The organism is Thermococcus sp. MV11 (assembly GCF_012027285.1).
GTDB classification, from domain to species: Archaea; Methanobacteriota_B; Thermococci; order Thermococcales; family Thermococcaceae; genus Thermococcus; species Thermococcus cleftensis.
This window is the reverse complement of the sequence record NZ_SNUD01000002.1, coordinates 107584-333878: the sequence shown is the minus strand read 5'-3', so window position 1 is coordinate 333878 and position 226295 is coordinate 107584. Positions and strand designations below refer to the sequence as shown.

General features: G+C 54.3%; 218 protein-coding genes, 6 tRNA genes and 1 rRNA gene (1 of these 225 running past the window's edge). 106 read left to right on the top strand and 119 right to left on the bottom strand.

The window, feature by feature from the left end:
• The 3 genes from E3E27_RS07035 to E3E27_RS07025 form a co-directional block, all read right to left on the bottom strand.
• A protein-coding gene (locus E3E27_RS07035; protein WP_167773980.1) for an adenosylcobalamin-dependent ribonucleoside-diphosphate reductase crosses the window boundary here: on the bottom strand, window positions 1-1686 show its 5' portion. Its footprint begins 1035 nt before the window's first position; 1686 of the gene's 2721 nt are visible here — the first part of the coding sequence; its start codon is at window positions 1684-1686; the stop codon falls past the left edge of the window.
• 189 nt (window positions 1687-1875) lie between these two features.
• Window positions 1876-2310 (bottom strand): ferritin family protein, encoded by a 435-nt coding sequence (locus E3E27_RS07030; protein WP_014788701.1) that lies wholly within the window; start codon window positions 2308-2310, stop codon window positions 1876-1878.
• Entirely contained in the window at window positions 2307-3116 is an 810-nt protein-coding gene (locus E3E27_RS07025) for an HAD-IIA family hydrolase (protein ID WP_167774086.1), read from the bottom strand. The genes E3E27_RS07030 and E3E27_RS07025 overlap by 4 nt, the downstream gene beginning before the upstream one ends.
• An 876-nt stretch (window positions 3117-3992) precedes the next feature.
• On the opposite strand from E3E27_RS07025, the gene E3E27_RS07020 reads away from it, so the two are divergent.
• Window positions 3993-9932: a carboxypeptidase regulatory-like domain-containing protein gene (locus E3E27_RS07020; RefSeq protein WP_167773979.1), complete on the top strand. Its 5940-nt coding sequence runs from the start codon at window positions 3993-3995 to the stop codon at window positions 9930-9932.
• 68 nt (window positions 9933-10000) lie between these two features.
• On the opposite strand, the gene E3E27_RS07015 is transcribed toward E3E27_RS07020, so the two are convergent.
• A complete protein-coding gene (locus E3E27_RS07015) occupies window positions 10001-11005 on the bottom strand; it encodes a DUF1616 domain-containing protein (RefSeq protein ID WP_167773978.1) in 1005 nt (334 codons plus the stop codon).
• 241 nt (window positions 11006-11246) lie between these two features.
• Between E3E27_RS07015 and E3E27_RS07010 the strand changes: the two genes are divergently transcribed.
• Both E3E27_RS07010 and E3E27_RS07005 read left to right on the top strand, forming a co-directional pair.
• Complete coding sequence (locus E3E27_RS07010; protein WP_167773977.1) at window positions 11247-12038, top strand: hypothetical protein; 792 nt, start codon at window positions 11247-11249, stop codon at window positions 12036-12038.
• A 91-nt stretch (window positions 12039-12129) separates the two neighbouring features.
• Window positions 12130-15762: a carbohydrate-binding protein gene (locus tag E3E27_RS07005; protein ID WP_167773976.1), complete on the top strand. Its 3633-nt coding sequence runs from the start codon at window positions 12130-12132 to the stop codon at window positions 15760-15762.
• Here E3E27_RS07005 and E3E27_RS07000 read toward each other — a convergent pair.
• The 6 genes from E3E27_RS07000 to E3E27_RS06975 are packed head-to-tail and all read right to left on the bottom strand — an operon-like array spanning window position 15718 to window position 22022.
• Complete coding sequence (locus E3E27_RS07000; protein WP_167773975.1) at window positions 15718-16551, bottom strand: exosortase/archaeosortase family protein; 834 nt, start codon at window positions 16549-16551, stop codon at window positions 15718-15720. The two genes, E3E27_RS07005 and E3E27_RS07000, sit on opposite strands and share 45 nt — an antisense overlap.
• Window positions 16538-17092 (bottom strand): hypothetical protein, encoded by a 555-nt coding sequence (locus tag E3E27_RS06995; protein WP_167773974.1) that lies wholly within the window; start codon window positions 17090-17092, stop codon window positions 16538-16540. Before E3E27_RS06995 ends, E3E27_RS07000 begins: the two co-directional genes overlap by 14 nt.
• Complete coding sequence (locus E3E27_RS06990) at window positions 17089-18372, bottom strand: DUF58 domain-containing protein (RefSeq protein ID WP_167773973.1); 1284 nt, start codon at window positions 18370-18372, stop codon at window positions 17089-17091. Before E3E27_RS06990 ends, E3E27_RS06995 begins: the two co-directional genes overlap by 4 nt.
• Window positions 18369-19289, bottom strand: coding sequence for a MoxR family ATPase (locus E3E27_RS06985; RefSeq protein ID WP_167773972.1), 921 nt, complete (start codon window positions 19287-19289; stop codon window positions 18369-18371). Before E3E27_RS06985 ends, E3E27_RS06990 begins: the two co-directional genes overlap by 4 nt.
• Before the next feature lies 1 nt (window position 19290).
• Window positions 19291-20289 (bottom strand): DUF4350 domain-containing protein, encoded by a 999-nt coding sequence (locus E3E27_RS06980; RefSeq protein WP_014788685.1) that lies wholly within the window; start codon window positions 20287-20289, stop codon window positions 19291-19293.
• A complete protein-coding gene (locus E3E27_RS06975) occupies window positions 20286-22022 on the bottom strand; it encodes a DUF4129 domain-containing protein (protein ID WP_167773971.1) in 1737 nt (578 codons plus the stop codon). The genes E3E27_RS06980 and E3E27_RS06975 overlap by 4 nt, the downstream gene beginning before the upstream one ends.
• A 58-nt stretch (window positions 22023-22080) precedes the next feature.
• Between E3E27_RS06975 and E3E27_RS06970 the strand changes: the two genes are divergently transcribed.
• Together E3E27_RS06970 and E3E27_RS06965 are read left to right on the top strand one after the other, a co-directional pair.
• A complete protein-coding gene (locus E3E27_RS06970) occupies window positions 22081-22800 on the top strand; it encodes a hypothetical protein (RefSeq protein WP_167773970.1) in 720 nt (239 codons plus the stop codon).
• Window positions 22791-23030, top strand: coding sequence for a hypothetical protein (locus tag E3E27_RS06965; RefSeq protein ID WP_167773969.1), 240 nt, complete (start codon window positions 22791-22793; stop codon window positions 23028-23030). Before E3E27_RS06970 ends, E3E27_RS06965 begins: the two co-directional genes overlap by 10 nt.
• 3 nt (window positions 23031-23033) lie before the next feature.
• Here E3E27_RS06965 and E3E27_RS06960 read toward each other — a convergent pair whose 3' ends face one another.
• A complete protein-coding gene (locus E3E27_RS06960) occupies window positions 23034-23993 on the bottom strand; it encodes an NAD-dependent epimerase/dehydratase family protein (protein WP_167774085.1) in 960 nt (319 codons plus the stop codon).
• Window positions 23994-24083: 90 nt separating this feature from the next.
• Here E3E27_RS06960 and E3E27_RS06955 point away from each other — a divergent pair, with 90 nt between their 5' ends.
• From E3E27_RS06955 to E3E27_RS06930, 6 genes are all read left to right on the top strand, one after another.
• Window positions 24084-25079 (top strand): sugar phosphate nucleotidyltransferase, encoded by a 996-nt coding sequence (locus E3E27_RS06955; RefSeq protein WP_167773968.1) that lies wholly within the window; start codon window positions 24084-24086, stop codon window positions 25077-25079.
• A gap of 9 nt (window positions 25080-25088) precedes the next feature.
• On the top strand, window positions 25089-27464 hold the full coding sequence (locus E3E27_RS06950; protein WP_167773967.1) for an oligosaccharyl transferase, STT3 subunit: 2376 nt from the start codon (window positions 25089-25091) through the stop codon (window positions 27462-27464).
• 109 nt (window positions 27465-27573) lie between these two features.
• The gene (locus E3E27_RS06945) at window positions 27574-28839 is read left to right on the top strand and encodes an oligosaccharide flippase family protein (protein WP_371731570.1); all 1266 of its coding nucleotides are present in this window, start codon (window positions 27574-27576) and stop codon (window positions 28837-28839) included.
• On the top strand, window positions 28839-29564 hold the full coding sequence (locus E3E27_RS06940) for a glycosyltransferase family 2 protein (protein WP_167773966.1): 726 nt from the start codon (window positions 28839-28841) through the stop codon (window positions 29562-29564). The genes E3E27_RS06945 and E3E27_RS06940 overlap by 1 nt, the downstream gene beginning before the upstream one ends.
• Window positions 29561-30661, top strand: coding sequence for a glycosyltransferase family 4 protein (locus E3E27_RS06935; protein WP_167773965.1), 1101 nt, complete (start codon window positions 29561-29563; stop codon window positions 30659-30661). Before E3E27_RS06940 ends, E3E27_RS06935 begins: the two co-directional genes overlap by 4 nt.
• Window positions 30648-31730 carry a polysaccharide pyruvyl transferase family protein gene (locus tag E3E27_RS06930; RefSeq protein ID WP_167773964.1) on the top strand — a complete coding sequence of 361 codons (1083 nt, stop codon included), beginning with the start codon at window positions 30648-30650 and terminating at the stop codon, window positions 31728-31730. The genes E3E27_RS06935 and E3E27_RS06930 overlap by 14 nt, the downstream gene beginning before the upstream one ends.
• Window positions 31731-31891: 161 nt before the next feature.
• Here E3E27_RS06930 and E3E27_RS06925 read toward each other — a convergent pair whose 3' ends face one another.
• Window positions 31892-32449, bottom strand: coding sequence for a hypothetical protein (locus tag E3E27_RS06925; protein ID WP_167773963.1), 558 nt, complete (start codon window positions 32447-32449; stop codon window positions 31892-31894).
• Between E3E27_RS06925 and E3E27_RS06920 the strand changes: the two genes are divergently transcribed.
• Window positions 32448-34433 carry a hypothetical protein gene (locus tag E3E27_RS06920; RefSeq protein WP_167773962.1) on the top strand — a complete coding sequence of 662 codons (1986 nt, stop codon included), beginning with the start codon at window positions 32448-32450 and terminating at the stop codon, window positions 34431-34433. The genes E3E27_RS06925 and E3E27_RS06920 overlap by 2 nt on opposite strands.
• On the opposite strand, the gene E3E27_RS06915 is transcribed toward E3E27_RS06920, so the two are convergent.
• Window positions 34426-39249 (bottom strand): NosD domain-containing protein, encoded by a 4824-nt coding sequence (locus tag E3E27_RS06915; protein ID WP_167773961.1) that lies wholly within the window; start codon window positions 39247-39249, stop codon window positions 34426-34428. The two genes, E3E27_RS06920 and E3E27_RS06915, sit on opposite strands and share 8 nt — an antisense overlap.
• Before the next feature lie 205 nt (window positions 39250-39454).
• Here E3E27_RS06915 and E3E27_RS06910 point away from each other — a divergent pair, with 205 nt between their 5' ends.
• Window positions 39455-40690: a hypothetical protein gene (locus E3E27_RS06910; protein ID WP_167773960.1), complete on the top strand. Its 1236-nt coding sequence runs from the start codon at window positions 39455-39457 to the stop codon at window positions 40688-40690.
• Window positions 40691-40867: 177 nt separating this feature from the next.
• Window positions 40868-42055 carry a glycosyltransferase family 39 protein gene (locus E3E27_RS06905; protein ID WP_167773959.1) on the top strand — a complete coding sequence of 396 codons (1188 nt, stop codon included), beginning with the start codon at window positions 40868-40870 and terminating at the stop codon, window positions 42053-42055.
• Here E3E27_RS06905 and E3E27_RS06900 read toward each other — a convergent pair.
• From E3E27_RS06900 to E3E27_RS06890, 3 genes are read right to left on the bottom strand one after another with little or no spacing between them, the layout of a single operon-like run.
• Entirely contained in the window at window positions 42018-43100 is a 1083-nt protein-coding gene (locus E3E27_RS06900; RefSeq protein WP_167773958.1) for a glycosyltransferase family 4 protein, read from the bottom strand. The two genes, E3E27_RS06905 and E3E27_RS06900, sit on opposite strands and share 38 nt — an antisense overlap.
• On the bottom strand, window positions 43097-44218 hold the full coding sequence (locus E3E27_RS06895; RefSeq protein WP_167773957.1) for a glycosyltransferase family 2 protein: 1122 nt from the start codon (window positions 44216-44218) through the stop codon (window positions 43097-43099). The genes E3E27_RS06900 and E3E27_RS06895 overlap by 4 nt, the downstream gene beginning before the upstream one ends.
• A complete protein-coding gene (locus E3E27_RS06890) occupies window positions 44208-45323 on the bottom strand; it encodes a glycosyltransferase family 4 protein (RefSeq protein WP_240910683.1) in 1116 nt (371 codons plus the stop codon). The genes E3E27_RS06895 and E3E27_RS06890 overlap by 11 nt, the downstream gene beginning before the upstream one ends.
• A gap of 338 nt (window positions 45324-45661) precedes the next feature.
• Between E3E27_RS06890 and E3E27_RS06885 the strand changes: the two genes are divergently transcribed.
• The 3 genes from E3E27_RS06885 (at window position 45662) to E3E27_RS06880 (ending at window position 49701) form a co-directional block, all read left to right on the top strand.
• A complete protein-coding gene (locus E3E27_RS06885; RefSeq protein WP_371731569.1) occupies window positions 45662-47737 on the top strand; it encodes an STT3 domain-containing protein in 2076 nt (691 codons plus the stop codon).
• Entirely contained in the window at window positions 47734-48021 is a 288-nt protein-coding gene (locus E3E27_RS10820; protein WP_371731568.1) for a hypothetical protein, read from the top strand. The genes E3E27_RS06885 and E3E27_RS10820 overlap by 4 nt, the downstream gene beginning before the upstream one ends.
• A gap of 150 nt (window positions 48022-48171) precedes the next feature.
• Window positions 48172-49701 (top strand): flippase, encoded by a 1530-nt coding sequence (locus E3E27_RS06880; protein WP_167773956.1) that lies wholly within the window; start codon window positions 48172-48174, stop codon window positions 49699-49701.
• Here the strand turns inward: E3E27_RS06880 and E3E27_RS06875 are convergent.
• The 9 genes from E3E27_RS06875 to E3E27_RS06835 are packed head-to-tail and all read right to left on the bottom strand — an operon-like array spanning window position 49698 to window position 60809.
• The gene (locus E3E27_RS06875) at window positions 49698-51086 is read right to left on the bottom strand and encodes a sulfatase-like hydrolase/transferase (RefSeq protein WP_167773955.1); all 1389 of its coding nucleotides are present in this window, start codon (window positions 51084-51086) and stop codon (window positions 49698-49700) included. The two genes, E3E27_RS06880 and E3E27_RS06875, sit on opposite strands and share 4 nt — an antisense overlap.
• Complete coding sequence (locus tag E3E27_RS06870) at window positions 51056-52255, bottom strand: glycosyltransferase family 4 protein (RefSeq protein ID WP_167773954.1); 1200 nt, start codon at window positions 52253-52255, stop codon at window positions 51056-51058. Before E3E27_RS06870 ends, E3E27_RS06875 begins: the two co-directional genes overlap by 31 nt.
• Window positions 52252-53550 carry a glycosyltransferase gene (locus E3E27_RS06865; protein ID WP_167773953.1) on the bottom strand — a complete coding sequence of 433 codons (1299 nt, stop codon included), beginning with the start codon at window positions 53548-53550 and terminating at the stop codon, window positions 52252-52254. The genes E3E27_RS06870 and E3E27_RS06865 overlap by 4 nt, the downstream gene beginning before the upstream one ends.
• A complete protein-coding gene (locus tag E3E27_RS06860; RefSeq protein WP_167773952.1) occupies window positions 53550-55361 on the bottom strand; it encodes a hypothetical protein in 1812 nt (603 codons plus the stop codon). Before E3E27_RS06860 ends, E3E27_RS06865 begins: the two co-directional genes overlap by 1 nt.
• On the bottom strand, window positions 55351-56445 hold the full coding sequence (locus E3E27_RS06855) for a glycosyltransferase (protein ID WP_167773951.1): 1095 nt from the start codon (window positions 56443-56445) through the stop codon (window positions 55351-55353). The genes E3E27_RS06860 and E3E27_RS06855 overlap by 11 nt, the downstream gene beginning before the upstream one ends.
• Entirely contained in the window at window positions 56417-57574 is a 1158-nt protein-coding gene (locus E3E27_RS06850; protein ID WP_240910682.1) for a hypothetical protein, read from the bottom strand. Before E3E27_RS06850 ends, E3E27_RS06855 begins: the two co-directional genes overlap by 29 nt.
• A gap of 55 nt (window positions 57575-57629) precedes the next feature.
• Window positions 57630-58679 (bottom strand): DUF354 domain-containing protein, encoded by a 1050-nt coding sequence (locus E3E27_RS06845; protein WP_167773949.1) that lies wholly within the window; start codon window positions 58677-58679, stop codon window positions 57630-57632.
• Entirely contained in the window at window positions 58660-59925 is a 1266-nt protein-coding gene (locus E3E27_RS06840) for a nucleotide sugar dehydrogenase (RefSeq protein WP_371731567.1), read from the bottom strand. The genes E3E27_RS06845 and E3E27_RS06840 overlap by 20 nt, the downstream gene beginning before the upstream one ends.
• Complete coding sequence (locus E3E27_RS06835) at window positions 59922-60809, bottom strand: glycosyltransferase family 2 protein (protein ID WP_167773948.1); 888 nt, start codon at window positions 60807-60809, stop codon at window positions 59922-59924. The genes E3E27_RS06840 and E3E27_RS06835 overlap by 4 nt, the downstream gene beginning before the upstream one ends.
• Window positions 60810-61218: 409 nt before the next feature.
• Here E3E27_RS06835 and E3E27_RS06830 point away from each other — a divergent pair.
• Window positions 61219-61296, top strand: a tRNA-Glu gene (locus E3E27_RS06830).
• Between the two features lie 13 nt (window positions 61297-61309).
• Window positions 61310-61387, top strand: a tRNA-Ile gene (locus tag E3E27_RS06825).
• 395 nt (window positions 61388-61782) lie between these two features.
• Here E3E27_RS06825 and E3E27_RS06820 read toward each other — a convergent pair.
• Window positions 61783-63102, bottom strand: a complete 1320-nt coding sequence (locus E3E27_RS06820) for a helix-turn-helix domain-containing protein (RefSeq protein WP_167774081.1) — start codon at window positions 63100-63102, stop codon at window positions 61783-61785.
• Window positions 63103-63326: 224 nt separating this feature from the next.
• On the opposite strand from E3E27_RS06820, the gene E3E27_RS06815 reads away from it, so the two are divergent.
• The 4 genes from E3E27_RS06815 (at window position 63327) to E3E27_RS06800 (ending at window position 64409) form a co-directional block, all read left to right on the top strand.
• Entirely contained in the window at window positions 63327-63506 is a 180-nt protein-coding gene (locus E3E27_RS06815; RefSeq protein WP_012572828.1) for a zinc finger domain-containing protein, read from the top strand.
• Window positions 63507-63524: 18 nt separating this feature from the next.
• Window positions 63525-63800, top strand: coding sequence for an elongation factor 1-beta (locus E3E27_RS06810; RefSeq protein ID WP_014788662.1), 276 nt, complete (start codon window positions 63525-63527; stop codon window positions 63798-63800).
• A 103-nt stretch (window positions 63801-63903) separates the two neighbouring features.
• Window positions 63904-64188, top strand: a complete 285-nt coding sequence (locus E3E27_RS06805; RefSeq protein WP_240910681.1) for a DUF4258 domain-containing protein — start codon at window positions 63904-63906, stop codon at window positions 64186-64188.
• Window positions 64185-64409: a DUF2283 domain-containing protein gene (locus tag E3E27_RS06800; protein WP_167773947.1), complete on the top strand. Its 225-nt coding sequence runs from the start codon at window positions 64185-64187 to the stop codon at window positions 64407-64409. The genes E3E27_RS06805 and E3E27_RS06800 overlap by 4 nt, the downstream gene beginning before the upstream one ends.
• Here E3E27_RS06800 and E3E27_RS06795 read toward each other — a convergent pair.
• Complete coding sequence (locus E3E27_RS06795) at window positions 64406-65431, bottom strand: tetratricopeptide repeat protein (protein ID WP_167773946.1); 1026 nt, start codon at window positions 65429-65431, stop codon at window positions 64406-64408. The two genes, E3E27_RS06800 and E3E27_RS06795, sit on opposite strands and share 4 nt — an antisense overlap.
• Before the next feature lie 302 nt (window positions 65432-65733).
• On the opposite strand from E3E27_RS06795, the gene E3E27_RS06790 reads away from it, so the two are divergent.
• From E3E27_RS06790 to E3E27_RS06760, 7 genes are all read left to right on the top strand, one after another.
• The gene (locus E3E27_RS06790; RefSeq protein WP_167773945.1) at window positions 65734-67578 is read left to right on the top strand and encodes an anaerobic ribonucleoside triphosphate reductase; all 1845 of its coding nucleotides are present in this window, start codon (window positions 65734-65736) and stop codon (window positions 67576-67578) included.
• Between the two features lie 28 nt (window positions 67579-67606).
• The gene (locus E3E27_RS06785; protein WP_167773944.1) at window positions 67607-68317 is read left to right on the top strand and encodes an anaerobic ribonucleoside-triphosphate reductase activating protein; all 711 of its coding nucleotides are present in this window, start codon (window positions 67607-67609) and stop codon (window positions 68315-68317) included.
• 132 nt (window positions 68318-68449) lie between these two features.
• Window positions 68450-69580 carry an ABC transporter substrate-binding protein gene (locus E3E27_RS06780; RefSeq protein ID WP_167774079.1) on the top strand — a complete coding sequence of 377 codons (1131 nt, stop codon included), beginning with the start codon at window positions 68450-68452 and terminating at the stop codon, window positions 69578-69580.
• Between the two features lie 2 nt (window positions 69581-69582).
• The gene (locus E3E27_RS06775; protein WP_167773943.1) at window positions 69583-70629 is read left to right on the top strand and encodes an iron ABC transporter permease; all 1047 of its coding nucleotides are present in this window, start codon (window positions 69583-69585) and stop codon (window positions 70627-70629) included.
• Window positions 70622-71395, top strand: coding sequence for an ABC transporter ATP-binding protein (locus E3E27_RS06770; protein ID WP_167773942.1), 774 nt, complete (start codon window positions 70622-70624; stop codon window positions 71393-71395). Before E3E27_RS06775 ends, E3E27_RS06770 begins: the two co-directional genes overlap by 8 nt.
• Window positions 71392-75150 (top strand): cobaltochelatase subunit CobN, encoded by a 3759-nt coding sequence (cobN, locus tag E3E27_RS06765; RefSeq protein WP_167773941.1) that lies wholly within the window; start codon window positions 71392-71394, stop codon window positions 75148-75150. Before E3E27_RS06770 ends, cobN begins: the two co-directional genes overlap by 4 nt.
• Window positions 75126-77051, top strand: a complete 1926-nt coding sequence (locus E3E27_RS06760) for a VWA domain-containing protein (protein ID WP_167773940.1) — start codon at window positions 75126-75128, stop codon at window positions 77049-77051. Before cobN ends, E3E27_RS06760 begins: the two co-directional genes overlap by 25 nt.
• A 63-nt stretch (window positions 77052-77114) precedes the next feature.
• Here E3E27_RS06760 and E3E27_RS06755 read toward each other — a convergent pair whose 3' ends face one another.
• Window positions 77115-78299, bottom strand: coding sequence for a hypothetical protein (locus E3E27_RS06755; RefSeq protein WP_167773939.1), 1185 nt, complete (start codon window positions 78297-78299; stop codon window positions 77115-77117).
• 208 nt (window positions 78300-78507) lie between these two features.
• Between E3E27_RS06755 and thsB the strand changes: the two genes are divergently transcribed.
• The 6 genes from thsB to E3E27_RS06725 all read left to right on the top strand — a co-directional run bounded on the left by thsB (window position 78508) and on the right by E3E27_RS06725 (window position 84519).
• Complete coding sequence (gene thsB, locus E3E27_RS06750) at window positions 78508-80145, top strand: thermosome subunit beta (protein WP_167773938.1); 1638 nt, start codon at window positions 78508-78510, stop codon at window positions 80143-80145.
• Between the two features lie 304 nt (window positions 80146-80449).
• Complete coding sequence (locus tag E3E27_RS06745) at window positions 80450-81445, top strand: hypothetical protein (RefSeq protein ID WP_371731566.1); 996 nt, start codon at window positions 80450-80452, stop codon at window positions 81443-81445.
• 44 nt (window positions 81446-81489) lie between these two features.
• The gene (locus E3E27_RS06740; RefSeq protein ID WP_167773937.1) at window positions 81490-81669 is read left to right on the top strand and encodes a hypothetical protein; all 180 of its coding nucleotides are present in this window, start codon (window positions 81490-81492) and stop codon (window positions 81667-81669) included.
• Window positions 81670-82161: 492 nt separating this feature from the next.
• Entirely contained in the window at window positions 82162-82956 is a 795-nt protein-coding gene (locus E3E27_RS06735) for a hypothetical protein (protein ID WP_167773936.1), read from the top strand.
• A gap of 33 nt (window positions 82957-82989) precedes the next feature.
• Window positions 82990-83697, top strand: coding sequence for a hypothetical protein (locus E3E27_RS06730; RefSeq protein WP_167773935.1), 708 nt, complete (start codon window positions 82990-82992; stop codon window positions 83695-83697).
• A gap of 276 nt (window positions 83698-83973) precedes the next feature.
• Window positions 83974-84519: a hypothetical protein gene (locus E3E27_RS06725; RefSeq protein ID WP_240910680.1), complete on the top strand. Its 546-nt coding sequence runs from the start codon at window positions 83974-83976 to the stop codon at window positions 84517-84519.
• A gap of 17 nt (window positions 84520-84536) precedes the next feature.
• On the opposite strand, the gene E3E27_RS06720 is transcribed toward E3E27_RS06725, so the two are convergent.
• Window positions 84537-85124 (bottom strand): hypothetical protein, encoded by a 588-nt coding sequence (locus E3E27_RS06720; protein ID WP_167773934.1) that lies wholly within the window; start codon window positions 85122-85124, stop codon window positions 84537-84539.
• Between the two features lie 3 nt (window positions 85125-85127).
• The gene (locus E3E27_RS06715; RefSeq protein WP_167773933.1) at window positions 85128-87107 is read right to left on the bottom strand and encodes an IGHMBP2 family helicase; all 1980 of its coding nucleotides are present in this window, start codon (window positions 87105-87107) and stop codon (window positions 85128-85130) included.
• Between the two features lie 90 nt (window positions 87108-87197).
• Here E3E27_RS06715 and E3E27_RS06710 point away from each other — a divergent pair, with 90 nt between their 5' ends.
• Window positions 87198-87467 (top strand): ribbon-helix-helix domain-containing protein, encoded by a 270-nt coding sequence (locus tag E3E27_RS06710; protein WP_167774078.1) that lies wholly within the window; start codon window positions 87198-87200, stop codon window positions 87465-87467.
• A gap of 23 nt (window positions 87468-87490) precedes the next feature.
• Entirely contained in the window at window positions 87491-87820 is a 330-nt protein-coding gene (locus E3E27_RS10815; protein ID WP_167773932.1) for a type II toxin-antitoxin system PemK/MazF family toxin, read from the top strand.
• Between the two features lie 83 nt (window positions 87821-87903).
• On the opposite strand, the gene E3E27_RS06700 is transcribed toward E3E27_RS10815, so the two are convergent.
• Window positions 87904-88206 (bottom strand): hypothetical protein, encoded by a 303-nt coding sequence (locus E3E27_RS06700; RefSeq protein ID WP_167773931.1) that lies wholly within the window; start codon window positions 88204-88206, stop codon window positions 87904-87906.
• 426 nt (window positions 88207-88632) lie between these two features.
• Between E3E27_RS06700 and guaB the strand changes: the two genes are divergently transcribed.
• The 10 genes from guaB (at window position 88633) to fdhF (ending at window position 101351) form a co-directional block, all read left to right on the top strand.
• Complete coding sequence (gene guaB, locus E3E27_RS06695) at window positions 88633-90090, top strand: IMP dehydrogenase (RefSeq protein WP_167773930.1); 1458 nt, start codon at window positions 88633-88635, stop codon at window positions 90088-90090.
• A gap of 60 nt (window positions 90091-90150) precedes the next feature.
• Complete coding sequence (locus E3E27_RS06690; RefSeq protein ID WP_167773929.1) at window positions 90151-91383, top strand: hypothetical protein; 1233 nt, start codon at window positions 90151-90153, stop codon at window positions 91381-91383.
• Between the two features lie 104 nt (window positions 91384-91487).
• Window positions 91488-92879 (top strand): spherulation-specific family 4 protein, encoded by a 1392-nt coding sequence (locus tag E3E27_RS06685; protein WP_240910690.1) that lies wholly within the window; start codon window positions 91488-91490, stop codon window positions 92877-92879.
• A 43-nt stretch (window positions 92880-92922) separates the two neighbouring features.
• Window positions 92923-94320, top strand: coding sequence for an L-aspartate oxidase (locus E3E27_RS06680; protein WP_167773927.1), 1398 nt, complete (start codon window positions 92923-92925; stop codon window positions 94318-94320).
• A gap of 63 nt (window positions 94321-94383) precedes the next feature.
• Window positions 94384-95292 (top strand): quinolinate synthase NadA, encoded by a 909-nt coding sequence (gene nadA, locus E3E27_RS06675; RefSeq protein WP_167773926.1) that lies wholly within the window; start codon window positions 94384-94386, stop codon window positions 95290-95292.
• Between the two features lie 77 nt (window positions 95293-95369).
• Window positions 95370-96680, top strand: coding sequence for an ATP-binding protein (locus E3E27_RS06670; protein ID WP_167773925.1), 1311 nt, complete (start codon window positions 95370-95372; stop codon window positions 96678-96680).
• The gene (gene nadC, locus E3E27_RS06665) at window positions 96667-97500 is read left to right on the top strand and encodes a carboxylating nicotinate-nucleotide diphosphorylase (RefSeq protein ID WP_167773924.1); all 834 of its coding nucleotides are present in this window, start codon (window positions 96667-96669) and stop codon (window positions 97498-97500) included. The genes E3E27_RS06670 and nadC overlap by 14 nt, the downstream gene beginning before the upstream one ends.
• A 132-nt stretch (window positions 97501-97632) precedes the next feature.
• Complete coding sequence (pdxS, locus tag E3E27_RS06660) at window positions 97633-98640, top strand: pyridoxal 5'-phosphate synthase lyase subunit PdxS (RefSeq protein WP_167773923.1); 1008 nt, start codon at window positions 97633-97635, stop codon at window positions 98638-98640.
• Between the two features lie 30 nt (window positions 98641-98670).
• Window positions 98671-99264 (top strand): pyridoxal 5'-phosphate synthase glutaminase subunit PdxT, encoded by a 594-nt coding sequence (gene pdxT, locus E3E27_RS06655; protein ID WP_167773922.1) that lies wholly within the window; start codon window positions 98671-98673, stop codon window positions 99262-99264.
• 74 nt (window positions 99265-99338) lie between these two features.
• Window positions 99339-101351, top strand: a complete 2013-nt coding sequence (gene fdhF, locus E3E27_RS06650; protein WP_167773921.1) for a formate dehydrogenase subunit alpha — start codon at window positions 99339-99341, stop codon at window positions 101349-101351.
• On the opposite strand, the gene purF is transcribed toward fdhF, so the two are convergent.
• Window positions 101314-102648: an amidophosphoribosyltransferase gene (gene purF, locus E3E27_RS06645; protein WP_167773920.1), complete on the bottom strand. Its 1335-nt coding sequence runs from the start codon at window positions 102646-102648 to the stop codon at window positions 101314-101316. The two genes, fdhF and purF, sit on opposite strands and share 38 nt — an antisense overlap.
• A 162-nt stretch (window positions 102649-102810) precedes the next feature.
• On the opposite strand from purF, the gene purC reads away from it, so the two are divergent.
• Complete coding sequence (gene purC / locus E3E27_RS06640; protein WP_305793605.1) at window positions 102811-103506, top strand: phosphoribosylaminoimidazolesuccinocarboxamide synthase; 696 nt, start codon at window positions 102811-102813, stop codon at window positions 103504-103506.
• On the opposite strand, the gene E3E27_RS06635 is transcribed toward purC, so the two are convergent.
• The 6 genes from E3E27_RS06635 to E3E27_RS06610 form a co-directional block, all read right to left on the bottom strand.
• Window positions 103479-106082: an ATP-dependent helicase gene (locus tag E3E27_RS06635; RefSeq protein ID WP_167773918.1), complete on the bottom strand. Its 2604-nt coding sequence runs from the start codon at window positions 106080-106082 to the stop codon at window positions 103479-103481. The two genes, purC and E3E27_RS06635, sit on opposite strands and share 28 nt — an antisense overlap.
• Window positions 106083-106129: 47 nt before the next feature.
• Window positions 106130-106819: a metallophosphoesterase gene (locus E3E27_RS06630; protein ID WP_167773917.1), complete on the bottom strand. Its 690-nt coding sequence runs from the start codon at window positions 106817-106819 to the stop codon at window positions 106130-106132.
• 22 nt (window positions 106820-106841) lie between these two features.
• A complete protein-coding gene (locus E3E27_RS06625; RefSeq protein ID WP_167773916.1) occupies window positions 106842-107009 on the bottom strand; it encodes a hypothetical protein in 168 nt (55 codons plus the stop codon).
• Between the two features lie 30 nt (window positions 107010-107039).
• Window positions 107040-108044, bottom strand: coding sequence for a phosphoribosylformylglycinamidine cyclo-ligase (purM, locus tag E3E27_RS06620; protein WP_167774077.1), 1005 nt, complete (start codon window positions 108042-108044; stop codon window positions 107040-107042).
• A 96-nt stretch (window positions 108045-108140) separates the two neighbouring features.
• The gene (locus tag E3E27_RS06615) at window positions 108141-108710 is read right to left on the bottom strand and encodes a hypothetical protein (RefSeq protein WP_167773915.1); all 570 of its coding nucleotides are present in this window, start codon (window positions 108708-108710) and stop codon (window positions 108141-108143) included.
• Window positions 108656-109198: a hypothetical protein gene (locus tag E3E27_RS06610; RefSeq protein WP_167773914.1), complete on the bottom strand. Its 543-nt coding sequence runs from the start codon at window positions 109196-109198 to the stop codon at window positions 108656-108658. The genes E3E27_RS06615 and E3E27_RS06610 overlap by 55 nt, the downstream gene beginning before the upstream one ends.
• Window positions 109199-109427: 229 nt before the next feature.
• Here E3E27_RS06610 and purT point away from each other — a divergent pair, with 229 nt between their 5' ends.
• Window positions 109428-110717 (top strand): phosphoribosylglycinamide formyltransferase 2, encoded by a 1290-nt coding sequence (gene purT, locus E3E27_RS06605; RefSeq protein ID WP_167773913.1) that lies wholly within the window; start codon window positions 109428-109430, stop codon window positions 110715-110717.
• Window positions 110718-110854: 137 nt separating this feature from the next.
• Here purT and purE read toward each other — a convergent pair whose 3' ends face one another.
• Window positions 110855-111286, bottom strand: coding sequence for a 5-(carboxyamino)imidazole ribonucleotide mutase (gene purE / locus E3E27_RS06600; protein WP_167774076.1), 432 nt, complete (start codon window positions 111284-111286; stop codon window positions 110855-110857).
• 106 nt (window positions 111287-111392) lie between these two features.
• On the opposite strand from purE, the gene purD reads away from it, so the two are divergent.
• The 11 genes from purD (at window position 111393) to E3E27_RS06545 (ending at window position 120612) form a co-directional block, all read left to right on the top strand.
• Window positions 111393-112709, top strand: a complete 1317-nt coding sequence (gene purD / locus E3E27_RS06595) for a phosphoribosylamine--glycine ligase (RefSeq protein WP_167774075.1) — start codon at window positions 111393-111395, stop codon at window positions 112707-112709.
• A gap of 10 nt (window positions 112710-112719) precedes the next feature.
• Window positions 112720-113862 carry a formate--phosphoribosylaminoimidazolecarboxamide ligase family protein gene (locus E3E27_RS06590; protein ID WP_167773912.1) on the top strand — a complete coding sequence of 381 codons (1143 nt, stop codon included), beginning with the start codon at window positions 112720-112722 and terminating at the stop codon, window positions 113860-113862.
• Window positions 113863-113872: 10 nt separating this feature from the next.
• Entirely contained in the window at window positions 113873-114115 is a 243-nt protein-coding gene (purS, locus tag E3E27_RS06585; RefSeq protein WP_167773911.1) for a phosphoribosylformylglycinamidine synthase subunit PurS, read from the top strand.
• 1 nt (window position 114116) lies between these two features.
• Complete coding sequence (purQ, locus tag E3E27_RS06580; protein WP_167773910.1) at window positions 114117-114788, top strand: phosphoribosylformylglycinamidine synthase I; 672 nt, start codon at window positions 114117-114119, stop codon at window positions 114786-114788.
• 4 nt (window positions 114789-114792) lie between these two features.
• Window positions 114793-116934 (top strand): phosphoribosylformylglycinamidine synthase subunit PurL, encoded by a 2142-nt coding sequence (gene purL, locus E3E27_RS06575; protein ID WP_167773909.1) that lies wholly within the window; start codon window positions 114793-114795, stop codon window positions 116932-116934.
• Entirely contained in the window at window positions 116931-117926 is a 996-nt protein-coding gene (locus E3E27_RS06570) for a formate--phosphoribosylaminoimidazolecarboxamide ligase (protein WP_167773908.1), read from the top strand. The genes purL and E3E27_RS06570 overlap by 4 nt, the downstream gene beginning before the upstream one ends.
• 69 nt (window positions 117927-117995) lie before the next feature.
• Window positions 117996-118919 (top strand): glutamine-hydrolyzing GMP synthase, encoded by a 924-nt coding sequence (guaA, locus tag E3E27_RS06565; protein WP_167774074.1) that lies wholly within the window; start codon window positions 117996-117998, stop codon window positions 118917-118919.
• A gap of 43 nt (window positions 118920-118962) precedes the next feature.
• Window positions 118963-119172: an antitoxin family protein gene (locus E3E27_RS06560; RefSeq protein ID WP_014788619.1), complete on the top strand. Its 210-nt coding sequence runs from the start codon at window positions 118963-118965 to the stop codon at window positions 119170-119172.
• On the top strand, window positions 119169-119615 hold the full coding sequence (locus E3E27_RS06555) for a type II toxin-antitoxin system VapC family toxin (protein WP_167773907.1): 447 nt from the start codon (window positions 119169-119171) through the stop codon (window positions 119613-119615). The genes E3E27_RS06560 and E3E27_RS06555 overlap by 4 nt, the downstream gene beginning before the upstream one ends.
• A complete protein-coding gene (locus E3E27_RS06550; RefSeq protein ID WP_167773906.1) occupies window positions 119612-120181 on the top strand; it encodes a GMP synthase subunit A in 570 nt (189 codons plus the stop codon). Before E3E27_RS06555 ends, E3E27_RS06550 begins: the two co-directional genes overlap by 4 nt.
• Window positions 120182-120336: 155 nt before the next feature.
• On the top strand, window positions 120337-120612 hold the full coding sequence (locus tag E3E27_RS06545) for a TonB-dependent receptor (RefSeq protein WP_167773905.1): 276 nt from the start codon (window positions 120337-120339) through the stop codon (window positions 120610-120612).
• On the opposite strand, the gene E3E27_RS06540 is transcribed toward E3E27_RS06545, so the two are convergent.
• The 11 genes from E3E27_RS06540 to twy1 form a co-directional block, all read right to left on the bottom strand.
• Window positions 120567-121310 (bottom strand): DUF2101 family protein, encoded by a 744-nt coding sequence (locus tag E3E27_RS06540; protein WP_167773904.1) that lies wholly within the window; start codon window positions 121308-121310, stop codon window positions 120567-120569. The two genes, E3E27_RS06545 and E3E27_RS06540, sit on opposite strands and share 46 nt — an antisense overlap.
• A 4-nt stretch (window positions 121311-121314) precedes the next feature.
• Entirely contained in the window at window positions 121315-124746 is a 3432-nt protein-coding gene (locus tag E3E27_RS06535; protein WP_167773903.1) for a DUF2341 domain-containing protein, read from the bottom strand.
• Window positions 124746-126908 (bottom strand): TPM domain-containing protein, encoded by a 2163-nt coding sequence (locus E3E27_RS06530; RefSeq protein WP_167773902.1) that lies wholly within the window; start codon window positions 126906-126908, stop codon window positions 124746-124748. Before E3E27_RS06530 ends, E3E27_RS06535 begins: the two co-directional genes overlap by 1 nt.
• Entirely contained in the window at window positions 126905-128395 is a 1491-nt protein-coding gene (locus tag E3E27_RS06525) for a hypothetical protein (RefSeq protein ID WP_237266274.1), read from the bottom strand. The genes E3E27_RS06530 and E3E27_RS06525 overlap by 4 nt, the downstream gene beginning before the upstream one ends.
• A complete protein-coding gene (locus tag E3E27_RS06520; RefSeq protein ID WP_206204820.1) occupies window positions 128392-128874 on the bottom strand; it encodes a hypothetical protein in 483 nt (160 codons plus the stop codon). Before E3E27_RS06520 ends, E3E27_RS06525 begins: the two co-directional genes overlap by 4 nt.
• The gene (locus tag E3E27_RS06515) at window positions 128849-129292 is read right to left on the bottom strand and encodes a hypothetical protein (protein ID WP_167773901.1); all 444 of its coding nucleotides are present in this window, start codon (window positions 129290-129292) and stop codon (window positions 128849-128851) included. The genes E3E27_RS06520 and E3E27_RS06515 overlap by 26 nt, the downstream gene beginning before the upstream one ends.
• 2 nt (window positions 129293-129294) lie before the next feature.
• Window positions 129295-129852 (bottom strand): class III signal peptide-containing protein, encoded by a 558-nt coding sequence (locus E3E27_RS06510; protein ID WP_167773900.1) that lies wholly within the window; start codon window positions 129850-129852, stop codon window positions 129295-129297.
• A 39-nt stretch (window positions 129853-129891) separates the two neighbouring features.
• Complete coding sequence (locus tag E3E27_RS06505) at window positions 129892-130521, bottom strand: hypothetical protein (protein ID WP_167773899.1); 630 nt, start codon at window positions 130519-130521, stop codon at window positions 129892-129894.
• Entirely contained in the window at window positions 130518-131627 is a 1110-nt protein-coding gene (locus tag E3E27_RS06500; RefSeq protein ID WP_167773898.1) for a cell division protein FtsZ, read from the bottom strand. The genes E3E27_RS06505 and E3E27_RS06500 overlap by 4 nt, the downstream gene beginning before the upstream one ends.
• Before the next feature lie 7 nt (window positions 131628-131634).
• Window positions 131635-133860, bottom strand: coding sequence for a prenyltransferase/squalene oxidase repeat-containing protein (locus tag E3E27_RS06495; protein ID WP_167773897.1), 2226 nt, complete (start codon window positions 133858-133860; stop codon window positions 131635-131637).
• Window positions 133861-133941: 81 nt separating this feature from the next.
• Window positions 133942-134943 (bottom strand): 4-demethylwyosine synthase TYW1, encoded by a 1002-nt coding sequence (gene twy1 / locus E3E27_RS06490; protein ID WP_014788606.1) that lies wholly within the window; start codon window positions 134941-134943, stop codon window positions 133942-133944.
• 144 nt (window positions 134944-135087) lie between these two features.
• Between twy1 and E3E27_RS10790 the strand changes: the two genes are divergently transcribed.
• Window positions 135088-135222: a hypothetical protein gene (locus E3E27_RS10790; protein WP_256366091.1), complete on the top strand. Its 135-nt coding sequence runs from the start codon at window positions 135088-135090 to the stop codon at window positions 135220-135222.
• Here the strand turns inward: E3E27_RS10790 and E3E27_RS06485 are convergent.
• Complete coding sequence (locus E3E27_RS06485) at window positions 135200-135790, bottom strand: HemK2/MTQ2 family protein methyltransferase (protein ID WP_167773896.1); 591 nt, start codon at window positions 135788-135790, stop codon at window positions 135200-135202. The two genes, E3E27_RS10790 and E3E27_RS06485, sit on opposite strands and share 23 nt — an antisense overlap.
• 329 nt (window positions 135791-136119) lie before the next feature.
• Between E3E27_RS06485 and E3E27_RS06480 the strand changes: the two genes are divergently transcribed.
• Window positions 136120-137307: a S8 family peptidase gene (locus E3E27_RS06480; protein ID WP_240910679.1), complete on the top strand. Its 1188-nt coding sequence runs from the start codon at window positions 136120-136122 to the stop codon at window positions 137305-137307.
• A gap of 74 nt (window positions 137308-137381) precedes the next feature.
• Here E3E27_RS06480 and E3E27_RS06475 read toward each other — a convergent pair whose 3' ends face one another.
• From E3E27_RS06475 to E3E27_RS06400, 16 genes are all read right to left on the bottom strand, one after another.
• Window positions 137382-137549, bottom strand: coding sequence for a 30S ribosomal protein S27ae (locus tag E3E27_RS06475; protein WP_014788603.1), 168 nt, complete (start codon window positions 137547-137549; stop codon window positions 137382-137384).
• Window positions 137550-137559: 10 nt separating this feature from the next.
• Window positions 137560-137856 (bottom strand): 30S ribosomal protein S24e, encoded by a 297-nt coding sequence (locus E3E27_RS06470; RefSeq protein WP_014788602.1) that lies wholly within the window; start codon window positions 137854-137856, stop codon window positions 137560-137562.
• Complete coding sequence (locus tag E3E27_RS06465) at window positions 137846-138376, bottom strand: GTP-dependent dephospho-CoA kinase (protein WP_167773894.1); 531 nt, start codon at window positions 138374-138376, stop codon at window positions 137846-137848. The genes E3E27_RS06470 and E3E27_RS06465 overlap by 11 nt, the downstream gene beginning before the upstream one ends.
• Window positions 138376-138564 (bottom strand): transcription elongation factor subunit Spt4, encoded by a 189-nt coding sequence (spt4, locus tag E3E27_RS06460; RefSeq protein ID WP_014788600.1) that lies wholly within the window; start codon window positions 138562-138564, stop codon window positions 138376-138378. The genes E3E27_RS06465 and spt4 overlap by 1 nt, the downstream gene beginning before the upstream one ends.
• Entirely contained in the window at window positions 138564-139121 is a 558-nt protein-coding gene (locus E3E27_RS06455; RefSeq protein ID WP_167773893.1) for a DNA-directed RNA polymerase, read from the bottom strand. The genes spt4 and E3E27_RS06455 overlap by 1 nt, the downstream gene beginning before the upstream one ends.
• A gap of 36 nt (window positions 139122-139157) precedes the next feature.
• On the bottom strand, window positions 139158-139694 hold the full coding sequence (locus E3E27_RS06450; RefSeq protein WP_050002543.1) for an inorganic diphosphatase: 537 nt from the start codon (window positions 139692-139694) through the stop codon (window positions 139158-139160).
• Between the two features lie 102 nt (window positions 139695-139796).
• Window positions 139797-140819, bottom strand: a complete 1023-nt coding sequence (locus tag E3E27_RS06445; protein ID WP_167773892.1) for a DUF5305 family protein — start codon at window positions 140817-140819, stop codon at window positions 139797-139799.
• On the bottom strand, window positions 140816-142186 hold the full coding sequence (locus E3E27_RS06440; protein WP_167773891.1) for a hypothetical protein: 1371 nt from the start codon (window positions 142184-142186) through the stop codon (window positions 140816-140818). Before E3E27_RS06440 ends, E3E27_RS06445 begins: the two co-directional genes overlap by 4 nt.
• Entirely contained in the window at window positions 142183-143247 is a 1065-nt protein-coding gene (locus tag E3E27_RS06435) for a signal peptidase I (RefSeq protein WP_167773890.1), read from the bottom strand. Before E3E27_RS06435 ends, E3E27_RS06440 begins: the two co-directional genes overlap by 4 nt.
• Window positions 143244-143753, bottom strand: a complete 510-nt coding sequence (locus E3E27_RS06430; protein WP_014788594.1) for a DUF1102 domain-containing protein — start codon at window positions 143751-143753, stop codon at window positions 143244-143246. The genes E3E27_RS06435 and E3E27_RS06430 overlap by 4 nt, the downstream gene beginning before the upstream one ends.
• 66 nt (window positions 143754-143819) lie before the next feature.
• On the bottom strand, window positions 143820-144356 hold the full coding sequence (locus tag E3E27_RS06425) for a DUF1102 domain-containing protein (RefSeq protein ID WP_014788593.1): 537 nt from the start codon (window positions 144354-144356) through the stop codon (window positions 143820-143822).
• 5 nt (window positions 144357-144361) lie between these two features.
• Window positions 144362-144994 carry a DUF1102 domain-containing protein gene (locus E3E27_RS06420; RefSeq protein ID WP_014788592.1) on the bottom strand — a complete coding sequence of 211 codons (633 nt, stop codon included), beginning with the start codon at window positions 144992-144994 and terminating at the stop codon, window positions 144362-144364.
• A gap of 192 nt (window positions 144995-145186) precedes the next feature.
• On the bottom strand, window positions 145187-145621 hold the full coding sequence (locus E3E27_RS06415; protein ID WP_048151901.1) for a hypothetical protein: 435 nt from the start codon (window positions 145619-145621) through the stop codon (window positions 145187-145189).
• Between the two features lie 4 nt (window positions 145622-145625).
• Window positions 145626-145841 (bottom strand): hypothetical protein, encoded by a 216-nt coding sequence (locus E3E27_RS06410; protein WP_014788590.1) that lies wholly within the window; start codon window positions 145839-145841, stop codon window positions 145626-145628.
• Window positions 145842-146242: 401 nt separating this feature from the next.
• Window positions 146243-146318, bottom strand: a tRNA-Gln gene (locus E3E27_RS06405).
• A gap of 324 nt (window positions 146319-146642) precedes the next feature.
• Window positions 146643-146720 (bottom strand) — tRNA-Pro (locus tag E3E27_RS06400).
• A 74-nt stretch (window positions 146721-146794) separates the two neighbouring features.
• Here E3E27_RS06400 and E3E27_RS06395 point away from each other — a divergent pair.
• Window positions 146795-147853, top strand: coding sequence for a glycosyltransferase family 2 protein (locus E3E27_RS06395; RefSeq protein ID WP_014788589.1), 1059 nt, complete (start codon window positions 146795-146797; stop codon window positions 147851-147853).
• Window positions 147854-147910: 57 nt separating this feature from the next.
• Window positions 147911-149599 (top strand): DUF4910 domain-containing protein, encoded by a 1689-nt coding sequence (locus E3E27_RS06390; protein WP_167773889.1) that lies wholly within the window; start codon window positions 147911-147913, stop codon window positions 149597-149599.
• Here the strand turns inward: E3E27_RS06390 and E3E27_RS06385 are convergent.
• Both E3E27_RS06385 and E3E27_RS06380 read right to left on the bottom strand, forming a co-directional pair.
• A complete protein-coding gene (locus E3E27_RS06385; protein ID WP_014788587.1) occupies window positions 149596-149937 on the bottom strand; it encodes a transcriptional regulator in 342 nt (113 codons plus the stop codon). The two genes, E3E27_RS06390 and E3E27_RS06385, sit on opposite strands and share 4 nt — an antisense overlap.
• Window positions 149938-150037: 100 nt before the next feature.
• Window positions 150038-150688: a metallophosphoesterase gene (locus E3E27_RS06380; RefSeq protein ID WP_014788586.1), complete on the bottom strand. Its 651-nt coding sequence runs from the start codon at window positions 150686-150688 to the stop codon at window positions 150038-150040.
• A gap of 517 nt (window positions 150689-151205) precedes the next feature.
• Here E3E27_RS06380 and E3E27_RS06375 point away from each other — a divergent pair.
• Together E3E27_RS06375 and E3E27_RS06370 are read left to right on the top strand one after the other, a co-directional pair.
• Entirely contained in the window at window positions 151206-152000 is a 795-nt protein-coding gene (locus E3E27_RS06375; RefSeq protein WP_167773888.1) for a nitrilase, read from the top strand.
• A gap of 208 nt (window positions 152001-152208) precedes the next feature.
• The gene (locus E3E27_RS06370) at window positions 152209-152595 is read left to right on the top strand and encodes a multidrug transporter (protein WP_240910678.1); all 387 of its coding nucleotides are present in this window, start codon (window positions 152209-152211) and stop codon (window positions 152593-152595) included.
• On the opposite strand, the gene E3E27_RS06365 is transcribed toward E3E27_RS06370, so the two are convergent.
• From E3E27_RS06365 to E3E27_RS06335, 7 genes are all read right to left on the bottom strand, one after another.
• Window positions 152579-153373 carry a methyltransferase domain-containing protein gene (locus E3E27_RS06365; protein WP_167773887.1) on the bottom strand — a complete coding sequence of 265 codons (795 nt, stop codon included), beginning with the start codon at window positions 153371-153373 and terminating at the stop codon, window positions 152579-152581. The two genes, E3E27_RS06370 and E3E27_RS06365, sit on opposite strands and share 17 nt — an antisense overlap.
• Window positions 153374-153627: 254 nt before the next feature.
• Entirely contained in the window at window positions 153628-154416 is a 789-nt protein-coding gene (locus E3E27_RS06360; protein ID WP_167773886.1) for a DUF1648 domain-containing protein, read from the bottom strand.
• On the bottom strand, window positions 154413-154772 hold the full coding sequence (locus E3E27_RS06355) for a PadR family transcriptional regulator (protein ID WP_167774071.1): 360 nt from the start codon (window positions 154770-154772) through the stop codon (window positions 154413-154415). Before E3E27_RS06355 ends, E3E27_RS06360 begins: the two co-directional genes overlap by 4 nt.
• 5 nt (window positions 154773-154777) lie before the next feature.
• Complete coding sequence (locus E3E27_RS06350) at window positions 154778-155482, bottom strand: YhfC family intramembrane metalloprotease (RefSeq protein ID WP_167773885.1); 705 nt, start codon at window positions 155480-155482, stop codon at window positions 154778-154780.
• 2 nt (window positions 155483-155484) lie between these two features.
• Window positions 155485-155823: a heavy metal-binding domain-containing protein gene (locus E3E27_RS06345; protein ID WP_014788579.1), complete on the bottom strand. Its 339-nt coding sequence runs from the start codon at window positions 155821-155823 to the stop codon at window positions 155485-155487.
• A 95-nt stretch (window positions 155824-155918) separates the two neighbouring features.
• Window positions 155919-156533, bottom strand: a complete 615-nt coding sequence (locus tag E3E27_RS06340) for a YiiX/YebB-like N1pC/P60 family cysteine hydrolase (protein WP_014788578.1) — start codon at window positions 156531-156533, stop codon at window positions 155919-155921.
• 113 nt (window positions 156534-156646) lie between these two features.
• Window positions 156647-157228, bottom strand: a complete 582-nt coding sequence (locus tag E3E27_RS06335; protein ID WP_167773884.1) for a YiiX/YebB-like N1pC/P60 family cysteine hydrolase — start codon at window positions 157226-157228, stop codon at window positions 156647-156649.
• A 169-nt stretch (window positions 157229-157397) separates the two neighbouring features.
• Between E3E27_RS06335 and dph2 the strand changes: the two genes are divergently transcribed.
• From dph2 to E3E27_RS06315, 4 genes are all read left to right on the top strand, one after another.
• Entirely contained in the window at window positions 157398-158432 is a 1035-nt protein-coding gene (dph2, locus tag E3E27_RS06330; protein ID WP_167773883.1) for a diphthamide biosynthesis enzyme Dph2, read from the top strand.
• Complete coding sequence (locus E3E27_RS06325) at window positions 158429-159040, top strand: METTL5 family protein (RefSeq protein ID WP_048151893.1); 612 nt, start codon at window positions 158429-158431, stop codon at window positions 159038-159040. Before dph2 ends, E3E27_RS06325 begins: the two co-directional genes overlap by 4 nt.
• A 59-nt stretch (window positions 159041-159099) precedes the next feature.
• Window positions 159100-160050, top strand: a complete 951-nt coding sequence (locus E3E27_RS06320) for a hypothetical protein (protein WP_014788574.1) — start codon at window positions 159100-159102, stop codon at window positions 160048-160050.
• 68 nt (window positions 160051-160118) lie between these two features.
• Window positions 160119-161447: an RsmB/NOP family class I SAM-dependent RNA methyltransferase gene (locus E3E27_RS06315; RefSeq protein WP_167773882.1), complete on the top strand. Its 1329-nt coding sequence runs from the start codon at window positions 160119-160121 to the stop codon at window positions 161445-161447.
• On the opposite strand, the gene E3E27_RS06310 is transcribed toward E3E27_RS06315, so the two are convergent.
• The 8 genes from E3E27_RS06310 to E3E27_RS06275 form a co-directional block, all read right to left on the bottom strand.
• Window positions 161444-162541: a mechanosensitive ion channel family protein gene (locus E3E27_RS06310; protein WP_014788572.1), complete on the bottom strand. Its 1098-nt coding sequence runs from the start codon at window positions 162539-162541 to the stop codon at window positions 161444-161446. The two genes, E3E27_RS06315 and E3E27_RS06310, sit on opposite strands and share 4 nt — an antisense overlap.
• Entirely contained in the window at window positions 162541-163182 is a 642-nt protein-coding gene (locus E3E27_RS06305) for a DUF432 domain-containing protein (protein ID WP_014788571.1), read from the bottom strand. The genes E3E27_RS06310 and E3E27_RS06305 overlap by 1 nt, the downstream gene beginning before the upstream one ends.
• A gap of 51 nt (window positions 163183-163233) precedes the next feature.
• Window positions 163234-164139 carry a hypothetical protein gene (locus tag E3E27_RS06300; RefSeq protein WP_240910677.1) on the bottom strand — a complete coding sequence of 302 codons (906 nt, stop codon included), beginning with the start codon at window positions 164137-164139 and terminating at the stop codon, window positions 163234-163236.
• Window positions 164140-164479: 340 nt separating this feature from the next.
• A complete protein-coding gene (locus E3E27_RS06295) occupies window positions 164480-165157 on the bottom strand; it encodes a DUF434 domain-containing protein (RefSeq protein WP_167773880.1) in 678 nt (225 codons plus the stop codon).
• A gap of 21 nt (window positions 165158-165178) precedes the next feature.
• Complete coding sequence (locus tag E3E27_RS06290) at window positions 165179-165949, bottom strand: metal-dependent phosphohydrolase (RefSeq protein WP_014788568.1); 771 nt, start codon at window positions 165947-165949, stop codon at window positions 165179-165181.
• A gap of 101 nt (window positions 165950-166050) precedes the next feature.
• Window positions 166051-166467: a PIN domain-containing protein gene (locus tag E3E27_RS06285; protein ID WP_167773879.1), complete on the bottom strand. Its 417-nt coding sequence runs from the start codon at window positions 166465-166467 to the stop codon at window positions 166051-166053.
• A 33-nt stretch (window positions 166468-166500) separates the two neighbouring features.
• Window positions 166501-167733: a translation initiation factor IF-2 subunit gamma gene (gene eif2g / locus E3E27_RS06280; RefSeq protein ID WP_014788566.1), complete on the bottom strand. Its 1233-nt coding sequence runs from the start codon at window positions 167731-167733 to the stop codon at window positions 166501-166503.
• Between the two features lie 104 nt (window positions 167734-167837).
• Window positions 167838-168215, bottom strand: a complete 378-nt coding sequence (locus E3E27_RS06275; RefSeq protein WP_014788565.1) for a 30S ribosomal protein S6e — start codon at window positions 168213-168215, stop codon at window positions 167838-167840.
• Window positions 168216-168357: 142 nt separating this feature from the next.
• Between E3E27_RS06275 and E3E27_RS06270 the strand changes: the two genes are divergently transcribed.
• Window positions 168358-168528 (top strand): preprotein translocase subunit Sec61beta, encoded by a 171-nt coding sequence (locus E3E27_RS06270; RefSeq protein ID WP_014788564.1) that lies wholly within the window; start codon window positions 168358-168360, stop codon window positions 168526-168528.
• On the opposite strand, the gene E3E27_RS06265 is transcribed toward E3E27_RS06270, so the two are convergent.
• On the bottom strand, window positions 168525-169181 hold the full coding sequence (locus E3E27_RS06265) for a hypothetical protein (RefSeq protein WP_014788563.1): 657 nt from the start codon (window positions 169179-169181) through the stop codon (window positions 168525-168527). The genes E3E27_RS06270 and E3E27_RS06265 overlap by 4 nt on opposite strands.
• A gap of 93 nt (window positions 169182-169274) precedes the next feature.
• Here E3E27_RS06265 and engB point away from each other — a divergent pair, with 93 nt between their 5' ends.
• The gene (engB, locus tag E3E27_RS06260) at window positions 169275-169898 is read left to right on the top strand and encodes a GTP-binding protein EngB (RefSeq protein ID WP_167773878.1); all 624 of its coding nucleotides are present in this window, start codon (window positions 169275-169277) and stop codon (window positions 169896-169898) included.
• Here the strand turns inward: engB and E3E27_RS06255 are convergent.
• Window positions 169842-170306, bottom strand: a complete 465-nt coding sequence (locus E3E27_RS06255) for an Lrp/AsnC family transcriptional regulator (protein WP_014788561.1) — start codon at window positions 170304-170306, stop codon at window positions 169842-169844. The two genes, engB and E3E27_RS06255, sit on opposite strands and share 57 nt — an antisense overlap.
• A 179-nt stretch (window positions 170307-170485) precedes the next feature.
• Between E3E27_RS06255 and E3E27_RS06250 the strand changes: the two genes are divergently transcribed.
• The 3 genes from E3E27_RS06250 to E3E27_RS06240 are packed head-to-tail and all read left to right on the top strand — an operon-like array spanning window position 170486 to window position 172827.
• Window positions 170486-171553 (top strand): Clp1/GlmU family protein, encoded by a 1068-nt coding sequence (locus tag E3E27_RS06250; protein WP_167773877.1) that lies wholly within the window; start codon window positions 170486-170488, stop codon window positions 171551-171553.
• A gap of 44 nt (window positions 171554-171597) precedes the next feature.
• Entirely contained in the window at window positions 171598-172428 is an 831-nt protein-coding gene (locus tag E3E27_RS06245) for a geranylgeranylglycerol-phosphate geranylgeranyltransferase (RefSeq protein ID WP_167774070.1), read from the top strand.
• Window positions 172429-172446: 18 nt separating this feature from the next.
• Window positions 172447-172827, top strand: a complete 381-nt coding sequence (locus tag E3E27_RS06240) for a ribonucleoside-triphosphate reductase (protein ID WP_167774069.1) — start codon at window positions 172447-172449, stop codon at window positions 172825-172827.
• A gap of 45 nt (window positions 172828-172872) precedes the next feature.
• On the opposite strand, the gene E3E27_RS06235 is transcribed toward E3E27_RS06240, so the two are convergent.
• The 4 genes from E3E27_RS06235 to scpB form a co-directional block, all read right to left on the bottom strand.
• Window positions 172873-173673 (bottom strand): OB-fold nucleic acid binding domain-containing protein, encoded by an 801-nt coding sequence (locus E3E27_RS06235; RefSeq protein ID WP_167773876.1) that lies wholly within the window; start codon window positions 173671-173673, stop codon window positions 172873-172875.
• The gene (locus E3E27_RS06230; protein WP_167774068.1) at window positions 173670-174047 is read right to left on the bottom strand and encodes a replication protein RepA; all 378 of its coding nucleotides are present in this window, start codon (window positions 174045-174047) and stop codon (window positions 173670-173672) included. Before E3E27_RS06230 ends, E3E27_RS06235 begins: the two co-directional genes overlap by 4 nt.
• Before the next feature lie 13 nt (window positions 174048-174060).
• On the bottom strand, window positions 174061-175122 hold the full coding sequence (locus E3E27_RS06225; RefSeq protein WP_167774067.1) for an OB-fold nucleic acid binding domain-containing protein: 1062 nt from the start codon (window positions 175120-175122) through the stop codon (window positions 174061-174063).
• Window positions 175123-175248: 126 nt separating this feature from the next.
• Window positions 175249-175854 (bottom strand): SMC-Scp complex subunit ScpB, encoded by a 606-nt coding sequence (scpB, locus tag E3E27_RS06220; RefSeq protein ID WP_014788554.1) that lies wholly within the window; start codon window positions 175852-175854, stop codon window positions 175249-175251.
• 92 nt (window positions 175855-175946) lie between these two features.
• On the opposite strand from scpB, the gene rrf reads away from it, so the two are divergent.
• Both rrf and E3E27_RS06210 read left to right on the top strand, forming a co-directional pair.
• Window positions 175947-176068 (top strand): 5S ribosomal RNA (gene rrf / locus E3E27_RS06215).
• Window positions 176069-176076: 8 nt separating this feature from the next.
• Window positions 176077-176154, top strand: a tRNA-Asp gene (locus tag E3E27_RS06210).
• 216 nt (window positions 176155-176370) lie between these two features.
• Here the strand turns inward: E3E27_RS06210 and E3E27_RS06205 are convergent.
• A tRNA-Lys gene (locus tag E3E27_RS06205) sits at window positions 176371-176448 on the bottom strand.
• 352 nt (window positions 176449-176800) lie between these two features.
• Between E3E27_RS06205 and E3E27_RS06200 the strand changes: the two genes are divergently transcribed.
• Complete coding sequence (locus tag E3E27_RS06200) at window positions 176801-177238, top strand: metal-dependent transcriptional regulator (protein ID WP_014788553.1); 438 nt, start codon at window positions 176801-176803, stop codon at window positions 177236-177238.
• 43 nt (window positions 177239-177281) lie between these two features.
• On the opposite strand, the gene E3E27_RS06195 is transcribed toward E3E27_RS06200, so the two are convergent.
• From E3E27_RS06195 to E3E27_RS06180, 4 genes are all read right to left on the bottom strand, one after another.
• Window positions 177282-178619, bottom strand: coding sequence for an NCS2 family permease (locus E3E27_RS06195; RefSeq protein ID WP_167773875.1), 1338 nt, complete (start codon window positions 178617-178619; stop codon window positions 177282-177284).
• A 154-nt stretch (window positions 178620-178773) separates the two neighbouring features.
• Entirely contained in the window at window positions 178774-180354 is a 1581-nt protein-coding gene (locus E3E27_RS06190; RefSeq protein ID WP_167773874.1) for a hypothetical protein, read from the bottom strand.
• A 264-nt stretch (window positions 180355-180618) separates the two neighbouring features.
• Entirely contained in the window at window positions 180619-181623 is a 1005-nt protein-coding gene (locus tag E3E27_RS06185; protein WP_167773873.1) for an ABC transporter ATP-binding protein, read from the bottom strand.
• Window positions 181617-183242: an iron ABC transporter permease gene (locus tag E3E27_RS06180; protein ID WP_167773872.1), complete on the bottom strand. Its 1626-nt coding sequence runs from the start codon at window positions 183240-183242 to the stop codon at window positions 181617-181619. Before E3E27_RS06180 ends, E3E27_RS06185 begins: the two co-directional genes overlap by 7 nt.
• Window positions 183243-183326: 84 nt before the next feature.
• On the opposite strand from E3E27_RS06180, the gene E3E27_RS06175 reads away from it, so the two are divergent.
• Window positions 183327-184370, top strand: coding sequence for a P1 family peptidase (locus E3E27_RS06175; RefSeq protein ID WP_167773871.1), 1044 nt, complete (start codon window positions 183327-183329; stop codon window positions 184368-184370).
• Here E3E27_RS06175 and E3E27_RS06170 read toward each other — a convergent pair.
• The 4 genes from E3E27_RS06170 to E3E27_RS06155 are packed head-to-tail and all read right to left on the bottom strand — an operon-like array spanning window position 184367 to window position 187717.
• The gene (locus E3E27_RS06170) at window positions 184367-185212 is read right to left on the bottom strand and encodes a deoxyribonuclease IV (RefSeq protein WP_167774066.1); all 846 of its coding nucleotides are present in this window, start codon (window positions 185210-185212) and stop codon (window positions 184367-184369) included. The two genes, E3E27_RS06175 and E3E27_RS06170, sit on opposite strands and share 4 nt — an antisense overlap.
• Window positions 185213-185252: 40 nt before the next feature.
• On the bottom strand, window positions 185253-186311 hold the full coding sequence (locus E3E27_RS06165) for a hypothetical protein (protein ID WP_206204818.1): 1059 nt from the start codon (window positions 186309-186311) through the stop codon (window positions 185253-185255).
• Entirely contained in the window at window positions 186289-187422 is a 1134-nt protein-coding gene (locus E3E27_RS06160) for a DUF373 family protein (RefSeq protein ID WP_371731565.1), read from the bottom strand. Before E3E27_RS06160 ends, E3E27_RS06165 begins: the two co-directional genes overlap by 23 nt.
• Window positions 187409-187717, bottom strand: a complete 309-nt coding sequence (locus E3E27_RS06155) for an MTH1187 family thiamine-binding protein (protein WP_167774063.1) — start codon at window positions 187715-187717, stop codon at window positions 187409-187411. Before E3E27_RS06155 ends, E3E27_RS06160 begins: the two co-directional genes overlap by 14 nt.
• Before the next feature lie 94 nt (window positions 187718-187811).
• On the opposite strand from E3E27_RS06155, the gene E3E27_RS06150 reads away from it, so the two are divergent.
• Window positions 187812-188429 carry a TIGR00296 family protein gene (locus tag E3E27_RS06150; protein WP_167773870.1) on the top strand — a complete coding sequence of 206 codons (618 nt, stop codon included), beginning with the start codon at window positions 187812-187814 and terminating at the stop codon, window positions 188427-188429.
• On the opposite strand, the gene E3E27_RS06145 is transcribed toward E3E27_RS06150, so the two are convergent.
• Window positions 188426-189787 (bottom strand): RsmB/NOP family class I SAM-dependent RNA methyltransferase, encoded by a 1362-nt coding sequence (locus E3E27_RS06145; protein ID WP_167773869.1) that lies wholly within the window; start codon window positions 189785-189787, stop codon window positions 188426-188428. The genes E3E27_RS06150 and E3E27_RS06145 overlap by 4 nt on opposite strands.
• A 103-nt stretch (window positions 189788-189890) precedes the next feature.
• On the opposite strand from E3E27_RS06145, the gene E3E27_RS06140 reads away from it, so the two are divergent.
• Window positions 189891-190445: a hypothetical protein gene (locus E3E27_RS06140; RefSeq protein ID WP_167774062.1), complete on the top strand. Its 555-nt coding sequence runs from the start codon at window positions 189891-189893 to the stop codon at window positions 190443-190445.
• A gap of 81 nt (window positions 190446-190526) precedes the next feature.
• Entirely contained in the window at window positions 190527-194939 is a 4413-nt protein-coding gene (locus tag E3E27_RS06135; protein WP_167774061.1) for a DNA polymerase domain-containing protein, read from the top strand.
• A gap of 5 nt (window positions 194940-194944) precedes the next feature.
• On the opposite strand, the gene E3E27_RS06130 is transcribed toward E3E27_RS06135, so the two are convergent.
• Genes E3E27_RS06130 through E3E27_RS06120 form a run of 3 tightly spaced genes read right to left on the bottom strand, consistent with a single transcriptional unit; the run spans window position 194945 to window position 197244 of the window.
• Complete coding sequence (locus E3E27_RS06130; protein ID WP_167774060.1) at window positions 194945-195643, bottom strand: HAD family hydrolase; 699 nt, start codon at window positions 195641-195643, stop codon at window positions 194945-194947.
• 41 nt (window positions 195644-195684) lie between these two features.
• Window positions 195685-196707 carry a DUF3226 domain-containing protein gene (locus E3E27_RS06125; protein ID WP_167773868.1) on the bottom strand — a complete coding sequence of 341 codons (1023 nt, stop codon included), beginning with the start codon at window positions 196705-196707 and terminating at the stop codon, window positions 195685-195687.
• Window positions 196708-197244 (bottom strand): DUF2391 family protein, encoded by a 537-nt coding sequence (locus tag E3E27_RS06120; RefSeq protein ID WP_240910676.1) that lies wholly within the window; start codon window positions 197242-197244, stop codon window positions 196708-196710. It lies immediately after the preceding gene.
• Window positions 197245-197311: 67 nt separating this feature from the next.
• Between E3E27_RS06120 and E3E27_RS06115 the strand changes: the two genes are divergently transcribed.
• The 5 genes from E3E27_RS06115 to E3E27_RS06095 all read left to right on the top strand — a co-directional run bounded on the left by E3E27_RS06115 (window position 197312) and on the right by E3E27_RS06095 (window position 202962).
• The gene (locus E3E27_RS06115) at window positions 197312-198781 is read left to right on the top strand and encodes an S-layer protein (RefSeq protein ID WP_014788535.1); all 1470 of its coding nucleotides are present in this window, start codon (window positions 197312-197314) and stop codon (window positions 198779-198781) included.
• A gap of 152 nt (window positions 198782-198933) precedes the next feature.
• Entirely contained in the window at window positions 198934-200109 is a 1176-nt protein-coding gene (locus E3E27_RS06110; RefSeq protein WP_048151880.1) for an MFS transporter, read from the top strand.
• 32 nt (window positions 200110-200141) lie between these two features.
• The gene (locus E3E27_RS06105) at window positions 200142-202367 is read left to right on the top strand and encodes a DHH family phosphoesterase (RefSeq protein ID WP_014788533.1); all 2226 of its coding nucleotides are present in this window, start codon (window positions 200142-200144) and stop codon (window positions 202365-202367) included.
• A gap of 85 nt (window positions 202368-202452) precedes the next feature.
• Entirely contained in the window at window positions 202453-202707 is a 255-nt protein-coding gene (locus tag E3E27_RS06100) for a hypothetical protein (RefSeq protein ID WP_167774059.1), read from the top strand.
• Between the two features lie 39 nt (window positions 202708-202746).
• Entirely contained in the window at window positions 202747-202962 is a 216-nt protein-coding gene (locus E3E27_RS06095; protein ID WP_167774058.1) for a hypothetical protein, read from the top strand.
• 60 nt (window positions 202963-203022) lie between these two features.
• Here the strand turns inward: E3E27_RS06095 and E3E27_RS06090 are convergent, their stop codons facing one another.
• From E3E27_RS06090 to E3E27_RS06080, 3 genes are read right to left on the bottom strand one after another with little or no spacing between them, the layout of a single operon-like run.
• Window positions 203023-204201: an MFS transporter gene (locus E3E27_RS06090; protein WP_167773867.1), complete on the bottom strand. Its 1179-nt coding sequence runs from the start codon at window positions 204199-204201 to the stop codon at window positions 203023-203025.
• A gap of 3 nt (window positions 204202-204204) precedes the next feature.
• On the bottom strand, window positions 204205-204495 hold the full coding sequence (locus tag E3E27_RS06085) for a PadR family transcriptional regulator (protein ID WP_014788528.1): 291 nt from the start codon (window positions 204493-204495) through the stop codon (window positions 204205-204207).
• 49 nt (window positions 204496-204544) lie between these two features.
• Complete coding sequence (locus E3E27_RS06080; protein WP_167774057.1) at window positions 204545-204928, bottom strand: hotdog fold thioesterase; 384 nt, start codon at window positions 204926-204928, stop codon at window positions 204545-204547.
• Window positions 204929-205007: 79 nt separating this feature from the next.
• Between E3E27_RS06080 and E3E27_RS06075 the strand changes: the two genes are divergently transcribed.
• Together E3E27_RS06075 and E3E27_RS06070 are read left to right on the top strand one after the other, a co-directional pair.
• On the top strand, window positions 205008-205406 hold the full coding sequence (locus E3E27_RS06075; protein ID WP_167773866.1) for a DUF2240 family protein: 399 nt from the start codon (window positions 205008-205010) through the stop codon (window positions 205404-205406).
• Window positions 205407-205462: 56 nt separating this feature from the next.
• A complete protein-coding gene (locus tag E3E27_RS06070) occupies window positions 205463-206047 on the top strand; it encodes a nicotinamidase (protein ID WP_167773865.1) in 585 nt (194 codons plus the stop codon).
• Here the strand turns inward: E3E27_RS06070 and E3E27_RS06065 are convergent.
• The gene (locus E3E27_RS06065) at window positions 205935-206981 is read right to left on the bottom strand and encodes an AI-2E family transporter (RefSeq protein WP_167773864.1); all 1047 of its coding nucleotides are present in this window, start codon (window positions 206979-206981) and stop codon (window positions 205935-205937) included. The genes E3E27_RS06070 and E3E27_RS06065 overlap by 113 nt on opposite strands.
• Window positions 206982-207035: 54 nt before the next feature.
• Between E3E27_RS06065 and E3E27_RS10785 the strand changes: the two genes are divergently transcribed.
• Window positions 207036-207359 (top strand): hypothetical protein, encoded by a 324-nt coding sequence (locus tag E3E27_RS10785; RefSeq protein WP_014788523.1) that lies wholly within the window; start codon window positions 207036-207038, stop codon window positions 207357-207359.
• Window positions 207360-207365: 6 nt separating this feature from the next.
• Here E3E27_RS10785 and E3E27_RS06055 read toward each other — a convergent pair whose 3' ends face one another.
• Window positions 207366-207788: a hypothetical protein gene (locus E3E27_RS06055; protein ID WP_371731564.1), complete on the bottom strand. Its 423-nt coding sequence runs from the start codon at window positions 207786-207788 to the stop codon at window positions 207366-207368.
• 56 nt (window positions 207789-207844) lie between these two features.
• On the opposite strand from E3E27_RS06055, the gene E3E27_RS06050 reads away from it, so the two are divergent.
• Together E3E27_RS06050 and E3E27_RS06045 are read left to right on the top strand one after the other, a co-directional pair.
• Entirely contained in the window at window positions 207845-208528 is a 684-nt protein-coding gene (locus tag E3E27_RS06050) for a DUF4152 family protein (protein ID WP_167773863.1), read from the top strand.
• Between the two features lie 38 nt (window positions 208529-208566).
• Window positions 208567-208734, top strand: coding sequence for a hypothetical protein (locus E3E27_RS06045; protein ID WP_167773862.1), 168 nt, complete (start codon window positions 208567-208569; stop codon window positions 208732-208734).
• 136 nt (window positions 208735-208870) lie between these two features.
• Here the strand turns inward: E3E27_RS06045 and iorA are convergent, their stop codons facing one another.
• Window positions 208871-210778 carry an indolepyruvate ferredoxin oxidoreductase subunit alpha gene (gene iorA, locus E3E27_RS06040; protein ID WP_167773861.1) on the bottom strand — a complete coding sequence of 636 codons (1908 nt, stop codon included), beginning with the start codon at window positions 210776-210778 and terminating at the stop codon, window positions 208871-208873.
• 137 nt (window positions 210779-210915) lie between these two features.
• On the opposite strand from iorA, the gene E3E27_RS06035 reads away from it, so the two are divergent.
• Window positions 210916-211203, top strand: a complete 288-nt coding sequence (locus E3E27_RS06035) for a hypothetical protein (RefSeq protein ID WP_167774056.1) — start codon at window positions 210916-210918, stop codon at window positions 211201-211203.
• Between the two features lie 14 nt (window positions 211204-211217).
• Window positions 211218-211538 carry a nucleotide pyrophosphohydrolase gene (locus tag E3E27_RS06030; protein WP_167773860.1) on the top strand — a complete coding sequence of 107 codons (321 nt, stop codon included), beginning with the start codon at window positions 211218-211220 and terminating at the stop codon, window positions 211536-211538.
• Between the two features lie 12 nt (window positions 211539-211550).
• Here E3E27_RS06030 and E3E27_RS06025 read toward each other — a convergent pair whose 3' ends face one another.
• The 3 genes from E3E27_RS06025 to E3E27_RS06015 form a co-directional block, all read right to left on the bottom strand.
• Complete coding sequence (locus tag E3E27_RS06025) at window positions 211551-212198, bottom strand: CGP-CTERM sorting domain-containing protein (protein WP_167773859.1); 648 nt, start codon at window positions 212196-212198, stop codon at window positions 211551-211553.
• A 69-nt stretch (window positions 212199-212267) separates the two neighbouring features.
• Entirely contained in the window at window positions 212268-212990 is a 723-nt protein-coding gene (locus E3E27_RS06020) for a CGP-CTERM sorting domain-containing protein (protein WP_167773858.1), read from the bottom strand.
• 115 nt (window positions 212991-213105) lie between these two features.
• A complete protein-coding gene (locus E3E27_RS06015; RefSeq protein ID WP_167774055.1) occupies window positions 213106-213564 on the bottom strand; it encodes an HIT family protein in 459 nt (152 codons plus the stop codon).
• A 46-nt stretch (window positions 213565-213610) separates the two neighbouring features.
• On the opposite strand from E3E27_RS06015, the gene E3E27_RS06010 reads away from it, so the two are divergent.
• The 9 genes from E3E27_RS06010 to E3E27_RS05970 all read left to right on the top strand — a co-directional run bounded on the left by E3E27_RS06010 (window position 213611) and on the right by E3E27_RS05970 (window position 219258).
• Window positions 213611-213841 carry a hypothetical protein gene (locus tag E3E27_RS06010; protein WP_240703258.1) on the top strand — a complete coding sequence of 77 codons (231 nt, stop codon included), beginning with the start codon at window positions 213611-213613 and terminating at the stop codon, window positions 213839-213841.
• A gap of 76 nt (window positions 213842-213917) precedes the next feature.
• Window positions 213918-214700: an archaeal proteasome endopeptidase complex subunit alpha gene (gene psmA, locus E3E27_RS06005; RefSeq protein ID WP_167773857.1), complete on the top strand. Its 783-nt coding sequence runs from the start codon at window positions 213918-213920 to the stop codon at window positions 214698-214700.
• Window positions 214701-214711: 11 nt separating this feature from the next.
• Window positions 214712-215422, top strand: coding sequence for a ribosome assembly factor SBDS (locus tag E3E27_RS06000; protein WP_167773856.1), 711 nt, complete (start codon window positions 214712-214714; stop codon window positions 215420-215422).
• A complete protein-coding gene (gene rrp4, locus E3E27_RS05995) occupies window positions 215419-216189 on the top strand; it encodes an exosome complex RNA-binding protein Rrp4 (RefSeq protein ID WP_167773855.1) in 771 nt (256 codons plus the stop codon). The genes E3E27_RS06000 and rrp4 overlap by 4 nt, the downstream gene beginning before the upstream one ends.
• Entirely contained in the window at window positions 216186-216935 is a 750-nt protein-coding gene (gene rrp41, locus E3E27_RS05990) for an exosome complex exonuclease Rrp41 (RefSeq protein WP_014788509.1), read from the top strand. Before rrp4 ends, rrp41 begins: the two co-directional genes overlap by 4 nt.
• A gap of 1 nt (window position 216936) precedes the next feature.
• On the top strand, window positions 216937-217746 hold the full coding sequence (gene rrp42 / locus E3E27_RS05985) for an exosome complex protein Rrp42 (protein ID WP_167773854.1): 810 nt from the start codon (window positions 216937-216939) through the stop codon (window positions 217744-217746).
• Window positions 217747-217774: 28 nt separating this feature from the next.
• Window positions 217775-218038 (top strand): hypothetical protein, encoded by a 264-nt coding sequence (locus E3E27_RS05980; protein WP_014788507.1) that lies wholly within the window; start codon window positions 217775-217777, stop codon window positions 218036-218038.
• 74 nt (window positions 218039-218112) lie between these two features.
• Window positions 218113-218517, top strand: coding sequence for a cell division protein SepF (locus E3E27_RS05975; protein ID WP_014788506.1), 405 nt, complete (start codon window positions 218113-218115; stop codon window positions 218515-218517).
• A gap of 72 nt (window positions 218518-218589) precedes the next feature.
• Window positions 218590-219258: a ZPR1 zinc finger domain-containing protein gene (locus E3E27_RS05970; RefSeq protein ID WP_014788505.1), complete on the top strand. Its 669-nt coding sequence runs from the start codon at window positions 218590-218592 to the stop codon at window positions 219256-219258.
• Here the strand turns inward: E3E27_RS05970 and E3E27_RS05965 are convergent.
• Window positions 219255-219779: an ASCH domain-containing protein gene (locus tag E3E27_RS05965; protein ID WP_167773853.1), complete on the bottom strand. Its 525-nt coding sequence runs from the start codon at window positions 219777-219779 to the stop codon at window positions 219255-219257. The genes E3E27_RS05970 and E3E27_RS05965 overlap by 4 nt on opposite strands.
• A 57-nt stretch (window positions 219780-219836) precedes the next feature.
• Between E3E27_RS05965 and E3E27_RS05960 the strand changes: the two genes are divergently transcribed.
• Together E3E27_RS05960 and E3E27_RS05955 are read left to right on the top strand one after the other, a co-directional pair.
• Window positions 219837-220202: a hypothetical protein gene (locus E3E27_RS05960; protein ID WP_167773852.1), complete on the top strand. Its 366-nt coding sequence runs from the start codon at window positions 219837-219839 to the stop codon at window positions 220200-220202.
• Window positions 220203-220259: 57 nt separating this feature from the next.
• Window positions 220260-220745 (top strand): hypothetical protein, encoded by a 486-nt coding sequence (locus tag E3E27_RS05955; RefSeq protein ID WP_167773851.1) that lies wholly within the window; start codon window positions 220260-220262, stop codon window positions 220743-220745.
• Here the strand turns inward: E3E27_RS05955 and E3E27_RS05950 are convergent.
• The 6 genes from E3E27_RS05950 to E3E27_RS05925 all read right to left on the bottom strand — a co-directional run bounded on the left by E3E27_RS05950 (window position 220677) and on the right by E3E27_RS05925 (window position 226276).
• Window positions 220677-221681: a homoserine dehydrogenase gene (locus E3E27_RS05950; protein WP_167774054.1), complete on the bottom strand. Its 1005-nt coding sequence runs from the start codon at window positions 221679-221681 to the stop codon at window positions 220677-220679. The genes E3E27_RS05955 and E3E27_RS05950 overlap by 69 nt on opposite strands.
• A 48-nt stretch (window positions 221682-221729) precedes the next feature.
• Window positions 221730-222575: a CBS domain-containing protein gene (locus tag E3E27_RS05945; RefSeq protein WP_014788500.1), complete on the bottom strand. Its 846-nt coding sequence runs from the start codon at window positions 222573-222575 to the stop codon at window positions 221730-221732.
• 81 nt (window positions 222576-222656) lie between these two features.
• Window positions 222657-223862, bottom strand: a complete 1206-nt coding sequence (locus E3E27_RS05940; protein ID WP_014788499.1) for a sodium ion-translocating decarboxylase subunit beta — start codon at window positions 223860-223862, stop codon at window positions 222657-222659.
• 6 nt (window positions 223863-223868) lie between these two features.
• Window positions 223869-224327, bottom strand: coding sequence for a biotin/lipoyl-containing protein (locus E3E27_RS05935; RefSeq protein ID WP_167774053.1), 459 nt, complete (start codon window positions 224325-224327; stop codon window positions 223869-223871).
• Window positions 224328-224329: 2 nt separating this feature from the next.
• Window positions 224330-224698 carry an OadG family protein gene (locus E3E27_RS05930; protein WP_167773850.1) on the bottom strand — a complete coding sequence of 123 codons (369 nt, stop codon included), beginning with the start codon at window positions 224696-224698 and terminating at the stop codon, window positions 224330-224332.
• Between the two features lie 9 nt (window positions 224699-224707).
• Window positions 224708-226276 carry a carboxyl transferase domain-containing protein gene (locus E3E27_RS05925; protein ID WP_167773849.1) on the bottom strand — a complete coding sequence of 523 codons (1569 nt, stop codon included), beginning with the start codon at window positions 226274-226276 and terminating at the stop codon, window positions 224708-224710.
• Window positions 226277-226295 lie beyond the last annotated feature (19 nt).

Genomic DNA, 226295 nt, shown 5'->3' with positions numbered 1-226295 from the left:
CTTCCTCATGAAGTCGTAGCCCTCTTTGCTGTTGTACGCTATGCCGAGCTTGAAGAGTGCATCAGCAAGGCCCATCATTCCGACGCCTATTCTCCGGGTCAGTTTGGTGTTCCTGTCTATCTCGGGGAGCGGGAACTTGTTGACGTCGATGGCGTTGTCGAGGTACTTGGCGACCTTCTGAATGACATAGGCGTACTCGTCCCAGTCGAAGTAGGGCTCCCCGTTCTCGTCGTACTTTACGAACTTTGCAAGGTTTATGCTCGCCAGATTGCAGGATTCGTACTCGTAGAGGGGCTCTTCCCCGCATGGATTAGTAGCGCGGATTTTTTCGCCCTTCGCTGGTTCAAGAACGTTCCTCCTGTTGATGACGTCGAAGAATATGACTCCCGGATCGGCCTTGGCCCAGGCCATGAAAGCTAACTCCTCAAACAGGCTCTTGGGGTCTATCTCCTTGACCTTTTCGCCCGTCCTCGGGTTGACGAGCGGGTAGCGTCTTCCTTCGCGGAGCGCCTCCCAGAAGTCCTCCCAGATGCCGACGCTTATGTTGAAGTTGCTCAGCACGTTGGTTCCGACGTTCTTCTCCTTGGCGTGGATGAACTTTTCTATGTCCGGGTGCCAGACCTCAAGGATGCCCATGTTGGCTCCGCGCCTCACGCCGCCCTGCTTGATGACGTCGCTGACGGCGTCGATGAGGTGCATGAAGCTGACGGGGCCGCTTGCCGCTCCCGCGGTGGAGCCAACGAAATCGCCCTCAGGACGGAGTTTTGAGAAATTTAAACCCGTCCCGCCCCCGCTTTTCTGTATCATGGCCACATCGTGCGCCGCCTTCATGATGCTCTCCATGTCGTCCTCTATTGGGACAACGAAGCACGCTGAGAGCATGCCGAGCGGTCTGCCCGAGTTGATGAGCGCGGGGGTGTTCGGCATAAAGGTTTGGCTTGTCATTAACCTGAAGTACTCCTCCACCTCGTCCTCATAGCGGTCGAAGGCGCCGTTCTCGAGCATTTTTATTACATCGTCAATTGAGACCTTCATCTGACCCTTTTCCGCCAGCTCGCGGTAGAGGTTCAGGAGCCTCTCGAAGTGGTATTTGTTGAGCTTGAACCTTCCAATGGAGAGCTTTCCGTCGTACTCCTCAAGTTTCCCTATGTAGTGCTCCACTCTGCTTAGATCCTGCTTATGTCCTCCGTTTTTGTCAAAGACCCTCTCGTCGTAGAGCAGGTCTGGAATGACTGAGAGAAGGGCGACGCGCTCGAAAAGCTCCCTGGGGCTCTCAATTATCTCCCCCTTCTCGTTCTTTATAAGGTAGCGAGAAGCCAGAACGCGGAGGGCGTTGATGGAGAAGCGCTTGTCTATCTCGTCCAGCCTGTCCTTGTTGAGGATTTTCTTCTTCTCCTCCCTTATCTCTGCCTTTTTCTTGCGGTAGAGTATGTAAGCCTTGGCAACGTCAAAGAGGCCTGCCCTCATAAGTTCAAGCTCGACTATATCCTGAATGTTCTCTATATGGGGAACCTGGCCGTCGTATAGCTCGTTCACCCGCCTAACAACGCGCCTGACGACCCTGTTGAGGAGCTTCTCGTCGCGGACGCCGACTTCAAGCATTGCCCTTTGTATGGCCCACTTTATACGCTCCTTATCAAACGGGACAATTCTGCCGTCCCTTTTCATCACTTTTTCAACCAGCATATAAACACCCCTGTCGTACAGTTGTTCATTGTTGCCCCTGTTAGTAGAAGCATCAGCGTGCCACTATGATGCGTGGGGTAAATATACCTTGCCCCGACTCAAGTTGCCACGGTGACGAATTTATCCCGGCGACTTTGCCTTCGGTGTGAAGCGGTAGAAAAGGGAGGTGTCGGATAATTTGTCCATATTTCAAAGCGACTCGTAGAGCAGCTTGAGTCGGTAGCCGTGCTTCAGCTCTTCTCCCGCCATCATCTTGAATATGTGGCTTAGAGAACCGTCCAGAATCTCTGCCAGTCTCGTGTAGAGTTCGTAGGCGTGCTTCTCCCTTATTAATGCTTCGAGAATCAGCTCCTCAAGGCTTTCAGGTTTTGCCCTCTCGTCGCTCAGCATCGGCTCGAGGGACAGCGAATCTAAGTAGTCTATGACCGCGGTTTCCTTCAGGCTTCCCTTTGAGAGCATTCCTTCGAGCGTTCTGCGGTGTCTCAGCTCTTCCTCTGCCATCAGCCTGAAGGTTTCCGTCATCTCGGGCCTCTCGAAGGTCGCGAAGGTTTCCCCGAGCTTGTGGAGGTTGTACAGCTCGTTCTCCTGCCAGATAAGCCTTTCGAGAAGCTCGTCGAGCCTCATTCTTTTTCCTCCAGCAGGGTTTTGAGGTATTCCTTCAGTTCAGCAACGCTGGGCAGGACCAGGTCCGGTTTGATTCCCATTCTCTCCACGTCCTCCAGCGTGCTGACCCCGGTTAGCACCATCGCCGCCTTCATTCCAAAGCGTTTGGCGAAGAGGACGTCGGTGTCGAGCCTGTCTCCTATCATCCATACCTCATCAACGTTGCCGAGCTTCTCCCTGACGACCTCGTAAACAGGTTCGTTGGGCTTTCCTATTATGAGGGGATCAGCATCTGTAGATGCCTTCAGCGCCGCTATTATTGAGCCCGCCCCGGGATAGAGGCCCTCCTCAGCGGGGTAGGTCGTGTCCGGGTTCGTGCCTATAAAGCGCGCCCCGTTCCGTATCGCCAGCGTCCCATACTTGAGCTTCTCGTAGGTTAAACCCGGGTCGAGGCCGACGACAACGTATTCAACTTCCCTCCAGGCACCTTTTCTGGCCTCTTCGATGCCCACGATTCCCCAGCTGAGGCGTTCCATTTCCCTATGCAGTCCTTCCCCGCCGATCACAAATATTTTTCCTGGCTTGAAGTGCCTCTCCATGTAGAGCCTCGTCGCCAGGCCGGAGGTGACTATCACTTCCTCGGGGACGTCGATGCCTATGGAAAGGAGTTTCTCGCGGTACATGGAGGGGTCCTTGGTAGAATTGTTGGTCAGGAAGATGAAGGGGACCCCTTTCTCCTTCAGAAAGTTTATCAGCTCGCGGGAACCTTCAACCGGCTCGTTTCCCCTGTAAAGGACGCCGTCCATGTCGAAGATGAGGCCGATCATCGTGGGCACCGATCTGATGTTGGGACGGTGCTTTTTTAATTTAGTGCTCCTATACTGGATTCGTTAGTGTACTACTGGTAATATTGTAATCTACTTTTTGTGTCTTTTTTTAATACCTCGCTTCTATTGTGTCCTGTTGTTCATTCTATAGGCCTACAGGTCAGATTTTTATATACGACCTTCGAGAGTATTTTAAAACTGAATGGTATTTTATGAACGTAGAGGACTTTTTGACTTTTGTTTGGTAATAGATTTGGTGTAATGTGTATTCATGAATACAATGATTAAGTTTATCAAGTTAAAATTTTACTAACGAAAGATTTATATTACTAATTACATTAATACTTTAATGGCCTACGAGGCCGGCCTCCTTACAGGCAAAACCAAGGTAGGTGAAGCGATATGAATAGCCGCAGGACGGGGCGGTTTTACGCCCTGGTGCTGGCACTTTTGGTGTTGGCGTCTATAGTACCTGGGTTTACGCCAGGGACAATAAAGACAGTGAGTGCACAAACTATCAGTTACCCCACTGCTATCGAGATAATAGCCAATTACACCAGCTACAACTGCAGTGGCACTCCATTACTGTTTCAGGGATATCCATACTGGATCCAGATGGATATCCAGTATACTAACTCCACTGGAGGTAACTCCATAGTGGACAGTAATGTTTACGCCACAATCGAGTATTACTATGAAGGTCAATGGTACAAAGTTTATGAGACCCCTGCCCCAGGGTTTTCAGTTACCAACGGAACCGCTGCTATTTTGATAAATTCTCAGTTAAGCCCAGGATTTATAAATGCCAGTCAGTTTGAGGCAATATTCGGTACCAACGACACCACGAGAATACCCCAAGGGGTTACTGAACTCAAAGTGACACTCTATGATCCTGTATACGGCATTAGCACTGAACACTACTTTACTGTGGAGTTCCCGTTCCACGTGGACTACTCCATACAGAGTTCCCCTTCCGCCAACTTCCAGGCATACTACTGGAACGGAACTGCTTGGGCTGACGACAAGGCATTCATTGGAATGCCATTTGACGTAGATGTTACCATACAATACTACTCCTGTCTGTTAGGCTCTGGAATAGCCTCGTTCCCCGATCCAAGCAACCTTACAGTGATGTTAGTCAATCAGAGCCCCGTGACCTGGTATAAGTACTACACAGCCAACCCAGTTTATCTCACCCTTGTGAGTTACAATGCCACCACGGGTCAGTACAACTACACCGCCAAGAACCTCACAACCAACACTCCGATTAACTCTGCCGTCCCTGAGAAGATAGTTGTCATCGACAACCAGAACAACCTAGACAACAGCGCCGGTGCGCCGGAGTTTGAGATATACCCGCTTGTTATGGAGATAACCGACGTTACAACCCAGCCGAGCAGCCTCTTCCAGTGGCTACCCTTCAACGTCACGGTGACAGCCCAGGTCTTTGCTAACATAAGTGGCTCTCTGGTTAATTTCACTATAGACGGTGCCACGATTGTCGATGCATACAACGTGACTCTTGTTGACAGTACTGGCCACAGTGTCTGGGACGATATTGACTTAACTCCTGGAATTGTGGTTGGTGGTGGACAGGGTAGTGATACCTTTACGAACTTTGTCTCAGCAGGTACATACTTTAACGCCACGTGGGTACTCAACCAGCTTAAGGTGGGCCCTGCTCCATTCAATGCCTCTGCTACATACTGGCCGAACTACCAGACGATACCTTATGCCGGTAATCCAATACCCATCAACCTGTGGGACATTCAGATAGGCACGAGCATAACCTGCACCAATGGGCTTGCCTGCACCGAGTTCTACGCTGGGATCAACCAGACCCTTAACATAAGCGTGACCTATCCGCTCAGCCCCTACTACAACCTCACCACGACCGCCAACTACAGGGTCCTCCTGAACGGTGTTGAGATGTACAACGGCACAATAAACGTTATCAACAACTCCGGCTGGACCGTCGTTCCGGTCAGCTTCCCGGAGAACGGAACTGTTACCGTTGAGGTCTGGGATAGTGTCTACCATCCCGAACCCAGCACGGAGACCCGCAGTGTTGTGAACTGGGACATTGCCGGGGCTTACCAGGTCATCCAGTATCCTGATACCTACAACATCTACGATACGGCCTTCTACGTTGGAATTCCGGCCAACCTCACGTTAGGCATCCTTTACAATGAGCCTTGCCCCCTCAACTCGACGGTGGACATAACTCTTGAGCTTCCGGACGGTACTGTGCTCAACTACTCGGCCGTTGTCTCCGACGCCAACTCGACAACATTCAACGTCCCGTACACATTCCTCTTTACCGAGCCTGGCTTCGTCACCGTAACTTATCACGACAGCCTCGGCAAGAGCTACAGCTTCACCATACCCGTCAAGGACTGGGGAATCTTTGTTGATGTTTCGCCCGAGGAGCTTACCGAGGACGAAAGCACTAACCTCAATGTCTTCGTAGTTGAGTCACTATACTTTGGCGGTACGTGGGGTGGAGGCCCAGGGACTAGAGACGTCACTGTTACCCTTGAGCTTCCCGATGGTTACAATTTAACAAAGGATCTTGCTCTTGAACAGAACGATGACTGGTTCAACGGCCAGGGCGGCTACCAGGGCATAATAACCTTCGAGAACGTCACCCCGCAGATGCCGGGAATCGGGTGGGTCATTGTTACTGACGTCCTCAGCGGCAAGACCGTGAAGATGCCAATAAAGATCAACGCGGCCATAACGGCTGGAAACAGGTGGATTGACGTTGCGGTAGTTCCTGCCAACGAGCCTGTGTATGCATATCTAAGCAACAGCCTGAAGATCGACATTCAGTATATGTACAGTGATGGAATAGCCGCTTACAAGGATACCAATGACCACATCGTGAACATAACCATAACCGACGCCGACGGAACCACATATCACCTACAGCTTCCAGTGGACAATGGTTATGTCCAGATTCCGAACTACGCCATACCCGTCAATGGCACCAGCGACATAGCCGTCAGTGTGGTCGATGCCTATAACTCCAGCATAACCGGAGGTGCCGTGGTGCCGGTCACCCCGTGGAACGTTACCTTTGACTTCGCTACTGATGGCACGGTTTGGGAGTACGTGGACAACACTCTCTACGTTACCGTTCACGTCAATGGGCCGAACGTTCCGGTCAACGTCACCATCAACGGTGACCTCTACACCAATGTCGCTGACGGTCAGGTCATTGCGTACCCGATAACCGATCCACAGGGAACTCTGACATATAACGTCATCGCGACCTACAACGGTCACCAAGTTGGAAGCGACACTTACACCACTGTGGCTCAGCCATGGAACGTTACCTTTGACTTCGCTACTGATGGCACGGTTTGGGAGTATGTGGACAACACTCTCTACGTTACCGTTCACGTTAACGGCCCGAACGTTCCCGTTGATGTCACCATCAACGGAGTTCCCGTGGGTTCATACAGCGATGGTGACGTCATTCCGATCGCCATAGTTGAACCCATAGGAACCCTTACCTACAACGTCGTCGCAACCTACAATGGCTACGAGGTTGGAAACTCCACCTACATCGTCACTGCGCAGGAGTGGAACGTTACCTTTGACATCACCGTCTCCGACTACCTGACAGGTGGGCCTGACCTTTACATGAAGTTCTTCGGAAACCTCGTGGGTGTTGTCGGTGTGAACGGTCCGAACGTCCAAGTGAACGTCAGCGCCAGCTGGGGCGATGTTGGTCTCCTCGGAGACGGGGACACCTTCACTCACATGTTCACCCAGTGGACACCGTACCAGAACTGGACCTTCGAAGCCACCTACAATGGCCACGTCGTTGGAACCGCGGACTACACTACTTATGCAAACTCATGGGACACCATAGTTTCAGCTCCCGATGAGCTTTACTACCTGCCGAATGGTTACACCAACGAGAACGTTGCCATAATGGTGGAGCTGGAGAACCTGCCTCAGACCATAGCCGAAAGCTACAACGTCACCTTGGAGCTAAACGTCACCCTTCCGGACGGAACCGTTATCTTGAAGACCATCAACGGAACCAATTACGGTACCTTTGATCTTGGTGACCTAACCTTCAACGAGAGCGGAGTCATCACGTACACCGTCACCGTCATCAGGGGACTCCCGTGGGGAGCAGTTATCGACACTGCGAGTGGAACCATACCAATCGAGCTTGCCCTCGACGCCACCGTGTCGCCGGCCATCGCCTATGTGAATGTCCCATTTGACCTCACCGTCAATGTAACCTCCATAGCCATAACGCCCAACATCACCGTGTCGATAGACGGAACCAACTACACCGCCACTGCCGTTCAGAGCGGTGTCGTGACAATACCGGACGTTGTACTTACTCATGCGGGAACATACACGGTCGTTATCCATGATGCTGCCATAAGCGCCACAATAACCAGGACCTTCGAGGTTCGTGACTGGCACATTGAGGTAACTGCCGTTCCGTCCAACATAACCGCGGGCAGCTTGTACAACGTGGACTTCGTCATAACCCTCAGGGACGAGATGGGAGACATAGCCAACATCGACGACACCGCCGAACTTACTCTCGAGTTCAGTAACGCCTCCGTTATACCCAGCGGATTCTACTACTGGACAGTGCCTATATACAACGGCCAGGGAGCGATGCTCAACGCCCCGATATTTGCCCCTGTTGCAGGAACGTTCCAGATAATAGTCACCGACATGTACGGCAAAGTGAACGACACCGAGACCCTGCTCGTGAACGAGCCAAACCCGGCCGATCTGACCTACGTCTACGTGAACATCAGGAAGGAGGGCTCCCTTGAGCCGCCCGGAGAGCCCGTGAGGCTCTACTGGGGACTTGAAATCGGAGGCATCAAGAAGTACTTCCCGGTCTACAACCCGGTCTACAACGCGGACTACTCTGAGGCTATGTTCGAGCTGTATCCGCAGCAGTCCTTCAACCTGTACGTCATAGCCGTTCCGGAGAGCATCAACTACCCGATCATCGAGGAGGGCAAGAACTACACATGGGAGATTCCGCTCCAGAACGTCAACGAGACCTGGTACGAGCTCAACAAGACCGTTACTGTCACCCCAGTCGATGAGGGCTGGTCCGTGGCCGTCGATGTCTCCAAGTACGTTGTTAACTTCGTGAACATCACGAAGGACATCTACAGCCTTGAGGTTACTAACGTTCCAGGGCTTATCCAGATCGTCCCAGGTTCGGCCTCCGTCCAAGGCAACGCCATATTCAGCGGCATAACCAAGAGCACTTACCACTACGAGAACTTCAGCAGGGAGCTTGTTGCCGAGCCGGCCAGCAACTCCACGACCATTACCGTTGAGCCCAACGAGCTCATGCTCAAACTCTGCGACAACACCACCCTCAAGCCGACCCAGGCCGGCGAGTACTTCACCTTCAAGGCCATGCTCAGCATAACCAACGCCGAGGCCCAGTTCGATACCCAGTGGATGCCCTTCGAGTCCTGGATCCAGGCCATAGACTTCCTCAACGACACTGAGAAGGGTGAGATAATCAGCGAGATACTCGGCCAGATCGGAAACGTCTCGGCCCTCAACGGCCCGGTAGCCAACGAGACGGTCTACTTCCACATCGACAACACCAACATCGCCTACGCCGAGCCGACGAACGCCACCACCGACGCTATGGGTGTTGCCGAGTTCAGGGTCTACACCAAGGCCACCGGAAGCATGACCCCGGAGGAGCTTATGAGTATGATGGGTTCGGTCACCGCTTGGGCGACATACGACGGCCTTGCCACTGACGGCATAACCGTCAACTTCGGAGGCACCGGCTCGATATCCGGTGACATAACCGACGACAGCGGAAACCAGATTCCGGGAGCGACGGTCATAGTCAAGTACTGGAATGGTACCGACTGGGTCAATGCCACCGACTTCGAGGGCAACGTCCTCACCGCCGTCTCCGCCGAGGACGGACACTATGCCATAAGCAACGTCCCGGCTTCCCTCAACGGTACTGAGTACAGGGTTGTCGCAATTTACGGAGATCTCGTGGGTTACGCTACGGTGACCGTGAAGCCATTTGAGACCTCAACGGCGGACGTTAAGCTCAACGGAGAGGTTCCCAAGCCCTCGACGTTTAAGGTTGCGATATTCCGCCGCGGCGCATGGCTCATTGACTACAATGGGGACCTGAAGCTCGACGACGTCTTCGGTCCGTTTGGTATCATGGCTGGCGATGTTCCGTTGGCTGGTGACTTCAACGGAGATGGTGTCGTAGACGTTGCGATCTTCAGGCACGGTACCTGGTACATCGACTACGGCATGGATTATACAATCGACAAGACCGTCAGCTTCGGTATCCTCGACGGCGACGTGCCTCTCGTTGGCGACATGAACGGTGACGGCATGGACGACCTCATAATCTTCAGGCACGGTACTTGGTACATCAAATTCGCGCCCGACTTCACGACGGTGTTCCGCTCAGAGACCCAGTTCGGAAAGTACGACGGCGATGTGCCGCTGGTGGCGGACTTTGACGGCGACGGTTACGCTGACCCGGCCATCTTCAGGAACGGAATGTGGTACGTTGATCTCGACCACTACAACGAATCCACCGCCTTCAACTTCGCCGAGGGTAACAGAATAACCTTCGGTCCGTTTGGTATCATGGCTGGCGACGTTCCGTTGGCTGGTGACTTCAACGGCGATGGCGTCGTAGACGTCGCCATCTTCAGGCATGGCACCTGGTACATCGACTACGGCATGGACGGCACTATCGACTACCGCTGGGTCTTCGGAATCTTGGACGGCGACATACCGGTAGTTATGAAGTGACTTCTCTCTGTTTTCTTTTCTAACTCTTTGTCTAAATTTCTATTTTGGCTGTTCACCGGGATTCTGAACTACGGTTTCACATCAACGTTAAGCTTGAGACTCTGTATCGTCCCGTTTATGGCTTCCAGTATGAGGTTCCTGGCTTCCGTTTCCGCGTAGTTCCCGTCGGGGGGCGCGGGGGGAAGTTCCGGCTGTTCGTCCTTGAAGAGGAGGAACCACACCTGCCATCTGCCCGGCTTGTCTATGCTGAAGGTGTAGTTGGTCTCGAACTGGGGCGTCCAGTTGCCCTCGATGTTCACGGGGATCGACGAGAGGGTCACGTTGAACCAGCCCGGCATCGGGTACATCTCGTGTATCACCGTCGTGTTCGTCCTGTTGTCCCACGTGAGGTTGACGAGCCATATCTGGACGTAGTAGGTCACGTTGCGGTGCTCGTGGTTCACGATTCCGATTATGACAGTTCCGTTCTGCCCGGTCCTCAGCTCGGTTGGGTAGTTGTCCGCTATCCCCTCCGGCCCCAGAATGTAGAACTCGGTGAACGCTTCACCCGGCTTGGGGTGGGTTATGACGTAGCCGAGGGTTCCGATTGAGGTTATTATGGAGATTATCAGGATAACGGTCAGGGCCTTGTCGAGCCGGCTCGAGTCCTCCCACTCGAGCTCTTCCTTCACCCGCTCCAGGGTTATCCAGGGAACCCAGGGCTCGAAGGCCCTTGCCCTGCGGAAGATAGCGATGAGGGCGAAAATGACGTTGAAGGACGTGAGGCTGACGAGAATCGGGGTGAGCCTTATTCCCCAGGGGGTGTAGTTCAGGCCGAGGCCGATGAGGGGGACTATCGCTATGCTCAGGCCGAAGCTCAAAGCCAGGCGCTCGAGGTTGTCAAGCTCGGGCCTGTTGGGGAAGAGGGCGGTTATGAAGACGTAGCCCGGAAAGAAGAGGACGAAGGCCAGTCCAAGGGCCTTTCTCGCCAGGCTGTCTGGGAAGTGGAATATGAGGAGGTCAAGGATGACGGAGAGTCCGATGATCGTGAGCAGGTCCCAGTACTTCGCCGCTCCCTTCGGCGGAGCCCCCATTTCACCACCCTGGTAGAGTGGGGCCGGGTGTTTAAAACGGTTTCCACGCTTCTCTGTGGCTGTCATATTTCCAGATTGAAATGTTTGTTCGACGGTCATTACGTCCGGGGATTATGATGAACGCCAAGAAAGTGACGTAACACGCCAAAAGGTATTTATATCATTTATGCACAATACCCAAGTGTTGGAGAAATCCCAACTCGTTAATTGACCTTTCAAATCTGCTCCTGGAGGGATCGGAATGAAAAGGCTGGCTACCCTCGTCCTTGGCCTGCTCCTGCTCGGGGGAATGATGGGAATGGTGAGTGCCACGGGCGTCGAACCGTGGGTAGGAATTTCATATACTGTGAATAGTGACGGTTCTGTTAGTTTGGGATACGCCTCTCACACTGTCGGTGACTATGTAGTTGATAGTTCTTCAAGCTTTGAAGTGTCATGGGACGCTTACATTTACGATACCGGGGACTATGTTGTTATCAGAATCATCGACATTCATTATACTGATGATACTGGCACTGAATATGAGTTCTATATCTATGCTAGGTCTTCTAGCGATGGTTGGTATTTGGGCTATGGGTTATACAGTCCCATATTTGAAACGCCTTCCGTTACAGAACAGCCCTGGGACGCCTTGCCGGGCACTTGGCACAATTTTGACATTCTACTCAAGTACAGCTTGTTCTCACAGCAAATAGTCGCATATCTATACGTTGATGGGGAGGTTTGGGATTCTGTGCCTCTTTCAACTAAATCGATGACGATCTCTACTACGGGGGTATTCATTAATAACGTTGAGGTAGTCAGCTCTAGTCCTTCCAGTACACACACCCCAATTTTCATCGATAATGTTCAGGAAAAGCACAACGGTGTGGTTGCTGATTCGGACGACTTCTCGAATGGGATCGCGTACTTTGACTATTATGAGAACGCAGTGACTACCTCCAACGTCCCCTTCTTCAGCAACGAGGTGGCAATGGCTTCCCTGACCCTGCTCCTCGCCCTCGGTGCCGTCTGGCTCTTCAGGAGGGGCTGATTCCCTTTTGTTCTTTTCTGATCAGCCGCGCTAACCTTTTATACCCCGCTCGCCAACGTTTCTCAGAGATGTATCACCCGGGGTGAGTAAAGTGAAGAGGCCTTTAATAATCGCCCTCGTCCTCTTGGCTATCGTCTCCCCGGCTCTCCAGAACCCTGCCGTTGCCTACCCCTCCGCGGACGGGAGCCCCTTCGACTGGGTCTACGACAACGTCAAGGCCCTCGACGGACACGACGACCTCTGGTACCGGTACGACGATGGGGACGACCTGGCCAGGGACCTCGTGGCGTTCTACTACTCCGAGAACCCCGACACGATAACCCTGCGCATCGACGTCACCGAGCTTGAAATCGGCGAGGAAGCAAACACCAACTGGTACGTTCTGATGGACTTTGCAGATGGTGGACAGAACTGGCTCCCGGACAACCTCGTGGACAGCAACGGAAACGGCATCTGGAGCGGAATGGCCTGGGACCTGGCGGTGGCGGTGTACGATTCCAGTAACTACAACGTCTACTTCCCGGACTGGAGCGTCCACAACGACGTCGTCAAGGCGGTCTCCTTAAACGCCGACTACGACTTCATCGAGATCGAGCTGTACAAGGACAGGATACCCAACTTCCCCTCGGGCGGGCAGGTTCACTTCCAGGTGGTCAGTTCCAAGGACTTCTCCAGTCCATACCACGTAACCGATTCGATGCCGGACGATCTCAACTACTACTTCACCAGCGACGATAAGGTTGGAACGGCCAAGGTGGCCTTCGTCCACCACGGCAACCAGCACATCGGCTACACCGACGTGTTCTGCGGCGGCGTTGGGACGGGTTTCGACGAGATACTCAGGACCCACGACGCCTACAAGGTCCCGGTGAACCTCCATCTCAGCGGGGTTCTCCTGGAGAGCCTGCTCTGGAACGACCCCGACTGCGGTGACTTCAACTTCCGGGAGGAGATAAACAAGGGCATCTCCGAGGGCTGGATATCGATCCTAACCTCCGCCTATGGGCAGCACATAATGCCCTTCTTCCCGGCGGATCTGAACGTCAGGAGCCTTGGGAAGGAAAACGAGCTCATATGGCGCCTCTTTGCCTACGATCCGCGCGTGGCCTGGGTGCCCGAGAGGGTGTGGGAGACGGGCCTGAGCGATTCCGACCCCGTGAACGGTGTGAAGAGCGACCCCTGGGAGTACTTCGCCGCCATCGATCCGGCCGACGGGAGGCCCTACGTGGAGGCGGTCATACTCGACGGGAACACCCACGGCTCCAACGCCGGCAACCCCTACAAGGTCTACCGGCTCCCGAACGGCCAGCTCAGGGTGTTCTTCATCGACGACTGGCTCAAGGACAGCATCTACAATCCCGATGAGCGCACCAACATCAAGCGCCATTTCCTTGACTTTGCCCTGAGCTCGGACCAGGAGCAGATCCTCGTCTACGCCGACGACTGGGAGAAGGCCGCTGGAGTCGCCGGCTGGCCGACGGACCCGGAGAACTACCTCTACTTCGTCCGCTACGTCGCCGCCCACCCATGGATACAGGCGGTGAAGCTCGACGACGTCCTGTCCTGGAGCTCCTGGCAGGGCGGGAGGTTCTGGGGCGACGGCGGCGATTACTGGCCAATAGCTGGAACCTACACCGAAATCGGCGGTACGGCTGGCTACGGCGGAACTGGAGACGTGAACGGCGACGGCTCGGCCGAGAGGAACGCCTGGTACAAGGATTGGGCCATCAACTACTACCCCTATAACTGTCCCAAATCTGCCGGCGGGCTGTGGTGGGACGCCTACCAGGAGCTCAAGGCCCTCGAGAACGCTGGGGTGAGCAACAACCTCGTTGAGATGGCCTGGACGACCCTGCTGGCGAACATCTACGAAACCGGCTGGCACGACGGCCTGACCGGTCCCATCAGCGGGTGGGAGAAGGAAATCACCGCCCACGCGAGGCACGCGCTGGTTTACGCCTACGCCGCTTGGTGGCTGAACGATTCCAGCAAGCCCCTCTCCGCCTACTGGAAGAACGTCGATGGGGACAACGATGACGAGGTCGTTATACAGAACGACAGGCTCTACGCGGTCATCGACCCCGTGGGCGGCCGCATTGGCTGGCTCTTCGACTCCTCTGGGAACGTTGTCATCGGGAACTCGATGGCCCTGTGGAGCGGGACGGAGGGCGACTACAACGATGGAAACCACGTGTGGGCCCTCAGCGACGCCTACGACGGCGGAACCTACGAGAACGACTACTACCAGCTGGAGATACTGGAGGACGGCTCCGACGGCAGGGTCGTGGTCGTGGCGAGGCACCCCAGCGGGTTCTACAAGGTCATCACCCTCGAAGAGGGCTGGCCTTACCTCGAGATCACCTACCGCAACGTCGGCGGGAGAACCTACGTCAAGACCGGCTTCTCCCCGGGCATCTCCGACATGCTCCTCAGCGGAAAGGCCAACGTCGGAAGAACCTGGCTCTACTCCGGTGCCGTCGCCGGCTACTACAACTCCGTGACCGACACCCTCGGGGCGTACGTGATTCCAGCTCCCGCGTCCTTCAACAGGGGCGAGGACTGGAGAACCCTGGCCGTTGTGGACGAGATAAGCTTTGACTCCGACGCCAGGTTCTACCTCTTCGCCGGCCCCTGGAACGCTTCGCTCTTCGGGAAGCTCCTCAGCTCGCCCCTCTCCGGAAGCTTCTGGACCGCTCCGGCGGTTCCTTCGGCGGGAGAGAGCGTGACGGTTTACTACAACGCCACCGGCGGCCCCCTTGAAGGTGCCTCTTCAATTGCCCTCCACTGGGGCCATGATGGCTGGCTCGACGCTTCCGATGTCCAGATGACGTACGAGAACGGGCTCTGGAAGGCGATCCTCCAGACCGATCCCGGCTGGGGCTCCATCGAGCTGGCCTTCACCGACGGCTCTCACTGGGACGACAACGGCGGAAGAAGCTATCGCGTTTACCTGGCACCTGATGCTCCGGCGGGGATTTCGGACGTCCTGACCGGCGACGAGGTGGGCTGGTCGTCGGACCTCCCGGCCCCCAACACGGGCGAGATAATCAACGGAGAGTACGCCTGGCACGACGCCTCCGCGGACGTTCATGCCACCGAGAACTACCCCCTCCCGGCTTCCAACTACGACCTGGAGAGCGTCCGCGTCAGGGCCGATGGGGAGTACCTCTACATCTCCATAAAACTGGCAAACCTGACGGGTGTGGGTCTCTTCGGCTCTCCCGTCATAGAGGTTCTCCTCAACACCGGAACCGGCGCCAACACCACGGTGCCCCTCTCCGGCGGCCTCTCCTACTCGCCGGGCTGGGACTACGCACTGGTGCTCGATCTCTCCCGGCCGAACCTTCCCAGCGACAGGCTCCTCGGTTCGCCTGCGGTTCTTCTCTACGACTCGTCTTTCGGGGAAGTTTCCGGTGACTATTACGCCGTGGTCTCAACCGTGAACGACGTGGTTCAGGTGGCCGTTCCGAGGGCCCTGCTGGGGGACGCCTCCAGCATCGGCATCAACGTCTTGGTGCTCATCGGGGACGGCAAGGGTGGCACCGTGGATCCTGGCTCGCCGAAGGTCGTCGATCTGATGTCTCCCCTTGACACGGACGGTGAGCTGGCGGACGGCTCGATTGACTACTCCCAGCCCCTGGACGTGACGGCGGTTCCCTTCTTCGGGAGCGCGCTGGGTTTAGTTGTTCTCCTCGGCTTCCTGTGGCTCTTCCGCAGGGGCTGAGGTTTTTCCCTTTTTCTTCAGCACCCACCACCAGTAGGCAAAGACGTAGACTATGAACATCAGGTCTCCCAGGTGGGAGTGGAAGAGCTCGAGAAAGGAGATCCCGCTGTGGTAGCCTATGACGAGCAGGGTAAATATCCTCACCGCGTTGAGGGGTATTATCCCGAGGGCGCCGAGGAGAAGGAGTGCCGCCTCCCTTCCCCTGGACTTTCGGAGATAAATCAGGAGGAGCGAGGCCAGGAGGTAGAGAACGAACGCGTCCAGTCCGGAGCAGCCGGAGCCTATTATGACAACGCTGTTCCTGATCACCGCCACGTTGCCGTTCATGGTTATGGGGACGTCGAAGAGGTATATCAGCCCTCTGACGAGATGGGAGGTCGCATCAACGAAGATGTCGCTCGTTCTGGCCACCAGGGCGTCAACAAAGTCGCTCCTTGAACTCATCGCCAGAAGCGCCTCGGCGGCGGCTATCAAATTCGGACCCACCGTGCTCCTGGGCCTGAATAGCACCAGCGAGGTTCCTACAAGGACAAATGCCTGAAACGTGGCGGGGCTTGGGTACTCTCCAAATCTGACCAGGAGGAACACGGGGGAGGCCACTATTAGGAGCACTCCCGTGATAGTTGAGGCGCTCAGGTTAATTGGTTTCTTTTCCAGTCTTTCCCTCGAAAACGCCACCACCATGGCATAGAGGAGGCCGAAGTAGAGTATCGGGGGACTGCGGTAGATGACGAACAGCGCTCCCGTGAGTGCGAGGGAGAAGATCAGAAAGCCCTCACTTCTCCTCACGCAGGCCCACCTCGATGAACTCCACGTCGTTCCTCTCCGCCGCCAGGAGGAACGCTATCCCGAGACCAATTATGACGAATGACTGGACGACGGGATCGGAGAGCTTTTCCCTCAGCAGGTACAGGAAGCCCGCGGATCCGGCGAGCCAGGCGATGAGGTAGAGGGAGGTTCTCCCAAAGCGGGACCATGCCGAGTACATCACCGCGCCGACCATCGCGGGAACGAGGAGTAGATCGCTGACCGCTGAGGCGACGAGGAGCGCTGTTGCTACGAGCCTGTCCCTTCCGAGGTTCACCCCTCCCAGCACCTCGTCGAGGAGCAGGAACGTTGATGCCGACGTCAGGACGGCCGTTTTAAGGCCGGCCCACTCGTATATCGAACCGCCCTTAACGGTGAGGGCAAGGGCGAGGGCGTAGGCGTAGAACGCCACGAGCGAGGCGTTTCGTCCCCTCGCCCTCAGGAGGTACGGGACGGCGGCCAGGACGAAGACCGGGTTCTTGAGCGCTATGCCAGCCAGAAGGGGAGCCACCAGTCCCATCATAGCCTCTTCACCACCCTCGGGAGCAGGTCTCTCGGACCGACCTCGATGACCTTGATCCAGCCGGAGACCTTTCTCGCCAGCATCTTTCTCTCGCGGTATGCTTTGTAGGCCGCCTCGAGGGTCTTCTCGTCAATGGAAGAGCGGTCGATGAAGAGAACCGGGTTGGGGTAGAGAAGTACCGCCTGGGAGCCCCTCCTGGCCAGCACCCTCGCGGCCTTGACTATCTCCATCGGGTGGAGCCCGAGGTCGTCTATTATGATGACGTACGAGCCGGTTCCGGGCTTCATCGCAGCCTTGAGCACTCCTGAGCCCTCCGAACCGCTCCTGATTTTTCGGACTATCCTCCCGAGTGCTGATTCCCCCGCGAGCCGGGAGGGTCGGAGGGGCGGAAGTCCCTCCTCCCCCTTCAGCCCGAGCTCCTCCAGAACCGCTAGGGGGTCGCTGGAGTGCCCCACGAACCTCACTATACCGGAGTCGTCGTAGGCCACCACCCTCACAGCGTGGCCGAACCTCCTGAAGTAGGCGATGAGCTGAGCCAGTATGAGCACCAGGTAGTCCACCTTGCCGGTGCGCATCTCCCTCCTGAACTTCCCGTCCACGTTTATCAGCACGTAGACGTCCGCCAGCGTTTCCCTCCTGAACACCCTGACCACGACCTCCTGGAGTCTTGAGGTGGCCTTCCAGTCTATCCTGGTTATGTCGTCCCCGGGCAGGAACTCCCTGAGCTCCTCGAACTCGAGGGTCTCGGCACCTATCCCCAGGGCCTTCTCGGTTTCGGAGAGGGCACTGATCTGGCGCCTCTCCCTCATTGCCTCCCTTATGCCCAGCGGTGACGGGAAGACGGTAACCTCGTCCCTTCCCTCCACGGGGAAGGTTTTCCTGAAGAGCCCCAGCCCGTCCTCGAAGACCGCCTCCGCCCTGAGTTTCACGCGGCCCTTCGAGAGGGGTACGAGAGTCTGCTCGAGGCGCTTTTTCTCGAGCGGATCTATTTCGACCGTCAGCTCCCTCGCAAAGACCTTCCCTGAGGTCTCCCGTATCCTCACCCTCCCGTCCAGGGGGGCCAGGTTCTCCACGGTGAGGGAAGTCTTGACCGGCTCCCTCTCCGTTCCCCTCTCCGGCACCTCTCTACTGACCCTCAGGCTGGGGCGGAAGCCGGTCCTGGCCATCGAGTAGTGGGCCATCACCGCCGCTCCCACCAGGGCAACGGCGGGGTTCCCCAGGAGGTAGGCCGCGGCTGAAACGATCCCCGCGAGGGACAGCAGGATCTCGGCGCGCTTCATTCCGTCGGCACCTCTACCCTCTCAAGGACGTCCCTCACTATGCCCTTTCCATCTACGCCCTCGACCTCGTACTCGGGCTTCACCACTATCCTGTGGGCTATCACCGGGACGGCAAGCCACTTCACGTCGTCTGGGATCACATAGCTCCTGCCCTCCAGGTAGGCCTTGACCTTCGAGGCATAAAGGAGGTGCTCACCAGCCCTGGGGGAGGCGCCCAGGATAACCCTCTCGTCCAGCCTGGTTTCCTTCACTATCTCGTAGATGTAGTCGATGATGGCATCGCTCACCCTGACTGCGAGGGCCTCCCTCTTGGCGCCCGCTATCTCGCTGCCCAGGACGACCTGCTGGGCCTCTGTGAACTGGCCGAGGCTCTTTCTCCGGAGCATCGCCTTTTCACTCTCCTCCGGGAGGTACGTCATGTCTATCTTCATCATGAAACGGTCTATCTGGGCGGTCGGGAGCTCGTAGACGCCCTCCATCTCGACTGGATTGCGGGTGGCCAGGACTATGAAGGGTTCGGGCAGCTTGAGGGGCAGGCCATCTATCGTTACCTGCCTCTCCTCCATCGCCTCCAGCAGTGCCGACTGGGTCTTGGGTGAGGCCCTGTTTATCTCGTCCACCAGGACCACGTTGGCGAATATCGGCCCCTTCCTCAGCTTGAACTGCCCGGAGCGCATGTCGTAGAAGGTGTGGCCGAGTATATCGGCTGGAAGCAGGTCTGGGGTCATCTGTATCCTGGAGAACTTCAGTCCGAGGGTGTTGGCAAAGTTCTTGCTCAGGGTTGTCTTGGCTATCCCAGGAACACCCTCCAGGAGCACGTGTCCGTTGGCTATCAGGGCTATCGTCATCAGCTCGACTATCTCGTCCATTCCCACGATGGCCTTTCCGACCTCTCCCTTTATCTTCTCCAGTATCATATCAACCACCCATTCTCCTCAGCATTTCCAGTACTTCTCCCTCGTCCCAGCCCCGCTCCTTGGCGAGGGCCAGGGCGAGTTCCTCAGTGCCCACTTTCCGCCCAAAGAAGCGCGAGAGGAGCCTGTGGATAAGCCTTCCAAGCGCGCTGAACAGTCCCAGCTCTCTCGCGAGAAGGAGCGTCGCTACTGCCAGTATCAGCTCTCCCGCCCTGTCCTTTGGCAGGACACGCGTCACCGTGACGGTTCCAACCGTGTATAGGCTGAAGTCCGGGTGGTGGGCCTCGTCGAAGTAGAAGGTTCCCCCACCGAGGTAGTCCACGAGGTTGCGCAGGAACTGCTCGTTATCCCTGAACTGCATGTTGGCGAGAACGTCGGGGTCTGAGAGCACGATGACCCTGCCCTTCCCGTAGGGCACCTCGGCCATTATCGGGAACATTCTCCTGTGCAGGTTTATCATTGCGACCCTGCTGGCGTAGGCTTCTCCCTCTCTGGCCACTATTATTCCGGAGGGCTCGTTGGTGACGATCCTGCTCACGTTCCTGGCAAGGAGGGGGTTCTCTATTCTGACAGCGACGATGAGCCTGTCATCGGTCTCGTAGAAGAAGTCCCTGAGGGGGTACTCGGATATTCCAACCGGCAGCTTGAGGGCGCGGAGGATATCGTTCCCCGTTCCGAAGTCGTCCGCTATAAGGACGGTGTTGCCCCTCTCGAGGAACGCCCTTATCTGTGCCACCTCCGCGTCGGTGAACGTCATGTTGGGTCCGATTATGAGGAGCACACCGCTTTTCTCGCTGATGTTGGCGATGTCGAAGGACTCGAAGATCGGGACGATTTCCCTGCCCATGGAACCGGCCAGCCTCGCGAACTTGGAAGTTCCGTCCCAGTTCCAGTTGAAGATGCTGTACTGGGTCGAGCTTTTGAAGAGGGGCACGGTTATGGGCATCGTGATGAGGGCGAAGAGCAGAAGGAGGAGTGTGAGGTACTTGACCGTCCTGTTCATCTTTCAAGCCCCCTCACGAGCCTCTCGATGTTCCCCCTGAACTCCACCAGCTCCTCCCCGCTCAGGGGCATCTCGCCGTAGACCGCCTTCTCGTGCAATAGCGTCACCCTCTCCAGCTCCGGGTAGAGTTCCCACCCGCCGAGAGCCCTCAGCGCCTCCCTCGGAGTGAGGTTCTCCCCCACGCCGAGCCTCTCCGCCAGCAGTTTCCTCAGCAGGGTGTACGCTCCACCGACGTCCTCCGGCACCTCAATCCTCTCTCCCGCCGTCACGGGCGCTCTCTTAGCGGGGATTCCCTCAGACCCCTCTGGGGAGGGCGCCTTTCCTTCCCCGCGCCTCCTCAGCACCGCCGTCCCGGCCGCCAGCAGGATCCCAAGAACCGCTATCGCGGCGTACCTGGGCCACGCGCTCTCCGGGGGAACCACGCTGAGGATAACCGTGTTCGACTCGGCCTCGCCGTACCTCACGCTGCCCGGGAATTTGACGTAAACCTCGAACTCTCCCGGGAGGTCTGGCTTCAGTGTGAACGTGAAATTGCCGTCCCGGGACTCTATTCGGGAGTGCTCCGTCCCGTTCACGTACACCACCAGCGTGGCCGGTATTTCCGGTTCGAGGGTTCCTCTAAAGGTGGCCGTTTTCCCCAGTGTGATTTTTGATGGACCGGTCAGGGTTATGGAAACGGGATACTTTGAGAACACGATCCGTACCTTCTTGGACGTCCCCTCGTGCTCTTCATCTCCCGCGAACTTCAGGACGACGCTGAACTCCCTCGCCACGGGTGAGAAGTACTCCCTGGAGAAGCCGCCGTCCGGGCCGGTTTCCAGGGTCTCGTTTCCCACGTCTATCTCCCTGCCCCCCAGGTACTCGCCGTAGTAGTCCACGAGCCTTCCGGAGAGCGTGACGGTGTGGTTGATGAGCGAGCTGTAAACATCATCGACGATGAACCTCGTCGGGATCTTCCTCACCCTTACCTCCACGGTGTTCGAGCTGTTTCCCCCCTGGGTCGCGTGTATCCTGTACGTTCCAATCTCGCTGAATCGGTAGCTCTTTGAGAAGAACCCGTTCGAGGGCGTCACCGGCAGCAGCACAGTGGAGTTCCCGCCCTCTATCACTATCGTTACGGTGTCGTTGCCGGGACAGGAGCCGAATATCGTGATGGTCTGGTGGAGTATAGGTTCGTCGGTCGAGACGCCTATCAGGAAACCCCCACCCGGTGGGGCGGAGGAGGCGAGGTTTCTTATCTTTTCCAGCTCCTTCCTGACGCCCTTCGTGTTGAAGGTGAGGACCTTCGTTCCGTTGCGGAGCTTCAGCAGGTCTATGGCGTTGAGCTCTTTCTCCATGTCGTCCACCGTTCCCAGGATCCCTGCGGCGAGCTCGGGGGAGGGGTTCCTGTGGAACTCAAGGGTGAGCCGGGTCAGGACTAGGAGGTCCTGGGCGAACTCGTGGAATGGCGGTATCACGACCATTACCGTCGAGTTCACTCCCCTCTCTCGGTAATACAGGCTCTCCTGGTTTATGAGCTCAAGCTCGTTGAGGGTCAGGTTGGCCAGCTTTAGGCCGTAGCTCTCGTTAAGGAGGGCGTACTTGAGGGAGTACTCAAACCTGATGAGGACCTTCGAGAAGTAGTTGTACAAAAAAACGTCTCGCTGAACCGGTTCTGACACGGCCGTTCCAGCCGCGGGGGGGAGGGAGCCTATGATTAGAATAAGGATTATTAAAAGTGGAACCCTCCTCATCGTTATCACACCCATAAGGCATAAAAACCTTTTAAGTTTATTCATCGAAGGTGTTAAAATGGGACGCCTCGCCGGGAGTGTTCTGACAATAACTGGGATCGTGCTGTGGTACTACGGGGGTACCTCAGGAAGCACGGGCGTTGTTAATCTTGGCCTCGGTGCCATAGTGCTCGGCCTGGTTCTCGCAGCACTGCCCCTCGGGGACAGGGTGGACAAGGAGGCCCTCCTTCTGGCCGTTGAACCCTCCTGTGCTTTCCTGGAAAACCTCCGGCGCGGTTTGAATCTAACGGGCCCTCCCGTGGTGATCCCGCCCTACGAAAACCTGCCCTCTGGCGGCGTGTTCCTCCCGAGCACCGACGACTTCCGCCTCCCCCTTGGAAGGCTCGATGGTGAGAGCGTTTTCGTGACCGGCCCGGAGGCGGAAAGCGGCCTGCTAGTAAGCCCTCCCCCTGGCTGGGGAATATTGGAGTACACCGTCGAGAACGTGGGCGAGCTTTCTGGGACTGGAGTTGGCTATGCCTCCTCAGCAGTCTCCTCCGTCCTGAGCGCCCTGGGGCTCGGTTCGGCGGAGGCCTTTGAGAGGGAGGACGGGACGATAGAGGTTTTCGCCAAGCCACTGTGTGACGGTTCCGTTCACGCCGACCCTGCCGTTTCGGCGGTTCTCCTGGGAATAGCCATCGGCACGGGTGAACTTCTCAGGATCCGCTCGGTTGAGAGAAAGAACGAGCACGTGAAGGTAACCCTAGAGCGCCTCGGTGGGATAGAAAAATGGCTATGAGGGAGAACGTCCTCCTGTTCCTCGCTGTCTGGATAGTCCTCTCGGCCCTCCTCAGCCCTTCGACTGAGATATTCCTCACCGTTGCCCTCATCGGCATTCTGATAACCCTTGAGATAGGCGAGTTCTACCTGCCGAGGGACGTCAAGGACTCGCTGAAGTTCTCCGCTTACCTGCTCCTTCTAGCTTTCGCCTTCATCGTGGCGAGAAAGGTGTACGAGGTCATAAAGTGAAAGTCAGCCTGGGAGTGAGGCGAGAAGCTCCCTCACGGTCCTCCTCACGGCCCCGTAGCTGTCAAGCTTTGGCCTCCAGCCTGTTTTCTTTGCCTTCTCTATGCTCAGGCGCATGAACTTGACGTCGCCCTTCCATCCGCGGCCGCCGTCGACGCCGCCGGTGAAGCGGAACCTCGGATTAAGGTTCATCTCCTCGCTCACTATCTTGGCTATCTCCGTCACCGTTATCCAGTCGTCGTTGCCGAGGTTGTAGAAGTCCACCCTTTGGGTTCCTTTCCTGAAGTGCTCGAAGATCTTGAGTATTCCATCAACCGTATCGCTCACGTGGAGGTAGCTCTTCCTCTGCGTCCCGTCGCCGAGTATTTCCAGCTCCTCCGGGTTCTTCCTGAGCTTGTTTATGAAGTCGTAGATTACCCCGTGGTTGGAGCGCTCGCCTATGATGTTAGCCAGGCGGAATATCAGAGCTTTGAACCCGAAGGTATGGGCGTACCCGCTGATTAAAGCTTCTGACGCCAGCTTGGCACCGCCGTAGACGCTTATCGGCTCGAGCGGGGCGTAGTCCTCGGGCGTTGGAATCACGGGCGCGTCGCCGTAGACCGTCGATGAGCTCGTGAAGACGAGGTATTCGGCCTTTGAGTCCCTCATCGCGTTGAGCAGGTTGTATGTTATGAGCACGTTGGTCTCGTAGAGGAGCTCCGGGCTCTGGGAGCCTATTCTAACCTCGGGGTTGGCGGCGAGGTGGAAGATGGCATCGACGCCTTCAACCGTCTCCTCAACGATCTTCGGGTCCCTCATGTCCCCCTCGATGAACTCGAAGCGTTCTTTGCCCAGCCAGCGCCTTACGTTGTCCAGGCTTCCCGCGCTGAGGTCGTCGAGAACCCTGACCTCCCAGCCAAGCTCCATCAGCCTGTCCACCAGGTGAGAGCCTATGAACCCGGCACCTCCCGTTACCAGGACTTTCATTCGTACCACCGCCGATGATGAGACAAAATTATTTAAATACGTTTGGACTCAATCTGTGACGGCTTTGATGACCTTGCAGTGGTGGTGTCAATGAAGATCCTCATAATGGCGGGCGGCTACGCCACCAGACTCTGGCCCATAACCAAGGACAACCCCAAGGCCCTCCTGCCCGTCGGTAACAGGGTCATACTGGACTACATACTGGAGAAGGTGGAGGAGCTTGGACTCGAGACCTACATCTCCACGAACCGCTTCTTCGAGGCTCACTTCCGCCCCTACGCGGAGGAGCGGGGGATTGAGCTCATCGTCGAGGACACCCTCCACGAGGAGGAGAAGCTCGGCACGATCGGGGCCATGAAGAAGGCCGTCGATGAGCTGGGCCTTGACGACTACCTCGTCATCGCCGGTGACAACCTCTTCTCCTTCTCCCTGGCGGACTTTCTCAGGGCCTACGACGGCAGGACGCTGATAGCGGTCTACGACGTCGGTGACCTCAACCTGGCCAAGCGCTACGGCGTGGTGGTTCTGGAGGGGGACAGGGTAATCTCCTTTGAAGAGAAGCCGGCCCAGCCGCGTTCGACTCTCATAAGCACCGGCGTCTACGTGTTCCCGAAGGCTGTTATGGAGCGCATCGACGAGTACCTCTCCAACGGCAACCGCGATTCCCCCGGCTACTTCCTTCAGTGGCTCTTGGAGAGGGGCGAGCCGATAAAGGCATACCGCTTCTCCGAGTACTGGTACGACATAGGTTCAGCCGACAGCTACCTGGAGGCCCTCAAGACCCTGCTACGCGAGAGCCACGTCGAGGAGATCCAGATAAGCCCCTACGCCAAGATAATCCCGCCGGTCGTCATAAAGCGCGGTGCGAAAATACTCGGCCGTTCCATAATTGGCCCCTACGCATACATAGGCGAGAACTGCGTCATTGAGAACTCCGACGTCAGCGACTCCATAATCTTCAGGAACACCGTTATCAAAAACTCCACCATCTGGCGCTCCATCATCGACGAGAAGTGTGAGATAAGGAACCTCGAGCTGAGGAAGAGCCTCGTCGGCGGGCACGCGAAGATACAGAGGGGAGAGTGAGGGAGGTAAATGGAGCTTGCTGGGATCCGGGAAAAATTGGAGGGGGCATGCCGCTTACTTCTCAGGCCGAGGTGCGCTATTCTGGCGCTCGTCTTCCTGGCCTCCGTGATTAGGCTCCTTCCAATGCGCTTCAAGTACCTCATCGGTTACGATCCATATTTTCATCTCGCGTATATTCGCTACGCGCTGGAGAAAGGGGAATGGGTGAACTTCTTTCCCTACGCCACCGGCCCGTGGGGGTTTCAGGTACGTCAGTTTCACCCCCTAGGTCTCTGGATGACACCAGCTTACGTTTACAAGCTCCTTTCTCCATTCGGTGTTTCTCTCTACAACGCCTTCAGAGTGACCCCCGTCATATTCGGTGTTTTCACCGTGATCTTCACGTATCTCGCCGTGCTGAAGCTCTACGGGAAAAAGGAGGCCTTCCTCTCGGCATTCTTCCTCGCTGTTAGCTTCGGCCACGTCTTCCGCTCGATGGCCGGCTACTACAGGGGCGACAACTACATGCTCTTCTGGTATAGCGTGGCACTCTTTGGTATCTCCTTGGCCCTGTCAAAAAACGATAAACGATGGGAGTACCGCCGGTTGGTCTTTTACATTATACCTGCCTTTGCGAGTGGTTTTTCTGCGATATTTTGGCAGGCATACTATCCGATCTTTATCTTTCTCCTCGAAAGTGCGATCTTTATGGCGGTAGGTGCTTTTCTACTGGAAGAAAGGAATGCTTTCGTAGATGCAACGGCTCTTGTAATAGCCACTGGGTTGGGAGCACTTCTGGCGAACTTCCTGAGCGATAACTTTGGGATGGCGTTGCTTGGAGAGGGCAGACCGTTAGGTGAGGAGCTTGCGGAGAAGTTTGGACTTCAGTTTGGATTCATCAATGATGCTTTCCTGTTGATGTTCCTTAAATACGCGGTTCCTATTTCCGCGGTGGCGATATTGGGTATGTTTGTGTTTTCCAGTTTTCTGAGGGAAAGAAAACAGAGAGTCCTACTTGTTGGGATTGGAGTAGTGGTTGTATTATGGCTCTGGGTGAAGTACTACGGAACAGTAGACGAGATTATCCAGGGCATGTTCCCATCTGGTCCCATCTCGGAGGTTAGAATGGCTACCTTTAGGGACTTGTGGGTAGCATATGGCATTTCGCTGTTCTTGGTGCCAACGTTTTTCTTGAGCTTTCTTCCTAAGCGCGTCAGGATACAGGATTTTTTACTTCTTGGTTTTGCCATTGTGGTACTTCCCATGGGTTTTCTGTGGGTTAGATTCCTCTTCCTTGCTTCACTAGCGGTAGCTCTTATGGTGGGGATTGGACTTGTGAGGGTGTACCATGTGGGGTTATCCCGGTTTAAGGCCCTGCGGTGGGGTGCGGTTACCCTTATTGGAGTACTCATTTTCCTCCCCGTGGCTACGTGCTTCCAGGGTGTCCAGAATACGCTGGACATCAGGCCGTTTGTTAATGATGCTTGGAAAGAAGCACTGACGTACCTGGGGGCGGATTCAAACATAAACGATGTTGTCCTGACGTGGTGGGATCAGGGCAACTGGGTAACTTACTACTCGAATAGGGCTCCGGTTTCACAGCTTGCCCCGGATAAGTTTGTGGCAGAGTACTATCTCGGGAGAAGATCAGAGAAGAGCCTTATGGAGCGGGGAGTGGATTATGTGGTGGTCTCCTATGATACAGTACTGAAATTTGGAGCCATTCTGAATACCGCAAATGCCTCACCTTCAGAATACGCAATGATTCCGATGCCGCTGGTGTCATCTCCCGGTGGGGTATTTATCTTTTCGGGAGGTGTGTATTCAATTATGGTGGTTCCTGGCGAAAACTCCTGGAGTGTTGAGATTAACGCGGGTGGGGTGACGCTTCTGCCCCGTGAAGTTTTTGTGGAGAAGGGCAGGTCTGTGGAGCGTGTGTCACTAAAGGATAAACCAAACGCCGATGCTTATGTTTATATAAACCTCAACTACGGCTACGCCGTGCTGATGAACGGCAACGCCTTCGACACACCCTTGGCACGGCTTATGTTCACTGGCAACCAGCCAAACTTCACGGAGATTTATTCCGACGGGGGATACATCAAGATCTTCCGATTTGAGCATCCAAACGTGGTTGTTACTTCAGAAAACGGGTCTGTTGTTCTTCGGTTTACTAACAGTACTGGCACCACAATAAGAATTTTTGGGTACCTCGACAACGGCACAATGGTCTTCAAAAGACAGTACGAGGTTAAAGGAAAGAACGAGTTCGTCCTACCGGCTGACATTAATGGAAGTGTTGTTGTTAGATATGTTTGCCTGGGTGATGAAGGAGTACTTGACGGGGGTGTTTTCAGGATAGATGACGTGGTTTCCTCTAGAACAGAAGTAAAGTCTCATGAGTAACCCATTCAGGTCTATACTGAGAACCTTATTAAGCCCAGATGGACGCGTTGTATGCTCTAAACCCAAATATGATGGAAAATTTTAAATTCGAGGTACCGAACTGGAACTAGTGATCCTCGTAGGAGGATGGTACATGGATTCAATAAAAGCTAGGATAACTAGTCAGAAATTCTTAAGGGACACTGTCATAATGATGATCGCGATGACGCTCTCCAACTTCTTCAATTATCTCTACCAGCTTCTGGTGGGGAGGCTGTTGACTCCCCAGGAGTATGGAGAACTTTTTAGTCTTCTCTCACTGTTTTACATACTCTCAGTGCTTTTCACCACGATAAATACTTCAATAACGAAGTTCACGTTAATTTATGGCGTGAGAGGGGAATACGGAAAAATTAAGGCTATTCTCATCAATGCTAGCAGGGACTTTGCGACCTTAGGCATGGGAATGTATGGTGTTCTAGTACTGCTTTCTCCATTTATCTCTAAGTTCCTTAGGATTGAGAATAATATTTTCATTGTTATCCTGTTCGCTTCGATGCCCTTTGGATTAATACTCCCCGTCTATCAGGGCACTCTGAGAGGGCTCCAGCGGTTCGGAGCTTTGGGGGTCAGTGTCTCTTCGTGGGCATTTTTTAAGCTTCTTTTTGGCTTTGGTCTTGTATTGCTGGGTTACGGGGTTTTGGGTGGGATAATAGGAGTCTTTTTGGCCCATGTTGCGACTTTTGTAATAACTCTGATCTTTCTGAGGGATTTGTTCGATTATGAGTACGATGGACTCGTAGACATCGGGAAGATTGTGCAGTATGGTGGACTAACCTTTCTAGTGACATTTGCGTATACCACTATGTGGAACATTGATGTTATCTTTGTAAAACACTATTTATCGCCTTTGGAGGCAGGATATTATTCGGCGATCTCAGTCTTGGGTAAAATAGCCCTCTTTGCTCCTGGGGCCATTGGGGTGGTGGTGTTTCCCAAAACCGCAGAGAGGTATGAACGGGGAGAGCAGCATTTTCATCTTTTACTTAAGGCATTGGTGCTAGCGTCGTTGATATCTGGTAGTGTGGTTCTAATTTATGCACTCTTTCCCGAGTTCATTATAACTTTCGTCTACGGTGAAAAATATCTTGGTGTTGCCCCTTACCTTTGGAAGTATGGATTGGCTATGACTTTCTTTGCGCTTTCAGGTGTAATTATTAATTATCTGCTGTCAATAGCCGAAATGAGAATTCTGCGGTATCTAATGGGTATCCTAATAATCGAGATCATTGCACTTACTCTCGTCAGAACGGTCTCGGGAATAATTAACATTTTAATTGGAGTGGGGTTTATTTTAGTTAGCGTACTTTCTATCTCTGCTGGGAGGAAGGCATAATGTCCCTAGTGTCCGTCTTAATGCCTGCGTATAACGAGGGTAAGACCCTAGAGAATGCAGTAAAGATAACGATGAAAGAGCTGAGAGGCCTTGACTATGAGATAGTTATAATCAACGATGGCTCCACAGATAACACAGAAGAAGTTGCCAGAATGCTGTGTGAGAGCTACAAAAATATCAAGTTGGCAAGTTATCCTGAAAATAGAGGAAAAGGTTATGCCCTCAAAAAGGGCTTTGAAAAGAGTGTGGGTGACATAATTGTATTTTTTGATTCCGACCTTGAAATTCCGCCATTCCAGATACGAAGGTTTTTGAAGGCTCTAAATAATGGATATGATGTGGTCATTGGCTCCAAGTATCTTCCCGGGGCTAGGGTGGATTACTCCATGAAACGTCGGCTCTTCAGCATATGGTACCGGTCACTGGTAAAGGTTTTGCTCAAACTTGATGTTAGTGACACCCAGGTTGGGTTGAAAGTCTTTAGACGGGAGGTTCTAGAAAATGCCTTCTCAAAAATTTTGGTCAAAAAGTATGCATTTGATGTCGAGCTTTTGACTGTCATAAACATGTATGGCTATAGAATTCACGAGATTCCAATTAAAATTGAGCATAATGTTTTTAATTCCTCCATGACCTACCGGGAGATAGTAAGGATGTTCATTGACACCCTGGCTATATTTTACAGGAAGAACTTACTTCATTATTATGATGGTGAGGATAGATGAAAATCCTTTGGCTCAACTGGAAGGACATAGAACACCCAGAGGCTGGGGGCGCGGAGGTTTATACTCATGAAATCGCAAAGAGGTTAATTGAGAATGGGCACGAAATTACGCTGTTCACATCATATTTCGAGGGAGCTGAACCTAGGGCAGAAATCGACGGGATTGAAGTTGTCCGTAGGGGAAAAATCGTTGGTGTCTTTGATACGGTTTATTCACACGCAAAACGGTTCTACCGAGAGAACAGGAATGACTTTGATATAATTATCGATGAAATAAACACTAGGCCCTTCTTAACACCCAAATATGTCGAGAAGCCGATAGTAGCGTTGATACACCAGCTGGCAGTTGAGTTTTGGGACTACAAAACCCCCTTTCCTGTTAATATTATAGGAAAGTATTTTCTGGAACCATACTGGTTGAAGTACTATCAGAATACAAAAACAATAACCGTCTCGGAGTCTACGAAGAAGGACTTGGAACAGCTGGGATTTAGAAAGGTTGAAATAGTTTACAACGGTTTGGACGGGAATGTTTTGGATGATGTTCCTGAAAAGGAAGAAGAATTCACGGCTATCTTCGTGGGTAGATTGACTCCAACTAAAAAGCCAGAAGACGCCATAAAAGCGTTTAAAATGTTTGGTAGAGGGAAATTATGGCTTGTTGGGAGAGGGGAACTTATGGACAGCCTCAAAAAGCGATACGGTCACGAGGGCAATATTGATTTCAAGGGCTTTGTACCTGAAAGGGAGAAAATCGACCTCATGAAAAGGGCTCATGTCCTACTAGTTCCCGGAATCCGGGAGGGTTGGGGGCGGGTGGTAATTGAAGCCAATGCTTTGGGCACTCCAGTTGTTGGATATAATGTTCCTGGACTTAGGGATTCAATAAAACACAGATATAATGGACTACTCTGTGATGCGAGTCCTGGGGCTATGAGCAATGCAATTGAAGAACTATACACTGATGAAGCGCTCAGAAAACGATTGAGCGAGAACGCCTTGGAATGGGCCCGGAGGTTTAATTGGGACGAGAGTGCAGATAAGTTTGAAGGGATTTTAGAGAGTGTGAAACTTCTCTATGACAGTGGAGGAGACTGAAATGGGGGAGGTCAACTTTGTTATTGGGAATTACGGTAATTTCAACATAGGTGATGAAACTATCCTAAAAGGCCTCGTTCTTGAATTGTCAAGTAATGGGGAGGATATTTCTGTCGTTATCCCCACAAGAAACCCTGGATTTGAAGCCAAATATCATTCAGAGCTTGAAGGGACAGTATCTTCTTTTTACGTCTATGACATTCGAGCGCTTCTTGAGAATCTATGCCATTCAGATAAGGTCATAATTGGAGGAGGTGGTATTTGGAGCGGTTACACTGGAAGGCTGGCGAAGATGATTCCAATTTTTGCTATATTATCCAAGATTAGTCTCAAAAGAGTCACATTTAGGGGTGTTGGGATATACAAAACGGCTTCTGGACCTGAGCGGTTTTTTGTTAACTTAGCGGCAATGCTCAGTGACGGTATAACCGTTAGGGATACCGAATCGTATGATGCCCTCTGGGAAAGAGTCAAAAGAAAAGCCGGACTAGTGGACGACTATGCCGTTCTTTACCTTAGATACCTTGATAGGAATTTGGCCAGGTATGAGCACTTGCTTGAGGAGTGGCCTTTGTACTCTCAGATTCTTGAGATGGCATCTTCAAAATTTGTGGTGGGATTATCTATAAAGCCCACCAAGGATCCTTCACTTAATAACCACGTTTTGAAAGTGGTTACCACGTTTATAGACCATGTGAACTCAGAATATCGGGGAGATGTTTTGTGGCTGTTGTTTCCCTTTGCGGAAACGGAATCCAGAATAGAAGATGACAGAACTGTACTGGATACCATTAGGGAGCGTCTTAGGGTCAGAACCAACGTGCTTCTTGTGGAACAGGCGAATCCTATCCTATGGTACTTTTTGATAAAGCACAATGTTAATTTTTTTGTGGGAATGAGGTATCATTCGATTGTTTTCTCGTGGATTGCACGAAAGCCCTTCTTTGGAATAGCATATGAGAATAAAAATATTAACCTCTTCAACCAATTGGGTCACAAAGAGTGGGATACTATTGATGGGATTACCCCTTCCCGTTTGATAAGTTCCTTTGAAAATCATTTTCGGTGAGTACTGATGAACCGCACTAAAAGAGGTGCGTTAATACTCATTTCCATCAATATACTTCTCTGGTTACCTTTACTGCTCCAGAAGGGTATCATAATCCAGAGGGACTTCAATTTTCCCGTTTATCCGGAAAACTTCCTGATGTACCATTACCCCACGTGGAATTATATAATGTCCCAGCCCACTTTTGAACAGATGATTCGTATCCCTATGAGGCTTCCGTATCTTCTTCTTGCCGCACTTGGAGTGGATATCTCAATCATTCTAAAGCTGCTTCTTTTGGGAACGACGTCTTTTTTGAGTGTTTCAATGTTTCTGTTTCTCTTGGAGTTACGTTCATATTCTGATCTCAAGATGTCTGATTTCACTATCCTAATCGCCTCGTTGTTGTTCGCATTTAATCCAGTATCCTTGCAGTTTCTTGGCGGGATATCTCTGCTTTTCTCGGTCGGGGCTTTGCCGCTGCTCCTGACGGTTTCAATGAGGTATTCAAACGCTCCGTTGAAGTTTTCACTCCTGTCGGCGTTACTGCTACTCCTGTCATTAGGACACCCCTTTGTGTTCCTTATGAACTCTCTGATATGGGCAGTGTTTACGCTCGTCGTTGATGGTTCGTTCTGGAGAAGCTTCGTGAAGTTCTTTGGGGTCAGTTTTATGTTCCTTGGCTTCTCGGCGTGGTACTTTCTCCCGTACCTGTCCAACGCGGTGTCAAGCGTCTCCATGGGCAGGCCAGGAAACGTTGCGTATTCAACCTTCCGGATTGTCTCCGATAACAACGCCCTCAAGATACTCCTCCTTGAAAGGGACAGGTTCCTTTACGTCCACACTTATCCCGAAAACATCGCGGGCACGTTTATCCATTTCCTGGCTCTGGGGTTGATTCTAGTCATCTCGTTCCTGCCGGCCTTTAGCAGGAACGTCTCGAGAACCGGGCGGAAAATGTATCTCCTGTTCATCACCGGGTACGCCCTCTCTGTGCTGTTTGCCCTCGGGGAAAAGAGCGCCATCGGGGGTCTTTACTACTACTTCATATCGAGCACTCCGATAGGCTGGACATTCAGATCCCCCCTCAAGTTCCAGCTTTATGAGATGTTCTTTTTGGTAGTTTCTTTTGCAATTGGTTTTGATGTCTGTCTCTCAATCGTGGTCCAGCGGATAAAGCAGCTTGGTAACAAACTTCCAATTAGGGTGGCATCTGCAGCACTGTTGCTATTTATCCTGGCGGGCTCAGTTGGTTATGGAGTATGGGACGCCAACTACAATTCCTTCAACCCTATCCGGATACCTCAGCAGTTTTATGAAATAAACTCACTATTGGAATCCCTCAATGATTCGTACAGGGTTCTGTGGTACCCGAGATACAATGAACGGGCGACGGTGTGGAGTGAGGGTCATTACATATCCCCCTTTGATATGAAGTCTTCGAGAAAGCCAACGTATAACACCTACTGGAACTACAATTATGTTAATACTATCCTGTACGACTACCCCTATTCAAAAACGGTCTTTAGCAAGGATTATTTCTATACCTTCCTACGGTCGGTGGGCGTCAAGTATATAGCTTTTCATAATGACCGGAACGTGAGTACCGACGAGAAGATCCTCATGGACATCTTGGAAAGAGGAGTTCCGATTTATTCTAAAAACGGGTGGTACCTTGTGGTCCTTAATTCCCACGTGAATGAATATGTTTTTGCTCCTACCTGTTTTGTTGAATCGGGATCTATAGATGACATTTACAAGTTGGCTTCACCTTCGACGGCCCCGCTGAATTCAACCGAAATTCCTAAACCTCTAATGCAACGTGTTTCCGTGAAGGTCAAGCCTTCGGGACGGATATCGGATATTACTCTTCATAATCTGATCCCGAACCCTTCATTTGAGTATTGGGAAAATAATACTCCATTAAACTGGACTTTCTTAATTGATCCGTCCATTACTGTCATCTCTAAATCGTGTGGGGAACCTGCCGGAGACTGCAGCCTGAATATGACGACAACACGGAGCTTTCGGAAAACCTGGGACTTCGTGGTCAGCAGTCCAATCGGCGTCTCTCCCAATGAAAAATATCTCGTCACGGCGAATCTTAGGGCCAGTAACCTTTCCGGCATTCACGTTAAGGTGGACTATTATAACACGACCTCTAGGAAATGGGAGCTGCTCTCCTTGATTCCATTGGAGTACTCCCGGGAAGACGGGTGGTCTCAGTACTGGGGGGTAGTGGACGTACCTGCCAGTGTCTCGGAGATACGCATTGTTATCGCCAGTGGGTGGACCGAGGAAGGGGGCAGGGGCAGTTTACTCGTGGACGAAGTTGGAGTGTACAGAATATATCCATGCCAGGAGAACTCGCTTGTGAATGTTGTTTATGTCCACGACTCACCTACCCGCATTGATGTTCGTGCAAACGCGTCTGCCCCGTTCCTTCTCGCCGTTAATGAGGTCTATGACCCCGGCTGGGTAGCTGAGGTGTACAAGAACGGTAATTTAATCCAGACCGTCAGGCCTGTGAGAATCTACGGGTTCATCAACGGCTTCTGGATTGATTCAGGCGGGAATCTGGAAATAGTGATTAAGTATCGCCCCCAGGAGCTGTTTAATATCGGACTCTTGGTTTCATTGTTCACCGGTTTAATAGTTGTGGGTGTGGCGTACATCTCCAGGAACAATAGAAGAAAAACGGAAAGGGGTGGAGGCTCTACCTGACGAAGTACATGACGTCTCCTGATGGGGACACGGCGAATATGGTGTAACCCTCGGGACCCATTGACGCCCCGGCTATGCTGGCCACGTGAACCCACAGTGGTCTGGAGGAGACCCTGTCAATGTAGTAGACTCCGCTGGGGGTTCCCACGGTAACGAAGTCCGTGGTGGCGTCCAGATCTACTGATACTATCTGGCTGTCAAGCGTTCCGAGTTTGACCGTCGTGTCAGCTGACTTGTCTATGTAGTGCACCTCACCGTTCGCCGTTCCTACGGCGATTCTGGTACCGGTGAAGGCTGGGGCGACGTCCAGTGCTGTTATCGAAGAGCCGAACGATCCTAGTAGTTTTACGTACGTCTGTCCGAGCCACCTGTTTATGTAGTAGACGTCTCCGTTCGACGTTCCCACGGTGAACCATTCGTAGGACGGTACTCCCGAGATTGTGGTCACCGCGGAGCCAACGTCCCAGCTCCTTGATATGACCCCTCCGTACACCGTGTAGATGTAGTGCACCTCACCGCTCGCCGTTCCCAGTATGATAACCGTACCGTCCTCGGAGAGCTTTGCCACCGTTACCGGACTGTTTGGCTGAAGGGTGAACCTTATCTTGTTTGCACTGAGCTTGTAAATGTAGTACAGCTTTCCTCCGTCGGTGTACGCTATTATCGACTTTCCTTCGGCCCCGCTTATGTCCACCAGTCTGACTGCTGAGTCTAGATCGACGACAAACCTAGGGGTACTGGAGGATATCATGAAGTAGTATAGCTTTCCGCTAGAGGTTCCGGCGACTATGTAATTGCCGTACTTATTGACCTTTATCGCCGTCACCGAGCCGTCCAAGTCGGCGGTCCATGCCACCTTTGCAGACTTCCACGGGCTGATAACTACCAGCTTCCCATCTGCCGTACCAACAGCATATACCGGGACGTATTCTGCCTTGGAGTATGCAGTTACGTCGCTGTTCAGGGATATCACCCACTCCGGGTCCTTGAGTTTTGGGGGTATCGCAAGCGGTAGGTAGTCTGTGTTGTACGAGTCTACCTGGTACTGCTGGTCGCAGATCCCGTCCCAGTTCGCATCGGTGCATGTATCGCTGAACCCGTTACCATCTGGCGAGGCCCAGTAATTGCCTCCCAGGTACGGACCTCCGAGGACGTTCTTGCCAGGGGTCTTGGTAACGTTCAGGTAAACTACAGCACCGGTTGATACGAAGTTCTCAGTGTTGTTGAAGACGTTGTTGTAAACGAAAACGTTGCCAGACCAAGACTGGACCTGTATTCCCTTGGCGAAGCCGTGGACAATGTTCGAATCGATGGTGACGTTCGATCCGCTGATGTAGAGTGCTGTATCGTCTTTCTGATGGTCCCACTGGGGGAATATGTTATTCTGGTATATCCTGATGTTGTTACTGTAGATGTGTATCTCACCAAGGGTGTTGTTGTACACGATGAAGCCGTCATCGTTGCCTATTGTGAGGTCGGAGATTCTGCTTCCAACTATGTAACTCTTGGATTTCGCGGCGTTCTCGTTGCTACCCCAGATGCTCATATAGCCCGCTGTGGTGTTTTCTAGGGTTATCCCCGTCGAGTCTTCCACTCTGATGTTCCAAGTGTATGCGATGTCCTTGACGGTGATTCCGCTGGATAACTTAATCCAGATCTCTGATGGGGTGTAGCTGGAAGTGTTCCTGAACGTGACATCCTGGGACCCTGCTATGAGTACATCGTCGATGTACTGCCGTTTTATATTGATGTCAGCGTTTGAGACGCCAGTTACTATCAGCTGTCTGGCTTCTCCCGGCGTTATCGTTGTGGGGCCGGTTATGTCTTTTATCTGCAGTATTGGTTTGCCCGATGAGTCGGTGACATTGGATATTGTGTGAGTGACGAAGTGGTCCAGGGTATTCCCGTAGAACGAGATACGGTATCCAACAATACTGTTTTCGATGGTCACGTACGACGAATAACGTAGCTCCACATCTTGCCAGCTGGCGGAGAGCTGGCTTCCTGTAAACGCCACGTTGTTTGAATAGGCGATGATAGTCCGGTACTTGGTGACGTTGGTGTTGGTTATGGTGAAATCGGAGCAGTTTGCTATTACCATCTGGGCAACGGCCTGGTCGCTGATGCTCCAGCCCCTCTTGTTTGCGAAGTACGCCACAGGGTATCCATCCACGAGGACACTGTCCATCACGTGCGTGGAGTAGTGGTCCATCTCCCACCCGTAAAGGTCTATTCCCCGACCCCTTTCTATATTGACGTTGGTCAGGTTCACGTTCACCGAATCGCCTATGCCGATGGCCATCGCCGATTCGGCGGGCACAACGTCCGTGTTAGTTATCTTGATGTCCCTGGAGGACCATATATCGAGGGGGTTCCACGAGGTTGGAGCCAGGATTCTGGTGTTGTTCACTGTGATCGTGGAGGAATACCTTATGTTCAGCTTCGTGGTGGTTACGTTATTGATGATGACTCCTGAGGCGTATTCGATTTTAAGGGCGTCGTAGTTACCACTTGGCGTATTATTCACTGTAAAGCCCTCGAACACGACGTTTTGGGTGGTAATCTCAACAGTGGTTCCTGTGGATCCATCTCCGATTATGACAGTCTTCTCTGGACTGGCTGCTTTGAGGACTATTCCCTCTACGTCTATCTTAACGTTTTCCATATAGGTTCCGGGGTATACGACGATGGTGTCTCCAGGGAATGCCGCATTGAGGGCGTCGGATATTTTTGTATAGTTCGCCTGAGGGAAGTCCTTGAGGTCGTCGTCTACGTATATTGTCTGCCCCGTCCTTGGAGGTATGTTGCCCTCAAGTGCTCTTGAGGGATCCCCGTAGAGGTTGAAGTCAAACAGGTTCATGGCTGCTGAGCCAGAAGATGCAGTGAATTTTGCCTTTGCGGTGTAAAGAGCCTCTCCAGCTGACATTCCGTTCACAAGATTCTTGACGAAGTAGTAGCCCAAACCTGCGTTGTCTGGATAGCTATCCTGCGGAGCCCATATTCCAACAATGTACCAACTGACCCGTGATGCCGCTATTGTTGCTAGAGCAGCCGATTTGAATAAGGTGTACTGAAGATTGTCTGAGTACTCTGGGTATCCGTTGAGACATGAAACCTGGAATACAAAAGTTGGCATTTCATAAAGCTGTGTGACGGTGTTTATGTCCACAAAGGAGTACCAGCTCATTTCCGGGCCTTCAGGCACGTTGTCACCGTCATCTGAGGTCCATACTTTGCGGTATGCCCCATATGAGCTGCCGTGGGCCCACCACAGTACAATCCCATAGTTCCCGCTGTTCCATTCGGAGACGAAATTGTTCCCGTTTATGTTCATTGCATAATATGCCGCGTCTGAAGGGACTGGGGCAAGGCCCTCCCCCTCATACATCGCAACTACCTGGAATCCTAGAGGCTCTGCGTCTTGACCCACATACATCGGGAGATCTCGTCCGTCAGTTACTGGCCATCCACTTCCGTCTTCATTCTGGTAATTGGAAATTGCCATGGGGAGAAGTATCTTCTTGGGGGAAGAGCCTGTCGCCATGAGCCTGACGAGCACCGCATCCAGTGTTGAGTAGTCGTTGTTATACACCGGAATCCTTCCAACATATACCTCTGGCAGTAAATCCACCCCGCCCGTTCCAAAATCGTCCGGGTATTCTGCATAGTAACCGTCTCCGTCCAAATCCCAGTTACCGGTAAGATCAGCGTAGAAGTAGTCGGTCGGACTTTCCCTGTGATCGCTGGATGCATTTGGCCACGCCATTAGCATTGGCACGTCCCCGTAACTGTCCTGGGGATCACTCGGGTCATCGGGATCGGGGTTACCTATGAGGAGAACGTATTTTATGTTGAGCGTCTCATAGTTGTTTTTAAGCCAGTTCCTTATGTTGATGGCCCTCTGCTGGCCTTCTTCGTATCCGTACTGGTCTTCTGTGATGACATATACGTTAAATCCTTGATCCTGAAGGTACTGTACGTACTGAGAAAGCCGAGCACTGTTCTGAACGATGGCATTGGTCGTGATTATTGCGTATCCACTGGGCGTTTCGGAGGGGAGTGCTTCCGTGGAGATGAAATACCACCCATCAACATTCCGGGAGTTCAGGGCCTCCTGCTTGATGCTCCCCAGATATTCTGCGGAAGTTGGGTCCGTGATGACGAGATTCTCCGTTGTGGGTTTCCACTGGAGCATGATAACGACGTTGTCGTGGAGGACCAGTTTACCATCACCGGGGCTGTACTGGAAGGGGTAGTATTCAACCATCGCTACCTTAATCTGTCTCTCCTGTCCCACGTGGACGAGCTTGACAGGCGTTTTCGGGAATATCGTTTCGTTGCGGTACACCTCCTGGCCGGGGCTTAGAACCGTGACTGTACCGTCAGGTCCCGCGGTCACCACGGGGGGAGCGGGCTTTATGTTGTACTCACCGGGGAGTGTGATGGGAGTGTCCTCTATTATGCTCAACTTTACGGAGTTTAAGTCTGCGTTGGGAGGCAGTACTATGGTGTACACCTTCTTGGGAATCGCCGGTGCCCCGGGGAGGACGTAGTTATCAAAGCCCGGAACGTGTATGACGTCATAGATACCCTCCTTAGATATCGTGTAGTTTGATATAGACAGCTCCTGAGTCAGTGCGTTTATTGTCACCAGGTATTTTGGAGTGGGGGGAGTGGTTGGCTCTTTCATATCCTCGATTGGGCCTGTCTGGAAGTTCACTGCAGGTGTACTCGATGTCGCGATGACCGGCGCTGATGGTATACCTAATGCTGATAGAATCATTAACACTATAACCAATAACCCCTTAATTCTCATGTTGCTTTCACCCCTTGTGGACGCAGTAGCATGGGAAATTACCAATAATGATGGCCTGGAATTGTATTTTAATTTTTTGGTTTTTCTGATGTTTGTACCGTTCTGTCCGTTCAGCAGAATGCTCGAACGAGGATAACACCAGAAATTATATATTAGTGGTACTAAATCACCTTTTGAACGCACCCCCGGTGGGGCTGGTGGGACGATGAGAAGGTTACTCTGGATTATACTTATTATCGGTGTGCTGTCATTCGTTCCCCCTGCTTTCGGTTACCCTGTACCGTGGGATAACATGGAAACAGGGCCTTCTTTTCTCCAGGATAAAGTCGAATCAACGGTCGCGTGGACGTCCTTTTCCGCCGATGTGGTGAAGGATACCCGGTCTTCTGCCAGTCTTGGTTATTCCTCTTTATACGGGGACTTCCAGGGGCGGTTCGACGTCCCTTCCGGACCACATGCTACTCCCCTGTCCACGTCCCTGTCGTCGGGGGAAGGTACACTACTCCCCGTCCCAGAAACGGGAACAGGACGGTCTTCAGAGGACATTCAGAAGGTAGTCATAAACGAGACTGATCTAAGCGTCGTGATATTGCTCAACGGTACATACGCCCCTGGGGATCCGATAAGGGTGGATTTCTTCATAACGAACAAAGTGGGCACGGTAAAGGAAATTGAAATCGGGCTTGATGTTTACTACCTTGGTATTAAGGTCTTCTCGTACCAGCACCCCTCTTGGCGCGAATATTCTGAGGGGAACACTATTCACATCTACCATGAATCCAGACTGCCGACGATAACCCCTCCCGGCAGGTACAGGCTCGTGTTTAAAATAACTCCCGCCGGGAGAGACACCAGCGTGGCTAGTACTGAGATAACGGTAGCTCCAAGTGCAACCTGGTTCATGTTGGTGTTGGCTTTTATGGGACTCTTAGTTGGAGCCGTTTACGTGGTTATCCATTACGATCGCTACATTAAACGGCTCCGGGGAATCTACGCCGGCCTTTCCACTTCTCAAAAGTTTATCCTCTCTGCCGTGGTGGGCGTTACGGTGGCAATATTCATGTTGACGGCTGGAGCCGAAAACTTTGCAAACAACGTCGCCATTTTGGTCTATTACCTTCTCCTTGTAGGTGTGCTAAGCCTGTGGGTTGAGTACTTTAAACCCCAGTGGGGAGGGTCGTGCACCCAGCTCGGGGTTGGGGTGGTGTTCCTTGCGGGCCTGGTTTACCTCTCGAGAGAGATATTCACCGTGTACTTCCCAATGTCGCTGTTCGTCCTGGGTATGATACTGGTAGGCATGGCGTTTAGGAGGAATGAGTTCAGGAGATTGAGGCACCGGAAGGAAGATAAAGTATCTGCCTCTCCGAGGATAGTTGAAATAGAGATAGTGGGAGAGACCGAGGAGGGTTTTATAATCTTTCGAAAAAAGGGTGAGGATTAAATGAAGGGCAAAAAGATACTCGTGATTCTTTGGACCGCTTTAATACTAATACCCCTGTTTTCGCTGCGTCTATTCCAGGACGAGATGTTGTATATGATAATGTCAGAGAGGGCCTTTTATTTTCAGCTTCCCCCGAGGTCCTCGTTGGTTTTTCTTCTTACCTCCCCGCTTGCTGCGGTGAACAACGTTGATGCCCGTGTTTTTCTCCTTCGCCTCGCTACGGCCTTGGTAACCCTGGCGGATATATTGCTGGTTTACGAACTCTCCAGGAGGCGCTTTGGAGAGAGGGCGGCCTTTCTAGGCACCATAACGTTCCTCCTGTCGTTTGTCGTCCTTAGGTACGGCTCACGTTACACTCTCGAGCCATGGGGGGTTCTCTTTATTCTCCTCGCCCTTTACACCCTCGAGGAGCGGCCGTTGCTGTCCGCCCTTTCCGCGGGCCTGGCTTTTGCCGCCAGGGAAACCTGGCTAACCACTTATCCCTTCATGGTTTTCTACGTGTGGAGGAGGCGTAGAGGGGACTTCCGGAGGTTCGTGGCGGTGTCCCTGCTCCCCGTTGCCTTCAACCTTACCGCCATCTACATCATCAGCCTCCACAGGAGTCCCCTGGGCTACAACCTGAGGGCTCTTATCCACTGCGGCTTTCCCGAAATCCTGAGCATGGCCTGGACCTCCTGGATTCAGTTCGTCGTAGCCTTCCCGATTCAGCTGGCGGGGTTTGTTTTCGCGGTTTACGTTATGGAAAACAGGGACGAGCCGCTCTTAATCGTACTGCCCTCGGTGCTCACCCTTAACTTCGTCTCCGGTTTTCTCCTCAACGGCCCATTTGAAAGGTACACTTTTGGTCCGCTGGCGTTGATGAGCATATACTCCGGCTACGGCCTCATTAAGCTCTATGACGCTGTATCCAGGAAAGCCCCCATCGTTGGGAAGATGAGCCTGGAGCGCTGGGTTGCCCTCTTTCTAATCTTCCAGCTCCTGGCGTTTAATGCCGCCGTCGTAAAGCTCAGTAGCATTGGCGCCAATGGGATACAGGACTATGGCTACTGGCACGATAGGGAGGTTTTCAGCGTTCTTGAGGGGTATGGCAGTCTGGAGGATTCCTTTGGTGGGACACCGCACCCAGCGCTGCTCGGCTTTGAGGACTGGACCTGGGCCGATAGGAACATCACAGGGGTTCTAAACATTAGCCCCGATTGGCTGGTGACCTTCCGGAGCTGGGTTAGCGTGGATAGGGGCGCTTTGACGTCCGGCGCAATCGAGATGTGGACCTTTGGACCTTACGTGGTGATTCATGCACGTCAGGAGGGGGCGATAAAAGAGTACGTCATCCCTGTGGATCCCTCCAGCTGGAGACGCTGGTGAGAAGCCGGGCACGTCTCGCGGCAAAGACTGCCATTTTTCTCCTGAGCTTTTCGTTTTCAAGGAGTTCCTTTATCGCGCCGGCGATATTTTCGGGAGATGGCTCGATAATAATGCCGGCCTTCCCGTTTTCGACTATAACCGGGAACTCCCCCACGTTACTGACAATTACGGGTGTTCCGAGGATCATGGCCTCCACTACGACCTTACCAAAGGCCTCACTTTCCGATGAAGGTAGAACAAAGAGCTTTGCGTTTCTGTACAGCTCAACGAGTTCCTCATCGCTTACGAATCCCGTGAAACTCACGGCCTCCCCTACCCCAAGCTTCCCTGCCAGTGAGCGGTAGTACTCAAGGAAATCTCCCGTCCCAACGATGACGAGTCTCGCTGTGGGAACGGCGTCTCTGGCCCGTACAAAGGCCTTTATGAGTAGCTCCAGATTCTTCCAGCGGTGGGCTTTGGTGAGCTGGCCGACGAAGAGCACGTAATTCCCGCGGTAGTTCGGCTTGGTATTTATGAACCCCTTCGCTATTCTGGGGTATCTTACCTTTGCCCTGAATCCCTTTTTCTTCAATATGTTCGCCACGTGGTGGGATACCCCGACCAATTCGGTGTTGCGGAGGGTGAATCTTTCAACGGTAAGGGAATAGAGCTTTGCCAGGAAATCGACCCACGAGCCCTTCTCCAGGCTCCCGGCGTGGTAGTATATCGTCAGCGGTAGTTTCATGAGCCTTGCCACTAGAGAAGCCACGTCTGCGTAGAACGGAACCGGAGTGTGGGAGATTATTAAGTCGAACCTTCTCCTCTTTATCATGGTAAGAAGTTCGAAGGGTAGAGATATCTTCACGGGGGTATTCGAGATTATAAACGCCGGTTTCTGCCTGATAACTTTAATGCCCTCAAGGTTCTCTTCCTTAGGAGCCTCTCTGGTTGCGCAGAGAACAGTCACCTCATGCTCCCTGCTCAGCTCTAGCGCCATCTCGTAGGCGTACCTCTCCAGACCGCCTCCCTCGGGATAGAAATACGGACTGACGATGAGGATTTTCACTCAAAGCCCTCCTTAAGCATAAGGGTGCTTATGAAGAAGGAGAAGAATATCAGCTGTATGCTCAGAGCTATGAGCGTCATGACCACCACAGCCTGCCGTATCTCGAAGAGTTCACCGTAACCGCTGGCACGCCAGTTCAGGAATATCCTGAGGCCCAGCACAAAGCCCACTATGAACATGATTCCTCCAACAAAAAGGCCCTCCTCAAGTATGGAGTATTTCATGAAGAATCGTGTTGTTCTGTCCGGCTGGTCCAGACCTTCCTTGACAGCGTACACCTTGCTGGAGATGCCGAAATTGATGATCTGAAAGCCAACGATTATCAGGAGGCTGGACAGTATGAGGGAGTGAACCCTCAGGGGCTCGGTGTTGTAAGCGTAGGCCATAATAACGGTACCCAGGAGTATCAGTCCAAGCCCGGGGAGGATAAACAGGTAGGAAGGTGAGTACAGGAGCATGAGGCGGAGGTGCCTCCAGCCGTCGCGGAAGGAGTTAAGCTTGGAGTTGCCTATCCTTGGGTGGTAGGTTATGGGAACCTCCTTAATTCTCAGTCCGGCCTTGGCTGCTTCTATAACCATCTCACTCGCGAACTCCATGCCGCGGCACTTTAGGGGAAGCTTCTGAAGGGCTTCTCTGGTTAGGGCCCTGAAGCCGCAGTGGGCGTCAGATACCTTGATCTTAAAGAGGAAGTTGAGCACTTTCGTCAGCAGGGGATTCCCGATGTACCTGTGGAGCCACGGCATGGCACCTTCCTTTATCTCGCCCTTCAGTCTAGTTCCTATAACGAAATCCGCTTCACCCTTCATCAGTGGCTCCAGCAGTTTCGGCATCTCGCTGAAATCGTAGCTCCCATCGGCATCACCGATAACGATGTACTTTCCCCTGACGTGCTGGAATCCCTCGATGTATGCTCCTCCATAGCCCTTACTTTTCTGTCTTATCACCTTGGCACCGAGCCTCTCCGCGATCTCGGGGGTTTTGTCGGTGCTCTTGTCAACCACTATTATCTCGTAAGTAACACCCATCTTTTTGAGGGTCTCTTTGATGACCGGGATAACCTTCTCCACGGCCCTTTCCTCGTTCATCGTTGGAAGTACCACGGAGACTTCAACGCTCATTCAGGACCCTCTCGTAAAACTCTTCTGTGAGCCGGGCTATTCTATCCCAGTCGTACTTTTTAGCGTTTTTGATGCAGTTCCCCTTCATCTTTCGGTGGTTCTCGATCGTCCTTAAAATGGCTTCAACCAAAGCGTCCCTTGAGGGTTTGCTTACTAGGCCGTTGTAGCCGGGAATGATCAGCTCTTTGGCGGCGTTCAGAGGGTAGTCCAGTGTCACGACTGGGATTCCGGCCGCGTTGGCTTCCAGTGCGACTATCCCAAAGCCTTCCCGTCTCGATGGGAGGACGAAAACCTTGGAGGCCTTTATGTGGCTGATAACAGCGTCATTAGACTCCAGAAAACCCTTGAAAACGACATTCCTTTCAAGACCCAGCCTTTTGCAGCGTGCCTCCAGACTTTTCCTCTCCGGCCCATCGCCGATTATGACCGCTTTTATATCTCTTATCTCCTTCTTCAGCGCCGCCAGGGCCTCGAGCAGAAGGGGAACGTTCTTCTCGGGAATCAGCCTGCCTACAAATGCCACGTCGTACTCCTCTTCATCGGGGGGCACTTTCTGGATTGTCCCGTAGTCTATCCCGTTGGGGATAAGGGTGCTGTTGATGCCATTCTCCACCAAGGCCTTCCATGTCAGCTTCGAAACTGAGACATTGACGTCTCCAAGACCCTTCATGGCATCCTCAATGCTCATACCAACGATACCTGACTTCCCAAGGTATTCAAGCCAGTACTCCCCCCAAAACTCGTGCCACGTTACCACAAGGGGTATTTTCTTCAGGGACGAGTGGAACCTCATGGAAAAGCACGACAGGTAGGGGAACTGCTGGCAGTCTATCAGATCGTATTCGTCCCGGAACTTCAGGAGGAGCTTCACGGCGAAATATGCCGCTTCCCTGACAGAACGTCTTCCCCCAGAATAAAGATTTTCCCATCGCCCCACGGGGTGAAAGATCATGCCCTCCGGCTCTCCGCCCCAATCCATGCCGAACCAGTGAACCTCGTGCTTCCTAGCCAGCCTCCGGCCTATCTCGTATACCCTTCTCTCAATCCCGCCCTTGACGAAGGGGTAAACAGCATCGTAGACGTAGGCTATCCTCATGTCTCTCATTGAGTATCAGAGCTTATGAAGTTATAAAGAATACCCGAAGCAGGCTTCGCCTGACAGGTAGGGACTTTTCTCTCTTTCCTTGGTGGCAGAAGGATAGTGGGGAGCGCCGTACAGACGAGGCCGCTTTCGCTTTAGTCTCCCCTGCGGGGCACTCCTCATACGGTATTAAGTGCTTTAACTATATAAACCTTTGCTTTTATTTAGTGCAAAATTTTCTCGAAATAGTTCGAAATAATTTTGTAAACATCCCGCCATTCCAACGCGACGGTTGCGCAACGCTTTTATTACTCTGTGATGTTTGTGAATTGTGGGATAACCTGCAGTAAGAGGGGACTTTAATGGGGTGGAGGAGGTTTGAAATAGCATCCCTTCTGTACATCATCGAGCCTAGGTTTGCGGCCCCCATCGTAACCGCTACCGCCCTCCTCTTCCGGCTCCTTCCACTGCGCTTCAAGTACCTCCTCGGTTACGATCCATATTTTCATCTCGCGTATATTCGCTACGCGCTGGAGAAAGGGGAATGGGTGAACTTCTTTCCCTACGCCACCGGCCCGTGGGGCTACCAGATAAGCCGTTTCCATCCCCTCGGTCTCTGGATGACGCCCGCATACTTCTATAAGCTCCTCTCCCCGCTGGGCGTTTCCCTCTATAATGCATTCAGAATAACACCTGTGGTATTCGGCGTCCTCACCGTACTGTTCACTTACCTGGCCGTTCTAAAGCTCTACGGCAAAAGGGAAGCCTTTCTCTCGGCGTTTCTTCTGGCGGTGAGCTTCGGCCACGTCTTCCGCTCCATGGCCGGCTACTACCGCGGGGATAACTACATGCTGTTCCTTTACAGCGCGGCCCTCCTGGGAACCGCCCTGGCGCTCTCCAAGAAATCTCCTTCCTGGAGGTATAAACGGTTGGTCTTCTACCTCCTTCCCGGAGTTTTCGCCGGCCTTTCTGCGGCATTCTGGCAGGCTTACTACCCCATATTCGCCTTTGTTACCGCCAACGCCCTCTTCCTCGCCGTGGGTGCGTTCCTCCTCAGGAGGGACAGGTACATCGTCGATTCCCTGGCCATCCTGACCTCCCTGGCATTTGGTGCCATCCTGGCCAACTCAATAGGCCTCCACCTCGGGTACGGCATGGTGGGCGCCACCCACTGGCTCGGGAGAAAGCTGGCCGAGGAGCTCGGGGTTCAGTTCGGGTTCGTCCGGGACCTGTTCCTTCTCCTGTACCTCAAGTACACCATTCCTCTCTCGATGGCGACTGTCGGTGCCTTAGCTGTCCTTTCCAGGCTCGTTCGCGATGAGAAGTTGAGGGTACTGATGGTCGCGATTGGGGTTGTCGCCGCGTTCTGGCTGGTTTTCAGGTACTATGGCATCGTAAACGATGCTCTCCTTCGTATCTTCCCAGAAAGTCCAATAGCTGAAACACAGAGGACTTCTTTCGGCGACTGGTGGAAGGCGTATGGCATAACCGGGTTGTTTATCCCCCTGTTTTTCTTCCGCTCCCTGAAAAGACCGGGGGTAGGTGACTTCCTGCTTCTTGGGACAGTGGTGGTTATGTTACCAATGGCGGTCATCTGGACGAGGTTCCTGTTCATAGCTTCCCTCGCCGTTGCGATAATGTCGGGCATCGGTCTGGTGGCTTTCCACGATACCCTGCTCTCCTGGAATAAAAAATGTGCCGGAAGCGGGCGCAGGTGGTTATCCCTGCTCACCTCGGCCCTCTTGCTCGGCGTCTCGCTCTTTTCTGCATACCATGGCTTCAGCGCAACATGGGGAGTTCATCCCATTGTAAATGAGGGATGGGATAATGCTTTGATGTATCTGGGGGAGCACTCCAACATAAACGACGTCGTCCTTACCTGGTGGGATCAGGGGCACTGGGTGACCTACTATTCGATGCGGGCCCCTGTTGCTCAGGGCGGGCCCAGCGGATGGGTGGCCCGGTACTACCTCGGTCTCAAGGGGGAAAACGACCTGATGAAGCTCGGTGTGGACTACATCATAGTCTCCTACGATACCTTGGTAAAGTTCGGGGCGGTTATGGAGACTGCTGGGGTGGATCCGGACGGGTACGGTCTCGTGGTGCTCCACAGGGTGCCCTCCAGTGGTGCGATCCTCATTTTTTCCAACGGGCCATACTCCATAATGGCCGTCCCGGGGAAGGAGTGGGACGTCAAGGTGAACATCGGCGGGCGCTTCCTGCTGCCTTCAAGGGTCTTCGTTGAGAGCGGTGCTGAGGTTAATGAGGTGACGACCTCCGGCCGTCCCACAGCCGACGCCTATGTTTACATCAACCTCAACTACGGCTACGCCGTGCTGATGAACGGCAACGCCTTCGATACCCCCTGGCACGGCTTATGTTCACGGACGAGTACCCAGAGGATTACTTCCTCCTGTACTCCGACGGAGGCTACGTGAAGATTTTCCAGTTCAAGCATCCTAACGTCGTTGTAAGGACAGAAAACGGCTCCATCGTCCTCAGGTTCACCAACGCCACCGGAACCGGGGTTGGAATCTACGGCTACCTCGACAACGGCACGCTCGTCTTCAAGAAGTGGTACGGGGTTAAGGGAAAGGATTCCTTCGTTCTCCCCGCGGACATCAACGGAAGCGTCGTCATTCGCTACACCTACGTCCAAGGGAAGACAGTGCTGGATAGGGGAGTTTTTAGGGTGGAAGACGTTGTCCCAGCTCGCGGCTAAACTGGGAGCCGGTCGATAAACTCGTCAGGATGTTGGGAGGATGTACCGCTTTAAAATGTATGAGACGCTTTGGTCATCTGTAGGAAAGTATAAGCTAAAGACTCACCGTGAGTCAATCATGAGTTAAATGAGTCAAAAAGGTGAAACCCCATGAGCGAGGCAAGTCAAGCACTGCAGAAGATTGCCAGGGGCACGGGGATTGTTTTTGCCGGGACTGTCATTTCGATGCTCCTTGGATTTTTAAGCAGGGCGGTTATAGCTAGGTACTTTTCCACTGGGGAGTACGGTGTGTTCAACCTAGCATTGACCGTCCTCAACGTGGTCTTAGTTATTGTTATGCTTGGATTTTCAAATTCCCTGCCCAGGGAGGTTGCGTTTTACAGGGAAAAAGAACCCCAAAAAGTCGCTGACCTGACTTCCACCGCTTTAATAATAGTCGCCCTGAACAGTCTGTTCTGGGTGGGGGTACTCCTACTTGGGGCCGACGAACTGGCCGGGCTTTTCAATGATGACAGGCTGGTCTCTGCGCTCAGGGTGGTGGTTTTTGCCCTGCCGTTTTGGGCCCTCACGGGGGTAATAATCGCCATTTCCCGCGGTTTTGGGCGGGTCCGGGAAATGGTCTACATCCAGAACGTCCTTTACCCCCTGATATGGCTGACCATTGTTCTTTCCCTTGTCCTACTCCGGCTTCCATTCACTGCCGTCTTCTGGGGCTATGTGATGGCCCAGTTCCTCACGTTTGCGGTGCTCCTCCTTGAAACCCGCAGGATTGGGCTGATCACTTTCAGCCTTTCTGTCCGGCGTGAGGTGGCCAAAGAGCTGGTGCTCTTTTCCGTACCCCTCATGCTCGTGGGAATACTGAACTTTCTGATGACCTGGACGGACACGCTCATGCTGGGGCATTACAAGGGCTCGGAGGTCGTTGGCCTTTACAACGCCGCCTCTCCCCTGGCCCGGCTGATACCGGTGTTCCTTGGTTCTGCTGGCATACTATACGCTCCAATAGTCACGCCGCTGTACGCGTGGGGGAAGATTGGGGAGATGGGGAGGGTGTACCGGATACTCACCAAGTGGATATTCTTCCTTACCTTACCGCTCTTCGCCCTCCTGTTCCTGTTCCCGGAGGTTGCCATCTCCTTCTTCTTCGGACAGAAGTACCTGGCGGCCGCCCAGGCTCTTAGGATACTGAGTGCTGGCTTTATGTTCCACACCCTCCTGGGGCTCAACGGACTTTCACTGCTCGTCATCGGGCAGCCCAAGCTCAACATGATCGGGGACACGTTTGCGGTGGTTTCCAACGTTGTCCTGAATCTTCTTTTGATCCCCGAGTATGGAATGACCGGTGCGGCGGTGGCCACGGCTGTTTCCTATTTCGTTGCCAACGTGTTCAGGTCGTTCTGGCTCTACCAGCGGACGGGGATTCATCCCTTCGGCTGGAGCTACGTGAAGCCGCTGGTCATTGGATTCTTTCTTCTGGGATTGGTGATGGTGAGTCCTTTGCAGGTATCAAATATATGGTGGGCAATTTTGGTCCTGGCGGCCTTTTTCGGAGTTTATATTCCTCTGGTGCTCCTCAGCGGGAGTGTCGATAAGGAGGATGTTGAGCTGATCTTGGCTATAGAGAAGAAGCTTGGGGTTGATCTGGGGATAATAAAGAAAGTGCTGAAAAGGTTTGTTTAGATTTTTATCTTTGGGACTTTGGCAACGGTGGCGGTCTTGAGGAACTTCATGACTTCCTTTTTCATGTGCTTTACAACGTCTTCCGTAACTTCCACGTTGGGATCGTAGGATATGATTTCCTCGAACTTCCAGTCCGTGACGTTGAAGATGCCCTTGAAGTTCTTGTAGTAGATGGCGATGCGGTATTTATCATATTTATTGTATTCCTCAATTTCCTTCTCATTTAGCATACTATCTATGTTTTTGTCTGAGCCGTATGATTCCGAAAATGCAATTCTTGAATATAGACTTTTATCATCAGTTAATTGTCCCTTTATTGTTTTCAATATAATCTTTGGTAAGGTTGTGAGACTAATATAACCTCCGGGGTGACTATTATTTGTACTGAGTTCCGTATTTTTAGGATATTTTATCAGTAGTGGGACTCTTAGGAGTTCGTCATAAAGAAAAGTTCCATGGTTAAACTTTCCGTGTTCTCCGAGTAGCTGACCATGATCGCTCGTCACAATGATGAGGGAGTTATCAAAAAGTCCCCTCTTTTTCAGAATATTGAAAAAAACAAGTAACTGTGCGGTGACGAAGCGAACCTCGTCCAAATATGCTTTTCTAAGTTTCTGAAGGCATCTATCACTAATTTTGTTTCTTAATTCTTGCTTGAAATTAAGAAGATATGGTACTGAACCACATAGCCCGAAAAAATATGGGTCATGAACTTCCATTAGGTTAATAAAGATGAATTTTGGGTCTGGATTAGAGGTTATTGAGTATGACTTTTTGAACATAGAAATGAGGTTTTTTGAACCTTTGTTCTTTGGCCATCCTTTGATCTTGTTATATAGGTAGGTAGGATATCCTTTGAATGTTTGATTGTTTATATGTTCAAGAGCTAGCTTTAATAGTAGAATATACTTTTTGTCATCCATAAATGATAGAATCGTTTTTATTTTTGAATTCTTAATATATCCACCTTTCAATATCACTTCCCGGTCTCTTGAGGATAAAATTGTTATAATGGGGTTAATTCCGATGTCATAAAATTCATTAAACCCTTTGAATCCGCTAGTGGGATGAACATATGGGTTAGCACTAAACAAGTATGATCTGTATCCAATTTCGTTTAGGTTATATGTTACAATTGTTTGGGTATCCCTTAGTTTTATCTGGATGCCTTTCTTATCCTTAGTTTCATGGGCCCCATGGAATGCAGGATACAGCCCTGTTAAAAGTGATGCATGGCTCGGAAGGGTCCATGGTGCGGGGGCAATTGCGTTTTCGTATGCTATAAATCCAAGTTTTTTCAAGTTATCCTCTAAAAATCGAGCGTAATCCTTCCTAAGCGTGTCAATAACGAGGATTATAACATTGGGATCGTCTCCGGTGTGCATAACTTGCCCTCCTTTTCCATAATTACACAACTGTAAATCTCTAAAATTTTCTTTGCAACATTATCCCATGTGAACTGTTTGGCGTACTGTCTTATCTTCTCTCTGTCCCATTCCTTCTCCAGAGCGATTAAAATCTTTTCTGCTAAGTCTTCGGCATTTGCTGGTTCTGCCAGAAGGCCATAGTCTTTTGAGGTGATTATTTGCTCGCTACCACCGTTGACTGTTGCAACCACAGGGGTTCCTACAGCCAGGGCTTCAATGACTACAACTCCAAAGCTTTCCTTTAGGCTTGAAAGCACAAAAGTGTCTGCTGCATTCATCCAAAGGGGGATTTCTTGGTGGGGTTTTGCTCCTACAAGTTTAACATGATGCTCTAAGTTCAGTATTTTGATTTGTTTTTCTAACTTGTGCCTTAGTGGTCCGTTTCCAATAATGATAAGGAGGATATCATCTCTAGCTTTTACAACTCTCTCCATGGCACTAATCAGGTACTCGTGGCCTTTTATTGGAACTAAATTGGCAACGTTCAGGATTATCTTTTTACCGATTGGGATCCCAAGTTGCTTCCTAGCAATAATTTTGTCCACCTCTCTGAACAAACTAGAATCAAAGCCATTGGGAACATAAAATACATTGTTGTTGAAGTTCTTTAACAGCTCAAAATCTTTTTTGTTGACTCGTATCAGTGCATTAGCATTTTTCCAAGCGGAGTACACAGTCTCGTTTCCTGAATGATATTCTCTAAGAAACCATTCAGGATTTTCATGGACTGTGATTACCATGGGAATATTAAGCACGCTTTTCAGCCTAAGCCCAATAATCCCTGCACTTGTGAAGTGAGAGTGTATCAGATCAACCTTAATTTTTTCTCTATGGATAATTTTTAATATTGCCTTGGCACTGTTGTCGGGATACCTCTTTCTAAAATATGATACGGGAATATGGAAAAATCGGGGGTAGTACACTCGGATATTCCCCCAGGAGTAGTTCTTCAAGTCTCTATCAATCCCGTGGGGCCTTGGGGACATCACTATGATCTCTTTGAAATATTTGCCGAGAGCCGCCACTTGATCTTTCACGAAGATCCCTACAATCTTTGTATTATGTTCGTCTGGGAACCATGGGGAGATTACTAACAGGGTCTTGTCTTTGAATGTCTTGATCGTCATCCCTTATTACCCCCTCCGCTGGTGTGGATAATTTTATCCAACATCCTGCTAATTTTTCTGGCCATCTCAATCTGAGAGTACTTCTCGATGACATCTTTTCTGGGTTTTATCTTAATCTTGTGATAGTATAAGGAAACAATGGCATCTTTCAATGCTTCTTTGTCACCGGACGTCACGAATATTCCCAGCCCGGTCTTGTTTAGAATTTCCTCGATCATTTTATTCTCGATGGGACCGACAGCCAGAATCGGCTTGCCAACAGAGAGGTATTCAAATAACTTGGCTGGGATGGCTTGATAATCTTCTTCTGCCAATAATAACAACAGGACATTGGAATCCATCTGCCATCTGCGTGCTTCCTCTCTTGGCAAAACACCTGTATTGACGAATTCAAACTCTCGGAGTATTTTAAGTGTCTCCTCTGCGAGGTTTGGGCCGAATAAATTAAGTTGTATCTTTTCTTTTGGAAGGGCTTTGGTTTGTACAAGCTCATCTATTGCATATGCCATAGGTAGGGGATTTCTTTTTGATTTGTAAAAACTCCCGGTGTATGTTATTATAAATTTGTCCTGTTCTCTTTTCTCTTTGGGTACACTTGGAACATCTCTTGGGTCAAATCCGTTTTTAATGATTACAATTGGTTTGTCTTTTATTAAAGAGCGTTCATCTTTTTTGAATACCTCATCAACTACGACTATACTATGTGCATACTGGGTTGATTTTAGTTCAATTGCTTGGGATATTAGTCTTCCAATTCTTGTGCGTCTCCACCGGGGATGGAGATTTAATGACCACAAATCCCTGTACTCAGCGATCCATGGAATGTCATACTTTTGGGATATCTCATGTGCTATCATATGAGTAACTTCTGGAGGAGACGTGCTGATAATGGCGTTAATCTCTTGTTTTTTGTATAGCTCGTCGAATGTTTTCAAAAATTCTCTTCTTAGCCGAATATAATCTATAAACATTATCAGATCCAGAATTAGTGATGATAACGTGTCATTTTGGGATATTAATCTGGTTATATGTCTTGGAATGTCCTTTATTTTCGATGTTCCTGACCTTAATGGAGTAGAGTTGCTTCTTCGTTTAGTAAGATTTAGCAGAGTACTCTGTTTTTCAACTTGAACAATATTAAACTCTTCATCTGGTTGAATTCCTAAATTGGGCGTTATTACGATGACATTCCACCCATATTTAGGCAGGTACCTTGCGATGCCCCGGACTCTAAGCCCTCCCACCGCAGGATATGGGGGAAAGTAGTAGGACATAACAACTACAGTTCGCTTCATTAAACCTCCCTCCCACAGACGGTGACAAAGATGGAGATATCATTTGATGTGTATATCCTGTCAATGCCACTATCAACATTCAGTCTATTGAAGTCCCATGGGTAATACCAAAACTTCTGTAGTTTCGGGAGAACTTTCTCGTACTTCATCTTGTCAAAACTCGTTATGAAAATGTAAGCGGGTTCCTTTGGGTAATACCAACAGAGTGTTGTGTGGTTTGGATATCCAAAGTGTGGAGGTAATGCATCAGATCTGGGGAGATACCATTTTGTAAAAGGAGAGCCTAGGGATTCAATCTGGTATGGGTTAAGGATCAAAAGGGCATATCTACCGAGGGGAAGGTTATATGTCCCTGAGATCATGTATGTTTTGTTGAATTTCTCTACAAACCACATTACCCCCGTGAGCTCGCTCTTTGTTGTTTGTAGGTTTGGTGTTAGAGTATAAGGGGAGGGATATAATGTTATAAACCCTGCTATAAACATCAAAGCTAGCCCTATTACTATGAGTGTCTTTGTTCTTTTTCTTGATAATAGCTTGTGAATAGTGCTTCTTTCTTCGACGATTAAAATCAGTAGTGAGAATACTAAGAGATAATAGAACAATCTTAGGGGACTGAACCCGACGGGTATAACAAAAAGCCCGACCATTATACTTCCTATTAATACAAATGCGCGCAATATACCTGATCCTTCCAAAATGACCTTCAGAGGGTTTCTACATTTAATGATCCTTAAGACAAGTGAAATTCCTGCGAGCATAACAATGGACAATTGAAGGCCCCATAGCTTTAATAAAGTGAGAAGGGGATTGTACCCATAACTGTTAACAAGGTTCAAATTGTGACTCAATGAGGTTGCTGGCGTGGTTATATGACCACCTCCCGCAAAAAGGGTATAGAGTGATTTTATAAAAAGAACTCCTGGCCAAAATTGAAACATCCAGATAACGAAGATTATTCCCATCATACCAACAATATAAATTGGCACTTTATTGTCAGTTGAGTTGGAGGATAGGTAAAATGCCACCAACAATATAACCCCAACAACGAATGCTAATGGGTGCCAAAGCTGGGCCGCTATGAGGATCATGAGTAACAGTAACATATATTTGTGATTCTTTGCTCTTGTTAGAATGTAGAGAGTGATTAGGAACCATGTCAGGTTATATGAGGCATTTGGTGTCAGGTTCAGATACCATTTATTAATTGGTACAAGGAGCATAAACAAAACAAGTAGCTGGTACACTAGTTGGAATCCATTCTTGGCTAGTAATGTCTTGCTGGTTAAGTACAAAAACACCAAATAGAATATCCAAAAATATGTTGGTAGCCAGTTACTTATGCTAATTAGATTTATATCTGATATTAAGGATAGGGTTGCATGAAATACGTGTAGCATTGGATAATAGTCCGCTCTATAATACAGGTATCCACTGTTCCCTGTCCAAACTCGTCCATATTCCACTATAAACTTTGCATACGCTATATGTGAAGCCGGATCTCCCATCCCGTTCCAAATAAAATATCCTCTTATAATGTGAAGTGAGTAAAGTGTTATCCCTACAATAATTGTGAAAATAGAGCATGCCGGGCACTCTATTTTAAGATCTGGATTTAAAAAGTATAATGCAAGCAAAAAAACGCTAACAATGATTCCAATTAAAACGTATTCCGACTTTGAAAGGTACGCATAAATTGAGTACTCGTACCCATTCGCAGGATGGGTATAGAGGGAGAGTATAAGGGCCTCTAGAGAAATGAATCCAACAATTAGAAGAAGCTTAAGACTAGAATTAACCTTATCTCCCATTGGATTTCACCTTTCTGTATATGCCCAAGGTTCTCCTTGCTATATTCTCCCACGTGAACTGCTCGGCGTACTTCCTTATCCTCTCCCTGTCCCACTCCTTCTCAAGGGCTATTAAAATTTTTTCTGCCAGACACTCCGGATCTTTGGGGGGGCACAGTAAACCATAGTCCTCAGATGTTATTATCTCTGGAACACCCCCCACTGCAGTCCCAACAAAAGGCAGGCCAACACCGAGAGCCTCAAACATCACAGTGGGGTTACCTTCGCTCAAGCTCGGAAGCACGAACAGATCGGCGGCGTTCATCCAGAGGGGGATTTCATGGTGGGGTCTTGCTCCAACGAGTCTAATATGGTTCTCCAAGCTTAGTGTTTTAATTTGCTTTTCTAACTCCTTTCTGAGTGGTCCATCGCCGACTATGATGAGCATGACGTCATTTCTGTCTTTCACAATTTTTTTCATGGCTTCAATTAGATGCCTATGGCCTTTTACTGGTAAAAGGTTACCAATAGTCACGACTATCTTTTTGTCACAGGGTAGATTGAGAATTTTTCTACAGTATGTTTTAGAGATTGGGTGGAATAATTCGTTATCGAACCCATTAAACACGAGTCTAACCCTGCGGGTTATTAAATAGTCGTTAATGACCTCTCTCAGATTTTTGATTTGTTTATCTGATACTACAAAGAAAATTCGAGAATTCTTGATGACAATTTGAAATATCGCTTTGTATTTATTTATAAATGCCTTATCTGGTCTGTAATGGAAGGTAACAATAAAATTGAGTCCAAGAATTTGGCTCCAAAATGCTCCCACTATCGCGGGGATAAATCCTCCCAATGGCCCAGATGACTGTATGTGCATAATATCGAAGTTTTTGGCTACCGTTAACAATTTAATCGAAAGCCCCAAAGTTCGCTTATAGAGCTTGATCAAATTAGAAACTACTACTGGATACTCTCTGTTGGGACTTATATTGTAAACTTCCACTTCAACACCTAACTTTCTGAGGGCCTTTGTAAGTTCTTTAGTGTGAGTTGAGACACCTCCAGCCTTTTCAATTGGTCCAACCATGAGAACTTTCATTGTCATTTCCCTCCACGAATAACAATGTGGTCAATGCCAGCATCATCCAGGCCTGAGCCCATCTCATGTAGGGTATTTTGTTAACGAAACCAGGCCATTTGTGAGTATAAAAATACCCACTTGAATCCTGCATGTTCTTGATAGTCCATTCCGCTATTCTTTCAGCGAAATTCAAGTATTTAGACTCCTCAAACGCTCTGTAAAGCTTTGATAAAGTTATTATTCCTTGGGCTTGATTATGGATATCTATTGGGTATTTTATGGGATGTCTGTAATAGGACCACCCCTCTTTAGAAAATTGCCGGGTTATGTAGAAACTCACCCCCTTTTCTATAGCATTTAAGGACTCGTCCTTTAAATTCTTATCCTGGATATATGGCAAAAACGCAACAAGCCCGTCCAGTATAAATCCCTGGTGGTAATCAATCTGCCAGTAATAGATTCCAGAGTTGATATACAATGAATACGGCCACGCCCCGTCACTTCTCTGATGCTGGAGCAAAAGTCTTGTGACCTTTTCTCCAATCTCAACAAGGTTATTGTCAAACCGATGTTTTAACATGGATGACATTGTTTCAAGTGCCAGTGCCGAGACGTTAAAGACAATTTTGCCTTCCTCTTCTGGGGTGTACTTGAAATAAGCCTTGTCTGAGGACATCTCCAGGAGATCCTCCCTTAGAAATTTCATCGCTCCACGAGCAAGATTGAGGTGTTTTTTTGTACCTAACACCTCGTATGCAGTGACAAATGACTTTAAAGACTCGGTAACACAAATTATATCCGGTAAGGAATGCGAGAGGTAGTGTTTTGGGGCAATGTACGGAAAATAATAGCTTGCGCACGAGAATTTGTGGCTGTCATAACAGATATTTTGTTCTTCTAACTCCTTTAAGAGATATTTAGCTTCAATTTTGAACTCCTCATAGCCAGTTAAGGCATATAGGTATAGATATGCCCTTGAGAACAGCGCCAGGGCCTTGTTAGCGCGTCCCTTTTGGATCCCAAAAAGAGGTCGTAGGTTAATGGGGGAATACAGATTCGTCTGTATCATGAGAATATTCAACAGTTTCTTGTCTGTGAATTTCCTTGAAATATCCCCGCTAAGCCCATCGTATGGGTCCCATCCCATATACCTTTCACGCTTCACCCACAAGTATAACGAGTTTAACGAGTCCCAAAGTAGTTTAGTATCCATATTGACCCCCAATAAACCCCGTTATCTGAGTAATCACCTGCTTTTTAACTTGTTTTGCCTCTTTAATCTCCTTCTCTTTTCTTCTACTCCAGCTATCCACAACATACTCTACAATCTCCCCCGGCTCCCTTGAGTGCAACATCTTTCCTTTCTCAACCAAATCCCTGTCCACAGCGAGCAACCTCTCGCCCGGGAAGAACGACACCGAAGGCACCCCCATAACCGCTGCCTCCCTTGCCATCGTTCCGGAGCCCGTGAGGGTTGCCATTGAGTGGTATATCAGGTTCAGCCCGTCCAAGGCCCTGGGAGGTATGTAAACGTTGCCGAAACCTTTTGCCAGCGCCCCCTCCTCTTCATTCCTCGGGAGGTACACGACGTTTATGCCCTCCTTCTCAAAGAGCCTGAGAAGTTCTGGCACTAAAGATTTGCCGTGAAGGACGTAGAGAGAGGTTAGGGATTCCGGCCTTACCACAACGTATTCATCAAAGGGAATCCCGCTCTCATCGAGAAACCTCGGATTCGGCTCGAAGTCGGCCAGGTATATGTGCTCCTTGTAGCCGGGATAAGTCACCACCCGGTCCCCAAAATACTCTCTAAACGTATCCTCCGCAACCTCCGGAACGAGAACGATATCTGCCATCCTCTTTATCCTGGACTCAATCCTCTGGAACAGCGGTTTTTTCCCGATGAACTTCAGGTCATTGTCCAGCATTAAAACAACCCTCATCCTCCTCAGCTTTCCAGCTGGGATTGGCATGGCGTTCTCAAAGCTCAGGAGTAGCTTCGCGTTGGGTGCTTTATAGAGCAGGCGGAAAGTCCTGCCCGCGAAGGACAGGGATTTCATGAGAGGGTTGTATTTATCCGAACCGAAGACCTGGCCGTCGAGGCCGTACATTTTAATCAGCTGGGCCGTCTCGCCCCGATTGAAGCCCGTAACGTAGATGGAGTATCCCCTGAGCTCGCGGATTATGGAGGCGATCACGTGAACCTGAGGGGTATTGGCAACGTCCGCCCAGATGTCATAGGTCTTTCTTCCCATTTCCAAGCACCCTGATTTTAAATCCCGCCTCCTTCCATTTCTCGTGGTCAAGGATGTTGCGGGCATCGAACACACATTTGTTCCTCATCAGTTTCCCCAGCTCATTCGGGTCAAGGAACCTGAACACATCATGGTCTGTTATCACTACTATGCAGTCGCTGTCCCTGACGGCCTCTTCCAAGCTCAGCAGTGGGTACTCGAACTCCTTCACGAAGGGGTCGTAAACCTTGACCTTGAACCCGTCGTTCTCGGCCAGCCGTATAAACCTCAGCGCTGGAGTCTCACGGGCGTCATCAACGTTTCCTTTATACGCAACGCCGAAAACGGTAATCGTTGGGTACTCTACTCCCTCCAGCATTTCCCTAACCCTACGGAGGGTGTAATTGGGCATGGTGTCGTTAACATGCCTCGCAAGAGCTATCATCTTTCCATTGGAGGAGTCTTGGATAACAAACCAGGGATCGATGGCTATGCAGTGCCCTCCAACTCCCGGCCCGGGCTTGTGAAGGTTTACCCTCGGGTGCCTGTTGGCGAGATTAATAGCCTCCCAGATGTTGATTCCGTACTCCTCCGCGATCTGGGCCAGCTCATTGACGAGGGCAATATTCACATCGCGGTAGGTGTTCTCGATGAGCTTTACGAACTCCGCTGTTGTCGCATCGGTCAGGTAGATATTACCTTTAACAAATGAGGAGTACAGCTCTTTGGCCCGCTCTGCCGATTCAGGAGTTATGCCACCTATTATCCTATCGTTGTGAATCATCTCATGGATCGTCTTTCCAGGAATTGCCCGCTCGGGGCAATGGACAACGTGGAAATCGATGCCGGCTTTTAGGCCGCTCTTTTCAAGTATCGGGATGAGCAGTCTCTCCGTGGTGTTGGGTGGCACGGTTGATTCCAGTATGACGAGGTTTCCCCTCCTTAGATGTGGATAAACCATCTCGGCCGCGGATTTTACGTATTTCAGGTCTGCGGCCTTGGTGTGCTCATCAAGGGGAGTGGGGACTGCGATTAGAAAGACGTCGGACTCTTCAACACTCGTTGTGGCTCTGAAGTTGTTCCTGGCCCTTTCAAATAGCTCCTCCAACCCTGGCTCTTGGAAAGGAAGCTTTCCTTCGTTCAGCATGCTCACTTTCCTCTCATCAACGTCAACGCCAACCACCTCATGTCCGGCCGCCGCGAACAGCAGGGCCGTTGGGAGACCTATGTATCCGAGACCGAGGACGGAGATTTTCACTTTAATCACTCCCTCACCATCTTTGCCAGCACGTTCAGCGTTAAACCTGCGACGAACAGCTGAATCCCAATTATAGTGAAGATGCCGGCCCCCAGCGCTTGGGTCAGATACACTCTTCCTTCTTCGTAATACGGCGTCATCGCCCACAAAAACAGCCCCCCGGCTATGACGAACGCTATGAGCGATAGGGTGCTGAAGAGGAGTAGCGGGCGCTTGTACCCTATCAGGCCGAGGAGCCCTCCGAGTAGCTCCAGTCCATGGCTGAGGGGGTTCTTCTTGTGCTTGTTCGGCACGTCGTAGCGGACGGTGATGGGAACTTCCCTGATCCGTATCCCCTTCTCGGCCAGGTGAACCAGTGCCTCCCCTTCCATGCTGTATCCATCACCGTTCAGTTTGAGTATCTCCTCCAGGGTCCTACGGTTCATAGCCCTGAAACCAGACTGGAAGTCGGTTATCTGAACCCCATCTATCGTTAAAGCCGCTGTGGCGTTAAGAATCTTTAATCCGAACCTGCGGTAAATGGGTATGTTCTTCTTGGAGTCCTCTAAAAACCTTGATCCGATGACCAGATCTGCTTCGTCTTTCAGGATTGGCTCTACGAGCTTGGGTATTTCCTCCGGGTTGTGCTGGCCGTCAGCATCAATACAAACGACTACTTCGTAACCTTTCTCGAAAGCGTAGCGAAAGGCCGTCTTGAGAGCATGGGCCTTTCCCATGTTTCGAGGGTGTTTTATGACGTACGCTCCAGAAGAGATAGCTACCTCATGGGTTCTGTCCCCGCTCCCGTCATCGACGACAAGAACATCGCCGTACTTTTTAGAAAGGGCGACAACTGAGCCGATAGTCAGCTCCTCATTATATGCTGGAACGACTATTAGGGTATTATTGTGCATGGGCCCCACCGGTGGCATCGTTGGGATACGTTCAGATTTTCCATTCTGATTCGAATAACATTCATTGCTCAAAACATGAGTCATATTTGACTCGGGTATTGATTTGTTGGCCCCTGTCTTTTAAGCTTTTCTAACCGCTGTGGATACTGAAGTCTGCAACCTGAACGTTACTTGTAAGAAAATCGCCCTGTTCAGGTGCGAGATATGAATCCTCACCGTGTTCCTCGGGACATTTGTTAGCGCCGTGTCCTTTAAACCTGGCTGGGCGGGTGATTTTTGACAGTAATATGTTAATCGTTCTCGTTTCTTTGCCCTCCTATTCTGCGGAGATGTTTTTAGTAGGAGATGGGTTGCAATGGCAGCCGACCGAAAACTTTTTAAACCCTCGCTCCTCCCTAATCTCGGACACGCCCCGGTGGTGTAGCCCGGTCAATCATGCGGGACTCTCGATCCCGCGACCCGGGTTCAAATCCCGGCCGGGGCACCAGAATCCTTCTCCTGGGCCCGTGGCTCAGCCTGGTCAGAGCGCCCGCCTGATAAGCGGGAGGTCCGGGGTTCGAAGCCCCGCGGGCCCACCAGAAAACAAACTTTTGCAGGGCAAAAGTTTGATCAAAAGTTTGTGGCTCTTCTTGAAGTGCAATTCTTGGCGTGGTTTTCTCGCTTCAAAGCCAACGTTTTGGTGGGGAAACTCTTTTGTGGGTTCCTCTGAAGGGATTTACCTAAAAGGACGCCCGAAGGGCGTCAAAGAGAGGTAAATCCACCTGCAAACTGGCACTTGGCTGTATTCCCTTTGATTTCATTGAACCCTTGGGGAGAAAAACCAAACCCCGAACACGAGAACGCAAAGAGCCACCAACTTTGGTGAAACTTTGCCTCTGCAAAGTTTCAGCGCTGGCGGAATGTTTTTGATTTATTGTTCTGTAGAGTCTCCAAAACACAGTTCTCATCAAGGATACTGACGAAAAAGTAGACATTATGCCCTCACATACCGGGTATTCCTTCCTGAGCCGGTTCTTTTAACCAAGCCCAGCTTCCTGAGCCTGTCCAATCGCTCCAACACGGCAGGCTTTGAGAGACCCAGTGCATCTCCGAGTTCTGTACTACTTCTTGGCCTGCTTAGCAGTTCAAGGATTATTTTGTCCTTCTCGTCTAGCAGGGTCTCGGTTCTTTTCTTGAAAACAACTTCAAAGGCGTTTGCCTTGCTTTTGAATTCAACATCCACGAGACCATGCTTCTCGCACTCACTTTTAATCATCTTTATCCCATATCCGTATTTCTCAATATAGCCTGAATCGTAAAGAAGTTGGCTCAAAACCGGGTTTCTTGGTACGTGTTCTGGGTCGTCCAAGTCAACACCCGGCATGAGGCCGCCCGGATTCTTTATCAACAGTTTGTCAGGATAAATGAAAATCCTTACATCACTGGAAACGGCATAGTTCCTGTGGGCGAAGGCATTTATTATGGCCTCTCTGACGGCCCTGGGTGGGTACTCTGGAACCCGAATCCTTTTGGCTCCGAGTGTGACCTCGAACCACTTAAAGCTTCTCTCCAGCTCTTCAAAGAGGTCATCAATAACCTTCCAGACTGGCCCACGGAATTCTTTCACCGCCACTGGTTCATCTCCTTCAATATAGATTATTCTCCCTCCGGCGTAGGGCATATCGTCCACGTCCGTAAAAAAGAGTACCCCTGCATTGGTTAGCTTTTTGTCTTTAACTGCCTTGATACTCCTCAAATAGCGCTCCCAATCTTCCCTAGGTATTTTCCTCCCCCTTGCCTTTTCCATGGCATTGAAGAACCACCCTATGTATTCATCTTTTGCCTCATCCAGGGACTTTACTGGCACTTCGTCCCAGGTCAGTGCCCCAAGCTCCGCGGAGAGCATAACGATTTCCTGAATCGAGAGGGGCCTTATTGAATTGCCTATTCTTATGTATGCCACACCTCCGACCGTGCAGAGGTTTCTTGACTTGGGGACTTTTATAATCAGAAACTCCTTGTCCTCAAGCTTAATTATACTGGTTTCGACATTGACGGGCGGGATTATTGAGAGCAGTGCTTGTGAAATCTTCTCCCTGGCTTCTCTTGCGTCACATCCCACCGGTGTCCCGTCCTTTCGAATACCGATAATTATGTACCCTCCGTCGGCATTTGCTAGGGCACAAATTTCTTTGTGAATATCCTTGGTGGGGTTAACTTGGTTTACGAAACTTAACGAATGTACAATTGGGGGCGAGGGGGCGGAGCCCCCCAATAGCTTGAAAAAAGAGGGGTGCGGGGTGGAACCCCGCATCTTCACACGGTTTCAAGATGGTCTGCATTTGCTGAAAATCCTTCCAGGATACTGACCGGTCTGGTAAGGAAGTGCGGAAAAATTACTGTTTGATGACTTGGTCTACGGACATGAGTCAGCGAATTTATCCCGATTAAAGCCATCTCCCTCGGGGAAAAGCTTATAAGCCAACCCCCGCAATGCCCACCAGTGATTAAAAACCACCTTTCTCGGAGGTGTTCGCAGTGGAAGCCAAGTTCGAGATACCCGTATGCACATCATGCGGAAAGGAGATAACCCCTAGGGAGCACGCCACTCACTTCGTCTGCCCGAACTGCGGCGAGGAGATAATCTGGCGCTGCGAAAGCTGCAGGGTGTTAAGCGTCCCCTACAAGTGCCCCAAGTGCGGCTGGGAGGGGCCGTGAATTAGGAGGTGAAAAGGAATGAGCGACTTCAACCTTGTTGGCGTTATAAAGGTCATGCCGACCGACCCCGATGTGAACCTCGACGAGCTCGAGGAGAAGCTGAAGGCCGTTATTCCCGAGAGGTTCGGCCTCGCCAAGGTCGAGCGCGAGCCTATAGCTTTTGGTCTCGTCGCCCTCAAGTTCTACGTCCTTGGAAAGGACGAGGAGGGCTACTCCTACGACGAGGTCGCCGAGCTCTTCGAGAAGGTTGAGAACGTCGAGAGCGCCCAGGTCGAGACCGTTTCGAGGATTTGAATCCTCACATCTTTTCTCTATAATACTGTTATCACTCTTGAATGCAGTTTTCAGAAGAAACGCAAAACACAATATTTTTAGTTTTTCAGCCGAAATGTGTTTGATGGGAATCGTCTTAACTGACCATGCAAAGGAAAGACTTAGAGAACGGGAGATTGGCATTGAAGAAGTGGAGACCACCGTAAATTTACCGGAGAGGCAGTTTTATGACCTGCGCTCGGGTCATTTTGTTGCGATTGGCCCGAGAAACGTCCCCAACCACTGGCTGATAGTAGCCTACGATAAAAGAGACGATACCATTGAAGTGATAACCGTCATAGACACCAGCAAAAGCCTCGGCAAAATCATTGAGCGAAGATTATCATCCCGGAGGTGGGTTGAGGTATGAAAGTTAGGTATGACCCAAAGGCCGACATCCTCTACATCCTCATTCGGGAGGGCCCTGTGGCAGACACTGACGAGGTTGACGACGATGTGTGGTTCGAGTATGACGAGAACGGGAACGTCGTTGGGATTGAAATATGGAACGCCGGCGAAAACGTTATCAGAAAGAGCCTTCTGGAGATAGAGCGCTATATAAAAGGGCTGAAGGAGGGAATAAAGGCTTAAAGCCCCAAACTTAAACTCAACTTTGGCTTCTTCCACTCGTCGAGTATCGAGCGAAGCTCCTCGTTCTCCACCTTGGCGTAAAGCTCATCGAAGCGCTTCTTGGCCTCATCGTCCCCGGCCTTCCAGCGGGCCAGCTCCGCTATGGCCCTGAAGAAGTGTGCCGTATCGTCCTCGAAGAGCTCGGCAAAGGCCTCCATGTTCTCCGCGACCGTTTCGTAGGCGTTTTCGTTGAAGAGGCCCTCGATGAAATCCACCAGAGTGTCGAAGACGAGGCCAAAGACGTCGTCGCTCACGTTGATGGCCTTGACGAGTGCATCTCTTATCGCCCTGAAGGCCTTATCGTAGTCCTCCCTACCCGCGTGTATCTCCGCCTCCACCAGCTTGGCGTTTATCTCAATCTCGTCGTCGCGCGGGTTCCTGAGGACCTCCCCAATCAGAGCCTCTGCGGCATCGTAATTCCCGAGCTCGTAGTGGAAGTGGGCCAGATCGAGGAGGCTTATCAGGTGGTTCTTCTCGTCGTTTATGCGCTCGAATATCTCCCTCGCGCGCTCCATCAGCTCTATCGCCTTCTCTGTATCACCGAGCTCGTCGTGGTTCACCGCGAGGTTCGCCAGGGTAAGGGCTATCTCCTTGTCGTTCTTCAGAACGTTTTCCTCGTGCTCGAGGAGCTTCTCGTAAGTTTCTATGGCCTTCTCGGGCATGCCGAAGTGCTCGTAGGCGTCGGCCAGGTAGTAGAGCGCGGTCGCGTACTCCTCGGGGTCGTCCTTCTTCCTCTCAACGACCTTCCTGTATAGCTCTACCGCGCTCTCAACGTCATCGAGATGAGCATAGACGTGGCCAATCTCGTGGAGCAGGTCGTAGGGGTCCTCGCACTCGACCGCGATTTCCCCGAGCCTTCCAAGCTCTTCCCTCAGCTCTTCTTCCTCCTCGATGGAGTCGATGTAATCGTCAAAGAGCTCCAAAAGCCTCTCGCAGTTCTTCTCGCTCAGGGCCTTCTCCCATTCAGCCTTGACATCGGCCACTTTACATCACCGCCCTTCGGTTGGCCGAACGGGTTAAAAAGCTATGGTTGCCCGGAGGGGGCATCTTATCGTCAAATATTGACCTATCATTTTGCATTAATGACGACTATTTGTCGATATTTATTCTTTGGGTGGTGTACGTTGTCAGTTTGATTGTCTTAAAGTCATGGATATTTTGTCCATATTGTCGTTTGGCGTAATCTCATGGGGCAGTCTTGGAAAAACGACCGCGGGTTCAAGGAGAAGCGTTATATCGGGCGTTTGCCCCTCCAATTATTGGATAATTTATCCAGGTGATCCTCATGGAGACCTTGAAGAAAGATGTGATCCAGGAGTACGCCGGCTGGAGCAGTCTCGACGTTCTGGAGAACGCGAACCGCTATCCCGGCCCGACTGGCTTCTTCGCCTACGTGATGGAAGAAGCGCTAAAGGAGAGCCTCTCGCTCATTCCTGAGGGGGGAAGGAAGGCCCATTTTTCCGGGGACATCTACATCCACAAACTCCCCTACAGCCTCTACATACCCTACTGCACGGGCCACAGCACGGCGAGGCTCCTTGAGAAGGGTCTCAAAACCCCGACGATCGTCTCAAGGCCGGCCAGGCACTTCGACACCTACGTTGACCACATAGCTAACTACCTCATAACCATGCAGCACTACTTCAGTGGGGCGCAGGCTCTAAGCTCAGTCGAGTGGTATGGCGGACCGTTCATCAGGAAGGAGGGCCTGAGCAGGAGGAAGATACGGCAGAACATCCAGCGATTGGTTTACAACCTCAACTACCCGAGCAGGGTGGGCATGCAGACCCCTTTTACCAACTTCACCGTGACGCTGGACGCGCCGAAGAAGATGCTAGAGGGCGACCACGCCATTTACGCCGGAAGGAAGGCCGAACCCCTCGATGAATACGAGAGGGAAGCGAAGGAGTTCTTTATAGCCCTAACGGAGGTCCTCCGCGAGGGAGATGCCCTGGGCCAGCCTTTCACGTTCCCGATTCCGACGCTGATGGTCACGGCTAAAATGCTCTGGGACGATCCGGAGGTCTTCGAGGCCGTCTTTACCACAGCTGCAAAACGCGGAAGCTTCTACTGGCTCAACACGAACGTAGTTGACCCCGATGCGAGCTACGCGATGTGTTGCCGCATAGCCATTGACAAAACCGAGATGGCCTTCGCCTTCGGTATCTCCGGGAAGAGCGTCGAAGAAGAGACTCTAGAAAAGCTTGAACGCCAGCGCTTCGGTGGCCTCTGGGCGATGCCAGACATCACAGGCTCTGTGAACGTCACGACAGTCAACCTTCCGAGGCTTGCACTCAAAGCCAAATGCGACGACGATAGGTTCTGGGAAGAGTACGAGCGCGTTCTCCAGGTCGTCCGGGACACCACAGATTGGTTCAGGGAGCGCTACGTGAGGCTGATAACGAATTACAGGCACATGTACAGCATGATTCACCTCTATCTTGAGGAGTTCCCGAGCAGTCACTTCAACACCATCGGAGTACTCGGTCTTCCTGAGGCGGCAGCGATTTACCTCAACGAACCGAAGCTCTGGGAGGAAGGGAGCAGAAGGGACTGGCTCAAAGCCGCAGAGGTAATGAAGGAGATGGTCGAGTTTGCAACCGGGAAAGCGAGGGAGTGGATGAGAGAAACCGGAACGCCCTGGAACGTCGAGGAGGTCCCCGGTGAGAGCGCCGCGGCGAAGCTCGCAATCAGGGACATCAACGAGTTCCCCGAGCTCAAAGAGTACCTCAGCGACGCAGGGAATCCGATTTACTCAACCAGCATAGCGCCCTACTACGGCTCCCTCGAGCTGGCCGACAGGATAAGAGTCGAGGAAAAGGTCCAGAGGAGCTTCACCGGTGGAGTTATGATGCACATCTTCCTCGGGGAGGAGCCTGATCCGGAGGCACTGGCGAAGCTCACCAAGAGGCTCATGAGGACCGAGCTGGTTTACTGGAGCTACACGCCGGCCCTGACCGTCTGCAACGACTGTAACTACTCGACAACCGGCCTTCACACTCACTGCCCGCGCTGCGGAAGCGAGAACGTCGAGATATGGAGCAGGATTATCGGCTACTACCGCCCGCTCAAAAACTGGAACCCCTTCAGGAAGAAGGAGTTCTGGACGAGGAGGCACTACTCCTCCTGACGTTTTCTTTTCTCCTGGGGGTGATTCGATGCTCACAGGTGGCTGGAAGAGCGTCAGCATGGTTGACGTCCGCGGAAAGGTAACATTCACGCTGTGGCTCTGCGGTTGCAACTTGAAATGCCCCTTCTGCCACAACTGGCGCATAGCTGAAGGCCTCGACTGCTTCCCCCTGGATAGGAAACTTCTCTTGGAGGAGCTCGAAGCTGGCTCCTTCCTTGTGGACTACTTCCACGTCACCGGTGGCGAGCCGCTGATGCAGTGGGCCGAGCTTTCCTCGCTGTTGGCTGGTGTGAAGGCCCTCGACGTTCCCGTCAGCCTCAACACCAACCTAACCCTCGTCGGACCGCTCGAAAAACTCCTGAAGGCGGGACTGGTAGATCACATAGCAACTGACCTCAAGGCACCGCCCGAGCTGTACGGTCTCCCTACTGAAGTTGCTGAACGGCTCTGGAATCTCTTCCTCAGGGGGCTTGAAGTCGTTTCGGACTACGGTCTTCCTATTGAACTCCGCATTCTCATTCCCAAGGGCTTTGACGTATGGCCATGGGTCGAGGACGGGCTCGGACACATCAAAACGGACTTTTACGTCGTCCTTAATCCTCTCGTCGGAAAACCGCTGACAAATCCGCGAGACGAGGACTGGTGCTCCGCTCACTGCTGGCCAAAGCAAGAAGTCGAGGAACTGAAGGATATGCTGGAGGAACTTGGTATTGAATTTCACGTAAACAGGTGGGCTTAATTCTTTCTGTTTTGGTATTGTCAGAACCATAAGTTAGGAACCTATTGTTTTAAAAAGTGTTAAAAGTTAGCCATGTCTCTCGGATTTTGTATTACTAAATTGGAAATTAGTAGCACAAAGGTGGTGAGCACGATGAAATTCCGCGGAAAGGTGTTTTCTCTGCTTTTGGTCGGCGTTTTATTCCTTGCCGTCGTGGCGAGCGGCTGTATAAGCGGCGGGACCGCCACGACGACTACCACCCCGTCTCCCTCCAGCCCAACGGAGACGGCTTCGTTCCCAACAACCACCACTGCCGCTCCCAAGTACCCGATAACCGTCACGGACTTCGCGGGGAGGACCGTCACCATAGATAAGCCGCCCGAGAGGGTGATAGTGCTCTCCAGCTACTGGGCGGAGATACTCTGCATCCTCGGCGTCCAGGACAGGATAGTCGGCATAGGCAAGTACGTCCCCTACGACCCCTACCTTCCGGATGATGTGAAGAACAAGACCGTCGTTGGCAGCAACTTCAAGGGCCTCAACTGGGAGACCGTCGTCGGCTTAAATCCTGACCTCATAATAATCGACTGGTACGGCGGCAAGTACGCCGACGCCGAGACGATACAGAAGGCGGAAGAGCTCGGCATACCCGTTATAGCGCTCACTGCTAAGACTGTTGAAGATAATATAAAGGTTGTTAAACTCCTCGGAAAGGTCTTTGGCAAAGAAAAGAAGGCCAATGAACTAGCCAAGTGGATGGAAGAGAAGCTCAGCGCCGTGAAGAAAACCGCCGCCCAGATTCCAGAGAGCGAGAGGAAAAACGTCCTCCTCATAAGCGCCCCCAATGACATTTCAGGTCCAATCACTGTCTATGCCAACGGAAGCGCGTGGGCGAGCATAGTGGAGCTCGTCGGCGCTCACAACTTGGCTTTTGACAAGAAGTTTGACACACCTTGGCCCAAGCTTGACCTCGAGAAGATAATTGCCTACTGGGGCAACGACACGGACGTTTTAATTGTGACGTCATTCAGCCAGGACAAGCTTGACAACGCCGTGAACGGCATTAAAAATGATCCAAGATGGAGAGAAATTAAAGCTGTGAAGGAGGGCCATGTTTACGGAATTTTGGCTGGCTCCAAGGGCTACCTAGACTGGGGTCCGAGGATAATAGTCGGCCTCTACCAGATGGCCAACATAGTCTACCCAGACCGCTACCAGAGCTGGGAGTCGGTCAGGGACGAGCTGATTGAGAAGTTCTACAGCCCGTTCTACCAGGGTGGGTGAGCATGAGGAAGGCCCTTCACCTTTCCTTTTTGCTCTCCCCGGTTCCTGCCCTCATCGTAAGCCTGTGTATAGGGACCTATCCAATTCCTCCTTCCGCCGTCGTGAGCATGGTGCTCCTTAAAGGAGCTCAGCTTGTCTCCGAAGTTTTGAAAACTTTAACCCTTGGAAAGATATCCTTCTCCGTCACGATTCCCTACCCGAGCGTTTACCAGACCATACTCTTTGAGATACGCCTCCCCCGCGTCCTGATGGCCATGCTCGTCGGCTCGGTCCTTGCCATTTCGGGCGCCGTCCTGCAGGCCATATTCAGGAACCCTCTAGTCAACAGCTACATCCTCGGCATCTCTTCCGGGGCTGCCTTTGGCGCGGCTTTGGCTATAGGCCTCTCCGTTGGCGTAGGGGTGACTCCTTCAGCGTTCGCCTTCGCGCTCCTCGCGGTCTTCATAACGACCTCGCTGGCGAGGGTCGGCGGGAGGATAACCCCGGTCTCGCTCGTTCTCGCTGGAATCATAGTCAACGCCTTCTTTTCAGCTTTAACGTCCCTCCTCAAGTTCCTCATGGAGCACGACAAGCTGGCGAGCATCGTCTACTGGCTCATGGGGAGCTTCGCCAACTCGGACTGGGGCTCGGTCAGGGTGGCCTTCCCGGTGATCCTCGTTGGCTGTTTCCTGATATACTCAATGCGCTGGCAGCTGAACGTGCTCTCCTTCGGTGAGGAGGCTAAAATCGTGGGTGTCGAGACCGAGAAGCTGAAGTTCGTCTTCATAGTTGTCGTCTCCATGATAACTGCTGTCTCCATAGCCTTCTGCGGTATAATCGGGTGGGTCGGGCTGATGATACCGCACATAGTCAGGATGGCCTTCGGTCCGGACCACAAAACCCTCATACCCCTGACGATAACCCTCGGAGCTTCATTCATGGTCTTAGCCGATACGCTCGCGAGGTCTGTGGCGACCTACGAGATACCGATCGGTATAATAACGACTCTCCTTGGAATTCCCTTCTTCGCTTACCTGCTCAGAAAAACGGGCGGTGGATGGGATGCTTGAGGTCAGGGGCCTGTCGTTCAGCTACGGTGATTTCGGCATCGAGGGGGTCACCCTCGAGGTGAAGGAAGGGGAAGTCGTGACTCTCCTCGGCCCCAACGGGAGCGGGAAGACCACCATACTGAAGGTCATCTACGGCCTGCTGAAGCCCAAGGAGAGGTGCGTCTTCATTGACGGGCGGGACTTCCATGAACTGCCCATCAGGGAGAGGGCCAAGTTGGCCGGCTACGTCCCCCAGTCCCACACGCCGCCCTTCCCCTACACGGTCCTGGACGTGGTCGTCACGGGTTTAGCTTCCCAGCTCGGCCCCTTTGAGAGCCCGAGAAAAGAGCACTACGAGAAGGCCCTCGAAAAGCTCAGGCTCCTCGGACTCGAGCGCTTTAAGGATAAACCTTACACCCAGCTGAGCGGCGGTCAGATGCAGCTGGTTCTGATAGCGAGGGCCCTCGTCCAGGAGCCGAGGGTTCTGCTCCTCGACGAGCCAACGGCTCACCTTGACTTCAAGAACCAGGTCAAAGTCCTCGGGATAGTTAAGAGACTCGCACGGGAGGAGGGCATCTCGGCCATCATGACGCTCCACGATCCCAACTTGGCCTCTCTTTACTCCGACGGGATAGCCCTCGTCAAGGAGGGCAAGATCAGGGCCGCCGGGAGACCGCATGAAGTCCTGCGCGAGGAGATGCTCCGTGATGTCTACGGTGTCCCTGTGTGCGTCCTTGAGTTCGGCGGCTTCAGGCTCATACTCCCCAGAACGGAGGTGATTCAATGATATGCTTCATCTTAGGATACGGCGCGAGGCCCCTGCCCCTGCTGAGGGAGATACTTGAGGAGGAGAGAATAGATGGGCTCGTGCTCACCGACCAGAACTGCGAGAGAGAACTGGATAAAGTAGAAAAGTCGGATGTAATCTTCATCTACGCCCACGAGCTTCCTGGAATAGTGGAGAAGAGGATTAAAGAAAGCAAAGCCAAAGTCATCGCCTGCGCCGGCCTGGAAAGCCTGACTACCGTCCCGGAGGAGGTTCTGATAAAGGCCAAGACCTACTACGTCCTCGGAGGCGAAAAGAACCTGAGGAACCTGGTCAGATTCCTTGCGAGCCTCGCTGGAGCGGAGGTCGATCACGAAGATCCCCAGGAGGTGCCGATGCACGGCATCTATCACCCTGAGCTGGGCTTTTTTGAAAGCCTGGACGAATACCTGAAAGCCTACGGGAAGGAGCCCCTCATTGGAGTTCTCTTCTGGAGGAGTGCCTGGCTTTACAAGGAGTTCAGACCAATTGGGGAGCTCATCAGGGCCCTTGAGGAGGAAGGCTTTGGGGTAGTCCCGGTCTTCACCTACGGAAAAGACTCAAGGACGGGGCTTGGAAGGGAGAAGAGCGAGGCCGTTGAGGAGTTCTTCATGAAGGATGGAAAGCCGGTTGTAGAGGCTCTCGTGAGCTTAATCTCCTTCGGCACGGTCGAGCTGAAGAACCTGCAAAGGCTCAACGTCCCGGTTTTTGCTCCGATAAGGTCCTACTACCAGTCCGTCGAGGATTGGAAGAAAAGCGAGAAGGGCGTTGACTACATGACTCAGGTCTATGGGGTGATAATTCCGGAAGTTGCGGGTGCAATTGAGCCGATTTTCATAGCCGGAACCAGAAACATTGAGGGCTACAAGAAGGGCGAGCCCTATGAAGAGCACATGAGGTACCTGGCCAGAAGGGTGAAGAAGTGGGTCGAGCTCAGGAAGAAGCCCAAGGATGAAGTTAGGATAGCAATCGTTTTGATAAACCCGCCGTGCAAAGGCCTTGAGGCGAACGTCGCCGTTGGCCTCGGCCTGGACGTTCCCGAAAGCATCGTTAGACTTCTGCACAAGCTTAAGGAGGAAGGCTACTACGTTGGCGAAGATTTGCCAAAGAATGGGGAAGAGCTGATAAAACTAATTTTGAAGAGAAAAGCGATAAGCGAGTTCAGATGGACAAACGTTGAGGAGATCGTCAAGAGCGGCGGGGCGATTGACTTCGTGGGCCTGGAGGAGTATCTGGAGTGGTTTAACGAGCTTCCGGAGGATTTGAGGGAGAGAATCATCAAGGACTGGGGAAGACCTGAGGATGTCCTGGCTGGAAAAGTTGACAAAGCGCTGGTTGGTATGGTCCACGACGGGAAGTTCGTCGTCCCGGGGATAAGGTTCGGGAACGTCTTCATAACCCCCCAGCCCAAGTTCGGCTGTGCCGGGGCCAGGTGCGACGGGAAAGTTTGTAGAATTTTGCATGATCCAAGGATAGTCCCTCCGCACCAGTGGTGGGCCGTTTACAGGTGGATAACCAGGAAATTCAAGGCTGATGTAATGGTTCACTTCGGAACCCACGGCTACCTTGAATTCAGGCCCGGAAAAGGCGTCGGGCTCTCCCCTTCATGTGTTCCTGAAGCCTCTTTGGACGACGTTCCTTACCTCTACGTTTATGCTGTCTCCAACCCGATGGAGGGCGTTATTGCCAAGAGGAGAGGCTATTCAACGCTGATAGACCACATCTACCCCCCGATGGGAATGGCGGAGGTTCTGGACGATTTGGACTCCCTCCTGACGCAGTACGCGAAGGCAAAGGACCTGGGGGATGAAGCGAGGAGAAGGAAGATTTACGAGCAGATTCTTGAGAAGGTCAAGGAAAACAAGCTGAGAATAGCGAACCCTGAAAATGAAGAGCAGACGATAGAGGAAATACACCGCTACGTTGAGCTGATGAGGGGCTCCCAGATAAACCTCGGCCTTCACATCTTTGGATATCCACCAAACGAACCCGAAAGATTGGCAGAATACGTTGCCACTGCAATGGCCTATGACTCTTATGCGTCCCCTTCGATTAGGCGCGTTATAGCTGAAGCAATAGGGTTGGACTATGATGAGATAAGAAAGAATCCCTTGGGAACTACAAACGGGTTCACGAACAGGGAGCTTCTGGATATTTTCCACAGGATAGCAGTCAAGAGCCTGGAGCGTTTGCTTAAGGGAGAAAGCTTTGAAGTCATTGCAGAAGAGATTGAGAAGTTTGGATTTAAAGTCAAGAAGAAAGAAAAGTTTGAAGAAACGTTTAGAAAAGCCCTAGAAGTTGCAGAGAAAATAATTGAGTGTAAAAAGGAGCATGAAGGATTCTTGAAGGGACTGAAGGGAGAATACGTTGAACCCGGCCCCTCGGGCGCGATAACGAGGGGAAAGTTCGAAATTCTGCCAACGGGAAGGAACTTCTATGCAGTTGATCCAAGGACTCTGCCGACTAAAGCGGCGTGGCAGATAGGGGTTGAAACTGCAGAGAAGCTCCTAGAGGAATACATGAAAAAGCACGGAAAATACCCGGAAAGCGTCGGACAGGTTCTCTGGAGCATAGATGGCTATAAGGCGGATGGAGAGCAGATAGCCCAGATTCTGTACCTGATTGGAGTCCGGCCGGTTTGGAAGGGGGACGTGGTTGCCGGGCTTGAAGTCATACCTCTGGAGGAGCTCGGAAGGCCGAGGATTGATGTTCTGGTTAGAATAAGCGGAATCGTGAGAGACACGCTGCCGAACTACATCTACCTGATTGATGAGGCCATAGAGAAGGTCGTTACGCTGGATGAACTCCCGGAAATGAACTACATTAGAAAGCACTACGTTGAGCACATCAAAAAGCTCATTGAGCTCGGAAAGAGCTTTGAGGAAGCACAGAGGTTCGCAAGGTTTAGGGTTTTCTCGGCCCCACCGGGTGCCTACGGGGCTGGGGTGAATTTAGCGGTTGAATCATCGGGCTGGAGGAGTAACGAGGACTTGGCCAAGGTGTGGATTCAGTGGAGCGGCTACGCCTACGGAAAGGATACCTTTGGCGTTGAAGCATACGATTCGCTGGTCCTGAGCCTAAAAGAAGTGGACGTAATCAACAGAAACCACATAAGCGACGAGCACGACCCGACGAACTGCTGCTGTTATTTTGCCCATCACGGAGGATTCAAGGCCGCAGTTGATGCCCTGGCCGGCAAGAACGCTGAAGTAGTTCAGACGGACACGAGGGACATAAGCGATACCAAAATCGTTGACATGAAAGTTGAGCTTGAAAGGGTCGTCAGGGCAAAGCTCCTCAACGAGCGCTGGATTGAGGAGATGAAGAAGCACGGCTACAGGGGAGCGAGCGAGTTCTCCAAGAAGATCAACCACCTATACGGCTGGGAGGCAACGACGAAACTCGTTGAGGACTGGGTTTTTGATGAGATAGCAGGGAAATACGTTCTGGACGAAGAGATGAGGAGATGGTTCGAGGAGCACAACCCCTACGCCATCGAGGAGATCGCGAGAAGGCTGATTGAAGCCTATGAGCGCGGCCTCTGGGAGACGAGCGATGAAGTCATTGAAAGGCTCATGGAGGTTTATTCGGAAATTGAGGGAATCCTGGAGGAAAGCCTCGGTGAAGGGGAAATTCAGGGCGGGACGATTGAAATTTACACGGCTGAAGACGACAAACACTGGAGTGAAAACATGAGGGAGGTGGAGGGAATATGGAGCCTCGTGAAAAACGATTAGTCTTCCCGTTCTCTGCAATAGTCGGGCAGGAAAAGGCCAAGCTGGCACTGCTGGCTGTGGCTGTTAATCCGCTGATCGGTGGTGTCTTGCTTAAAGGAGATAAGGGAACGGGGAAATCAACCTTAGTTAGGGCTCTGGCCAACGTTTTGCCGGATATTGAAGTTGTGGCTGACTGTCCCTTCAACTGCAATCCAAGGAATCCTTTGGAGATGTGCGACAGCTGCTATGAGAGATATGAAAACGGGGAAGAGTTGCCCATAGCAAAGAGGAAGATGCGCGTTGTGGACCTGCCCTTAAGTGTTACGATAGACAGGCTCGTTGGAACCGTTGATGTGGAGCGCTTTTTGAAGGAGGGCAAAAAAGCTCTGCAGCCCGGAATACTCGCGGAAGCGAACAGAGGAGTCCTTTACATCGATGAAGTCAACCTCCTGGACGACTACATAGCCGATTCACTTTTAGATGCTGCAGCAATGGGATGGAACACGATAGAGAGGGAAGGGATTTCTTTCAGGCATCCGGCGAGGTTCATCCTGGTTGGAAGCATGAACCCTGAGGAAGGCGAGCTCAGACCGCAGATCCTCGACAGGTTCGGTTTATGCGTTGAAGTTTCAGCACCGATGGATCCGGAGGAGAGGATAGAGATAGTCAAGCGCGTTGAAGAATTCCATGAAGACCCCATAAGCTTCTACAGAAAGTATGAGAGCGAAGAGAAGAAGCTCACGGAGAGGATTGTTAAGGCAAGGGAGATTCTGCCGAAGGTCGAGATAAGCGACGATTTGCTGAAGCTTTTGGCTGAAACGGTCGTTAACCTGGGAATCAAAACCAACAGAGCTGAGATAGCCACGATAAAGACGGCCAAGGCAATAGCCGCCCTGAACGGAAGGAGAAGGGTCTCACTGGAAGACCTAGAAAAAGCCATAGAATTAGCTTTACCGCACCGCCTGAGGGACAGGCCGTTCCAAAAGCCACCCCAGATGAGGCCCCCAAAGCCCAAGGACGATAGCAAGCACAATCACGACCACAAAGGCGACCATAAGCATGAGCACAAGAAGGAAGAAAAAAGTGAAAGGAGAAACCAGGAGTCTCGAAGTCAGGGGATTGGAAATTTAGAGCAAAATTTTCGCTCAAACGAAGCTAGAATCCCGAGGATAGAGAGCAAAAACTTTGATGGAGGTGAATTCACAGGATACCGCTCCTCGAGGGACGTCAGCGTCACGGTGATAAACTTCCCCAAAGGCATTCCAGTTTCGTACCTTCCACCTGTCAACGGCAGGATTAAGGACGTTGATTTCTACAACTCTTTGGTTTGGGCAGTCTTAAATGGCAAAAGGCCCCCAATAAAGCTCGATTCAAATGATATCCGCGTTAGGGTCAGGAAGGCAAAGGCACCAATGCTCTGGGTTTTGCTCTTGGATTCGAGCGGAAGCATGGCCGTGCAGAAGAGGATAAGCATCGCGAAGGGGATAGCGGAGAAATTAGTTGAGAACGGCTACATCAAAAAGTCAAAGATGGCCCTGATCGTTGCGAAAGGCAATCAGGCGGAGATATTCGTTCCACCCACTAAGAACTACTGGGAAGTGCTTGAGAAGATAGAGAACGTTCCGACTGGAGGGAGGACGCCTTTAAGCTCCGCCCTCTACAATCTTCTGCTCTTGGCGAACAGGGAGAGGATGAAGGACAGGTCGGTCAAGGTGAGGGCTTTTCTAATAACCGACGGAAAGGCGAACGTGCCGCTCTTTGGAAAGAGGATCAAGGAGGAAATAACGGAGCTGGCCAGAGCGCTGAAAAAGAGGGATATTGAGCTCACGGTTTATGACACGAGAGGAAGGGGAATAAGCCCGGGCCTGTCCTACGTCCCCATCCTGGAGCGGGTTGCTGGGGCGAAGGTGCACAAAGTTTAGTCTACCTAAAAGCCATCAGTTTTTTAGTATCTCACTAAAAACAAAGTAGAAAAGGGAAATACTTCATCCACTGTAAATGTGGAACTCCACGTATCCTTCAGTGGTGTAGTCCCACCAAAACAGGGTCTTTTTCCCATACTTTGCCCCATAGTGTTCCACCCAGTCCATGGGAGAGCCTTGGGGGACCCGAATCGTTGCGCCTGGCTCTATCTGGTAGGTTGAAGAGCCCACGGGTGCACCTTCGTCAACGTTATGCCACCATTTAGCCAGCTCTAGGTAGTAGTCGCTTTGATCATATACGACGACATCAGGTAGAGTATAGCTCCAAGAAAGCGAGGCGGAGATTGATGCACCATCTTCACCTGCGGAGACGCCAATTGAAACCCCAACCGTGGTGGAGCCAACGGTTGTGGTGGGAGCATAGTCTGAAAGGAAGTAGTCACTGTTATAATAGTCAGCGTCTATCCACGTGTACATATCAGCAGTTTTCCAGCCGGAGTCCCAGAGATACTCTCCCGGAACAGACTGCTGCCTGACGTGAACGCTGTACCAGTCGTAGGTATACGAACCATCGTTGGAGAGTTTGTAGTATAATGATCTAACGTTTAACCTACCGTAGGGTTCCCAGAGATCAACAGTAGAGAAATCCAGCTGGTATATCTGAGTCCAGTCCCCAGTGGACTCTATGCTCACATCAAGAGTTCCTGCGTTGGAGGGCATGTTGCGAACTGCCCATCTGTATGCTTCTTCTACGGCTCTTCTCCCGGGATCTGGTGAAATAAACACCTTTGTCACGAGTACGCCCTCACTCAGGGGATACACTATGTAACCACAGACTGTCTCTCCTTTTATGGGCCTGCCATCAGGTGTTTTGCCACCAATAATCTCAGGTTTGAACTGGTGAGGAAGTAGTGACTTTATGACTTCTGTGTGTCCATTTACTACTATTATGGGAATCCCTCTAAGAAGTTCGTCTTTTAGGCTTTCCTTAGTCTCAGGATGTTCGGCAACATAGGGTCCATCAACGATTAGTATGTGCGCTTCTTTGGGAATCCCTTTCTGGAAGGGATGGATATTTTCAAAGACTCCATAAAGATCGCGACCGAGATAATACACAGGTACGGTATTCTTTATCGGCTCTTCCGTCCCAGCATTTTGGGGTGAAGGTTCGGAGGCAAAAGCGCCCGCTGCTGCAAGTCCTACTACAAATAACCCCAATAGTATGCTAAAAATTTTCTTTTTTATCATAGCACTTTACCTCCGAATCTTCAAGTTATTATATATAAATTTTTATATAAACTTTTCGGATTATAATGACTTAATTTTTTTGCTATTGGCGCTACTAAATCATACCGAAAAATTTATAAATAGTTCAAAGGAACGATAAAGCGGAAGCACAAGTTGTAACTAAAACCTCCCATTCCTCAAAAACAAAAGCGGGAGGGGGTGAGGGGAGATGGCCCAGCTCGCTGGACAGCCGGTTGTTATTCTGCCCGAGGGAACCCAGAGGTACGTTGGAAGGGACGCCCAGAGGCTCAACATTCTGGCCGCTAGGATAGTCGCCGAGACCATAAGGACCACCCTCGGTCCGAAGGGTATGGACAAGATGCTCGTGGACAGCCTCGGTGACATCGTCATCACCAACGACGGTGCCACCATACTCGATGAGATGGACATCCAGCACCCCGCTGCCAAGATGATGGTTGAAGTCGCCAAGACCCAGGACAAGGAGGCTGGTGACGGTACCACCACCGCCGTTGTCATCGCTGGCGAGCTTCTCAGGAAGGCCGAGGAGCTCCTCGACCAGAACATTCACCCGAGCATAGTCATCAAGGGTTACGCTCTCGCTGCCGAGAAGGCCCAGGAGATACTCGACGAGATAGCCAAGAGCGTTGATGTCGAGGACAAGGAGATACTCAAGAAGGCCGCGGTCACCTCCATCACCGGTAAGGCCGCCGAGGAGGAGAGGGAGTACCTCGCCGAAATAGCCGTCGAGGCCGTCAAGCAGGTCGCCGAGAAGGTCGGCGACAGGTACAAGGTGGACCTCGACAACATCAAGTTCGAGAAGAAGGAGGGCGCGAGCGTCCGCGAGACCCAGCTCATCAAGGGCGTCGTCATCGACAAGGAGGTCGTCCACCCCGGTATGCCCAAGAGGGTTGAGAACGCCAAGATCGCCCTCATCAACGAGGCCCTCGAGGTCAAGGAGACCGAGACCGACGCTGAGATAAGGATCACCAGCCCGGAGCAGCTCCAGGCCTTCCTTGAGCAGGAGGAGAAGATGCTCCGCGAGATGGTCGAGAAGATCAAGGAGGTTGGAGCGAACGTCGTCTTCGTCCAGAAGGGCATCGACGACCTCGCCCAGCACTACCTCGCCAAGTACGGCATAATGGCCGTTCGCAGGGTCAAGAAGAGCGACATGGAGAAGCTCGCGAAAGCTACTGGCGCCAAGATCGTCACCAACGTCCGCGACCTCACCCCGGAGGACCTCGGTGAGGCCGAGCTCGTTGAGCAGAGGAAGGTCGCCGGCGAGAACATGATCTTCGTCGAGGGCTGCAAGAACCCGAAGGCCGTCACCATACTCATCAGGGGCGGTACCGAGCACGTCGTTGACGAGGTCGAGAGGGCGCTCGAAGATGCTGTCAAGGTCGTCAAGGACATCGTCGAGGACGGCAAGATCGTGGCAGCTGGCGGTGCTCCGGAGATCGAGCTGGCTATAAGGCTTGACGAGTACGCCAAGGAGGTCGGCGGCAAGGAGCAGCTCGCCATCGAGGCCTTCGCCGAGGCGCTCAAGGTCATACCGAGGACCCTCGCGGAGAACGCTGGCCTTGACCCGGTCGAGACCCTCGTTAAGGTCATTGCCGCCCACAAGGAGAAGGGCGCCAGCATCGGCGTTGACGTCTTCGAGGGCGAGCCGGCTGACATGTTCGAGCGCGGCGTCATCGCCCCGGTCAGGGTTCCGAAGCAGGCCATCAAGAGCGCCAGCGAGGCTGCGATAATGATCCTCAGGATCGACGACGTCATCGCCGCCAGCAAGCTCGAGAAGGACAAGGGCGGCGAGGGCGGAGGCAACGACTTCGGCAGCGACCTCGACTGAAGGCTTTGAGCTTTGGCTCTCCTACCTTTTTCTGTTCTCCCGACTTTTGGTTGGAGTTCAAGATTTGGAGTCTTTCTGGAGTAGAGTACCGGTTTGGTCTAGTTGTTATTCAATTTTGGCCTGCTCAGCCGTGTTCTTTTGTTCGCTCTTTTACTCTCCCTTCTTTTGACTTGTTCTCTTCTTGATGCTACGGTTGGAAATTGAAAATTCTACGAAAAAAAAACGGAACTAATTCAAACTTGTAATTGGAAAAGTTTTTAAGGATTTTAACGTACACATGGTGATTATCTCTGGGGGTGTGTCTGTGGACGGTTGGGTCCGGAAGGTTGGTGCTCTGCTCTTGCTTGCTATGCTGTTGAGTCTCCAGTTGGGGACTGTCCAGGAGACCAAGGCTTTAACTGCCAGCAACTCCAGCGTAACATTCCGAAGGACTGTGGTTGCTTGGTACGATGATACTGGTAAGCTTCAGATGAACGTCACGTGGGTGAATAAGACCATTAACTTCGCGAACTTGACTAATGCCTCCTGTGCATGCCACAACTCAAGCTCCTGCAGTGCCTCAAACTTGACTTCAAACTTCAACGTTTCAGTGGTTACGCTTTACAACATGAGCAAAAAGCACGAGCAGTTGTTGTTCTTTGGCATTAGCTTTTATAACAGCACGTTTAACTACACGATGTACGCGCTCGTTTATAAGGCTGAGAGGAGTCAGTACAACTTTACATTAATCACGAGAATATTTACTGACCCGAAGACGGGCGAGTACAGGGTCTTTCTTACTGGGATGAACATCGCACCGAATGATGAGGATAGGGCATTGCCTGTTGGGGATACGATTATTACTGCTGATAACTTGACTCTCTCGGAGTACTACTGGACTCTGAACAAGGTCCTCATGAAGCTCCGCAGGGGTGATGAGACGAGCTGGATTTGGGGCAGGAGTGCTTACGAGTTAAGGCACCTTTCGCACCTCGTGAAACTCAAACTACCAGAATACAACCAAGAGAAAGCAGTGGGAATGACAGTAGCGATGGACGGGGTTATGTGCACGATATGCAAATATGTATATAGAGGCGCTTGTATAGTGGGATGTGGGGCAGGAACTGCAGTAATATGTGGAGTGGCATGTGGTGGATTGTGCGCTAGCTGTGTTTCGATAATAACTTGTCCAGCATGCTTAGCATGTACGGCAGCTTGTGGTGGCATTGCCGCTGCGGTTTGCTATGTCATTGACATATATGGATGTAGTGTGTATCCAGATTTCGCTTGTTGGCAGGCTGGATATTGTCCAGCCCCATGAAGTCTATTTATATATTTTTTGTATTTAAGTTAGGGGGTGAGTACATGGGTGGACTCCAGGCTGGATATTTAAAAACGTGGATATTGATGGGGGCGATTGGAGGTGCCGTTGGGTTATTAACAGTATCAAGGATCATGGGGCAAAAGTTCCCTGCAGTTGTTTATCTTGGGTTCGTCATTGGGTGGAGTGTTGTGGGTATTGGGTTATTTAAAGCCAAGAAATGACTCTGATACTGATTCCTCGACATCGGGGCCAACGCTCGGCTCGTCCGGGAAGTAGAGCATCACATGGGTCGAAGAACATTCCAGCAGGGCTTTCCTGACCATACCCCTTAGAGCGTGAACATCGGCTCATCGGTGTAGTCTATTCCAAACTCCTGAACGGCATTAGTCACGCTTTAGAAGGTGCGTCAAACAGGCTCAGTCTATTGGAGGTTCTCCAGAAAAAGGCGAAAGAATCAACAGGAGTCCTCACGAGACAACTACCTCAACTGGGCTAGCATTGTAAAAGGAGGAAGTTGCTCTGCTGGATGTTCAGAGATACTAAAGAGAATTTGTGCAAGTAGATGTGGAATATTGGGAAGCGTTTGCGCGGATGCCTGTGCAGCAGTTTTTGCTCCAATGATTTGTCCCCAGATTTGTGATACTATATTCTCATAGTCTTGAGCCCCTCATTTTTTAATTCTCCAGAATCAGAGCATTGTGGGGGATTCAAAAATGAAATTCGGAAAAAGGTCGGTAATGGAGGCTGTAATAGTTCCACTGGTGGCGTGGGTAGTTATATGGTTGTTTCTCTATATTCGCCCAACATCTGGTATTCAGCGTGAGAATTTCAACGTTTCCTGGCTGATTACAACGGTGGTTTCCCTATTACTTGTGCTGGCTTTTATTGCCCTTGTGCTCAAAAAGCGCCTGAGAAAAGTGGGTTATACCGACCTCAAATTTAAAGAGCTCCCCCAAGTTCTTGAGAAGGCTGACCCGGAGATTATCAATGATTTGACGTCAGGAATTTTTCGTGCTATTTTAATATGGGGTGCTTTTAGTTCAGGGGTTCTGATTAATGGTCCTAAGAAAGGGATAATACTCGCTATTGACTTTGCACTGGTTTTTATAACTGTCGGGCTCTTGTTAATCATCTCTATGGTGGTATTGCTCATGGACGTGCCTTTGATGCTCTATGAAAGTTTAACTGGAAAACGGCTCTCGCCCATCTTCAAGGAAATCCTGCTGATTTCGCTGGTTTCAGGGGGTTCTCTGGTTCTCCTGAGTTGTATGGCCTCACATCTTGGGGCCTCAGAAATTGGGCTATTCCGCTCTCTCTTAAAATTCTACGTAAACAGGGACTTATACAAGAACCTCCTGTTGCTGTCAGCCTTGAATATCCTGTACGGCCTTGTCGGAATCCTAATCCTGCCTAGAAGGAGAAGGGCTGGCCGTTTAATGCTCCTGCTGATTGCCCTCGCCCTCGTCCCCATACTGATAAAGGTTTTTATCCAACTGCACTCATTGTAGTTCGGATTTATCAAAAAAGCCCCAGTGATAGCTGTGAGGAGAAAAATTATTTTTAAGATCTTCGTTTTTCCTGTGGTGCTCTCCGCGGTGCTGTTTGGCTTCGCCTGGGTGAAACTCGGCGTCATAACCCGTGAATGGGTTCTTAGTACGATCCTTCTTTTTGTCCTCATGGTAGCTTCAATGGTCTTCTTCCTCGCCCGCATTCTAGAGAAGCATGGATACGGGAAAAGTGACATCGGGTACCTAAAGCACGACGTACAGGAATGCATAGCCCATCACCTCATTCTCTGGGGAATTTTCAGTACGTTTCTCGTGGGGTTTCACGATGTCTTCCTTGCCATAATGGCGTTCGTTGGCCTGGCTTTTCTTATGGTAGTGATGTATCCAGTCTTCGCCACGATGGTGGTGTGGATTGTAGCTCTCCCGTTGTACTTTCTCAAGAGTAGAAGAGCAGAGTACGTCTTTGAGGGCATTGGTAAAACGTCCCTTGCCTCAGCTCTCGCAATTCCTCCAATATGGGTCGTCTCCCGTTATTTTGCAACCCAGAACTACCCGAAGGAAATTCTGGAAGTATTCACCGCCGTGGTTGTGAATGCCGAAAAGTTCCTGATTCTCTCAATCCTAAACACCCTGTTTGGCTTTTGGGGGTTTATCTCTCGCGCAGAGTTGGAAGGAGGATTCTTGCGATTGTTCTGCTTTCACTTGCAGTGGCCATGCTCTTCGTCGTCTGGGCATTGTTGAAACGTTAAACGTTGGGGGTGTTTAAGATGAAGCCTGGGCGAAAGTTGATGCTGGAAGCTATACTGGTTCCGTTGGTGATTTAGATGGCTCTGTGGGGGCTGTTCTATTTTCGTCCGCGTGTTCCATCTCAGAAGATGACTATTACACTCTCCGGACTGATAACGGCGGTCGTTTCCTTCTTCATCGCGCTTGCTATAACCCTTCTCATACTCAAAAGGCGTCTTGAGAGTGAGCGTAATTCAAAGTTTGGATTTAGGGAGCTTCTTCGGGTTATTGATGAGACGGACATTGGGGGTTATACAAGATTCAGCAAAGGATATCGCTTTCGTAATCCTGATGTGGGGTTCCCTCAGCACGGCCCTTGTGGATATGGGATTTGAGAGGGGCGTTATTTACGTTATCAACTTTGTTGTGATGTGTGTGATGATTTGTGTTCCTGTGTTTCTGGCAATAGCGGTGCTGTTTATAGACTTCCCCGTCTTTCTCTACGCGCGTTTCGTTGGAAAGGACTCCTCTCCGGGTTCCAGGGAGATTCTCCTTGGTTCTCTCGTCGCACTCATTTCCTTGGTTGCGGTGGGTTTGGTTGCAAATTATTCTGATGTTCGCGTTGAGGCGATACGCCCTATTCTGCATTTCTACAGCGAAGACCCGAGGGGGTATCGGTACGTCCTGTTGCTCTCTGGTTTGAACGTTCTATATGCTCTCTTTGGAATGCTGGTTTATCTCCGGAAGAGAAGGCTCGGCCTTCTAATACTACTGCCCCTTGTCCTGCTCATCGCCTACACTCTGCTGAAGACGCTCATATGGGTTCATTCTCATTAGGTGGCAAAGTGGCGTTGTTATAATTTCCCAATCTCTTCCTCAAGCCTCTTCAGCTTCCCCTTGAAGCGCCTCAGCTGGTCGTTCGCAATGGCGACGATTCTCTCGATGTACGCCTCATCGACCCAGAGCCCCCCGTCCGCTCCGAGCGGGACGTCCATTCTCTCCGTCGAGCGAATCTCAACGAGGAGCTTCCTGTGGCTGACGCTCTTTATGTTGCTGTACTTGAAGCCGAGGCCTATCGCGAGGTTGAGCAATCTAACCGCGTCCTCCATCGTCCTCGCGCCGACGTGAAGAATCGGACTCCTCACGAGGAACCAGAGCTGGCCCTTCTCATGCCTTTCTATGGCATCGAAAACCTCCTCAACGTTAACCTCGCGGTGCCACTTGCCGAGCCAGACGGAATTGACCTTGTCGCCGAAGTCGGGCATCTCCATGACCGAAATCCTGCCTGAGCATGAGCTCGTCGTGAAGTAGTTCTCAAGGGCGTTGAGCTTCTCCAGAAGGGGTATTATGTCCTCATCAACCTTGTTCTCGGCCAAAGCCTTCCTCAGGCCCTCCATTGCTTTATCCTTCTGCTCGTCGAAGTTCTTCGTGTAGAGGAACATTCTTCACACCTCCAGCTCGTTGGTATCAACCACCGTCTCCCGCTCTCTCACGAACTCCACCAGCCTCTTGTAGGTCGCGTGTGCGCTTAGAGTCGAGGAATCGCCTATCAAAATCAGCTTCCTCTTAGCCCTCGTCAGCGAGACGTTCAAGCGCCTCAAGTCCTTCAGGAAGCCGAGCTCCCCACGCTTGTTCGAGCGGACGAAGGAGAGAACGATTACCTCCTTCTCGCGCCCCTGGTAGCCATCGACCGTTTTAACTTCGACTTCCTCGGGCAGGAGCGAGCTTATGAGGTCCCGCTGGTCGTCGTAGGGGGTAATCACACCTATCCACTCGGGCCTAACGCCGAGCTTCAACAGCCTTTCAATCGCCTCCCTAACGAGCCGGGCCTCAAGCGGGTTCTCTCTGCTCTCACTTCCATAGCGCTGCCTCTCGAAGCGGTCCTCCCGCTTGGCTGTGTCTATGAAAACCAGCACATTCTCCGGCTTGAGAACTTTTCCCCAGGGGCCGTTTTCGGGAGCTTTGATCCCCAAGTCAGCGAGCGTTATGTCCCTCACGCTCTCGTGGGCCTCTATCTTTCCACTGTAGAACTCCCTGCTGGGGAACTCCATGAGGCGTTCGTTCATTCTGTACTGGACGGTAAGCATCTCGCTTTTCTCAGGATAGCGCTCGATTAGGCCCTCGAAGAGGGTCTTACTCAGCTCCTTCGCCTTCTCGCTGAGTATCGTTGGTGGCAGCTGCTTGTGGTCTCCAGCCAAGACGAAGCGCCTCGCGCGGTTTATCGGAATGAGCACGCTCGGTATCGTCGCCTGCGTCGCCTCGTCTATTACCGCGACATCGTAGGAGCCGTAGTCAACGACCTCAAGGCCGGCTGAAGAGTTCGTCGTCAGAACGACGTCCGCTTCCCTTATGATCTCCCGCGCTATCCTCTCCTCGAGCTTTCTGGCATCATCGAAGGTCTTCTGAACCCGCTCGTTGAGCCTTATCCACTCCGCCATCTCGCGGATCAGGCGGGCTGGAACTCCCCTCGTCCCGATCCCTTTAGAGGCCAGCCTGAGGATTTCCCTGTCGCTCAGCCCCCGCCTGTACTTTGGAGATGGCTTCGTGAAGGTATCGCGCTTTTCAGCGAGGTTCTGGCCGATGACGCGAAGCTCCCTCAGCTCACCGTAGAGCTCGTGCTGGGTGATGAGGTAAGCTAGGGTCGTCTCGTGGAGATTCTTAGAGACCCTGCTCGGGTGGCCGATGCGCACGACCTTTAGGCCGGAGTTTGCAAGGCGCTCGACGAGGTTGTCCACGGCAACGTTGCTTTCGGCCGTTGCCAGAACCTTGTTGCCCCTCTCCACCTCCTGCCTGATAAGCTCAACGAGAGTCCTCGTTTTTCCTGTTCCGAACGGCCCGTGAATCAGGAAGAAGTCATCGCTACCCAAAGCCCTCGCCACAGCTTTCCTCTGGCTCGCGTTCAGGTTTCTGTCAAAGGGAGTAAAATCGACCTCCCCACTCTCCTCAGGCTCTCTCAAACCGAGGTAGAGCTCTAAGGCTTTCGTCCCGCTCTCGCGGAGGTTCCCGAGGTTCTCAAGCCAGCGCTTGAAGGTTATGTCGTTGGCGTAGAGGTCGAGGCGGACACCTTTGAGCGCCCACTCCGGGACCGTTTCCAAAGCCACAGTTATGAAGCGCTTCCCTTTCTCCACGACCGTCCCGACCAAGTCGCTCTTGAGGGGGTCCCTCTTGCTCACGACCACGAGGTCGCCGACGCTTATCTCGGTCTTTATCTCCCTGTCGCGTCCGTATTTGACGAGGAAGTAGCCAAGCTCCTCGCCGACGACCTTGCCGTTCAGAATGAGGACCGCTCTCCCGACCTTCTCCCTCTCGCGCCCGCTCAGCCTTTTCATCTCGGCTCTCATTGCCTCTATCTCGGCCTTCCTTTCCATCTCGATGAGGACCTTGAGGTGAGAGATAAACTTTGTGAGGGTTTCGTTTTCCGTCATCTTCTTCCCCCTCTGAGCTAGGAGTCTCCTTTTTAAAGGATTGGGAAACCTTTTTATTGTGTCGGACAAATGGAGACATAGGTGGGCAAAATGGCGACAACCGTTAAGGTCTCCGCTAGAATACCCAAGGGACTTGCCGAGAGAATGGACAGGCTTATTGAGGAAGGCTTTTACTCGAACAGGAGCGAGATAATAAAAGAGGCCCTCAGGGATTTTCTGCTCAGGAGAATGTCCATTGAAGATTCCGAGATTAAAGGGTACCTCAGGGCCGTCGAGGAAATCCTCAGGGAGGACTGGGAGAGCGAGGCCGACGAATACTGGGACGATGTTGGGGGAGTTCCCTATGAACCCAAAGGGTGAGCTTTCTCAGTGGGAGATAGTTCTTGTGGGATTTTCCTTTTGTTGATTTGACGAGCCGAAAGCTTCGCCCCGCGCTCGTTGCGTCAAATAAAGAACTCAACCGGATTTCGAATGCCATCGTAGTTCTTCAGATAACGTCTAACCTTAACAGTGGCTTTGCTGAATACAACGTTGGAATCACCGACAGGGACGTTATACGCTACGCCGGGACGAGGCCGTTGAGGCCCAGTCTGATAAAACCGTACGTTGTTTTCACCCTTGAGAAATCCCTAATCAGGAAACGGATTGGCGTTCTCAGAGAAGAAAAAATCCGGGAAGTCAAAGAAGGCCTTAAACGGGTTTTCGGCCTTTAGGGTCAGCCCATGCGAGTGTCCTCACCGCTCGGACGAAACTTCCCTCATCATCCCGGGGGAAGTAGAAGGGAGGGGTTAAAAAGCTAAGCCCTCTCCGATGAAATCACCGAAACTATGTCCCTGTGGAAGGACCTTATGGCTATCATATGCTTCTCCTCAATCCTTCCACAGCAGGCGACCCTCTCGTAGAACCGCTCAAGCTCGTCCAGGAGCCACTCGAGCTGTCCCCTGGCGTTGTCGCTGTAGCCGTTGCCCAAGAGTTTGCCCCTGAGAAACGGCATCACTTCCGACGGCCGGCCGAGAGCGGCCCAGAAGAGACCTTCCTTCAGCACCTCACCTAAAAGCTCCTCAAAACCAAACCTGGCCTCAGCGGAGGGTTTGGCCATCCCCCCTGTTGATACTCTTCGCTTCGGCTTCCATGGCAGTTCACCGAAAAATGTGGTCATCGATGGATATTTTAGTCTTCCGGTGCTTCCCTTGAACGTGTGACTAAATGACGCGGAAAAATGGTAAAAGGTTGAACGGACTGCCTGATTCTGCCCCGAATTTTGTCATATCATCAGGGCTATGACGCCGACGGTGAGCAGCAGCGGCGCCGCGTAGGAGAGTGCTATGACGAGCCTCTTCACCTCGAACCACCGTGCACGGACATGGGCATCTGCTTAAAAGGTTTACGTTTGTAAAACTGGCTTGTGGGTTTGAAAACGTTCGAATACCCCACCTGCATCGCTCCGGGTTCCGGGAACCGCCGAGGAAACCCTTAAAAACCCTTGACAGGTTCACGTTAAAAAGGACGTGGAGGTCCGGCAAAGATGGGGAAGTTTGAACACAAACTTGTTAATGCGATCAAAGGCTACACCTTTGACGACGTTCTCCTCATACCGCAGGCGACCGAGGTCGAGCCCAAGGACGTGGACGTCTCGACTCGGATAACCCCCAACGTCAGGCTCAAGGTCCCGATTCTCAGCGCGGCGATGGACACCGTGACCGAGTGGGAGATGGCCGTCGCTATGGCCAGGGAGGGCGGTCTCGGCGTCATACACAGGAACATGAGCGTGAGCGAACAGGTCGAACAGGTGAGGAAGGTCAAGAGGGCGGAGCGCTTCATCGTTGAAGATGTAATCTCAATCTCACCGGACGAGACGATTGACTACGCCCTCTTTTTGATGGAGAAGAACGGCATCGACGGCCTCCCCGTGGTCGATGGTGACGGAAGGGTGGTGGGGATAGTCACCAAGAAGGACATAGCGGCAAAGGAGGGCCGGCTCGTCAGGGAGGTCATGACCGGCGAGGTCATAACGGTCGGAGAGGACGTCTCCGTGGAGGAGGCCCTCGACGTGATGGTGGCGCGGGGGATAGCGAGACTGCCTGTCCTCGATGAAAACGGCCGCCTAGTGGGAATAATCACGATGAGCGACCTCCTAATGAGGAAGAAGTACAGGAACGCGGTGAGGGACGAAAACGGCGACCTGCTCGTGGCCGCGGCAGTTGGCCCCTTCGACCTCGAGAGGGCAAAGGCACTCGACAGGGCCGGCGCGGATATAATAGTCGTAGACACGGCCCACGCCCACAACCTCAAGGCGATAAAGGCCATGAAGGAAATCAGGGAAGCCGTCGATTCTGATTTGATCGTCGGAAACATCGCCAACCCCGCGGCGGTCGATGACCTGACTTTTGCCGACGCGGTCAAGGTCGGAATCGGACCGGGGAGCATATGCACCACGAGGGTCGTGGCTGGCGTTGGAGTTCCCCAGGTTACTGCCATAGCTCTCGTCGCGGACAGGGCAGGTGAATATGGGCTTCATGTCATAGCCGATGGCGGAATCCGCTACTCCGGCGATATAGTCAAGGCCATCGCCTCTGGGGCTGACGCTGTTATGCTCGGCTCCCTTTTGGCAGGAACCAGAGAGGCACCGGGCAGGGAGGTTGTAATCAACGGCAGGAGGTACAAGCAGTACCGCGGCATGGGCTCGCTCGGAGCGATGATGAAGGGTGGAGCGGAGAGGTACTACCAGAAGGGCCACATGAAGACGAGGAAGTTCGTCCCGGAGGGCGTTGAAGGCGTCGTTCCCTACAAGGGGCCCGTCGGTGAGGTTCTCTACCAGCTCGTTGGGGGACTCCGCTCGGGAATGGGCTACGTCGGGGCAAGGAGCATTTCCGAGCTCAAGGAGAAGGGAGAGTTCGTGATCATAACTCAGGCGGGAGTTAGGGAGAGCCACCCGCACGACATCTTCATCACCAACGAGGCCCCGAACTATCCAACTAGGTAAGCAGGTTGTCCCACCGAAATTATTTTAAGTGGTACTTAATATCCCATTTGGTGGGATATAATGAGATGGGCGTCACTGTTGTTGCTCATCTTTATCATTTCTCCCCTGGTGGCGGCTGAGGAGTACAACGTTATCGGTCCTGCCGAGACGGTAGCGGTTGCCCCAGGAGGGGATTACTACATAGTAGTTCGCGGAGACGGCTCCTTTGTGAACGCCACCCTCGTCAGAGTGCTCGATGACAATCCGGTAAAAAATGTTACCGTGGACTCTGTAGCTGGGGTTTACGTCCTCAACTCTAACGTGGTGCTGGACGTTGATTCCTTGGTCGAAGATAGCTTTGTGAGGTACATTGTGGTGTGGAAGGCCAAGAACGACAGTTACATCTACTACAGCGTCATTGATTCAAACGGTGATACAGTCACCAGAACCACTCGACTGGACGTAATAAAGCCCGATTATATTAGCGTGTCCAATGGAGGAGGATACTTCGTCGTGGTATACGAGAAGTACAACAGCAACGAGCTTTACTACTCGGTTCTTGATGCATCGGGGGACATCGTTGATAGGGGACTTCTCTACACCGGGAAGGGTGCGATTCACTACAGTGTAATAGCGTACGACCGGGAGAGCGGATACTTCGGAGTTGCGTTCAGAGAGAGCTGGAACGACGGATCCAGCTACAATCTAACCTTTATCGACTTTAAACTTCTCCCGGGTGGTGCCATTAACCTGTCGAGCGTTCACCGCGCAAGCTTTCCTGTTCGTGTATCCGCGGTAAGCGTCGCTCCGGGAATGGGCGGGTTCTTCGTGGCGTACAGGGAGTACTACTCCCCCTATTCCTGGGTGGTGATCGAAATACCCGATCCTCAATCACCCGGAACTTACAGTCAGGTGGTCGAGCTTTCTAGGGCCCGGAGCTCTGTCAGGGGAGATCTGGATCTCGTGCCCAACGAGACCTCCCCATACTTGGTCTTTGCCTATGAGAACCAGACTTCTGACTTGGTGTACGTGATCAAGCTGGTTAAGATAGGCTTGAACGGGGACATCCTGGGGGCCCTCTCCATAATACCTTCTTCCGGCAACTTCAGGTATCCATCTCTCGCGGTATCTTCTGTAACTCCAGTCGAGGCCTACGCAATTGGGTGGCTTGAAGCTGATAACGGCCGCGCCCTAAGCTCGGAGTACAAGTCGGACCTCACGGCGGTCAGTGAGGTCAACCAAGTGCCGTTCTTTGGTACCCCCGCCGTGGCCGTTGCTCTCGTGGTGATCGCCTGGTTTGTGGCCAGGAGATGAATTTTCTGCCTTCCTTTTTTGGTACGTTTGTTGCTCATGACGTAACTCACTGGATTTCAACACTTTTTTAAAATTAGGCGGCCGAACTAAAGTAGGTGGAGAAGATGAAATCATCGGGGCCCATAATACTCGCGATGGTTGTTGGTCTTGGTTTGATGTTCGCACCCCCGGTGGTCTCTGGAGCCGGAACTCAGTCCCTTCTCATCCCATTATACGTTTATCCGGGCTGTTCTTGGGATTCTGTCATTGGCCTTAAAGCCCAGTACTCTGTTAACATTGTGATTATAGCCAACCCTGCCAACGGCCCGGGGTACCAAAAGGACTCCGTTTACGCCGAGTACATACAGAAGATGCGTGACGCGGGGATATCGGTTCTCGGCTACGTGTGGACCAACTACGGGAAACGCGACTCCTCAATAGTCGAGGACGAGATAGACAGTTGGGTCTCCTGGTACAACGTCAGCGGGATATTTTTCGACGGTGTGAACGTCTCGGCCGGTACTGAGGGGTACTACTCCAGTCTCGTGAACTACGTGAAGGGCAAGTCACAGTCGTACCTCGTGGTCGGAAACCCCGGCGCCTATGACCCCTCCACCCTAGCGGATTACACCGCGATCTTCGACGTCCTGGTGATATACGACAGTCCAGACTATCCCCCCTCCTGGCCAAGTGGCACCGACCCCTCGAAGCTGGGTGCTATGGTATACGGAGTGTCCTCCTTCGATGAGACGGCCTTCAAGGATCTTGCATCTAAGGCGTACTACGTGTACGTGACCGATGATGGAGACGACAATCCGTGGGACAGCCTCTCAAGCTATGTGGTGGACGAGGCGGCCGTTCTGGCGGGGGTCCCCAAGGTGAACTACGTCCTTAGGGTTAGCTCCCACAACACAACGGGGTATTCCGTGATTGAGCGCTACCCCAGCTACGACGTCTCGGGGGGTACATACAACGTCAGCTGGGACGTTCTCTTGAGGAACTGGGATTCCTCCGGTGCGGGAGTGCAGTTGATGTACCTGGTTCTTGACCAGGGTGGGAGCACCGTCGAGGTTCACTTCGATTGGGCTTACTACGGAAACGGAACCGCTCTCTACGCCTGCTACGGCTGGACAAGCTGTACCGACACTGATTTCAACGTCACCTCCTCCTGGCACAGGTTGGCCATAGCGGTTGATTCGGCGTCGGTTAAGTTCTACGTCGATGGGCTTGAAGTCAGAAACGTCGCCACGGGTGGGGCGGTGGAGGTTCTCCGTGTGGGTGCCGGGTCGTGGGACAAAACATCGCAGTACGACCTCTATATAGACAACGTGACGGAGAAGGCGGGAGTAGGGAGCGTCGTGGAGACCTTTGACTGTGGGAGCAACTGCTACTTCAGCACCCTCGTTGGGGACGTTGGCATCGTGCCTGCCAGTACAGTGGCGGTACCTTTCTTTGGCGCTTCAACCACGGTGGTGGTTCTGGCTGTGACGGCGGCACTGCTGATGAGACGTTGGTAGAAAAGCGTTTAAGTCCTACCTCTATCTTTTCTCCGGTGGTGAGATGAGGGTTGGAATCATCGGAAGCGGTGCCGCGGGATTGACGGCAGCCATAGCCCTGGCGAGGCGGGGCTTTGACGTGACGGTCATCGGTGAGGGGATACGGGAGAGCAACTCCTACCTCGCCCAGGCTGGAATAGCCTTTCCCATTCTGGACGGTGATTCTCCCAGGACTCACGTTCTCGACACGATCAGGGCTGGCAAGTACCTCAACGATGAGGAGGTCGTGTGGAGCGTGGTCTCTAAGGCAAGCGAGGCCTACGAGTTCCTTCTTTCAATAGGCCTTGAGTTTGAGACCAACGAGACCGAGGGCGGGCACTCCTTTCCCAGGATTTTCACGATTAAGAACGAGACCGGGAAGCACCTAATGAAGCTCCTCCACCTGGTGGCGAGGGAGGCGGGCGTCCACTTCGTCGATGGCCTTGCCGAGGAGCTGGTCGCGAGGGAAGGAAAGGCCTACGGGGTCTTTCTTGATGGCGAGCTCCTTGGGTTTGACGCTACTATCATAGCAACCGGTGGCTTCGCTTCGCTCTTCAAGTACACTGCCGGTTCCCCCCTCAACCTCGGCACCCTCATCGGCGATGCCGTTATGAAAGGCGCCCCGGCGAGGGATCTGGAGTTCGTCCAGTTTCACCCAACGGGCTACATCGGAAAGAGCGTTGTTTTTTTGATCAGCGAAGCCGTCCGCGGTGCCGGGGCAAAGCTAATCACCGAAGACGGCGAGCGCTTCGTGAACGAGCTCTCCACGAGGGACATCGTGGCAAGGGCCATATACAACCAGATGAGGGCCGGTAAGAGGGTCTTCCTCGACGCGACTGGCATAGAGGACTTCAAGAGGCGTTTCCCCCAGATATACGCCTTCCTGCGGAAGGACGGCCTCGACCCCTCCAGGGACCCAATTCCCGTCTCCCCAATAGCTCACTACACCATCGGGGGAATCTCCGTAGACATCTGGTACAGAACGAGGATTAAAAACCTCTACGCCGTCGGAGAGGCCATGAGCAACGGCTTCCACGGTGCGAACAGACTCGCCAGCAACTCGCTCCTCGAGTGCATCGTGAGCGGACTTGAGGTCGCGAGGACGATAGCGCGGGATAGGCCGAGACTTGGCGGGGTTCCAGAGGTTCCCTACACCTTCGACTCCCTTGGGGACGTTGAAGCCCTCAGGGAAATACTGTGGGAGCACGCTGGCATTGTGAGGACTGCCAGCAACTTGAGGGCCGGCCTGGAAAAGCTTGGCGAGATCGAGGCCGACCCAAGGCTTAAGCTGCTCGCGAGGGGTGTTCTTGAGTGTGCCCTGGTGAGGGAGGAAAGCAGGGGCGCCCACTACCGCGAGGACTTCCCCGTTATGAGGAAGGAGTTCGAGAGGCCGAGCTTCTTCGATGGGGAGTGCAGGCTCTAACCAAAGGTGTCCAAAAACCCTTTTAATCCCCCTCTTCTACCACAATTCAAGCGAGGTGAGAGTATGGAGAAGGAGACGCTCATAGCCGAGATTGAACGTCTCAAGGAAGAGAGGAACGCCATAATAATGGCCCACAACTACCAGCTCCCCGAGGTTCAGGACATAGCGGACTTCCTCGGCGACAGCCTGGAGCTCGCGAGGAAGGCCGTTAAGGTTGACGCGGACGTCATAGTCTTCGCGGGAGTGGACTTCATGGCCGAGACCGCCAAAATCCTCAACCCGGAGAAGACCGTCCTCCTGCCGGCGAGGAGGGCGACCTGCGCGATGGCCAACATGCTGAAGGTCGAGCACATCCTCAGGGCCAAGGAGCAGTATCCTGATGCTCCGGTGGTTCTCTACGTGAACACCACCGCCGAGGCCAAGGCCTACGCCGACGTTACGGTTACCTCCGCCAACGCCGTCAAAATAGTTGAAAAGCTCGATTCCGATGTCATAATCTTCGGTCCCGACAAGAACCTCGCGAGCTACGTCGCCAGGGTCACAGGAAAGAAAGTCGTTCCCGTCCCCGAGCACGGCCACTGCTACGTCCACAGGAAGTTCACGCTGGCAGATGTGGAGCGCGCAAGGAAGCTCTATCCGAACGCCAAGCTGATGGTTCACCCGGAGTGCGAGCCCGAGGTTCAGGAGAGGGCAGATATCATAGTCTCCACGGGCGGAATGATAAGGCGCGCACCGGAATGGAACGAGTGGGTGGTGTTCACCGAGCACGAGATGGTTTACCGCCTTCAGAAGCTTTACCCGGATATTAGGTTCCACCCGGCGAGGGAAGACGCAATCTGCGTCGGCATGAAGGCGATAACGCTCAACCACATCTACGAGTCCCTCAGGGACATGAAGTACGAGGTTGAAGTGCCCAGAGAGATAGCCGAGAAAGCTAAGAGGGCCATCGAGAAGATGCTGGAGATGAGTTAAGTCTGGAGGGAAAGATTCCGCCATTTTTGTTAAGTAGGGAGGGAAACTTTTTAAGGATTTTTACCTCTTCATTTAACATGAGCCGCGAGGAAACGATAGCCCAAATTGTGATGGACTACCTCAATCTCAGCGTTGAGGGTGTCGAGCGGGAGCTGAGCGTTCCAGAGGACATCCGGATAAACAAGGCAATAACAATAATCGGCCCAAGAAGGGCCGGAAAGACATTTTACATCCTTCAAAAGTTTTCCAAACTGAGGAATGCCGGTAAAGCGGCCGTCTTCTTCCCCCTCGACGATGACAGAATATTCCCTCCAACGCCCGATGACCTTTCAACCCTCGTGAGGGTGTTCTACGAGCTCTTCCCAGATGCCGACGAGAAGTACCTTTTTCTCGACGAGATTCAGAACGTCCCCAACTGGGAGCTTTTCGTTAAGCGTGTCCTGGAGCGCGATGGGTTCAGGGTTTACTTGACCGGCTCCTCCTCAAAGCTCCTCAGCAGGGAGATAGCGACAGCCCTCCGCGGAAGGACGCTGACGTTTGAGATGATGCCCTTCAGCTTCCGGGAGTTCCTCAGGGCCAAGGGGATTGAGGTGGGCAGGTATCTCTCGACGAGAGAAGAGGCGGTTGTCAAGACCCTTCTGAGGGAGTATCTGGAGTTCGGCGGCTTTCCAGAGGTCGTTCTTATCGAGGACAGGTACCTGAAGCGGAAAACGCTTTCCGAGTACGTGGATGTGATGCTCTACCGCGACGTTGTTGAAAGGCATGGGATAAAGAATCTAAAGGCGGTCAGGCTGTTCCTGAAGCTCCTCATAACGTCCTTTGCCAAGGAGTTCTCGGTGAACCGAACGGCCAGGTACATGAAGGGCATTGGCGTGGACGTCAGCAAGAACACCCTCTACAGCTACTTCGACTACTTTGAAGAAGCTTACATGGTCTTCCCGCTCAAGAAGTTTTCCTACAACCTAAAGGAGGTTGAGAAGAGCCTTCCAAAGGTTTACATCGTTGATACCGGCCTGATAAACGCCTACTCGCTTCGCTTTGGGGAGACCATCGGCAGGCTCATTGAGAACGCCGTTTTCCTTGAACTCAGAAGGCGCGAGAGAGAGCTCTACTACTTCAAGGACGAGCGTGGAAGAGAGGTTGATTTCCTCGTAAAGGAGGGAAAGGATATCCTGGAGCTCATACAGGTCAGTTATTCACTTGAAAGCCCTGAAACGTTCGAACGGGAGGTCTCGGCACTGCTGAGTGCCTCGGAGAAACTCGACTGCGAAAACCTAACGATAATAAACTGGGACAGAGATGACATCATTGAGGTCAAGGGGAAAAAGGTTAGGCTCGTCCCTCTCTGGAAGTTCCTGCTTGGAGGTGAGGGTGATGATAAATCTTAGTTATCTCCTGCAATTTATAGAAGAGGACGCCCCCTTTGGAGACGTCACGAGCGAGGCGGTTATTCCTGAGGGAACGAAGGCCAAAGCAGTAATCATCGCGAAGGGGGAAGGAATAATAGCGGGAGTCGAGGAAGCCAAGGCACTCTTCGAGCACTTTGGAGTTGAAGTGAAGGTTAGAAAGCGCGACGGAGAAGAAGTGAAAAAGGGCGACGTTATCCTCGAGCTTGAGGGGGACGCGAGGGCAATACTCCTCGTCGAGAGAACCGCCCTAAACGTCATGGGCAGGATGAGCGGCATAGCCACCGAGGTCAGGAAGCTGGTCGAGAAGGTTAAAGCCGTAAACCCGAAGGTTCGGGTTGCTGGGACGAGAAAAACCCTGCTCAAGCCGATAGACAAGAGGGCGATACTCATCGGCGGCGGTGAACCCCACCGCTTCTCGCTGAGCGACGCGATACTCATAAAGGATAACCACCTCGCTTTGGTTCCGCTGGAGGAGGCGATAAAGAGGGCCAGGGCCATCTCCGCCTACAAGGTCGTTGAGGTTGAGGTCGAGAGCCTTGAGGACGCACTAAAAGCCGCCAGGGCAGGGGCCGACGTCGTGATGCTCGACAACATGAGTCCGGCCGAGATAGCCGAGGTTTTAACTGTTCTCAAGCGGGAAGGGCTCAGGGAGAGGGTTAAAATTGAAGTCAGCGGTGGAATAACGCCAGAGAACATAACCGAGTACGCCGAGCTTGACATCGACGTGATAAGCCTCGGCTACCTGACGCACTCTGTGAAGAACTTCGACGTCAGCCTTGAGATAATTGGAAAGATATGAACGGGGATTTTTCGTCTTTTTCTGATTTTTTCGAGGAGTTTTTTATTTCTCAGTGAACTTTCCGGGGCAGGGTTTATATTCAAGTTTTTCCTTGAATTTAATTGCAAGCCAAAACTTGAAAAGGTGAGGGAGATGGGAAGGCTCGATGTTATCGAGGCTAAGGGTACCGAGAGGCTCAAGAGGGGCTTTGCAAAGATGGTGAAGGGCGGCGTCATAATGGACGTCACCAACGCCGAGCAGGCGAGGATTGCGGAGGAAGCCGGAGCCGTCTCTGTCATGGCCCTCCACCGCGTTCCAGCCGACATCAGGAAGGCAGGTGGCGTTGCCAGAATGGCCCCGATAGAGAAGATTCAGGAGATAATGGACGCGGTTACGATTCCGGTCATGGCCAAGGTCAGGATAGGCCACGTGGCAGAGGCCAAAATACTCGAGGCCCTCGGTGTGGACATGATCGACGAGAGCGAGGTTCTCACGCCTTCCGACCCGTTCTTCCACATAGACAAGAGGGAATTCACCGTTCCCTTCGTCTGCGGGGCCAGAAATCTCGGCGAGGCCGTCAGGAGGATATGGGAAGGCTCGGCCATGATCAGAACCAAGGGCGAGGCCGGGACCGGCAACATCGTCGAGGCGGTCAGGCACGTCCGCCTAGTCGCCGAGGGGATAAGGCAGATTCAGGCCATGACCGACGAGCAGGTCTACGGGGTTGCGGAGAAGTTCGCAGAGCCATACCTGAGGCTTGCCCTCAACGTCAAGGAGATAGCTGGCCTCCCAACGAGGGTCCTTGAGAACGAGCCGATTTACGGCCACTACACCTACCGCGAGATAGTTGACGGCCTCTACAGGGTTCTCCTCGAAATAAAGAAGCTCGGCCGCCTTCCTGTTGTGAACTTCGCGGCTGGAGGAGTTGCAACGCCGGCCGATGCAGCTTTGATGATGCAGATGGGTATGGACGGCGTCTTCGTAGGCTCGGGAATCTTCAAGAGCTCCAATCCGGAAAAGATGGCCAGGGCCATAGTCGAGGCCGTCAACCACTGGGACGAGCCGGATGTTCTCGTCGAGATAAGCAAAGAGATTGGCGAGCCGATGAAGGGTCAGGACATCGAAGAGCTCGAAGTCCGCCTTGAGGAGAGGGGCGTCTGAGCCCTTTCCAACTCTTTTGGAGGGATTGAAATGGTCAAGGTGGGTGTCATAGGCCTCCAGGGCGACGTCAGCGAGCACATAGAGGCGAGCAAAAGGGCTTTGGAGAACCTCGGGGTTTCCGGCGAGGTCATCTGGCTCAGGAAGCCGGAAGGGCTCGAAGGAATCTCTGCAATCATAATCCCCGGCGGCGAGAGCACGACCATCTCGAGGCTCATGGTGAAGAGCGGCCTCCTCGAGCCAGTCAGGAAGCTCGGTGAGGAGGGGCTTCCAATAATGGGCACCTGCGCTGGCTTGATAATGCTCTCGAAGGAGGTAGTCGGCGCCACTCCGGAGCAGAGGTTCCTCGAGCTTCTCGACGTTCGTGTTAATAGAAACGCCTACGGCAGGCAGGTGGACAGCTTTGAGGCGCCGATAAAGCTAGCTTTCAGCGAAGAACCCTTCCCAGGGGTCTTCATTCGCGCCCCGAGGATAGTAGAACTCCTCAGCGACAGGGTGAGGCCGATAGCGTGGCTCGGAGACAGGGTTGTCGGCGTCGAGGAGGACAACCTAATCGGCCTCGAGTTCCACCCCGAGCTGACCGACGACACGAGGGTTCACGAGTACTTCCTAGGGAAGGCCCTCTGAATCTTTACAAATTTTCGTCGATTATCTCCAAAAAAATTTATATTTTTTAGCTTTTCCTGTCTAATGGTGGTAGCGTGAAGACGGTGGTGTGCCCCTACTGCGGTTTCGGCTGCAAGCTCCTTATTGGCGAGGAGAGGAGAATGGTGAAGCCTTACCCCGGCGAACCCAACCGCGGGAAGCTCTGCCCGAAGGGACTCTACGCCCTCGAGTTCGTCTTCTCGAAGGACAGGCTCAAGAGACCACTCAAGCGGGTCGGCTCGGCGATGGTTCCGATAAGCTGGGGCGTTGCACTCGAGGAGATAGCGAACCGGCTCCTCGAGATTCGCGAGCTCTACGGTCCTGATGCGGTCGCCTTCATAGCATCGTCCAAAATCAGCAACGAGGAGAACTACCTCCTACAGAAAATCGCGCGCCTCTTCGGCACGAACAACATAGATAACTGCGCGAGGCTGTGCCACGAGGCGAGCGTCCACGCTCTAAAGCTTGCCGTGGGAACCGGGGCGCAGACCAACCCCTACGAAGACCTTGAGAGGTTCGGGGTTATACTAATATGGGGCTACAACCCGGCCGAGACCCACCCCGTTGTTATGGATTACATCCTGCGGGCAAAGAGGAAAGGTGCTAAGATAATCGTCGTTGACGTCAGGGAAACCAGAACGATGGCCTTCGCCGACCACAGACTGATTTTAAAGCCCGGAACCGACATAGTCCTCGCAAACGCGATGGCGAACGTTATAATTAGGGAGGAACTGTACGACGAGGAGTTCGTTAAAACGAGAACCTCTGGCTTCTCGGAGGTGAAGATGGGGGTTATGAAGTACACACCCGAGTACGCGGAGAAGGTAACCGGAGTCCCAGCTGAAACCATTCGGGAGGTTGCACGGGAGTTTGCCCTCGCGGGAAGCGGTGCGATAATGTGGGGCATGGGCCTGACACAGCACGTTTCCGGAGTGGAGAACGTCCTGGCGGTAATAAACCTCGCTTTGCTCCTCGGCTACATCGGCGAGAAAGGTGGCCTCTACCCCATGCGCGGCCAGAACAACGTCCAGGGTGCCGCATACATGGGTGCCCTCAGTGAGTTCCTGCCCGGCTACGTTCCGCTGACCGATGAGAGGTTCAGGAAGCGCGTTGCGTCGCTCTGGGGCGTGGAAGACCTTCCAACGGAGCGCGGGCTCTACCTCACCGAGCTGTGGGAGGCCATCGAGAACGGCGACGTCAGGGCGCTCTACATCGTCGGTGAGAACCCCGCCGTCAGCGAGGCTAACTTTGCCCGCGTTAGGGAGGCGCTGAGAAAGCTCGACCTGCTCGTCGTTCAGGATATTTTCATGACCAAGACGGCGCGCTATGCCCACTACATTCTGCCAGCGAGTGCCTTCTGCGAGAAGAGTGGTAGCTACATGAACAGCGAGAGGAGAATCCAGTGGAGCCACAGGGTCTGCCAGCCCCTTGGAGATTCAAAGCCCGACTGGGAGATTCTGACCGCCCTTGGCAGGGCCCTTGGATTGCCCGGCTTTGACTACCGCTCGGTGGAGGAGATTACTGCTGAGTACTTCAAGCTCTTTCCGGAGCTGGAGGACAGGAGTGTCGAGGAGCTGAAGACCGGGGAGGGAATCTTCCTGCCGAGGAAGAGGCTTCACACATGGGAGTTCTCAACCCCCGATGGAAAGGCCCGGCTCATAGCGGTGGAGAGGATTTCTCCCTGGGAAGAGCCAGATGAGGAGTTCCCCCTCGTCCTGACGACCGTCCGGCTGATCAGCCACTACAACACGGGTGAGATGACGCTGAGAAGCCCCTCCCTCCTCGGGCTGATGGGCGAGCCCAGGGCCCTCATCAACGGGCGCGACGCTGAGAGGCTCGGAATCAGCGACGGCGACTGGGTCGAGATAGAAACGAGGCGCGGGAGGATACGAATGCGCGCGAAGCTCGGCGGTGTCCCGGAGGGGCTTGTGGCGGTTCCCTTCCACTTCAAGGCCAACAGGCTGACGAGCGAGGCGCTGAACAAGGCCGGAACGCCGGAGTTCAAGTTCTCGGCCGCTAAAGTGAGAAAGCTCAGAAGCGGAAGGCCCACTCCGGATACTCGCCGGTGAGGCACGCCAGGCAGAGGTCTCTCCTCCCAACGGCCTTTTTCAGCCCATCGACGCTGAGGTACGCCAGGCTGTCCGCTCCTATGGATTCCCTCACCTTCTCAACGCTTCCAAATGCCGCTATGAGTTCGTGTCTCGTCGGAATGTCCACCCCCATGTAGCAGGGATGCCTTATCGGGGGTGAGGCTATCCTGACGTGAACCTCTCTCGCGCCGGCCTTTCTAAGCATGGTAACGATGCGCTTCATGGTCGTCCCCCTGACGATTGAATCATCGACCAGCACGACGCTCTTCCCCTCAATGACTTCCCTCACCGGGGAGAGCTTGAGCTTGACTTTTAGCTCACGGTAGAACTGGCCGGGGGTTATGAACGTCCGCCCTATGTAGCGGTTCTTTATCAGCCCCTCGGAGTAGGGAATACCGCTGACCTGGGAGAAGCCCAGAGCAGCTGCCCTCCCGGAGTCGGGAACGGCTATGACAACGTCCCCATCTGCCGGGCTCTCCTTTGCCAGCTCCCGTCCCATTCTGACCCTCGCGAGGTACACGTTTACACCGTCTATGGTGCTGTCCGGGCGGGCGAAGTATATGTATTCAAAAACGCAGTGATGGTGGCTCTCTCTGGCCAAAACCTTGCTCTCAACCCCGTCTTCCGAGACCAGAAAGACCTCCCCCGGCTTGACGTCCCTCACATCATCAACGAAGAGCCTCAGCGCTGAGTCCTCTGAGGCGAAGTAGTGGCCGTCTCCGTTTCCATAACTCAGCGGGCGAAATCCCACGGGGTCCCTTGCGACGATTATCTTCCCGTCAAATAGGAACGCAACGGAGTAAGCGCCCTTAACCTCGCTGAAGACTCTCCTCATGGCCTCGAACTCGTCCCCGGTCTCGTTAAAGTGCCACAGGAAGGAAATCCCCAGCAGCTCGGAGTCAACCGTGTGGCGGAACTTAACTCCCAGCCGTTCGTAGTGCCTCCTGAGGGGAAGGAAATTCGTGAGAGTCCCGTTGTGGGCAACGGCTACCCTCTTCCCGCAGCAGACCGCCTCGAGCGGCTGGGTTTCGGTGGGGGAGCCGGAAGTTGAGTATCTGACGTGGGCTATCGCCGTGCTGGATTTGAGCTTTGCCAGCTCGCCGTTCCTGAAGACCTCCGAGACGAGTCCTCTCCCCGTCACCGTCCGTATGCGGTGCTTCCACACGCTTATCCCGGCGCTCTCCTGTCCCCTGTGCTGCAGTGCTATCAGCGCGTAGTAGGCCTTCCTTGCTGCGTTTTCGGTTTTTGCTGCGAAGACCCCGCACTTTTCCCTCATGAGGAACCCCGCCAATTTTTTGACTTTAAAATGTCGATAAGTATAAACCCTGACGCCTTACTTTAGCCTTTTTGTGTTTAAAAGCTTTGCCCATAGTTTGCCATTTTTATGATAAAACAACCCTTAAATAGCCCAAAATTTTACATAAACATGGTGAAGCCCATGCAGGTTTATGAAGGTAAGGCGAAAAAAATTATCCCGCTCGATGATGGAAAGGCCATAATGGAGTTCAAGGACGATGCTACGGCCTTCGACGGCAAGAAGAAGGCCCAGTTCAAGGGGAAGGGCTGGCTCAACGCCCAGATAAGCGCGGTTCTCTTCAAGATCCTCGAGGAGAAGGGGGTTAAGACCCACTTCATAGGCGTCGCCGGTGAGAACAGGCTCATCGTTGAGAGGCTTGAAATGTACCCGCTTGAAGTTGTCGTCAGGAACGTCGTCGCCGGAAGCCTGAAGAAGCGCCTTCCGCTGGAAGAAGGAACCGAGCTGCCGGAGCCGATAGTCGAGCTTTACTACAAGGACGACAGCCTCGGCGATCCGATGATAAACCACCACCACGCAAAGATCCTTGGCGTGAGCGAGGAGGAAATCAGGGAGATGGAGCGCATTGCCCTTAAGGTTAACGATGTCCTGAGGGAGTACTTTGCCGAGCGCGGGATAATCCTAGTGGACTTCAAGCTCGAGTTCGGGAAGAACGAGAGGGGCGAGATAGTGCTCGGCGACGAGATAAGCCCGGACACCTGCCGCTTCTGGGACGCCGAAACCAGGGAGAGCCTCGACAAGGACGTCTTCCGCTTCGACAGGGGCGACCTGATAAACGCCTATGAAAGGCTTTATGAGCGCTTAACTGGAACTTCCTGAGCTTCCCCTATCATCGCCATTATCTTTTTGTGGAGCTGTTTGATCAGCTCCCTCCTGTCCTCCATCAGGACAACGTCGCTCGAGCCTATAGCCTCGAGGTTGAAGGCGAAGGGGCTTGGAACGTCCTGCCTCCTGAACTCCACCTTTATTCTGCCCTCCCTGACCCAGTCCAGGAACTGCTCAGCGCCCTCGACGTCCATCTTGTCCTCCATAATCTCGCGGTAGACCTCCTTCAGGAGCGGGAAGTCGGGGTGGTTCTCCTTGAGGACCTTGAGGAGGGAAACCGCCATCACCTGCTGTCTCCCCAGCCTCTTGCTCCTCCCGACGTAGCGCCTGAGGATAAGCAATCCTCGATTGGCCACGTGCCTGAAGCGCCTCTTCAGTAGCTCTGTGTTGTCCAAAGCCAGCTTTAACGTCTCCCTCAGGTCCTCGACCTCGAAAAGCTCCCTTACCTCCTCCTCGCTCAGCTCTACCTCCGGCGGGAGGAGCAGGGCGAAGCCGTTGTCGTTTATCGCTACCCCGACGTTGCAGTTCTTTCTCTTGCTCACGAGGTAGGCGAAGGCCCTGCTCAGCGCGTCGTTCGCGCGCCTCCCTATGATGGTGTGGAAGAAGTAGCGGTTCCTCTTTCCCGGAACGAACTCGACCAAAACCGTTTCATCGTCAGGAACTACCGAATACCTCGCCTGCTCGCGGAAGTAAGCTATTATAGCCCTCGCGGCCTTCTCGTCTATCCCGTACTTCCGCACGAGCCTCCTAACCGCGTCCCTCCGGTGAAGAAGCCCCTTAACCTCCCACCTGAACCTCTGAATGTCGAGGGCCAGGTCAAAGCTGAGAGGAAGCATCTCCGAGAACCAGGCCGGAATGGTTGGCTTCGCCCCTTCGCGGGGAATGACGTAGATCTTGTTACCCCTGCTCTTGACGAACTCGTATGTTCTTCCGGCCAGGACGAAGATGTCGCCGGGCATTAGGCGCTCTGCAAACTCCTCCTCTACCGTCCCGATCATCTGCTTGTCCATCGTGTAAACCCGGATCTTGGCCTCATCTGGAATCGTGCCGACGTTCATGTAGTAAATCGCCCTCGTCATCTTCCCGCGCCGTCCAAAGCGCCCGTCTTCGAGCCATATCTTGGCGTAGACCTTCCTCTCCTCCAAACCTGCGTATTCCCCCGCCAGATACCTCAAAACGCCCATGAAGTCCTCGAAGGGCAGGTCTTTGAAGGGATAAGCGCGCCTCACGAGGTTGTATGCCTCCTCCACCTCCCAGACCCTGTTGAGGGCCATTCCGAGGAGATGCTGGACGAGAACATCGAGCGGGTTCCTTGGGATTTTCACGCGGTCAAGCCGTCTGTTCCTCGCGTTGTGCGCTAAAACCGTAACCTCGACCAAATCGTCCCTGTCGAGGGCCAAAATCACGCCCTTGCTGACCTCGTGGAGCCTGTGGCCTGCCCTGCCGATCCTCTGCAACGCACGGTTCACGCTCTTCGGCGAGCCGATAAGGACGACGAGGTCAATCGTTCCGATGTCTATGCCGAGCTCCAGTGATGTGCTGCTAATTACACAGCGTAATTCGCCCCTCTTCAGCCTCTCCTCAACGTCCAAGCGAACCTCCCTCGACAGCGAGGAGTGGTGGGCCTCTATCAGGCCCTCGAACTCCGGAAAGCGCTTCTTGAGGTTGAAGGCGACCCTCTCGGCACCGCTCCTCGTGTTGGTGAAAATCAGCGTCGTCCTATGAGCTTTTATCAGCTCGGCAAGCCTGTTGTAGAGGGCATCGCTCAGCGCCCCAGCGGGGGTGTAAATCAAATCCTCAACGACGCTCTCGACTTTTATTTCCGTCTGCTTGGCGAAGCTCACATCAACGATGAGCCCGGGCCTCGGCTTCCCGTTTTCAAAGCCGAAGACGAACTTGGCCACCTCCTCGAGCGGGTGTATGGTGGCGCTCAGGCCTATCCTCACGAACCTCTCCTCGGCCATCTCCTGAAGCCTCTCGACGCTGAGCGCGAGGTGGGAACCGCGCTTGTTCTCAGCCAACGCGTGAACCTCGTCTATGATGAGGTACTTTACAGTTCTCAGCCTCTCGCGGAACTTTGGGGCGTTTAAAGCAATGGCAAGGCTCTCGGGAGTGGTTATGAGTATGTGTGGCGGCTTCCTCACCATCTTGCTCTTCTCGTAGCTTGAAGTGTCGCTCGTCCTTATGCCGACCCTTCTCTCCGGGATTTCGTAGCCGAGCTCCCTCGCCACTTCCTTTATCTCGGCTAAAGGCCCCTCCAGGTTGCGCTTTATGTCGTTGTTCAAAGCCCTCAAAGGGGAAACGTAGAGCACGTAGATTTTGTCCTCGAGCTTACCCTCCTTGCCGAGGAGGATGAGCTCATTTATCGCCGAGAGAAAAGCGGAGAGCGTTTTTCCGGAGCCCGTTGGCGAGGAGATGAGGACGTTCTCACCTTTATGAATTTCCATGACCGCGTAGCGCTGGGGTGGGGTGAAGGTGCCGAACTTCCGCTTAAACCACTCCCTAACCGGTTCGCTCAGGATCGAGAATATCTCTTCGTCGCTGTATTCCCTCTCGGCCCATCGTATCATGATTGGAACTCTTTCGGGTTTGATTAAAAACTTTTTGCTTCCTAAATTCAAACTGGGCCGAGCCTCTTGAGGATTTCGGCAAGCCTTCCCAGCTCCCCAAAATCCAGGAGCTCTCCCTCGACGGGCACCAGCACGCGCAACTTTGAGGTGCCGAACTTCCGAAGGAACGGCGAAACTATCTCCCTCGTCACATCGTTACCGTAGGCCCAGGGACTGAAGGCTGGCAGGACGATAAGCCTCTCGCCCCACAGAAAAGCCGGTACCTTCACGCTTGCCCCCACCTCGTCCCTCAGCCTTATTGCGGGGTGTTCGTGGCCGATTATGAACCTCTCTCCTTCCTCCAGCCTGTGGCCATGGACCAAGGTCCACCCTCCGACTTCTAACCTGTCCACGATTTCAACTCCCCTCTCCCTCAGCCACAGTATTCCCGGGTCGTGATTTCCCCTGACCACTATTATCTCATCGACTTCGCCCTCAAGGGCGTCGAAGAATCTCTCCAGCTCCTCCCGTTCCCGCCTGAACGGGACGAACGAGTGCTTCAGGTCGCCGTCGATGATGAGCCTCTTCGGCCTTTCCTTTTTCACAACGGCCAGAACCTCTTGGATAAGCCTGTCGAGGAGGTTGGGGACGTAGTTGCCCTCCCTGGCCATCGATTCCTCAAATCCTATGTGGAGGTCCGCTATTACCAGATCTTTTCCCAGCAGGACCGCTTTCTCGGGAACGGGCCTCGGCCTCATGGTACCTGGAAAGGGCTGGGGCTTAAAACGCTTGCCGTTCGGACTCGTGAGTTATCCAGACGGTGTAGCAGCCCTTCGCGTCTTCTTCGATAACAATCTTTCTCAATCGGGGCCCGTATTCCTTCACGGCCTCCTCAACGACGGCCGGAAGGTTCTCAAGGAATGCCTTCTTCTTTACGGTTAGCTCCATGGGACCACCGAAAAAAGTTGGGAGAGGGGCTTAAAGCCTTACCCCGTAGTTCTCTATCGTTATTCCTGGCCTTTCCGTGACGGTTCCAAGCTCAAAGCTCTTGAAGTGTTTGTTGAGGATTTCCAAAGCGGCCTCCTTCTCCCCCTGCGGGACCACCGCGACGAAGCCGACCCCCATGTTGAAAACGCGGAACATCTCCTCCAGCGGAACGCCGTTCTCGTGGACGAGCTTGAATATACCATCAATGGGTGGCATCTTCAGCCTGAAGCCGTAGCCCGTGAGGCGCTTGAGGTTGGTCAGCCCGCCCCCGGTTATGTGTGCCAGCCCGTGAACCTCGACGCTTTCCAGCAGCTCAAGAACCGCCTTCACGTAAATCCTCGTTGGCTCCAGGAGCCACTCCCAGAGTTTCCTGCCCCCGTACTCGTAGTCGAGGCCGTACTTCGGGATGAGGAGCTTTCTAGCCAGCGTGAGGCCGTTGGAGTGGATTCCCGAACTGGCGATCCCGATGACGGCGTCGCCGGGCCTTATCTTTTTCCCTGTTATGACTTTCCCCTTCTCCACGACGCCGATGGCCGTTCCGGCTAAGTCGAAGCCGTTGATGAGGTCTGGCATAACCGCCGTCTCCCCGCCGACTATCGCTATTCTGGCTTGTCTCGCCCCTTCGTAAAGACCCTTGGCTATCTCTTCAAAAACTCTCTCATCAGGCTCCCTGACTGCGAGGTAGTCCACCAGTGCGACCGGCTCGGCCCCAACGCAGAGCAAATCATTGACGTTCATTGCCATCATGTCTATCCCTATCGTGTCGAACTTTCCGACGGCTTCTGCAACGAGCACTTTCGTTCCGACGCCGTCCGTCGTCATCGCGAGGTAAAATTCTCCAAAATCCATCAGTGCCGCGTAATGGCCGAGGTTCTCGGCCGGTTCGCCGAGCTTTCCTTTTCTGAACCTGAACGTCTCCTTCGCGAGGCCTATGATTCCTTTAAGGGCCATCGCAGTTTTCTCGTCATCAACTCCAGCCTGCGCGTAGGTCAGCATGAGCACCACCGGAGAGAGTGGGGGGACGGGCTTAAAAGGTTTGCCGTGTTCATGCTAAACTTCGTCAAAAAAGATTGAAAATTAAACATTTAACTGTTAATTAAGGCGCCTGAGCAGGGGCAACGCGCCCAGCAGGACGAGCAACCCTGGCCCGCAGACCTTCTTTTTGTCGTTTGATGCGGTGTGCTGAGAGGGAGTGGTTTTGATTGGTGGGGTGGGGGGAGTGTCCGTTGAATTTGCCGTGACGTTTCCACCCGCTGATTTGGTCGTGTTCACGCTCGCCTTCTCACAGACGAACTTTTCCAGGCTCAAAACACTGGGGGAACGAGCGGTTCCATTCTCAACCGTAAAGAGTAGCGGGACCTCATCAATACTTACCCCTACTGGGACTTGGATTACTCCCGTGTTAATCAAGACAGCCCCCTGTTCCGCTCTAAACGCTTCCAGCTTCAGATTTGAAGCGTTGATCCCCTCAGGGAGTGCGAGAGTGTAGCTTTTTCTTCTTAATGTAAAGTGGAGTGTTCCGTTCTCAATTCTTACGGGAGAGCCAGCGAGGGAAACGTTAGGAGGTTTAAAGGCAGAGGCGTTCCAGAGGAATCCCCTGCAGGTGTTTATTTTTGTCCCGTTGGGATACGAAACGATTCTGCACGTTGAAACGTTTTCCAACAGGTTCCATTGAACCTGCAGAGCGTCTTCACTGTCACGTTTTTGAGAAGTGTGAAATTGTGATGCCTGCCTTCAATCGTAATGGTTACGTTTTGATATGGAACGCGGGTGCTGGTGACAGTTAAAACGTAGAGCGTCCCGTTCATGAACCCGACAAAAATTCCCTGCCCGATGCCGGTGCCTCCAAGCAGGATTGTTTTGTTCCCGTCGGTGAGGAGGTAGTACTCATCGGGTATGCCAACCGGCACCGGCGTCCATTCTCCTGCTATCATCGCGCAGGCATAACTGTTCTTGACAACTTCAATGAGGAGCCAGCCGTTGAAAGAGCTGATTGAATTTACAGAATAAAGCTCATACGGCGAGCAATCCGCCGAAACGAACTGAAGAGACAGTAGAGAAAACACAAAAATGATGAGAGCCAGTCCAGAGGTTTCCTTAGACATGCCAGATCCATTCCACCTAACCCACCACAGACCAAACTTTGGCATAAGAAATCACCGACTGCATGTAGTTAATGGCTATATAAAAACCCCTTGGTTAAATAAAACCATTAAAAACGCTCTAAAAGTTCCAAAATTGGTAGAAATTATGGCATAGTAATCCCTTACTCCTGCGTATTTGTGAAGAGGTGTGGGGTTGTTTGCCATCTTTCTGCTTAAAAAGACTTAAATATGAGCAATTTTTAACATTTTAACGTCAAAACTTGAGGTGATCCTTATGATTAAGCCCCGCGATGAGCTCGGAACGGCCATGACCGACTCGGCCCAAAAGATACTCCTCCTCGGGAGCGGTGAGCTCGGGAAGGAGATAGCCATCGAGGCCCAGCGCTTGGGAGTTGAAGTTATCGCCGTTGACCGCTACGCCAACGCCCCGGCCATGCAGGTTGCACACCGCTCCTACGTCGGTGACATGCGTAAGGCTGACTTCCTCTTCTCGGTCGTCGAGAGGGAAAAGCCCGACGCTATAATTCCGGAGATAGAGGCAATTAATCTGGATGCACTCTTCGAGCTTGAGACGGACGGCTACTTCGTGGTTCCGAATGCGAAAGCGACGTGGATAGCGATGCACCGCGAGAGAACGAGAGAAACCCTCGCGAAGGAAGCAAAGGTTCCCACCTCCCGCTACGCATACGCAACAACCCTTGACGAGCTCTACGATGCCTGCGAGAAGATAGGCTATCCCTGCCACACCAAGGCGATAATGAGCTCCTCCGGCAAGGGCTCCTACTTCGTTATGGGGCCGGAAGATGTCCCAAAGGCCTGGGAAGAGGCTAAGAAGAAAGCCCGGGGGAGTGCCGACAAGATAATCGTCGAGGAACACATTGATTTTGACGTGGAGATTACCGAGTTGGCAGTTAGACACTACGACGAAAACGGGGAAATCGTCACGACCTTCCCGAAGCCCGTCGGTCACTACCAGATTGACGGGGACTATCACGCAAGCTGGCAGCCGGCCGAGATAAGTGAGAAGGCCGAGCGTGAGGTTTACCGCATAGCGAAGCGCATAACGGACGTCCTCGGCGGCCTCGGACTGTTCGGCGTTGAGATGTTCGTTAAGGGCGACAAGGTCTGGGCGAACGAGGTCTCCCCGAGGCCCCACGACACGGGCATGGTAACCCTCGCCTCCCACCCGACTGGCTTCTCGGAGTTTGGACTCCACCTCAGGGCGGTCCTCGGCCTCCCGATTCCCGGCGAGTGGGTTGAAGGTTATCGCCTGTTCCCGCTCCTGACGCCAGCAGCTACACACGTAATCAAGGCCAACGTTTCAGGCTACTCCCCGCGCTTCCGCGGTCTTTCAAAGGCCCTCAGCGTCCCGAACGCGACGGTGAGGCTCTTCGGGAAGCCCGAAGCTTATCCTGGAAGGAGGCTCGGCGTCGCCTTGGCTTGGGCCAAAGACATTGCCGAGGCAAAGAGACGTGCCGAGATGGTTGCCCACGCTGTGGAGCTTAGAACCCGGAGTTCGGGCTGGCATCAACAGGATTACGAAAGGAGAAAGCACCTGCTATAATTAACACTTTGTTACAGTTCGATGGAAAAAGGAAAGATTTAAAAGGGCCGAAGTGTTCCACATTGTAGGCTAAAATAGTATTGAGCTTCGGCTCAAATAAGGTTGCGGGTGGAATAAGCCCGTGTTTCGATGCGGGCTTACGCCCGCATCCTTTCCCTGTACTCTTCAAGCTTCTTCCCCAGGTTTTCGTCCTTCAGGGCAAGGATTTCTATCGCGAGCAAAGCGGCGTTCTTGCCGTTGTCTATGCCGACCGTTGCCACGGGAACCCCCGGCGGCAGCTGGGCGATGCTGAGTAGCGCGTCGAGGCCGTTCAGTTTGGCCGAGACCGGGACGCCTATCACCGGCTTGACCGTGTGCGCCGCTATGACTCCTGGCAAAGCTGCGCTCAGGCCCGCTATCGCTATGAAAACGTCGTAGTCCTTCTTAGCTAGCTCTTCAACCTTCTTCGGATTCCTGTGGGCCGAAGCGACCTCAACGTCGTACTCAACGCCGAACTCGTCGAGAACTGCCGTAACCTTCTCCGCAATATGGGAGTCGCTCCTGCTTCCCATAACCACGAGCACCTTCATGGGCTTCACCGAAAGAAATTGTCCGCGACACTTTATAAGTTTTGCCATTTTAATGTAAAAACAAAGCTTAAAAGTTGTAATTTTTGACAAATAAATGGTGAAGCTCATGAAGGTTCTGCTCGTTGGAGGTGGCGGTAGGGAGAACGCCATCGGTGAGGCGCTCGTGAGAAGCGGCGCCGAGCTCTACGTCGTTTCGAAGCACAGAAATCCCGGGCTGACAAGGCTGGCAAAGAGATACGGCCTGGCCAGGGAAACCGATGTTCCCAGAGTTCTTGAGTTTGCGGAGAAGTGGGGGATCGATCTAGCTTTCATCGGCCCCGAGGCGCCCCTGGAGAGGGGGATCGTTGATGCACTTGAGGAGAAGGGTATCCCTGCGGTGGGGCCGACCAGGGAAGCTGCACAGCTCGAGACCAACAAGGCCTTCGCTAGGGCCTTCATGGAGAGGCACGAGATTCCCGGCAGGAAGCTCTTCCGTGTCTTCGAGGATGTCTCTGAGATGCGCTCGTGGATAGATGACTTTGGAAGGCCGGTCGTTGTGAAGCCCCTTGGCCTGACGGGCGGTAAGGGAGTTAAGGTCGTTGGTTACCAGCTGGGGGACAACGAGGAGGCAAAAGCCTACGCCGAGGAGCTCATCGGGAAGGACGGTAAAGTCCTCATCGAGGAGCGCACCGACGGCGTTGAGTTCACCTTCCAGGTCTTCACGGACGGGAAGAGGGTAACCCCGATGCCCCTCGCCCAGGATTATCCCCACGCCTACGAGGACGATAAGGGCCCCATAACCGGCGGCATGGGCTCATACTCATGCGCGAACGGCCTGCTCCCCTTCGTGACGCGCGAGGACTACGAAAAGGCCCTGGAGACGCTCAAGGCGACGGTCGAGGCCATGAGGAAGGAGGGGACGCCCTACAAGGGAATCCTCTACGGCCAGTTCATGCTGAGCAAAGACGGGCCGGTTCTCATAGAATACAACGCCCGTTTCGGCGACCCCGAGGCGATGAACGTCCTCCCGCTCCTCAGGACGAGCCTGCTTGAGATCGCTGAGGGAATCGTTGACGGCAACCTCAGGAAGGCGGAGTTTGAGAACAAAGCCACCGTCGTCAAGTACCTCGCACCGAGGGGCTATCCAACGAACCCGGTTAAAGGCGTTAAGGTCGAGGTGGACGAGGAGGCCGTTGTTAAATCCGGGGCTAGGCTCTACTACGCGTCCATTGATGAGAACTTTACGCTCCTCGGTTCGCGCGCCATAGCGGTCGTTGGAATCGCCGAATCCCTCGATGAAGCCGAGAGCATAGCCCAGAATGCCATTGGCCATGTGCGTGGTGAACTGTTCTACAGGCGCGACGTTGGGACGTGGAGAAGCGTGGAGAAGAGAATACGCATTATGAGGGAGTTTGGAAAGGAGTTCGAGCCGAATTCATGCTGAGGTGGTTAACATGATAAGCCGCGAGGAAATTTTAGGAGTCCTTGAGAGGTACGACCCTGAGAAGATAACCGTCGGCGTCCTCGGAAGCCACTCCGCCCTTGACATAGCGGACGGGGCGAAGGAGGAAGGCCTTCCAGTTTTAGTTGTCGCCCAGAGGGGCAGGCACAGGACCTATGCGGAGTACTTCAAGCTGAGGAAGACGAAGGACGGTTTAACCAAGGGCTTCATTGACGAGGTTATGGTCCTTGAGAAGTTTGCCCAAATCATTGATACCCAAGAGGAGCTGGTAAGGAGGAACTTAATCTTTGTGCCAAACCGCTCCTTCGTGGTCTACACGGGCATAGACAGGGTGGAGAACGACTTCCGCGTTCCGCTCTTCGGGAGCAGGAACCTGCTTCGGAGCGAGGAGAGGAGCGAGGAGAAGAGCTACTACTGGCTCCTTGAGAAGGCCGGTCTTCCCTACCCGGAGCCCGTTAGCCCAGAAGAGATTGATGAGGTCGGCCTAGTCATCGTCAAGCTGCCGCACGCGAAGAAGAGGCTTGAGCGCGGCTTCTTCACGGCGGCAAGCTACAAAGAGTTCCGGGAGAAGGCCGAGAAGCTCATCAAGCTCGGCGTCATAACCGAGGAGGATCTGGCAAAGGCCAGAATCGAGCGCTACATCATTGGGCCGGTCTTCAACTTCGACTTCTTCTACTCGCCGATAGATGGGGAGATTGAGCTCCTGGGAATCGACTGGCGCTTCGAGACGAGCCTGGACGGCCACGTGAGGCTTCCGGCGAGCCAGCAGTTGACCCTTCCGGAGTGGCAGTTCGAGCCTGAATACACAGTGGCGGGCCACGCTTCCTCAACGCTCCGCGAGAGCCTTCTGGAGAAGGTCTTCGACATGGCCGAGCGCTACGTCAGGGCGACGCAGGAGTACTATCCACCCGGAATAATCGGGCCCTTTACGCTCCAGACGGCCGTTGACAAGGATCTCAACTTCTACATCTACGATGTAGCGCCGAGGACGGGCGGTGGAACCAACATCCACATGGCGATGGGTCACCCCTACGGCAACGCCCTCTGGAGGAAGCCGATGAGCACCGGAAGGAGGATTGCCCTCGAGATAAAGCGCGCGGTTGAGCTGGACGAGCTTGAGAAGGTGGTAACGTGAGGTGGTTGAAATGAAGTGGAAGGTTACCATCATCGTTCGCCTCAAGGAAGGCCTCAACGACCCGGAAGGAAGGGTCATAGGAAACGCCCTCAGGAACCTAGGTTTTGCCGTGGAGAACCTTCGCGTTCCCAAGTACTTCGAGTTCGAGCTGGAGAGTGAGAAGCCTGAGCAAGAGGTCGAGGAGATGTGCAGAAAGCTCCTTGCCAACCCCCTGATCCACAACTACGAGTACAGCATCGAACCGGTGAGCTGAGATGGTTAAGTTCGCGGTCATCGTCTTCCCCGGAACAAACTGCGACTTTGAGACGGAGAGGGCCATAAGGAGGGCCGGTGCAGAGGCCGAGCGCGTCTGGTACAGAGCTAATCTCAGGGACTTCGACGGCATCGTTCTCCCAGGGGGATTCAGCTACGCCGACTACCTTAGGGCCGGAGCGATAGCGGCGAGGCAGGAGATAATGGAAGAGGTTAAGGAGTTCGCCCGCGAGGGGAGGCCCGTTCTTGGGATATGCAACGGCTTTCAAATCCTTACCGAGGCCGGCCTTCTGTCCGGGGCTTTGAGGCCCAACAGGGTTCCGCGGTTCCTCTGCAGGTGGGTCCACCTCCGCGTTGAAGACACTGAAACGCCCTTTACTACCCTTTACGAGCCCGGCGAGGTTATCAGAATGCCGATAGCCCACGCGGAGGGTAACTACTACGTAGACGACCCCTCGAAGGTCAGAATCGTCTTTCAGTACAGCGACGAAAGGGGCAACGTAACCGAAAAGGCAAACCCCAACGGCTCGGTTCTGAACATAGCGGCCGTAGCCAACGAGGGGGGCAACGTCCTCGGAACCATGCCCCACCCGGAGCGCGCGAGCGACCGCTTTCTGGGTAGCGAGGACGGTCTGAGGCTCTTCAGGAGCATGGTGGAGTGGGCGAGGAGGTGATGGAATGTTCCCGCACGAGGAGAAGCTCATCCGTGAGAGGCTTGGGAGAGAGCCTAACGAGCTCGAATGGGCCATGCTCGAAGTTATGTGGAGCGAGCATGCCTCATACAAGTCGAGCAGGCCGTGGCTGAAGCTCCTGCCGACCGAGAACGAGCACGTGATTTTGGGCCCCGGTGAGGACGCTGGAATAATCAGGTTTGACGATGAGACCTGGATAGCGGTTGGAATCGAGAGCCACAATCACCCTTCAGCGGTGGAGCCCTACGGTGGAGCGGCGACGGGCGTCGGTGGAATCGTCAGGGACATACTCTGTATGGGTGCAAGGCCGATAGCTTTGCTTGACCCGATACGCTTCGGGCCATTGGAGAAGGAGCGGAACCGGTATCTCTTTGAGTACGTCGTCAAGGGCATAGCCGACTACGGCAACAGGATAGGTGTCCCGACGGTCGGAGGAGAAACCGAGTTCGATAAGAGCCTTGAGGACTACACGCTCGTCAACGTTGCCTGCGTTGGGATTATGAGGCCCGAGCACCTCGTCCACAGCTACGTCACCGAGTCCGGTCTCAAACTCATCCTTGTCGGTAACAGAACCGGGAGGGACGGGATTCACGGTGTCACCTTCGCCAGCGAGGAGCTGGGAGAGAACGCCGAGGAGGAAGACCGCTCCGCGGTGCAGATTCCCGACCCCTTCACTGAGAAGCTCCTCATAGAGGCCACCCTTGAGGCGGTCTACACCGGCAAGGTAAAGGCGCTCAAAGACCTTGGTGGTGGCGGTTTGACCTGCGCCGCCTCTGAGATGGCAGGGAAGAAGGGCTTCGGCGCGGTAATCTACGCGGACAGGGTTCCCCTCCGCGAGCCGGGGATGAGCGTTACCGAGGTAATGATTTCCGAAAGCCAGGAGAGAATGCTCTTCGCGGTTAGCGAAGCCGACGTCGATGCCCTCGGAAAGATTTTCGAGAAGTACGGCCTTGAGTGGACGGTTGTTGGGGAGGTCGTTGAGGAACCGCGCTTTATCGTCTACTGGGAGGGCGAGAAGGTCGCTGACATGCCCATCGAGCTCCTAACGAACGTTCCAACGATAGAGTGGGAGATGAAGCTTTACAGCATCGAAAAGCCTGCTGAGACGCCTGACGTCCCCTTCGAGAGAGCCTTCAACCTCGTCTGGAGCAGTCTGAACGTCGTGAGCAAGCGCTGGGTCTGGGAGCAGTACGACCACGAGGTTCAGGGGAGGACGGTCCTCAAGCCCGGGAGAGACGCCGCCGTCCTGAAGCTCAACGACGAGTATGGCCTGGCCTTCGTTGCCGACGGAAGTCCAAACCACAGCCACCTCAACCCCTACCAAGGTGCGATGGGTGCCGTAGCTGAAGTCGTCAGGAACCTCGTGAGCGTTGGGGCTGAACCCTTGGCCTTGGTGGACAACCTCAACTTTGCCTCGCCCGAGAGGCCCGATGTTTACTGGAGCTTCGCTGAAACGGTGAGGGGGCTGGCCGATGCGGCTAAAGCCTTCGGTTTGGCGTACGTCAGCGGCAACGTCAGCTTCTACAACGAGATCTCAAACAGGCCGATAAAGCCGACCCCCGTCGTTGCCGGCCTCGGGAAGGTAAAGCTTGAGGAAATCCCTGAGATGGGGCTGAGCGGTGGGCTGCTCATAGGCGTCGTTGGGATAACGAAGGCAGAACTCGGCGGCTCGGAGCTGTTCGCGAGGCTCGGCGTCGAGGGAGGTTTCGCCCCAAGGGTGGATCTCCAGGAGGAAAAGGCCAACGCCGAGGGGATTCTGAAGGCTATACAGAAAGGTCTCGTTAGGGCGGTGCACGATGTGAGCAGGGGAGGAATCGCCGTCGCCTTGGGGGAGATGGCTCTGGCAGGAAGCACGGGCTTTATGGTGGATTTCTCGAAGGTTCCAGCCGAAACATCAAACCCGGTCGAGGTGGCTTTCAGCGAGAGCCACTCCCGCTATATCGTGGCCTTCCCGAAGGAAAACCTCGATGAGCTCACTGCCATCTTCAGGGACTTCGCCGTCATTGGAAGGGCCGGCGGAAAGGAGGCGGCCTTCCTCTGGGACGGAAGGGAGCTCCTCAAGAGACCTCTCGAAGAGCTCAGGGCAATCCATGAGTCCCTGCCAAAGCTTCTGGGTGAGGAGGAATGAGGGTAGCGACCTACGCTTCACACTCTGCCCTCCAGATTTTGAAGGGGGCAAAGGGGGAGGGCTTTGAGACGATAGCCTTTGGAAACCCCCGCGTTAAGCCCCTCTACACGCGCTACTTCCCTGTGGCAGACTACTTCATTGAGGGAACTTACCCCGAGGAGCGACTGCTTGAGTTAAACGCAGTCGTTATACCCACAGGCTCGTTCGTCGCCCATCTCGGAATCGAGCTTGTTGAAAAAATGCGCGTCCCCTACTACGGCAACAAAGAAGTCCTGAAGTGGGAGAGCGACAGGAACCTCGAGAGGAAGTGGCTCGAGAGGGCAAAGCTCCGCCTCCCGAGGGTCTACGATGACCCAGACGAGATAGACGGGTCGGTCATAGTCAAGCCCTTCGGCGCGGGCGGTGGAAAGGGCTACTTTTTGGCCAAGAGCCCCGGGGACTTCTGGAAGAAAGCCGAGAGGCTCGGCATCAGGGACAAGGAAGACCTTGGAAGGGTTCAGATTCAGGAGTACGTCCTCGGCGTCCCGGTTTATCCCCACTACTTCTACTCGAAGCTCAACCGCGAGCTGGAGCTAATGAGCATAGACCTGCGTTACGAGTCAAACGCCGACGCGATAGGAAGGATCCCGGCCAAAGAGCAGCTCGACCTCGAAATTAACACCAACTACACGGTGGTGGGCAACATACCGCTCGTTCTCAGGGAGAGCCTGCTGATCGATATTATCGAGGCCGGTGAGAGGACGGTCAAGGCTGCCGAGGAGATCATGGGCGGCCTGTGGGGCCCCTTCTGCCTGGAGGGGGTCTTCACAGAGGAGCTGGAATTCGTGGTCTTCGAGATTTCCGCGAGGATAGTGGCGGGAACAAACCCCTTCGTCCACGGCTCGCCCTACAGCTGGCTCCGCTATGACGAGCCGGTAAGCACGGGAAGGAGAATCGCGATGGAGCTGAAGCAGGGATTAGAGGAGGATCGGCTCGATGAAATTTTGACGTGAAACTGTCTAATTTCCGCTCGGATAGGTTTATAAATTGACGTCCGAATGGTTGGCAAAAAGGTGGTGCTCATGTGGGAGAGGTTCATCGAGGAGAAAGTTGAGGAGATAAGGAATACGGTCGGTGACGGGAAGGCCATAATAGCGCTCTCCGGCGGCGTTGACAGCTCGGTCGCAGCAGTGCTTGCTCACAAAGCGATTGGCGACAGACTCCACGCCGTCTTCGTGAACACCGGCTTCATGAGGAAGAACGAGCCGGAATTCGTCGTCAGGACCTTCCGCGACGAGTTCGGGCTCAACCTGCACTACGTCGATGCCGGCGAGCGCTTTTTCAGAGAGCTCAAAGGCGTAACCGATCCGGAGGAGAAGAGGAAGATAATCGGCAGGGTCTTCATCGAGGTCTTCGAGGAGGTGGCGAGAGAGATTGACGCACAGTTCCTCATTCAGGGAACCATAGCCCCGGACTGGATTGAGAGCAGGGGTAAGATAAAGAGCCACCACAACGTTGGAGGTCTGCCCGAGAGGCTCAACCTCAGGCTGATAGAGCCGCTCCGCGACCTCTACAAGGACGAAGTCAGGGAGCTTGGCAGGGAGCTCGGCCTCCCGGAGAAGATATACAACCGCATGCCCTTCCCGGGGCCCGGCCTTGCCGTCCGCGTCCTCGGCGGGGTCACTCCGGAGAAGGTCGCCATCGTTAGGGAGGCAAACGCCATAGTCGAGGAGGAAATCGAGAGGGCCGGGCTGAGGCCCTGGCAGGCCTTCGCCGTTCTGCTGGGAGTGAAGACCGTCGGCGTTCAGGGCGACATAAGGGCCTACAAAGAAACGATAGCGGTTCGTGTCGTTGAGAGCCTCGACGGCATGACGGCAAATGCCATGAACGTCCCCTTCGAGGTCCTCCAGAGAATAGCCTTCAGGATAACGAGCGAGATTCCAGAGGTTGGAAGGGTGCTCTACGACGTCACCAACAAGCCTCCGGCGACGATCGAGTTCGAGTGAGAACCTTTATTTATTTTCGGGGAGAATTTAAAGCGGTGGGAGCATGGGCGAGATTATCGAGGTGGTTTACGAGAACGGGGTTCTGAAGCCCCTCAAACCACTCAAGCTGAGGGAGGGACAGAGGCTCAGGGTGAGGATATACCGCGGGGACTTCCTTGAGCTGGCCAGGGAGATGAGGGGAGAACTCACGAGGGAGCGCTTTGAGGAGGACCCGACTGATTACCTCCTGCGTCTCAGGGAGGAGGAGACATGAGGGTCGTCATAGACACTTCCGTGGTTTTTCACCTGTTTTCCAGTTTTTACCCGGAAAGGATCAAGGTTGCTGAAAAGGTAATCGAACTTGCCCAGGAGGGCGTTCTTGAACTGTACTCTCCCCGTTTGGGTGAAGTGGAGTTCGTGGCGGTTCTTTCGAGGTACTTCGACCGCGAGCGGGTCGAGAGGGCGTTGGACTACTACAGCGAAATCGTTGTGTGGGTTCCCGAGGAACTGCTCATTGAAGACCTTCGGGAGGTTGCATTTCAGACCCATCACAAGGCCTCGGACATATACTTCATCGCAACCGCCCGCTACCTGGGAGCGGTTCTAGTGACGAACGACAAAAAGATGGCCGAGCTGGCCAAATCTCTCGGCTTACGGGCCTTCTACCTAGTTGATGAGCACGATGAGTTTTTCAAATTCTTGGGGGTGGGGGAATGATAGTCATAATGGACAACGGCGGGCAGTACGTTCACAGGATTTGGCGAACCCTGAGGTACCTCGGCGTCGAGGCGAAGATAATCCCGAACACGACGCCGCTCGAGGAGATAAAGGCGATGAAGCCTAAGGGCATAATTTTCTCCGGCGGACCGGACATAGACAGGACCGGCAACTGCTCTGCTGTTCTTGAGCACTACGAGGAGTTCAACGTCCCAATTCTCGGCATCTGCCTCGGCCACCAGCTGATAGCGAGGCACTTCGGGGGGAAGGTTGGCAGGGGTGAGAAGGCCGAGTACAGCCTCGTCGAGATTGAAATAGTCGAGGAGAACGACATCTTCCGCGGGCTTCCGGAGAGGCTCAAGGTCTGGGAGAGCCACATGGACGAGGTGAAGGAGTTACCCAAGGGCTTCAGGCTCCTCGCGAGGAGCGAGACCTGTCCGGTTGAGGCCATGAAGCACGAGAGCCTGCCAATCTACGGCGTCCAGTTCCACCCCGAGGTTTCCCACACGGAGAGGGGAGCGGAGGTTTACAGGAACTTCGCCAGGCTCTGTGGGGAGCTCGGCTAGTCGGTCCTCTCCTCATTTTTCTCGGCAACGGGTTCTTTCCTCATCGCCCCTTATTTTCAAATGCGCGGCGTTGCTTAAACGTTACTCCTTACGATGCACGATTGCAAGTCCGAAAACTTTTTAAGGTTCCATGTATTACTATCAACGGTGATAGATTGGGGCACACTATCTACTACCGCGTTGAGATCCTCGATTGGGAAGGATTCCGGAAATTCATCGCCAGAACCTGCGAAGGGCTTGGATTCCGGATAATCATGGAGAACGAGAGCGTTCTAATCCTCCCCGAGTGCTCTGGCACCGAACCCCTGGAGATAATGAGGAATGGGGAAGGCTTCGTGAAAACCAACCTCGTTGAGCCCTGCCACTCGATTTTCCTTCTGATTCTTCACTCGGTTTCTTCCTTCGGCTCGGTTGAGATGTGGGAGGACTGACCAAGGTACACCTCGAGTATCCTGATCGGAACCGCGCCCCTAAGCTTCCTGTCCTCGACCAAAAGCTTGACGACCCTTCCCACTGCGAGGTCCTCCACGGCGTCAACCCAGTAGTGACCCGGCTTGACGTTTGCCGCTATGTCGTCGTGGACGAAGACTCTTACGAGGTCTCCCTTTACTTCCTCCACGATGCCGTAGGTGTAGTCCCTTCCGTATCTCTGCTTGAAGTACCAGCGGAACGCCATCACCGCTGCGAAGACCACCAGGAGGTAGCCATAGTAGTAGTAAACCGAGGTAGCGACCCTTCTCACGAGGGTGTAGCCAAGGAACGCGGCCAGGGTTACGGCCGAGATTCCGTAGTAGAAAGCCCGATATGGCTCGGGGTCTATGAAGAAGCTCCAGTTCTTGGCGAGTGTGTACCTGATGTACAGGAAGTACAGCCCTCCAAACACCGCTATCCAGATGGGGTTCAGCCGGAGGAGGAGCATTGCCAGATTGGCAAAGAGGTAAAGGAGAAACGCCACCTGCAGCCTTAAGCTTAGGAACTCGTGAACCGTCAGCGGTTTTTTGGTGAGCCTCTTCATCAGACTGAAGTCCGGTGGCCTTTCCCCGGGAGTGGGAAAAAGAAATGCCCTGACCTTGGCACCGGCTGAGTACACCGATTCACCAATGCGGTAGAGGAAATCTTCCAGCCCCATGATTTCACCTCTTCAGCAGGTCGTTCGCTCCTTCAGCTCCAAAGATGGCAGTGGCTGTTTCGTAGTCCATGAAGAACGGAACTTCCAGAGGATTGCCGAGCACCGTGTTCACGTCGTCCGGATAGGCGTAGGAGATGCCCCATATGCGGTATCCCTGCCCTGTTATGGAGGTTCCCTCTTTGAAGTAGTAGTTGAGGAAGTTGTAATCCACGCTGGAAACGCCCTCCTCCGGGTTCTTCTGGAGGTCGCTGAACAGGTTGTACAGTTTCTCATCGTAGGTCCTGTAGGGAACCATGAAGCTGACGAGGCCTATCGGGTAGTACTCGTCACCGTACTTTATCCCGAGCTCGTCCTGCATCTCCATCGCGAGCCTGAAGTAGTTGGCGTGGTTGTCGTCGCTGTTCTCCAGCCTCTCAAAGAAGGACCAGCCGGAGTAAGTTCCGAAGTACTTCATATCCATCACGCACTCCACGAAGGGCTGGAGATCGTAGGCTTTGGAGTTGTAGGTGGCTGTGGTTTCGGGGGCTGTTTCAACGCCCGAGGATGTTATCTGGGCTGGTTTGACGGGGTAGTAGTTGCCGAGGCCGATTACTATCCAGTCAAAGTACGCATCGTTGTCGCGGGTGTTATCGATGACGATTCCGACCTTCAGGCTATCCGCGGGATATCCCGACACAGAGGTTTCGACGCGATTGATGGAACCCGTGGAGGATATGCGCGCAAAGGATAGTTCAACATTGCCGTTGGAGGGTGTGAAGTTCACCTCATAGCGGTAGGTGTATGAGGTGTAGGTTGGAGCGCTTGACGTCGAGACCAGGCTGTCCCCCCAGTCCTTCAGTATTCCCAGGAAATCGCCGCCGTGATCCTCACTGGTGGCGCTCGTGTCGTCTATGAACTGAAGGCTGTTGGATATTGCGTGGTTTGTTATATCGTACGACAGCTTATCGTCGTCTATCAGCTTCCTGACGAATATCCAGTCGTAGGTTGCTCCCCTGTCTTCGTCTTCGCTGTCTATGACTAGGAATATGTATTTCAGGTAGGAGTAGAGGGTCTTGTAAGTTTCATCGTAGTTGTTGGTAACGTCTCTCGTGAAGTCCGTGAAGCTCGCGCTGGTGTTGTAGATTTCCTTGACTTCATAGGTGTGGTAGTCGTAGTCTCTGTTCGAAACCTGCCCGTCGTCGAGGTCGTCGTTGTCATACCACCAGTTTTCTATCCACCAGGTTCCAGAGTATCCCCATTCCGCCCAGTGAATTGCCATGGGATCGTTCCCGCTGTTTATATCATCGGTGAAGAGTTGTTCGGCTATGTAATATCTAGCCCGCCGATTCGTCCCTACCAATCTGATCCAACCGTCCCACACACCAATTCCCGCGTCCCAGTCCCTTCTGGAATCAAAGTTTGGCTTCATTCTGAACCTGACCGCAAAGTCGTATGTTATGTCCAGCGGGTCCTTGTTCACCATCGCAAACAGTGAATCTCCCCCGTCTATAGTTACTGTCCCCGTACCTTCTGGGTTCAAACTAACCCCTGCCCCCTGGTCGTAGGGGTCGATTGTCCACTTTGAAAGGGTCTCGTTAAAGTCATCGAAGAAGGGGAACACGGCCTCGCCGTTGCCCCTGCGGTAGGTTCCGGTGTTGTACCTGATGTAGAAGGTTCCCGGCAGATCCCCACGTATCCATATGAGGGCGCCGTCGTCGTTCCAGTACTCTATCCAGAACGGCAGGGGAGACGTCATCTCCGGGTCGGAGTACACTTCAATCTGGGCCTCGTTCAGGTCGTTATGGAGGATCACCTGGGCTATCGTGGAATTTAGGTGCACGGGTATCTGAACGTCCCTGACGTTTGAGGGGTAGTTCACTCTGATCCTGAGGTACCCTTCCTGCACGATCGCCTCAGGCTCCACCTGTGTCCCCGCGTCGAAGTCCCTCACCGCCCTTTCAGGGGCCATCTTGAACCTGATGAAAAAGCTCCCGCTGAGGGTGTCGAGAGTCTGGAGGACGAGCTTCTCCGCACCGGCGGGAACCACCACGTTGCCGTTTCCGTCCAGGTACGCCCCGCCCGGATTCTCCCAGAGTGCGGAGTTCGGGGCTGAACCTGCGCTGCCATCAAAAGTGTCTATCAGCCAGAACATTTGGTCCACGTTATACCCGGTAGTTGCCCTAGCTGGGTCGTCGGTGAAGTATATTGAGTAGGTAGTTCCGGTGGACTTTATCCAGATCCAAGCGTAGGTGCTTCCCCAGTACTCTATCCAGAAATCCACCTGGCCGCAGTTGCCATTTCCGTCGTATATTACCAGCGATGCCATGTCTTCCGTGGCGTATATGCCTGGGAACATCGAGGTCGGGACCTTCAGGAGAACGAGGCTTCCCTGGGGTGTCCAGGGTATTGTGATGTTAACCCTCCATTTGTAGGAAGCGTCGCACCAGTTGCTCGAGCTGGTGTCGCTGAAGACCAAGACTCCAAGATCCCCCGTTTTAAAAACCTTAGATGGGTCCACCGGGTCCCCTCCAGGCTGGAATACCGTCCCGTTCAGGAAGGGAGTGCCATCGGAGGGGCTTCCTGACTTCAAAACGTACGCGTGGGCGTCGGCGTTGGGATAGGTTGGACCGAAGAAGATGTAATCCAGATCTGGGGCGCTCTTGTATATCCCGGCCACGTGGTCCCTGTCGCTGTTGCCGTTGCCGTAGAGAACCTTCATCGGCCTGTCTATGAGCTCGGGATAGGTGTAGTTGCAGGGCTGAATGGAGCGGAAGTACCTTCCGTTCGTGAGGGCCGAGAACATCGGATCCTCGAGATCCTGTATGGAGATTATGGAGTAAACGTACCCTTTTCTCGGGATCTGCCCTTCATAAATAACATTGCTGGCCGAGTCGTATATCTTAACGTTCTCCAGTCTGGCCCTTATGACGATCCTGAATGAGTCAAGGGGGGCAACGGTTATGTCCACGTTGTTGATGAGGAAATCCCTCAGCTCGCGGTCGCTCATCGTCTGGAGGTCCGTCAGGGGGGTGTTGCTTATCTCCATCGTGTAGCCCTGCTTTTTCAGTTCGGTGGAGACGTTTATCAGCCACTTCTTCAGCGTTTGATCCTTCATTATCTTGTCCACGTAGCTCTGGGAGATTCCACTGGCCTCTTTAAAGAGCACCAGGTCACGAATGGTGACGTTGGCAGGGCTGGTCTGGGGATCGAGGAAATTGCCAGTGCTGGCTATGTAATCAACGACCGTGACCAGGGCCCTCTTTCCTGATATCTCCAGGGCCCTTTGGAGGTCCAGCTCGACGTACGATACGACTCTATACGTTCTCTCAACCTGCATTTTCTCGCTCTGGGCGAAGATTATCTGGGAGGAGACGTCCTCGTAGGTGGCGAGGAGGAGCATCAGGGGTATGATTAGGAGTATGACCGTGGAGTTTATGATGTAGGCTCTCCTTCTCATCAGCCTTCCCTCCAGACGCGAAGGGTTATTGTTATCGGTTCAAAGAGTCCAGGGATGTTTCCCATTGAGACGAAGTCGATCCTGACACTCTCGGGCAGGTCCACGTCTATAGGATTCTCCCTGGAGCCGTCGAAGGGTTCGCTCTTCCATTCGTCGGGGTTTTGGTCGTTTTCATAGTTCAGCTTCTCGAACAGCCTGAGTATCGCGTCGTCCACCGCGTATCTGGTGGGATCGAGTTCATCTATAGATATGTCCTTGTATGGGGGGTCGCCTATGAGGATCGTTCTGGGCTCGCTGTTGGGCCCGTAGTAGTACTGGAGGCGGTAGCCCTGGTAATCGGGGTATCCCTGGAGGGCCTTGGGGAACACCTCGCCGTAGCCCGCGTAACCCTCGATGAAGTACTTGATTATTCCCCTGGTGGCACCCTCCCTGTAAGAAGTCCCACCCTCGTTCACTCCAACGGACAGGATGGCGGTGAAGGTGTTGTCGCCTTCCCTCATCATCCAGTCGAACATCTTGGTGTAGGCTATCCTTATGGCATACCTTCCGTTGGGACCCGAGTAGAACTCCTCTCCGTTCTCCTCAAGGGTCTGGGTGGTGGAACTGCTGAAGCAGTAACCGACCCACAGGTCCGCATACCAGGGAATAGCCTTGGAAGGAAGGGTGTACGAGACGCTCATGCTCCTGTACGTTTGGACGCCGCAGTAGTAACCCGTGGGGTCGCTGTATGTGGGGTCGTTGTAGTCCACGTATATGGACAGGGGTATGCTGTATCTTGAGGTGGCGACCTTTGAAACGTAGTCAATCTTAACGTACGAATCGGGGTATCCGTAGAGAACCCTCTCGCGCACACCTCCGCAGTCGTTGCAGGGGTACGAGTCCGAGCTGGCGCCTCCGTAGTAGAAATGCTGCTTATCATCATCGTACTTGGCGTCCACGGCGATAACGAAGTCGAAGACCATCTTTGAGAGGTCCTCGTAGGTTATCCCGTAATCATCGAGGGCGTCCGCTATAGTACTGTTCGTGAACTCCACCGTCTCGATGGAATTGGGATCAACCCTCTTCTCTGCTAGGAGGTAGAGGTTTCCGCCGAGACCGTAGTAGAGCCTGACGACTTCGGCGCCCTCAACCTTGAACTTCATGTCGATAGATGTAATGTTTCCGGGGACAAAGTTTTCCAGTAGGTACATGAAGCCCGTGTAGCTGGAGGTTATGTTGTAAACCTTCACCAGGCCGGGATCATCGACGTTGAGTGAGTTGGACTTATAGTTCACGTAGATCGTGGTACCGCTACCTATTCCTATTTCCCCTGCGGGAGAGTCCCGGAAGACCATCTTCACCTCGTTATCGCCTGGGACGAGGTACCTCTCGAGGTTCGGGGCGTTGGGCTCTGAATAGGTCAGCGTCACCTTCTGCCCGTTTATGTACACGTCCTCTTCCTCGTAGAGCCTGTGTATGAAGTTGCCGTCGGCCTCGTATATGGAATCCTCATCTACTGCCGGAATGTTTATCTTCCTCGTGACCGTCAGGGTGTTGCTTGTACCATCACTTGACTCCGCCGCGGCGAGAACCCTGAACCAGCCAAAGAGGTCGCTCCTCGTGTACTCCGCCTTGGTCAGAAACGCCCTCGCCATATAGCCCCTGGGGGTCTGGTTGTAGGCGTAGCCGCTTATTATGAGGGTGGCGGGAATTACGTCGGGTGAGGCTGAGGAGTCGGAGCCGGTCTTTTTAAGGTACGGGCTGGTGTAGTCGTTTATCATCATCTCGTAGTTGTAGCCCTTCAGGGTGTTGTTGAGTACGTAACCCATTATTATCTCGGCCTTGTGTTTAAAATCGACTTCAGGATAGAGCGGGTCGGTGGCCCAGTAAGTTGAGACTATGTCTATCGGCGACATATCCGGAGTCACGAGCGTTGTGTTGATGACCGGGTCGGTTCCGCTCATCCACTCCTCCAGCTTCTCCGGCGGCACCAGTTCTCTCAGCGGTACTGTTCTAAGCATCGTTAGCGTGTCCTCGGCCAGGTACTTGCTCTGGGAGCGCATGTAGGTTGAGTAGACCTGACTTGACGTGCTCGTGACCTGGACCATGCTGACCACGAACATGGTTACCAGGAGTACTGCGAGGACCGCGTCCAGGGTGAACACGAAACCCCTTCTCCTCATGAGTCATCCCACACGCTGAGTCTTAAAACTGCCAGGCTCACCTGGGGTTTCATCAGGGTGTTTATCCCGTTGAGGTCGATGAACTGCATAACGTTGACGTCCTTCATCTTGTAAACCCACACGTAGATGTCAAGGCTCTCGCCCTGCTTCACCGTGGTCAGGAAGTCGTTCCAGGGTATGACGATGTAATCCGGGCTGGGGGAGGAGTAGTAGTGCACCACGTTGTTTCCGTTGATGGTCTGGTTAATTATGGCCTTCATGGTGGGATCCTCCTCGGTGCGGTACGCGGCGAGGACGGAGTAGCCTGAGACGTTGGTGCCCCTGAGCCACGCCACGAGCACGACGTAACCCGGGTCGGAGAACTCTATCTTGAAGCTCATGTAGTCTGGAACCGTCGTGGTTAGAGTGCCCACGTACATCTCCTTTGGAAGGTCGGAGGGGGTCACGGTGTACTGGCTTGAGTATATCATCTTGCTCATCGGCACGCGCCTCTCGGAGTAGGTCACCCAGGGCGACCTGTCCATCGAGGCCTTTATTTCGTCAGGATCGTTTACAAACTCGCCGTTAATCAGGGTGATGTTGTAATCGGCGTGAACGACCTCCGTAGCGTAGATGTACTTTATCACCAGATCAGACGAGGAAACCCCGCCCTGCTGTCCCCACCAGACCGTGCCTTCCCAGGTCGTCCTCACCTGCTGGCCCTGGCGGTGGTAGGGTATCCAGAGCTCGTAGGTACCGTTGTCAAGCTTTGCCCAGCCTATCAGGAGGTAGCCGGTCTCCACCTCTATGTGAACCGTGACTCCTGTGGGTATCTCGTAGTTCACCGGCCCGCCGGGACTTCCCCCACCTGGAACATCAACCCTCACGCTTCCACCTTCGATGAGCTTGAAAACGAAGGTCTCGCCGGCGCTGATGTTTATCACGTTGGGAATGTTTCCAACACCCTCAAGGTCCACCCTCTCGGGGTCTATCCACTCCGCGTATATGCCCCTCCCATAGGCGTATCCCCTGACTGGGGTTATGGAGAGGTGTCCTCCTGAGGGGACATCAACCGAGCCTTCCGTGGTGGGTGGCACTACTGTGACGTCGCCCTCGATCTCGATTCTGGTAAGGAAAAAGCCCAGGCTGAAGTCCTTCCCGAGGCTGAGGTTTGAGAGCGCCTCCTTGAGAGCCTCGTCGTTGTTCTGGTACGCCTCGTTCAGGGCCTCGATTTTGTTGTAGTCAATTGTGTCGGGGTAATCTGGGTTTTCCAGTCCTAGCTGTACCATAGATGAGGGATTGGTCTCCCAGTTGTCCGGGCTTCCGGGGGTTTTCATTATCAGATCGAGCATGTTGTCGCCTATGTTGCTTCTCTCGTACCAGCCTACCATCGTGGTTATCTCGTTCTTCATTGCCGTCGAGGTCGTGCTGACCATACCGAGGATCATGATCACTATTATCAGTGAGAGCATCGCGTCCAGCGAAAGTACCTGTCCCCTCCTTCTCATGCTCTCACCACACTCACGACTATTACCACCTCTCGCCCCCCATAGTATAGGGTGTCCCCAACGAGCCTCGCGTTGCCGCTCTCGGCGAGGTCGCTGATTATGAATGCCCTTATCGTTCCGGCTATCGCGTCGTCCCCGAGGTCAATCTTTCCCGAGTACTCTATTATGATGCCTACCGTTATGGTGTCCTTGCTCTCGCTGGAGGTCACTCCCACAACACGGAATGCCTTGTAAGTGTAGTTGGACTCCGTTATGATTGCGTTGAGGATTCTTTGGGGATATCTATCTGTCGTGACTCCAGAGTTCAGGTAGGCGCAGGCGCTCGCGGCCGAGTTCTTAACGTAGGCCACTACCGTGGCCGTGTCGCTTTCCTTAATATAACCGGGTGTCATCAAGGCTATGCCGGTGAGGATTATACCCACGATGAAGAGCACCTCAATGGCCGTCTGTCCCCTACGGCGACGTCTGGATTTCAACATACGTCACACCCCCGTCCTCTCGCGCGACGATCCAAACCTCGTCGGTATCCTGATTCAACTGCACCGAGCTGTCGGTGTATATGGGCACCGGGCTCTTCTGGACCACCGTGTACGTATTCCCTCCGATGATACCTATGACCGTTATTGTGTCGTCATCGGCGTTCAGTCTGATTACTATCCCCTCCCCGCTCTTGAGGGGGAACGGTGAGGTTTTCCTCACGCTGAACCCGTCCCCGGAGGCGTATACCTTGGCCACGGTGTCCCTGATGTCCACAGAGAACACCTTGAGCCTCGCGGTCACGTCAAAGGTTTCGGCGTTGCCTTTCTCGCTCGTGGCTATGTAGACCACGTTGAGCATCGTTATCATCACAAGCGTAACTGCGAACAGAAAGTCAAGGCTTATCTGGCCCTTTCTCATCTTCACCCACCGGGGTTGATGTTTATCGTGATTTCCAGGTAGCTGCCGACGACGGCGGCGCTCCAGTCCTCGTCCCTGCTCGGGTCCCACTCAACGATTATCCTGATGGACTTTGAAGGGAGACCGTCTGGGAACAGTATTCCCTTTCCCTTAGAAGTGTAGGGCATCTCCGTCGTGACCGTGTTCTTCTCGGCGCCGTTCGCGTCTTCCGTTATGAGGTTGTCACCGACTCCCACGAACACCAGGTTGCCGGACGACCCGACGCTCACCTTGGCCGAGCCAAAGGCCTTCTGGAGGTAGTCGGGCTCGGCCAGGTAGGTTACCTTTGCGTATGTGGTAGATTTCGCCCCAGGCCCCTGGGCGTAGACCTGCGCTATCGTACCTGCTATCGCATTGGCGAGGCTTTTCTCCTCGAGGAGCACCTGCATCTTGAGGGTTTCCGTTGATGTTGATCCTTCCTTGAACGTCACGCTGTTCACGGAGTACAGCATAAGCACGAGCATTATTCCAAACACGAGCATGAACTCCAGCGAAACCTGACCACGTCTCACTAACTTCATCTTTCTCCCCTCACTATCGGTATATCTTTGAACATCTATTTAATGGTTGCCCCTGGAGTTTTCGGCCCGTACCACCGCGAAAAGCCCCGTTCTGAGTTTCCTGGTTTCTATTCCAAAGTAATCCCCACTGAAAAGCTTGAACTTGTAACGCTCCGGGTCGAGACCGTGCTTATTGACGAGGGTTCTAAGCTCGTCTATGAAGAACTGGGTGAGTTCATGGTAGATTAGGTCAAAGCGCTCCCTGCTCGAATCCCGAATGAAAACTGCCAGCGGGAGGATTGAGAGGCCGAGGAGAAAGTACGGCTGGCCCGTGAGGGTCGAGACAACTACGGAAGCGGCTACAACGGCGCTCAGGACGGTGTAACCAATTTTCTCTAGCCTCTTTAGTTTTTTTATCTCCTTCACCTTCCGCTCCCAGATGTCAAGCAGAGCGGGGTTGTAGAAGTCGAAGGCGGTGTGGCGCTTCCCCTTCGCCATTCTCTCTCTTATCAGGTCGTCCCAGTCGTCCTTGTAGTAGATGACCTCGCCGTGGAGCTTTGCCCGCTCGGCATCGAGGGAGGAGATTATCCTTATTATGTCCTCCGCACTCTCGTGGGCAATGTGGGAGTAAACTTCTCTCTCATCGAGGTCCAGCGCCGCCTCCACGGAGTCCCTGACGACCTCGCTCATTCCCCTCCCTCCCCTGCTTCGTTCTCAGCGGGATAGATGTCGTCGAAGTCAGGCAGGCCGCTCAGGAGCTCTCTCTTCCTAGTCTCTGCCTCCTCCTTGGCCTTCATGAATGACTTGGCGTAGTTCTTGGCGGTCACTATTATCTCCTCGATGCTCCTGCTCTCGTAGATTCCGCTCAGCAGGGTCACCACCTCGACCTCCCTCTCCCTGGGGTCAGGATAGAAGCCCCTGAAAATCTGCTTGCCCCTTATCTTGTTGGTGAGGTAATCCAAGGCCTCAAAGATGTCGCCGGCTTTCAGAACCTCCGGTGGACCGTGGACGGCGACGAGGCCGTAGAGGGCCGATTCGATGTTTGCGTCTAGGTAAAGGCCTTCGCTCTCGAACGACCTGATGATGAGCCTTGACAGGCTCTTGACCTTGCCTGCATCTGCCTTTGCGTAGCCGACCGTCGCGAAGCTTCCGAAGGCCTTGAGGACGAACTTCAGATCGCTGGCATCGAGGGTCTGTTCGCCAGGGACATCGACCAGGGCCAAAAGCGAGGCTATGCGCTCTACTATCGTGTAGTTGATTCTCTCGTAGGCATGGCTTATGTCGTCGTTGCCCTCCTTGAGCTTGTTGTTGTCTATGGCTATTATCGAGTCCGCTATCTTGGAGAGCTTATCTATCGTTATGGCGGCGTTGATGGTAGGCCTTATGCCCTCCTCCCTGAGGGGGAGTGCCCCAATAGCAACGACGAGTGAATCCGGGTACTCCTCCTTGAGGGCCTCCGCCAGAACCGGCGTTCCTCCAGCTCCAGTACCTCCACCGAAGCCGAAGGTGAGGAAGAAGATGTCCACGTCCTCATAGCCGATTATCGAGCCTATCTTCCTCATGACCACCTGTAGGTCCCTCTTCATGGCCTCCCTCCCGAGGAGGGGGTTCGCATTGACGCCCTTTCCGCCCGTTATGCTCTCGCCTATGAGTATCCTCCTCTCCGCCGGAATGTGTTTGAGGTACTCGAGGTCGCCCCGGGAGGTGTTTATCGCAAGCGCCTCAAAATCAACGAGAGAAAAGAGGTCGGCGATTTTAGTTCCGCACTGGCCGACCCCGATGATTAGAGCCCTCACTTCCCTATCACCCCACCACTATTACTCTCACCCTACCGTTCTCGCTGACGAAGACCATTGCGCTTCCGCCTATGTACTTGATGAATCCGGTCGTGAAGATGTCCCTAACTGTCTCCTCGCCTCCTTGCCCGTAGAGGACGAAGAGAACAACTCCTTCTGGCGTCTTGCCGGGTATCAGGGCAACCGACCCGTTCATCGGGACGGTGACGTTGCCGACGGTGACGTTATCGCTGCCGATGTGGAATGGCAGGTAGGGGTTGTAGGGTCTTATGCTGTAGTCGCCGAAGCTGGCTATGACTATGTAGCTACCATCGCCGATCTCGGTGCCGTTGGAAGCAATGAAACCGCCGCTGAAGGCGTCGTTCAGGTAGTCCACTATCTCCGCCACGCTCTCGTTCTCCATCTCGGGGGCAATGACCTCAAAGAGGTCGGTGTCCATGTATGCCCTCACGTCGTTGAGGCTGACCGGCGGCACGTACTGGAAGCGGCTGAGGTAGAGTATCGCGCTGGCGGTTTCTATGGGTTTGTTCCTTATCAGCCCGCTGTCCCTGGCGTTCATCACGAAGTCAAGGGTCTCGGAGGTGTAGTTGTAGCCGTGCCTCAGGAGCAGGTCAGTGGCGCGGACCGTCAGCTCGACGCTCGGAGTCCCGGGGTACTCCCTGTTCTTCTGCCAGACGTAGTAGGTCTTCCAGTAGGCCCAGCCGCCGTTCACCCTCTGCTCGATCAGCCACTCAAGGTGGGGTTTGAGCTCGTCCGGGGTGGCTATTTCCTCAAGGGCCTCGAGGACGGTTATCGTGGTGAGGACGTCGGGCTTGAGCATGTAGGAGAAGTGGGGCGTCGTGACGTGGGTTCCCCAGCCGCCGCTGCTTATGCTTAAAAGCCACTCCTTGGCGGCCTGGATAAGGGTGTCGTTTGCGGGTACGCCGAGGTCAAGGAGGGCCTTTACCGCCAGGGCCGTGTCGTAGGGCTGTGGGCCGAGGACAGTGTTGCCCCAGAGGCCGTAGTCGAGCTGGGCGTTCCTTATGGTTTCTATCGCCTGGGCCTTCTCCTCCTCACCCAGCAGGCCGTAGTGGAGGAGGGTCTCAATGGCGTAGTAGTAGCCGACGGACATTCTTCCGTTTTCCCTCACCCACAGGGAGTCCCTCTCGTAGGCCCCCCTGACCCAGCTGAGGGCCCTCTCAACGCTCTCATTGGGTGGGTAGCACTTCTCGAGCCCGAGCAGGGCATAGTAAGTGGCCTTCTCGTCGCTTGGCTCGTTGAGGACCAGCCCCCAGCCGCCGTCAGGATTCTGCATGTTCTTCAGCTCCCTGCAGGGCATGGCGTAGGGGTTGATGGCCTCGCTTGGAATGGTGACCTTTAGGGGGTGCGAGAGCGCCATCAGGGCGAAGGAAGTGGAAGCTATTACCTCGGTCTGGGAGGTCAGCTTGGGGGTGTTGAACCAGAAGAAGACGTCGCCGGAAGCCCTGCCCTCTTCCTCAAGCATCTTGAGGGCCCTGGCAACGTCGAGATCCAGGGGGGAGACGAGAACGAGGGCGTAGGTCAGCATGGCCCTCTCCTTGGTCTCAAGGTTCTCCTTCAGCAGAACGTCCTTTAGCTGGTCCGCAACCTCGCTCCCCAGCGGGTAGCCCGTGCTGTGGTAAGCTATGACCCTAAGGGCAAGGAACTCGTAGCTCGAGATCTCGCAGGAAGAGGCATTGACGCTCTCCAGGTATTTAACTGCATCACGGACGGTTCTGCTGTTGTAAGTGTAGCCGTTCTCTCCGAGGGCCCAGAGGGCCACGACGGTTGGATAGCAGGAGACCGGTGTCCCGGGTACGTAGCCCCAGCCGTTTTCCTCCTTGGCTGAGAGGAGGTAGTTAATCCCGGCGTCAATGGCTCTCTTGACGTCCCTTGCCTCCCAGACGTCCATCAAGGGGTATGCCCTGGTGAGTGCTATCACGGCGTAGGACGTGTCAAGGACGTTGCTGGGTTCGTTGAAGTAATATCCCCAGCCACCGTCTGCGTTCTGCTCCTTTAAAAGCTCGTCCACGAGGACCTCGATATCGGGAGTTACGTCCCACTTAACATCATCGCGTGCCGAGATCAGGGCCATGAGTGCCAGGCTTACCTCCCTTGTCTGCTTTGTGCTCTGGGAAGCCCCGCTGAGAAACGTCACGGAGCCGTCTATCGTTCCGGCGCCAACGGCTGGAATCAGCATGAGAACAATCATTATTGTGGCCAGAGCCTTCTTCATCACCTTACACCCCTAAGCAGATTCTAAGGGCTGGGAATAAATAAACTTTTTCCATCTGGCGGCAAAATAAAGGGAAGAAGCTCAGTGCTTTATGAATCTGCCGCCGATTCCAGTTCCGTGGGAATCGACGTCGTCGCGCATTATGAGCACGACCCTGCTCGGCTCGTACTCGTCCTCGATGTGGTAGCCGGGTAGGTGTTTGACGAGCTCCTCGGCGAAGGCCCTGATCTCCCCGTGCCTCGGCATGTTGTTGATGGTGAGCCTATTGCGCGAGAAGCCGACAAACATGTAGGCCTTTGCCTCGACGAACATCGGGCTGGCGAGCCTTATCAGCTTTGCATAGCCCTCTGGGTTGTGCATATTCTCCCCCTTGACGAGGGTCAGCCTTATCACCGTCCTGGTCTGGGCGTCCTTCATGAGCCCCAGCGTCTCCTTTATCTTCTCCCAGCCGTCGGGAATCATCGGGACGTTCACACGGTTGTAGGTCTCGATGTCCGGGGCTGTCAGCGAGACGTAGAGCTGGGTCGGTAGCTTGTCCTCCTTTATCATCTCCTCAAGCCTCTCCGGAACCGTTCCGTTGGTGACTATGAAGGTCGTGAAACCGCGCTTGTGGAACTCCTCCACCAGGTCGCCCATGTAGGGGTAGAGCATTGGCTCGCCCGAGAGGCTTATTGCGGCATGCCTGGGGTTCCATGCCTCCTCGAACTTCTTCATGTTTATGCCCGGCATGCCTTTGTAGCCCACGAGGAGCTTCCTCTGGGCCTTTATGCTCTCCTCGACGATGAAGGCCGGGTCGTCCCAGGGCTGGGGCAACTCGGTTCCCAGGAAGCCCTCCATCGGGCGCCAGCAGAATATGCAGTTGTGGGTGCACCATGCCGTAACCGGCGTCATCTGCAGGCAGCGGTGGCTCGCTATGCCGTAGAACTTCTGCTTGTAGCAGAAGCGGTCGTGCTTTATGCTCTCCTTGAGCCAGTGGCAGAGCTTCACCGAGCTGTGCCTGCCCACGAGCGCGTAGTGCTGCTTCCTGAAGAGGCTCGCTATCTCCTCCGGCATGTTCGGGTTGGACTTGAACGTTAACGCCATTAGCCTCACCTAACACTCTCTCTGGGTTGGCTTTGGGCGAGCCTTTTAAAAAGGTGATGGGTCGGGACTGCGTAGTGTTTCATCGTCGAAAAATGCTTCGTCAATCTGCGAAAGGTTTAAAAGATGCCACCCGCTTTCCTCTTCATGCTCGAGGTAAAGCCCGGATCCGCGCTGAAGGCAAGGGAGATTGAGGTGGACTTTTTTGAGGAGGACGTGGACGCCCCGGAGAGGCCGAGGGTGAGGCTCCTCTTCGAGGTCAGGCGCGCCCTCTTGGCATAACGGCGTTTATAAGAACGATATCCTCAAAAAAGACGTGCCTCTTAGCCACTACCTTTCCCACCAAACCAACTTCGTCCAGCATTTTTAGCGTCTCTTCCACCCCGGTTATGGAGCTCTGGACTATCTGGACGGTTCCGCCGGGTTTGAGATGTTTTGGGACCTCCCGAATGAACCGGTCGAGGACTTCCCTTCCGGTTTCGCCGCCCACGAGTGCCAGGTCTATCGGCTCCTCCGGCTCCCCGGGCAGGTAGGGGGCGTTGAAGGTTACCACGTCGAACTTCCCCTCAACCCTCTCAAACAGGTCGCTCAGGCGGAACTCGACGTTTTTCACGCCGTTTAGTTGGGCGTTTTGGTTGGCGAGCTCGACCGCGAGGGGGTTGATGTCCACGCCCAGAACAAAGCGGGCTTTTCTCGCCATCAGGAGTGCTATAAGCCCCGTGCCTGTTCCAACGTCGAGGGCGAGATCGCCCTCCCTAACCGCGAGGTTCTCCGCGAGCAGGAAGGTATCCTCTGCCGGCTCATACACCTGGGGGTGTAGTTCAATCCTAATTCCGTAGTAGGTTGGCATGGTGCACTTATGGCGTTCTCTCTTTTTTAGCTTAATGCCGGCAGGGATTCCGAAAATTTTTCGAAATTTCTCGTTGTTGTCTTCTAATTTGTCCATTTTTTAACGTATGACGTCTTTAGAAAGTCATATGACAACAAATCCCTCTGTCTGGTGTCATTGTGTCATATGCAACATGGATAAGACTTAAGTAGTCCACTATTTAGGCATGTATGCACAACTTAGTCTGGAGGTGAGTTAAAGTGGACTATAGAGCAACTATGGGGGTCTTAATGGCCCTTGTGGTACTTGGTGCTCTCTTTGTGGTGCCTGTTGCGGCACAAGGTCCCGAGATGGTAAGGGTGGTGGCACACATCGATAAGGGCCACTTCAATACCAACACGGTCAGGGGCATAGGCGGTAAAATCGTCTACGAGTTCAAGCTGATCGATGCAGTCGTCATTGACATTCCGGCAAACGCCGTCGGAAAGCTGGCCAAACTCGACGGTGTCACCAAGGTCGAGTACGACCACATGGCTCAAGTTTACAGGGGCGGTCCGCCCTGGGCGGTTGAACCAGTCCAGCCTGCACAGACTATCCCGTGGGGAATAGAGCGCGTTAAGGCTCCCGAGACCTGGAGCATAACCGATGGTTCCAGCAACGGCGTCATTGAGGTTGCAGTCCTCGACACTGGAGCCGACTGGGATCACCCGGACATTGCCGCCAACATTGTCTGGGGAGTTAGCACCATAGGGGGAGTCGTCAGCACCGATCCTGCTGACTGGTACGATGGAAACGGCCACGGAACCCACGTTATAGGAACCATCGCCGCCCTTAACAACGACATTGGTGTCGTCGGAGTTGCTCCAAACGTTGAGATCTACGCCATCAAGGTTCTTGACGACAGGGGAAGCGGTGCTTACACCGACATCGCCATTGGTATCGAGCAGGCCCTCCTCGGTCCGGACGGAATACTCGACAAGGACGGCGACGGAATAGTCGTCGGTGATCCAGATGACGACGCCGCCGAGGTCATAAGCATGTCCCTCGGTGGTCCGAGCGACGACCAGTACCTCCACGACATGATAATCCAGGCCTACAACTACGGCGTCGTTATAGTGGCAGCGAGCGGCAACGAGGCCGCCGATCAGCCGAGCTATCCGGCCATCTATCCGGAGGTTATAGCGGTCGGAGCGACTGACTCGAGCGACGCTATAGCTTACTTCAGCAACCTCCAGCCCGAGGTCAGCGCCCCGGGCGTTGATGTGCTCAGCACCTATCCTGACGACACCTACGAGAGCCTCAGTGGAACCTCAATGGCCACCCCGCACGTCAGCGGTGTGGTTGCTCTCATACAGGCGGCTTATTACAACAAGTACGGCAAGGTTCTCCCTGTTGGAACCTTTGACGACATGGGAACCAACACCGTCAGGGGAATCCTCCACTCGACGGCGGACGACCTCGGAGACGCTGGCTGGGACATCTACTACGGCTACGGAATCGTCAGGGCCGACCTGGCCGTTCAGGCGGCCATCGGCTGACTTTCCCTCTTTTCTTTGCTTTTCTCTTAGAAGAAGTCCTGGAAAAGAGTTCTTGAACGGGAAGAGAAAAGAAATCACTTCCTCTTCCACTCGGTGTAGCCGCAGCGGCCGCAGCTCCAGCGGTCCTTGTGCTCGGCCATGAAGACGCCGGGACCGCAGCGTGGGCAGAACTTGCCCTTCCTCTTGACCTTACCGCCCTGAACCTCGTACATCTTCCACTTCTGGCTCTTCCTCTTGGCCATCTAAACCACCTCACTCCTCCTCCTTCTGAATCAGGCCGTCCCTTATGAGAATGTACTCGGGCTCGATGTAGAGCATTCTCTCCCTGCTCTCGTAGGCCTTGGCGTAGCCCTTGCTGACGCGGCTACCGAAGTAGCTCCTGATGTACTGGATAACGACGGTCTCCGGGTTAAGGTCGAGCATGGCCACAAGCTTGCCCTTGACGTCGGCCCTGCTCGGCGTCGGCTCGCCCTCGTGAATGACATCGAAGTATATCTCCTTCCTTCCGAGGAGCTTGTTCTCCCTTATCTCGGTAACCTTAATCTCCATCGTGAACCACCTCCATCTTGGACATGAGCTTTCCACACTTGAGCTTGCATTCGGGTGTTACCTTTATAAGCACTACTCCCTCGTCGGGCTGGCCGTAGAGCACCACGCTTCCGGGCGGGGCGTAGAGCACGGCCGGAATCGCCGCCAGATCCTCCTCTCCGTTCACCTTTATGTAAACCCGCCTGCCCCTCTCGGCCAGTCCAAAGCCCTTTCTGATTGCGTTTAATAAAGCTTTCGTTATGGTTCCGGCCGGGTTCTGGACGGTCATCACGACCGCGCCCGGGTCTATGGAAGGATTGTAGGCCTTCCTCTTCGTCCGGTGGTCGTATATCGCCAGACTTGGAGATATACCGAGCTTGATGACGTTCTCGGTCACCACGTCGCCGACGGTGACGACGTGCCTCGCTTTTTCAAGCTCTTCCCTAATCCTGACGTACGGTTCGGGAATCTTCCCCCGGACGAGTTCGCCCAGGGGCTCCTTGAGGGCTTTTCTGAGCTCGGGAGTGAGTACGAGCCTCATCATCTGACCCTTATGGCGTATTTACCGGGCACCTTGACGCCCAGCTTCTGTGCTATCCTGCTGTTCTCCGGATCTGTGATTATCACGAGGTCGAACCACTCGTCGCTGAGGTCCCTGCTCCCGCACACCGGGCAGCGGTCCTCGGTGGTTATGTAGTGGCAGTGCCTGCAGGCCTTTTCCTTGACCATCACTCTCCCTCCTTGCGCTTCTCCTTCTCTATCCACTCCATCTTTCCGAGGCCCGGCTGGCGCATGGTCAGGCCTATCTTGTTCTCCCTAATAACGCGGCTCTTGATGCTTATGGCTATTATCCTCGCCCTCGCCTCGTCGCCGAGCTTGAGTATCCTGTTGGTCTCCTTGCCGATGAACTGCTTGTTCTTTTCGTCGAAGACGACGTAGTCGTCCATGAGCTGGCTGATGTGGACAAGACCGTCCATTGGGCCTATCCTAATGAAAGCACCATACGGGGCGACGTCTATGACCTCGCCATCGACGACCTCGTGCATCTCGGGCTTCCAAACCAGGACGTTGAAAACGACCTCGTGGTAGGTTGCCCCGTCTCCCGGCACGATGACGCCCTGGCCTATCTCCTCGACGTCCATAACGGCCAGAACGACTCCCTCGTCCCTGTCGTAGATGCCCTCGTAAGTCTCGCGGAGGACGAGCTTTGCCGCCTCCTTCGGGTCCATCGTGAACATCTTGGGCGGTATTCTCACAACGTCCCTAACCTTGAGGAGCTTGTACATGCCTTAACCTCCTTGAGGGAATAAGGGGAAAAGAAATCACTCCTTCTTGCCGAACTTCTCCTTGTAGAGCTCGATGGCACGGAGGATTTCCTTCTTGGCCTCCTCGGCGTTGCCCCAGCCCTCTATCTTGGTGACCTTGCCCTGGAGCTCCTTGTAGCGCTGGAAGAAGTGGGCAATCTCATCGAGGAAGGCTTTGGGGACGTCGTCTATGTCCTTCCAGTCCTTGAAGTACGGGTCCTCAACGGGAACGGCCAAGACCTTCCAGTCTTTATCGCCGCTGTCCTCCATCTTCATTATGCCTATCGGCCTGGCCTCGATGATGGTGAGGGGGTAAACCGGCTCGCGCATTATGACCATTATGTCGAAGGGGTCGCCGTCGTCGTACCAGGTCTGCGGGATTATTCCGTAGTCCACCGGGTAGAAGAACGGGCTGTAGAGCACTCTATCGAGCTTAAGAAGTCCGGTCTTCTTGTCGAGCTCGTACTTGTTCCTGCTCCCCTTCGGAATCTCTATGAGAGCGTAAACGACCTCTGGAACCTCCGGTCCGGGCTCAAGCTCGTGGAACGGGTTCATCTCTAACCACCTCTTACCTCTTGTAGAACTTCTAGGTTAGCCTTTCGGATAGGGCTTTTAAAGTTGTTGGTTACGGAAATCTAAAAAAAGATGGAGGGAGCCTCAGCTGGCTTCCTTCTCCTTTTCCGGCAGCGGCTTCCGGTACTCGTACGATACTCCGTCGTCTATTATCGCGTAGACTTCCTCATCGCCCTCCCGGTAGTGCAGTATTGGCCTGTCTATCAGCTCGAAGGTGGTCTCGAGATCCTTCGGCGTCTTGAGCGTGACTACCTTTTCGACCGTTCCTGGGGCGCCCTTGACCATGTACTCCCGGATCCCCGCCAGCTCGTCTTTGGGTTTCCTTGAGATGTAGACGTAGCCGAGAAGGGGAATGAGCATCAGAGCTGCCAGCACGGTGCTCGCGGTCTGGGCGGTTCCAAGATTCCCGCTGAATCCAAGGACACTTGCCTCCTTTTCGGTTCGTAGGGTTTCCGTCAGCGCCCTCTTCTCGACCTTGCTCGTGTCGGTGAAGTAGTAGAGCTCCGCCGTGGGGTCCCGTATCAGCTCGACGCTGTGGTCGAAGCTTTCCGTTATCTTCCTGTCTCCGACGGTTCCGGTCCCGGTAACGGTGGCCTCTATGGTTATCCTGTTCTTTAGCCTTCTCACCCCAAGTTCGCTGGTTATCCTGTTGCTCGTGTTGGAGAAGTCTTTCATGTCCAGAACGTACTCCGAGGTGAAGGCGCCTCCCGTTAGGTTGCCTCTCTCGTCAAAGAGCACCTCCTCCCACAGCACTACCTCGTCGCTCCCCTTGTTCACGTAGTACTCGGCCTTTACGAGGATATGGTACGATCCTTCCTTCAGCGGTGGGCTGGAGCGGTAATCGTAGATCAGCAGGAATCTGTCCACCAGGGGTATCGGGTATTCGTCCATGGTTACTCTGTAACCGTAGAGGTCGTTCGGTTCAAGATACGCCTCGTGCTTCAGTGTTCCCTCTTCACTGTACGTCCCAACCCTCTGCGTCGTGACGACGTAGGGACTTGCGCTCATGAGTTTTACCGAATAAAAGGCGAAAACCATGAAGAGGATCAGGAATACTCCCAGAACCTCCTTCCTTCCAATAAATTTCGCCACGCTCTTTTTGTTCATCTTTCACATTCCTCCGTACAACAGTCAGATTCGATTTCAGCCCCTCCGTAGACGTCCGGTTCCTCTGGACCCTCTTCCCCGTGGCAGCCACAGGAATAGACGTGCACGTACTTGGCACAGCCGTGGCACTCGCAGCCCGCAATGCAGGGTGTAGTGGTAAGCATGACGTACGTATTTGAGCTTGTGTGGATTCCGTCAGTGTGTTCGTAGAGGTTGAGCCGGGCTACCTCGTTGTGGGCCAGGTAGAGGGTCCAGGTAACACGCGTCTTTCCGTCGGGCATGGCCTCCACAGAGACGGTTCCCTTCGACGGTACGTAGTTCGTCAGGGTGAACTGCGAGCCGATGTACTGTGTCACGACAAGCTTCCTCCCGTCCCCCATGTTCTCTACCACTGTTCTGGTGTTGTAGTCCGCGGGGGCGTCGGTGGGAAGGTGCCTGGCGCCACTGAGCCACAGGTTCCTTATGCACAGGTCACAGTCTCCACCATCACAGGTCGCGTGGACGGTTATGCCCTCACTCTTGATGCCGTACTCCACCAGCTCAGCCCCTTCGTTCAGTATGTAGTCACCGCAGGACGTGAACTCCTGCTTGCCAGCTGGGTTGAGCTTGGTGTATACCGTCACGTTCATGTGGGCGCTCTCACCCGTCCCAAGGTAAACCCCCCAGGTTATGTGGTACGCCGCCCCGGTCTGCGTTACCGTGTACGTTCCGGCGCTCGGGTCTATCGACTCTATCTCGAACTCTCCGGGGATCACGTCCTTTATCGTGAGTGTCTGCTCCTCACCGGGGTTCCTCACGGTGATTCTGAACGTCCACTCCGCGTAAGTATGGGTTGGAAGTTCCAGCGGTCCATTCAGGAGCTCCTTTTCTATCGTCGGGCTCCCCGTGATGACCAGCTTTATGGGGCAGGTGGATATCGACGCGTCTCCGCCGTCCCACGTGGCGAGCATATCAACGGGGACTATGTACTCCCCTGGCTCTGCGCTTCCGACTGTTACGTTTCCGAAGAACGTGTACTCCTCCTCGGAGACAAGCGTCCTCACGGCCCCGTTCTCGGTCTCCACGAACATGCTCACCTCGCCCGGCAGTCCTGAGTAGTCCGGGTAGAGCCTGATCGTGACGTCCTTCATCTCGTTGAGGTAATTCCTGACCGTCAGCGCGTCAAAATCGAGTTCAGAGTTCGTGCCGACCTCGATGACCGCGGCGTAGCCGTCCTCGCAGTCGAGGCTGATGTACTCCTGCTCGTGCGGCACCACCTGGACCTTGACCTCTCGGGTGGCGTCAAAACCAACGAAAGTCCCGCTTGAGCTGACGATAACAAGTGATGCTAGTGTGAGTGTTATCAGCACTGCAATGATGCCTCTCATAACCTAAACACCTCCGGTATTCCCTTCAGCTTGGAACGCTTCCTTCTCCTGATTCTAATCGCATCTTCATTCCCTATTCCCGAGAGGAGGTAAACCACTCCGAGAAAGGCCGAGACGACGGCCAGTATGGCCATCAGTGGTACCATGGGGTGCACCCGGTAGAGGGCTTCCATAATCGACTCCGGAAGCAGGGGCTGGTAGGCGTTCAGCGTGACCTTGGTTGAGTACACCGCGGTGACCTCGGGGGCGGTTATCGTGATGGTGAGGTCCTTCTCCCCACCACGTGAAAGGGCGAACTCCGGGCTTGATACCTCCGTGACGGGCTCCGGCGCGGAGACGTAGTATCTCATCGGGTACATGTTGTTGTTCTTCACAGTGATCTCTGTCTGGAACTCCTCCCCTGGCCCGTACCAGCCCTCCCGGTCCCCCACCGCGGAGGTGACGGAGTACTCCACCGGTATGACCTCCCAGGAGACGAAGATGGACACCGCTATCATGAGCAGGAGAAACGAGGAGGCGAGCAGGTAGAGGGTCTTGAACTTCAGGGTGATGAACCTCTTTCTCTCGCCCCTTCTCCTTGCCTCGCCGCTCCCGAAGGCAAGTATCCCGACGATGATGAGGAGGGCCCCGAGCAGGATCTTCCCCCTGTCCGAGAGGCCGTTCTCAATGTAGTTCCCCACTTCTGGTACGGTTATCACGCGACCGCCAGGGGCTATCACCGTCCCTCCGATCTGATCCTTCTCTATCGGGGGTATGCTGTGGCTCTGCTGGTCGGTTGCCACGTTGTTGTCTCCCTTCGTTACGTACCCATCTCCTATTATGGCAACCACCCTGTGAACCGTCCAGGTGCTCCCAACCCTGAACACTATCACGTCTCCGACTTCTGGGCTCCTGTCCAGGGGGTTGATGAAGAACAGGTCCCCCTTGTTTATCGTGGGCGTCATGCTCTCCGAATATGCGTACGACATGAAAACTGGCCTGTCCAGCAGTGCTCCAACCAGTGAGCCGATGACCAGTACTCCAAGAACCGCCAGGAGGCTGTACTCGAGGAGAGTCTTCATCGACAGTCTCCTCCCCAGGCCTCTATCGTTATCTCGCCCCAGTAATCACCCAGTTCAAGTCCGGTGGTGTTCACCCTCATGCCTATTCCGGTCCCCTCGTCGGCCCTGAGGGAGACCTCGACCACGTCGTACCAGCTCCCGTTGAATGGGCCGGTGAAGAATCCAATTCCTATGAAATCCGAGCTGATCCTCACGCAGATGACCTCGTAACCGGTCTCGCTTTGATTGTTCTCCACGATGAAAACGTCATCAAAAACGTAGGTGCTGTTGATGCTCAGTCCAGTTCCTCCCTCCGAGTAGAAGGGGTTGTCTGGGGATATGTCCACGACGAGAACGCCGCCGTCAGAGTACGAGTAAGGTGGGACGGGGGAATCTATTGAGAACTCTCCCCCATCGGGGGTCGCGTATGCTACCGCGATCGGGTCAGAGGAGTGAAGCCCCCCCGCCCCTATGAGCAGGATAATCATGATTCCAATGCCAGCAATGAATTCTGTTTTTGTCCCCATATCTCTTCCCCCTTTGAAGAATCTAAAAGGGGAGCAAACGCTCCATAACGAAAGTTTACTGGCTCATCAGCTCTCGCACTCGCCGGCCTCAGCGTAGAACTGTATCTGGCCGTCCAGTGAGTCGGGCGCGCTGATTCCGGTGGTGTTTATGATCATTCCGATCCTAACGACGTCGCCGGGCATAACGGTGACCGTGAGGTGGTCGCTACCGACGGTCTGGCCGGCAACATAGTCACCCTCAAAGAACGTGACCTCGTCGCCACCGCTGTAGGTGATCTCCATACATATCGGGGTCCCCTCCCAGAGGTCGTTGCTCACGCCGAAGACTTCCTCGAAGATGTAGGTGCTGTTCGGGCTGACGCCCTCTCCGAATCCCTCTTCCCAGTTGCCGTTGTTGTGGCTGAGGTCTATGACGAGCATTCCGTTGTCGTTGATGTACGCGTAGGGCTGCATAGGCCTGAGGTCGATGAGCTCGTTGTCGTCGGGGACAACCTGGATATGGACGTTCCTGTCCGCCTCAAAGTAGGCGAAGTTAGCACTGCTGGCGGTGACGGCTATCAGTAGCCCTGCTATAAGGACGAAGAGTCCGATTATCTTTTTCATTTTGATCACCAGCCTCCGCAGTCAATCGGTGCGTCGTCAGCGGGCCAGGCCTTGACGGTTATGGTCACGTCGTAGCTTCCAAGACTGTTCCCGGCCGCCAGCTCCATACCCACGCCAAGGGCCTCGCCTGGCTCAAGGTAGAAGCAAACGTCTCCAACAGCCGTGTCTGAGTTGTAGGGGATGTTGTTGCCGTTTGTGCTGTACATGTTCTCCCCTGGGTCATAGAATGAAACCCTGCCGGGATCCGATGAGATGACCTCGACCACTATGACCTTGTCCTCCCAGAGGTGGTTGCTCACGTTGAAGACGTGGTCAAAGTTGTATCTGCTCTGCGGGCTCAGACCGATGCCCTTGCCGGTGTACCCCTCAAGTTCTCCCTGGTACTCCGCCCAGCTAGGGTCGTCGTGCCCGGGCCAGTTCGGGTTGTTCTCTGAGAAGTCAATAACGAGTTGCCCCCCATCGTTGATGTACGCGTAGGGCTGGACGGGCGTCAGATCGATGAGCTCGTTGTCGTCTGGAACGACGGCGATGTGTGAGCTCCTCTGGACGCGGTAGTCCCTGAAGGTCGCGCTCGTGCCCAAAGCGAAGGCCGCCGCGATCATCAGCCCCAGCATACCGAGGGCCAAAACTTTCTTCATGGTGTTTTCCTCCTGGATATCAAGTCGGCATCTCTCGGCACCACCTCCAGATGGCACTTCACGGGGACACTTGTACCTCACTAAGACCCTTCTGCTATATAGGAAATTCCGGCTTACTCAAGGGTAATGTGCCGTTACCGTGAATAAAACCGGCCGTTCTGATTAAAGAAGGCCAATTAGTTCTTCATTAGCTCAAACAAGCCGGTTAATCTTTCTGTGGTGCACGATGCTTATCGCCAGATACACCAGCGCCGCGAGAAGAAGTGGCATGCTTCCCAGGTACCAACCGGCGACTATGAATATCAGCGAGGTGCCCAGGTAGAAGGCGCTCCAGCTGATGTCGTGCTTGTTCACGACCTCCATGTAGACGGTAACATCGTCCGGTATCTTCAGGAGCGTGACGATGCCATGGTTGAAAGTTACTACCCCCTCCCTTTCCAGCTTTGGGATATGGGTCTGCATCAGGCTCACGTACACGCTTTTCCTGTGCTTCCGGGCGGTGTCACCTTCCATCTCGGCGATGTACTCAACTATGTCCCTCAGCTCTGCGTGGCCGTTCTTCTTCTGGAGGAACTCCACCATGAGCATTCTCCTGTCGTTTCCTAGTATCGCTGTAGTTGCGCCCATTCTATCACCGCAGACGGTAATGCTTTCTCCTGTTCCCGTTGGTGTAAAAAGCCTCCACCTTCTTCTGCTGGATCATCTTTCTCAACGTCCTCTCCACCTTCTGCCTAGTGCAGTCCAGCCCCCTCTCGTTGAGGAACCTCGTCAGGAAAGCCACGCTCAGTGGGCCGTGAAGCCTGAGCAAGTCCTTGATTTCACCCTCCAGATTGACTGTGCTGTTCATACCTCCACCTCCGTGTTAGGTATCCGATGTGTAACACTACTCTAAATAGGCCGCATACTATTTAAAGGTTCTTAAAAAGTCCGATTTCCGAATTTTCGGCGTTCTGTTGCCCTATTCAGCTAAAATTGGTGCTGTGCGTTGTTGAAACCTTGGCTGACCTTTTATTCTTTGGATTTTAATGGTGGTTTCCCGGGCTGTACTGGAGATTCTATAGAGTGCGGATCAAAAGATGCACTGGGTGTTGAGAATTCTCCGCCGCACTGAAGAAAGCTCCGTCTTGGGGGGAACCCCCTGAGAAGGGGGTAACGCTACAACGTACGATGTGGGGTGTAACATGGAGTTTGAAATTAGAACCGGTGGTAGAGGTATGGTGGGGTTCGAAGGTCTGGAGCCCAGTTGAATGGTAGCCCCGCGGGGATTCGAACCCCGGTCGCGGGATCCAGAGTCCCGCATGCTTGGCCGCTACACCACGGGGCTATGCCCGATGATAGGTTTCAGGTGGGATTTATAAATTTTATCCTTCTGGATCCTGCGCACGTTCGCGGTCTCGGGCTGTTGTGGGGCGAGTTCTCGATACCAAAACAGTTAAAAAAAGCTGGACTTCCGCTGGCGCTGAAATTCTTCGAAAACTCCCCAATTTTGTGGTTTCAAAAAGCAAATCCCTAAAAGAGGTCCCTGGAAATCGCGGATCTTCTGAAAGTTTCCAGGTCTGAACATTCTTTCCAATGAAAATTACACGGAAATCGGCCTTTTAGAAAGGGCCACAGGTTTCGATAGAACTTTTGCCAGAAAAGTTTCCTATGGTGGGGCCGCCGAGATTTGAACTCGGGTCCCCGGCTCCCGAAGCCGGAAGGATAGGCCAAGCTACCCCACGGCCCCATGCCCGCCCTTAAGGGAATTCGTAGGGCTTATAAAGTTTACGGATTTATCTCACCCCACCGGAGGGAAAGGCAGTGAAGGTTTCAATCATCGTTCCAACCTACAACGAGAGGGACAACCTGGAGGAGCTCTTTGAGAGGATAAGCGGGGCTCTGAAGGGATACGACTACGAGATAATCATCGTGGACGATGATTCCCCTGATAGAACCTGGGAACTTGCTGAGAGGCTGGCTGAGAGGTTTCCCGTTAGGGTAATCCACCGCACCAACGAGAAGGGCCTCTCTTCGGCTGTTCTCCGGGGGTTTGCGGAGGCCGAGGGCGACGTCTTCGTGGTTATGGACGCGGATTTACAGCACCCTCCGGAGGTTATTCCCGCACTGCTGAAGGCCATCGAAGAAGGTGCGGACATAGCAATAGCGAGCAGGTACGTGCCGGGCGGGGGGGTTAGGAACTGGTACTGGTACAGGAAGCTCATTTCGAAGGGTGCCATAATGATAGGCCGCCTTGCGCTTCCAAAGATACGGGACATCAAGGATCCGGTGAGCGGCTTTTTCGCCCTCAGGAGGGAGGTCGTGGAGGGGGCCGAACTTAACCCGATAGGCTTCAAAATACTCATGGAGATTCTCATAAAAGGTAAATACAAGGAAGTCAAGGAGGTTCCCTTCACCTTCGGCCTGAGGCATGCCGGCGAGAGCAAACTGGGAACGAAGACCATGGTGAACTACCTCAAGCACGTTTACAGGCTCATGCGCTGGGAGGGCGAGCTTGACAGGCTGGTAAAGTTCACTCTCGTCGGCCTCTCGGGTGTCGTCGTGAACGAGGGCTTTCTGTGGGCCTTCGTGAACTTCCTGGGCTGGGACAAGATACTGGCCAACATACCCGCGACCGAGCTGGCGATACTCAACAACTTCACCTGGAACGACCTATGGACCTTCAGGGACCTCAAAAGGAAGCCCCTTTGGGAAAGGCTCGTCACGTTTCACGCGGCCGCCTTGACGGGCGCGGTTGTTCAGCTGGCCATTTACACTGGCCTGGTTCATCTTGGGTTACACTACCTCATCGCGAACCTGATTGGAATAGTGGTCTCCTTCTTCGTCCGCTTCCTCCTCAACAGGCACGTGACCTGGGGTTGATGCTCTCTCGGGGAGATGCTTAAATATCTCCCCACGCCACTTTTGGAGGGGATAGCCATGAGGCGCTTTCTCAACGATGCTGGCGTTTTTGATCCGAACCGCGTTCTGCAGTACATGGCGGAGATAAGCAGGTTCCACCGCATACAGGGTTCCCGGGGGCTGGTTGAGGCCGTTGAGTTCATCGAGGGGCAGCTCCGTTCCCTTGGAATCGAGCCCAGGCTTTACGAAGAGTCCTACGACGGAAGGAGTCGCTACCTAACCCTGAAGGCCCCGATAGCCTGGGATCTGGTGCGCGGTGAGATCGAGATCCTGGGAAAGACCCTAACTACGTCAATTAGCCCCCTCCTGGTGATGGCCCACTCACCCGGCGGGAGGGCCGAGGGTGAGGTGGTTCACATAGCCAGGGAGGAGGACTGGGATAGGGCAGAGGGCAGGATAGTCCTCGTTGGAAGGGAGTGGCGCGACGCTTACAGGAGGGCAAACGAGGTTGGGGCGGTTGGCTTCATCGCCTACCGCGAGGGGACGGGAGGAGCTTTTCCATACATCGGCCTGTTCCTCACCGGGGACGACCTCGAGTGGGCGAGGATTCCGGCGGTCGCGGCTCCCGAGAACATCGCCAGGGAGATAATCGGAAAGCTGAACTCCGGCGAGAGGGTGAAAGCGAGGATAGAGGTCGAGGTGTCAATAAGCGAGCGGCAGGTTCTTCCAATACTCTACGCCGAAATTGGAAGGCCGCCCTTCGTACTCCTCACCGCCCACGTCTGCCACCCGAAGCCAGGAGCCAACGACAACGCGAGCGGGAGCGCGATGCTCATCGAGTTGGCCAGGGTTCTCAGCGAACTATATGACGACTCCTTCCGCTTCGGCTTCGCCTTCCTCTGGGTGCCTGAGTACTACGGAACCCAGGCCTTCATAGAGCGCCACGCCGAGCTGGATAACTACTATGCCGACATCAACCTTGACATGGTGGCGGGAAGCCCGGATCGCTCCGGTTCGGCAGTGATGCTCGTCAGAACGCCGGCATCGAGGTTCTCCGTGGTTTCAGGTCTCCTCGAGTACTACCTTGACCTGGCCAACGCCGGTGAGAAGAGCTTCTCAGGAAGCCACCTCCCGAGGCTCAGGTTTAGGAGCTACCCCTACGAGATGGGAAGCGACCACGACGTGTTCAACTTCTTCGGTATCCCCGCGGTGATGCCCATAACCTGGCCGGATCGCTTCTACCACTCCAGCGAAGACACCATCGACAAGGTGAGCCTGGAGAGCATAGATGTGATAGGCAGGGCCGTTCTGGCCACTGCTCTCGCGCTGGCGAGGGCTAAGAAGTCCGAACTCCAGCGCTTCGCCAGGGGCTACGCGATGAAGTACCTGGGGGAGCTTTCCAGGGAGAGGGAAACCGAGGAGATCGAAAGGCTGGTGATGGTGGGCCTTGCCAGGGATTCGCGCTTCCTGGGAATCGAGAGCGGCCACGAGTTCGGGCAGGAGCCCTGGCTGGTCTGGAAGGTTAAGGGCGTCATCTCGGAACGCCTCATCAGGGAGAGAGACGCCGAACTTGCGGAGGAGTTCAGGAAGCTCACGAAGGACAGAAAGGTGCTCGCCCAGCTCCATGCGCTCTTGATGCTGGCCGAGATGCTTCCCGAGGAGAGGGCCTACGAGGCCCTTCGCGAGGAGTACGAAGAGATCGAAGAAGAAACGCTGAGGAGGCTCGTTGAGATACTCGAGAAAACTGGAATAGTAGAGAGGGCCTAGCTTTTGCTGTATTTGGAGTTTTTCAGTTCCTGTTCCAGTTCGTTTATCCTTTTTATCAGGTTCTGCTTGATGTCCTCGAGGACCTCGCTGGGCGAGACGGCGGTGTAGGTGTAGCCCAGCCAGCCCTGCTCTATGAGCGTTCTCTTGAGAATGCCCTTCCGGTAGAGACTCAGCACGTGCTCCCTCACCGAGCGCTCGCTTATGCCCAGCTCCTTTTGTATCTCCGTTATTCTCATCGGCTCCTTCTTCTCCAGAAGAAGCCTGTATATCCTCAGTTCGGTCTTCTTCACGCCTAACGAGCGGAGTAACGCTTCAAGCCTCTCGTAAACATCACTCATCTCACTCACCTTGCCTTCCCGCCTTCTTACCTATGAAGGTTTGTCTTCATATCTGTTATAAACTTTGCCCGCGAATTGGACATAAATGGGGAATGGATTACTACTCCAGCGAAACCTTACCAAGGTAAAGACCCTCTGGCAGGAAAAGCTCGATTTCCCGGGAGTTCCGCAGGAAGGGGACCATCTTTATCCCCTCCCTCACGTCGAAGCCCTCGATGAAAGGATTGGCCGTAGGCAGGACGAGAAACCTCCCCGAGCGAGCGAAGACCTTGACCTTTCTCGCAACGCCCCCGCTTTTGAAGGTGTAAGCCGGGTGTATGTGGCCGAGATAGGCTTCAGAGAACTCGACATCAGGGAGGCCCGTGTGGCCGTGGAGAAAGAGCGCTTTTTCTATGAGGACGTGTTCCACCACCTCAACGTGTCTGAACTCTTTGGCCACCTCCTCTATCCTGCCGTCGTGATTGCCCTTGGTTATCAGCGTTGGAATATCCCCCAACTCCGAAAAGAAGCTCATGAGGAGCTTCTTGGCCGTGAAGCTCAGTCCTATCGGCTCTTTAACGTCTCCGAGGAGAATCAGGAGGTCCGGGTCCTTTTCGGCTATGAACTCCGCCAGCCTCTCCTCGAAGCGCGTCCTTACCCTCAGCCCGCGGGAGAGTTCAAAGCCTATGTGGGGATCCGCTACGAGAAGAGTCCTCCCCCTCTCGGTGTCAAGCTCGAGGGTCAGCCTCTCGAACTCGTCAAAAGAGTACATGAGACCACCAGGAAAATGGTGGAAAAGAAGGAGGGCATCAGATGAGTCCGCGCTCCTTCCTGCGCTGCCTCTTCAAGCGCCTGATCCTCTTCTTAATCCACTTCCACCTCATTCTTCCCTTCTTCTTCCACTTCCTCGGGCGCCTCTTCATGATCATCACCCCTGAGTTTCTCTCCGGGGTTAGCTCCGGGGGTTCCTTTTTAAGCTTTTCCGTGGTTCGGGGTTTCCCCTCCTTGCAAGGCGAAACGGGTGGTCGAGCTCCCGTGGGGACAAAAACGGGCCGCAGGAGCCTGGTTTCAGAGGCCAGATTTTTCTGTCACTTAGATGTCTTTTGGAGGTTGTTTATCATTTAACACACTTGTAATTCTAAGATGCGTTGTGTTTAGTATCGCAATCAGACTTAAAGGCTGTTTTAAACTGGTTTTTTGTATTTTTTCCTCTTCTAATTACGTTTGTCGTTCCAGATCCGTTCCGCTAACCTTATCTACTCTCCGGGCGATGTGGGTGTGGTGGTAGCATGAAGATCGCCTACGTCCAGATGGAGCCGGTTCTCCTCGAGCCTGAGATTAACTACTCGAAGGCCGAGGAGCTGATAAGAACCGCCGTTCGTGAGGGTGCCCAGCTCATAGTTCTGCCGGAGCTCTTTGATACAGGATACAACTTTGAGAGCAGGGGCGAGGTTGAAGAGGTCGCCGGCCAGATTCCCGATGGCCCGACGACCGAGTTCCTGATGGAGCTTTCAAGGGAGCTCGGCGTTTTCATAGTTGCTGGAACGGCTGAAAAGGACGAGAAGGGAAGGCTTTACAACTCCGCCGTGATGACTGGTCCTATAGGGAGCGGCTACATAGGGAAGTACCGCAAGGTTCACCTGTTCTACCGGGAGAAGCTCTTCTTCGAGCCCGGCAACCTCGGCTTCCATGTCTTCAACATAGGCATCGCCAAGGTCGGCGTGATGATATGCTTCGACTGGTTCTTCCCGGAGAGCGCCAGAACGCTAGCCCTGAAGGGTGCTGAGATAATCGCCCACCCGAGCAACCTTGTCATGCCCTATGCCCCGAGGGCGATGCCGATTAGGGCTTTGGAGAACAGGGTTTACACTGTAACCGCCAACAGAATCGGCGAGGAGAGGGGCCTTAGGTTCATAGGGAAGAGCACGATAGCCTCGCCGAAGGCCGAAGTCCTTGCCATGGGGAGCGAGGATAAGGAGGAGGTGGCCGTCGTTGAGGCAGACCTTGAACTCGCCAGGAGTAAGAGGCTCAACGACATGAACGACGTTTTCAGGGACAGAAGGCCCGAGACGTATTCCCTTTGAAGTGCCTCCAGCTTTTTATTCTTAGCTTTGCATAATACCCAGCTATGATTGGAACTCAATGGGTTAATTGTTGTTGATATTCGTGGACGTTACAGTAATTCAGTGATTAGGCTGGAGATTTTCCCACAAAATCCCTGCTGAAGTCGCGGAGGGAGATTTGGCCGGATATTCGAAAAGATTTTAAGTTAAAGAGCCGTATAAAAGCCTGATGGTTGGAATGAAGGGCCACTTAATGCTTGCGCTTTTGCTCGTCGCTGCCCTTGTCATAGGGCTAGCAGTCAATGTCGAGGCGTTTCTCTCGGACTATTCCCATCAGGAGGGTTACTTTGGGGCGGACTCGCTTCAGGCCGAGCTTTTGCCGGCCGATTCTCATGTCCTCGGGACGATAACTGCTGATAACCCCTTCTCCGTCTACGTGGTTGTCTCCGACTCCGGCTACTTCGAGGGACTCGAGAGGGGTAGGGTGGTGATGAAGTGGGAGAACATCACAAAGTTGAACCTAAACATCACCGTTCCTGACGACGGCTACTACCTCGTTGTCAAAAACGGGAACGTGAGCCAGGAAATAAGAATAGACCTCAGCTCGGGCCGTTGAAATCTCCCAAGACGAGTTTGGCTATCTCCCTCCTGGGCTCTCTGAAGTAGAGAACGTCCCCTACCCTCACGAACCCGTGCTCCCCCGGCCTTATGAGCCTGGCTTCCCTAAAGAATATTCTTCCGATCGCCAGCTGCGTCGCCAGATCCCAATGGTGGAAGTCGAAGCTCCCGACCTTTCTGAAGCCCGGTAGCAGGTAGTAGGTTCTCCTGAAGGTGCCTCTAGTTACGTCGTAGCCCTCGTGGACTGAGGCCAAAGTGTGATCCTCTCCCCTGCTCTCGACGAAGAACTCCTTGTAGCCCGTTCCATAGAGTATCCTGTAAACCCTGTCGGTGTCTTCAATAAGGAAAACCCCGTTCTCGCTAAGCGCTAAGGTAACGTTGGCGAATATCTTAACCGCATCGAAGGGATCGAAGTGTATCATGGTGTTGCCAAAGAGGAGCGCGACCTCGTGCTCCCCAACAAGTTTCGCCGCTTCCCTCACGTCCCCGTGAACCTTTGCCGGAGCGATGCCCAGGCCGGCAAGTTCGACCCACTCCTGAACCCTCTCCAAATCCTCGGCTCTGGCGTCGAGGAGGGTTAACTTCTTGGCGTTCGTTGCCTTTGCCGCAGCGATTCCAGCTATGCCGGTTCCGGCACATAGATCTAGAACACTGCCGCCTTTAGGAAGCCCCAACCCTTCGAAGAACCCCGTGAGGTCCTTGAACCTTTTCCTGGCTCCCTCATTGCCCGGCTCCATGTACCCCCTCGCGTAGCGGTACAACTCTTCAAGGGACATAGCATCACCCCCGGGAATAATGCATGAAATTATTTAAATCTATCGGAATTGTCCAAGTAGTGACCTCACTCGCAGGCGTTGAAGAGACTAGTCTGACCTCCTTCCCGCCGTGAACGACGAGGCTTTCAAAGAAAAATGTAACTATCCCGAATCATATTTCTGGCCCGTCCAGGCCCTGAATGTTCAGATGTCGGCGATTATGGGGAAAGCTTCAATAAAGAGGCTCTTGAGGGTTCTCATGACTTCATACGCGCTCATTTCATCGCCTTCACGAGCCTGATGGTCTCGACGACGATAATCCCCATGCTCCCAATGACCATTGCATTTAGGAAGGTTGGGGAACTGTACGAGTAGGCATTGTAGAGGATTGAATACGTGAAGGCCCCCCACAGGAGGAACTGGAGCATCGTCAAGAGTTCCAGGATTATTCTCGCGATCCTGGCGTTGCCCTTGGGAATCCTTAAGGCCACTGGGTCCCTTCCCAAGTACGTCAGTCCGAGAATGAATACTGCTCCACCCACCGGTATCAGAAACGCCCCGATGGACTTCGGTTCGAAGCGGTCGGCAATCCCTTGGACATTAAAGTGGATCGCTATAATTTCAGGCATCCTGTCCCAGCTAACCGCGAGTAATATTAGATACGAGGAGATGAGAACCAGCTGAATGGCCAGATAGGGCTTTACCTCTATCCTTTCAAGGGGTTTTGGCTCTCCCTCGGCTGGCATTGAGATGGCCTCAAGCTCAACGGTTTCCTTTGCTATGACGTAGCTCCTCCAGGTTATTAGCGAAATCCCTATGATCATTGACATCATCAGAAGAATTATGTTTCCAGTAAAGCTCAGCACCCCAAGGAGAAGCCCGAGCCCCATGAGGGCCTTTCCCGCGAAGGTGTTGGCCTTCTTCCACGCCTCCTCTGAGATGTAAGTGTAACCTATCCTGATGCCTATCGCGTGGTTGGGTCTGTTCCGATAAAGGTATGTCAATAACCCTGCGACGAACATTGTGGTCGAGATGAAAAGACCGAAAGCGACATCGGGGTTCATTCTTTTTCCACCCCCATTCTTTCCAGGGTTTCGGTTATGGTCCTAACCTCCGCCTTCATCTCTTCGAGCACTTCCTTTCCAAGTTTGGTTAGGGAGTAGTACTTCCTCGGCCTTCCCCCAACCTCTGCCCAGGAGTCCTGAACGAGGCCCAGCTTCCTGAGGCTCTTGAGTATATCGTACAGGGCCCCCTCGCTGGGGACTATCCTTCCCCCGCTCAGCTCCCCGAGCCTCTTCCTTATCGCATAGCCGTGGAGTTCTTCCCTCTCCAGGAGCAGGAGCACCATGTATGAGTAGAGGCCGGAGCGGAGGTCTTTTCTCAGCTTCTTGAGGGCCTTCTCTTTTTTGCCCGCCAGCACTTTTCTCACCACAGCACCTCTTCCTCCCTTGGAAGCTCGGCCCTCGCCTTAGGAACCACCCTTCTGAGCAGCCAGAGCGCGGCCAGGGCCGTTATCAGCTCGGTGGCGTACATTGTAGGCTCGCTTTTCGTGAGATGGTAGTAGGCGGCCAGGGAATCGACGACCGCGTGGAGGCCGATCACCGCGATTAGGGCTTCTCTTCCGTAGCCTTCCGCGTACGCGTGGGCGAGATACGCTGCGGTCCCGACGTGGAACAGGACGACGAGGTAGCGCTCGACCATCGAGAGGAGAGCGCTGATGAGAGGCACTTCTAGGGGAGTTCCAACCGCCATTGAGCCCGCCAGTGCGGCACCGGCTATTACGAACGCCTCGGTTACCCCAAAGCCCAGTCCGAGGAAGAGACCTGTCCCTATGTCCTTTCCCTTGACCAGGAGGTACTTCACGCCTTCCTGCACCGTCCCAGCCACGAGGCCGAGCCACAGAGAGACGCCGACGGTAAAGGCCAGTCCCCTCGCGACCACGTCCTCGTTGGGGGTTATCCCCATTCCGAAAAGGGACAGCTGCTGGACGGGGTTCTGGACTATCATTGCCATGAAGAACGCCGCCAGGCCGAGGAGGAACTCGCCCCACCTCTGCCTTTCAAAGCCAAGAAAGTAGAGCGTCGCCCACGCTAGAAGGGCCCCGAGTACGGGGAATGGCAGGAGGTACATACCTACTCCTCCCCGACTTTTTTCACCACGACGGCCGTGCCGTAGGCGTATATCTCTGCCATGCCCGATGCCACCGCTGAGGTCATGAAACGAACACCTATGACTGCGTTTGCGCCCATCTCCTCCGCGTGGAGCTTCATTCTCCTCAGGGCTTCTTCTCTTGCCTCGGCAAGCATCTGGGTGTACTCCTGAACCTCGCCGCCCTTGAGGTTCTTGAGAAATGCCATTATGTCCCTTCCCACGTGAGTGGCCCTGACTATCCCACCCCTCGCGAGCCCCTTGACCTCAACTACTCTGTATCCCGGCAGGCTCTCGGTGGTTGTTACGATGATGTCCCCCATACATGTCACCCCGATGCATCGAACTTCAAGGTATCGTTTGGGAAGGATCGTATAAAAGGGTTTTGTTAGGCTATGGAAAAAGGGAGAAGAGAGGTTCAGGCCTCGTGCTTGTAGATGGTGTAGGTCATCGGGTCGTCGTAGACCTCCTGCGGGGCGACGGAGTAGAAGTAGGTCCAGCTCCAGGCGCCGTCGTTCTCGTCGAGGTTCACGGTGAAGCCGCTGGCGACGAGGTAGGCGGCCCAGACGAGCTGGGAGCAGTAGTACTTGTCGTCGTAGACGTCCGGCTTGCTTATGTAGTCATAGTTGTAGGGCTTGCCGAGCTGCTGGTAGGCGAACTGAATGGCCCTCTGCTTGGTGGCGTCGTCGACCATGACCCTCTGGAGTGCCACGACGTCGTACCTGCTGAGGAACTCGCTGAGTGGGCTGATGATGACGCCCTTGCCTATCTTGGCCTCTATGACCATCCAGTCGTTGATGCTCTCGTTGTACCAGGCGACGATGGCAACGTGTATCCAGTAGCCGGGGATTATGGCGTTGAAGAGGTCCGGGCTGTGGCCGTAGACGAGGTCACCCGGCTGAACGTCGGTCGGGTACGGGTGCTGGTAAGTCCTGGTGTCCCAGATGTAGTTGAGCAGGTCGCCGGCGCTGGCACCTGGGACGGTGGCGCCGAGAAGGAGGAACACCACTGCTATTATTCCAAGCTTCCTCATTTCATCACACCTCCCTGCCCTCAATCGGGCAGAAATGGGGTATGCTCGGAGGTTAATAAGCTTTATTATGTCCCATGGGGCGCGGTCGGAAAAAATAGAAACGAGGGGTGGGTTTAGATTGAGTGGTAATAGATAACATAAGTATCCCCGTCATCATAAACCTCCTGGGGGGCCACACCGTTGAGATATGTCAGGGTCCAGCCGGGGTTGGCGTCTATGTCCGGACCGCCCGCTGCCAGGTAGGCCGCCCAGACGAGCTCGGAGCAGTAGTAGGAGTCACCGTAGACCTGCTTGGTGTACCAGCCCCAGTCGTAGGGCTTGCCAAGCTGCTGGTAGGCGAAGTAAACAGCGTTCTGCCTCACGTAGTCGCTGGTGGCGACGCGAAGAACCGCGACGGTGTCGTACCTGCTGAGGAAGTCAGAGAGAAGGACCAGTCTTATCCCGGACTCCCAGGCTTCTATGACGACCCACTCACCGTAGTAGCTGTCGTAGTAGGCTATCATTCCCGTGTGGGTCCAGTATCCGGGTATGAAGATGTCGCTGTTGGGGTTGTGGCCGATGACGATGTCCCCCGGGACAACGTTCCAGGGGTAGGGGTGCCAGTAGTTGGCGTCTCCCTTGCTGCTGGAAGCGGCAACCGGGTTCAGCATCGTAGTCAGGAATAGCAACACCAAGATTGCAGCAACCTTTTTCATTTGGAACACCCCCAGGGTATTGCAGAAAATCTAATACCTTAATGTCTAATAAAGGTTTCGGTTGCACGTCTATGGTATGTAATGTATTTTTATGTTCATTAAAGTGCTGTACAACTCTGCGAATCGATGATGATTTAAAGGGTTTCCCCTACCGTCGTCGGTGGGTTCGATGCACGAGGTTTCGATGGGTGAGATACTGGAGAACCTTAGAGAGCTCAACGCTAAGCGGGTGCTCATTCAGACGCCGGAAGGGTTGAAAAGAGAGGCCCAGACCCTGGCGGATTTTCTTGAGGAGAACGGAATCGAGGCGATAATAAGCGGGGACATCAACTACGGTGCCTGCGATCCGGCCGACAGGGAGGCGAAGCTACTCGGCTGCGACGCGCTGATACACCTCGGTCACAGCTACATGCGCCTTCACCTCGAGGTTCCGACGATATTCGTGCCAGCTTTCGCGGGCGTTGATGTGGTTCCTGCGCTTGAGAAAAACCTCGACGAGATACGGAATCTGGGAGGAAGGATAGCGCTCGTCACGACTGCCCAGCACATTCACCAGCTCGCTAGGGCGAAGGAGTTCCTGGAAAGACACGGCTTTGAGGTTATCATCGGGAAAGGGGACTCCCGCGTCAGCTGGCCGGGCCAGGTTCTCGGCTGCAACTTCACCGCGGCGAAGGCCGATGCTGAGGGGGTTCTCTTCATAGGGGCCGGCTACTTCCACCCCATTGGCGTTGCTCTGGCAACTCGGAAGCCAACCCTCGCGGTCAACCCATACTCGGGCGACGCTCTCTGGCTCGATGAGGAAGCCGAGCGCCTCATCAGGAAGCGCTGGGCCCAGATAGCAAAGGCGTTTGATGCCGGGCGGTTCGGGGTCATAACGAGCACCAAGAAGGGCCAGCTCCGATTGGCTGAGGCGAGAAGGATAGTCAAGCTCCTCCGCGAGCACGGCAAGTACGCGAGGCTCATAGCTATGAATCACATCAGCTACCCCGCGCTGGAGGGCTTCGACTTTGACGCCTACGTCGTCGTTGCCTGCCCTCGCGTCCCCATAGACGACTACGAGAACTGGAGGAAGCCCGTTCTAACGCCGCCGGAGGTCGAGATTCTCCTCGGCCTTAGAGATGACTACGAGTTCGACGAGATACTTGGGGCTGAAAGGGACCGGGACGAGCCCCTGGGCACAGCCCTCCACGGTGGTGGGAAGTGAGGAAGAAGCACCTTGCGATGACACTCTCCCGGCTAAGGGGCTTTCCAGAGCCGAAACCTGAGCTGGAGCAGTACAGGACACCGGGGAACGTCGCGGCCGAGCTCCTTTGGCTGGCGTACTCTTTGGGAGACATCGGGGGGAAAATCATAGCAGACCTGGGGGCTGGAACGGGGGTTCTCTCGGTAGGGGCCTGCATTCTGGGTGCTGGAAAGGTTTACGCGGTGGAGGTTGATGAAAAGGCCCTTGGTGTTGCCCGGGAGAACGCCAGCTCCCTCGGCGTTGAGGACTGTATCGAGTTCGTGCACTCCGACGTTTCGAAGTTCTCGCGCAGGGTTGACGCGGTCGTGATGAACCCTCCCTTCGGGAGCCAGAGGAAGCACGCCGACAGGCCTTTCCTTCTGAAGGCCTTCGAGCTGAGCGATGTGGTGTATTCCATTCATCTTGCCAAGCCCGAGGTGAGGCGCTTCATCGAGGCTTTTGTAAAAGGTGCCGGTTTTAGGACGACTCACAGGATTCCCCTTCCCTTTGAGATTCCGGCCCAGTTTTTCTTTCATAGGAAAAGACTGGAGCGCATTTTGGTGGACATTTATCGGTTCGAGAGGTTATGAAGCGAAAACGATATATTGGATAGGTTCCAATTTATTAAGGGTACAATGGGGGTGAGAGTATGAATCAAATCGAAGAGATAATCAAATCCTGGCGAGCCCTGGACGTCGTTAAGCTCGCGAGCACCGACAGGAGCGCAGTTCTCGCCCTTCTCGAGCTCCTCAGCAATCCCGACACAGCTGTTCGTCTCAGGACCCTCGCCGCCCTGGCCGAACTGGTCGAAGGGACGGACGATGGGACGAAGAAGTTCCTGTTGAACCATGGACTTGAACCTCTGACAAAGCTTCTGTCCGACGATGACCCTAGGGTGGTTCACAGGACCATCGAGGTTCTGGCGAGGCTGCTCAAAAGCGTACCCCTGGACGAGAAGAGGTTCCTTCAGCTCCTGAACTCCGCCGTGGAAGTTATGAAAAACGGCGACACCCTGGCCCGTCTTTCGCTCATTGACCTCTTCGGTAGGATCCAGGTGCCTTCCTTAAGTGAAGAAGGGCTGTCAAAGGTTCACTCCATAGCCTCCTCTGATTTCCTGTGGGTCAGACTTCTGGGCCTCAGGGTTCTTCTGAGCTCTGGAAGACTTGAGGGATATGAGGAGCGCTTGGTTGAAGGGCTTGAGAGTCTCCTCTTGAGCGGCAACGCACTCACCATCGAGCTGGGAATCGGCCTTTTGATGGAGATAATGAGATTCCACTCAACCCCAGGGGCAATGAAAGCTCTTTCCCGCTTCCCCTCTATACTCAAGGCGGTTGAAACGGGCGGTGGCGATGTCTTCCTCCGCAGAAAGGCCGCAGAAGCAAGGAAGAACCTCGAGGAAACTCTGCTTGCCTACTACGGCTCGCGCCACGATGAGGCCCTTGAGGCTGCCAGAGCGCTCCTTGGAGATGGGCGTGGGGAAGATGCCCTCTTCCTGTTGTTCACAATAGGGAGAACTGACCTCCTGTCCCACTTGTGGGGTGATGCCCGAGCGGCCGAATCCGAACCTATGAAGGTTCTCGGCCTTGAGAGGGCCCTTTGATCTTTCTCCCCTCGGTTTTGCGAAAGAGATATAATCCTCCACCGAGAGTCCTCCCAGGAGGAGTGACTGTGGGGAAGTTGAAGCTCTCTGACAGACAGCTTTACGCGCTGATAGAGGCGGTGAAGCTTGGTGAGGAGGTGAAGCCCAGCCAGCAGGCCAAGAGGAGGGCCTTCGCAAAGTACAGAATCGAGGGCTGGGAGAACTCGAAACTCACCGGCATTTTCTACTCTATCCAGCGAAGGCTTGGCCTTATAGATGAGGTGATTGAGGGGCTCGTTGGAGTTTCCCCCCTTATCCTGGATCCCTGGTTGAGGGCGACGCTGAGGGTTGCCGTTGAAATAGCCGTCTTCAGGAACCCGAACGAGAAAACCCTTCAGCACCTCAAGGGCCTCGCCAAGTTCCTCTCTAGCAGAACCCACCCCTACGTCGGCTATTACTACTACGACCTCCTCCCCAGGGTCATCAACTACGTCCCAAAGCTCGACTCCGAGGAGAAGAGGCTGAAGTGGGACTACCTGTTCCCGGAATGGTTCATACGGAAGATGCGCGGGCTCGTGGGGGAGGAGGCGGAGGAGCTGCTCAAAGCGCTCAACGAGACCCTGCCGACGAGCGTACGCGTCAATCTTCTGAAGGCGAACGTTGAGGAAGTTGAGGACTATCTCCGGAAAAAGAACGTCCGATTCGAGAGAAGCGAGAGGGTAGGGACTCTTTTGAGGATCCTAGACCCCTTCAACCCAGAATGGCTCTTCAACAAGGGACTGGCCATAGCTCAGGAGGAAGCCGCGGCGGTGGCTTCCCTTGTTTTAGCCCCGAAACCCGGCGAAACGGTCGTGGATCTGGCGGCCGCCCCCGGCGGCAAAACGGCCCACATGGCAGAGCTGATGAACAACGAGGGGGAAATCTACGCCTTCGACATTGATAGGACAAGGGTAAAGAGAATGAACGAGGTTCTCAGGAGGACTGGAGTTAAAATCGCCGAAACCATAGTGGCCGACGGCAGGGAGGCTCCAGAGATCCTAGGCAGTGGGATAGCGGATAGGGTTCTCCTCGATGCCCCGTGCACCAGCGATGGAACGATAGCCAAGAACCCTGAACTCAGGTGGCGCCTCCGCGAGAAGAACATTCCAAAGGTCGTGGAGCTCCAGAAGGAGCTTATCGAGAGCGCGTGGGAGATTTTAAAGCCCGGCGGCAGGTTGCTTTACTCGACCTGCTCAATGCTCAGGGAGGAGAACGAGGACGTCGTGGAGTGGTTCCTCAGAAGGCACGGCGATGCCAGACTCGTCCCACTGAGTGGGCCCTACGACGGCGGCTTTTTGCCGGGAACCATGAGAGCCTGGCCCCACAGGCACGGCACTATTGGGTTCTTCTACGCGCTGATTGAAAAGAAAGGGGACTAAGCCTGTTCTTCTTCCTTTTCCTCTTCCTGTGGCTCCTCTATCCTCACCCTCAGCTCGTTGGCGAACCAGTTCACCCTCTGCGGGAAGGGTATCTCTATTCCAGCCTCGTCGAGAGCTTTCTTGACGTCGTGGATTATCCTCATTCTGACGTCGAACCACTTCTCACTGGGCGCCCAGGCCCTTATCGCAACCACCACCGAGCTGTCGTCGAGTCTGTCCACGTAAACAAGCGGCTCCGGCTCGACCAGAACGAGCGGGATTTCATCGAGAACGCGCTTTATTATCTCCACAGCCCTTTCGGCGTCGGCGGCGTAGGCTATGTTTACATCTACATCGACCCTTCTCACGGGGTAGCGCATGAAATTGACTATGTTGCTGTTGAAGAGCTTCTCGTTTGGAATCCTGATGAGCGTGCCGTCCCAGGCCCTTATTCTCGTGGACAGTATTCTTATGTCCTCAACGACACCCTCCAGTTCACCTATCTTTACCTGGTCCCCTATGAGAAGCGGCTTGTCGAAGTACATGAAAACTCCGGAGACGAAGTTCGAAACGACAGTCTGGGCGGAGAAACCAAGAATGATACCCGTTATTCCTGCCGCGGCGAGGAGTGCGCTGAGTTCGGTGCTAACACCAGCGAAGCTGAGGGCCATGAAGAAGGCTATCGTTATGAATACGTAGTAGAAGATCTTCGCCTTCACGATGACTTCAGGCTTGGCCTTCTTGCCGGAGCTCATTATCATATAGTCCTTGGATTTCTTGGCTATCAGGTAGGAGAAGTAGAAGAAGCCCATTGCAAAGGCTATGTTTCCAATCGTGGTGGGTCCGATCTCGTAACTCATTATGCCGAGCAGGTAGAGGGCCCAGATTATGCCGCCGAGCACGAACATTCGGAACACTATCTCTGCCGTGTCCTCGTTTATTATCCACGTCATACTGGTCTCCTTGGACTTGCGGATTATCAGCTTCCTGACTATCCTCCCTAAAACGAGCATTCCGAAGATTATCAGAGCCGCCTCCACTAGGGTGAATAGGCTTAAGTTCACCGGGATTGGGGGAGTTGGAGCTGTGGAAGAGGTGGTAGTGTTAGCGGCCATCACAACCACCTCATTCTGAAGTTGGGAAGCGGTTCGGCCCTGTGGGTCTGCCTGAGCGTTCCGTCCGGTGGATTGCCGGTGTTGTTCACCTCGTAGATCTCCTTGGTGAGGAGGATTATGAGGGGATAGTACGCCCGCTCCTCTGAATAAAACATGACGCTGTTCCTTATGGGAAAGACCACCCTCTCAACCATCTTCCAGCTCTCGGTCGGGTTGTAGATTACCAGTTTGACTACCGCGGGAGAATCTGGGATACTCTCGTAAAAGTCGCTCTCGTGGTACCTCGCTATCACCCCAACGGTCTTCTCTCCGTAGAGGCTGTACTTCTCCCGTCCAACGGTAAAGCGGTCTATCTCCAGGTCGCCGCTTCTGATCGAGATGTCTATCGGGGCGGAGAGATATCCCACTATTCTTTCCTTTGGGGGTATAGCTATCCTTTCGGAGAGCCGTATCATGAGAAACTTAACGCCGTAGCCCTCCGCAGGGGCGGGAAGGATAAGGAACTTCCCCTTTCCCTTCTTTATTAGAACTTGAACTCCTTCGCGCCGGTAGAGAATCCAGTTCTCGGATTCCTCGACGAGGTGGATTTTTTTGTCAATGATTTTGATGAACTGGGTTCTCAGCTCGTGCTCGCCAAACATGGAATAAGATTGGCTGGAAAAGATTTAAAGTTTGCCTGAAAATGAAGCGGCTCACGCCTTCTCGAAGCCGATGTCCTCTATTTTGACGTGGGTGAACACGTTGGCTCCGCCCTGCTCTATGAAGACTCCCTTGGCCTCAACGGGCACCGGAAGGTTGGCGGCTATCGTGGCCTCTCCCTGGCCGGTGATGCTCCCGAAGGTGTACGTCCAGCTCACGCTGGACACCCTGAACTCCTTCCCGCCGAGGTTCACCGTTCCGTCAGGCTTCACCTCGTAGTTGTACTGGTAGCCCATTACTCCCCAGCTGCCCGTGGTCTCCTGGTAGATGTTCTCGTCCTCGAGGGCCGTCCAGAAGCCGAAGTTGTAGAACCCGTACCAGCTCAGGTATATTGCCTCTATGTCCGCTATGTCCGAAAGCATGTTTATATCACCTTCCTGGTACGGAGCGATGCTTCCCTTGCCGACCGCTATCGGGTTGTAGAACTCGAAGGTCTGGTTCCCGTACTTCATCATCACGCCAACGACGTCTCCAGTCCCCGCGTAGAGTGATGAATATAGCGTTAGGAAGTCTAGCGTTGGGAACAGGAAGAAAGTATCCGTGTCTTCACTCCTGTTCACAACCCACAGGCGGTACTCAAAGGCGTCGCTCATGTCCTCGGCGTTTATGGGGATTATCTTGCCGTAGTACTCGTAGACCTCGAACTCACCGAGATCGACCTTCTCTTGCTTCCCAGTTTCCATGTCTATGCTGTTGCCGTAGACGTGTATTTTGACCGGCCCTCTTCTCTTCTCGACCTCGTACTCGTAGACCGGACCCCCTTCCTCCGTTCTCACCCTCAACTTGTACTTGATGTACGTTATGAGGTAACTCTCCCCGTCTATCTGAACGGGATTGTGGGCGTCCCAGGGGTTTTGCCAGGAGGCGTACCCCGTTTCAGTCTCCGTTGGAGTCTCCATTTCCGTGGTCGTCGTTCCCGATTGAGTGGGGGATTCCGTTGTGTAGCCTCCGCTCGTCGTGCCGCCCGTTTCTCCGGCTCCGGGGGTTGTAGCATGTTCCCCTTCCGTGTATGACTCTGAGGCTGTTGGGCTTTCCTCGCCCCCTCCTCCGAGGCAACCGCTGACTCCGACGAAAATTAAAGTTGCTAAGAAAATAGCAATAAGACCTCGAAACTTTTTCATACATCCTCAGCTCCATATTTCTTTTATAAAAATTGGAATTCGTTGTATTTAAACTTTAAGTTTGAGTTTTAGCGGCATAAGTTTAATGGTTTCGTGTCATGTGTCTCCACTGACCGTACTAAACACTCGTCTTTTCAATACGGGATTGTTGAGCTTTCCTGAGAATTTCAACCAGGGGTTTTACGCCTCCGCGGGGCGGCCGTCCGGCGTACGCCGCCAGGTCAAAAACAGCTGGGACCCTTGAAATTATTCCCACGTCGGCTGTGGCAACCGTCTCGAACTTCTTCAGCTCGAAGTCTGGGCTTCTGACGAGGCGGACCTCCCCGGGAACTCCCTCCCGCTCCAGAATCTTCTCGGTGAGCTTCCTGACAACTCCACTCCTCGGAACCGCAGAGCCGTAGAAGAAGATGGCTTTACTCACCCCCAGTCTGGCAAGACTCTCAGCTACGTCCTCGATGACCCTTTCAGTCCCCTCGTTCAGCCGGTACTTCCCCTGGTACTTAAGGTCCCTCACGAGCCCGTCCTCGCAGAGAACCGCTTTTCCCTCGAGAATGGACTCAAGGGTTATTAGGACGTTGAATCCGTCAATCGCTAAAACTCTGTCTCTAAGTTCCTCTGGTTTGAGGAGTTTTCCCTGAACCTCGGCTATCCATTCATCTGAGAAAACGCACCTAGCCAGGAGGTGCCGTTCCTCCCGCGAGAGCCGGTAGTGGTTGGCCACAAATTCGAGGGCATAACCCTTCCGGTAGCCCCTGTTGAGGAGGTACCTGAGGTCGAGGTAGGCCTCGCACAGCATGGGAAAAGAAACGGTGGAGGGTTAAATAACCTTCTCCATTACCTCCGTCCCCGTGCGTATCCTGAGCTTCACCCTTCCGCTTAGGAGGGAGCTCTTCACCTTCTTTGTCAGTATCTCGTCCACCTGGAATATCCCTGCGGGGTGCTTCATTGATATCTCGATGAGTATTGGCTGCTCCTCGTTCCCTTCCTTTATCTCAACCCTCTCTATGGCCAGGGCCGAGACGGCGTGTATGTCTACCTTGTCCTTCTTGTGCACCAGCCTGCTCCTCCCGGCTTCCATGTCGCAGCCGTCCGCTATCGTGACGAGGGAGCCCTCGATGGTGGTGCAGGGTACGTGCTCGTCGTGGGTGTAAATGGCGTTCAGGGTCATAGCCTTCAGCAGGAGCGGGTCATCGGTTTTGAGCTCTCCCACGAGCTTCTCTATGATCGGTTCGGCCAGGAAAACGCTGAACTCGTAGTGGTTTATCCTGTGGATCATGTTGCCAATGTCGTGGAACAGCGCGCCGAAAGCGACGATGAACTTGCTCCAGCGGAAGGGCTTTCCGAGCTTCTCCGCCGTAGTATGGATCCCAAACTTCCTGATGATGTTGAGCAGCTCAAGCGCTCGCCTGGTTGTGAGGAGGACGTGTATTGGCCCGTGGTCGTTGAAGCCGTAGACGTTTAGGACGATGTAGTTGGTGGTCTCGAAGTAGTAGTGGTACTCTCTAAAGGCCCTCTCGTACATCTCGTACAGCTCTTCGTCGGCGAGAAGTTCCTTAATCTCGCCCAGCAGTTCTTCCTCCGTGTACATTCTTACCACCCCACCGGGTGGAGAAGAGGGGGTTTTAAGGATTTTGAACGGGATCCGGTGAAAAAGCGGACTTTCTGTTGGGTAGTTTTGCGTTGTTTGCCTCACTCCAACATTCCCTCAAGCTCTAGAATCTTCTTCGAGCGGAGATAAACGACCGGAACGCCCTTTTCCCTCAGCCTTCTCTTTAATCCCTTATCGTTGGTGCACACTATAACGCGCTCGTTTTCGACGGCGAACTCGTAAATCTGGTCGTCTATCGGCTTCCTCCCGAATTCACCTATCTCAACTGTATCGAACCTCTCCGCGAGCTTCTTGGCCATTCTAACCGCGAGGAGGTCCTTTCCCCGGGACTTCCGCTCTATAACCTCCAGTTCCTGCAGGACGACGTTTGGAACCGCGATTTTAAACCTCACATCGAGAACCCTGTTCAGCTCGGATATTATGTCTACGCCAAACTGTCCTGGAACAAGAAGAAAGTTCGTGTCCGGGATTACCAGCCACTCCCGCCTCTCGGCCATCGATCTCACCGAAATTAAAGGGGTAAGAAGAGCTTACTCCCTTATGAAGCCGTAGCCGATGAGGCGCCACCTGCTGCCGACCTGCCTGCTGATGGCGACCCTATCCCCCACCTCAGCGCAGATGGGTATCTGGAGCTTCAGCTCTATCTCGTCCTTTCCAAGGCCGGTAACGAGGCCCATTGTCCTGGCTGTTCCAACGTTGAGGAGAAGCACTTCCCTCCTTTTTATCGGCTCGACCTTAAGCTCCTCCTCGGTTCCGACGACGCGCTCGAGGAGGCGCACCTCAAGCCTGAGATCCTCCCACACCGGCGGGAGCTGGCCAGGCTTTCCGACGACGTTTCCTGCCATCAGGTCGCCCTTGGTGAGATACGGGTCGAGCTTGGTTCCCACTCCAACGAGTCCACCAGGATAGGCCTCTTCCACGAACCTTCCGCCGGCCTGGAGGGAAGTTATCTCGGTCGTTATCGGCTCGTACCTTATCCTGCCGTGGTCCTCGTAAGGAACGCCCGGGCGGATCTCGATCTCGTCGCCCACCCTGAGCTTGCCCTGGATTATCGAGCCGCCTATGACGCCGCCGACGAGCTTCTCCGGCTTGGTTCCGGGCTTGTTCACGTCGAAGCTCCTGAGGACGAGCATCTTGGGCGGCTTGTTGGGGTCGCGCTCCGGTGTGGGTATGAACTCCTCTATGGCGGCAAGCAGGACATCAACGTTCGCACCGTGCAGAGCGGAAATCGGGATTATCGGGGCATTCTCAGCAACGGTCCCCTTGACGAACTCCCTTATCTCGTGGTAGCGCTGGATAACCTTTTCCCTGTCCACGAGCTCTATCTTGTTGAGGGCTATGACGATGTTCCTGTTGCCGACTATCTGGAGGGCCATCAGGTGTTCCCTAGTCTGGGGCATTATCCCCTCGTTCGCCGCGATGACGAGAACGGCACCGTCCATGAGGGAAGCCCCTGCGAGCATGGTGGTCATCAGCGCCTCGTGTCCAGGGGCGTCTATGAAAGAAACGCGCCTCTCGAACTCGGTCTCGTGGCCGCAGTACGGGCACACCGGTGAGCTTGAGTACCTCCCGCAGTGGGGGCACTTCCTTATCTCGGCATCGGCGAAGCCTATCTTGATGGTGATTCCTCTCCTCAGCTCCTCGCTGTGGGTGTCGGTCCAGATTCCGGTTAGGGCCTTGGTTAGGGTGGTTTTACCGTGATCAACGTGACCAACCATTCCGATATTGACTTCCGCCTGCCTAAACTCCTTCTTCTCAGCCATCTTCTCTCACCCCTAAATTTAGAGCGCGGGGACGTTTATTAAGGTTACCTCGAGATTGAGAAGACCTGCTAAGAAAAGCTATAAGTTTGGGGAAAGGAGGAAGCTCAGAAGACGAGCTTCATGTTGACCTGGACGATCTCGGGGCTGATGGTGTTGCCCCTGACGGTCTTCTTCCTCCTCTCGCCCTTCTCCTTCGGCCTGAAGCCCGGCCCCTTGGAGACGAGTATCTTGACCCTCCTCGGGCCGTGGACGTCGGGCCTCATGGGGAAGCCGTCCTTGTCGGTACCACCGGTTATCTTTAGCTTGACGTCGCCCGGAATCTCCTCGCCGAATATCTCGGTGAGGTTGAGTCCGAGCTCGCTCGCGGGGATCTCCTCCCCTATACGCTTTCCTATGAGCTTCTCGGCCTGCTCACCGCTTATCTCAACCTGCTTGGCTATCCCGTTCTTGGGGTTGGATATAACGAGCTTAAAGGTCGCCATTTCCTCCCACCTCCTCTGTCATTAGCGGGATTCATTGGGTAAACCCCTTATCCAGTGAGCGCTGTGGCTTGGTCTTTAAAAACGTTTCTTCCACAACTTTTTTATATGTTGGACGAGCCTTATTCCCTAAGAGGTGAGAGAAATGGCCAGGGAAAAGACCACCCTTCCCCCGACCGGCGCGGGACTGATGAGGTTCTTCGACGAGGACACCAGGGCGATAAAGATAAGCCCGAGGGGCGTCATCGCGGTGACGCTCATACTTGTGGCCCTCGAGATACTCCTCCACGCCTTCGGTCCCCAGCTCTTCGGTTAAAGGAAGCTCGTTTTCTTCAACCCTCTGGCGTTCAGTTCTTCGTTGATTATTCCCCTGACGACCTCCTCCAGCTGGGTCTGGAGCAGCCTGTCCACGTCGTCCTTTATCTTGTCTATGTCGTGCCTCAGCCCCTCGAGGAGCCTTATGTACTCCTTGGCCATCTCTAACTGCCCCTCCTGCCTTACGAGCTGCTCCTTGAGGTGCTCGAAGTCCTCCTTCATAACCTGGAGCTTTCTCAGCTCGCGCTGGAGTTCGTCGAGCTGCTTGGTCAGCGCGTAGTTCTCTTCCTTGAGCTTCTCTATGAGCCTCTCCTTGGCCTCAAGCTCCCTAACGAGGGCGTTGTACTCCTCGGCTATCTGGTTCAGTCGCTCTATTTCCCGCAGGGGTGGAACCTTACCGTTTCCGAGGATTATGACGTCGGGACCGACATTGACTATGTCGCTGGGCCTTATCTTGAGCTTTCTCTCGCTGGAGAACATGCTCTGGCCCTTTCCAAGGTTCTCGATTTCCCTCATCTTGAGTATGAAGTAGAACTGATCCCCTTCAACCTCGACGTTTATGTCGGTAACGTAGCCGAGTATCTTTCCCTCCGTGAGGGATATGACGAACTTGTTGATGAGCTGGTTCGCCTTGGTTTCACCGACCTCGGGCATAAAACACCACCGGGGCTATTTGGTCGGGGGAATACTTAACCTTTCCGCCAACCCTTATAAGGCCCTAATGGGGTTTATCTGTGGGGTGAGGGAATGATAATATTCGTGGGACGTTCGAACGTTGGAAAGAGCACTCTCATCTTTCGCCTGACCGGGAAGTGGGTGAAGCGTGGCAAGAGGCCAGGGGTGACGAGAAGGCCGGTGGAGGTGAACTGGCGCGGAAAGACCGTCGTGGACATGCCCGGTTTCGGCTTTATGAGCGGAGTGCCTAAGAGGGTCCAGGAGAAGGTGAAGGACGAAATAGTTCACTTCATCGAGAACAACGCTGATGACATCGAGCTGGCCGTGCTCGTCATCGACGGAAAGGCCGCTCCGGAGATAATCGAGCGCTGGGAGAAGCGCGGTGAGATACCAATTGACGTTGAGTTCTACTCCTTCCTCCGGGAGCTGGGTATTCCTACAATAGTGGCAGTCAATAAGATGGACAAGATAAAGAACCTGAACGCCACCATAAACTTCCTGGCTGAAAAGTTCGGGATTCCCTACGGCGAAATCCCTGAAACCTTCGTCCCGATCTCGGCCAAGTTCGGAAAGAACCTCACCGAACTCAGACTGCTGATGGAGAAGAAGCTGAGGGAGGGCAAAAGGCCCCGGGAAAGCTCAGAGAACCTCGAGGACGATGTGGGTGATGGTCTCCTTGACTCCGTCGAGCGCTGATATCTCCTCGAGTATCTCGTCGAGCCTCGTCTTGTCGGCCTCGACGATGAGGTCTATGTCACCAGTGACGCGGTATATCTTCTTTATCTTGAGCCTCTTTATGGCCTCGTAAACCTGCCTCCTCTTGGTGGGCTCGATCCTCACGAAGACGAACACGTCACCCTTCTTCTCTCCGAGCAGATCAAGAGCCTTGTCGGTCAGGTCTATGAATCCTCTGCCAGTCCTTATGTAGCCGAGCTCCTTGAGGACCTTGAGGTGGTTGCTCAGGGCCTGCCTGGTTATGCCCAGCTCTTCTGCGAGCTCGTCCTGGGTCTTCTCAACGGTGTGGACTTCGATGGTCCTGCCCTCCTCGTAGAACTTCCTGAGCAGCTTGATCTGCCTCGGGGTAAGGGTGGGCTTTTCCTCCATTTTTAAACCTCCTTTGCATGATTTGCATTTACACTTTATTAAATCAACTATTTTCGGGCCAATGTCAAATTTTCACTGGCCTATAATCAGGGCGCGCCGAATCTTTTATAAGTTTTTTCATTGTACTTCGCGCGGAGGTGGCGCGTTAGATTTTTAATCTCCCCCTCCAACCCATTCCCATGAACAAGGCGGCCTACACAACAGATGTCCCGGAGGATCGCCTGACCCTTCTCGATGGGCTCTCCTCAATGACTGGGCCGGTTAAGGTGATGCTCATCGGTGGAACGGACAGCGGGAAGACGACCCTTCTCACCTTTCTCGCCAACGGCCTGGTTGAGAGGGGCCTTAGGGTCGCTGTTGTGGACAGTGACGTCGGCCAGAAGGGGATCCTTCCCCCCGCAACGGTCAGCCTGGCCTTTCCGGACGGCCCGTTCTCCAGCCCGAGCGAGCTGAGCGGTGAGGCCCACTACTTCATCGGCACAACTTCCCCGGGCCAGTACATCGGCGAGATGGCAGTCGCTGTAAAGCGCCTCTCCGACATCGCCGCGGAGAGGGCCGATGTAGTCCTAATCGACACGACCGGCTTCGTTACTGGACCAGGGTTCGACATGAAGCGCCTCAAGGCCGAGCTGGTTAGGCCGGACGTCATCGTCTTTCTAGAGAGGGAAGGCGAGCTTAATGACCTCAAGAATGCGCTCGCACCTTACGGGGAAACGGTGACCCTTAAGGTCAGTTCCAAGGCGAGGGAGCACTCCCGCGAGGAGCGCAGGGAAGTCAGGAGGGAGAAGTGGAAGGCCTACTTCGCAGGTTCAACTCTCGTGGAGGTCGATTTAACTGAGATCACTCCCGGCGGTACGGAGCTCTTCCGGGGAAGGCCCTTAATCCCTGAGGAGACCGAGCTGATCTCAGCGATCTTCCGCTGGCTCGTCCTCGCCGGCTGGAAGGGGGAGCGCTACACCGTGGTGAAGGCCGAGTCGGAGGGCCATTCGAGGCAGTACAGTAGAGCAGTGCTCAAGGCGGTTGATTTCGATCGGTTGAGTAATCTTCTTGTTGGATTCATAGACGGGAACGGCCTCTGCCTGGGAGTGGGTCTACTCAAGTGGATAAACTTCAGCGAGATGCGCGCCCACGTTCTCACGCCCCTTCCTGTGGAAGCCGTGGAGAAAGCCGTCGAACTGCGCTTCGGCCGCGTGAGGGTCCTCGAAACCGGTGAGGAGCTGGGCCTCCTCTCGAGGGACGAGCTTTAGCAAAGATTTTTAAGTCGATTGCCTAATCGAATTAGGTGGCCCTAATGGAACTCAAGGCGTTCATCGAGATAACCCGCCCCCACAACTGCGTCCTGGCTGGAATAGTGGGGCTCTTGGGTTCGATAGTGGCGGTTGGGCACTTCCCCGACACGCTGACGGCTTCGCTCGTCTTCCTCGTGGTCACCCTTGGCTGCGCGGGGGGGAACACGGTAAACGATTACTTCGACTACGAGATAGATAAAATCAACCGCCCGGACAGGCCCCTCCCAAGGGGTGCGATGGGCAGGAAGGTCGCGCTCTACTACTCGTTGTCCCTCTTTGCGGTCGGCCTTCTCCTGGCCTACTTGATAAACCTCCAGGCATTCATTCTGGCTATCGTGGCGTACGCCGCCATGTTCCTCTATGCCTGGAAGCTCAAGCCCCTGCCCCTCGTTGGAAACCTCGTGGTGGCGGGACTGACAGGAGCGACGCCGCTCTACGGTGCCCTAGCCGTCGAGCACATTGGCTTAGCCGGCTACCTGGCGCTATGCGCCTTCTTGGTGAACGTGGCCAGGGAGATCATAAAGGACATCGAGGACGTTGAGGGGGACATCGCCAAGGGCGCGAGAACGCTTCCAATAGTCTGGGGGAAAAAGAAGGCCGCATACGTTGGAGCACTCTTCGCCCTGCTCACCGTGGCCTCTTCGCTCCTCCCGGTTAAGGCCGGCGTGGGGCTGGGTTACTACGCGATGGTCCCGGTAGATGCGCTGATACTCTACGCCGCGTTCCTGATACTACGCTCCCAAGACAGGGAGACGGCCCACAGGGCCCAGAAAATGCTCAAGGTGAGTATTTTCCTGGCGGTGATGGCGTTCCTGATAGCCGCACTCGTTTAACGTAAGGAGGTGGTGCTCATGGAGTTTAAGGACGAACTCATCAACGCACTCGGGGGGGACGGCCTCTGGACGGTGCTCACCTTCAAAACTCCCCACGGGCCGGGAGTGACGCTTGAAAAGCTCGTCGAGGCCGTCGAGGAAGCCGGTTGGCGCGTGATTTTTAGGGCCAACTGGTGGACCGCCGACATACCCTACGGCCTCATCAGGCTAGACCTTCGGAGGGGAGGACGGGAGAAGATACTCCTCGGCAAGTGGATACTAGGCTCGAGGTGCGAGCTGATAAAGCTGGAGAACATGCCGCTCGAGAGGGGCCGCGACGAGTTCTTCCGCATGGTGGATAGCATAACCTCAACGCTCATTCACGACCCGGTCATCAGAACGATGAGGGAGCAGTACTGACCCCCGCTTTTTCTATTTTTCAAGAGAGTTAAAAAGAGAAAGAGCTCACAGCGGCTCGTAGTAGCCTATCTCTGGCTCGTATATCTCACCCTCTGCCAACAGCTGGGTTATCGCCTCCTCAAGGAGTCCCTCATCGAACTCCTGGGAGAGCTTCTTGACGATGAACTTGTGGGACAACGCCTTGCCCTTCTCGCGAAGCAGACTCAGCACGGCTTCCTTGGCCTTTTCCAGCTCGGGGTTCTCCTCATTTACCTCCTCCGTTGCGCCCTCCTCGAACAGTTCTTCCTCGAGTGTCCTCTGCTCGAGCATCATCGTGTACAGCTCGTCTATGGTAAGGAGCATCTCTTCGCTGACGCCCCTGTTCTTGGCTATGACCTTTGCCTTTGCTGTGATTCCGTATTTGTCGTATATCTCAAAGGCAATCTTCGCTTTCCTTGCGTGTTCTACCTTCTCCTTCAGCGTCTCGAAGCGGTGGAGTATCCACATATTCGGCTCGACCTTGGCTATGCCCTCAACGAGTATCTGCTTGTCGTCGCGCCACTCCGCCACTTTTCCGATTATCTGAACGAGATCGCCCTTCTTCACGAGCCTGATGAACCTTGTATCGTCGCGGAAGCCGAGCACCCATATAGTTCCGGTTCCGTCGTCGATCTGGAGCTTCCCGTAGGTCTCGTCCGCGCTTATGACAGGCTCCCTCACGACGGTAGCGACGACTTTAACGCGGTAGACCTTTCTGGCGTCGCGGGTTATCAGGTAGTTGGGCTCAAAGTCGCCCTCGCTCTTGACGTAGTAGCCGTCAATGATGTCCTTGATGTAGACCCTGCTCGCTGGGAGGCGCTTCTTCATATCTCCTCCCCCCCGAAGAACTCGATGATGCCTTCGACCTTGGGCAGGATCTTCCTTTCAAGCTCCATTATCTCCTCGAGGGCCTCCAGGTCGGCGCTGCTGAAGTCCTGTATGACCTCGCCGAAGACGTGCACCCCCTCCTCGTTCCTGATGACCCTTCCGATGACCCTGACGATCTGCCCGTTCTCGGGAAGAACGTTGTCCTCGCTCTCGATGAGTATGACCCCGGTTCCGTCGTCGAGCCAGAATGTGTAGTCCATCTTATCGACCTTGAAGGCCTTACCTATGAGCGAGACCCTGGTGTCGTCCTCCCTTATCTCGCCTATCTTTCTCTCGACGGCGGGCTTTCTTCTGCGGAACCTTACCTCTTCCATCTCACTCACCACCCTAGAGCTCGGCTATGGCCTTTCTCAGCTCTGCCCTGACCCTTGCTATCTCCCTCCTCGGGTCCACCTCCTCCCAGCCAAAGGCCTTGAGGATAAGCCCGAGGAACTTGTCGTCCACGACGTTGCCCCTGACCACTATCTCCCTCCCGAGGAGGTGGTAGTAGTTCTCCTCGGCCAGCTTCCTGCCGGCCTCCCTCATGGTGAGGCCGCCCTCGACGAGCTCTCTGAGCTTTTCAGCTATTTCCTCCGGGTCCTCACCTATCAGTTCGGCCGCGTCGTCGCCGAAGAGGGTGGTCCTTATGTAGCCCGTTGAGTCGTCCAGGCCGAAGTCTATTATGGTGATCTTGACAGGCTTGACCTCCCCGTGCTCCGGGCAGATCCAGGAGTTAGTGGCCGGGTCGTAGTCCACCTTCCGCCTGCACTCGGGACAGGCGTCGTAAACCGTAACGCGGTAGAGTCTGGCTATGGTTCCACGAACCTCAACGAACCTCTCGCCGCCCATCAGCTCACCTATCTTCCTCCTCTGATAGTTGTAGCTCCTGACCTCCTCGAGCGGCGGTATCTCATCGACGCGTGGGTCCTCCGGATTGAGGATTATCCTCGTTCTGAAGTTGGCGTGGAGCTCGATTCCGCCCCTCCCCTCTCTCACGCTGGGGTCGATTACCTTTATAACGTCGCCAGGATTCAACTCGTTGTAGTACTTGCTCACCAGGCCGTCCCAGAGGACGAGCCTGGCCTTGCCGGTTGAGTCATAGATTATCAGGTTCGCCACCTGCCCTGTGGAGCCGTCCCTTTTCCTGTACTCCCTCGGCGGGTACTTCCTCATGACCCTCGCGACGATGTTCACGCCGGTCATTCCCGGAACCAGGTCGGTTATGTGGAGAAGCTCATCTTCTCCTTCTACGTTTATTCCAAGCTCTTCGGCCAGCATCAAGGCCGCGGCGTGCTCGGATATGCCTTCTCTCGCCACTATCTGCGATATTCTCCCCTCGATTTCATCTCTCGAGAGGCCGCGTTCCCTCTCAATCTTCTCCACGATCTGCTCTTTTGTCAGTACCCCCATAACACTCACCTTAATGGTAATTGTGGGTCGGGGTATTTAAACCTTTCTCCAACCCTGTGAGGGGCCTTTCCCCAAACGGGCGGTTCTTTTTCTCCTTCGACCCGAAACGGGAAAACAGAGGGGAAATCATCTACCTGCCTCTGGGGCCGTCTCGGTGGTTTCTTCGGTTGTGCTTTTTTGGTCCTTTCCGTCGAGCTTCGCTATGAGGTCGCTGTACTCCGCGTGAACCACCTTTCTGAAGGCCTCCTTTATGATGTTGGGATCGTTCTCGGGGAATCCGTATAGCTCGGCGAATTTCGGCGTTGTTCCGAGGAGCTTAGTCCTCTCGTACGGTTCGGCGTAGATGAGGCCCATCTCCAGGAGCTTCCTTATGTGCTCGTAGGCCTGGCTCCCCCTGAGCTTGACGACCTTGCTCTGCTCTATCGGCTGGAGGTAGGCTATGAGAGCGAGCGTCTTCAGCTCACCGGTTCTGAGGTCGGGCCTCGGCATCAGGTGAACCACGCGCTGGCTGTACTCCTGCTTCACCTGCATGACGTACTTGTCACCCAGAACCCTGACGACCTCTATGGCGCTCTTCCTCTCGGCGTACTCGGCCGCTATAAGCTCGATTAGCTTCTCCAGGTAGTCGAGGGACCTTATGCCAAGCGCCCTCGACAGCTCCTTCACGCTGAGCGGCCTGCCAGAAACGAAGAGGGCGGCCTCGACCAGAGCCTTGTCTTCCAGCAGTCCCATTTTATCACCCTCCCTACTCCCTCGCGGGGCATCACTATAACCTTTTCCCCGACCGTAAAGTTTATAAACTCAAGTCGGGAGGTCTGTACCGGTACGGCGGTCATAGCGGCGGGGTCACACCCGGTCTCGTTTCGACCCCGGAAGTTAAGCCCGCCAGCGATCCCGGGTGTACTGCCCTCCGAGAGGGGGCGGGAAACCGGGGACGCCGCCGGCCACTCAAACGCCCGGGTGGTGTAGCCAGGCCCATCATACGGGACTGTCACTCCCGTGACTCGGGTTCAAATCCCGACCCGGGCGCCATTCTAACAACCCTTTGCTTCGCAAAGCGTTGATGGAAAGTTTGTAGCTCCTTTTTGAGGTGTGGATTATTACGGAGGTTTACCTGCTTTAAGTCAATTTTAGAGAGGAAGAACCCATTAGGCGCTTCTTGTGAGTGGGTTTAACTCTAAAAAGACGCCCTTCGAGCGTCAAAGAAGAGGAACTCCTTGAGAAAGGCATTAATGGAGGAATTTTGTGTGGCGGGCCGGACGGGATTCGAACCCGCGGCCACGGGGTTAAAAGCCCCGCGCTCTAACCAGGCTGAGCTACCGGCCCACGCCCGATGGGATAACGGCCGGGAGATTTTATAAGCTTTGCCCCGAAAATTTGTCCCCTAAAGCTTCATCAAAGGAGGCTTTTAGAAAACGTTTCACAGAAGTTTGTAGCTCTCGAGTTGATGACATGTGGGAGTTCACTTTTAGATCGATGCCCGAAGGGCGTCAAAAAGGAAACTCCTTGAAAGATTGGTGTTTGAAGCGGATTTCTTTATCTGGGTTTGAGGAATCACGTTGCTAAAGAACGCTCTTTGAAAAGAGTTGCTAACTTTGATGAAACTTTGCGCAGGCAAAGTTTCCCCTGCTGCGAAAACTACTTAAACATTTTTGGGTAGCCTAATCAGGTGAGGCCGTTGGAGGTAAGCAAGAGGGAAGAAGAATACTTGGAGACCATGTACATTCTCCATAAAAACAAGGGGGTCATTCGGGTTAAGGACATAGCTAAAATGATGCGCGTCAAGCCGCCGAGCGTGGTCGATGCCCTCAAGAAGCTCGCCAGCAAGGGGCTGGTCGAGTACGAGAAGTACGACAGGATCCTCCTCACCGACGCGGGAAAGGCTATAGCGGAGGAGACGTACTCCAAGCACCTGCTCCTTACTCAGTTCTTCATCGATATCCTTGGAATTCCCCCCGAGATAGCGGAACGCGACGCCTGCCAGTTTGAGCACTACGTGAGTGAAATAACGGTTAACAGGATAAGGGAGTTCGCCCAGTTCATTCAGGAGCAGTGCCCCTACGTGCTCAAGCAGTTCCTCAAAGAGAAGCTGGCCGAGAACGCGAAGTCGGAGTGATTTTCCAAACTTTTAGTTCATTCAAGAAATAAAGAAAACGAAATCAAAAGACCCCACCCAGGTAGGCGAAGTAGGCCAGGAAGATTATCGAGAGGGCGTACATCAGCGGGTGCACCTCGTCCCTCCTGCCGCTGAAGATCTTGAGTATCGTGTAGCTGATGAAGCCGATGCCTATTCCGTCCGCTATCGAGTAGGTGTAGGGTATGGTTATGAGCACAAGGAAAGCGGGAATAGCCTCTGTGTGGTCTGCGAAGTTCACTTCCTTTATGGCGCTGAGCATGTAGTAACCCACTATGACGAGTGCAGGAGCCGTTGCAAAGGCCGGTATGGCCCCGGCCAGCGGCGCTATGAAGAGTCCTATTCCGAGGAAGAGCAGACCGGTAACAAGGGCCGTCATTCCGGTCCTTCCGCCCTCCTCTATACCCGCGGCGCTCTCGATGTAGGTTGTGACCGTCGAGGTTCCGAGGACGGCTCCAACCGTCGTTCCTATCGCGTCGGTGAGGAGTATCTTCTCGGCGTCGGGAACCTTTCCGTCCCTGGTTAGAAAGCCCGCCTTGGCGCTCAGGCCTGTTACCGTTCCCAGGGTGTCGAAGAAATCCACCATGAAGAAGGCGAAGATAACCCCGAGCGCCCCGACGTTGAGGAGTCCCTTGAGATCCATCTGCATGAAGGTGTAGCTTATGTCGGGCGTTGAGAAGAGCTGGTCCGGCCAGGGGGCGATCCCGGTGACCCAGCCGATGACGCTCGTGGCGAGGATTGAGATGAGCAGCGAACCCTTGACGCGGAGGGAGATGAGAACCATCGCCAGGAACAGGCCGAAGAAGAAGAGCAGTATCTCCCCGCTGGTCAGGGCGGCGGTGTTGAGGCCGGTGAACTGGAGCACCCCCGCGTCGTTCACCACAGCGGTGAGCAGGCCGACGTCGTTCAGGCCGATGAAGGTCAGGAAGAGGCCTATACCGGCACCTATCGCGTACTTCTGGCTTATGGGTATCGCGTGGATTACCGCGCTCCTCACCTTTGTGACGCTGAGGACTATGAAGATTAAACCTTCAACGAACACCGCGGCGAGCGCCACCCTCCAGTCGTAGCCCATTCCAAGGACAACGCTGTAGGCGAAGTAAGCGTTCAGTCCCATTCCCGGCGCGAGGGCGAAGGGCTTCTTGGCGTACAGCCCCATGAGGATCGTTGCGAAACCAGCCGAGAGAGCGGTAACAGCTACGAGCGAGTTGAAGGCTTCCTTACCCATGGCATCGCTGAGTATGGCTGGGTTCACGAAGAGAATGTAGGCCATGGTCATGAAGGTCGTAACACCTGCCAGAATCTCGGTTCTCATGTCGGTGCCGTGCCTATCAAACTCGAAGTAGTTCTCGAACCACCCCATGAGCCTCACCCCGTATTTGACTTGTTCCTGCCTAATAACTTGGTTTTTTAAAGGTTTTTTGACTGATAAATGTCAAAAGTAACAAGCGTTGGGTGGGTGATCGGATTCACGAACCTGGGGAGGGGTGCTGAAAATGAGAGAAAATGAGAAGCCGCTATTTTGAGTGGCCGGCGGTGAAGGCTTCCGCGTAGGCTTTCACGACTTCCTCTTTCTTGCCCAGTATCATGAGGACCCTGACCATGTCCATGCCCTTAACCTCGGCGAACTCCACGTAGAGGTACTGGCCCTCTTTGCGGTAGAGCTTCACGCTCAGCGGCCTGAAGTAATCGTTCTCAACGGGTTTTTTCTCCAGGGAGACTTCTTCAAATCCTGCCGCATTTATCGCGTTCCCGAGTTGGTTGATAACGGTCCCGGTGGGGCAGGTGCAGGCCCCCCTTATTGTTGTCTCCCTTTTCCCGCAGGTTGCCGGCTCCAGAAAGTTGTTCCACCCCCTACAGGCGAGGTTTTCCTGAATTACCCATGTTGTGTTGGCCCGGGGTATCACGTACGTGGCCAGGTACACCTTTCCCCCTGGCAGGAGGGGAGATTGCCTGTTAATGGCACATAGCTTGTTTCTCACCGTGGGGCAGAATGCTCCCGTGGCGTTTTTGGTGTTCCAGGTCACAAAGGCTACCTGGCCATCGGCTATCGCGCATTTGGGGGTTATCCCAATTCTAGAGGGCCAGTCCACACCGTACAAAGCTCCTGGAGGATTCTCCGAGCTGACGTTTCTCGGGGAAAACTGGGGCATGATGGCTAGACCGTCGTTGTATTCCACGTACAGATTTCCCAGAGGACGCCTGACGCTCCAGCCGGCCCAGGCATTAACGGGGGTAAATTCCGGATTCATGCTGAGTTTGCAGGCGGACGTGTTCGGGTGTTCGGGCCAGTATCCCGCATTAACCCCTTCTAAGGGGCTACCGGCGCTTATGGCCCTTGAGTAGGCCTCAACCACCCCCCGCTCCTTTCCCATTACCATGAGAACTCTGATTAGGTCCAGTCCCCTAACCCTCGCAAACTCGACGTAGAGGTAGCCCTCCGGCCCTTTGTACAGTCTGGAGGTGATAAGCTCAAAACAATTGTTTTCGCTGGTTTTTAGGCTCGATTCAATCTCAATGAAGCCTCCCTTCTCGATTCTCCCCAGTGTGGCTTTTATAACGTCTTCCCGGGAGCAGTTGCATTCAGCTACCGGTGTTTCTTCTCTGGCTCTATCTTCGGGGTAAACCCAGTACTCCCTTATCCTCCATATCGCCCCGGTGGTCGGTACTGCGTAGTGTGCCAGGTACACCTCGCCTTTGGGCATTGTGGCGTTTTCCACCCCGTAATATTCTGTGAACCCCACCACCGGCCGGTATGTTGTCCCCACGTTTTCTCCCTCAATGTGGAGCGCTCCCTTTGCCATGAAGCAGGGCGGCTCTATGCCCAGTGCAGATGGCCAGTCCTCCCTTTCCAGTCTATCAGTGTTCTCGAACAGAATCCTGTCATCAAAACCCTTTATTGTTCTGTTCATAACCTCCTCCACGCTCCAGTGCCATGAGTTGGACGGTGTAAAATTGGGAGCGTAGACTATGCTGCATTGGGGAAGGGGGGTGATACTATCCTGTTCGTTTTCTGTGGTTGTATTATGGATCGCCATAAAAAGGGAGAGGGAGATAATGGATATCGTTATGGCGGCCACAGTCTTCTTAGGGTCCAATTTTCTCCCTCCTCCTGGTTGGGTACACTGTTTCTGGCTTTCCGGCCGGTGCCGCAGTCACGGTTCCCCCAACGATAACACCCATGGGCTTCCCAGTCCCAACTTGCGCTTTCAATTTGGGATTGTATTACAAAATATGCCGATAAATTATTTAATCCTTTCTATCGCCAAAAGTGAAAACAAAGCCGGAACAAGTTATGCCAGTTCGAACCATTACAAATATTATGGGTGTGAAACGGCACTTTGAAAAATCCTCTGGGCTTTTCACCCCAGCACCGAGAAGCTCCTCACTTCAATGCCAACCCTCTCCGGCATCTCCTCGACGCCGAAGGGCAGCTCATCGAGGAAGCGCTCCGCGAGGATTACCTTATCTCCAATCCCGAGCCTCAGCCTTATCCTGCCGGGCAGGAGTTCGTAGTCGAGAACCTCCGCCGCGTCGCCGGGTTTTATGTGAACGCTCTCCGGCCGGAAGAAGACCCTGACCTTCCCTTCCCTTCCGACGTCGAAGCAGAGGCTTTCGAGGCAGGCCATTCCGTTCTCGGCTTTGAGCTCCAGTATGTTGCTCAGGCCAAGGAAGCGCGCCACGAACTCCGTCTTTGGACGGTAGTAAAGCTCCAGCGGCTTTCCAACCTGCTCTATCCTTCCGACGTTCATCACCGCTATCCTGTCGCTTACCGCCATCGCCTCCTCCTGGTCGTGGGTGACGTATATCGTCGTTATTCCGAGCTCGCGCTGGATTCTCTTTATCTCCCCTCTAAGCCTCTCCCTTATCTTCGCGTCGAGGTTGCTCAGCGGCTCATCGAGGAGCAGAACCTCAGGCTCCACAACGAGTGCCCTCGCGAGGGCCACGCGCTGCTGCTGGCCACCGCTCAGCTGCTCCGGATAGCGGTTTTCAAGCCCCTCCAGACCGACCAGCCGGAGCGCCCATCTCACCTTTCTTTCAATCTCGGCCTTCGGGAGCTTTTTCATCTCCAGCCCGAAGGCAACGTTCTTGAAGGCCGTCATGTGGGGGAACAGCGCGTAGTCCTGGAAGACTATGCCTATCCCGCGCTCGTAGGGAGGTAACCCGTTCACCCGCCTTCCGTCGAAGAGTATCTCCCCCCTATCCGGCTTTTCAAAGCCCGCTATCATTCTGAGCGTTGTAGTCTTTCCGCAGCCGCTCGGACCGAGGAGCGTGAGGAACTCGCCGTCCCTGACTTTCAACTCGCCTATCTCAAGCCGAAAATCTTCCCACTCCTTAACCACTCTCCTTAGCTCTACCCTCACCATACCTCCTCACCAACCCTTTCTATCACCATGAAGGCCAGAGTTGAGACGGCCATAAGAAGAACCGCCAGGGCGGAGGCTGAGCCGAACTGCCTCGCCCCGAGGAACTTGTATATCGCCACCGTCATGGTGGTGTATTCAGGTTTTGCCAGCATGTAGGTCGCCCCCAGCTCGGCTATGCTCATGGCGAAGGCGAATATCGCACCGACGATGACTCCACCGAGCGCCAGCGGAAGCTCCACCCTCAGGAAGGCCTTCCACTCCCTGGCTCCCAGGCTCAGCGCCGCCTCGAAGAGGCTGGGCCTTATCTTCTTCAGGCTCGTGGAAACGGCGCGGAGGACGAAGGGGTACGCTATCACCGTGTGGGCGGCGATGATTATCCAGGCGGTGAAGTACAGGGGCGTGGTGTGGAAGACCCTTATGTATCCCAGACCGAGGGTTATGGCGGAGCTGGCCAGCGGGAGCATCACCAAGACGTCAAACAGCCTCTTTCCCCTGAAGTTCCAGCGGTGGAGGGCGTAGGCTATCGGCAACGCCACGAGAACCGAGAGGACTACAGTGGCGAGGCCGAAGGTCAGGGAGTTCCTTATCGCGTCGAGCGTTGTCGCTCCGAACATCGGGTTGTACTCGGTTGAGAATATCCTCCTGTACCACTCCAGGCTCCACTGACCGCTGAAGCGCAGGGAGTCGTAGATAACGGCCAGGAGGGGGGAGACTATGAAGACGAAGACGATTAGGGAGTAGACTCCAACGAGCAGCCCCTTGACGCTCAGCCAGTCATGCCTCGTGAAGGGAACCGGCCTCCTGAAAACCCTCTGCTCCTCGCGCTTGGCGTAGCTGTCGAGGGCCCTGAGGTAGAGGTACATGAAGCCCATGCTGAGGAGTATCTGGATTATGGCCAGCGCCGAGCCGGTCTTGAAGTCGAGGAGGACCATTATCGAGGTGAAGATGTCCACCTCTATGGTGGCGTAGCGGTAGCCGCCGATTATGAGGGGAATCGAGAAGCTCAGGAAGCAGAAGACGAAGGTGAGCATCGCCGAGGCAAAAATCGCCGGGGATATCATCGGCAGGGTAACCTTGCGGAAGAGCGTCCAGCCCCTCGCCCCCAGGGCCATCGCCGCCTCCTCGTAGTGGGGATTAACGCGCTGCCACAGCGACGAGACCATGCGAATAACGATGGGAAAGTTGTAGAATGCGTGGGCCAGGAGGATTCCCTTCCAGGAGTAGAGGATTCCGGGGTCGCGGCCGATGAGTCCCGTGATTATCCCGCTCTTCCCGAAGAGGAGGATGTACCCCAGGGCGACCATCACGCTGGGCATGACGAAGGGAACCGTCAGGACGGCCTTTATGACCCTCTTCCCGGGGAAGTCGTACCTGGCGAAGATGTACGCCCCGGGGAGGCCGAGGGCGAGCGTCAGCAGGGTTGAAGCTATTGCCTGTCCTATCGTGAAGATGATGACTCTCCTGTGGTAGTCGTTTGCCAGGACGGCCGAGATGTGCCTGAGCGTGAATCCGTTTTCCCACAGGGCCGTTTTTAGTATGCTCGCTAAGGGAACGTAGAAGAAGACCAGCAGGAACGCCAGAGGAATTAGCAGGAAGAGCTTCGAAGGTTTCACCCTCATGGGCAAAACTCGGTTTTTGCTCTTTATAAGGGTTGATTGAACAAAATTGTTAAGTTCTCACGCCCAAATCACTGCGGTGATACCATGAAGGCCCCCGAGCTGGGAATAGAGATCGGACTTCACCCTCACGGAAAGAGGAACTCAATGGCGGACTTGGGCGTTAGAGTCGGCCACTCGACGATAATCGAGGGAGAGGACGTTAGGACCGGCGTTACCGTTCTGCTTCCCCCCGTCAAGAACCCGTACAGGGAGAGGCTCTTTGCTTCAACTTTCGTTATGAACGGCTTCTCAAAGCCCATCGGTTTTATCCAGGTGGAGGAGCTCGGCTACATTGAGACGCCGATAGCTCTAACAAACACCCTGAGCGTTTACACCGTGGCAAACGCGATGGTCAAGCACATGATCGAGCTGAACCCGGAGCTGAGGAGCGTTTCTCCGGTCGTTATGGAGTGCAACGACTCCTACCTGAACAACATAAGGAAGCTCGCCGTTAAAGAGGAGCACTATTTCGAGGCCGTCAAAAAGGCCAAACTCGACTTTGAGGAGGGTTCGGTCGGAGCTGGGACGGGAATGAGCGCCTTCGAGTCCAAGGGCGGAATAGGCTCCTCCTCAAGGGTCGTTGAAATCGGCGGGGAGGAGTACACCGTCGCCTCGCTCGTCCTGGCGAACTTTGGGAGGCGGGAGGACCTGACGGTGGCCGGGGTTCCGGTCGGGCTCGAGCTGAGGGACTACCCGGGCAGGGGAGCCTCTGGAAGGGGGAGCATCTCTATCGTCGTTGCCACGAACGCGCCTTTGACCGCGAGGCAGCTCGGGAGGCTCGCCAAGAGGGCGGTGGTTGGACTCGCGAGAACCGGCGGCTACGCCTACCACGGTAGCGGTGACGTGGTGCTGGCCTTCTCCACCGCCCAGACCGTCCCTCTGGATAAGGAAGCTCATCTACTCAGCTTTCTGCCGGACAACGCTCTGAGCCGGCTCTTTAGAGCGGCGGCCGAGGCCACGGAGGAGGCGATAATCAACGCGCTCCTCCAGGCGAAAACTTTAGAGGGCAACGGACACGTAAGGTACGCGTTACCGGTCGAGAAATTTCTTGGTATAATGGAGAGGTACGGAAGAGCTGGAAAGGCCTAGACCTTTATCTCCTCGTACCTTTTCTTCATCAAAATCGCGTCGCCCTCGATGTTGGGACTCTCGCTTATGACGACGCCCTTAACGCGGAACTCCTTGAGAACCCTGAGCAGGTCCTCCCAGTTCATGTCGCTCTCCTGCAGGTTCAGGTGGTTTCTTTCGCCCTTTGCGGTGTAGTTTATGCCGCTTATGTGGATGTGCATATTGTCGAGTGCCTCCCTGCCGAGCCTGTCCTCCATGAAGCCCAGCATCTCGCGCCACTCTTCGACGGTGTTGCACCTGCCTGCGTTCCTCGCGTGCGCGTGCGCGAAGTCTATCGTTGGCAGAACCGTCTCAAGCTCCTCGCTGAGCTTCACGAGTTCCTTCAGGTCTCCGAACTGGGTTGGCTTCCCTGTAAGCTCGGGCCTGAGCCAGACCTTGACGCCCCTGTCCATCAGCTCGCGCTCTATCGCCTTCAGCTCGTCCCTTATCCTGTCGTAGACCTTCGCCGGGTCCTGCTTGAGGTAGTAGCCCGCATGAAATACCACGCTCCAGCCGCCGGCATCGTAGAGCCTCTCGGCGCTCTGGATTATCCTCCTCTTGCTCGCCTCGACCTTTTCCCTCTCCTTCGCGTTCAGGTTGATGTAGTAGGGGGCGTGGGCCGTTAGGAGGACGTCGTGCTTCCTTGCCACGTACTTGATCTTCTTCGCCAGCTCTGGCTTGAGGTTCACTCCCCTGACGAATTCCAGCTCCATAGCGTCCAGCCCGAGGTTCCTCACGTGGACTATGCCGTCGATGGTTGAGCGTTTCGGCGTTGAGAGGGGTATTCCGGCCGTGCCAAAGCGAAGCCTGTCCACCTTGAACATGCTCACCACCGGAAGAATTAGGGGAGCCTAACTCATAAACCTATCGCTCGATTTTGGTTCCGAGGATTCCCTCGAGCTTTGCGATGCTCTCCTCGAGCCCCTTCTCCAGGTGCTCCAGCCTGTTCCTGAGCTTTTTCAGTTCGGCTTCTTTCTCCTCGATGAGCCTCTCCAGTTCCCTGATTTCGTTCTCCCTGGTTCTGACATCTTCGATGAGCTTTTCCCTTTCAGCTTCCAGCTCTTCGAGCAGTTCCCTGTCCTCCTCGATTGCTCCTACCTTCTCTTCGAGGTTTTCCACCAGCCACCGGGCGGTCTTCCGGTACTTGCCCTCGAGGCGGGGATAGACCTTTTGAAGCAGCGAGAGGGTTTTCTCCGGCTCCCGCAGGACGACCGAGCTGTCCCTGGCGAACTCGTCCGCAAAACCGCCGAGGCGCATTCTCCTCACGGGCTTCTGGAGTTTCGAGGCCTTTGACCGGAGTTCCATCTCCTCGCTTCTTATCCTGCTCGAGAGGGTGCTTATTCTCTCGTCCAGCTCGTCCAGTCCGAGTTCCCTGTACAGCCCCTCGAGCTCTCCCTCAAGCTCCCTGAGCCGTTCAACGAGTCCCTGTCTCTCGGCCTCCCCCTCGGCTATGGCCTTCCTGATCTCTTCCATCTCTTCGAGGAGTCCCCGTATCCCCAGCTCTGGAAGCTCTGCCTTCTCAAGCTCGCGGTAGTAGCTGAGGTAGTCCTCGTTGAGCTCCTTTAGAAGGCGGTTGATGGCGTAAACGTCCTTCTCGAAGAGGAGAATCAGGTACTTGCCGTGCCCCACGTGGAGCTTTGCCAGGTCGGGAAGGCGCTTCCCGAGGTCCTCCATGCTCTCGATGCTCGCCAGCGCGTTCCTCAGGGAGGTTACGTAGTTCCTTCTCTCTGCGGTAACTATCTTGCGCACTTTCTCGTCGACGTTCCTGGGGATTTTTCTCCGCTCCAGCTCGTCTATTTTCTTGAGGATTTCCTTCAGTCTCTTTTCGAGCCTTTTCTCGTACTTCCGCCTGACCTTCTCGACCACTCTTTCGGCCCTTTCCTTCTTTTTCTCATATTCTTCAAGAGCCTGCTCCAGCCTCAACTCTCTCCCATCCTCTAACTTTTCCCCTTAGATATATTCCCGCCATCACGGCTATCCCGACGTCGATCAGGGCCACGAGGAGCTTCGTGAAGACCTCTATGTCCGAGAGCGTCAGTATGGCCATCGCGTAGCGGGTGGTGAGGTCTATCGTGACCCACATCGCGGGCATCATGAGGAGCGTGGAGGCATAGTACCATATGTGGTGGTCCTTCCTCAGGTAGGACTGTATCACCTTGCCCGTTATCATCACCGCGATTCCCAGTATGAGCGACGAGTTCAGGGCGTTGATGTATATCAGCATCGCCAGCAGGGGCGTCCCGGGATAGCTGCCTATCAGCTCCAGCGAGTACTCCTCCAGCCGAAAGTAGGCGTTTATCGCGCCGCCGCCGATTATGAGCATTCCCGCTATCAGGGATATCACGAAGACGAACTGCTTGGCCACGGTCTCCCTTATGTTAAAGCGGAAGCCCTTGGTGAAGAAGTAACCGCCGATGAAGAGCAGTATCGTTCCCGTTATCGTGGCGGAGATTATCTTAACGCTCTCCGGATACCAGACGCCGATGAGGCGTGCTATCCCGTAGAGAAGGAGTATCATTCCAGGGATTCCGAGCACAACCTTTGCAACCTCCGGGTCGCTCAGTATCTCCTTGAGGTAGCGGTAGATGATGTAGTAGGTCGTCTCTATGCCCTCGCTCTGCTTGACCACGACGCGGTGGGAGCTTATTATGGGGACCTTTGATGTTATTATCGGGAATATCTGCTCGTCCTCCGCCCCATCGGTGACGGTGATGACCCCATCGGCAGGGAATGCCTTCAAAACCTCCTCCAGCTGCCTGGCCAGCTCCAGGTCGCTCTTGACGCCCACCTTGGGGTGGCCGGTTATCAGGGCAACCTGGACATCTTCAAACTCCCCGCTCTCCCTGAGCTCGTCGTGAAGCTTGACAGCGGCGTAAGCAACGTTGGCGTCGCTGTCCTCCGGATCGGCCAGACTGAGCTTGAGGGCTGCATCTATGCAGGCCTCCCTCCCGATGACGGGACCTTCCACGCCCGCCTTCTGCCCGAAATCGTCATCACGGTCTATGGCGAGAATCAGTGCCCTAATCTCGACCACCCCTCGCCTTTTCGAGGACTGATTTTACCTTGTCCTCCATGTGGACACGCTTGTCCCGTCTGTCGTCGATCCTTACGGTTGTTGAAACCCGTGAAGCGCCCAGTTTGAATACCAGTTCGTGTGCCTCCTCGATTATATCGAAAGCTTCCCTCACGGTCGGAACCTCTATTATCGTTGCCATCGGTGTCAATTGGTATTTAACACCCTTTCTCTCTAAAAGCTTTACCACCTCGGCGACGTACCGGCTCAGACTTTTCTCACCGAGGGGAACAATCACGAACTCCACTATCACCACTTTCGACACCCGACTTAACTTCCTTCGGCAATTTTTTAAGCTTTGCGGGAAAGGTAAATAACTCCTCCCGCCGTAGGAACTAGGGGTGAGAACGATGTACAGAATCAGGGACGAATGGGGTGAGTTCCTCGTCAGGCTTGCGAGAAAAGCCGTTGAGGAGTACGTCAGGAACGGCAGGACAATAAAACCTCCTGAGGATACCCCTCCCGAGCTGTGGGAGAAGATGGGCGTCTTTGTGACGCTGAACAAACGCCATGCCCCGCCTCAGATGGCCCTGAGGGGCTGTATAGGCTTCCCACTGCCGATTTACCCGCTGGTTGAAGCAACTATAAAGGCGGCAATCTACGCGGCCGTTGACGACCCGCGCTTCCCGCCGGTCAGGGAGAGCGAGCTCGATGACCTCACGGTGGAGGTCAGCGTCCTAACACCGCCGGAGCCTATAGAAGGACCGCCCGAGGAGAGGCCGAGGAGGATAAAGGTCGGCAGGGACGGTCTGATAATCGAGAAGGGAATCTACTCCGGCCTGCTCCTCCCGCAGGTGCCGGTAGAGTGGGGGTGGGACGAGGAGGAATTCTTAGCCCAGACCTGCTGGAAGGCCGGCCTTCCGCCCGACTGCTGGCTCGACCCCGATACTAAGGTCTACCGCTTCACCGCAGAGGTCTTCGAGGAGGAGTACCCGCGCGGACCTGTGAGGAGGAAGCCGCTGGTTTAGCCCTTTTTCCTTCTCAGTTTTGCAATGAAGAAGCTGTTGCAGTCGTGCCTGTGGGTCCACGCTCTGAAAACCTTCTCCCCCACCTCAAGGAAGCCCCTGTCACCCCAGCTGAAGTCGTAGGGAATAAGCTCCAGCCCGGCCCTGTTTATCGCGAAGAGCACGTTCTCCTCGTCCTCGTCAACCCTTATGGAGCACGTCGAATACGTCATCTCGCCGCCGTCGCGGAGGTTCTCGTACGCGTTTCTGAGCATGTTGCGCTGGACGCTTATGATGCGCTTTATCTTCTCCTCGTTGAAGCGCCATTTCACCTCTGGGAACTGGCGGTAGGTTCCGGAGCTTGAGCACGGTGCATCGAGGATTATCTTATCGAACTTCTCCCTGTCCTTGAAGCTCTGGCCGTCCGCGTGGACGAGCTTGACGTTTTTAATGCCGAGAAGTTTCATCTTTTCCCTCATGCGCATGAGCCTGTCGTAAGAGTAATCCACCGCCACTATCTCACCGCGGTTCTCCATTAGAGCGGCGGCGTGGAAGGTCTTTGAACCGGGAGCGGCCGCCAGATCGAGGACCCTCTCCCCCGGCTCTGGAGCCAGAACGTGGGCAACGTAAGCGCTCGCTAAGTCCTGAATCACGAACTTCCCTTCCCTGTACCAGTTGAGCCTCGTTACGGGCGTTTTGTAGTCGAGAACCTTCAGGACATCGGGGACGGGGGTTCTTGCCGTCCTTACCCCGTTCTCCTCAAGATAATCGCGGAGGGAATCGACGTCCGTCTTAAGGGTGTTGGCCCGGACGTAATAGCGTTGCGGCCTGTTGTTGCTTAGGAGCAGGCGAACGGCTTCATCGTAGCCGAGAAGGTCTATCACGTACTCAACGTACCAGCGCGGGTGGGAGAAGCGAACTGAGAGCCACTCGATTCTGTCACGCTCCTTGAGCTTCTTGAGCGCCTTATCAACGTCGAACCTCTCTATCGAGTGCATGAGCGCGTTGACGAACTTCGCCCTGCTGAAGTCAAAGCGCTCCTTGACGACGCGGATTATCGAGTCGGTCGCTATTGCCGGCGGAACCTTTCTGAAGTGTATCTCAAAGGTTCCTATGCGGAGGAGACTGGCCAGATAGGGGTCGAGATCATCAACCGTCGAGCCCTTCAAAGCTGAGTTGATTATGAAGTCTATTTTAGCGCGCCACTTCTCTATCTCGAAGACGTAGGCGTGGGCCAATCCGCGGGCCTTGTCCCTGTCCCTGCCAGCTACCCGCTTAAAGACCCTCTCAAGGGCGTGCTTCGACGACAGCTCGCGCTCCTCAACCAGGCTTAGAGCGTCGGCCACCACTTCCTGAAAGCTCACCCTGTAAAACAGCTCCATGGGCGGGGCTCTGAGCGGGAGTTTAAAAAGGTGGTGGTGTGTTTCTACTTTGTTCGCCGAAATACTTATTACCTTGGAACGTGGGATTAACGTGGTGGAGTCAATGAAGCTGAGCAGTGTGGTGGCCCTTGCGGTGTTGCTGATAGTCCTGGTTTCGGCTCTCCATCTCCACGTCCAGAGAGAGCGTTTGGACGCCTTTATTGAGGGGCAGAGGAACTGTGAAAGGGGCTGGATCCACACCGTGACTTTTTCCACAATGGTTGATATCCAGTTCCACTCCAAGAATGCGCTTGGGGCACTCGACTCGAATTCCACTGCCGTGTTTAACCTTTCCACCGTTGAACTTGAGGGTGATTTTCTGAGCCTCCTCAATCACTTAATCGAGACCGCGGATTACCTTGAACTGGACACGTTCAACGATTCGGTTCTTGTAATGGTCGATACTGGGCCGTGCCTGGATTTTCTAAACGTCTCAAGAACGGCTTTCATCAACGGAACCGCCAACGTCTCCGCCGTCCGTGAGGGATTAAGCCTGATTCACGACTTTGCAACGGAATGGCGAGAGAACGGCGACTACCCCAGTGAAGAGCTTTTGAAAGCCAACGCCGAGCTTCAGCGGAAGTGCGGTGCCCTTGTTCCAAAGGTTGTGAGCCCTTGATTGTTGCTTTCTCCTCTTTTCTGATGACATCGATGGCGAAGTTTATTAGTTCTCAGTTCGATAATCAGGCAGGTGTTGGGCATGATCCTTGACGTTGATTACATCACAGAGGACGGAAAGCCCGTCATCAGGGTCTTCAAGAAGGAGGACGGCGAGTTCAGGATTGAATACGACCGCGAGTTCGAGCCCTACTTCTACGCGCTCCTCAGGGACGACTCCGCCATCGAAGAAATCAAAAAGATAACCGCGGAGAGGCACGGCAGGGTCGTTAAGGTTAAGCGCGCGGAGAAGGTGAAGAAGAAGTTCCTCGGCCGACCGGTTGAGGTATGGAAGCTCTACTTCACGCACCCGCAGGACGTGCCGGCAATCCGCGACAAAATAAGGGAGCACCCCGCGGTCATCGACATCTACGAGTACGACATACCCTTCGCCAAGCGCTACCTCATAGACAAGGGCCTAATCCCGATGGAAGGTGAGGAAGAGCTTAAACTCATGTCCTTCGACATCGAGACGCTCTACCACGAGGGCGAGGAGTTCGGAACCGGGCCGATTCTGATGATAAGCTACGCAGATGAAAGCGAGGCGAGGGTGATAACCTGGAAGAAGATCGACCTGCCCTACGTTGAGGTTGTTTCCACCGAGAAGGAGATGATAAAGCGCTTCCTTAAGGTCGTTAAGGAGAAGGACCCGGACGTGCTGATAACATACAACGGCGACAACTTCGACTTCGCTTACCTCAAGAGGCGTTGTGAGAAGCTTGGCGTGAGCTTTACCCTCGGAAGGGACGGGAGCGAGCCGAAGATACAGCGCATGGGGGACAGGTTTGCGGTTGAGGTGAAGGGCAGGATACACTTCGACCTTTATCCAGTCATAAGGCGCACCATAAACCTGCCCACCTATACCCTTGAGGCCGTATACGAGGCCATCTTCGGAAAGCCAAAGGAGAAGGTCTACGCCGAGGAGATAGCCACCGCCTGGGAGACCGGCGAGGGGCTTGAGAGGGTCGCGCGCTACTCGATGGAGGACGCGAGGGTCACCTACGAGCTAGGAAAAGAGTTCTTCCCGATGGAGGCCCAGCTTTCCAGGCTCATCGGTCAGAGCCTCTGGGACGTTTCCCGCTCCAGCACCGGCAACCTCGTCGAGTGGTTTTTGCTCAGGAAAGCCTACGAGAGGAACGAACTCGCTCCCAACAAGCCCGACGAGAGGGAGCTGGCGAGGAGAAGGGGGGGCTACGCCGGCGGCTACGTCAAGGAGCCGGAGCGGGGACTGTGGGACAATATCGTGTATTTAGATTTTATGTCCCTCTACCCCTCCATCATCATCACCCACAACGTTTCCCCTGACACTCTCAACCGCGAGGGGTGTAGGAGCTACGACGTTGCCCCCGAGGTCGGTCACAAGTTCTGCAAGGACTTCCCCGGCTTCATTCCGAGCCTTCTCGGAAACCTGCTCGAGGAGAGGCAGAAGATAAAGAAGAAGATGAAGGCAACGCTCGACCCGCTGGAGAGGAAGCTCCTCGATTACAGGCAACGCGCTATCAAAATCCTGGCGAACAGCCTTCTTCCCGGGGAGTGGGTTGCGGTCATTGAAGGGGGGAAACTCAGGCCCGTCCGCATCGGCGAGCTGGTTGATGGACTGATGGAAGCCAGCGGGGAGAGGGTGAAAAGAGACGGTGACACCGAGGTCCTTGAAGTCGAGGGGCTTTACGCCCTCTCCTTCGACAGGGAGTCCAGGAAAGCCCGCACAATGCCGGTGAAAGCCGTGATAAGGCACCGCTATGCCGGGGAAGTTTACAGGATAACCCTCAACTCCGGAAGGAGGATAAGCGTGACGCGGGGCCACAGCCTCTTCGCGTACCGGGACGGCGAGCTTGTGGAGGTGACGGGGGAAGAGGTCAAGCCCGGCGACCTCCTGGCGGTGCCGAAGCGGATAACCCTCCCGGAGAGGAGGGAAAGGCTCAACATCGTTGAACTGCTCCTCGAACTGCCCGAGGAGGAAACGGCCGACATCGTCATGACAATTCCGGCAAAGGGTAGAAAGAACTTCTTCAGGGGAATGCTCAGAACCCTCCGCTGGATTTTTGGGGAGGAGAGGAGACCGAGGGCGGCCAGGCGCTACCTGGGGCACCTCGCGGGACTCGGCTACGTGAAGCTGAGGAAAATCGGCTACGAAGTGGTTGATAAGGAGGGGCTGGAAAGGTACCGCGCGCTCTACGAGAGGCTTGTGGAGGTAATCCGCTACAACGGCAACAGGAGGGAGTTCATCGCCGATTTCAACGCGCTCCGCCCCGTCCTCCGCCTGATGCCCGAGAAGGAGCTTGAAGAGTGGCTCGTTGGGACGAGGAACGGGTTCAGGATAAGGCCGTTCATAGAGGTTGATTGGAAGTTCGCAAAGCTCCTCGGCTACTACGTGAGCGAGGGGAGCGCCGGGAAGTGGAAAAACCAGACAGGGGGCTGGAGTTACACGGTGAGGCTTTACAACGAGGACGGGAGCGTTCTCGACGACATGGAGAACCTCGCGAGGGAGTTCTTTGGGAGCGTGAGGCGCGGGAGGAACTACGTCGAGATTTCAAAGAAGATGGCCTACCTAATCTTTGAGGGACTCTGCGGTTCGCTGGCCGAGAACAAGAGGGTTCCGTGGCTTATCTTCACGTCCCCTGAGGAGGTCCGCTGGGCCTTCCTTGAGGGGTACTTCATCGGCGACGGCGACGTTCACCCGAGCAAGATGGTTCGGCTCTCCACCAAGAGCGAGCTTCTGGCTAACGGCCTCGTCCTGCTCCTGAACTCGCTGGGCGTCTCAGCGATAAAGCTCCGCCACGACAGCGGGGTTTACAGGGTCTACGTGAACGAGGAACTGCCATTTACAGAGTACCGGAAGCGGAAGAACGCCTACTACTCCCACGTCATACCGAGGAAAGTGCTGGAAGAGACCTTCGGCCGGGCCTTCCAGAAGAACATGAGCCCCGGGAAATTCAGGGAGCTGGTGGAAAGCGGGGAGCTCGACGCAGAAAGGGCCGGGAGGATAGGCTGGCTCCTCGACGGGGATATAGTCCTCGACAGGGTCTCGGAAGTCAGGAAGGAAAGCTACGAGGGGTACGTCTACGACCTGAGCGTTGAGGAGGACGAGAACTTCCTGGCTGGCTTTGGGTTCCTCTACGCGCACAACAGCTACTACGGCTACTACGGCTACGCCAGGGCAAGATGGTACTGCAGGGAGTGCGCCGAGAGCGTCACGGCGTGGGGCAGGGAGTACATAGAGACGACCATTCGCGAGATAGAGGATAAGTTCGGGTTTAAGGTGCTCTATGCGGACAGCGTCACCGGTGACACTGAGGTGATAATCAGGCGGAACGGCCGGGTTGAGTTCGTGCCTATAGAAAAACTCTTTGAGCGTGTTGATTACAGAATTGGGGAGAAAGAGTACTGCGTTCTCGAAGGCGTCGAAGCGTTGACCCTTGATAGCAGGGGGAAGCTCGTATGGAGACGGGTTCCCTACGTTATGCGGCACAGGGCTGACAAGAGGATCTACAGAATCAAATTCACCAACTCGTGGCATCTGGACGTTACAGAGGACCACTCCCTCATCGTTAGGGAAGGGAACGTGTTTAGGGAGGTAAAACCTCACGAACTTGGGGATAGGGAATTAATATCCGTCAAGAAAGGCCTATCCAAAATCGCCCCAATTACGCCCATTGATATCCAAGAGATAACTTACAACGGCTACGTCTACGACATCGAGGTTGAGGGAACCCACAGGTTCTTCGCCAACGGAATACTCGTTCACAATACCGACGGTTTCTTCGCGACGATTCCAGGCGCCGATGCCGAGACAGTCAAAAAGAAGGCCAGGGAGTTCCTAAAGTACATCAACGCCAAACTGCCCGGCCTTCTTGAACTCGAATACGAGGGCTTCTACGTCAGGGGGTTCTTCGTCACGAAGAAGAAGTACGCGGTCATCGACGAGGAGGGCAAGATAATCACGCGCGGGCTTGAGATAGTCAGGCGCGACTGGAGCGAGATAGCGAAGGAGACGCAGGCGAGGGTTCTTGAGGCGATACTCAGGCACGGTGACGTTGAGGAGGCCGTTAGAATCGTCAGAGAAGTCACCGAAAAGCTGAGCAAGTACGAGGTTCCGCCGGAGAAGCTGGTTATCCACGAGCAGATAACGCGTGAACTGAAGGATTACAAGGCCACCGGCCCGCACGTGGCCATAGCGAAGCGTTTGGCCGCCAGAGGTGTTAAAATCCGGCCCGGAACTGTGATAAGCTACATCGTCCTTAAGGGTTCAGGCAGGATTGGAGATAGAGCCATTCCCTTCGACGAGTTCGATCCGACGAAGCACAAGTACGATGCGGACTACTACATCGAGAACCAGGTTCTGCCGGCAGTTGAGAGAATCCTCAGGGCCTTCGGCTACCGCAAGGAAGACCTGCGCTACCAGAAGACGAGGCAGGTTGGGCTTGGCGCGTGGCTGAAGCCGAAGGGGAAGAAATGAAGGCTTTAGCCCCTTTCTATTCTCTCCAGCACCTCTAAAATCCCCTCAACTCCAGGCACTTCAAAACCCCTCTCGTGGATTCTTCTCACTTCTTCAGCCTCCGGGTTAATCCAGACGGCCCAGAGGCCAGCCTTTAGAGCCCCTTCAAAGTCCTCAGCGTAGGTGTCTCCGATGTGGATTGCATCTTCAGGCTTCACGCCAAAGGCATCGAGCGGCTTCCTGAACATCTCGGGCATCGGCTTGTAAGCTAGAACCTCGTCGGCGAAGAAGGTTCCCTCAATGTAGTCCATCAGGCCGAACCTCTCGAGGAGGAGCCTCGTGTAAGAGCCCGGCCAGAACATCACGTTGCCCGTCACGGTAACCTTCAGGCCCTTTCTCCTGACGCCTTCGAGGGCTTCCTTCGCCCCGGGGAGAACCATCTCGTCCCCCACCTTCAGCGTCGCCCTCGCGGCGGCCCTCCTGACCAGTTCGACGTCTGTGCCGAGAAGCTCGGCCAGCATCTCCTGGCTCTCCTCCAGCGCCTTCTCGGGGTCCCCCTGAGTCCCGGCGCGCATGCGCTTTATCCTCTCGCGCGTGAGCATCATGCCCTCCACAACGTCGACTATGCACGCTCCCATCAGCTTGGAGAGCTCAACGGCCATGACGTCGAGCATCACGTTGATGTCGAGGAGGGTGTTCCAGACGTCGAATGAGACGAGCTTCATCTTTATCACCAGTGGAAACACTGGGAAGGGAACTTAAAAACTCAGCGCTCGGCAAAGGCGAGGTATCTAATCCCCTCCATGAGCCCTGCCTCCCTGAGAACCGCTTTGAGGTTCCTGAAGCGCGAGCGCATGACGAAGAGCTCGTAGAACCCTTCGAGGTTTCCCCAGTGGCCGTAGGCAGAGAGGGCCAGGTACATGACCTCCTTTGGTTTGAGCCTTCTCCCGAGGCTCCCGTTGAGGGCCTCCAGTCCGGGCCTTATCCTCTCCAGCAGGCCCTCCCTCGCTATGAGGTGGAGCATCAAATCCTCGACGGTGGGCTTCTTCCATTCTACGGCCTCGTCTTCGAAGGGAAGGCCGATTATCAGCGGAACCACCTCGGTTTTCCCGACGCGGTAGCCAAGGGGCGTTTTTTCATGCCTGAACCCTGATAGCCTGCCCTTTATCGAAGCCATCGCCGCCTCTCTGTCCTCGTCAACGTCTATCGCCACGCCTATCTTTTCAACGGTGAAGCCAAAAACGTCTATCGCCCGGAGGAAGTTGCCGAGGTTCCTTATCACCCCGGAGTTGCCCTCGCTGGGGATTATGGCAAGATAGTAACCCTCCTCCCGCCGAAGGAGGTCGAAGTTGTCCCTTTCAAAAACCCGCTCGATGAACCTCAGGCTGTATGGTGCCTCCCTGCTCTCCCTGAACTCGAAGAGCTTCTTGAAGACCGCCTTGAAGAACTTGGCGTCGGTCTTCCCCTCGACGAACAGAACGCTCGTCTCTGCCCTCCCTCCCCCAAAGCCGCCGCGGACGTCAAAATCGAGGTACTTCCTCAGCTCGTAGACCTCCTTGAGGGTGAGGGACTTCCCGGTGTCAGAGTATACCAGAAAGTTCTCTTCGCCCCGTCTGAACTTCCAGGCTATTAAGTCTATCAGTTCGAGGCTCGCGGTGACGACGGTTTCATCTCCGGTCAGGGAATCCACGAAATCAAGGAGCTCGTCGCGGTTTTTCCTGTACTCCGGAAATAGAAGGGCCTTCTCGTCGGCGAATGCCTCGAACCGGTCTCCGGTTATTACCTTCATTCACTTCACCATGTCCACCGTTATGGCTCCTATCACCGCGAAGGTGCTTATAAGTATGGTCGCGTTGATGTATTGGCCCGGGGTGAAGTCGGCCAGGCCGTTTATCCCGTACACGTATATCAGAACCGCCGATATCATGTAGGCTATCACCGTGACGGTTAGGAGTCTCTTGGGGACGTGGAAAAGCTCCTCCTTCTTCAGGTTTCCTATCCTGGACTTGGCTATGAAGAGGTAAGCCACTCCAAGCGTCATCAGGAGTATCGCCAGCGAGCGCTCAACGGATATGTCCTTGGCAACTTCCCACAGCTCGCCGGTGAAGAGGAAGGGAAGGGAGAAGGTAACTGCCCCAACTATCTCCTGGGCTATGTCGTCCCAGCCGAGCTGGTCGGGGGCCTTGCTGGTCTTTATTTCCCTTTCCAGCTCTGCTATTTCGGCGTATATTTCGTCTAGCTTCTCCTCCATTTTGGTTCGCCTTTCGTTTTCTATCCCGTGCTCAGGTTCGGGGTTCATCATCTCGTCAGCATTGGATTCACTCATCATCGCGGAAATAGATTCCCGGGAAAAGTTATAAAGGTTGAGATGAACCTTAATGGGGTGATAAACGATGAAAAGGGCTTTGGCGCTGTTCCTGAGCCTGATGATTATGTGCTTGATTCTCACGTCCTCCAGTGCGGCCTCCGTCTCGTTAAACTCCTCCAACACGGTGATAGTTCTCCCCACCACCAAGATAGTAAACGGGACCCCCCTCCACATCGGCGAGGACGCCATAACAGGTTCCAGACTGGGTGCGTTTCTAGTCCTTAATGGTATCACCACTGGAACCTACACGGCCACCGTTTCTGTCCCAGTTGAGTACCACAGCGTTCTCATATCCGACTTGGATCAGGTTTACGTTCTCAATCCGACCGATATGCCAGACGTAGGCGTTAACGTCAGCGACGAGCCCGTTGGCCGGGCGGTGGTCATTAGGGTGAACTTTTCAAGGGTCGAGTTCAACTCAACAAGGGGAATGGCTGAGTTTTTCGACAGGAGCGTGGAGATAGTGTTCAACGAGAACACCACCCCCCTGGACATTGGGGGTGACTACCAGGTGGTCTCCACGACGGTTGATGGAAGGGACACGATGTACTTCTACTCCTACAAAAAGGTGGACTCTGAGACAAAATCCCTGGGGGAGACGCTCTCTGTTGGGGGGTGGCGGATAAAGTTCTTGGACATAAACATCGACGTTTCAAAGATGCTCGTCGTCCTTACCTACCCCAGTGGGACGGTAAAGCAGAAGCCCATGGCCGAGGACAAGTACTACCTGATGTACGTGAACGCCGCCGGTGAGGAGGATTTTGAGGAGTACGACACCTACCCCTCTGCGAGGCTTAACGAACTCCTCGAGGGCGGTGCTCTCAAGGTGTTTCTCTTCAACCCGACCGATTTCTTCGTTGGAATAAACAACGCTCAGATGGTGACCTATGACTACTGGTACTATGAGAAGGTCAAGCAGTACCGGGACGGGGACGTTTACACCGGTCAGTGGGTGTGGGACATCAACCCCGCCGAGAACCTCTACACTCTCTATCTCCACGTGAACACCAGCCTCCATAGCTTCCCCCGGGTGTTTGTGGGGCCAGGGGAGTTCCTTGAACTTCCAACCGACTGGGGTTTGAGGCTCGTTCCGATTTTCAGCAGGAACGAGGACGGAGTCGTTGATGGGGTCGATGGCTACCGCTTCGTCCGAGTGGCTTCCGTGTCGCGCCAGGTCTCCATAACTGCTCCCAAGGTTCAGGCCACAGACGACGTTTATTCTTTCATCGTCAATGATACCGCGCTTTCCTCCCTTCCCGATGACAAGAACATCATCATCGTCGGCGGCTGGGTCAGTAATAGGGCTTGGGAGTTGCTTGAGGAGGTCTACGGAAAATCCACCATCGACTCCATAAAGACGGAGGTTATGACTGAGGGATACGTCATAAAGGTTCTCAACAACCCAAAGAATCCGGAGTATAAGGTTATAATACTTGCCGGGAAGACCTATGCCGAAACCAGAAAAGCCGTTGAGAGGTTTATGGAAGAAATGTGAAACCTTATTTTACTCCTTTCATTATTCTAAGCCCCTTATTCGAGCCAGCAGATCGTTCTGTTTTTCAATTTTAACGCTGAGTAATCCTTCTTTTCACTAATAAATTTTTCGGTCGGTTAGGTTTATATACTCAAACGCACGTCTAAACGTTCATGTCATTGCAGAATTACAGGGGGTTCGGCTGGGACGCCTGGTTGCTCGTTGCCTACTCCTTCGTTTCGTGGTTAGGCGGAAACCTGGCCTGGTTCATATTCCCGTTCTACCTGAAGTCCCTTGGCTACGACTACACAAGCATGGGAGTGATCTTCTCGCTGTCCACGCTAGCTCAGGCCTCAGTTCTGCTTTTCTCGGGTCCGCTCGGTGCCAGGGTCGGCTACAAGAGGGCCGTTCTTCTCGGGATTTCCCTGATGTTTCTAGGCAGGTTCCTTCAGGTTGCCCTTCCGGACATCCCCTTCCTCGCCCTTGGAGGGGTTTTAATCGGGGTTGGGCTGGCCCTCGAAGGCCCGTCCTTCATGGCCCTCCTCAGCGGTGAGGTGAGCGACGGGAAGAGGCACTACCTCTTCAGCCTGTCCTCCGCAGCCGGAACCATCGGCTCGGCCCTCGGCATACTCCTTGCCGGCTTCCTCCAGAAGTACCTGCCCTACCGGGAGGTTTTTGCACTGGTCCTCGTGATAATCCCCGTTCGCTTTGTCCTCGTGCTCTTCGTGAAGTCCGTCCTGGCCGATTCCGAGAGGGTTCTTCGCCTTGATAGAGACCTGCTCGTCAGGATAGGCCGCTTCGCCCTGCCCAGCGCGCTCATAGGCCTCGGCGCCGGGGTAACGATACCCTACGTCGGCCTCTGGTTCAACCAGCGCTTTGGAACGAGTTTGGAAAGCATAGGGTGGCTCTTCGCCTTCCAGCAGTTCGTGATGGGTATCGGAACCTTCCTCCTTCCGATGATAGCCGACAGGCTGGGGAGCGTGAAGACCATAGTCACGTTCAACGGCAGCGCCAGCGTTCTGATAGCCTTAATGCCTCTCTCCACGACCTTTCCCCTGGCCGCGGTCATCTACATCGTCAGGACGATCCTGATGAACATCGTCAATCCTATCTGGAACTCCTTCATGATGGGCTTTTTCAGAAAGGAGGAGCGCTCGACGGCCATGGCTCTCAACAACCTCTCCTGGACTGCCACCTTTGGAATCGGCCAGTACATCGGCGGCAGGCTCTTCGACGTCTCTCTGACCTGGCCGTTCATAATAACGGCCCTCCTCTACGCCCTCTCGATGGCGGTATTCTGGGGCCTCTTCCGAGAGGGGACAAAAGGTTATAAGTCCACTCCCGTTTAAACTTCCAGAACCAAGTGTTCTGGGTGATGCTTATGGTGGTTAGAGAGTGCCCCGAGTGCCACGGGACCGGGAAAATCAAGGCCGGCGAGAAGGAGTGCCCCGTTTGCGAGGGCTGGGGCTACGTTCCCGCTGATTTCAAGATAGGTGACAAGCTGAAGGGTTACCGGAACCTCGACTACATCGGCGTCGAGGACGAGGTCGATGAGATACCCTGCCCTGAGTGCCACGGTAAAGGGGTGGTTCCGGTCTACGATACCTGCCCCACCTGCGGTGGAACCGGCCGCGTTTTAGCTTGTGACATCTGCGGCAAGGTCAAGGAGCCGTGGGAACCGGGAATGGAAACCACCTGGGTCTGCCCGGACTGCATGAGGAAGTACAAGGTGGTCTACGTCCTCGACAAGACCTGCGACATCGAGGACATAGAGGTCGGCAACGTCTACAAGGGAACCATTGATAGGGTGGAGCGTTTCGGCGTCTTCGTTCGCCTCAACCCGCACGTGAGGGGACTCATAAGGCGCAAGGACCTCCTCGGCGGCAGGGAGTACAAGCCGGGGGAGGAGATACTTGTCCAAGTTCTCGACGTTCGCCCGGACAAGGGCGAGATCGACCTCATCGAGTCCGCCCTCAAGCACTACAAGGAGGTCGTGGTGAGGAAGGAGTTACCCGTCACGCTCATCAGCGACCTTAGCAAGGACATGGCAGGTCAGACCGTCAGGCTCCGCGGCAGGGTTACGCAGATACAGGTCACCGGAGGGCCAACGGTCTTTACCATAACCGACGGGACGGGCATAACGTGGGCAGCGGCATTTGAAGCTCCTGGAGTGAGGGCTTACCCGAACATCAACGTCGGCGACATCGTTGAGATAATAGGAAAGGTGGCATTCCACTCGGGCGAGATACAGATAGAGGTCAGCGACATGGCCAGGCTCTGGGGGCCGGAGGCCGCGGAGGTAAAGAAGCGCATAGAGGAGGAGCTCGACAGGCGCGCCCAGCCCCAGGACGTGGGCTTCCTCGTTCAGAGTGAGGTTCTCGAGAAGCTCAAGCCCAGGATAATGAAGGCCGCCTTCATGATACGCAGGGCCATTCTTGAGGGCAGGCCGATCCTGCTCAGGCACCACGCAGATACCGACGGCTACACCTCTGGCCTGGCCCTGGAGTACGCCATAGTGCCGCTCATAGAGCAGGTTTCGCCGGATTCAGGCGCGAGGTGGAAGCTCTTCAAGAGGAGGCCGAGCAGGGCTCCTTTCTACGAGCTGGAGGATGTTCTCAAGGACATAATCTTCATGATAGAGGACCACGAGAAGTTCGGTGACCCGCTCCCGCTGGTTGTCATAGTGGACAACGGTGGAACAAGCGAGGACATTCCAGCTTACAAGCGCATAAGGGCCTTCGGCGTCCCGATAGTCGTAATAGACCACCACGACCCGCGCGAGTGGGTGAGCGAGGACAAGGCAAAGGTCGATGACTACGTCGATGTTCACGTCAATCCGCACCACATAAAGCGCGGCTACTACGAATTAACGGCCGGAATGCTGGCAACGGAAGTGGCGCGCTTCATAAACCCCGAAGTCGAGGACAGGATAAAGCACCTGCCGGCCATAGCCGGAACCGGCGACAGGAGTAAAGCTCCGGAGTTCTACCAGTACCTTGAGATAGCGAAGAAGGCCAAGGGTCTCGACGAGGAGGACCTGAAGAAGATAGCGGAGGTAATCGACCACGAGGCCTACTTCTGGAAGTTTATGGACGGCCACGGCATAATAGACGAGATTCTCCTCCTCACCGGAAACCTCCAGAGGCACCGCGAGCTCATCAACGCCATCTACCCGGAGGTCAAGGAGAAGCAGGAGAAGGCTTTGAGGGCTTCGCTGCCCCACGTCAAGAGCGTCGTCCTGCCAAACGGCATAAGGTTCAACACGATAGACATCGAGCTGTTTGCCCCGAAGTTCTCCTATCCAAGCCCCGGCAAGCTCTCCGGCCTAATTCACGACCACTTCAAGGAGAAGTATGGTGAAGATGCCCCGATACTCACCCTCGCCTACGGCCCGGACTTCGCGGTTGTCAGGGCCGCGGACGGAATGGCGGCCTACAACTTCGACCTGAACGAGATAATCCCAAGGCTCCAGGAGGCCCTGCCGAGCGCTGGAATCGAGGGCGGCGGCCACAGCTACGCCGGCTCGATAAAGTTCTTCGAGGGCATGAGGAAGGAGGTCCTTGAGGAGTTCGCCAAGCAGGTGGTCAAGCTGAAGAAGGTCGGCTGAGGCCTTTCTTATTCTCCTTTCCTCCAATGCCAACCTTTTTAACGTCGTCAAACGACTGTCCCGTAGGACAGCTGGGGGAGTGATTATGAAAATCGTTCTTGAGGTTACCTTCAGAATGGGCGGTGTTTCCTACCGGGGCTACCGCTGGGAAGATGATGTCCTTGTTTTCGAGTTTGAGCGCCTTGGAGATGCCTTCATTCAGGTTCTCAGCAGGAGGAAGGTGGAGGAAGAGGTCGAACGTGAACCCTCGGCCGTGATGGTCGAGCTGAAAACGAAGGAAGGCGGGAAGATATTCGAGGCCGTCAATGAGGGCGGCCTTTATCTGGCGGTGGAGCCTTAGATTTTTATACCGTCCCACGGACCTCCTACGGTGATGCCCATGTTCATGGCCGAGTTCAAGCTTCGCTTTGGTGACAGGAAGTGGTACGTCAGGAGACTCGTTGAAGCCTCGAGCGTTGAGGAAGCCGAGGAGAAGGCGAAGCGCTACGCTGAGCTGATGAACAGGGGAGAAGTGAAGTGGGAGTTCAGCTACGTTATAGAGGCTGAGAGGCCCCTGCTCATAGGCGACGAAGAGCTTGGGAAGCTCGGTGCTTGATTTTATCCCTTTTGACTTCCTCTGACCAATTTCTGTTTTCGGGAGAAAAGCGGGGAGAAACTACTCCCCCACGAAGGCCATGAGCACCATCGCAACGAGGTTCATCGCCGCCGCGAAGATGAATGCATAGGCCAGGGAGTGGGAACTCCAGAGCCAGCCCGCTATCACCGAGGCGGGAAAGACGAAGACGCCGAAGACGGTGTGGTATGCCCCTATCACCGTTCCCTTCTCGAACTCCTTCGCGAGGTCGGCCATGTAGGCCCGCGGAATCGTATCCTCGATCGCTATGTAAATCCCGTAGAGCACAAAGGCCGCCATCAGCGTGTAGAGGTCTCTTGCATAGGCGAAAGCCACGGCCGCCAGAGCCGCCACACCGAATCCGAGGGTTATGAGCCGCTTCTTGCCGAAGCCGTCCGAGATAACCCCGAGGGGATACGCTGAGAGTGCATAGATGAGGTTGAACAGCGCGTAGAAGGCCATGCTCTGAACGACCGAATAGCCCAGCTCCTGCGCCTTCCACATCGTGAAGGCGTAGCTGTACCTCCCGAGGGCGCCTATCGCGACCACCGCGAGGAAGAGTTGGAGGTTCCTGCTCCTCAGCGTGGATATGCCCTTTATCTTTCTCTTAACCTCACCGCCCCTGTCCTTCACGAAGAGGACTATGACGAGGAGCGATATCGCCCCCGGAACCGCGGAGAGCAGGAAGATGTACCGGTAGGTGGTCTCGGCTGGAAGGTCTTTGAGGAGTTCTATCAGTCCAATCGCAACGAGCGGACCGGCGACCGCGCCGAGGGTGTCCATCATTCGGTGGAAGCCAAAGGATTTCCCGGTTTTCCCCTTCTCGCTTGACTCCGCTATCAGCGCGTCCCTGGGGGCTGTCCTTACGCCCTTGCCAACCCTGTCCACCGCGCGGAGGAGGAGAAAGTCCCACCAGTGGCGGGTGAAGGCAAGGGCTCCTTTTGAGAGGGTCGAGAGGGCGTAGCCGGCGAAGACGAAGGCCTTCCTCCGTTTAAAGCGGTCGCTCACGTAGCCGAAGGCGACCTTGAACAGCGAGCTCATGCTCTCTATCGCCCCCATGACCGAACCGCTGAGAAGCTTTCCGGCATCGAGAACCTCCATCAGGTAGCTCGGCATTATCGGGATTATCATCTCGCTGCTCATGTCGTTCAGGAAGCTGACGATTCCGAGCAGAAAGACGTTCCAGCTTATTCCGAATATTCTCTTCTCCCTTTCCTCCATTCCTCATTCCCCCAGCAGTTCGAGGCAGAGCTCCCTCAGCTTCTCCTTGCCCTCGTCGAGGGTTCTCCGGCCGATTTCCGTTATCTCGTAGACTCTCACGCGTCTTCCGTTCTTGACCTTCCACTGACTCTTCAGAAGGCCCTCCTCTTCCAGGGAGTGAAGGAGGGGGTACATCGTACCGGGGCTGATGTGGTAGCCGTGTCTCTCAAGCTCTTTCATCAGAAACGAACCTGTGACCGGCTCTTCGCTCGCGTGGTGGAGTATGTGCAGGGCCAGAAAGTCCCGGTATTTCATATCGAACACCGATATCGAAATTCGATACTGAAGCTTAAAAAATTTTGGCTCATTCGAGCACGTGCTTCTCCAGAACGTAGCAGTGGAAGGTCCCCTCGAAGACCTTCTCCTTTCCCCTGAAAACACCAACCTCCGCCACCTTCTTACGTCCGAGGTCCTCAACAACCTCCGCCCTCGCCACGAGCCTATCACCGACCCTCACCGGCTTCAGGAACCTCACCTCGGCCTTTCCGAGCACAACGGTGGGCTCGTTTACCGCCAGCATCGCCGCGTAGTCCGCTAAACCAAAGGTGAAGCCGCCATGAACGAGGCCGTACTCATCAACGGCCATCTCCTCGGTGGTTAGAAGCTCCACCTCAGCCCTTCCAGGTTCTATTCTCAGCGGCCTACCCACGAGCCTTTCCGAGGTCAGCCTGTGCGTCCTCTGCTCCATCTCCATCACCCGCGTCTGTGAAATCCGCCAACGGGCAAAGGTTTATCTATCTCGATGCCTAAAAAGGTTGGGTGGTCGCGTGAACCCTCTAAAGCGCGCCGTTGAGTACAAGGGCTCGGCGGAGTTTTCGAGGGCCGAGCTGGTGGGAATCCTCGCCTTCAGCCTCCGCCTTATGGATGTGAAGGCCGCGAAGAAGCTCATAGCGGAGGGCATTGAGGGGGGCGTCATCGAGGAGCGGAACGGAAAACTCATCGTGAGGACTGAGCTTCTGGAGGAGAGCGAGCAGCCTCAGAACCTGCTCGGCGAGATGGTGGTTCACATCGCCAGGACCCTCGGCTGGACGGAGATTGAGGTTATGGAGGGAATAAAGGCAATGCGCGAGCGCTACGGCGACCTCGACGAGAGAATTCTGGCGTACCTCTTCGGTATGGAGAAGGGCGTTGATATGTCTCGCTTTAAGGACCTGCTCGAGCTGTGAAAGCACCTCCACAAACCGTTTTAACGGTTCTGAGGAAATTATTTTGGGGTGATACCATGCCAGAGGAGGCGCTCATAGTTGTGGACATGCAGAGGGACTTCATGCCTGGCGGGGCTTTGCCCGTTCCAGAGGGTGACCGGATAATACCCCGGTGCAACCGGTACATCGAGGAGTTCCGGAGGAGGGGGGCTTTGATAGTTGCCACCCGCGACTGGCACCCGGAGAACCACATCAGCTTCAGGGAGAACGGCGGCCCCTGGCCGAGGCACTGCGTCCAGAACACGCCGGGGGCAGAGTTCGTCGTGGAGCTTCCAGCTGATGCAGTGATAATCTCGAAGGCGACGGAGCCGGACAAGGAGGCCTATTCAGGCTTCGAGGGAACTGAACTGGCGGAGATTCTGAAGAGAAACGGCGTAAAAAGGGTCTACATCTGCGGCGTCGCGACCGAGTACTGCGTAAAGGCCACAGCCCTAGATGCGGTAAAGCACGGCTTTGAAACATATCTCCTCCGCGATGCCGTGAAGGGAATCAACCCTGAGGACGAGGGGCGGGCTTTGAAGGAGCTTGAGGGTGCCGGTGTGAAGGTTCTCTCTCGTTTATGGTCCTTTTCCACTCTTTCAGCAGGACGAGGAGGAGGTTGAGGACTATCGGGCCGATTATGAGTCCCTTCACTCCCATGGCCCAGGTTCCGCCTATCATACCGATGAACACCAGCGTCTCATCGAGGTCAGCGTCTTTCGCCACCATCATGGGCCTTATCGTGTAGTCTGGAATCGGCGAGACGAGGAGGAAGCCGTAGAGCGCTATTCCCGCGGCGTGGAGATAAGAGCCGTTCATGGCGAAGTAGGCGGCCGCTATGGCCCATATCATCCAGCCCTCGAAGAGCGGGACGAAGGAGAACAGAAACGTTAGGAAGCCGGCAACTATGGCCGTGTAGATGTCGGAGACGCCGAATATTATGAAGCCAAAGGTCATGAGGATCCCTTTGACCACGTTGAGCACCAACCAGGCCCGGACTAGGGCTCCAAGGGTCCTGTTGAGGCTCTCTAGTATTCTCTCGCCGAGCTCGCGGTTCTTCCGCGGAAGTGAAAGGTGTATCTGCCTTGAGATGTCTTCAGCGTAGGCAAGGGAGTAGTAGAACGTTAGGAGGAAAACGAAGAGCTGGAGGAGGTAGAGGGGGATCGAGAGGGTTCCACGGGATATGTAATCCGAGAGGCGCGGAATCAGCTGGTCCGAAAACCTCTGTAGGAAGTCTAGAACTTCCGGAGGGAGGGGCTGGATCATCAGCCAGTTGAAGAACTCGACGATGCTGTCGTAGAACGACGCGGCAACACGGACGGAAATCATGAGGAGCTCGAAGGTTATCACTCCCCCCAGCCCCACGGTTCCCGCCGTCAGGAGTGCCGCGGATTTCCTCTTGCCTATACGCCCTTTCAGCCGGCGGTGGATTGGGTAGGCGGCGTAGGCGAGAACCAGGCCGAAGAATATCGGGGTAACCAATGGGCTAACCGTCCTCCACGCGAGGTACACAATCGTGAGAACCGCGACCGTCCAGGCGATGACTTCAGCCCTCATCTTCCCCCGACAGATTTATTAGAAACCCCTTATAAATCCTGTGCGGTGTTGAGAGTGGAAAGGGAGCTTCTCGATAAGGTTTGGGCCTACCTCGAGCGCGGCAACTACTATCTCTCGGAGGGGCGCTTTGAGATGGCGCACATGGCACTTATGGACGCCCTCTACACCCTCGGAGCTTATCTCGTGTACAGAGATACTGGAATGCTCCTCCCTGCGGGAGGACTGGAGGGAATGCTTGGGAGCAGATATCCGGAGGTCTATGAAGTCATCAGGCGGTACGGAGGAATAACGGATCCGGACGAGGAAACGGTAACCGCTTTAAGGGAAGAACTCAAAACGCTGCTGGGAATGATGACTTTGCCGAGTCCTGAGCTGTGATGAGGTTCAGCGGCTGACCCTATTTCTTGCTTCTTCTCCTTTGCATGCCCTGGCTGCGCTCTTGAGCGTTCGTGCCAGCTTCGTGTTTCCGTGGAGAGTGACCACTATCGAACCGCCACCCTCTGGGTGGAAGACCAGCTCTATCGTACCGCTGAGCCTGTCGTAGCTCATATCTGAGGGGACCATCTTCACCGTAAACGACCCTTTATCCACTCGTCCCCATACACTTATGACCTCCACGGTCCCCTTGGAGTAAAAGATGTTCATGAAAGGTAGCGGTTCTTCCGTTGGCGTCAGGGGGTGGACCATCTCCCCGTAGAAAACTGCTTTTCCCCTCGCCGTGCCAAGGTATATCGAACCGCACAGGCCATCGATATAACTACCCAAAGCTTCATAAACTGGATTGGCTGACTCACTCAACGCTATCACCTAACCTTGATACGGCGGGGAAGTTTATTGGTAATTGCCCATTAACGGTGGTTTCCATGAGGATCGTTTCGGCCGACACCGGTGGGGCTTTGCTGACCGGGGACTACGAGCCGGTTGGGCTTATAGCGACGGCCGCCGTGCTCGTGGAGAAGCCATACAGGACGGCAACGACGAGCATGGTTCGCTACGCCGATCCGTTCAACTACGACATGAGCGGCAGGCAGGCGATTAGAGATGAAGCACTCCTTGCGGTTGAGCTTGCTCGAAAAGTCAAGCCCGACGTCGTTCACCTCGACTCGACGATAGGAGGAATAGAGGTCAGGAAGCTCGACGAGCCGACCATAGACGCCCTGACGATAACAGACAGGGGCAAGGAGGTCTGGAAGGATTTGGCCAAGGACTTACAGCCCCTGGCCAAAAAGCTCTGGGAGGAGACTGGAATTGAGATAATCGCCATCGGAAAGTGGAGCGTCCCGGTGAGGATAGCGGAGATATACTCCGGAATCTACACAGCCAAATGGGCGATTGAGCGTGCGAAGGAAGAAGGTAAGGTAATGGTCGGACTGCCAAGGTACATGCGGGTGGAGATAAGACCCGGGAAAATCTACGGGGAAAGCTTGGACCCCCGCGAGGGCGGTCTCTTCGGTGAAATAAATGCCGAAACCGAGGGAATCGGCTGGGAGCTGTACCCCAATCCTCTCGTGAGGCGCTACATGGTTCTCGAAGTGTGGAGGGAGTGAGGGGTTAACGTCATTATCCAATTTTTATTGGTGGTTACATGCCAGTCATTACCATCAGGGTAAACGTTCCTGAGAACGCTGACCCTGAAGAGCTGAAGAGGCTCTTAGAGCTTGAGCTGATTCGAAGAGAGCTCGTGAAGGAGCGGAAACTGCCAAAGGGTGATTTCAGGAAAGCTCAGGGGGATTTTAGGAAAGGCAGAGTTTGAGGAGCTGAAGGCATACGAGCTGGAGGCTGAGTTCGGTGATTTATATTGATGCAAACGTCATATACGGCTATTACTCGCGGAGTATATTACTGAACGGGTAATATTTGCGGGTGAGTATAGAAAAAGAGAAGGCAGGTTAAGCCTCCTTCTCCAGCTCGCTCGGGAACTTAATCGCATCGAACGGACACGTCTGGTTGCAGACGCCGCAGCCGGTGCAGAGCAGGTTGTCAATGCGCACCTTGTTCGTCTCCGGGTCGTAGACTAGGGCGGGACAGCCGGTGAGGAGTATGCACGCCTTGCAGCCTGTGCACTTGTCCTCTAAAACCATCGGTATCTCACCAATCTCCCCGCGCCTTATGACAGGAATGACGCACTCCTGCTTTGCTATTATCACCGCTGGCCCCTCGACCTTCATGGCCTCCTTTATTGCCTCCCTCGTTGCCTTGAGGTCGTAGGGATCGACGGTCTTGACGTACTTCACTCCCAACGCCTTGACGAGAGCTTCGATGTCAATCTCGTTGAACTTCCTGCCGGTTTCGCTCCCGCCGGTTCCTGGGTGCGGCTGGTGGCCGGTCATGGCCGTTGTCCTGTTGTCGAGTATCATGACGAGAACGTTCAGGTTCTTGTAGACTGCATCAACCAGCGGCTGGATTCCGTTGTGGAAGAAGGTCGAGTCGCCTATCGTGGCGATTATCTTCTTGTCCATCACGACGCTCTGGCCGTTGGCGAGGCTTATGCTCGCGCCCATGACGAACTCGGTCCAGATGGCTTCAAGCGGGGGGAGGAGCGAGAGGGCGTAGCAGCCTATGTCCCCGTGTATCGGGACGGAGTAGCGGCCGAGCTTGAGGTCTCTCAAAGCGTCCAGCGCGGCGCGGTAGCTCCCCCTGTGGGGACAGCCGGGACACATAACCGGCGGCCTCTTCGGGGCGAGGCTTTCGGCGAGCTTTACCTCCTCCGGCTTCTCATAGGTCTCCCCGCTTTCACCGGTGAGCCTCAGCAGGGCGTTCCTGACCAGTGAAGGCGTCAGCTCCCCCTCAAGGGGCAGATGGCCGGTCCTCTTGCCGTATATCGGCACGTTCAGCCCGGCCTCGTAGGCGGCAATCTTGACTTCCTCCTCAAGGAAGGGCGCGCCGTCCTCGATAACTATCGCGAAGTCCACACCCTTAAGGAACTCCACGACGAGCTTCCTCGGGAGTGGGTGGGGCGTTGAGAGCTTGAGAACCCTGAAGTCGCCGTTGAGCTTGGGCAGCACCTCGCGCACGTAGTTGTAGGGCGCCCCCTCGACGATTATCCCAATCCTACCGTTCCCCTCGACCCGGTTGAAGGGCATCGAGTTGAACTCCTCCTCGATCTTTCTCAGCGTCTCGTTGAGCCACCTGTGCCTCTTCCTGTTGCCCTCCATGCTGGCCCTGACGTAGCGCTCTATGTCCTTCTTGAAGACCGGCTTCCGGTTTAGCTCGATGAACTCGCCGACCTCGACGTCGGCCGTCGTGTGGTTCACCCTCGTTGTCGTGCGGAATATTACCGGAACCTTATAGCGCTCGCTCAGCTCGTAGGCGTAGATTATCAGGTCGTGGGCCTCCTGTGGATCTGCAGGTTCGAGAACAGGCAGGAGCGAGAGCTTGCCGTAGTAGCGGTCGTCCTGCTCCGTCTGGCTTGTATGTGGACCCGGGTCGTCGGCAACGAGGATTACCAGGCCACCTTCGACGCCCGAGTAAGCTAAGCTCATCAGCGGGTCGGCGGCAACGTTCAGGCCAACGCACTTCATCGTCACGAGGGCTCTTAATCCGGTGTAGGCAACCCCCGCGGCTTCCTCTAAGGCCACCTTCTCGTTGGGCGCCCACTCGGCGAAGACCTCGGGCTTGAGCCTTGCGATGGTCTCGATGACCTCTGTTGATGGGGTTCCCGGGTAGCCTGTGGCGAAGGCGATGCCGCTCTCGAGGGTGCCGTAGGCTATGGCCTCGTTACCCATGAGAAGCTTCTTCTCGCGCTTTTCGCCCTTTACTTCGGCCGAATCAGAAGGGTAAGCCTTGACCACCTCCATGTCACCACCGTAGTTCCTTCGCAGTTAGGGTTAAAACTCTGCCTTCAGAAAAGCCCCGTCGAAAATCGAAAAATTTTCGGAACTGGTGAGGGCAGGAGGCTTAAATACCCCGGTGAGTAGCTTAGAATGTGGTGGACATGAAGATTAAGGAGCTTATCGAACAGGTAGATGAGACCATAGCGAACCTGAAGATAGCGATAATAGCCAACCAGAACCGGGCCTTTGAGAGCCCTCAAACGAGCTATGAGTTTATCCAGCGCGCCCTTGAGCTCCAGGAAGATTTAGATGACCTTATGAAGGCGAGAGAGATGCTGTCAAAACTCGATCCCGAGAGCGATGCTGAAGAACACTTCTCCAGGGAAGAAATTGAGGAGTTTTTAAAGCTCCTGGAACTTCTCAGAAGCGCTGAACCGCACGCCTTCTAAGCCGGGGTGATGGTATGGACTTCCGGGAGCTTGAGGAAAGGCTCGTGGCCTTCCGAGATGCGAGGAACTGGGCTAAGTACCACGCGCCGAAAAACCTGGCCATATCGGCGGCTGTCGAGCTGGGCGAGCTTTTGGAGCACTTTCAGTGGGAGAGCGATGGGGAGATACTCGAAGCGGTGAAAGACCCGGCCAAAAGGGAAGCCATAGCCGACGAAATAGCCGACGTCGTAATTTACCTAACGTTACTAGCCCACGAACTGGGCATAGACCTCGACGAGGCGGTTGAGAGGAAGCTGGAGAAGAACGGGGAGAAGTATCCGGTCAAGAAATATTGAAAAAATAATGGTTCACTTTTCATCTACGTGCCCCTTCCATCTCAGGATCAGGGGAGCCAACGTTAATCCAACTAACAAAGCTGGACCGCAGGTTTCTTTTCCGTTTGAGGTTGTGTCTTCGGTCCTTGAGGTTTCCGGTTTCTGTGGTGGTTTGGATCCTGAGACTCTGCATGATGGGTTTTGGGGAGTTAGGCAGACGATTTCGTCGTAGACTCCTTCATATTTTGTCGGGTATGCCCTTATAATAATGGAGTGCCCTCCCATGAGGATTACCCACCTTGTAATGTTTTCGGGATCAACGCAGGGAGATGGGGACTGAATATGATTCTGGTAGTATCCAACTACCCTATCGAGATCCCAGGTGGCTATTGTGAAATTGTATCTCGGATACGCTGGAATATATTCCTGTTCAATGCTTCCGTTCGAATAGTAGCTGACTATCTTGTAGTGGGTGTCGTTGAATGGATAAACGACTTGGATTTCATAGATTCCGGAGTCATTGAATGGGTTGCACGGCATTTTGGGGCCTGAGCCGAATATAAAAACGTCGATTACGGTTTCATTTTCGTCTATGACGTCCCAGAGGCTGAGTGCCGTGGTGACGCTAGTGGAGGACATTAGGAGGAATCCAAGAAACAAGGAAATCAGGAGACGCCTCAATCTGACCTCACCTCCAAGTAGAACCCCTGCGCAAGGACTATTGTTGAGGATTGCCGGTTCATTAGTCCACTACCTCTTCTTCTGTTTTACGAGTAGGGGGAACAACACTAATCCAACTAACAAAGCTGGTCCGCAGATTTCTTTATCTTCTGGTTTTTTGGTGGTTGCGGTGGTCGTCGGTGGTACCATCACTTCTACGTCTACTACTGGCTCTTTCCAGTTGCACGTCATGTTCTCCGGGTTCTGGCATTCAAAAACTACGTAGCTCAATCCTCCAATCTCCGAGACGAAGGAATACAGTGTTACCCGGAACTCACTTGCGTCTATCCAGACTTCCCACAGGTCTGCTCTTCTCACCCAGTATTTTTCGGGCCATTCGAAGTCGTCCGTGACCTTTCCAGTTATGTTGGGGAGGTAGTTCTCCAGGCCCCAATGATACTCTTCTAGAACCTTGGTGACGTTCCAAATGGAGAAGTTAAAGGGTGTTAGGTTCTCTTGTTTGGGGAGGAACTCTTCCCACCAGCCGCAACGGCCGGTGTGCTTACAGTACTCGGAATCGTAGGGGGCGTAGTAGGTGATTATGTACTGGGTATCACTGTAGGCGTATCCTATGCTGACGGAGGCGATTCTGGAGTTGTTCAATGGGTCAAGTGGTGGTTCTCTTCTACATCTGCCCAATACTTTAACGAAGTACATTTCCCTGCTGGTGTTTATGTGCTCCCAGACGTTCACCGCGGTGACCGGGGGAAGGAGGAGCAAAAGTAAGAGGGCCAGGGGAGTAAGTTTATTCATCAGTACCACCGATGTTTTCCTTTCGGACTTTCTTCAATTCCCTGGAACGCGTGAATACTCGGGTATTTCTTTTGGTAATTAATAGATAAAAACATTGCGGGAGCGAATCAAATTATCACTCAAAGTGTTGTTCAAACGCCTCCCTCAGCCTCTCGACCTCTTCCCCGCTCAGCCTGTTCTTTACCCAGCGCTCCTTCAGGCTGAGGTTCTCGTCCTCCAGGTCCAGAACCGCCTTCCTGACCCCTCCCCGGGGGTGAGCACAGTCACCTTCCCGGCGGGGAATCACGTGGAGGTGGAGGTGCGGAACGGTCTGGCCGGCGGCCCTGCCCAGGTTTATTCCGACGTTGAACCCGTCTGGCTTCAGTACCTGTGCCAGCTTCTCCATCGCCAGCTCCATGCCCCTGATCAGGGCGACCTTTTCTTTCTCGCTCAGCTCCCACCAGCTCTCAACGTGCCTCCTAGGAACCACCAGTAGGTGGCCCCTGCTCGCGGGGTAGGAGTCGAGGAGTATTCTAATCAGTCCGTCCTCGTAAAGGATTGTCCCGGGTCTTGCGCTGCAGAACGGGCACTCCATCGCCAACACCAAAGGCTTAAAACAGGTTCAGAATAAAAAGCTCCCGGTGAGTGCGGTGGACGATACCCTGGAGGTTATGAAGAAAAGCTACCAGAGGTTCCTGGCCGTTGGGCTCGGCCTCATGCTGATCGCGTTCCTTCTGATGATATGGCAGCCGCTGGGCAGGCAGAACTCGCTGATACTGGCCGTGATAGTCTTCCTGGTGGCGTTTCTGCCGCTGGAGTTCGCACGCAGGATAGCGAGAAAGATGGCCCTCGTGGCTCTGAAGGGTGAATAGAAAAGCTTAATTAGACCGCCCGAGAATTACGGGAAGAGTGTGGAGGAGTGACGATAATCCTTAGAGGTGATGTAAAATGGCGTTTGTACCACCACAGGCAGGTTACGACAGGGCCATTACGGTTTTCAGCCCTGATGGAAGGCTCTTCCAGGTGAACTACGCCCGGGAGGCAGTGAAAAGGGGAGCCACCGCGGTGGGAGTTAAGTGGAAGGAAGGCGTTGTTCTCGCGGTTGAGAAGAGGATAACCAGCAGGCTCATAGAGCCGAGCAGCTATGAAAAGATTTTCCAGATCGACGACCACATAGCGGCCGCTCCGAGCGGTATAATAGCCGATGCAAGGGTTCTCGTTGATAGGGCCAGGCTGGAGGCCCAGATTTACCGCCTGACCTACGGCGAACCCGTTCCGCTCACCGTTCTGGTGAAGAAGATTTGTGATTTGAAGCAGGCCCACACCCAGTACGGCGGTGTGAGGCCCTTCGGTGCCGCCCTGCTCATGGCGGGCGTTAACGACAAGCCCGAGCTCTACGAGACAGACCCGAGCGGTGCCTACTTCGAGTGGAAGGCCGTTGCAATAGGCAGCGGAAGGAACACCGCCATGGCCATCTTTGAGGAGCACTACGACGAGAGCCTCGACATGGAGGGGGCGGTAAAGCTCGCCATCTTGGCCCTAGCGAAGACCCTTGAGGAGCCGAGTCCAGAGAGCATTGAGGTCGCTTACATAACCATGGACGACAAGCGCTGGAGGAAGCTCTCCACTGAGGACATCAGGAGATACCTGAGCGAGATAATCGAGGAGGCCAAGGAGGAGGAAGTCGAGGAGAGGGAAGAGGACTACTCCGAGCTGGACAGCAACTACTGAGGTGACGGGCGATGCCCATAAGCGTTGATAAAGCCGTCATCGCCCGTCTGAAGACGCACGGCGAGACCTTCGAGATACTCGTTGACCCCTACCTCGCGAGGGACTTCAAGGAGGGCAAGGAGATCCCCATCGAGGAGATACTGGCCACGCCCTACGTCTTCAAGGACGCCCACAAGGGGGACAAGGCGAGCGAGCACGAGATGGAGAAGATATTCGGCACCAGCGACCCCTACGAGGTCGCTAAGATAATCCTCCGGAAGGGCGACGTTCAGCTCACCGCGGAGCAGAGGAGGCAGATGCTCGAGGACAAGAGGCGCTACATAGCGACGATTATTCACAGGCACGCCGTGGACCCGAGGACCGGCTACCCGCACCCCGTTGATAGGATCCTCCGGGCGATGGAGGAAGCCGGGGTCCACATAGACCTCTTCAAGGACGCCGAGGCCCAGGTTCCAGGAGTGATCAAGGCCATAAGGCCCCTCCTCCCGATAAAGCTGGAGATGAAGGTCATAGCCGTCAAGATACCCGGTGACTACGTCGGCAGGGCCTACGGTGAGGTCAGGAAGTTCGGGACGATAAAGCGCGAGGAGTGGGCCAGCGATGGCTCGTGGATGTTCCTAATTGAGATTCCTGGAGGAGTCGAGGAGGAGTTTTATGAGAAGCTCAACGCCCTCACGAAGGGCGAGGCTGTAACTAAACTGATAGAGAGGAAGGGACTATGAGGAGGATTTTTGTAAAGAGTAGGGAGCTTGTGGTTCCTGGGACTCTGCTCGCCCAGGGGCCGTTTAAGAGTGGAAGAGGGACCTTCAGGGAAGGCAACAGGATATACTCGACCGTCGTGGGGCTTGTTGAGATAAGGGGAGATACGATACGCGTCATTCCCCTGGAGGGGCCCTACATACCCGAGGTCGGCGACAACGTCATAGGCAAGATAGTGGACGTCAGGTTCTCCAACTGGACGGTCGATATAGGTGCCCCCTACCAGGCGAGCCTCCGCGTTCAGGACGCCGTGGAAGAGCGCATTGACCTCGCTAAAACCGACCTGAGGAAGATATTCGACATAGGCGACATAATCTACGCCAAGATAAAGGCGTACAACGAAGTGAACCAGATAGACCTCACCACCAAGGGAATGCCCTTCAAGGGAGGCCCGCTCAGGGGAGGGCAGATAGTTAAGATAACCCCCTCCAAGGTGCCGAGGCTCATTGGCAAGGGCGGTTCGATGATAAACCTCATCAAGAAGCTGACTGGCACGAGGATAATAGTGGGCCAGAACGGCTGGGTCTGGATCAGTGGGAAGAAGGAAGAGCTGGAGAAGCTTGCCATAGAGGCAATCCTCAAGGTGGACCGCGAGAGCCACACCCAGGGACTGACCGACAGGGTCAAGGAGCTCCTTATGACTAGGCTTCAGGAGCTCAAGGAGATGGGAGTGATAGACGAGGTGCCCCAGGTTGAGGAACCTAAGGCTGGAGAGGGTGAGGAAGAATGATGGGCAAGCCAGAGGGTTTAAAGCTCATAGATGAGAACGGAAAGAGAATAGACGGGAGAAAGAAGTACGAGCTGAGGCCCATAAAGATGGAGGTCGGCGTGCTGAAGAACGCCGACGGTTCGGCCTACGTTGAGTGGGGCAAGAACAAGATCCTCGCGGCCGTCTACGGCCCGAGGGAGATACACCCCAAGCACCTCCAGAGGCCCGACAGGGCAATCCTGCGCGTCCGCTACAACATGGCCCCCTTCAGCGTCGAGGAGCGCAAGAAGCCCGGGCCGGACAGGAGGAGCGTCGAGATAAGCAAGGTTATCCGGGGTGCCCTTGAGCCGGCTTTAATCCTCGAGATGTTTCCGAGAACGGCCATAGACGTCTTCATAGAGGTCCTGCAAGCTGATGCAGGAACGCGCGTTGCCGGAATAACCGCCGCCTCGCTTGCCCTGGCAGATGCAGGCGTGCCTATGAGGGACCTGGTGGCGGCGTGCGCCGCGGGGAAGATCGAGGGTGAAATAGTCCTCGACCTCAACAAGGAGGAGGACAACTACGGTGAAGCCGATGTTCCCGTTGCCATAATGCCCCTCAAGAACGACATAACGCTCCTCCAGATGGACGGCTACCTCACTAGGGACGAGTTCATAGAGGCAGTCAGGCTCGCCATCAAGGGGGCAAAGGCAGTCTACCAGAAGCAGCGCGAGGCGCTGAAGGTCAAGTACCTCAAGATAGCAGAGGAGGTCGGTGGAGGTGAGTGAGATGGAGATAATGGCCGGCATAATGCGCGACCACATCTTGGCGCTCCTCAAGGAGGGCAAGCGCGTGGACGGCCGCGGGCTCGAGGACTATCGCGACCTTGAGATCAGGGTGAACGTCATCGAGAAGGCGGAAGGCTCGGCCTGGGTCAAGCTCGGCAACACCCAGGTTCTCGTCGGCATAAAGGTGGACATGGGTGAACCCTTCCCTGATCTCCCGGACAGGGGAGTTATAACCACCAACGTCGAGCTCGTCCCCCTCGCTTCCCCGAGCTTCGAGCCAGGACCGCCGGACGAGAACGCCATCGAGTTGGCTAGGGTTGTGGACAGGGGCATAAGGGAGAGCCAGGCGGTCGAGCTGGAGAAGCTTGTCATCGTTCCGGGCAAGCTCGTGAGGGTTGTCTTCATCGACGTCCACGTCCTCGACCACGACGGCAACCTGCTCGACGCCACCGGAATTGGTGCCATAGCCGCCTTGCTCAGCACCAAGATTCCGAAGGTCGTCTACAACGAGGAGACCGACGAGGTGGAGGTTCTCGACGAGTACGAGCCCCTGCCCGTCAGAAGGGTCCCCATACCGGTTACCTTCGCCAAGATAGGTCCCAGCCTGCTGATCGATCCAAACCTCGACGAGGAGCGCGTCATGGACGGCAGGATAATCATAACCACCGACGAGAACGGAATGATATCCTCCGTCCAGAAAAGCGAGGGTGGTAGCTTCAAGCTTGAGGAGGTCATCTACGCAGTGGATACCGCCATCAAGAAGGGGGCAGAGATAAGGGAGAAGGTTCTTGAGGCCGTTAAGGCCGAGTGAACCTTTTCTTTTCCCACCGGTGGTTGTTATGAACGTTTTTATCGATGTGCTGGCCATCGTTGTGTTATCCCTGTTCCTGTTCCAGCTTTTCAGACTGGCCGTCAGCGGAGGCCCCAGGAAGGAGCTCTACCTAACGCTCGCTCTCTTCTCGCTTTTTCTTGGTGTCTGGCTCATCTACAACGCCTCCTTCACCTGGGGCTGGGACCTCTACACCTACGTGCCACTTGCCTTCGCCGTTGCTACCTTTCTCCTCAGCGGTTTTGGCCTGCTTAAACTTGGACGAGAGGGCTGAAGGTTTTCAGAAAGAGATATAAACACCAACGCCCAAGTTACTCCAGCCCTTACGATAACTTGGGGGGAATATCAATGGGACTGTTTGACAGCCTTAAGAAGAAGGACTCCAAGCCCGCTCCCAAGAGGAAGCCTCCCGCGGTGGTCAAGAAGGAGACCCCCGCTCCCAGGCATGACATCGATGTCGTCCCTCTCGAGGAAGATGTTCTTGCTAAGGAGATAGTCAAGCCCCAGGTTCGCTACCTGAAGAAGATAGTCGTCACCAGCTACGCCGACCTTGAGAGGATCTCCGAGGAATTGCAGAACGGCAACATCGTTCTCGTCGATCTGAGCCCGCTTGAGGTCAAGCCCGAGGTTCTCGAGAAGGTGGCCGAGCAGCTCAAGGGAATGGTCAATGCCCTCGGCGGACAGGCCGCTAAAATCTGCAAGCACGAGATAAAGCTCGTCCTTGTCCCCTCGGACATCAAGATAGCCAAGTGATTCCCCCGCTTTTTCAATTCTCTGCGGGTAGTTTTATAAGCTCCCCGTCCTCCCCTTCTCCGGTGGTGCGAGATGGCTGAGAAGGGTGAGAAGAGGAAAACCGATGTCGAGATCCCCGAGGACGTCCAGGTCATCTCCCTTGGGGACTGCCCAATCTGTGGTGGAAAGGGGACACTCAAGGCCATACAGCACGTTCACGAGATTCCCTACTTTGGCAAGGTCATGGAGAGCACGATAATCTGCGAGCGCTGTGGTTACAGGAACGCTGACGTCATGATACTCGAGGACAGGCCGCCGAAGCTCTACACGGTCAAGGTGGAGAACGAGAAGGACCTCTTCACGCGCGTTGTGAGGAGCAAGAGCGGAACCATAGAGCTCGACGAGATTGGCGTTAAGATTGAGCCCGGGCCGGCAGCTGAAGGCTTCATAACCAACGTCGAGGGCGTTCTCGAGCGCGTCAGGGAGACACTGCTGATGGCCAGGCACTTCAAGGAGCAGGAGGGCGACGAGGAGGCGGTGAAGAGGACCGACGAGATTCTCGGCTACATCGAGGAGGTCAAGGAAGGAAAGAAACCGCTCACCGTTAGAATAATGGATCCCCTCGGCAACAGCGCGCTCATAGGCGAGAAGGTCAAGAGCAGGCTCCTCACCCAGGAGGAGATAGACTCTCTCAGCCTCGGTCCCTACGTGAAGGTCGAGCCGGAGGAAAGCGGAGGGGAGAAGCGGGAGAATGATGGCTAAATGTACACAGCTTCCCGTGTGAGCAGGTCCTCTATGAGGTCCTTCACCCACTCCTTCCTCGTCCTCCGGGAGAGGTGGATTATGCCCTCCACGTGTACCCCGTACTTCTCCTTCATCTCCTCCCTACTCACGGGCTCTTTAAAGAGGAAAGGCCTCTCTATCGTGAAGGCGTAGCCCTCTCCCCTAATGTACTCCCCCAGCCAGCGCTTCCCGTTTTCTCCGTGAACCAGCGTTAGACCGCTGGTGTCTCTCGTCAGCTCCCACAGGGTATCGAGGTCCGCCCTGATAACTTCCCCGACCTCGAAACCTCCCGCTATTGTTCCCCTCTGCGTTATCGTTTGCTCGGGGTGAAGGCCGAGCCTCCTCAGGGTGTCCCTCAGCTCGTAGGGGTTGCCCCTCGCCACGTAGAGGAAAACCGTGTCCCCCTCCTGGAAGGCCCTGCTCTTCCTCAGCTCGACCGTCTTCAGCCCGCGGAAGATCAGTTCCGCGTAAACCTGGTGGAGCGCTATCACGTGCTCCATGGTTTCACCGCCCTTCCCTCGCGGATAAGCTTTTAAAACCTTCGATGATTACTATTGATGGGGGTCACAATGGACCAAGTCAAAGTGTCCTCCAGGCGTGGAAGGCTCACGTTGGTCGCTTCATCTCTCCTGCTCTCCGTGGCTGCCTATTGGTGGGGTTTTGAGTTTTTAGGACAGTTCCTTCTGATCTTCGGATTCATAATTCTGGTACTCTCCTTCGAACGAACCGTTATCGCTGGAGATTATAGAGTTCGGGTCAGGAAAAAGGGAGCCGCCTTTGAGGTGGAGGTCTTTCAGGGCAAGAAAAGGGTGTGGCGCGGAAACGTGTCGGACTATTCCGAATTTGGTGATTTCGCCTTTGATGTTAGGGGCGGAAAGGTGGTAGTGACTTACCGGGGGGAGGAAGTGGGACTGCTCCCGTGAGGTACAAGTCGAACTTTCACAGAAAAATCCAGAAGCCCGGCAAAGGGTTAAAAAGGATTGAGCGTCATTCCCTCTGATGAAGCCGAGGGCAGAAAAGTCCACGTAAGGAACGAAAGACTTTGGAAGCTCGGCCTTTCCTATCTGGCAATCTCGCTGGTTCTTCTCGCGGTGAGCATCGGCAGATGGCCGGTTCTGTCGTTGGTGAACGTTTTCATCGCCTTGGCTTTCCTCGTCCTCGCGTCCCGTTCGAGGGCTGTAAGGATAACCTGTGAAGGAGAAACGCGCCTCCTCGTCCCCGACTACTCGGCCTCCACCCTGGTCGTCGAGAGGCCTGAGGGGGAGGTTCTTTGCAGGGAGTTCTTTCCGCTCTTCGAGGAGAGGGAACTGGAAAACCCCTGTGGAACGCCCAGCATTAAAGCTACCCCTTACCGCTTTGGGAAGGTCGAACTCTCGATAATGGCTGGGGAAGGGAAATCAGCCTCCCCTGAGGGCCAGCGAGGCTTTCACGATGTCGCTCACGACACCGCTCGCGGTCTCCTTTAGCCCCGCTCCAGCGCCCCTAATGACCAGCTCGCCGAGGAGGTCTGTTTCTATCACCGCCACGTTCTCGTTGCTCGAAACCGCGAGCGGACCTTCCACCTCTTCTGGAGCGACCCGGACATTCCCTTCCTCAACCGTCGCAACCAGCCTAATCTTCCTTCCCCTGGCCACTGCTCTCTTGACCTCGTCGGCCGTTACCTCTACTATCCCCTTCACGCTGATCTCGTCGAAGGTTATCGTCTTGAACGCGACGCAGTGGAGTATGGTGGCTTTATATCCAGCATCGGTGCCGAGTAAGTCCCCACGCGGGTCCCTCTCGGCTATGCCCAGTTCCTGGGCCTGTTTAACGGCATTCTCAAAGTCAATTCCCTGCTCCATTCTGCTAAGTACGAAGGTGGTCGTCGCGTTGAGAACTGCCTTAATCCTTTTCACGGAATCGCCGAGTAAATTCTCGCGCAGAATGCCTATCACCGGCGTCCCCGCCATTACCGTTGCTTCAAAGAGGTAGGGCAGGTTCCTCCTCTCCGCTTCACCCACTAGTTCCCCGTAGTGGAACGCCAGCGGCGGCTTGTTGCTCGTGACGAGTCCCTTTCCGTCCCTGAGAGCGGCCAGGTGCCACCTCCAGGCGTCCCTGTCGTTGGTGACGTCGATGACTACCTCAGCATCGATCTCCCTCACGGCCTCCTCCGGCGTGAAATTGTACACCTCGTAATCGTTGGTCCAGGCCGAGAGCCTCCCGAAGTTCTCCTTCACCATCAGGGCCTCCCTCAAATCAATGCCCTCCGGGAGCCACACCGTTCCGCTCGTGTCGGAGATGCTCACAACGCGAAACTCGAGTCCGTATTTCTCCCTGAAAAGGGCCTCCTTCCCAATCAGAACCTCCGCCACGGCCCTTCCAACGTTCCCAAAACCGAAGAGTGAAAGTCTGACCTCCCTCAAGCGCACCACCAAAGGGAGGGGAGAAAAGGGGGATTAAATCTTTCCGGCTCACTTGTTCAGGATAACCTTGATGATGTCCATGTCCCTGACGATGCCGACCAGCTCGCCCTCTCCCCTGATGACGGGGAGCTGCTCAATGTGATACTGCACCATCTTCTGGGCAACGTCGTAGACGCTCATGTGGGGGGTAGCAACTATGAGTTCGCGGTTCATTATGTCCTTCACCGGCTTCTTCGGGAGCTGGAGCTCGGCCTTTTCGAAGAGTAGGGTGGGGTTACTCTCTAGGATCCAGTCCTCCTCGCTCGAGGCGGAGAGGGCGGTGCTCTTCATGACGCGGATAACCTCGCTGTCCTTCAGTATGTCCGTCTCGTCTACCATTCCAACGAGTGAACCCTCGTCGTCTATGACAGGAATTGCCATCGCGTTGCAGAGAAGAAGGGCCTTCAGGGCGGCTTTAAGCGGTGTCCCCTGCCACACGACGCCGACGTTCCTCTGGTAGTACTTCTCGATGGTTATGTCCTTCAGCTTCTCGTTCTTTGCCAGGTACCGCCTCACGATGTCGCCGACGGTTAGTATGCCCAGAACGCGGTTCTCGTCATCGACCACCACGACGCGCCTGTAGTCGGTTTCAAGCATCTTCCTGACGGCCTTTTTGAGGTCGTCGTTGGCCTTGACGGTCGGCACGTCCCTCTTCACCAGCATCGCCAGCTGCTCCTCGTCCGGGTGGAGGAGGACGCGCTTTATGCTTATTATTCCGACGAGGGCCTTGGTATTCTTGTTGATGACGGGGAATGACCTTACTTTATGCTTTCGGAACAGATCGAGGGCGTACTCCCTCGTGGCAGGAAGCTCTATGACGACCGGATCCGGTGTCATCAGGGTCTTCACGCGCATTTTCTTCACCACCGCTTTAAGTTAAAGCGCCCTTCTCCTATTTTAAGCTTTTCATTCAAAAATTGACAAAAAGGTAGAAAGTCACCCGAGAACCGCCAGGAAAACTCCCGCGGCCACGGCCGTTCCGATAACGCCGGCGACGTTCGGACCCATCGCGTGCATGAGTATGAAGTTCCCCGGGTCCTCCTCGCTGGCCATTCTCTGGACAACCCTTGCGGACATCGGAACCGCTGAAACTCCAGCGGCGCCTATCATCGGGTTTATCTTGCCTCCTGAGAGCTTCATCATGAGCTTACCGAAGAGCACTCCTCCAGCGGTGGCGCTGGCGAAGGCGACTATTCCAAGGCCGAGGATCATCAGGGTCTCCTGTGTGAGGAAGCTGTCGGCGCGCATCGTCGAACCGACGCCGAGGCCGAGGAAGATAGTGACGATGTTCATCAGTTCCTCCTGGGCGGCCTTGCTGAGTCTCTCGACGACGCCGCTCTCGCGGAAGAGGTTGCCTATCATCAGCATTCCAACGAGCGGGGCGGCGCTCGGAACGAGAAGGCTGATGACGATCATGCTGATTATCGGGAATATTATCTTCTCCCTCTTTGACACGGGCCTGAGCTGCTCCATTCTGATTTTTCTCTCCTCCCTGGTGGTGAGGGCCCTGATGATGGGCGGTTGAATGAGCGGAACGAGGCTCATGTAGGAGTACGCAGCAACCGCCGTCGCTCCCAGTATCTCGGGCGCGAGCTTCGTGGTGAGGTATATCGTCGTCGGCCCGTCGGCGCCGCCGATAATTCCTATCGAAGCAGCCTGGTGGAGGTTAAAGCCCAAGGCGAGGGCGGTGAGCATAGCTATGAACACACCTATCTGCGCCGCCGCACCCATGAGCGCCGTCTTCGGATCGGCTATCATCGGCCCGAAGTCGGTCATGGCTCCCAGACCGAAGAATATCAGGAGCGGCACTATTTCCGTCCTGATGAGGGTGTAGTAGATTATGTCGAAGATGCCAGGAGGCCCGTACTGCTGGTTGAGGTAGCTCAGCGTTGCGAAGATGTTGTCCGCTATGTTCTCCGGCAGGTTAGGTGCTATGGGCCAGTTGGCCAGGTGGCCGAGGGGTATGTTCACCAGCACGGCGCTTATGCCTATCGGGAGGAGCAGGAGGGGCTCCATCTCGTAGCGTATGGCCAGGTAAACGAGCGCCAGACCGACGGCTATCATCACCACGTTGCCCCAGCTGAGGTTGAGCAGCCCCATTCCCTGGAAGAACGCTATTATCGATTCCACCAGTCCCGCCATCTGTCCTCACCCGAGTTCTATTAGTGCTTGTCCGGTGTCGATGGTGTCGCCTTCCTTGACGAGGATCTTCTTGACCACTCCGTTCTTTGGAGCGGGAATCTCGTTCTCCATCTTCATTGCCTCGAGGACGACCAACCCCTGGCCGGTCTTGACCTGCTCGCCCTCCTTGACGAGTATCCTGAGAATCTTGCCCGGCATTGGGGCGGTGACAACACCCTCACCGGCTGGAGCCGGAGCGGAAACGGCTGGAGCCGGGGCGGGGGCGGCCGTGGGAGCAGGAACGCTCGGGGCACTAGGGGCGCTCGCGGCGGGAACCGCGCTCAGGGCACCCACGTCGATTCCAAGCCCCTTCGCTTCAACGGTGTATTCCCTGTCCTCAAAGGAGACCTTGAAGCGTCCCGCTCCGAGTTCCTCAACTTCCACCTCGTACTCAACACCATCAACGATGACCTTAACCTTCGCCATCTTCACCACTTCCCCATTTCGTAATTGAAGTCCTCAACTTCCTCCATCTGGCTCTGGACGCCGTAGAGGCGCCAGGCGTCGGAAACCTTCCTCTTAAACGGCAGGGGCCTGAGCTGTGAAGCCTTCTCCGCCGTGTATGCCAGTATCGCCGCGGTTATAACGGCCAAGTCCCTCGGGGGTATGACTGGCTTATCCTCCTTCTCCACTGGAGAGGGAGTGGGGGCAGGCGAGGGAGCCGGCTTTTCCCTCTCCACCAGCCTTCTCTCGATCCAGCCGACGGCGTAGAGAACCACCGCCAGTATGCTGAGCACCATGAAGACTATCGTAACTCCCAGGACGGTCAGGTTAAGCCCTTCCATGAACTCGCTCATACTTCCACCTCACAGCGGTATGTTGCCGTGCTTCTTCGGCGGAAGCTTGACGCGCTTGCTCTCGAGGGCTTCGAGCGCCATAATCACCTTTGCCCTCGTTTCGGCAGGGTCTATAACGTCGTCTATGTAACCCCTCGCAGCGGCAACGTAGGGGTTGGCGAACTTCTCGCGGTACTCGGCAATCTTCTGCTGGCGAACCTCCTCGGGATTCTCGGCAGCAGCGATTTCCTTCCTGAATATGATGTTAGCCGCTCCCTCCGGCCCCATGACGGCTATCTCAGCCGTCGGCCAGGCGAACACGAAGTCGGCGCCGAGGTGCTTGCTTCCCATCGCGAGATAGGCGCCTCCGTAGGCCTTCCTGAGGATTACGGTGACCATCGGAACCGTCGCTTCCGCGTAGGCGTAAAGGACCTTAGCTCCGTGCCTGATTATTCCGCCGTACTCCTGCTGGGTGCCCGGCAGGTAGCCCGGAACGTCCACGAGCGTGACTATCGGAATGTTGAAGGCGTCGCAGGTTCTAACGAACCTCGCTATCTTGTCGCTTGAGTCAATGTCGAGGACGCCGGCGAAGTGTATCGGGTTGTTGGCCACTATACCGACGGTCTGGCCGTTCATTCTGCCGAAGCCAACCACAGCGTTGGGGGCGAAGTAGGGGAGGATTTCCAAGAAGTCCGGGTTGCCGTTCTCGTCCCTGTCCACTATCTCGTAGATGACCCCCCTCACGTCGTAGCCCTTGTTCGGGTCGTCGGGAACTATGGAGTAGAGGTTCTCTGTCTTCCTGAAGGGCAGATCGTTCGTCTTAACGCGCGGCGGCTTCTCCATGTTGTTTGAGGGCAGGTAGCCGACGAGGCGCCTTATAAGCGCTAGAACCTCCTCATCGCTCTTGCCTACGAGGTGAGCCTGTCCTGCCCTCTGGGCGTGCACCATCGCCCCACCGAGCTGGGTCGGGGTGACCTCGACGCCGGTAACGGCTTTAACGACCTGCGGGCCGGTGATGAACATGAAGCTCGCCGGGTTGTCCACCATCAGAATGAAGTCTCCTATCGCCGGGCTGTAAACGGCTCCACCGGCGCAGGGTCCCATGATGGCTGTGATCTGCGGAACCACACCGCTGAGAATCGTGTTCATCTTGAAGATCTCGCCGTAGCCCTTGAGGGAATCGACGCCCTCCTGAATCCTGGCTCCGCCGGAGTCGTTGAGGCCGATTATCGGTGCTCCCGCTTCGAGTGCCAGCTCCATTACGCGCTTTATCTTCGCCGCGTGCATCTCGCCGAGCGAACCGCCCATCACGGTGAAGTCCTGGGCGTAGACGAAAACCAAACGGCCGTCGATGGTTCCATAGCCGGTGATGACTCCATCTGCCGGCAGTTCCTTCTTGTCCATTCCGAACTCGGTTCCGCGGTGCCTCACGAAGGCTCCTATTTCAACGAAGCTTCCCGGGTCGAGGAGCTTCTCTATCCTCTCCCTCGCCGTCAGCTTGCCCTTGGCGTGCTGCTTTTCAACGGCCTTTTCGCCGCCCATTTCCAGAATCTTCTTCTTCCTCTCATACAGCTCATTGACCTTTTCCTCCATGCTCATGAGAACTCCCCCTTGGTGA

Coding starts and splice junctions, on each gene's coding strand:
- E3E27_RS07030 (WP_014788701.1), bottom strand. CDS start 2,310: ATGAGGCTCGACGAGCTTCTCGAAAGGCTTATCTGGCAGGAGAACGAG.
- E3E27_RS07025 (WP_167774086.1), bottom strand. CDS start 3,116: ATGATCGGCCTCATCTTCGACATGGACGGCGTCCTTTACAGGGGAAAC.
- E3E27_RS07015 (WP_167773978.1), bottom strand. CDS start 11,005: ATGGGGGCTCCGCCGAAGGGAGCGGCGAAGTACTGGGACCTGCTCACG.
- E3E27_RS07010 (WP_167773977.1), top strand. CDS start 11,247: ATGAAAAGGCTGGCTACCCTCGTCCTTGGCCTGCTCCTGCTCGGGGGA.
- E3E27_RS06995 (WP_167773974.1), bottom strand. CDS start 17,092: ATGATGGGACTGGTGGCTCCCCTTCTGGCTGGCATAGCGCTCAAGAAC.
- E3E27_RS06990 (WP_167773973.1), bottom strand. CDS start 18,372: ATGAAGCGCGCCGAGATCCTGCTGTCCCTCGCGGGGATCGTTTCAGCC.
- E3E27_RS06985 (WP_167773972.1), bottom strand. CDS start 19,289: ATGATACTGGAGAAGATAAAGGGAGAGGTCGGAAAGGCCATCGTGGGA.
- E3E27_RS06980 (WP_014788685.1), bottom strand. CDS start 20,289: ATGAACAGGACGGTCAAGTACCTCACACTCCTCCTTCTGCTCTTCGCC.
- E3E27_RS06975 (WP_167773971.1), bottom strand. CDS start 22,022: ATGAGGAGGGTTCCACTTTTAATAATCCTTATTCTAATCATAGGCTCC.
- E3E27_RS06970 (WP_167773970.1), top strand. CDS start 22,081: ATGGGACGCCTCGCCGGGAGTGTTCTGACAATAACTGGGATCGTGCTG.
- E3E27_RS06965 (WP_167773969.1), top strand. CDS start 22,791: ATGGCTATGAGGGAGAACGTCCTCCTGTTCCTCGCTGTCTGGATAGTC.
- E3E27_RS06960 (WP_167774085.1), bottom strand. CDS start 23,993: ATGAAAGTCCTGGTAACGGGAGGTGCCGGGTTCATAGGCTCTCACCTG.
- E3E27_RS06955 (WP_167773968.1), top strand. CDS start 24,084: ATGAAGATCCTCATAATGGCGGGCGGCTACGCCACCAGACTCTGGCCC.
- E3E27_RS06950 (WP_167773967.1), top strand. CDS start 25,089: ATGGAGCTTGCTGGGATCCGGGAAAAATTGGAGGGGGCATGCCGCTTA.
- E3E27_RS06940 (WP_167773966.1), top strand. CDS start 28,839: ATGTCCCTAGTGTCCGTCTTAATGCCTGCGTATAACGAGGGTAAGACC.
- E3E27_RS06935 (WP_167773965.1), top strand. CDS start 29,561: ATGAAAATCCTTTGGCTCAACTGGAAGGACATAGAACACCCAGAGGCT.
- E3E27_RS06920 (WP_167773962.1), top strand. CDS start 32,448: ATGGGCAGGCCAGGAAACGTTGCGTATTCAACCTTCCGGATTGTCTCC.
- E3E27_RS06925 (WP_167773963.1), bottom strand. CDS start 32,449: ATGGAGACGCTTGACACCGCGTTGGACAGGTACGGGAGAAAGTACCAC.
- E3E27_RS06915 (WP_167773961.1), bottom strand. CDS start 39,249: ATGAGAATTAAGGGGTTATTGGTTATAGTGTTAATGATTCTATCAGCA.
- E3E27_RS06910 (WP_167773960.1), top strand. CDS start 39,455: ATGAGAAGGTTACTCTGGATTATACTTATTATCGGTGTGCTGTCATTC.
- E3E27_RS06895 (WP_167773957.1), bottom strand. CDS start 44,218: ATGAGCGTTGAAGTCTCCGTGGTACTTCCAACGATGAACGAGGAAAGG.
- E3E27_RS06890 (WP_240910683.1), bottom strand. CDS start 45,323: ATGAGAGACATGAGGATAGCCTACGTCTACGATGCTGTTTACCCCTTC.
- E3E27_RS06885 (WP_371731569.1), top strand. CDS start 45,662: ATGGGGTGGAGGAGGTTTGAAATAGCATCCCTTCTGTACATCATCGAG.
- E3E27_RS06880 (WP_167773956.1), top strand. CDS start 48,172: ATGAGCGAGGCAAGTCAAGCACTGCAGAAGATTGCCAGGGGCACGGGG.
- E3E27_RS06875 (WP_167773955.1), bottom strand. CDS start 51,086: ATGCACACCGGAGACGATCCCAATGTTATAATCCTCGTTATTGACACG.
- E3E27_RS06870 (WP_167773954.1), bottom strand. CDS start 52,255: ATGACGATCAAGACATTCAAAGACAAGACCCTGTTAGTAATCTCCCCA.
- E3E27_RS06865 (WP_167773953.1), bottom strand. CDS start 53,550: ATGAAGCGAACTGTAGTTGTTATGTCCTACTACTTTCCCCCATATCCT.
- E3E27_RS06860 (WP_167773952.1), bottom strand. CDS start 55,361: ATGGGAGATAAGGTTAATTCTAGTCTTAAGCTTCTTCTAATTGTTGGA.
- E3E27_RS06855 (WP_167773951.1), bottom strand. CDS start 56,445: ATGAAAGTTCTCATGGTTGGACCAATTGAAAAGGCTGGAGGTGTCTCA.
- E3E27_RS06850 (WP_240910682.1), bottom strand. CDS start 57,574: ATGGGATGGGACCCATACGATGGGCTTAGCGGGGATATTTCAAGGAAA.
- E3E27_RS06845 (WP_167773949.1), bottom strand. CDS start 58,679: ATGGGAAGAAAGACCTATGACATCTGGGCGGACGTTGCCAATACCCCT.
- E3E27_RS06835 (WP_167773948.1), bottom strand. CDS start 60,809: ATGCACAATAATACCCTAATAGTCGTTCCAGCATATAATGAGGAGCTG.
- E3E27_RS06820 (WP_167774081.1), bottom strand. CDS start 63,102: ATGCGGGGTTCCACCCCGCACCCCTCTTTTTTCAAGCTATTGGGGGGC.
- E3E27_RS06810 (WP_014788662.1), top strand. CDS start 63,525: ATGAGCGACTTCAACCTTGTTGGCGTTATAAAGGTCATGCCGACCGAC.
- E3E27_RS06805 (WP_240910681.1), top strand. CDS start 63,904: ATGGGAATCGTCTTAACTGACCATGCAAAGGAAAGACTTAGAGAACGG.
- E3E27_RS06800 (WP_167773947.1), top strand. CDS start 64,185: ATGAAAGTTAGGTATGACCCAAAGGCCGACATCCTCTACATCCTCATT.
- E3E27_RS06790 (WP_167773945.1), top strand. CDS start 65,734: ATGGAGACCTTGAAGAAAGATGTGATCCAGGAGTACGCCGGCTGGAGC.
- E3E27_RS06785 (WP_167773944.1), top strand. CDS start 67,607: ATGCTCACAGGTGGCTGGAAGAGCGTCAGCATGGTTGACGTCCGCGGA.
- E3E27_RS06780 (WP_167774079.1), top strand. CDS start 68,450: ATGAAATTCCGCGGAAAGGTGTTTTCTCTGCTTTTGGTCGGCGTTTTA.
- E3E27_RS06775 (WP_167773943.1), top strand. CDS start 69,583: ATGAGGAAGGCCCTTCACCTTTCCTTTTTGCTCTCCCCGGTTCCTGCC.
- E3E27_RS06770 (WP_167773942.1), top strand. CDS start 70,622: ATGCTTGAGGTCAGGGGCCTGTCGTTCAGCTACGGTGATTTCGGCATC.
- cobN (WP_167773941.1), top strand. CDS start 71,392: ATGATATGCTTCATCTTAGGATACGGCGCGAGGCCCCTGCCCCTGCTG.
- E3E27_RS06760 (WP_167773940.1), top strand. CDS start 75,126: ATGGAGCCTCGTGAAAAACGATTAGTCTTCCCGTTCTCTGCAATAGTC.
- E3E27_RS06755 (WP_167773939.1), bottom strand. CDS start 78,299: ATGATAAAAAAGAAAATTTTTAGCATACTATTGGGGTTATTTGTAGTA.
- thsB (WP_167773938.1), top strand. CDS start 78,508: ATGGCCCAGCTCGCTGGACAGCCGGTTGTTATTCTGCCCGAGGGAACC.
- E3E27_RS06740 (WP_167773937.1), top strand. CDS start 81,490: ATGGGTGGACTCCAGGCTGGATATTTAAAAACGTGGATATTGATGGGG.
- E3E27_RS06735 (WP_167773936.1), top strand. CDS start 82,162: ATGAAATTCGGAAAAAGGTCGGTAATGGAGGCTGTAATAGTTCCACTG.
- E3E27_RS06725 (WP_240910680.1), top strand. CDS start 83,974: ATGAGACGGACATTGGGGGTTATACAAGATTCAGCAAAGGATATCGCT.
- E3E27_RS06720 (WP_167773934.1), bottom strand. CDS start 85,124: ATGTTCCTCTACACGAAGAACTTCGACGAGCAGAAGGATAAAGCAATG.
- E3E27_RS06715 (WP_167773933.1), bottom strand. CDS start 87,107: ATGACGGAAAACGAAACCCTCACAAAGTTTATCTCTCACCTCAAGGTC.
- E3E27_RS06710 (WP_167774078.1), top strand. CDS start 87,198: ATGGCGACAACCGTTAAGGTCTCCGCTAGAATACCCAAGGGACTTGCC.
- E3E27_RS06700 (WP_167773931.1), bottom strand. CDS start 88,206: ATGGCCAAACCCTCCGCTGAGGCCAGGTTTGGTTTTGAGGAGCTTTTA.
- guaB (WP_167773930.1), top strand. CDS start 88,633: ATGGGGAAGTTTGAACACAAACTTGTTAATGCGATCAAAGGCTACACC.
- E3E27_RS06690 (WP_167773929.1), top strand. CDS start 90,151: ATGAGATGGGCGTCACTGTTGTTGCTCATCTTTATCATTTCTCCCCTG.
- E3E27_RS06685 (WP_240910690.1), top strand. CDS start 91,488: ATGAAATCATCGGGGCCCATAATACTCGCGATGGTTGTTGGTCTTGGT.
- E3E27_RS06680 (WP_167773927.1), top strand. CDS start 92,923: ATGAGGGTTGGAATCATCGGAAGCGGTGCCGCGGGATTGACGGCAGCC.
- nadA (WP_167773926.1), top strand. CDS start 94,384: ATGGAGAAGGAGACGCTCATAGCCGAGATTGAACGTCTCAAGGAAGAG.
- E3E27_RS06670 (WP_167773925.1), top strand. CDS start 95,370: ATGAGCCGCGAGGAAACGATAGCCCAAATTGTGATGGACTACCTCAAT.
- nadC (WP_167773924.1), top strand. CDS start 96,667: ATGATAAATCTTAGTTATCTCCTGCAATTTATAGAAGAGGACGCCCCC.
- pdxS (WP_167773923.1), top strand. CDS start 97,633: ATGGGAAGGCTCGATGTTATCGAGGCTAAGGGTACCGAGAGGCTCAAG.
- pdxT (WP_167773922.1), top strand. CDS start 98,671: ATGGTCAAGGTGGGTGTCATAGGCCTCCAGGGCGACGTCAGCGAGCAC.
- purF (WP_167773920.1), bottom strand. CDS start 102,648: ATGAGGGAAAAGTGCGGGGTCTTCGCAGCAAAAACCGAAAACGCAGCA.
- purC (WP_305793605.1), top strand. CDS start 102,811: ATGCAGGTTTATGAAGGTAAGGCGAAAAAAATTATCCCGCTCGATGAT.
- E3E27_RS06635 (WP_167773918.1), bottom strand. CDS start 106,082: ATGATACGATGGGCCGAGAGGGAATACAGCGACGAAGAGATATTCTCG.
- E3E27_RS06630 (WP_167773917.1), bottom strand. CDS start 106,819: ATGAGGCCGAGGCCCGTTCCCGAGAAAGCGGTCCTGCTGGGAAAAGAT.
- E3E27_RS06625 (WP_167773916.1), bottom strand. CDS start 107,009: ATGGAGCTAACCGTAAAGAAGAAGGCATTCCTTGAGAACCTTCCGGCC.
- purM (WP_167774077.1), bottom strand. CDS start 108,044: ATGCTGACCTACGCGCAGGCTGGAGTTGATGACGAGAAAACTGCGATG.
- E3E27_RS06610 (WP_167773914.1), bottom strand. CDS start 109,198: ATGCCAAAGTTTGGTCTGTGGTGGGTTAGGTGGAATGGATCTGGCATG.
- purT (WP_167773913.1), top strand. CDS start 109,428: ATGATTAAGCCCCGCGATGAGCTCGGAACGGCCATGACCGACTCGGCC.
- purE (WP_167774076.1), bottom strand. CDS start 111,286: ATGAAGGTGCTCGTGGTTATGGGAAGCAGGAGCGACTCCCATATTGCG.
- purD (WP_167774075.1), top strand. CDS start 111,393: ATGAAGGTTCTGCTCGTTGGAGGTGGCGGTAGGGAGAACGCCATCGGT.
- E3E27_RS06590 (WP_167773912.1), top strand. CDS start 112,720: ATGATAAGCCGCGAGGAAATTTTAGGAGTCCTTGAGAGGTACGACCCT.
- purS (WP_167773911.1), top strand. CDS start 113,873: ATGAAGTGGAAGGTTACCATCATCGTTCGCCTCAAGGAAGGCCTCAAC.
- purQ (WP_167773910.1), top strand. CDS start 114,117: ATGGTTAAGTTCGCGGTCATCGTCTTCCCCGGAACAAACTGCGACTTT.
- purL (WP_167773909.1), top strand. CDS start 114,793: ATGTTCCCGCACGAGGAGAAGCTCATCCGTGAGAGGCTTGGGAGAGAG.
- E3E27_RS06570 (WP_167773908.1), top strand. CDS start 116,931: ATGAGGGTAGCGACCTACGCTTCACACTCTGCCCTCCAGATTTTGAAG.
- guaA (WP_167774074.1), top strand. CDS start 117,996: ATGTGGGAGAGGTTCATCGAGGAGAAAGTTGAGGAGATAAGGAATACG.
- E3E27_RS06560 (WP_014788619.1), top strand. CDS start 118,963: ATGGGCGAGATTATCGAGGTGGTTTACGAGAACGGGGTTCTGAAGCCC.
- E3E27_RS06555 (WP_167773907.1), top strand. CDS start 119,169: ATGAGGGTCGTCATAGACACTTCCGTGGTTTTTCACCTGTTTTCCAGT.
- E3E27_RS06550 (WP_167773906.1), top strand. CDS start 119,612: ATGATAGTCATAATGGACAACGGCGGGCAGTACGTTCACAGGATTTGG.
- E3E27_RS06540 (WP_167773904.1), bottom strand. CDS start 121,310: ATGGGGCTGGAAGATTTCCTCTACCGCATTGGTGAATCGGTGTACTCA.
- E3E27_RS06535 (WP_167773903.1), bottom strand. CDS start 124,746: ATGAGAAGGAGAGCCTACATCATAAACTCCACGGTCATACTCCTAATC.
- E3E27_RS06530 (WP_167773902.1), bottom strand. CDS start 126,908: ATGAGGAGAAGGGGTTTCGTGTTCACCCTGGACGCGGTCCTCGCAGTA.
- E3E27_RS06525 (WP_237266274.1), bottom strand. CDS start 128,395: ATGAGAAGGAGGGGACAGGTACTTTCGCTGGACGCGATGCTCTCACTG.
- E3E27_RS06520 (WP_206204820.1), bottom strand. CDS start 128,874: ATGTTGAAATCCAGACGTCGCCGTAGGGGACAGACGGCCATTGAGGTG.
- E3E27_RS06515 (WP_167773901.1), bottom strand. CDS start 129,292: ATGAGAAAGGGCCAGATAAGCCTTGACTTTCTGTTCGCAGTTACGCTT.
- E3E27_RS06510 (WP_167773900.1), bottom strand. CDS start 129,852: ATGAAGTTAGTGAGACGTGGTCAGGTTTCGCTGGAGTTCATGCTCGTG.
- E3E27_RS06505 (WP_167773899.1), bottom strand. CDS start 130,521: ATGAGCGAGGTCGTCAGGGACTCCGTGGAGGCGGCGCTGGACCTCGAT.
- E3E27_RS06495 (WP_167773897.1), bottom strand. CDS start 133,860: ATGAAGAAGGCTCTGGCCACAATAATGATTGTTCTCATGCTGATTCCA.
- twy1 (WP_014788606.1), bottom strand. CDS start 134,943: ATGGCGTTAACGTTCAAGTCCAACCCGAACATGCCGGAGGAGATAGCG.
- E3E27_RS10790 (WP_256366091.1), top strand. CDS start 135,088: ATGCTCGAGGTAAAGCCCGGATCCGCGCTGAAGGCAAGGGAGATTGAG.
- E3E27_RS06485 (WP_167773896.1), bottom strand. CDS start 135,790: ATGCCAACCTACTACGGAATTAGGATTGAACTACACCCCCAGGTGTAT.
- E3E27_RS06480 (WP_240910679.1), top strand. CDS start 136,120: ATGGTAAGGGTGGTGGCACACATCGATAAGGGCCACTTCAATACCAAC.
- E3E27_RS06475 (WP_014788603.1), bottom strand. CDS start 137,549: ATGGCCAAGAGGAAGAGCCAGAAGTGGAAGATGTACGAGGTTCAGGGC.
- E3E27_RS06470 (WP_014788602.1), bottom strand. CDS start 137,856: ATGGAGATTAAGGTTACCGAGATAAGGGAGAACAAGCTCCTCGGAAGG.
- E3E27_RS06465 (WP_167773894.1), bottom strand. CDS start 138,376: ATGAGGCTCGTACTCACTCCCGAGCTCAGAAAAGCCCTCAAGGAGCCC.
- spt4 (WP_014788600.1), bottom strand. CDS start 138,564: ATGGTCAAGGAAAAGGCCTGCAGGCACTGCCACTACATAACCACCGAG.
- E3E27_RS06455 (WP_167773893.1), bottom strand. CDS start 139,121: ATGTACAAGCTCCTCAAGGTTAGGGACGTTGTGAGAATACCGCCCAAG.
- E3E27_RS06450 (WP_050002543.1), bottom strand. CDS start 139,694: ATGAACCCGTTCCACGAGCTTGAGCCCGGACCGGAGGTTCCAGAGGTC.
- E3E27_RS06445 (WP_167773892.1), bottom strand. CDS start 140,819: ATGAACAAAAAGAGCGTGGCGAAATTTATTGGAAGGAAGGAGGTTCTG.
- E3E27_RS06440 (WP_167773891.1), bottom strand. CDS start 142,186: ATGAGAGGCATCATTGCAGTGCTGATAACACTCACACTAGCATCACTT.
- E3E27_RS06435 (WP_167773890.1), bottom strand. CDS start 143,247: ATGAAGACTCTCCTCGAGTACAGCCTCCTGGCGGTTCTTGGAGTACTG.
- E3E27_RS06430 (WP_014788594.1), bottom strand. CDS start 143,753: ATGGGGACAAAAACAGAATTCATTGCTGGCATTGGAATCATGATTATC.
- E3E27_RS06425 (WP_014788593.1), bottom strand. CDS start 144,356: ATGAAAAAGATAATCGGACTCTTCGTCCTTATAGCAGGGCTACTGATA.
- E3E27_RS06420 (WP_014788592.1), bottom strand. CDS start 144,994: ATGAAGAAAGTTTTGGCCCTCGGTATGCTGGGGCTGATGATCGCGGCG.
- E3E27_RS06415 (WP_048151901.1), bottom strand. CDS start 145,621: ATGGGCGCAACTACAGCGATACTAGGAAACGACAGGAGAATGCTCATG.
- E3E27_RS06410 (WP_014788590.1), bottom strand. CDS start 145,841: ATGAACAGCACAGTCAATCTGGAGGGTGAAATCAAGGACTTGCTCAGG.
- E3E27_RS06390 (WP_167773889.1), top strand. CDS start 147,911: ATGAGGCGCTTTCTCAACGATGCTGGCGTTTTTGATCCGAACCGCGTT.
- E3E27_RS06385 (WP_014788587.1), bottom strand. CDS start 149,937: ATGAGTGATGTTTACGAGAGGCTTGAAGCGTTACTCCGCTCGTTAGGC.
- E3E27_RS06380 (WP_014788586.1), bottom strand. CDS start 150,688: ATGTACTCTTTTGACGAGTTCGAGAGGCTGACCCTCGAGCTTGACACC.
- E3E27_RS06375 (WP_167773888.1), top strand. CDS start 151,206: ATGAAGATCGCCTACGTCCAGATGGAGCCGGTTCTCCTCGAGCCTGAG.
- E3E27_RS06370 (WP_240910678.1), top strand. CDS start 152,209: ATGGTTGGAATGAAGGGCCACTTAATGCTTGCGCTTTTGCTCGTCGCT.
- E3E27_RS06365 (WP_167773887.1), bottom strand. CDS start 153,373: ATGTCCCTTGAAGAGTTGTACCGCTACGCGAGGGGGTACATGGAGCCG.
- E3E27_RS06360 (WP_167773886.1), bottom strand. CDS start 154,416: ATGAACCCCGATGTCGCTTTCGGTCTTTTCATCTCGACCACAATGTTC.
- E3E27_RS06350 (WP_167773885.1), bottom strand. CDS start 155,482: ATGTACCTCCTGCCATTCCCCGTACTCGGGGCCCTTCTAGCGTGGGCG.
- E3E27_RS06345 (WP_014788579.1), bottom strand. CDS start 155,823: ATGGGGGACATCATCGTAACAACCACCGAGAGCCTGCCGGGATACAGA.
- E3E27_RS06340 (WP_014788578.1), bottom strand. CDS start 156,533: ATGAGGAAGCTTGGAATAATAGCAGTGGTGTTCCTCCTTCTCGGCGCC.
- E3E27_RS06335 (WP_167773884.1), bottom strand. CDS start 157,228: ATGAAAAAGGTTGCTGCAATCTTGGTGTTGCTATTCCTGACTACGATG.
- dph2 (WP_167773883.1), top strand. CDS start 157,398: ATGCACGAGGTTTCGATGGGTGAGATACTGGAGAACCTTAGAGAGCTC.
- E3E27_RS06320 (WP_014788574.1), top strand. CDS start 159,100: ATGAATCAAATCGAAGAGATAATCAAATCCTGGCGAGCCCTGGACGTC.
- E3E27_RS06310 (WP_014788572.1), bottom strand. CDS start 162,541: ATGGCCGCTAACACTACCACCTCTTCCACAGCTCCAACTCCCCCAATC.
- E3E27_RS06305 (WP_014788571.1), bottom strand. CDS start 163,182: ATGTTTGGCGAGCACGAGCTGAGAACCCAGTTCATCAAAATCATTGAC.
- E3E27_RS06300 (WP_240910677.1), bottom strand. CDS start 164,139: ATGGAGACTCCAACGGAGACTGAAACGGGGTACGCCTCCTGGCAAAAC.
- E3E27_RS06295 (WP_167773880.1), bottom strand. CDS start 165,157: ATGCTGTGCGAGGCCTACCTCGACCTCAGGTACCTCCTCAACAGGGGC.
- E3E27_RS06290 (WP_014788568.1), bottom strand. CDS start 165,949: ATGTACACGGAGGAAGAACTGCTGGGCGAGATTAAGGAACTTCTCGCC.
- E3E27_RS06285 (WP_167773879.1), bottom strand. CDS start 166,467: ATGGCCGAGAGGCGGGAGTGGCTGGTAATCCCGGACACGAACTTTCTT.
- eif2g (WP_014788566.1), bottom strand. CDS start 167,733: ATGGCTGAGAAGAAGGAGTTTAGGCAGGCGGAAGTCAATATCGGAATG.
- E3E27_RS06275 (WP_014788565.1), bottom strand. CDS start 168,215: ATGGCGACCTTTAAGCTCGTTATATCCAACCCCAAGAACGGGATAGCC.
- E3E27_RS06270 (WP_014788564.1), top strand. CDS start 168,358: ATGGCCAGGGAAAAGACCACCCTTCCCCCGACCGGCGCGGGACTGATG.
- E3E27_RS06265 (WP_014788563.1), bottom strand. CDS start 169,181: ATGCCCGAGGTCGGTGAAACCAAGGCGAACCAGCTCATCAACAAGTTC.
- engB (WP_167773878.1), top strand. CDS start 169,275: ATGATAATATTCGTGGGACGTTCGAACGTTGGAAAGAGCACTCTCATC.
- E3E27_RS06255 (WP_014788561.1), bottom strand. CDS start 170,306: ATGGAGGAAAAGCCCACCCTTACCCCGAGGCAGATCAAGCTGCTCAGG.
- E3E27_RS06250 (WP_167773877.1), top strand. CDS start 170,486: ATGAACAAGGCGGCCTACACAACAGATGTCCCGGAGGATCGCCTGACC.
- E3E27_RS06245 (WP_167774070.1), top strand. CDS start 171,598: ATGGAACTCAAGGCGTTCATCGAGATAACCCGCCCCCACAACTGCGTC.
- E3E27_RS06240 (WP_167774069.1), top strand. CDS start 172,447: ATGGAGTTTAAGGACGAACTCATCAACGCACTCGGGGGGGACGGCCTC.
- E3E27_RS06235 (WP_167773876.1), bottom strand. CDS start 173,673: ATGAAGAAGCGCCTCCCAGCGAGCAGGGTCTACATCAAGGACATCATT.
- E3E27_RS06230 (WP_167774068.1), bottom strand. CDS start 174,047: ATGGAAGAGGTAAGGTTCCGCAGAAGAAAGCCCGCCGTCGAGAGAAAG.
- E3E27_RS06225 (WP_167774067.1), bottom strand. CDS start 175,122: ATGGGGGTACTGACAAAAGAGCAGATCGTGGAGAAGATTGAGAGGGAA.
- scpB (WP_014788554.1), bottom strand. CDS start 175,854: ATGGGACTGCTGGAAGACAAGGCTCTGGTCGAGGCCGCCCTCTTCGTT.
- E3E27_RS06195 (WP_167773875.1), bottom strand. CDS start 178,619: ATGGGGTGGTTCGAGAACTACTTCGAGTTTGATAGGCACGGCACCGAC.
- E3E27_RS06185 (WP_167773873.1), bottom strand. CDS start 181,623: ATGGTGAGGGTAGAGCTAAGGAGAGTGGTTAAGGAGTGGGAAGATTTT.
- E3E27_RS06180 (WP_167773872.1), bottom strand. CDS start 183,242: ATGAGGGTGAAACCTTCGAAGCTCTTCCTGCTAATTCCTCTGGCGTTC.
- E3E27_RS06175 (WP_167773871.1), top strand. CDS start 183,327: ATGAAGGCCCCCGAGCTGGGAATAGAGATCGGACTTCACCCTCACGGA.
- E3E27_RS06170 (WP_167774066.1), bottom strand. CDS start 185,212: ATGTTCAAGGTGGACAGGCTTCGCTTTGGCACGGCCGGAATACCCCTC.
- E3E27_RS06150 (WP_167773870.1), top strand. CDS start 187,812: ATGTACAGAATCAGGGACGAATGGGGTGAGTTCCTCGTCAGGCTTGCG.
- E3E27_RS06145 (WP_167773869.1), bottom strand. CDS start 189,787: ATGGAGCTGTTTTACAGGGTGAGCTTTCAGGAAGTGGTGGCCGACGCT.
- E3E27_RS06140 (WP_167774062.1), top strand. CDS start 189,891: ATGAAGCTGAGCAGTGTGGTGGCCCTTGCGGTGTTGCTGATAGTCCTG.
- E3E27_RS06135 (WP_167774061.1), top strand. CDS start 190,527: ATGATCCTTGACGTTGATTACATCACAGAGGACGGAAAGCCCGTCATC.
- E3E27_RS06130 (WP_167774060.1), bottom strand. CDS start 195,643: ATGAAGCTCGTCTCATTCGACGTCTGGAACACCCTCCTCGACATCAAC.
- E3E27_RS06125 (WP_167773868.1), bottom strand. CDS start 196,707: ATGAAGGTAATAACCGGAGACCGGTTCGAGGCATTCGCCGACGAGAAG.
- E3E27_RS06120 (WP_240910676.1), bottom strand. CDS start 197,244: ATGAGTGAATCCAATGCTGACGAGATGATGAACCCCGAACCTGAGCAC.
- E3E27_RS06115 (WP_014788535.1), top strand. CDS start 197,312: ATGAAAAGGGCTTTGGCGCTGTTCCTGAGCCTGATGATTATGTGCTTG.
- E3E27_RS06110 (WP_048151880.1), top strand. CDS start 198,934: ATGTCATTGCAGAATTACAGGGGGTTCGGCTGGGACGCCTGGTTGCTC.
- E3E27_RS06105 (WP_014788533.1), top strand. CDS start 200,142: ATGGTGGTTAGAGAGTGCCCCGAGTGCCACGGGACCGGGAAAATCAAG.
- E3E27_RS06100 (WP_167774059.1), top strand. CDS start 202,453: ATGAAAATCGTTCTTGAGGTTACCTTCAGAATGGGCGGTGTTTCCTAC.
- E3E27_RS06095 (WP_167774058.1), top strand. CDS start 202,747: ATGTTCATGGCCGAGTTCAAGCTTCGCTTTGGTGACAGGAAGTGGTAC.
- E3E27_RS06090 (WP_167773867.1), bottom strand. CDS start 204,201: ATGGAGGAAAGGGAGAAGAGAATATTCGGAATAAGCTGGAACGTCTTT.
- E3E27_RS06085 (WP_014788528.1), bottom strand. CDS start 204,495: ATGAAATACCGGGACTTTCTGGCCCTGCACATACTCCACCACGCGAGC.
- E3E27_RS06080 (WP_167774057.1), bottom strand. CDS start 204,928: ATGGAGCAGAGGACGCACAGGCTGACCTCGGAAAGGCTCGTGGGTAGG.
- E3E27_RS06070 (WP_167773865.1), top strand. CDS start 205,463: ATGCCAGAGGAGGCGCTCATAGTTGTGGACATGCAGAGGGACTTCATG.
- E3E27_RS06065 (WP_167773864.1), bottom strand. CDS start 206,981: ATGAGGGCTGAAGTCATCGCCTGGACGGTCGCGGTTCTCACGATTGTG.
- E3E27_RS06050 (WP_167773863.1), top strand. CDS start 207,845: ATGAGGATCGTTTCGGCCGACACCGGTGGGGCTTTGCTGACCGGGGAC.
- E3E27_RS06045 (WP_167773862.1), top strand. CDS start 208,567: ATGCCAGTCATTACCATCAGGGTAAACGTTCCTGAGAACGCTGACCCT.
- iorA (WP_167773861.1), bottom strand. CDS start 210,778: ATGGAGGTGGTCAAGGCTTACCCTTCTGATTCGGCCGAAGTAAAGGGC.
- E3E27_RS06035 (WP_167774056.1), top strand. CDS start 210,916: ATGAAGATTAAGGAGCTTATCGAACAGGTAGATGAGACCATAGCGAAC.
- E3E27_RS06030 (WP_167773860.1), top strand. CDS start 211,218: ATGGACTTCCGGGAGCTTGAGGAAAGGCTCGTGGCCTTCCGAGATGCG.
- E3E27_RS06020 (WP_167773858.1), bottom strand. CDS start 212,990: ATGAATAAACTTACTCCCCTGGCCCTCTTACTTTTGCTCCTCCTTCCC.
- E3E27_RS06015 (WP_167774055.1), bottom strand. CDS start 213,564: ATGGAGTGCCCGTTCTGCAGCGCAAGACCCGGGACAATCCTTTACGAG.
- psmA (WP_167773857.1), top strand. CDS start 213,918: ATGGCGTTTGTACCACCACAGGCAGGTTACGACAGGGCCATTACGGTT.
- E3E27_RS06000 (WP_167773856.1), top strand. CDS start 214,712: ATGCCCATAAGCGTTGATAAAGCCGTCATCGCCCGTCTGAAGACGCAC.
- rrp4 (WP_167773855.1), top strand. CDS start 215,419: ATGAGGAGGATTTTTGTAAAGAGTAGGGAGCTTGTGGTTCCTGGGACT.
- rrp41 (WP_014788509.1), top strand. CDS start 216,186: ATGATGGGCAAGCCAGAGGGTTTAAAGCTCATAGATGAGAACGGAAAG.
- rrp42 (WP_167773854.1), top strand. CDS start 216,937: ATGGAGATAATGGCCGGCATAATGCGCGACCACATCTTGGCGCTCCTC.
- E3E27_RS05980 (WP_014788507.1), top strand. CDS start 217,775: ATGAACGTTTTTATCGATGTGCTGGCCATCGTTGTGTTATCCCTGTTC.
- E3E27_RS05975 (WP_014788506.1), top strand. CDS start 218,113: ATGGGACTGTTTGACAGCCTTAAGAAGAAGGACTCCAAGCCCGCTCCC.
- E3E27_RS05970 (WP_014788505.1), top strand. CDS start 218,590: ATGGCTGAGAAGGGTGAGAAGAGGAAAACCGATGTCGAGATCCCCGAG.
- E3E27_RS05965 (WP_167773853.1), bottom strand. CDS start 219,779: ATGGAGCACGTGATAGCGCTCCACCAGGTTTACGCGGAACTGATCTTC.
- E3E27_RS05960 (WP_167773852.1), top strand. CDS start 219,837: ATGGGGGTCACAATGGACCAAGTCAAAGTGTCCTCCAGGCGTGGAAGG.
- E3E27_RS05945 (WP_014788500.1), bottom strand. CDS start 222,575: ATGCGCGTGAAGACCCTGATGACACCGGATCCGGTCGTCATAGAGCTT.
- E3E27_RS05940 (WP_014788499.1), bottom strand. CDS start 223,862: ATGGCGGGACTGGTGGAATCGATAATAGCGTTCTTCCAGGGAATGGGG.
- E3E27_RS05935 (WP_167774053.1), bottom strand. CDS start 224,327: ATGGCGAAGGTTAAGGTCATCGTTGATGGTGTTGAGTACGAGGTGGAA.
- E3E27_RS05930 (WP_167773850.1), bottom strand. CDS start 224,698: ATGAGCGAGTTCATGGAAGGGCTTAACCTGACCGTCCTGGGAGTTACG.
- E3E27_RS05925 (WP_167773849.1), bottom strand. CDS start 226,276: ATGAGCATGGAGGAAAAGGTCAATGAGCTGTATGAGAGGAAGAAGAAG.